The sequence below is a fragment of the Actinoallomurus sp. NPDC050550 genome (genome assembly GCF_040655075.1).
Lineage (GTDB): Bacteria > Actinomycetota > Actinomycetes > Streptosporangiales > Streptosporangiaceae > Actinoallomurus.
The window spans coordinates 1-204,473 of record NZ_JBFAJC010000017.1; the positions used below are offsets into that span (position 1 = coordinate 1).

Consider the following 204,473-nt stretch of genomic DNA (forward strand, 5'->3'; position numbering starts at 1 on the left):
GCGGCGGCTCATGTGGCGGGGGTGTTGTCGTTGGCCGATGCCGCTCGCTTGGTGGGGGTGCGGGGCGGGTTGATGCAGGCCCTGCCCACCGACGGCGCGATGGTCTCGGTGTCCGCGCCGGAGGAGGAGGTGGCCGCCGCACTCGCCGGATGCGGAGACCTCGTCGGCATCGCGGCGGTGAACACCCCGGGCTCGACGGTGATCTCCGGAGATCGCGCGGTCGTCGACGACCTGGCCGCCGCGTTCGAGGCCGCCGGCCGTACGACGCGGCGCCTGCACGTCTCCCAGGCCTTCCACTCGCCGCTCATGGCGCCCATGCTCGAGGAGTTCCGGGCCGTGGCGGAGAGCCTGACGTATCACGACGCCGCGGTCCCATTCGTGTCCGCGGTGAGCGGCGACGTCTCCGCCGCCGTGTCCACTCCTCGTTACTGGGTCGACCACGTATCGGCCACCGTGCGGTTCAAGGACGCGCTGAGCGCGCTCCACGGCGCGGGCGTGCGGACGTTCATCGAGGTCGGCCCGGCCGCGGTGCTCACCACGATGGGGGAGCAGTGCGATCTGGACGACGGTGAGTCCGCCTTCGTCCCCGCCTGTCACCGAGAGGGCTCAGAGGTCGCCTCCGTCCTCACCGCCCTCGGATGTCTGCACACCAGAGGCGTCACGGTCGACTGGACGGCCTTCTTCGCGGGCACGGGCTCCGCCCGCGTCGACCTGCCGACGTACGCCTTCCAGCACCGGCGTTACTGGCTCGACGTCCCCCGGGTCGCGGGGGACGTGACGGCGGCCGGCCTGACTCGGACGGACCATCCGCTGCTCGGAGCGACGGTGACGATGCCGGACGGCCGGATCCTCACGGGCCGGATCGGCACCGACACGGCCCCGTGGCTCGCCGATCACGTCGTGGCCGGCGTGACGGTGCTGCCCGGGGCCGCCGTGGTGGACATGGTGCTGACGGCCGGCCACGACATGGGCTACGACGTCATCGATGAGCTCGTCCTCCGGGCTCCGCTGGTCCTGCCGGCTACCGGCGGCGTCCACGTACGGGTGACCGTCACCGAGCCGGACGCGAGCGGGCGGCGCACGGTGACCGTTCACTCCGGACCGGAGAGCGCCCTGGACGGTGCGGACCCCGGCGAGTGGACCGAGCACGCGTCCGGCACCCTCGTCCCCGGCGGACCGCCGCCGGACTTCGACCTCACGCGGTGGCCGCCGCCGGGCGCCGAGCCGATACCCGTGGGGGATCTGTACGACACGCTGGCCGACGGCGGGCTGGTGTACGGCCCGGCGTTCCAGGGACTGCGGGCCGCGTGGCGCGACGGTGCGGCGATCCTCGCCGAGGTGGCATTACCCGAAGGGACCGACCCCGCCGGGTTCGCCATCCACCCGGCGCTCCTCGACGCGGCCTTCCACGGCGACTTCCTGCGGTCGGCGGGCAACGGCGGCATCGAGCTGCCGTTCGGTTTCACCGGCACGGCACTGCACGCCACCGGCGCGTCGAGCCTGCGCGTCCGGATCACCCCACTGGACGGCGGCGGTTCGCGCCTGGAGCTCGCCGACGCGTCCGGCGTCCCCGTCGCCTCCATGGCGTCGGTGACCGCCCGGCCGTTGCCGAGCGGCGGACTCGACAAGGCCGGCGGCGCGGGCGGCGTCCATCGCGTCGACTGGGCATCCGTGGTCGCCGCGGACGGCGGGCCCCGGATCACCGGCCTCGCGGACGCCCCGGTCGTCCGCGACGTCGACGACCTGGTCGCCCTCGGCCGCCGGGAGCAGGCCCCGGAGTCGGTGGTGCTCGACGCCGGTTACGCGCCCGGCGACCCGCCGGCGGCCGTCCGTACGCTGTGCCACCGGGTTCTCGGGGTCCTGCGCCACTGGCTGACCACCGATTCCGGATCGCTCCTCGTCGTCCGTGTCCGGGACGGCGTCGATCCCGCGGGCGATGAGGACGGCGCCGCGCGCACTTCCGAGGCCCTGGCCCAAGCGGCGGTCCTCGGGCTCGTCCGCTCGGCACAGGCCGAGTACCCCGGCCGGATCCTGATCCTCCACCTCGGCGAGGACGAGACCCCGCCGATGCCCGGCGAGCTACCGGCGGACGAGCCCGAGCTGGCGGTGCGCGGGACCGGTGTCCTGGCCCCCCGTCTGGTGCGGATGGAGCCTCTCCAGGACGACACCGGCCCGAGGTTCGGCACGGGCACGGTCCTGATCACCGGCGGGACCGGCGGCCTCGGCGCGCTCCTGGCACGTCACCTCGCTCGGCGCGGAGCGCGGCATCTCCTCCTGGCCGGCCGGCGGGGGAGACACGCGCCCGAGGCCGAGAGCCTGCGCGCCGACCTGACCGCCATCGGGGTCGAGGTGACGATCGCGGCGTGTGACGTCGCCGATCGCGCCCAGGTCGCCGAGCTCCTGGCGGAGATCTCGGCCGACCATCCGCTGACGGCCGTCGTGCACGCGGCCGGGGTCGTCGACGACGGCCTGATCGCCTCGCTGACCTCCGAGCAGTTCGACGCCGTCTTCCGTCCCAAGGTGGACGCGGCCTGGAACCTGCACGTGCTCACCCGGGACCGTCCTCTGGAGGCGTTCGTGACGTTCTCCTCGGCCGCGGGAACCCTGGGAAGCGCCGGCCAGGGCAACTACGCGGCGGCGAACGCCTTCCTCGACGCGCTCGCCCACCACCGCAGAGCGCTCGGACTGCCCGGATCGTCCCTCGCGTGGGGGCCGTGGGAGCACGGCATGGCCGGCGCGCTGGCGGAGCCGGACCTCCGGCGGCTGCGGTCCTCCGGCATGCCGCCGCTGTCGGCCGCCGACGGACTGGAACTGTTCGACCGCGCGACCGCGTCGGGAGGTGCGGTGACGGTCCCCCTGGGACTCGACCCCGGGGCTCTGCGCGCGATCGGCGATGTGCCCGCTGCGCTGCGCGGTCTGGCCCGCCGGCCCACTCGCCGCGTCCGGTCGGCGGGGCGCCCGGACGCGGCCGGCCTCGCGGCCCGGCTCATGAGTCTCGCCGCGCCGGAGCGCGAGGCGGCGGTGCTCCACCTGGTCCGTACGGAGGTGGCGGCGGTCCTGGCGCACCCGGCGGCCGACGCCGTCGAGGCCGGACGCGCGTTCAAAGACCTCGGTTTCGACTCCCTGACGGCGTTGGACCTGCGGAACCGGCTGGGCACGGTGACCGGGCTGCGGCTGCCGGCCACGCTCATCTTCGACCACCCGACTCCCGCGTCCCTCGCCGAGCACGTCGTTCAGGAACTCGTCGGATCCGCCGCCGCGCCGCCGCGCCGGCCGGCCGGGACCGCGCCCGGCGAACCCATCGCGATCGTAGGGATGGCCTGCCGGTTCCCCGGGCGCGTGTCCTCTCCGGAGGACCTGTGGCGGCTGCTCGTCGACGGCCGGGACGGCATCACCGAATTCCCCCGCGACCGGGGCTGGAATCTGCGCGGCCTCTACCACACCGATCCGGATCACCCCGGGACGTCCTACACCAGGCACGGTGGCTTCCTCGACGACGCCGCCGAGTTCGACCCGCTGTTCTTCGGCATATCGCCGCGTGAGGCCAGGGCCATGGACCCGCAGCACCGGCTGCTGCTCGAGACGTCCTGGGAGGCCCTCGAACGGGCCCGGATCGATCCGCTGACCTTGCGCGGCACCGCCACCGGGGTGTTCGCCGGCGTGATGTACCACGACTACGCGACGGTTCTCGGCGGCGCAGGCGACGACACCGAGGGCTTCCTCGGCACGGGCGGCAGCATCGCCTCCGGGCGCGTCGCCTACCACCTAGGGCTGGAAGGCCCCGCGGTGACGGTCGACACGGCCTGTTCGTCCTCACTGGTCGCTCTGCACTGGGCGGGTCAGGCCCTGCGCGACGGCGAGTGCACGCTCGCCCTGGCCGGCGGCGTCACGGTGATGGCCACACCGGACACCTTCGTCGGCTTCTCCCGCCAGCGCGGACTGTCCGCGGACGGGAGGTGCAGGTCGTTCGCCGACTCCGCGGACGGCACCGGATGGGCCGAAGGCGTGGGCGTGCTGGTGGTCGAGCGACTGTCCGACGCGCTCCGTAACGGGCGCACGATCCTCGCGGTGGTCCGCGGCTCGGCGATCAACCAGGACGGGGCGAGCAACGGCCTGACCGCCCCGAACGGGCCGAGCCAGCAGCGAGTGATCCGCCAGGCGCTGGACGCCGCCGGGCTGTCCCCCGCGGACGTGGACGCGGTCGAGGCGCACGGCACCGGCACGCCGCTGGGCGATCCGATCGAGGCCGGCGCGCTGCTCGCCACTTACGGCCGGGACCGCGAGCGGCCGCTCTGGCTCGGCTCGATCAAATCGAACCTCGGCCACACCCAGGCCGCCGCGGGCGTGGCCGGAGTGATCAAAATGATCCTGGCCATGCGCCAGGGGTTCCTGCCGAAGACGCTGCACGTCGACGAGCCCACGAAGCACGTCGACTGGGACTCCGGCGAGGTACGGCTGCTGCTCGACGCCCGTTCCTGGCCGGAGATGGACCGGCCGCGCCGCGCGGGCATCTCCTCCTTCGGCATCTCCGGGACGAACGCGCACGTCATCGTCGAGTCCTACGACCACGGGGACGACCGGGACGCGTCCGGGACGGGTGCCGGTCACCGGCCGGGGATCGTGCCGCTGGTGATCTCGGCCCGGACCCCGGGGGCGCTGTGCGGACAGGCGGCGCGGTTGGCGGTGCTGCTGGAGGAGGATGGCGGGCCCGCGCCGCTGGACGTGGGCTTCTCGCTGGCGACGACCCGTCCCTCCTTCGAATATGGAGCGGTCGTGTCCGGAGCCGACCGGGCGGCCCTGCTGGCGGGGCTGGCGACCGTCGCCGCCGGGCGGAGCGGCCCTGGAGCGGTGACCGGCCGGGTCACCTCCGGGCGAACGGCCTTCCTGTTCACCGGCCAGGGCGCCCAGCGAACGCGGATGGGGCGTGGGCTGTACGAGGCCTACCCGGTCTTCGCCTCGGCGTTTGACGCCGTCGCGGCCGAACTGGACCGCCATCTGGACGCCCCCATCGCGTCGATCGTCTTCGCCGAGCCGGGAACGCCGGAAGCGTCGCGCCTGGACCGGACGGAGTACACACAGCCGGCGTTGTTCGCCGTCGAGGTGGCGCTCCTGCGGCTCGTCGAGTCCTTCGGGGTGCGCCCGGACCTGCTCGCCGGCCACTCGATCGGGGAGGTCGCGGCGGCGTACCGCGCCGGCGTCTTCTCTCTTGCCGACGCCGCCACGCTCGTCACGGCCCGGGGCCGGCTGATGGGGGAGCTGGCCCCCGGCGGTGCGATGGTGTCGGTGCGGGCGGCGGAGGCCGAGGTCCGGGACCGGATCGGCGACGCGGGCGACCTGGGAGTCGGAGCGGTCAACGGTGCCGACTCGGTGGTGATCTCCGGCGCCGAAGAAGCGGTGGCCGCCGTGGAGGCGTTCTTCGCGGCACTGGGGCGGCGGACCCGGCGGCTCAACACCGGCCATGCGTTCCATTCGCCGCTGATGACGCCGATGCTCGACCGGTTCCGCGATGTGCTCGGCGGACTGTCGTACCGGGAACCGGAACTGCCCATCGTCTCCACCGTCACCGGCGGCCTCGGGGCGGACATGGCCGGCCCAGACTACTGGTGCGAGCAGGTGCGCGCCACTGTGCGCTTCGCCGACGCCGTGACGGCGCTGCGCGCCGCCGGTGCCCGGACCTTCCTGGAGATCGGCCCGGACGCCGTGCTGAGCGCGCTCGGCCGGGACCTGCCCGCCGAGGGCGCCGAAGGCGGCGGCACGGGCGACGGAACCGGCGGCGACACGGCTTTCATCCCGGCCCTGCGCCGCGACCGTCCGGAGGCGCCGGTCCTGACCGACGCCCTCGGCGCGCTGCACGCCCGGGGCCACCGGGTCGACTGGGGTGTCGTGCTGGACGGCGGCCGGCCGGTCTCGCTGCCGACGTACGCCTTCGACCACCGGCGGTACTGGCCGGACTCGAGCACGGCGTCCGCCGGCGGAGTGGACGCGGCCGGTCTCGGTGCGGTGACCCACCCGCTGCTGGGCGCGGCCGTCCCCGTGGCCGGAACGGGGCAGTCGCTGTTCACCGGCCGGCTGTCGGCGGCCGCGCATCCCTGGCTCGGCGACCACCGGGTGGGCGGTGCCGTCGTCGTGCCGGGCGCGGCTCTGGTGGAGATGGCCCTGTGCGCGGGAGAGGAGCTCGGGTACCGAGTGCTGGACGAGCTCACCCTCGAACGCCCGCTGCTCCTGCCGGAGCAGACCGCGGTCGACGTCCAGGTGGTGGTAACGGAGCCGGACGACGCCGGGCGTCGCGCCCTGGAGATCCACGCCCACCCGGAGGGCGGCGACTGGGCCAGGGTCGCCGTCGGTGGCCTCTCCGAGGTCGGCGCCGTCCCGTTCGCCGAGGCCGGTCCCTGGCCACCGGAGGATGCCGAGCCGCTCCCGGTGGGCGACCGCTACACCGACCTGGCGGCGACCGGCCTGGAGTACGGCCCGGTCTTCCGCGGCCTCCGGGCCGCCTGGCGCCGTGGTGCGGAGATCTTCGCCGAGGTCGCGCTGCCCGAGGGGACCGGCGCCGACGGGTTCGCCGTCCATCCCGCCCTGCTCGACGCCGCGCTGCACGCCGTGGGCCTGGGCGAGGAGCGGGCGCAGGCGCCGGAACTGCCTTTCGCCTGGTCGGACGTTACCGTCCACGTCACCGGGGCGCGATCCGCGCGGGTGCGCGTGACACGAGACGACGGCGCCCTGCGACTCGAGCTGGCCGACGAACACGGAGTGCCGCTCGCCCGCGTCGGGTCCCTCGTCACCCGGTCGGTCGACCTGGAGCGGCTCCGGGAGGACGCCCCGAGGGACGATTTGTTCGAGCTCAGGTGGACACGGATCGCCGTCTCACCGGCCACGGTCGACAGCGGACTGCACCTCGTCGAGCTCCCGCCGCTCGACCTCGGCGTCCTGGAGGCCGTCCGGGCGATGACCCACGACGTTCTCGCGCGCATCCAGGCGTTCCTCGCCGACCCGGCGCAGGCCTCCGCGAGGCTCGTCGTGGTCACCCGGGGAGCGGTGGCCACGAGACCGGACGAGGCACCGCTGGACCTGGCCGCTTCGGCGGTCTGGGGTCTGGTGCGCTCCGCGCAGGCGGAGCACCCCGGCCGCTTCGTACTCGTCGACACCGGCGCCGACGCCGCCGGCGACGCGCTGGTGGCCGCCGCCGCGGGCTCCGGCCACGCGGAACTGGCCATCCGAGGCGGCGAGGTCCTGGTGTCCCGGCTGACCCGGGCCCGTACGGACACCGGCCGCAGGGAGTGGGCCGAAGGCGGCACGGTCCTGGTCACCGGGGGGACCGGCGGTCTCGGCGCGCTGATCGCCCGCCACCTGGTGACGGATCGCGGCGTGCGCCACCTCGTGCTGGCGAGCCGCCGGGGACCCGATGCGCCCGGCGCCGCTCGGCTCCAGGCCGAACTGGAGTCCCTCGGGGCGACCGTCACGACGGCAGGATGCGACGTCGCCGACCGCGCCGCGCTGGCCGAGCTTCTCCGCGCCGTACCGCCCGACCATCCGCTGACCGCCGTGGTGCACGCGGCGGGGACCCTCGATGACGGGATGCTCACCGGGCTGACGCCGGAGCGCGTGGACCGGGTGGTCGCGCCGAAGGCGGACGCCGCATGGCACCTGCACGAACTCACCCGGGATCTCGACCTGTCGGCCTTCGTGCTGATCTCGTCGGCCGCGGGCACCATCGGCAGCGCCGGCCAGGCCGGCTACGCCGCTGCGAACGCCTTCCTCGACGCACTGGCCGCCCATCGGGCCGGCGCGGGACTGCCGGCGACGTCCCTCGCGTACGGCATGTGGGACGTCGGCATGGGCGCGGCGTTGTCCGAGGCCGACCGCCGGCGACTGGCCGCCGCGGGCATGCCGCCGATGGCGGTGGAGGACGGGCTGGCGCTCTTCGACCTGGCGGTCGCCGCCGACTCCGCGACGCTTGTTCCGATCACCGTGGACCTGACCGCGCTGGCGGATCTTCCGGAGCCGCCGCAGGCCCTGCGCGGGCTCGTCCGGCGCAGGGCCGCCCAGGGCGCGGACGGCGGTGACCTGCGACGCCGCCTCTCCGGCCGGGACCCCGGACAGCGGCAGGGGATCCTCCTCGAACTCGTACGCGGCGAGGTCGCCGCCGTCCTGGGATTCACCGGCCCGGCCGAGATAGAACCCGACACGTCATTCGGCGACCTCGGCTTCGACTCTCTCACCGGAGTCGAACTGCGCAACCGGATCGGTGCGGTCACCGGGCTGCGCATGCCCGCGACGGTCGTCTTCGACCATCCGGACCCCCGGCGTCTCGCCGGATACCTGCACACGATCCTGGCTCCGGACGGTGACCCTTCGGCCCGGGAGGAGGACCGGATCCGCTCCGCCCTGGCGTCCATCCCGGTCGACCGATTGCGGGACACCGGGCTCCTCGACGTGTTGCTGGAGCTGGCCGGGGCGGATCCGGCCGCCGCGGAGCCGCCGGAGGGGCCTGGGGCCGGTGGTTCGGCGGCCGGCACGGCGGACACCGAGGAGATGATCCGGTTGGCGTTCGAGTCCTCTGATTTCTAAAAACCCGAGCGACCCCTGAGGTGGTCATGAGCCCATCCGACGATCGCGTGGCCGCCGCGCTCCGAGCGGCCCTGAAGGAGATCGAGCGACTGCGCGAGCGCAATCGGGCTCTGGCGGGGGACGCCGCGCCGGCCGACCCCATCGCGATCGTGGGGATGGCCTGCCGGTATCCCGGTGGGATTTCCTCGCCGGAGGACCTGTGGGACGTGGTCGCGGGGGGACGGGACGCGGTGAGCGGGTTCCCGGCCGATCGGGGGTGGAGGACGGATGAGCTCTATCATCCCGACCCTGACCACCCCGGAACCTCCTACACCCGGCACGGCGGGTTCCTGCACGGCATGGCCGACTTCGACGCGGGCTTCTTCGGCGTCTCGCCGCGCGAGGCGCTGGCCATGGACCCGCAGCATCGCCTGCTGCTGGAGACCTCATGGGAGGCCGTCGAGCGGGCGCGCATCGATCCGCGGACCCTGCGCGGCAGCCGGACCGGCGTGTTCGCCGGCGTGATGTACCACGACTACGCGAACGTCGCGGCGCGCTCCGGTGAGGACGTCGAGGGCTTCCTCGGTACTGGCGGCAGCATCGCCTCCGGGCGGGTGGCCTACCACCTCGGCCTGGAAGGCCCGGCCGTGACCGTCGACACCGCCTGCTCGTCCTCCCTCGTCGCCCTGCACTGGGCGATGCGCGCGCTGGCCGCCGGTGAGTGCACGCTAGCCCTGGCCGGTGGCGTGACCGTGCTGGCCACCCCGGACCTGTTCATCGGTTTCTCGCGGCAACGCGGCCTGTCGGCCGACGGCCGGTGCAAACCGTTCGCCGCCGCGGCCGACGGCACCGGATGGTCGGAAGGAGTCGGCGTGCTCGTCGTCGAGCGCCTGTCGGACGCCCGCCGTAACGGCCATCCGATCCTGGCCGTCATCCGCGGCTCGGCGGTCAACCAGGACGGGGCGTCGAACCGGCTGTCGGCGCCGAACGGCCCCGCCCAGCAGCGGGTGCTGCGCCAGGCGCTCGCGTCCGCCGGGCTGTCCCCGGCGGACGTGGACGTCGTAGAAGCGCACGGCACGGGCACCGAGCTGGGCGACCCGATCGAGGCGCTGGCGCTGTCGGAGGTGTACGGACCGGAGCGCCCATCGCCCCTACTGCTCGGCGCGGTCAAGTCCAACCTCGGCCACACCCAGGCCGCCGCGGGCGTGGCCGGGGTGATCAAGATGGTCCTGGCGATGCGGCACGGCGTCGTCCCGAAGACCCTTCACGTGGACGCTCCGAATCCGCACGTCGACTGGTCGGCAGGCGCGCTGCGGCTGGTCACCGAGCCGACCACCTGGCCGGCCCGCGATCGGCCCCGCCGGGCCGGCGTGTCCTCCTTCGGCATCTCCGGGACGAACGCCCACGTCGTCCTCGAAGAGGCACCGCCGCAGCCACCGGACACCCGCAACACGCCGGGGGACGGGCGCGTGGTGCCCTGGCCGCTGTCCGGGCGGACGGCGCCCGCGCTGCGCGCGCAGGCGGAGCGGTTGTCGGCGTTCCTGCGGACGCACGACGACGAGGTGGCGGACATCGGGCTCTCGCTGGCGACCTCGCGGACGCATTTCCCGCACCGGGCGGTCCTGCTCGGCGCGGACCGGGCCGAGCTGCTGGCCGGACTGACCGCGCTGGCCTCCGGCCGCCCGGCGCCGGACCTGCACCACGGCGTCGCACGCGGGGGCGGGCGCCAGGCGATGCTGTTCACCGGCCAGGGCGCGCAGCGCGCCGGCATGGGTGCGGAACTCCACCGCGTCCACCGGCCGTTCGCCGAGGCTTTCGACGCGGTGGCCGCCGAGCTCGACCGGCACCTGGCCATCCCGATCGAGGAGGTCGTCTTCGCCGGCCCGGCGTCGCCCCGGGCCGGTCTGCTCGACCTGACCGAGTACACCCAGCCGGCGCTGTTCGCGGTCGAGGTCGCGCTGTTCCGGCTGCTCGAGTCGTTCGGCGTCCGACCGGACGTCCTCGCCGGTCACTCGGTCGGGGAGATCTCGGCGGCGCACGTGGCCGGCGTGCTGACCCTGGAGGACGCCGCCCGGCTCGTCACCGCCCGGGGGCGTCTGATGCAGGAGCTGCCCGGGAACGGGGCCATGATCTCCGTGCGGGCCGCCGAGGCGGAGGTCCGCGCCCTGCTGGGGGGCCTCGAGGACAGCGTGGGCGTGGCCGCGGTGAACGGGCCGGAGGCCGTCGTCGTCTCCGGTGCGGCGGACGCGGTGCTCGGCCTCGGGGCCGAGTGCGAGCGCCGGGGGCACACGGTCAAGAGGCTGACCGTGTCGCACGCGTTCCACTCGCCGTTGATGCGCCCGATGCTCGACCGCTTCCGCGCGGTCGCCGAGACGCTCGCGTTCGCCGAGCCACGCCTGCCCATCGTGTCCACCGTGACGGGGAAGGTCGCCTCGACGGAGCTGACGGAGCCCGGTCACTGGGTGGACCAGGTAGGCGCCACGGTGCGCTTCGCCGACGCGATCACCCACTTGTACGAGAGCGGCGTCCGAACCTTCGTCGAGGTCGGGCCGGCGGCGGTGCTCTCCGCGATGGGCGACACGGTGCTCGGCGACGCACCGGACGCGGCCTTCGTGCCCTGCCTGCGCCGCGACGTCCCGGAGGACCGTGCCCTGACCGGCGCTCTCGCCCGGCTGCACGCGGAGGGCGCCACCGTCGACTGGTCCGCCTTCTACCGGGACGTCGGGGCTCAGCGTGCGGACCTTCCCACGTACGCTTTCCAACATCGCCGCTACTGGCCGGACGGCGGAGCCGCAGAGGACGATCCGGGTCCCGCGCCCACCGACGAGGCGGAGTCGGCCTTCTGGGACGCTCTGGGCCAGGGTGACCTCGACCTCCTGAGCGACACCGTCGGCGCCGGCTCCGCCGGCGCGCGGGCCGCGCTGGACGCCGCTCAGCCCGTGCTGGCCGGCTGGCGGCGGCGCCGCGCCGAGGACGCCCGCGCCGACCGGTGGCGCTACCGCGTCGGCTTCCGGCCCGTCGCCGAGAGCGGCGCCGCGTCGCCGTCCGGCGCCTGGCTCGCCGTCGTCCCGGAGGGATGGCGAGAAGACGCGTTCACGGCGGCGTGTCTGCGGGCGCTCGGAGACGCGCCGACGACGCTCGTCGAGGTCGGATCCGCCGCTCCGGGCCGGGACGCGATGTGCGGCCCGCTTGACAGTGCCCTGACCGGACCGGCCCCGGCGGGGGTGCTGTCCCTGCTCGCCCTGGCCGCACGCCCGCATCCGGTGCATCCGATGATCCCGGCGGCCCTCACCGGCTCGCTCGCGCTGATCCAGGAACTCGCCGAGCGGGGCGTTCACGCTCCGGTGTGGTCGGTCACGTCCGGCGCGGTGAGCATCGGAGCGGGAGATCCGATCCGCGCGCCGGAGCAGGCCCAGATCTGGGGGTTCGGGCAGGTGGTCCGTCTTGAGCACCCGGAGCTGTGGGGCGGGCTGATCGACCTGACCGACTCCGCCGGCGACGTCAATCCCGGACGGCTCGGCGCGATCCTCGCCGGCTCGCCCGGAGAGGACCAGCTCGCGCTCCGCCGATCGGGACTGTTCGCCCGCCGGATGGTACGCGCGCCTCTCGCCGTCCGCCGGGGTGGCAGATGGTCGCCGCGCGGCACAACGATCATCACCGGGGGCACCGGCGCGGTGGGTCTGCGGGTCGCCCGGGCGCTGGCCGCGGACGGCGCGGACCACCTCGTCCTGGTCAGCAGAACCGGCCCGGAGGCCGTCGGCGTCCGGGAAGCGGAAGCGGAACTGCGCGCCCTCGGGGCGAGGGTGACCGTCGCCAGGTGCGACGTCGCCGACCGCCGTCAGGTCGCGGCGCTGATCGAGCGCGTCGAAGATGAGGGCGCGGTCGTCCGGTCCGTATTCCACGGCGCCGGAGTACTGCAGAGCAGACCACTGCGCGATCTGCGCGAAGAGGAGGCCGCCACGATCGTGACGGGCAAGGTCGCCGGCGCGGTCAACCTCGCCGACGTGCTCGCCGGACGGGACCTGGACACCTTCGTCCTCGCCTCGTCCACGGCGGGCGTGTGGGGGAGCCGGTGGCAGGCGGTGTACGCGGCGGCCAACGCGTTCCTCGACGCCTTCGCCCAGCGGTGCCGTGATCGGGGCATCCCCGCCACATCGATCGCCTGGGGGCCGTGGGCGGGTGACGGGATGGCTGCGGGCGACGAGGCGCAGCGGCACTTCGCCCGGCGAGGGCTGCCACCGATGTCCCCGGCACTGGCGGTCGCGGCGATGCGCGGGTCGGTGAACGCGGGCGAGACGGCGCTGACCATCGCCGACCTGGACTGGGCGACGTTCGCCCCGGCCCATGCCGCGGCCGGCCGCAGCTCGCTGTTCGCGGACCTGCCGGACGCCCGGCGGGCGCTGACCGCCGACGCCGGCCACGGTGACGAGGCGATCGCCGAGGCCGCCGCGCGCCTGCCGGAGAGCGAGCTGAAAGCCCTGCTCCTCGACCGCGTCCGGGCGGAGACCGCGGTGGTCTTCGGCTTCGACGACACGCGCGCGATCGATCCGGATGCCGACCTCCGCGAGCTGGGCCTGGAGTCGATGACAGCGGTCGAGCTGCGCAACCGGCTGCGCGCGGCGACCGGGACGCGGATCCCGCCCGCGGCGCTGTACGACCACGCGACGCCGGCGACCCTCACCGAGACGCTGATGGCGGAACTCACGCACGACCGGGGAGGGGCGAGGTGACGTCGGCGGACCCGGTCGCCGGGGCGCTCCCGGTGCCACGGCCGCTGACCATCGTGCTGTCGAGCCTCTCATCGGACGCCCACACATGGAACCTGGTATTCCTCCAGCTCCTTCTGGAGGGGATGGGACACCGCGTCGTGAACCTCGGGGCGTGCGTTCCCGACGACGTGCTCCTCGACGAGTGCCGCAGGCATCGACCCGACGCCGTGGTCATCAGCACCGTCAACGGCCACGGTCACATCGACGGCCTGCGCCTCATCGACCGGCTGCGCGCCGAGGAGTCCCTGGCCGGAATCCCGATCATCATCGGAGGCAAGCTCACCACCGAGGGTGACGGCGCCCGGGTCGCCGGGGAACTGCTGGCCGCCGGGTTCGACGCGGTGTTCGCCGACGACACGGCCGGGTTCCGCGGTTACATCGAGGAACTCGCCGGCAGGCGGCCCGCCCTGGAGCGGCCGTGATGGCGTTCGGGGCGTTCGTCTCCGCCGCGCGTGAGCGGGGAGAACTGGTCGTTCAGCCGCGCATGGGATTCGCCGCGCCCGTCCGGATGCGCGCCGGGCTGCTGGCGGTCCGCGCCGCGTCCGCGACGACGGCCGGAACCATCACGCTGGACAGCTTCACCCGCGTCCGCCAGTACGCCTCGGCGCGCGACGCGATCGCCCGCGGGATCGAGCTGAACGGCTTCCCGCTCGTGTCCCTCGGACCCGAGACGACGCGGACCATGCTGGAGGGCGTCCACGACGATGACTTTCCGGTCCAGGTGCGTCACGGGGCGGCACTCGCCCATGACATCGTCGAGAGCATGCTCGCCGCCGGGCTCCACGCCACGGAGGGAGGGCCGGTCTCCTACTGCCTGCCGTACGGCCGGACACCGCTACGTGACGCGGTCGCGGACTGGGCACGCTGCTGCGAGACTCTCGCCGACGCGGACGGCGCCGCACACCTGGAGAGCTTCGGCGGATGCATGCTCGGGCAGCTCTGCCCGCCCAGCCTGCTCGTGGCACTCACGCTGCTGGAGGCGCTGTTCTTCCGCCGCCACGGCATCCGGAGCCTCTCGCTGAGCTACGCCCAGCAGACCCACACGGGGCAGGACCTGGAAGCGCTGGGCGCGCTGCGCGCCCTGGCCGGCGAACTCCTCCCGGACGTGGAGTGGCACGTCGTCCTTTACACGTACATGGGGGTGTTCCCACGGAGCCGGGCCGGAGCCGAAGAACTGCTCAGCGCCGGCGCCCGGCTGGCCGCCTGGTCCGGAGCGGAACGCCTGATCGTCAAGACGGTGGCCGAGGCGGACCGCATTCCCACGGTCGGCGAGAACGTCGAGGCGCTGGAGCTGGCCGCCGAGACGGCGCGGAGACACCGCGAACGGGTGGTACGCCCCGTCGAGCCGGACAGCGGGCTGCTCGCCGAGGCCCGCAGGTTCGTGGACGTCGTGCTCGACCTGCACGACGACATCGGGCAGGGGCTGATCGCCGCCTTCGAGCGCGGCTACCTCGACGTCCCGTACTGCCTGCATCCGGACAACGCCAACCGGGCACGGGCGGTGATCGATCGGGATGGACGGCTGGTCTGGGCCGACACCGGAGCGATGCCGATCAGGGGGTTGACCCGGAAGGTCCCCGAGTCCGCGGTGGGGGCCGGGGAGATCCTGCGGATGCTGGGCCACGTGCGCGATCGGTTCGATCGCGCGCACCTCATGTCCGCCGCGTCCGGCGGGCTCGACCAGGGGATCACCGTGGACGGGGGCTGCGCCGCTCCGGAGATCGGACGGCCGCTCAGGTGACCTCATCCGCGATCGGTCTGTCGTCCTCACCGGCCTTCTGATTCGGGCCGTACGAGCGGCGTGCGGAACCGGGCGCGAGGGGTTCCGGCCGGTTCTTGAGCCGGTCGGAGGAGGCGAGTTGCCAGGGCACGCTGGTGACCATCACGCCGGGCTGGAACAGCAGCCGGCCTTTGAGCCGCAGCGCGCTCTGGTTGTGCAGCAGGTGTTCCCACCAGCGGCCGACCACGTATTCCGGCAGGTACACGGTGACCACGTCACGGGGGCTCCGCCGCTGGATGTTCTTGACGTACTCCAGGACCGGCCGGGTGACCTCCCGGTACGGCGAGTCGAGGATCTTCAGTGGCACGGGCAGCGCGCGCTCGTCCCACTCCTCCTGCAGCTTGCGCGTCTCCTCGGGGTCCACGGCGACGGTGATGGCCTCCAGCGTCGAAGGCTGGGTCGCCCGCGCGAACGCCAGCGCCCGCAGCGTCGGCCTGTGCAACTGCGACACGAGCACGACCGCATGGTTGCGCGCCGGTGTCACGGTGTCCTCGAAGGTCGGCTCCAGCTCCACGGTCACGCGGTCGTAGTGCCGCCGGATCGCCTTCATCAGCAGGAACAGCACGGGCATCGCGATGCACACGATGTAGGCCCCGTGCATGAAGCGGGTCGACAGCACGACGATGAGGACCAGGCCCGTGACGGTCGCGCCGACGGCGTTGATGGCCCGGGAGCGCATCATCCGGCGGCGCTCCTTCTGGACGATCTCGGTCTCGAGCTTCCGGTTCCAGTGCCGCACCATGCCGGTCTGGCTGACGGTGAACGAGACGAACACGCCGATGATGTAGAGGTTCAGCAGACGCGTGACATCGGCGTCGAACGCGTAGATGAGCAGGCCCGCCATCGTCGCCAGGATGATGATGCCGTTGCTGAAGGCCAGCCGGTCACCACGGGTGTGCAGCTGGCGGGGCAGGTAGCGGTTCTGCGCGAGGATCGAGCCGAGGACCGGGAACCCGTTGAACGCCGTGTTGGCGGCGAGGACGAGGATGAGTCCCGTGACGCTGGCCACATAGTAGAAGCCGGGGGGGAATCCGCTGAACACCGCGTGCGAGATCTGTGCGATGACCGTCTGCTGGGTGTAACCGGGCGGTGCGCCGACCAGGTCGGCGGTCTTCTCGGCCATCCGCAGGTGGGTGATGTTCGCGAGGAGCACGATGCCCGCGATCATGGAGATCGCGATGAGGCCCATCATGAGCAGCGTCGTGGCCGCGTTCTTGCCCTTCGGTGGGCGGAAGGCGGGCACGCCGTTGCTGATCGCTTCGACTCCGGTGAGTGCGGCCGATCCGGACGAGTAGGCCCGCAGGAGCAGGAAGGCCAGGCCCAGTCCGGCCAGATGGCCCTGCTCGGCCCGGATGTGGAAGTGGGCGCTGGGAGCCTCCATCGACGATCCGGCCAGGGCCCGGACGACCCCGACGGCCACCATGCCGAGGATGCCGGCGATGAAGGCGTAGGTGGGGATCGCGAACGCGGTACCGGACTCCCGGACGCCGCGGAGGTTCACGATCGTCAGCAGGACGACGATGAGGACGGACAGGATCACCCTGTGCGGAGCCAGCGTGGGGAAGGCCGAGGCCACGTTCGCCACGCCCGATGACACCGAGACCGCGACGGTGAGCACATAGTCGACGAGCAGTGCGCTGGCGACGGTCAGGCCGGCGTTGTTCCCGAGGTTGGTGGTGGCGACTTCGAAGTCGCCGCCTCCGCTGGTGTAGGCACGGACGTTCTGCCGATATGACGTCACCACCGTCATCAGGACGAGGGAGATGACAAGTGCCAGCCAAGGTGCATAGGCGTATGCGCTTAATCCGGCAACTGAAAGAGTCAAAAATATCTGCTCGGGCGCGTAGGCCACCGAGGAGAGAGGGTCACTGGCGAAGACGGGCAGGGCGATACTTTTCGGGAGCAGTTGTTCATGGAGTTGGGTGCTGCGGAGCGCTCGGCCGAGCAATACCCGCTTGATGACGTTGGGAGTCGTCGCCATGAAAGCGAGCCTAGCCGGTACGGCCGTCTAAGATCATCCTCCCCCGGTCGGACCGATACCCCTAATCTGACCGCGTCCCCCGCTCCCAGCGCTCCTGGACGGGCGCCTCCGGAGCCGGAAGTCGCAGGGGCCCCCTAGATCGGGATCTCTGGTTGCGGGGAGATAAGGGCGATGGGAGTCTGCTGGACAAGGCAGCAATAACGCTACTTTTCCTTGGGGCGGAGAATGCGAAGAATTCTGCAGGCGGTAATTGAGGGCGCGCCGCCACCGGAATGGGCGTCACTACCGATCCCAGATTCCTACCGCGGGCTGACCGTCCACAAGGACGAGGTCGGAATGTTCGAAGGGGTACCCCTACGGGACCGGGATCCACACGCCTCGCTGCACGTCGACGAGGTGGCCGTTCCTGAACCGCAGATCGGTGAGGCCCTGGTCGCGGTGATGGCCGGATCGGTGAATTACAACACCGTCTGGTCGGCGTTGTTCGAGCCGCTGCCCACGTTCGAGTTCCTGGAACGCTACGGCCGCCGATCGCCCAGCGCCGCCCGGCACGACCTGCCGTACCACGTGCTCGGCTCGGATCTGGCCGGCGTGGTACTCCGCGTCGGCCCGGGAGTCACCCGATGGAAGCCCGGAGACCGGGTCGTGGCCCACTGCCTCTCGGTCGAGCTGGAGGACCCCGAGGGACACGACGACACGATGCTCGACCCCCAGCAGCGTATCTGGGGATTCGAGACGAACTTCGGTGGCCTGGCCGAGCTCGCCCTCGTACGGGCCAACCAGCTGATGCCCAAGCCGGAGCACCTGACGTGGGAGGAGGCCGCCGCGTCCGGCCTGGTCAACTCGACCGCCTACCGGCAACTCGTGTCCCGGAACGGCGCGGACATGAAGCAGGGGGACGTCGTGCTGATCTGGGGTGCCTGCGGCGGGCTGGGCTCGTACGCCACCCAGCTGGCCCTGGGCGGCGGGGCCGTCCCCGTGTGTGTCGTCTCCTCACCCGAGAAGCGCGACATCTGCCGATCGATGGGCGCCGAACTGATCCTCGACCGCGATGCCGAAGGCTTCCGGTTCTGGCAGGACGACAACGTGCCCAATCGCAAGGAGTGGCGCCGGCTGGGTTCGGCCATCCGGGAGCTCACCGGCGGACTGGACCCCGACGTCGTATTCGAGCACCCGGGGCGGGAGACCTTCGCCGCGAGCGTGTACGTCGCCCGGCGCGGCGGGACGATCGTGACCTGCGCGTCGACGACCGGATACGACCACTACTTCGACAACAGATACCTCTGGATGCACCTGAAACGGATCATCGGCTCGCATTTCGCCAATTACCAGGAGGCGTGGCGGGCCAACGAACTGATCCGGCGCGGGCACATCCATCCGACCCTGTCGCGGACGTATCCGCTGCGGGACGCGGCCACAGCGGTGCACGACGTCCACCGTAACGCCCACCACGGCAAGATCGGGGTGCTCTGCCTGGCGCCCGAGGAAGGCCTCGGCGTGACGGACCCGGAGACCCGGCAGCGCGTCGGCGACAGGCTCGACCTGTTCCGCGCCAGTCACCCGTATGAGCCGATTTAGGGGGTTATTAGGGGTATTCCGGTGGTCCCCGGATTAAAGGGCATATGAGACCGTTGCGAGGGTGTGTCAGGAGACCCCAGGCCAGGTCGTCCGCCGTCGATTCCGTCCGGCTGTTTCCGGCTCGTAAGAGGAAACCGGAGGCAGGCCCGATCCCGTACTGCAGAAAGGCGATCAATGTCCGAGGAATACGACGCCATCGTGATCGGGAGCGGCCCGGCGGGCGCCACCGTATCCGGTTTGCTGGCCAAGTGGGGCAGACGCGTCCTGGCGCTGGAAAAGGAGAAGTTCCCCCGCTATCACATCGGGGAGTCTCTCGTTCCCGGATGCATGCCGATCCTCGAGGAACTCGGCGTCGCCTCCATCGTGGAGGCGAGCGGTGCGACCAAGAAATACGGAATATCGTTCATCTGGGGAGAGGATCCGGATCCCTGGTCGGTGGACTTCGACGAGATATGCCCCCACCCTTACGCGTTCGAGGTCAAACGCGCCGAGTTCGACAGCCTACTGCTGGCCAACAGCCGGACGCTCGGGGCGACGGTGATCGAAGAGGCCGCCGTCCGTGACTTCGTGTTCGAGGACGGCCGCTGCACCGGCGTTCGGTACACGCGTGGGCGCTCGGACACGGTGACCGAGGCGCGCGCCAGGTTCGTGATCGACGCCTCCGGGCAGGCGAAGCTCCTCGCCCGCCGGTTCGGCACGGTCGCCTGGCACGACGACCTGAAGAACCTGGCCGCGTGGACGTACTTCCAGGGCGGCTCCCGCCTGGAGGGGCGCAAGGCCGGCAACATCCTCGTGGAGACGCTCCACCCCGGCTGGCTCTGGCTCATCCCCTTCAGTGACGGAAGTTGCAGTGTCGGCTTCGTGGCGCCGGCCGAGGAGTACAAGGCCACCGGGCTGACGCCGGAGGAGGTCCTCAAGTCGAAGATCGACGAGGCCGCTCTGGTGAAGCGCCTGCTCAAGGGCGCCGTCGAGGTGGCGCAGGTCCGCACGGCCAAGGACTGGTCGTACACCGGCGAGCGCATGACCGCGCCCGGTTGCCTGATGACCGGGGACGCCGCGGCCTTCATCGACCCCCTGTTCTCGACCGGCGTCATGCTCGCGATGCGGGCGGCCACCTCGGCGGCCCGGGCGGTCAACGCCATTCTCGACCGGCCGGAGGACGAGGAGTCGATCCGCCAGGGCTACGAGACCTCGTACCGCGAATTCCTGGACGTGGTCCTGTCCTTCGTCCGTTTCTTCTACGACCCGAGCAAGAAGGTCATCGAGTACTTCGAAGAGGCCAGGAAACTGGTCGATCCCGACGAGGCCCTGGCCGCCCGGCAGGACTTCGTCGCGCTCATCTCCGGCCTCTACGGAATCGAGCCGATCATGGAAGGCGTGCCGCCCGCTCCGATGGCGGCCGTTGCCGACTGAGCGTCGAGAGAACGCGGACGGGAGCGGCGACCCCGCCTCGTCGGCCGTCGATGGACGGATTCATCCGCTGATGCGAGGAGAGGACCGATGGACTATCCGCTGTGGCATGGTGCGATCCCGATGCGTTTCTTCCTCGAACAGGCGATGAGCCCTGAACGCCTGTTGGTCGAAGGGGCGGGAATCCGCGTCCGCGACGCGCGGGGACGCTGGTACATCGACGCCCGGTCGGGCTGCTGGAACTGCAGCCTCGGCTACAGCGCAGCCGAGGTCAAGAAGGCGATCGGCGACCAGCTGACGGCTCTGCCGGACGCCAACACCCTGGTTTACGACCGGCCCGCGCAGGTGACCCTCGACTACGCGCGCGCCCTGCGCGACGCCGTCGGTTCCGCCCTGCCCTACGTGCGGCTGGGAAACACGGGAACGCAGATGACCGAGACCGCGGTCATGCTGAGCCGGTTCGCCCGGGTGCTGTCGGGGGAGCCGGACCGCACGATCGTGCTGTCGTTCGCCGGGAGCTACCACGGCTTCGGCATCAACGGCGCCGCGCTCAGCGGGTTCATCCCGCCGCTGGAACAGGCCGGGCCCCTGGCCCCGGACCTGCAGCATGTGCCCGCCGAGGGCAGCTGGGCCGACAACGTACGGGAACGGCTGGCGCAGCTCTCGGCCGACCGGGTGACCGCGGTGATGATCGAGCCGCAGATGGGGCTGCTGGGGCTGGTCCCCGAGCCCGACGACCTGCGCGCGCTGGCGCGGCTGTGCCGAGACGCCGGAGTGCATCTCATCGCGGACGAGGTGTCCACCGGCTGGGGCCGGTGCGGTGCCATGTCGAGGTGCCTGGAACTCGGCATCGAACCGGACATGCTGGTGCTCGCCAAGGGACTGACCTCCGGCTACGTTCCCGTCGGCGCGCTCTTGGTCACCGAGACCCTCTGGGAACTCGCCGCGGCGCCCGGACAGCCCGTGTTCCTGCCGGCCGGCTCGGCGACCGACGGTCATCCGGTCGCGTGCGCCGCGGGGCTGGCCGTGCTCGAGGTGTTCCGCAGGGACGGCGTGCTCGACAACGTCCGCGGGGTCGGCGCCGCTCTCAAGAGCCGGCTGACCGAGGTAAAGGACAAGCGTCTGGGGTCCTCGGCCGGAGCCGTGCGCGGCGAGGGACTGATGATCCACTTTCCGTTGTCGGACTCGTCCGGCCGGCCCTGGCCTCGCGAGCTCCGGGAATGGGTGCGCGTCGCGTGCGAGGAGAACGGCGTGCTGCTCAGCACCAGTGAGATGGGCTGCTGGATCCTGCCGCCGCTGGTCTGCACCGAGGATGACGGAGCGGAGATCGCTGGTGCCCTCGACGCCGCCCTCGACACGGTGATGTCCTCGGTGGAGGTGCCCTGAGCCGCACTGATCGGGCGTCCGGAGCCAAGGCGTTGCTTCTCGCTGCTCACGATGGCGGGAGGTACGGGACGCCGGTGTTGATCAGAGCGAGAAGGCGGTCGAGAAGGTGAGGGTCCGTGGGCGCCTGTTCGCTGGCCCAGGCGATGGCGTTGGCGAGCAAGAGCAGGTCCGCTATGTCGAGTTCTGCGGGTGCGTTGCCCTGGTGTTGAGCCCGGGAGAGGAGCGCGGTTCCGGCGGCAAGGATCGCTTGGTGGCAGGCGGCCAGGGCGGCACTGCTCTTCCGGGTGGGCTGGGCGATCATCTGGGTCGCGACCAGGCCCTGCATGGCGGTCGCGTGGCGGGCCACGGCACCTAGCCAGGTGCGCAGGGCCTCATCGGGTGAGGGGTGTTCGAGCAGGTCATGCCCTAGGGCACAGAGGGCCTCAACGTCGTCGCCGATGATCGCGACCGTGAGGGCCTGCAGATTGGGGAAGTGCCGGTAGAGCGTGCCGGGTCCGACGCCCGCCCGTTGAGCGATCTTGTTGAGCGAGGCGCGGGGGCCTTCTTCGGCGAACACGCTCCTTGCCGCCTCGAGCAAACGTCCGCGGTTGCCGCGGGCGTCGGCGCGCTGTGGGCGTTGGCTGTCCGCAGGGTTGCTCTTCATCCGGTGTCCCAAGGTTGCTAAGCGGAGAGGTTCTCCGTACTCTAGTCGAACCTTAACCGGAGAACCTCTCCGTATGGTGAGAGTGATCGGAGTGACGATATGAGGATCGGGATCGCGGTCGGTGATCTGCGGCGAGGCGTGGCGGCCGAGGAGCTCGTTCGCCAGGTCCGCAGCGCCGCCGAACGCGGGTTGAGTGGTGTGTGGTCGTCTCAGGCGTTCGGCTGGGACGCCCTGACCGCCTTGGCCGTGGCGGGCGCTCAAGTGCCTGGGATCGAGCTGGGGACGGCGGTCGTGCCCGTCCCGCAGCGCCATCCCCTTGTCCTGGCCGGTCAGGCGCTGAGCGTCCAGGCGGCAACGGGAAACCGGCTCACTCTGGGCATCGGGGCGGGGATCTCGATGATGGTCACCGACATGTACGGCCTGCCCGCCGATCGTCCCGCCACCCGGATGCGCGAGTACCTGTCGATCCTGCGCCCCCTTCTGCGCGGAGAGGCGGTCTCCCACCAGGGCGACACCCTCACGGCCGTGGGCCAGGTGGGCGTTGCGGGTGCGACGCCGCCGCCGGTTCTGCTGGCCGCCCTCGCCCCCGCGATGCTGCGCCTGGCCGGGGAACTCGCCGACGGAACCGTGACGTGGATGACCGGCCCCCAGACCCTCGCCGACCACATCGTGCCCTCCGTCACCAAGGCCGCCGAGGCCGCGGGCCGCTCGGCCCCGCGCGTGGTCGCCGGACTGTTGGTCAGCGTGACCAACGACGAACAAGGTGTCCGCAACCGGGTCGCCGAACAGTTCAGCCTGGCCGGCCAGGTCCCCGAGTACCGCGCGGTCCTGGACCGGGAGCGGGCCGCAGGTCCCCAGGATGTCGTCATCGTCGGGACCGAGAACCAGGTCGAACGACAAATACGACGACTTGAAGACGCAGGCGTCACCGACTTCTTTGCCGCACCCTTCGGCGGGCCGGAGGAACAGGACCGTACCATCGAGGTGATCACGGCCCTCGCCGAAGCCGAACACCACAGGAGTTGACTCAGGGCAGCCGCCAGTCGGTCCCGGCCAGAAGACCTCCAATGTTCGTAGGAAGATAGATCACCAGGTCCGCGCCGCGGCCGGTGGAGACAAGGGATGAGAGCGGTGAAGAGGTACCTCGTCGCAGGGATGCTGCTTTGGGGGATCGTGCCCGGAGTGACGGCATGCGGGGATGTGGGGAAACCGCACCCCTCTCGAAGCGGCGCCGTCACCATGCCGAACCTTGTGGGCAAGAACGGTGCGGTCGCCAAGGACGATCTGGAACGGCTCGGTTTTGCCGACGACCGGATCAAACTGAGCCCTGAGAACCGCGTGTTCGTGGCCATGCCCTCACATTGGACGGTTGCCGCGCAGTCGGAGAAGCCGGGCACGCGGGTCAGCCTGCAGGAACTCATCGTGTTGTCGGTGGACAAAATGCGCCATCCCTGGCTCCATCACAACTGAGGGCAAGCGCCCGGCGCGGTGGCCGGCCCCCGGTGACAACTCGATCCGGCGCGTCGGCCGATGCAGGGGTGTCACGAGCGGTCGTACGCGGGGATGGTCCCGATAGGACCGCACGGCGACCGCCGCGTATGTCGTAGGCCGACACTCGTCGACAGGTAACTCGAATCGAGTTAGTCTCCCGGCGTGGTCCGTCTTTGGTCGAACGGAGCGCTGGCGGTGTGGGTGACGCTGGCGCTCGGTGTCCCGTTCCTGCTGATCTCGATCGCGGCACGCGCCCTCCCGGCCGATGTGCTGACCTGGGTGCGGTTCGCGCTCGCCGCCGTGACGCTGCTCGCCGTGACGTGGGCGCGTCGCGGCTCCACGGAGGCGTTCACCGCGCCCGGCCGGCTGATGATGACCAGACCGGGCGACATTCTGCTGGTGGCCCTGTTCAGCGCCGCGCTGCCGTCCCTCCTCATCGCCGTCGGTGAGCACCACCTGCAGACCGGCCCGACGTCGTTGCTGTTGGCCACGACGCCGATGTGGATCGCGATGGGCGGCCATCTGCTGTTCCCCGCCGAGCGGATGGGGCTGCGACGTTGGACATGTCTGGTCGTGGCGTTGGGCGGCACCACCGTGATGACCGCCGGCGGCGCTGCCGGGTCGACGCCGTGGGCGGCTCTTCCGCTGGCGGCGGCGGTGAGTTACGCCGCGGGTAACCTGCTCGTGCGGTCCCGGCTGCGGGACGTCGACGCGTTCACCCTCACCTTCGCCCAGATGACGGTCGCGGTCCTCATCACCACACCGTTCGCCGCGGCGCGTCTTTCCGCCGTCCGGTGGGAGCCCGGTCCATGGGTCGCGGTCCTGGCCCTGGGCGTCTTCTGCTCGGGGCTGGGCTGGCTCGCCAACACCGCCCTGGTCCAACGGATGAGTGCCGTCCAGGCGTCGCTGGTGTCGTTCACCGCACCGGTCGTGTCCCTGCTGCTGGGTACGATCGTGCTCGGCGAACGCCTGTCGCCGCCCCGGCTGGCGGCCGCCGGGATCGTGGTGGTGGCCGTCGCGGTGTTCGGCGCGCCGTCCCGTCCGGCGCGCCGACCGCATTCGCATCGGGAGGTGGGAGCCGTCCTCGAACTCGCCGTCCTCGGCTTCCTGGCGGAAGAGCCGATGCACGCCTACGAGTTGCGCAAGCGCGTCACGAAGCTGACGGGACACGTACGACCGGTCAGTGACGGCTCCCTGTATCCGGCTCTCCAGCGGCTGGGTCGCCGAGGGTTGGTGAGCCGCACGTCCGCTCCCGGCTCGAGCGGACCCGCGCGGCAGGTGTTCGAACTCACCGGCACCGGACGCGCCGAGCTGGAACGCCGCCTGATGCACCCTGATGACCTGGACATCACCGATCGCAACAAGTACTTCGTGGTCCTGGCCTTCCTGCATCTGCTGCCGGCCCCGGCCCAAGCCGACGTCCTCCGCCGCCGCTTGGAGTTCCTGGAAGACCCGCAGCGGGGATTCTTCGTTGACGACGACCGGGCACTCCGCGAAGACGAATCGGTCTCCCCCTTCCGGGCAGGTATCCAGCACATCGCCCGGACGACCTCATCCGCCGAACGCGCGTGGCTGACCCGAACACTCAACGCGCTCCAGACGGCGCTGCCCGAGTCCAGCTGACCGCGCACCGCAGGCCTTCCCGCCTGCCGCTTTTAATAGTCACGGGGGTGTCATTCATCGACAGCCTGCTCGAACAGGTCACCCGGTCCGCCGACCGACTCCTCGCCGATGCATCCGCCCTGACCGACGCCGAAGTGCGCGAGCCGTCAGCGCTCCCCGGCTGGACGCGCGGTCAGGTGCTCGTGCACGTCGCGCGCAGTGCCGACGCCTACACCTGGTTGCTGCGCTCGGCCAGCGGACGTGCTCCCCTGGGAACGAGGCCGGGCACCACACCCCCGCCTTCCATCAGCGAAGCCGGGGCCGAACTAGCCGCCGACCTGCGCCTCAGCCTTGAACGCTTCCTAGGAGAGGCCAGGGCAATGCCCGCCGACGCCTGGGATCGGCTGGTCACGGCGCTGGCGGGCTGGCGACATCCGGCCTGGTTCACGCTGCGGCGGTGCCTGCGAGAACTCCATACCCACCATGTCGACCTGCACTGCGGCTACCGTACGTCCGACTGGCCGGACCCGTATGTCGCCTGGGCTCTGGACGACACGCTCGCCACGCTCAAGGCGCAACGCTTCCCGCTCGGCTTGGCCGACGCGCTCGATCTGGGCCTTCGGTGGGAGCTCACCCCTGACGGGCCCGCTGTCGCCGCCGCCGGACACGTGCTGCTCGGCTGGCTCGCCGGCCGTGCCCCCGGCCCCGGCCAGAACCTGCCCACCCCGCCGACCTGGCCGCAGCCGCCTACCCCCGGCTGGGGCCAGGACCGGACTCCCTCGTGATCGGCGAGGAGGGCGTTGCCGGCTCCGTACGGTTCGGCGCCGGCCGCGCCGAGGGGGCCTGACCGAGCCGCGCCTGCCGGTGAGGTGTGGTTGAAGGATGCGGAGGCCGGCCTGGGTCAGTGAGGTGGCACCTCGAAGGGGGTCTGGATCACCAATGTTCCGTGGGCGTCGCATCCGATCGCCTCGTAGATGTGGGGGACGTCGGCGCGGTAGCGGACGAAGTCGCCCGCACCGAGTTCGATCGGCTCGTCCTCGGGTCCGATGCGGATGGTGCCGTCATGGACGAGGAAACACTCGATCACTCCGGCCTGGTGCGCGGCCGAGTGCTGGGGGGTTCCCGAGCGGATGAGCAGGTCGTACAGGTCGGTGCGCAGGCGGTTGTCGAGGTGGGCGACCAGGCGGGCGTCGACCGCGGTGCCGCCCGCCCGGGGGCCCTCATCGGCTCGCAGCACCGTGGCGGCGTACGGGCGGGCGTCGGCGATCAGGTCGGCCAACGAGGCGTCCAGGACCTTGGCCAGCGCGTACAGGGTGTCGAGAGTGGGATTTCCCTTCCCGGCCTCGATGGCGGTGAGAGTGGCGCGCGCCACGCCCGACCGGCGGGACAGCTCCACGGTCGACAGGTGCCGCGCGGCGCGCAGGCGGCGCAGGTTCTTGGCGACGACGTTGACGGGATCGCTCATGCTGCCTACTTTAATGGACATCAATGACCGACATACCGAACATCCGGGAAGTGGTGGGTCGTGTTTGAGAGAGGCGGCAGGATGGTGACGGCGACGACCAGGTGGCGCCCGCCTGGTGGATGGATCGCGTCCGGCCGATGGCGGGACGACGGGAATCCGCTGGTGGTATCCGACCAGCAGAACGGCGCACGCGTCGAGACGGTCGTGGACGTCGCGCCGGAGGTGGTCGACCAGATAGTGGCGGCGGCGTCGGCCGCCGTGCCCGCATCCGCAGAGGTCCCCGCCCACGAACGGCGCCGGGTCCTCGCCGAAGCGGGCGCACGCGTGGAGCGCGATGCCGAATCGTTCGCCCAGACGCTGGTCGCTGAGGGAAGCAAGACGATCCGCGAGGCGCGCCGGGAGGTGGCGCGCTGCGTGACCACGCTCCGCCTGGCGGCCGAGGAGGCAGGACGCCTCACCGGGGAGACCATCGCCTTCGACGGCGTCGAGGCGGGCGTGGGCCGGATCGGCTGGTGGATGCGAGAGCCCGTCGGGGTGGTCGCGGCGATCACTCCGTTCAACGACGCGCTCAATCTGGTCGCGCACAAGATCGGACCGGCGATCGCGGCCGGGAACGTCACGGTCCTCAAACCCTCCGAACACACGCCCTTGAGCGCACTGCGCCTGGCCGAAGCACTGCTGGATGCGGGCCTGCCGGGAGACATGCTCTCGGTCGTCCCGGGAGGTGCTCCCACTGCCCAGGCGCTGGTCGCTCATCCGGCCGTCGACGCGGTGTCCTTCACCGGCGGCTACCGGACGGGCGCGGAGATCGCGCGATCGGCCGGGCCGAAACGCATGGTGATGGAGCTGGGCGGCAACTGCCCGGTGATCGTATTGTCCGACGCCGATCTGAAGGTCGCCGCGGCGGCCACCGCGGCCGGGGCGTTCTCGGCGGCCGGTCAGAACTGCCTGTCGGTCCAGCGCGTCTACGTTGAGCGGAGTGTCGCGCCCGAGTTCACCGAACGGCTGGTCGCACGGACCGAAGCGCTGCGCTGCGGCGACAAGTACGACGAGCTCACCGACGTGGGACCGCTCATCGACGGGCACGCGGCACGCCGAGTACGGGCGTGGATCGACGAAGCCGTCCGAGCCGGAGCCCGCCTGCGAGTCGGCGGGGATCACGACGGCGCCTTCATCCGACCGGCGGTTCTGGACCATGTTCCGGAGGACGCGCGTGTTCTGCGTGAGGAGGTCTTCGGGCCGGTGGTGTCGGTGATCCCGGTCGACGGGCCGGCCGAGGCGGTCGCGATGGCCAACGACTCGCTCTATGGCCTGCACGCCGGCTTGTTCACCCAGGACGTCGGGCTCGCGTTGGCCTTGGCCTCCCGTCTCCGGGTCGGAGGCGTGATGATCAACGACAGCAGCGACTTCCGGATCGACTCCATGCCGTTCGGCGGCCGCGGGCATTCCGGCGTCGGACGGGAAGGCGTCCGATACGCCATCGAAGCGCTCACCGAACCGAAGGTCGTAGCGGTGCGCGTCCCCTCGCCCGCGCCAGCCGCCTGACGCGCCGAAGGAGAACAACGTGTCCAACAGCTTCGTCGATGTGGGCAACATCGAGAAGGCCGCCGCCTGCATCAATCCCCTCTTCCGCGACACCCCGCAGTTCTTCGCCGAACGTCTGAGCGGCACGCTGGGCGTTCAAGCGCTGGTGAAGGTCGAGACGGTCAATCCGATCCGCTGCTTCAAAGGACGCGGTACCGATTTCCTGGCCCGCACCCGTCCCCGCGGCGACGTCCTGGCGTGCGCCTCGGCCGGAAACCTCGGGCAAGGACTGGCCTTCGCGGGGCGCGAACATGGCCTGGCGACCAAGATCTTCGCTGCTTCCACCATCAACCCGCACAAACTCGCGGCGATGCGTGCCCTCGGTGCCGACGTCCGGCTCATCGACGGCGACTTCGACGCCGCCCGGCAGCAGGCCGCCCTCACCTGCGAACGTCAAGGCTGGACACTGGTGGAGGACGGCACCGATCCGCCGCTCGCCGAAGGCGCCGGCACCATCGCCGTCGAGCTGACAGCCGGCCCCCGATCCATCGACTGCGTCCTGGTACCGGTGGGCAACGGTTCCCTGGCCTGCGGTGTGGCCGCCTGGTTCAAGGCCGCCGCTCCCGCCACCCGGGTCATCGCCATCGGCGCCGCCGGAGCACCCGTGATGGAACACGCCTGGCGCACCGGCGACACCACCCCCAGCGCCGCACCCACGACAACCATCGCCGAAGGCCTGGCCACACGCGTGCCCGCCCCCCGCGCCGTGGAGGCCATGCGCGCCACGGTCGATGACTTCATCCTCGTCGATGACCGGCAACTCCTCGAAGCCATGCGTCTGCTCATCGAGACCACCGGCCTGATCGCCGAGCCGTCCGGCGCCGCGGCCATCGCAGGGGCCCTCGCCATGCGAAACGAACTCGCGGGCGCCGCCGCCGCCTTGGTGGTCACTGGCTCCAACATCGACCACCGGCTCCTGCCCCAAGTGATCCGGTAACCGACTTAGACGTGCGAGTAAGCGATCACCGACCACTGAAAGGGCTCGCGATGACCCCGACCATCGACAAGATCGCCTTGATCGTTCTGCGGGACCGCAAGATCCTCGCCACCCTCTCACGCGGCAAAGACGTCTACTACCTGCCAGGCGGCAAACGCGAGCCCGGCGAGAGCGACCTCGACACACTGATGAGAGAGATCGCCGAGGAGCTGACCGTAGCCGTCATCCCAGCCACCGCCGTACGCTTCGGCACCTACGAGGCGCCGGCGGACGGCCGGACCGACGGCACCCGGGTACGCGCCACCTACTACACCGCCGACTACCTCGGAACCCCGACGGCCGCCGGCGAGATCGAGAAGATCGCCTGGCTGACATACACCGACCGCGACCGTATGGCCTCCGCCGCTCAACTCGTCTTCGACGACCTGAACCGAACCGGTCTCCTCACCTGACTCGCCCATGATCGCGATCTCGTCGGTCAGTGGGCGACGCCCACGGCTGCCTTGACGGTTTCCGGGCGGTTCAGCACGGCGAGCATGAGATGGGCGACGTCGGCCCGAGACACCCTGAGTCCGCCGCGGACGTTGCGGTCGAGTGCGGTGTGATACGCACCGGTCATCGGCCCGTTGGTGAGGTACGGCGGCCGTACGACCGTCCAGTCCAGGCCGCTGCCGCGAAGGGTGTCCTCGAGCGACGCCAGGTCGAGGTAGTTCGCGCGGAAGACCGCCTTGACCGCGGGGCCCAGGAGGTACCGCACGATGGGTCCCTCGCCCGGGTCGTGCCTCGGCGGGTGCGGTCGGCCCGGCGAGGCGATGGTCGCGACGGGTGCGGCGCTCACCGCGACGATCCTGCGCGTGGCGGCCGTCCGCATCGCGTCGAGGAGGGTCTGTGTTCCGCGATGGGCGATGCCGACGTCGGCCCTCGACCGGGGCCCGAGGCAGGACAGCACCGCGTCCGCACCTGAGACCGCCGGCGCCAGTGCCCGCGGTGTCGCCGTCGCGAGATCGGCGCGGACGACACGAACGTCCGCGGACAGCCGCGAGGGGTCCCGCACCACCGCGGTCACGTCGTGCCCCGCGGCCACGGACTGCTGAAGCAGGTGTCGGCCGATTCCTCCGGTCGCGCCGACGATCGTCAGCCTCATCGCCTGCCCCCGGGCACGCGGGGGCCGGAAGTGGCGAGGAGCGCCTCGCGGTGCCGTTCGGCCCACGAGGCGAAGGTTCCGGCGTCGCGGCCGAGCACCTCGGTCACCACGTGTGTGGTCCGCGCGGGCCGCCTGGCGGCGTCCGCCTGCATGCGCAGGTACGCGCCGGCGAACTGCTCGGGAAAGCCCTGCGCGACCATGATCTGCATGGCGACCTCCGGCGGGACCTCCTGGTACCGCAGCGGCCGGCCGATCGCCGTGCCGACGATCTCCACCATCTCCTCTTGGGTGAGCGAGGCCGGGCCGGTCAGCTCGAGCCGTTCGCCGAGCACGTCGTCGCGCCGCAACGCGTGCGCCGCGACCTCCGCGATGTCGCGCTCGTCGATGGGCGCCGCCGCGGCGCGGGCGTACGGGCCGCGGATGACATCGCCTGCGCCGATCTGGGCGGCCCACAGGCCGATCACGTTGCCGGCGAAATTCGTGGGACGAAGGCTCACCCACTCCATTCCGGAAGCCGTGACGGCCTGCTCGGCCTCCCTGTTGTAGTCGCCGCGGTACCGCGACGGCTGCCGAGCCGGGTCGTCATCGACGTTGGACGCGGCGAGCACGACCGCGCGCCGGACGCCGCGCTTCTCAGCGAGCGCGACGAAGGCGCCCGCCGCGCGTCCCACCGCCCGCGGGTTGATGAAGACGGCGTCGACGTCGTCGAGGGCCACGGCGAGCGTCCCGGGGTCGGACGGGTCGGCGGCGACCACGTCCACCCCGTCGGGCAGGCTTGCGGCGTGGGGGGTCCGCGTGACCACCCGCACGGGGACACCCGCTTGGGCCAGGAAGCCCACGAGCGGGCGCCCGATGTTGCCGGTCGCCCCGGTTACAAGAATCATCATCCGGCCTTTTCGTTCGATGAGTATCGGACCAGTACACGACGAGACGGCGGAGGAGAAAGTGACGCAGCGGAGGTTGTCACTTCTCGCACGCCCATCTCGTCGTGTCCTGAAGAGTGTTGGCACCATCGGGAAGGGGCGACCCATGAGCGAAGTCGCCGACGGGTTCGCCGAGGCGTGGCGGCACCGCGGTTACCTGATCGACCTGGCGTTCCGGATACTCGGCGACGTCGGCGAGGCCGAAGACGTCGTCCAAGAGGCGTACGTACGTCTCGCCCGTGCCGGCGACGACATCGACGAGGTACGTGGCTGGCTGACCGTCATCACGAGCCGGCTCTGCGTCGACCAGATCCGCTCGGCGCGGGTGCGCAGAGAGCGCATCAGGGACGCGGCCGACTTCGAGACCGCCGTGCCACTGGCTCAACCCATCCCCGTCGATCCGGCCGACCGGATCACGCTGGACGACGAGGTGCGGCTCGCCCTGTTCGTCGTGCTCGAGCGGCTGGGACCCGCCGAACGAGTGGCGTTCGTCCTGCACGACGTGTTCCAGCTGCCGTTCGACTCGATCGCGGGCATCCTCGGCCGACCGATACCGACCTGCCGGCAGCTCGCTCGCCGGGCCAGGCAGAAGGTGCTCGCAGCCCAGCCCCGCGGCTTCGACGTCGCCGCCGCCGAACATCGCGCGGTCACCGAGCGGTTCATCGAGGCGTGCGCGAACGGTGACCTCGACGCGCTGGTCACCGTGCTGGATCCGCAGGTGTGGGGTGCGGTCGAGTTCGTTACGCAGACCGGCCGGGAGTCAGTGACGGTCCACGGTCCCGAAGCGGTCGCCCGCAACATGCTGCGCTACTGGGGAAGCCACGCGACCCTCGTGTCACATCCGACCGGCACGAACCCCAAGCTGCTCGCCTTCGTAGACCGCCGGCAGGCGGCGCTCATCACACTCACCGTCCGACACGGCCTTGTCGCGAAGATCCACGTGATCACGGACGGCGACGCCATCCGCCAGCCGTAGTCAATCGAGGAATCGCCGTGGGGCCACGTCGACCGACCCTGGCTCGCGGCACTGCCGCGGCTGGTGAACCGTCGACGGTGGCCCTCGTTGCCCGGCCCTACGCGGCCTGGTGGGAAGGCCGGGTCACAGCAGCGACAGGTCGATGGTGGGAAGGCCGGATCACAGCAGTGACAGGTCGATCGCGCTGCCCATGGCGGCGTATCCGGTGTCGCCGGGATGCAGGTGGTCACCGGAGTCGTAGGCGGGCAGCATCCGGTGCGCGTCCGCAGGGTCGCGCACGACCGCGTCGAAGTCCACCACCGCGTCGAAGACGCCGGCCGTACGGATCCAGGTGTTGACCGCCTGCCGTGTCTCCTCCTCCTGAGAGGTGTAGCACGAGCAGCCCTCGAACGGGGTGAGCGTGCCGCCGAGAACGCGCAGGCCGTGGGCGTGGGAGCGCTGGACGATTTCGGCGAGGCCGGCTGTGATCTTCGCCGGATCCAGCTGGTGGGGTGTCTGCTGGATGTCGTTGATCCCTTCCAGCACGATGACGGTCCGGACGCCGGGCTGCGCGAACACGTCCTGGTCGAGACGTTTCAGCGCCGCCTCGCCCGCGGATCCGCCGTCGAGGAGGACACGGTTGCCGCTGATGCCGGCGTTCAGCACGCCGAACCGGTGGCCGGGCGGGCTCGCGAGAATCCTGCCGGCCAGGATGTCGGGCCAGCGGTGGTCGAGGTCGGTGGCCGAGCGGTAGCCGTCGGTGATGGAGTCGCCGAGGGTCACGACGGCGCCACGGGCGCCCGAGCCGGCCACGTCGACGCCGGAGACGAAGTGCCAGGCGGTGGTGGTCTGTGGGAAGGCCGCCGCGCCGGTCGCATCGGCCGCGTCGGCGCCGCGGGTGAAGTAGGAGTGCTGCACGGCGAGCGGGTGGTAGCTCATGGGGGTCGCGTACCCGGGCGTGTAGGTGGTGACGAGCAGGTCCCGGGCGGGCGGCACCGTCAGTGCCACCGGATCGCTGACGACGGTGCCGCCCGGCGGAATCGTCACCGCCGCGGCACCGTGGAAGGTGACCTCGCGCAGGGTGCCCGGGGCTACCTGAGGGCTGTCGGGGACCACCGGCAGGGCCACCGTGGTGTGCCGTACCGGCAGGGCCGCCGTGCCGTACCTGTTGGACAGGCGCACGCGTAGCGCGGCGCCTCCGACGGTGGTGTGGACGACGTCGCGGATCGTGCAGTCGGCGCAGCCGTTGTCCACGGCGGCGGCGAGGGCGGTCGCCCAGGTGCCGACCCAGCGTCCGGGCGGATCGCCGGCGGAAGGCCGCGGCCGGGAACCCGCGGTCACCGGCTGGACGACGCCGAGCAGCACGAGCAGAAGCGCGCTGGCGACGACCGTAAGGGGCCTGCCCAGCACTTTGATGCGGAACATCCGAAAGCCTCCGATGACAACGTTGTCAAAATTGCCCGGAGTGTCCCTCTACGGCCCGTCCTCGTCAATGCGTCACCTTGCTCGAATGCGGACCGGGGGTTCCCGGCGACGCTGGTCAGCGCGGTGCGGATCGCCGGTGGCCGGGAACGGACACGGGCCGGTTCCGGCCATCACCATCGGCCTACCGGCCCGACCCGTACAGGAGAAAACGCTCGCGGAGGGCTCGGAACGCGTTCAAGGGGCCCTCCCATGACGCGGTGATGTCGGCAGCATCACCGCACGCGTCGATCGATTCGCGCAGCGCCGCCGAACCGGCCAGTTTGTCGCAGAACGGTGTCCGCCATGCGAAGTCGTCCGGCCAGCAGCAGCGGAGGGTGGCGAGGATCGCGACGGCGGTGTGGACGGGGTCGAATCGCCGGGGATCGGTGACGTGCAGGTGGAGGCCGTGCACCGGTGTCCCGGCGTGCTTGGAGAACGCTGGAACGAAGCTGGTCTGCCGCACCGCCGCCCCCGGCAGTTCCAGCGCCGCGATCGAGCGGGCGAGGCGCGCGTCCAGCCAGGGCGCGCCGAGCACCTCGAAGGGCGTCGTCGTTCCCCTGCCCTCGGACAGGTTGGTGCCCTCGATCAGACCGGTACCGGGGTAGCACGCGGCGGTGAGGGCGGTGGGGATGTTCGGTGACGGAGGAACCCACACGAGCCCGGTGTCGCCGAACCGCATCTCCCGTCGCCACCCGCGCATCGGTACGACATCGACCCGCACGCCCCCGATCAGATCGGCGAAGAGGCGGGCCAGTTCGCCGATGGTCATGCCGTGCCGCAGCGGGACGGGCGCGCGTCCGACGAACGAAGCGAATTCCGCGGCGAGCATCGGCCCGGCCACGATGTCGCCGCCCACGGGGTTGGGCCGATCGAGGACGAGGACCGGCACTCCGGCCAGGCCCGCCGCCACGAGCATGTCGTACATGCTCCACACATAGGTGTAGAACCGGGCACCGACATCCTGCAGGTCGACGAGCAGCAGTTCCACGCCGGCCGCACGCACACGGTCGGCGATTTCCGCCGGATCTCGCCGATAGGTGTCGACGACCGGAACCCCGGTGTTCGCGTCGATCGTCGAGGATTCGGACTCGGCGGCCTGCGCGGTGCTGCGGAACCCGTGCTCGGGTCCGAAGACCGACACGACCTTGAAGCCCGCCGCCAGCAGTGCGTCGAGGTCGTGACGCAGGTCGGGTGTGACCGACGCCGCCGACGCCAGCAGCCCGATCGCGGTGCCTTTGACCTGCGAGGAGACCTCGCCGTCAAGCAGTTGCTCGATCCCCGGCGAAACGCGCATTTCCTCTCCCGGGACATCACGGGTCAGTGCTTCCGGCACTGCCCGACACGGCCGCTTCAGCGATAAACCCGCCTTTTCGGACACACAATGCGAGCGATCCGATCTCTAGTGCGATCGCTTTCTTGATCGTAAGCTATCAACGCTACGGCTTGGCCGATCGAAGGAAATTTACCGAGGAGCCATGACGGACCTTGACCGCTGCCTGCTCGTACGCATGCGAGGGCATGCCATCACCGACGAACTCGCCGCATGGTCGCGTGACGGCCTTGGCGGGGTCATCCTCTACCGCGACAACATCCGGGACCAGGAGCAGCTCCGAACTCTGATCGCCGATCTGCGGGCGGCCTCGCCGGACGTCCTGGTGGCGGTCGACGACGAGGGCGGCGACATCACCAGGCTCGAGGCCGCGACCGGATCGTCCTATCCCGGTCACCGGGCCCTCGGAGAGATCGGCGACCCGGCGCTGACCTGGGACGTGGCCGCGGCGATCGGCGGCGAACTGGCCGCGCTCGGCGTGAATCTGGACCTGGCGCCCGTCGCCGACGTCAACACCAATCCGATGAATCCGATCATCGGTGTCCGGTCCTTCGGCGCGGACCCCGGCGTCGTTGCGGCGCATTCGGCCGCGTTCGTCGGCGGTCTCCAGTCGCGCGGTGTCGCGGCGTGCGCCAAGCACTTTCCCGGGCACGGCGACACCGATCGAGACTCCCACCTCACCCTGCCGACCGTCTCGCGTGACGAGGCCGACCTGCGCCGGATCGATCTCCCGCCGTTCGCGGCCGCCATCCAGGCGGGGGTGCGTTCGGTCATGAGCGCCCATGTCCTCGTCCCAGCCCTCGACACCGAACCCGCCACCGTGAGCGAACGCATCCTGACCGGACTGCTTCGCGCGGAGATGGGTTTCGAGGGCGTCGTGATCACTGACGCGCTGAACATGAACGCCATCCAGGACACGATGGGGATCGAGGCCGGGGCCGTACGCGCCATGAGCGCCGGCGCCGACCTGCTGTGCCTCGACACCGACTGGGAGACACAGCAGGCCGTACGGCACGCGCTGGCCCGCGAGGCACGATCCAGGCCGGCCTTCAGGGCCCGGCTCACGCAGGCCGCGGAGCGCGTGAGCGCCCTGGCCGAGTGGGCGGACCCGGAGACGGAGGCCGAGGCCGACCCGGCGCTGGGTCTCCGAGCGGCGCGGCGCGCGCTGCTGGTGTCCATCGGTGACGGGGCCCCGCTGCCGCTCGCCGGCCCGCCCTACGTCGTGCAACTCCGGGTCACCCCCGACCGCGCGGGCATCGGCGGCCGCGCGGCCAGTCTGCTCGCGACACTCCTGGAGCTCGACCCGCGGGTCGACGGGGTGACACTGACCGCCGAGCCCGACCCCGAGGCCGTACTTCCCGCCGCGGCCGGAAGGCCGCTCGTCGTCGCCGTGCGTGACGCGCACCGCCATGAATGGCAGCGCCGGACGATCGAGGGGCTGTGCGCGCGGCGGCCGGACGCCGTCGTCGTTTCGACCGGTCTTCCCTCCGACCGGGACCTGGCACCCGGACGGTTCCTCTGCACGTACGGCGGAGGCCGGGCGCAGGTACGGGCGGCGGCGGAAGCGCTGCTGGGTGCTCCGGAAGACGGAAGGTGAGGCGCCGATGACCGAGACCACCATCCGAGGGTTCGTCCCTCACGACGCACGGGACCTGGTCAACGCCTGGAACCGCTGCCTTCCACACGACCCGATCACGGCCGGCTGGTTCCGCGACAGCGTCCTCCTCGATCCGAACTTCGACCCTGAGGGCCTGCGCGTCGCTGTCGCCGACGGCCGGGTCGCCGGATGCGCCTACGCGGTGAGGCGGCTCACGCCGCTCGCGGGCACCGATCTCGAACCGGAGACCGGCTGGATCCCGTTCTTCTTCGTCGATCCCCGGCATCGGCGGCGGGGCGTCGGGCGGCGGCTGCTCGACGAGGCGCTGGGCTTCCTGCGCGCCGCCGGCCGCACCCGCGTCGACTTCGCCTCCTACACGCCGAACTACTTCCTGCCCGGCGCCGACGCCGAGGCGTACCCGGCCGGGTACGCGACGCTGCGGGCACTGGGCTTCGCCGACCTCTACTCACCGGTGGCCATGGACCGCGGCCTCGTCGGCTATGTCACCCCGGACGACGTCCGTGCTCTCCAGGCCACGCGTACGGCCGAAGGGTACGAGTTCCGCCCGCCGGACGACGGCGAGCTGCCCGAGCTCATCCGTTTCGCCGGTGAGGTGTTCAACCCGGACTGGGGAGAGGCCGTACGGAACGCCGTTCTGGGCGGCATCCCACGCGACCGGATCCTGCTCGCCCGCACCGCCGGCCGGCCGGCCGGGTTCGCGATGTACGGCGCATACCGCGGCATCCCAGAACGGTTCGGCCCGTTCGGCGTCGACCCGGCCGAGCGCGGCACCGGGCTCGGCAAGATCCTGCTGCACGCGGTGATGACCCGGATGCGTGCCGAAGGGCTGCACTCCTCCTGGTTCCTGTGGACCGGTGAGGCGAGCCCGGCCGGTCACCTCTACGCCAAGGCGGGCTACACGATCACGCGGAGGTTCCACGTCATGAGGTGTCGGCTGGGATGACCCATCTCCTCGCCATCGGCGCCCACGCCGGAGACATGGATCTGACCACGGGCGGCGTGCTCGTCCAGCACATCCAGGCCGGCCACCAGGCGACACTTCTCCACCTGACCCTCGGAGAGCGCGGTCACCCGACGGTGCCGCCCGGCGAGTACGCCCGGCAGAAACGAGAGGAGGCCGAGCTCTTCGCGGAGCGGATCGGTGCCGGGGTCCGTGTCCTCGACTACGAGGACGGGCTGCTCCCCGAGGACGAGGACGTGAAGCTGCGGGTCGCCGACCTGATCCGCGAACTGCGACCGGACGTGCTCCTGACGCACTGGAGCGCGAGCATCCACAAGGATCACGCTCACACCCACCGGATCGTCGAGGACGCACGGTTCTACGCCGGGCTGCGCACCCTCACCCGGGAGCGGCCCGCGCACTGGGCGTCCGAGCTGTACTACGCCGACAACTGGGAAGACGCGGAGGGTTACCGGCCTGACGTCTTCATGGGCCTGACCGACGAAGCCCACGAGGCATGGTCCCAGGCGATGAGCGTCTACGCGTTCGCCCGAGGTGAGACGTACGGGTTCCCGTACGTCGACTACTACCGCGCGCTCGCGGTCGTCCGAGGGGCGCCCGCCGGCTTCCGTCACGCGCAGGCGTTCGCGACACCGAAGGGGGCTCTCGATCGTCGTGCACGCTTCTTCGGAAAGGAATGACCCCGCTGTGAAACGCCGCACGTCCGTCGCCGCCCTACTCGCCGTCGCGCTGTCCGTCTCCGCCTGCTCGGGTGGATCGGGCGACAGTGCCGGCGCGACTCCACCCCTCGTCGTCCACGCGATCGACCAGGGTTCGTGGCAGGCCAACTTCAACCCGTTCGCGCTGGAGAACGTCAACGTCGGGACCATCGGCCTGATCTACGAGCCGCTCGAGTTCTTCAACCGGCTGAGGGCCGACGACGTCACCCCGTGGCTGGCTCTCAAGCACCAGTGGTCCGATGGCGGCAAGACCCTGACCTTCACTCTCCGGCAGGGCGTGAAGTTCTCCGACGGGCAGCCGCTCACGCCCGACGATGTGGCCTTCACCTTCGACACGCTCAGGAAACACCCCGAGCTGAACAAGGGCGCCATCGACCTGACCGGCAGCAAGGTGACCGGCCCCGACACGGTCCAGTTGAGCTTCGGCACGCCGTCGTACGCCAAGATCTGGAACATCGCCGGCAGCGTCGGCATCGTCCCCAAGCGCCGGTTCGAGAACCAGAACCCGACGACCTTCACCAATCCCAAGCCGGTGGGTACCGGGCCGTACGTCCTGAAGTCCTTCTCCTCCCAGGTGTACGAGCTGGCGAAGAACCCCGCGTACTGGCAGCCCGGCAAGCCCGTGGTGCCGGCCGTACGGTTCCCGGCCAACACCGCGAACTCCGTGCAGACCGGATTGCAACAGGGGACCATCGACTGGGCGGGCGCGTTCGTGCCCGACATCCAGAAGATCTACGTGCAAGGCGACCCGGCGCACAACAAGTACTACTTCCCGCCCGGCGGGCTCATCTCGCTGTACCTCAACCTGACCAATCCGGCGTTCGCCAAGCCGGAGGTGCGGCAGGCGCTCAGCCTGGCCGTCGACCGCGACAACCTCGTCAAGGTGGCCGAGCACGGCTACACGCGCGTGGCCCACCCGACCGGCGTGCCGATGCCGGGCGGCGACGCCTATCTGCCGCCTGAGTACAAGGACGCGAAGTTCTCCGTCGACACCGCGAAGGCCGCCCAGCTGCTCCAGCAGGCCGGCTTCAAGAAGTCCGGCGACACCATGGTCGACGACAAGGGCGACAAGCTGTCCTTCACCCTGCTCGTCCCCTCGCCCTTCACCGACTTCGTCAACGCCGCGCAGCTCATCCGCGCCGACCTCGCCAAGATCGGCGTCAAGGTCGAGGCCCGGGGCGTGTCCGTCCAGGAGTGGATCTCCAGCGTGGGCAAGGGCATGTACGACATGACGATCCGGGGCGGCGAGTCCGGCCCGACCCCGTACACCCTCATGCGTCTCACCTTGCAGAGCCAGGTCACCAAACCGGTCGGCCAGATGGCCGCGGGCAACTACGAGCGCTGGAAGGACGCCGCGACCGACAGGCTGCTCGCCGAGTACGCCGCCACCGACGACAAGACCGCGCAGCAGAAGGCGATCCAGGGACTCGGCCGGATCATGATGGAGAAGCAGCCGTTCCTGCCGCTCTTCTACAGCGCCGCCTGGGCGCAGTACCGCACGAACAAGTACGTCGGCTGGCCGACCGAACAGGACCCGTACGCGGTGCCGGCGCCGTACCAGCAACCCGACCTCGGAGTGGTCCTGCTCCACCTGCGTCCGGCGAAGGGATGAGGTATCTCCTCCGGCGGTTCGGCTTCTACCTGCTCACGGCCTGGGCCGCCGTCACCCTGAACTTCCTCATCCCCCGGATGATGCCGGGCGACCCCGTGTCGCTGCTCGCCGACCGCATGAAGGGGAATGTGGACCCGGCGGCGCTCGCCGCGATGAAACGGGCGTTCGGGTTCAGCGACGCCGGGCTCGGGCGGCAGTACCTCGACTACCTGGGAAACCTGCTCCACGGTGAGCTGGGACGGTCGATCACGTTCTTCCCGGAGAAGGTCTCCACCGTCATCGGCAGCGGCCTGCCCTGGACGATCGGACTGGTCGGGATCGCCACATTGCTCAGCTACGCGGTGGGCACGCTGATCGGCGTGCTCGCCGCGTGGCGGCGCGGGTCCTGGCTCGACGGCCTCCTTCCGGTGACGACGTCCCTGCACGCGGTGCCGTACTTCTGGGCGGCACTGGCCCTGCTGTTCGTCTTCGGGGTGACGCTGCGCTGGTTCCCGGTGAGCGGCGCGTACGCGCTGTCACTCCAGCCCGAATGGAGCGGCCCGTTCGTGTCGACCGTGATCTATCACGCCACGCTGCCCGCCATCACGATCGTCGTGGCGTCGGTCGCCGACCGGATCCTCGGGATGCGGAACGTGATGGTGACCACGCTCGGCGAGGACTACGTCGTCATGGCGGAGGCGAAGGGGCTCACCAGCCGGCGGGTGATGTGGGCGTACGCGGCCCGCAACGCGATCCTGCCGAACATCACGAGCTTCGCCCTCTCACTCGGCTTCGTGGTCGGCGGGTCGGTGCTCACCGAGATCGTCTTCTCCTATCCGGGGATCGGCTCGACCCTGCTCAAGGCGGTGGAGAACGAGGACTTCCCGCTGATGCAGGGCATCTTCCTGGTCATCTCCCTGGCCGTGCTGGCCGCGAACTTCCTGGCCGACCTGGCTTACGTCCTCCTCGACCCGCGCACCCGGCAGGAGGCATGATGCGCTCACCGAAGATCGTCTTCGGGCTGGGGATCCTGGCCTTCTTCGTCATCCTCGCCCTGGCCGGGCCGCCGCTGATCGGCGGTGACCCGACCGCGACCAGCGGCGACACACTCCAGGGGCCGTCGGCCCAGCATTGGCTCGGAACCACCCAGACCGGGCAGGACGTCCTCACCCAGCTGGTTTTCGGTGCGCGCGTCTCCCTCACGGTCGGCGGCCTGTCGGCCGTCATCGCCACCGTGCTGTCGATCGTCGTCGGCCTGGTCGGCGGCTACTTCGGTGGCGTGGTCGATGAGGTGCTGTCGGTGCTGACCAACATCTTCCTCGTCCTGCCGGCCCTGCCGCTGGTGATCGTGCTGGCCGGGTACCTGCCGAAGCGCGGTGTCGCGTCGGTCGCGGTCGTCATCGCGCTGACGGGCTGGGCGTGGGGAGCCCGGATCCTGCGCGCCCAGACGCTCTCTCTCCGCCGCCGCGACTTCGTCGAGGCGGCACGGGCCGCGGGGGAGCGGCCGTTGCGGATCATCTTCTGCGAGATCCTCCCGGTCGAACTCCCCGTGATCGCGACCAGCTTCCTCGCGACCGTGGTCGCCGCCATCCTCACCGAGACGGGCCTGTCGTTCCTCGGCCTGGCCGACCTGTCCAGCGTGAGCTGGGGCAGCATGCTCTACTACGCCCAGAACGGCCAGGCGCTCCTGCTGGGCGCGTGGTGGTGGTTCATCCCGCCCGGCCTGTGCATCGCCCTCATCGGCACCGGCCTCGGGCTGCTCAACTTCGGGATCGACGAGATCGCCAATCCGCGGCTGCGCTCCGCGAGACTGCCGCGCCGCACGCGCCGCGGCCGCGCCGCCGTGCTCGAGACGGCAGGGGAGGCGCACCCGTGAACGTCCTGGAGGTACGTGGCCTGAGCGTGGAGTACGCGGCCCCGGGAGGTGCCGTGCACGCCGTCAGCGATGTCTCGCTCGACCTGCGGCGGGGCGAGATTCTGGGGATCGCCGGCGAGAGCGGGAGCGGAAAGTCGACGCTCGCGCACGCGATGAGCCGGCTGCTGCGGCCTCCTGCCCATGTCACCGCCGGTGCGGTCCGCTACCGCCCGCCGGGCGACGGCGAGCCGGTGGACGTGCTGACGCTCGACCGGGCGGCGTTGCGCCGGTTCCGCTGGAAAGAGCTGGCCATCGTCTTCCAGAGCGCCATGAACTCCCTCAACCCGGTCAGTACCATCGGCGCGCAGATCGACGACGTGCTTCGCACTCACCGTACGGACATGAGCAAGGCCGACCGCCGGGAACGCGTGGTGGAGTTGCTGGGGCGCGTGGGGATCGGCGCCGAACGCCGGCGAAGCTATCCGCACGAACTCTCCGGTGGGATGCGCCAGCGCGCGGTGATCGCCATCGCGCTCGCCCTGAATCCTGAGATCATCGTGATGGACGAGCCGACGACCGCCCTCGACGTCGTGGTCCAGCGCGACATCCTGCACCAGATCAAGGAACTGAAGGACGAGTACGGCTTCGCGGTCGTCTTCATCACCCACGATCTGTCGCTGCTGCTGGAGATCGCCGATCACATCGCGATCATGTACGCCGGCCGGATCGTCGAGACGGCGCCGGCCCGGGCCATGCACGAGGCGCCGCGTCATCCGTACACCCTCGGCCTGATGCGCTCGTTCCCCAAGCTGCACGGTCCGCGGGAGGAACTGCTCGGTATCCCCGGCACACCGCCGGACCTGCGTTCCCTGCCGCCCGGCTGTGCCTTCCAACCGCGCTGCCGGTACGCCGTCGACGCGTGCCGGTCGCACCGGCCCGACCTGCTGACCGCCGACGACGGCGTTCAGGTGGCCTGCGCGCTCTACGACGCGAGCGTGTACGCGGGCGACCTGCCCGCGGAGCTGTCCCCACGGGAGGAGACGCGTTGACGGCCGATACCCATGTGGAGGAGGTGACCTGGTGACCGGAGAGGTCGTGCTCGAAGGCCGTGAGCTGATGAAGCACTTCACGGCGGCCCGGTCCGGGCGTCGAGGCGTGCTGGGCCGGCATCCGCCGGTCCGCGCGGTGGAGGACGTGTCGCTGGCATTGCGCGCCCGGGCCGTGACGGCGCTCGTCGGCGAGAGCGGGAGCGGCAAGAGCACGGTGGCCCGGCTGCTCGCCCAGGTGTACGCGCCGACCTCCGGCGAGGTCGTGCTGCGCGGCAGCCCGGTGCGGGCATCCGGCGGTTCCCGGTCCCGCGAGTTCCGTCGAGACGTTCAGCTCGTCTTCCAGGACCCGTTCGCGTCGCTGAACCCGTTCCACCGGGTCCGGTACCACCTCGCCCGGCCGCTGCGGATCCACGGGCACGCGCGATCATCCGCCGAGGCCGCCGAGCAGGCGGAGGCGCTGCTCGAAAGAGTCAGTCTCACCCCGGTCGGCCAGTTCATGGACAAGCTCCCGCACGAGCTCTCCGGCGGCCAGCGGCAGCGGGTCGCGATCGCGCGCGCCCTGGCCGCACGCCCCACCGTGTTGATCGCCGACGAACCGGTCTCGATGCTCGATGTGTCGATTCGCCTGGGCGTGCTTCGGCTGCTGGAGCAACTGGTCCGCGCGGATGACCTCGCCTTGCTCTACATCACCCACGACATCGCCACGGCGCGATACTTCGCGGACGAGATCATGGTCATGTACGCCGGGCGGATCGTCGAGCGGGGCCCCAGCGAGGAAGTGACCCAGGCACCCGCCCATCCCTACACACGACTGCTCGTGGACTCGTCACCCGACCCCGGCCGCCCGAGCACCGAGGATCCTCGGCCTAGGGGCCACGGGGAACCACCGAATCCGATCGCCCCGCCGGACGGCTGCCGTTTCCATCCCCGGTGCCCGCTCGCCCTGCCGATCTGCGCGGAGCGGGTACCGCACCGCACCGACCTCGGAGACGAGCGCTGGGTGCACTGCTGGAACCACGACGCGGAGGCGGCCACGCAGTGACCTCGCGGATCATCCGCGTTTCAGCGGGAGGGCATCGCCGCTTTCCCCCTTCAGCGGGTCTCGGTCAGCAGTTCCGCCGTCTCGCGGACAGGGAAGAGACAGGCGACCGCGTGCCGAGGCACGTCCTTTTCCTCGAGCGGCGGCCGGGTCTCGGCACAGTCGCTCCGAGCGGCCGGACAGCGGGTGCGGAACACACAGCCGGAGGGAGGTGAGGCCGGCGATGGCGGTTCACCTCGCAGGACGACGCGGCGGCGCGCCCGCTCGGCCTTCGGGTCGGCGATCGGCGCGGCCGACAGGAGGGAGTGGGAGTAAGGATGCCGCGGATTCGTGAACAGTTCCTCGGTGTCGGCGAGTTCGACGATGCGGCCGAGGTTCATGACCGCCACCCGATCGGCGATCTGGCGCATCATCGACAGGTCGTGTGAGACGTACAGGTAGGCAAGACCGCGTTCGCGCTGCAGTTTCTTGAGCAGCTTGGTGATCTGCGCCTGGATGGAGACGTCCAGAGCGCTGGTCGGCTCGTCGCAGATGACGAGTTTGGGCTCCAGCGCCAGCGCGCGGGCGATGCCGATGCGCTGCCGCTGCCCGCCGGAGAACTCATGCGGGTAACGGTCCTGCGTGGAGGCGTCGAGCCCCACGGCGTCCAGCAGTTCGGCCACTCTTTCGCGGGCGGCGGCCCGGCCGCGCCTGCCCCGCGGCACCTTACGGTGGGTGATCAGCGGCTCCGCGATGATCTGCCAGATCCGCATCCGCGGGTTCAGGCTGGCGTACGGATCCTGCAGGACGACCTGGAGGTCCTGTCGTACGGAGAGCATGGCGCGTTCGGGCAGCGTCAGCAGGTCGCGGCCGTCGAACCAGACCTCTCCGGCGGTGGCGTCGACGAGCCGCAGGATCACGCGGGCGAGGGTGGTCTTGCCGCAGCCGGACTCACCGACCAGTCCGAGCGTCTCTCCGGGATGGACGTCCAGGGACACGTCGTCGACGGCGACGACGGGCGCGCCATGACCCATCCCGCGGCTGGGGAACTCCTTGCGGACGCCGCGCAGGGACAGCAGCGGCTCGGGCGTGGCGTTCATCGGTTCTCCTTCGCGGATCGAGTGGCCACGCCGCCCGGCCCGCCCGGTTCCCCGGTCATGCGGCCGCCTTCCGGGAGAATGCAGGCGGCGGCGTGACCGGGGGCCTTCTCTTCCAGCGACGGCGTCTGCCGCGTGCACTGCGGCACGGCGAACGCGCAGCGCGGGTGGAACGCGCACCCGGAGGGCGGATCGAGCAGGTTGGGCGGTGTGCCGGGGACCGGATCGAGGTCCGCGCCGCCGGGTACGTCCGGACGGGGCATGGAGGCGAGCAGGGCACGGGTGTACGGCATCCGTGACCGCTCGAACAGGTCATCGACGCCGGCCGACTCGACGGGCCGTCCGGCGTACATGACCAGGACCTGGTCGGCGGCCTGCGCCACGACGCCGAGGTCGTGTGTGATCAAGAGGATCGCCATCCCGAACCGGTCTTGGAGATCCGCCATCAGCTCCATGATCTGCGCCTGTACGGTGACGTCCAGGGCGGTCGTGGGTTCGTCGGCGATGAGAAGCCGCGGCCTGCAGGCGAGCGCCATGGCGATCATCGCACGCTGGCGCATGCCTCCGGAGAACTGATGAGGGTACTGACCCGCCCGATCCTCCGGGTTGGGGATTCCGACCTCGCGCAGCGCGGTGACCGCTCGTCCGCGCGCCTCGCCGCGCGACAGCGATTGGTGCCGGCGCAGCGACTCGGCGATCTGCGCGCCGATGGTCTTGACCGGGTTGAGGCTGGTCATCGGATCCTGGAAGATCATCGCGATCTCGTTGCCGCGGACCCGGCGCATTTCGCGTTCGGGCAGCTTCAGCAGATTGCGTCCGCCTGCGATGATCTCACCGCCGGTGTACACGCATGGTGGGGTCGGGTGCAGCCGCAGGACGGAGAGCGCGGTGGCCGTCTTGCCGCTCCCGGACTCGCCGACGATGGCGAGGGTCCGGCCCTCGTCCACCGACAACGACACGCCGTTGACGGCGCGGACCGTTCCGGTGTCCAGCCGAAACTCCGCGTGCAGGTCGTTGATCTCGAGTACGGGCACGGCTACTCACGCTCCCGGTCCAAGAGGCGGCGGGCTGTCCATGCGGTCGCCGAACCACTTCAGCAGTTCCTCCGGGTCGGCTCGGACGTCGCCCGCGGGCGGGGGCGCCGCGCGTACGAGAATGTCGGGCTGCTTTTGCCCGGACCCGGTGATGACCGCGACGACCGTGTCGTTCTCGGACACCCAGCCCTGGGACCGGGCCCGTAGCAGCGCGGCGACCGAGGCCGCCGCGGACGGCTCGGCCGTCACGCCCTCGGCGCCGAGGAGCCGCATGGCCTCGAACAGGTCACTGTCGTCGACCGCGACCGCACGGCCGCCCGACGCGTAGATCGCGGAGAGCACGCGGGTTCCCCCCTGGATGGGGGCATCGCCGGCGATGCTCTGTGCCACGGTACGGGTGGCGTCACCGTGCGGTGCGGCGGTGGGAAGCCCTTCGTTGAAGGCTCGCACGATGGGCGCCGAGGCGCTCGGCTGCACGCCGATCATGCGGGGCAGCCGGTCGATGACCCCCATCTGCCGCAGCTCCCGAAAGCCCTTCCAGGCCCCCCAAAGGCCACCGCCCGTGCCGACGGGGTGCACCATGACGTCGGGGGCCTTCCAACCGAGCGCCTCGCAGATCTCATACGCATAGGTCTTCATCCCCTCATGCCGGATCGGGTTGATGAAGTTGACGAACGAGTACAAACCGGCCCTGGTCAGCGCGCTGACACTCGCGAAGATCTCCAGGCTGGAGCGGTACTGCAGCCGCAGCACCCGCGCACCGTACAGGCCGATCGCGGCGACCTTCGACTCATGGGCGGAGTCCTCCACCAGCACGGTGGCGTCGATGCCGGCCCGTGCCGCGTACGTCGCGAACGAAGCACCGGCGTTGCCCGAGCTGTAGGTGAACGCCTGCTTCACCCCCAACGCGCGGGCATAGCCGACCGCGATCGCGAAGCCCCGGTCCTTGAAGCTGCCGGTCGGCATCAGCGTGTCGTTCTTGATCATCAGGTTGGGGATGTTCAGCGTCTCGCCGAGACGGCGGGTGGTGAGCAGCGGCGTGTCGCCCTCGCCCAGGTAGAGCGGCTCGGTCCCCTCGGGGACCGGGAGCAGATCGGCCCAGCGCCACACGCCGATCTCTCGGTGCCTCGCCGCGCGGGCAAGGATGTCGCGTGCCGGCACGCGGGTCAGGTCGTACTCCATCTCGAGCAGCCCGCCGCACGCTTCGCACAGCAGGGCCGGGACGTCCGCCGGAGTGCGCGCGTGGCAGTCGTCGCAGACGTAATGGGAGGCCAGGTTCATCTGCTTCGCGGCGTGGAGACCCCGGCCGTCAGGCCGGGGAGAAAACGCCGTTCCCTCCTTAGATTGTCGGTGGTGGTGGCTAGCGTTTGGGCATGCGATTCCGGATTGCGCCCACGCCTGCTCAAGAGCTGGTGCTGCTGGAGCACTGTTCGCATGCCCGATTTGTGTGGAATCTTGCGGTTGAGCAGCATCGACATTGGCGGCCGGGCCGGAAGAGCGCGCCGGGCTATGGCGAGCAGTCCCGTCAGCTGACTGAAGCCCGGAAGGAGTTCGCGTGGCTGGCGGCGGGTTCGCAGACGGTGCAGCAGCAGGCGTTGCGTGATTTCGCCCAGGCCATGGCGGGGTTTTTCGCCGGGACGCACCGGCGGCCGACGTGGCGCAAAGCCGGTGTTCATGAGGGTTTTCGGATCGTCGGGCAGCGCGGTCGGCACTGGGACGTGCGGCGTCTGTCCCGTAAGTGGGGTGAGGTGTGGGTCCCGAAGGTCGGCTGGGTCCGGTTCCGCTGGTCCCGCCAGATCCCGGAGGAGGCCAAGTCTTTCCGGGTGAGGCGAGATCGGGCGGGCCGCTGGCATGTGTGCTTCGCGGTGATCCCGCCACCCGTCGACGGGCCCGGTACCGGACAGGTCGTTGGGGTGGATCGTGGTGTGGCGGTCTCGGCCGCGCTGTCCACCGGTGAAAAGCTGTCCGTGCCCGGCCTGCGTGAGACCGAGGCCCAGCGCCTGGTGCGGCTGCAGCGCAGTCTGGCGCGTGCGAAGCGGGGGTCGAAGCGGCGCGCGCGAGTCAAGGCCGCGATCGCGCGGATCAAGGCGCGGCAGGTCGACCGGCGCAAGGACTGGGTGGAAAAGACCTCCACCCGCCTGGCCGCCGGGTACGACGTCATTCGCGTGGAGGATTTGAAGATTCGCAACATGGTGCGGTCCGCGCGTGGCACCCTCACCGCGCCAGGCAGGAACGTGCGGGCCAAGGCCGGGCTCAACCGTTCCATTCATACGGCCGGCTGGGGCCGGCTGGTGACCCGGTTGGAGGACAAGGCGCCGGGCCGGGTGGAGAAGATCGACCCCGCGTACACCTCCCAGGTTTGTCATGCCTGTGGGCACTGCGCAGCGGAAAATCGCGAGAGCCAAGCGGTCTTTCATTGTCGCGCCTGCGGGCATACCGATCACGCGGATGTGAACGCGGCCAAGAACATCGCGGCAGGACGTGCCGTGACAGCGCGGGGAGCCCTCCAGCCGTTGGGCGGGGCTGTGAACCGCGAACCTCAACCTGTTCTCACCTCCGGGTAGGGACCGGGTTGGAATCCCCCCGCCTGTGCAGGCGGGGGAGGACGTCAATTCTTGTACGCCTTCGGGTCGGCGACGTCGCGGAGCATGTCGCCGGTTACGTTGATCGCCAATGTCGTGAGCATGATCGCAACGCCGCTGAACACCGCAATCCACCAGGCGCTGCGCAGATAGAGCTGGCCGTCGGCGAGCATGCCTCCCCAGGTCGGTATGGACGGTGGTACACCGAGGCCCAGATAGCTGAGCGACGCCTCGGCGACGATCATCGCCGCCACCTGGAGGGTGCCGATGGTCATCAGCGGTGCGGTGAGGTTCGGCAACAGGTGACGGACCATGATCTGCCAGTCGCTGTCGCCGATCGCGCGCGCCGCCACGACGAATTCCCGTGAGCGCAGCGACAGGACCTCCGCGCGTACGACGCGGGCGTATGACACCCAGCCGGTCAGGCCGAGCACGGTGATCAGGATCCAGACGCCGGGCTGGACCACGGCGATGATCGCGAGGGCGAGCAGGATCGTGGGAAAGGCGAGCTGGATGTCGGCCAGGCGCATGAACACCTGCTCGCGCCAGCCGCGGTAGTAGCCGCTGAGCACACCGACCGCCGTCCCGACGACACCGGACAACAGCGTCGCCGCGACGCCGACCAGCAGCGAGATCCGCGCGCCGTAGATGATCCGGCTCAGCACGTCGCGGCCGAGCTTGTCGGTGCCGAGCAGGTATCCGGACTGATGCCCGGCCGACCAGAACGGCGGGCGCAGTTTGAGCTCCAGGTGCTGGGCGTTCGGGTCGTGGGGTGCGATCAGCGGCGCGAAGACGCCGACCACCACGACCAGTGCCAGAACACCGAGCGCGACCTTGGCGGCGTGGTTGCGGCGCAGCGCCCGCCGTACACCGGACAGCATCGAGGTCGACGCGGGCCGGGCCTTGGCGGTGGCGTCCTCCATCAGCTCAGCCTCACTCGAGGGTCCAGAACGGCATACGAGAGGTCGACGACGAGGTTCACCACGACGAACACCGATGCCAGGAAGAGCACGCTCGCCTGCATCAGCGGGTAGTCGCGGTAGGTTATGGCCTCGATCGTGAGCCGCCCGACGCCGGGCCAGGAGAACACCTGCTCGGTGAGGATCGCGCCGCCGAGCAGGCTTCCGATCTCCAGGCCCACCACCGTGATCACCGGCAGGGAGGCGTTCCGCAGGCCGTGCGACATCACGACCTGCAGGCCGGACAGTCCCTTGGCCCGTGCCGTACGGATGTAGTCCTCGCCCAGCACGTCGACCAGCGACGACCTCAGCAGTCGCGCGATCATCGCCATCGAGTACAGCCCGAGCGTGACCGCGGGCAGTACGAGATGGGACAGGTCGCCCATGCCAGAGGCCGGCAGTACCTGCAGGTTCACGGAGAAGACCAGGATGAGCAGGATCCCGAACCAGAACGCCGGCGTCGACTGGCCCACCAGGACGACCGCCATCACGGAGGTGTCGGTGGCCGTCCCGCGCCGCAGCGCGGAGACGATTCCCGCCGGGATCGCCCCCACCAGCGCGACGACGAGGGCACCGCCCGCCAACTGGGCCGTGGCGGGCAGTCGCTCGGCGATCACGTCGAACGCCGGGCGATGGAAGAACAACGACTGCCCGAGGTCGAGGTGGAGCAGGCCGGTCATATAGGAGACGTACTGGCCCGCCAGCGGCCGGTTCAGCCCGAGTGCGGTTCGCAGCGCGCGTTCCTGAGCGGCCGTGGCGTCGGGTGGAAGCATCTGCCGTACGGGGTCACCGGCGAGCCTGACCAGGAAGAACGACACCGTCGCGACGCAGAACAGCACCAGGACCGCATGGCCGATCCGACGGCCGACGAACGACCACAGAGCGCGGTCGCCGATCGACACGCGCGGCAGGCGCCGCATCGGGCGTGCCGTCAGGTCGGCGCTCATACGAGCTTGGCGCCTGCCAGCGCCAGAGTCCCGACGGAGTTCGTCTTCCACTGCACCCGATCGTTGATCGCGTACAGATTGCTGATCTGGTACAGGTACAGGAACGGCGCCTCGTCGATCATCAGCTGTTGGAGCTTGGTGAACGCCTCCTTGCGTTTGGCCTGGTCGATGGAGTTCTCCTCGGTGTCGATGAGCGTGTCCGCCGCGGCGTTGTTCCAGCGGCTCTGGCGGCGGTCGTGCCGGATGAAGGACTGCAGGTTGCTCTCGGCGTCCAGGGTCCAGCCGGTGTTGCCGGCGAAGTACATCGGGCCGAGGGCCTGCTTGTTGGAGGACAGCAGTCGCTGCTTGAACGTCGCGGCGTCCATGAGCGACACGTCCGCCTTGACGCCGACCTTCTGCAGCTGGCCGGAGATGGCCTGCACCATGTCCTTGTCGGCCGAGGAGGCCGTCAGCTTGACGGTGAAGCCGGAGGGGTAGCCGGCCTGGGCGAGCAGATTCTTGGCCTTGGCCAGGTCGTAGGCGAAGGGCTGCGTCGAGGGATCGAAGCCGAATGACTGGTGCGGAATGAGCGTCGACTCCTGCTGCGCGGCCCCGTTGAGCACCGACTTGATCAAGGTCGGCACGTCCAGCGCGTGGTTCAGCGCCTGCCGCACCTCCTTCTTGGCCAGCGGCCCGCCACTCAGCGTGTCGAGGGAGACGAAGAACGTGCGGATGCCCGGCGCGGTGACGACCTTCATGTCGGGCGTGCCGTTCAGCTGCTGCGCCGCGTCGGGCGTCAGGCCGGAGACGATGTCGAGCTCGCCGGACTGGAGCGCGGCCAGGGACGCGGCCGGGTCGGGCATCACCTTGATGGTCAGCTTGTCGAAGGCCGGCCTGCCGCCCCAGTACTTCGGGTTGGCGGTCAGCACGATCTGGCCGTCGCGCTGCCAGGACTGGAAGACGAACGGGCCGGTGCCCACCGGCTTGGCGGCGAACGCGGCGTCGCCCTGGCCCTTGATGTAGCCCGGCGGCACGATGACGCCGCCGAACAGCGACATCTTCGCGGGCAGGATCGGGTCCGGCCGGCTGGTCAGCACCTCCACCGTGTGGGCGTCGACGACGTTGACCTTGGTGACGAGACGCAGCTCGACGATGGGCGACTTGGTGGCCGGGTCGATGAGGCGCTCGATGCTGTACTTCACGGCGTTCGCGTCGCACGGCTCACCGTTGTGGAAGGTCACACCGTTGCGCAGGTGGAAGCGCCAGGTCGTGGGTGACACCGTTTCCCAGCGCTCGGCGAGGCCGCCGACGAGCCTGTCGTCGACATCGTGCACGGTCAGCGTGTCGAAGATGTTGATGAGGACGTTCATCGAGGGCAGGTCGCCCTGCTTTTGCGGATCCAGCGTCGTCGCGTCGACGGCCTGGGCGACCCGCAGCTCCTTACCGGCCTTGGCGGCGGGGTTGGACCCGGCCTTGCACGCGGAGAGCAGGCCTGGCATCGACAGTCCGGCGACGGTGAGGCCGCCGAACCTGAGCAGGTCCCGGCGGCCCATCATGGTGCGCTCGGTCACGTGAGGGTTCCCTCCTCCCGCCCCGCGGCCCGCGCCCTGGGTGACAACGAGGAAAGGGCGAGGACGGGGCGTCGCGCTCATCTGCGTTTCGTATTGTGGAACGGCATCTCGTATGGTTGAATATCGCGCATCGCACCATTCCGGGTCAACCCTTTACGTTTGTTAGGTGCAGTCATGAACTCGGTTGAGAAGACGCTTGCCGTGCTGCGCGCTCTCTCGAGCCCGGACCAGCCCCGGCGGCTGGCCGACATCGCCGAACGGACCGGCATCAACAAGGCGACCGCGCACCGGATCCTGCAGATCCTCACCGCGGAGGGTTACGCGGTCACCAGAGGCGACGGCGCGTACGCGTCCGGCCCCGCGCTGCTCGCCCTCGCCGGCTCGGCGCTGGCCGACCGTGACCTGGGGGCCGTGGCCAAACCCATCCTGGAGAACCTGCAGCGGCAGACCGGGCACAACGCGCACTTCGCCGTGCGCAGCGGCACGGTCGCGGTCTACCTCGCGAAGGCCGCGGGCCGGCAGCCGTACGAGATGTCCTCACGCGTCGGCATGCAAGTGGCCCTGCACTGCACGGCCATCGGCAAGGCACTGCTGGCATCGCTGCCCGAGGAGGAGGTACGGGCGATCATCGCCGCGACGTCGCCGCTGATCCGGCACACTCCCGCGACGATCGTCGAGCCGGAGCGCCTCTTCGAGGAACTGGCCGCCGTACGCCGGCGCGGCTACGCGGTCGACGACGAAGAGAACGAGCGGGACGTCCGCTGCGTCGGCGCCGTCGTGTGCGACCGGCAGGGCACTCCCATCGGCGCGGCCAGCGTGTCGGCGCTGACCTACACGCTGGACGACGACGACCTTGGGGTGCTCGGACCGCTCGTGGTGACGGCGGCCGACCGCATCTCCTCGGCGCTGGGGCGGCGGAGCGACACATGACCCCCGAAACCCATCTCGCCCGCGCACTGCGCGAGCGCACGTTCTCGGGCGCGGCCTGGGCGTACGGCGGCAGCACGGGCACGGCCGCGAGCGGCACTCTCGGCACCCTGTCGTGGGGCGGCGACCCGGTACGCGAGGACACCCTGTGGGATCTGGCATCGGTGACCAAGCCCATCGTCGGGCTCGCCGTCATGGCACTGGTCGAGTCCGGCGAGCTGACCCTGGACGACCCGGTCGCCGCACACCTGCCGGAGTACGCCGGCACGGACAAGGCCGAGCTGACCGTCTTCCAGCTCCTCACCCACACCTCCGGCCTACCGGGGCAAGAGCCGTTGTGGCGCCGCCACGGCATCCGCGAGGAACTCCTGGCCGCGCTGGGCCGTCTGCCGCTACGCTGCCCTCCCGGCACCGCCGTGGAGTACAGCTCGGCCGGTTTCATCCTGCTCGGCCTGATCGCCGAGCGCGCCGCAGGGACACCGCTCGACGTCCTAGTACGTGAGCGCGTCACCGAACCCGCCGGCATGGCCACGACGCGGTACCTCCTGCCGAAGACGCACCGCCGGCGCGCGGCGGCCACCGAGGAGTGCCCGTGGCGGGGCCGAGTCGTCCAAGGCACCGTCCACGACGAGAACGCCGAGGTCCTCGGCGGCATCGCCGGCCACGCGGGTCTCTTCGGCGCACTACCCGACCTGGCCGCGCTCGGCGAGACCCTGTGCCGGGGCGGCCGCGGACGGCGCGGGCGAGTCCTCGGCGAACGCACGCTCGCGGTGATGACCGAACCCCGCACCGACCACCTGCCCCTACGCAGGTCGCTGGCCTGGCAGGGCCGCGACCCACACCACTGCAGCGGCGGCGACCTGCTCACCCCCGCGGCGTACGGGCACACCGGCTTCACCGGCACCAGCCTGTGGGTCGACCCGGAGCTCGACGTGTTCGTCGTCCTGCTCACCAACCGCGTCCACCCGGTCCGTACCTCCGACGCCATCACCCGACTACGACGGGTGTTCCACAACGCGGCCGTCACGGCCTGTCTGGCGGGGAGGTCCGCGTCATGATCCTCGGCGAGCCGCTGCGCGTCATCGACTCCGGTGCCGCACGCACGTGCCGGCTGGAGTCTCGCACCGACGGCACCATGTCGCTGTCACCGGATGAGCGACCGCCGGGCGAGCTGTGCGTGAGCCCCGGCTGGGTCGACCTGCACACGCACGTCTATGACGGCATGACGACCATCGGCGTACCGCCGGACGACGTCGGCCTGTCCACCGGGGTGCACCTGGTCGCGGACGCCGGCAGCGCGGGCGCCGAGACACTGGACGGATTGGCGAAGTACGTCATTCCGGCCGCCGACGTACGCGTGCGGGCCTGGGTGAACATCGGCTCTTACGGTCTGGTGCACATGCGGGAGACCGCCGACATCCGGAACATCGACGTCGACGCCACGCTCGCGGCGATCGACCGGCACCGCGACATCGTCTGCGGCGTCAAGGTACGCTCCAGCGGGCTGATCGTCGGAGCGATGGGACTGCAGCCCCTGCAGCTCGGTCGGCTGGTCGCTCGGGAGGCCGGGCTCCCGCTGCTCGTCCACATCGGAGAGCCGCCACCGTTGATCGAGCACGTGCTCGACCTGCTCGACGACGGCGACGTGATCACCCACTGCTACCACGACAAGACCGGCAACCCCTGGCGGCCGGACGGCCGACCCGAGTCGGCGTTGGCGAGGGCGCTGGACCGGGGGGTGCTGCTCGACGTCGGCCATGGGGCCGCGAGCTTCAGCTTCGCGGTCGCGAGCCGGGCGATCGCGGCCGGATTCCCGCCGCACACCATCAGCACCGACGTCCACGTACGCAATATCAGCGGGCTCGTGTACGACCTTCCCACGACCATGACCAAACTGCTGAGCTGCGGCCTTCCGATCGAGTCCGTGATCGCGGCGGTGACGGAGCGGCCGCGTCGCATCCTGCGGACCCCCGAGCCCTGGATCGACAGCGACGGCACCGTACGGCACGCGACGGTGTTCCGCCTGACGCACACCACCCCTCCGGAGCGCGTCTACCGTGACGCCGGCGGTGACGAACGGGCGCCCGCCTCGTACATCGTCCCGGTGGCGACCGTCGTGAACGGGCGCGTGACACCGATCGATCCGCGCCAGGGTGTATAGCCGCCGTCAACCAGGACGCTTGCGGCGGGTCGGAGAACTCGGCCGGTACGCCCGAGCCCGTCGGCGACGCCGGGTCCTGGACCCAGCTCAACGAGCGGGACCTCGCCGACGTGGAACAGCCGGTGCTGCCCGACGGATTCTGGTTCAGTTAGTCTAGGTTCGAGTCCTGGTACCCCAGCAAGTGCCTGACCTCGGCGGGAGTCTCACGGAGGCCCCCGCTTTTGTTGTTTCCAAGGACTTGGGAACGCATTGGGGACGGAGCGCTGTGACGGACGCTCCTCCGATGCCGCTACAGAGGTCCTGCGGCGCCAGGCTCCTTGCCGACAGCGGCCAACGCGGCGGTCGCCAGGTGAAGATCCTGCAGTCTCCAAGACGCGGCCCGACCGCCACGGAGCTGGACCAACCGATGCCCTTGGCACCTGGACCGAACGTGAGATGCTCCAGTCCATGGGCCAACAGCATCGCGTGGCTGAGCTGACCGACCCGGACGCCGACGTCACGCCTCCCTGTCCCTGTCCCTGTCACACATCACCGCCTCTGTCCGGCACGGATCGTGGATGGGGCATGAGCAACAAGGGTCGGCGGTGCGTCTACGACGCCGACACGGGCTCTCGGAGGCGCAAAGACCGGCGGCCTGGGCGGATCACGCCTATCGGCTAAGGCTGGAGGACGGACGCTGGCGCTATGTCGCTGAACCGTACGAACTGACAGAGGAACCCTCGCCGATCTGGCCTATCTTGCCGACAACGGCTACGACGTCGCAGTCTGCGCCTGGCGAGCGCGTCACTATCCCGGGCACACGATCGCCGTCGAGATCACGCCCGCCGTTCTGCTCACCGACGAAGACGGCTGACCTGGAGAGCATGACGCCTACTGTGGCAGCGCCTGGTGGCGGAACTACTGACGGTTGACGGCTCGGGTGATTCCAGCGACCACCGTCGTGGCCAAGATCCAGCCTGCCGCGATTAGCAGGTAGGCGAGCCGCTGGCAGAGGCCCTGCGGGTTGAACGCCTTCTCCTGGCCGGAAATGGCCTGTCGGTAAGGGAGCTACCGCCAGCCGCCATCTGAGGCGTCTTCCCAGATAGATGGCGGTATCGGCGCAAGTTGGCTGTGGCGGGTCGGTTCTGCGGGGGGAGGGCGACTTTCCCCTGAGTGGCGTTGGTAGTTCGCGGGTTTCCAGGACGCGGCCGGGTGTGTACGTCCAGTATTGGGCCGCTCGGAGTTGCATGACGACGCGATCGCGTACGTCGCTACCCGGCCCAGGAACAGCGGTTGGCGGTAGGGTCGGGAGCTGGCGCGGTGGCGATCTTGGTGGACGGTAGAGCCTGGGGCCTGTCTTCCGCCGGTTTCCCGGTCGGCTGTGCTCTCCCCGGTGCCCGTGGTCGCGTTCGCTCCGTTTCCAGCTCCCGCCGCATCGAACCGTGCATGCCGTTCTCCGGCACACGGCTCACCGACGCCGTTCACCGCCGGTATTCAGCTTTTCCCGCCAGGGCTTGCCTGCCCTGGGCGAGACCACGGTTCCAGTCAGGCTGATCAGGCCGCACTGGTTGGCCGATCGATAGGCGACCACGTCGATGCCGAAGCGTCGTCCGCGTTTGTGTCGCTTCCCGATAAGGTCAAGCGACCGGGACCGGTCCCCGACCCGCGCGGGTAGATTCCCAACACCGACGGAACCAAAGTAAGGGGAACAGCCATGAGGAAACGCTGTAGGTCAGGCTGATGCCCGGTTACAACCACCACTCGCGGGAGCACCTGGAAATGCTACGGCGGCTGGACGAGGCGGAACCGGCCCACCTTCTCGAGCGGCCCGACTCGCCGCACATGGGCACGCTCTGGGAGGGCCGGTACACGGTGGCCAGCGGCGGGCCGCTCACGCGGTGGATTCGCGCGGTGACCGGTCTCCGGGCGCGTCGCGCCGAATACGTCGTGGAGATCGACCGTTCGGAGGGCAGGACCATCAATTTCCGTCTCGAGAACGCGTCCGGTGAGGTCGTCGCGAAGATCCGATTCAACGTGCTGGGCGCGTTCAAGGGCAGGGGCATGACATACCGCGACCTCACCGCAAGGGCCGCGACGGTCATGCTTGAGGACCTGCGAAAGCAGGCTTGACCTATGTTGAGATCGGATTCTCCAGCACCTCCGATGTCACCTGCGGCCTCTTCCGAGGGCTCGACGATCGCGGCAGTTACAGCTATGAGGAGCTGGCACAGTTGCGCGCCACGGCGCCGGCCGGGCCGCTGACGGGGGTGTGGATATCACCCCACACCATGCCGCTCACGGAATTCCCGCCCCAGCTACTTCGTCTTCCACGTTCTCCTCCAACGGATGCGCGCTGCTTCCCATCTCGGACGCTAAAGCTATGGGCTCCGACCGCCACTGGCTCGCGCACGTTCGAGGCGGCGCTCACGGACGCGGGGATCGAGTCCGTGCGCAGCGCCGTGCGTGCGCAGCGCATGAACGCGATCATGGAGCGCTGGATCGGAGGATGCCACCGCGAACCACTCGACCGCACGCTCGGCATCGCGGTTGTGCGCGGCAGGTGGTGGAGTGGAGGGGTTTGTGAGCGAGGCGACTGGAGCCGAGTGGCGCGTCGGCGCTGTTGTGGAGGGGCGCTATGAGCTCATGGAGGAGCTCGGGCGCGGTGGGATGGGGGTGGTGCACCGCGTCCGGCACTTGGACTGGCGCACCGATCTCGCGGTCAAGAGCCCACTTCCCGCTCTGTTCCAGGCAGAGCGGCTGCGGGCGCAGTTCGTGACCGAGGCCGAGACCTGGGTTTCGCTTGGCCTGCATCCGCACGTGTGCACCTGCCACTATGTGCGGACCGTGGACGGCGTCCCGCGGGTGTTCGCCGAATTCGTTTCCGGCGGCAGCCTGCTCGAGTGGGTCGCCGGATCCGGCCGCCGACTCTATGCCGGCGGTCCGCCCGAGGCGCTTGGCCGGGTGCTCGACGTGGCGATCCAGGTGGCGTGGGGTCTCGAGCACGCGCACCAGCAGGGCGTGGTGCACCGGGACGTGAAGCCGGCCAACGTGCTGATGGACGCGGACGGCACGGCGAAACTGACCGACTTCGGCCTGGCCCGGGTCAAAGACCAGACACGGCAAGCCCCGCTGGATGCCGCGCCGGGCACCAGTCTGCTCGGGCCCGGCGGGGGCGGTCTGACGCCCGCGTACGCCTCGCCGGAGCAGGCCGCCGGCCAGCCGGTGGGTCGGCGCGGCGACGTGTACAGCTTCGCGGTCCTGGTGCTGGAACTGTTCGCCGGCGCCGTGTTCTGGCAGACCGGGTCGGCTGCGGGCGAGGCGCTTGGCCTGCTGCGATCGTGGCCCGTCATCGATCCCGCTCTTCCGCCGCTGCCTCAGGCCGTCGCCGACCTGCTCGCGCGCTGCCTTCACGCCGATCCCGCGGCGCGGCCGGCCTCGATGGCCGCGGTGGCGTCCGAGCTCGCGCAGGCGTACCTGGCGGCGACCGGGTGCCGGTATCGGCGGCCCGAGCCGGTGGCCGCCGACCTGCGCGCGGACGGGCTCAACAACCGGGCTCTCTCGCTGCTCGATCTCGGCCGGGATCAGGAGGCTGACGCCGCCTTCGCGCAGGCGGCCGCGGCCGACCCCCGAAATCTGGCGGTCGCCTACAACGCCGGTCTGCGCCGGTGGCGGCGCGGTGAGGTGACCGACGAGGAACTTCTCGATTCGCTGGAGACGATCCGCAGCGGCGCCGATACATGGGAGGCCAGGTACCTGCTCGCACAGGTGCAGATGGAACGCGGCGACACGACCTCGGCCCGCGCCCTGCTCGCGGACTCAGCCCAGGGACAGGCGCAGACTCAAGCACAGGAACCGTCCATCGAGCGGCCTGTCGAGGATATCCGGGCGCTGCTTCGTGCCGCGCAGGCCGGTACCGGAGCTGAGACCGGGTGCGTCGCGAAGCCGGGAATCGGCTGGCGGGCTGCGAGTTCGGTCGGGCCGCCGGTGCGCATCGCCGCCGATGTGCAGTCGGCCATCACCGGCGGCGAGGACGGGGTGCTGCGCGTTTGGGACCTGGAGACCGGCGAGTGCCGCACAGCGATCCACGCGGACAGCCGGTTGCCGGTGCACGCTGTGGACATCACCCCGGACGGGCGCTACGGGGCGTCGGTATGCGGGGACACTATTCGCCTGTGGGACCTTGGGAACTGCCGCATGGTGCGCGAGCTCACTTATCGCGAACGCGGTTTCTCCGGCGCGCTGCTCGTCCCGCCGCTGTACTACGGCACGGTGCGGATCAGCTCCGACCTGCGGTTCGTGGTCTGGGCGCTGGACGGTAAGGCAGAACTCTGGGATGAGGTCCACGGCCACTCCGAGCTGTACGACGCCGGTTCAGGCCACGGTGCGGCGCTCGACATGACTCCCGACGGGGACCACGTCGTCTTCGCCGTCGAGGGCGTGCTGCGGGTGTGGATGCCGGGCACCGACCGCTCCTGGGTGAGTCCGCCCGCGCCCGGCGGGATGGGGCCCGGTGTGGTCCAGCTCAGCCGGAACGGGCAGTTCGCCGTCACCTCCGGCTACGTGAACGGGCGAGTCCACCTCTGGGACTTGCTGGTGACGCGCCGCGGACGCCTCCTCGAGGGACACCGCGGCGGTGCGTGGGCCTTGGCGGTGAGCAACTACGGGCGGCACGTGCTGTCCGCCGGGTCTGACGGGACCCTGCGCTACTGGGACGCGCGCGACGGCCGCTGCCTGCGCACCTTCTCCGGGTTCGACGACGCGGGATTCGTGGCAGCAACGCGGTTCGACCGAGAGCGCGAACGTGGCAACGGTGATGGCGAGTGCCTGCCCGACGACGCCGGGAACGACGCACTGCACGCCTTGACCATCAGCCATGACGGCGCAGCACGTCACTGGACTCTGCCGGCCGCATCCGACCCGGCTGCGGACAGGGTCACTCGCCGCGCGCAGCCCTGGCTGAGCCGGCCGCGCCCACACGCCGAACTGACGAAGCTCGCTACGCGGGCAGAGGAGTTGCTCGGCGAGGTGGAGGCGGCTCTGGGCGACGGCCGGTTCGCGCAGGCACACGACCTGCTCCGCCGCGCTCGGGCGATCGAGGGCCACGAACGCGATCCGCGGCTGCTGGCTGCCTGGCGCACACTCACCCGGCACACGGCCCGCACCGGCCTGCGCGCCAGTTGGCCTGGGACCGACCTCGCCCAGGGACGGATCCAGGCGGCCGACCTCTCGGCTGACGGTCGAACCGCGGCTGTGGCTCGCCAGGACGGAACAGTCCTTGTCCAGGACGTGGAGAACGGCAGCACGCTGCGCAGCTTCAGCGTGCGGCCGTACGGGAACCACCCGGTGCTACTGAGCCTGTGCCACGACGGCACTCGACTGCTCGCCACCGAGCAAGACAGGATCCTGCTGTGGTCGGTACACAGCGGCGAATGCCGAAGGTTTGTCCTCGAGGGGCAGCGCGGCCTGCGCTCAGTCCGCTTCGCCATCGACGCGGACCACGCACTGATCGGCGGCTACGACGGTCGCACCGAGCACTGGGACCTGCGCGATGGCACCCTTCTCGCCGAGTGCGACATCCACCTCGACAGCGCCGCCTGGGCCGGCCCCGTGCCTTTGGGCGCCACGGCCGACGGCCTGCTGCACACCGTGCAGGTGATGGACCTGGCCACCGGCGAGACCGTGCTCAGACTCGACGCCCCCGGCCCGCCACCCGGGCCTGCCCAGCCAGGACAGGAAGGAATGTTCTTCAACCTGCTGCGCGACATGAAGCGTCCGCGCGTGGACTGGACCGCCGTGGCCCTCAGCTCGAACGGCGCCCTGCTCCTCACCGGCAACATCGAAAGCGCCATCCAACTATGGGACGTCGCCACGGGCGAACAGTTGCGCACGTTCGAGGTAGTGCCGGGGCACATCCCGTCCCACATCAGGTTCACCGCCGACGGGCACTTCGCACTGACCGCAGGCCGCGACTTCAAGCTCCGGGCCTGGAGCATCGCCACTGGCGCGTGTCTTGGGACGATAGGCTCGCACCTGCACCCGATCGAAGACATCGTCCTCGCCACAGACGCGCGGCGGATACTGTCCTGGAGCATCATCGACGGCGCACGGGTCTGGGAGCTCGACTGGGACTTGGCCACGCCCGCGCACTGACCGCTGACCACCGATCATTCGGTCAACGCTCATCTGTGGAGTCCAGGGGTTATCCGCATTCTCCGAGATGCTCGCACGCTCTCGCCGCTGAAGGCACCAGCGCGGGTGGGGTTCGGCATGAGACTCCTTCGGCGTGGCACGCATGGCGCGCGGCCATTGGAATCCGGTTCATCTGTGGTCGGCGAGGACCAGATGAGTGCCTGGAGCCGTGCGGTGCGCAGGTGGGCCGAAGTTCGTCTCTCCGCTTCGTGGCAGGGAATTGCCCATACGAGGGATCAGGCTAAGCCCGCCGCACCCGAATCCACTGCTGCGAGTGCGGCGTTGGTTGGACCTTGGTTGGTGAGCCAGCCGACGGCGGGTTGGGTGTCCCAAGTACGGTCGGGTGGCGAATGTAGATCGCTTCGGGTTCGCCAGCAAGAATCCAGGAGGAATGACATGGACCTGTCTGAGCATCAGCTGATTGTCCGGGGCTTTGGTCCTTTCGCCAGTAGTGACAGACCAGGCGATGCGGATCTCCTTCACGTTGGAAGTGCCTGTGATTTCAAGGGCGCCATCGACGGTCGTGACCCTGGTGAGCTCATTTTGCGACTTCACGAGCCCGACGCTGACCATATGGACACATGGACAACGATTGAGCGCGCGGACCCAGTGATCGTCTTGGACCTCTGGACGATAGGTGACTACATATTCCGCCCGAGTGGCAAGGCCAGCGGGAGCGTGAGGGTGGGTGACGTCCTGCGGGTCGAAGCCGAGGACCGGAGGTTCGTTTATCGGTTCGTGGGCCGCCTACCGGGGCGGCACGCGTACATATTGCGCTGGGTGGATTGATCGTATGCGTATCCTCAAGATCGACTGCGCGCCGCTGATCATCCCGGCACGGCGCCCTCGTCCAGGGATGGCCCGGAGTCACACGGCCGAGTGAGCAAACCCCGCTCCCAGCGGCGGGCTTGCCAGCCCCAGTGTGGGCACCTGTCCTGGAGCGTCTGGCCTACAACCCTGGCGACCTCTGAGCGGCGCCGGCCGGGCGCGGCAGGCGTTGGGATGCGTTCCTCGCGGGTCGCCACGACCGCTTGGTTTTTGGATTTGCCCACTCTTGGAGCGGGGTGCCGGTGGAGCCGACGGCCTCGAGGCGATGGCCTTCACCTGCGGCGTCTCCGTCGTTGGTTTGCGGTGCGGTTCCTGGCGTGGGCGGACCGCCGACGCGCGCGGTGAGCGCTACCGATGGCGTCGATCACAGCTGGGGCCGTTGCCCTGATCGCTCCCCACCAGCACAGACCGAGGATGATGACGAGCGGGCTCGTCTCGAACAGGCCGCGTGTCAGCTCGGGAATTCCGGCGTATCTATTGTCACCGGCCTTGATCACATGTGCCTGTCGCAGCGCCTCGGTGTATCGGCGTCCGTTCCAGTACATGTGGATCATCCAGGCCGCCTCGCCCCAGCTCGCCGCGGCGAGCAGTCCGATCCCGATGAGAACGGCCAGCGTCGCCCCGATCGTTTTGCGCCCCCGTGCTGTCAAGCGAACTCACCTCACCAGGAAGTCAAACAGACATGAACGTATTTTAGGCGACGTGGGTGCTAATCATGTCCCGGTGAGCGGGCACGATCAACGCGAGGTCGGTCACCGGCGATGTCGACCAGCCCGGAACGGGCAGCGGCGTTGGAGGAGCTCGCCAGGACCGCCCCGCAGATGCTGGGCGAGTTGGTCGACGAGGAGTGGGGGCGCCGCTACGGCCGTCCGGTCCGGCTGGGTAAGAAACCCACCCGGCCGAAGACCAGGATTCTCGCCACTGGTGATGACGCCTGCCGGCGGCTGGAGCATGTGCACCGGAACGGCGGAGGTCGGGTACTCGCTCCCCAGGCGAGGCTCTGCGGCAGATCGTGGTGCAGAACTACCACCGCGACGCGGCGGGCCGCCTGCGCTGGCGAACCGAGGAGGACGGCGGACTGCCTCCCTCGTCGGTGGCGATCGTCTCGCCCTACGACGTAACTGCCCGCTACGCCCGCCGCGGCCAGATCACCCGCTGGAGGGGATTCCTCGCACACGTCACTGAGACGTGCACCCGCGACGGTGTCAACGTGATCACGGATGTGGCGACCACGTCGGCCACCACGGACGACGCCCAGGCCCTGCCCGGCATCCACACCCGGCTCTCCCGCCGCGGTCTGCTGCCCGCCGAGCACCTGGTCGACGGCGGCTACACCTCCTTCTTGGTCCACCTCGAGCACGCCGCCCGCCAGCACCAGGTCACGGTCGCCGGGCCGCTGCCGGCCAACCCCACCCGCCAGCACCGCAAGAACGACGGCTTCGGCCGGGATGACTTCCACATCGACTTCGACCGGCCGCAGGTGACCTGCCCTCAGGGCCAGGTCAGCGCAGGCTGGCACGGCCCTACCCGACCTCCTCGCCCACCGCGGCTCCGCTGATCGTGGCGCGGTTCACTAAGGCGCAGTGCCGGCCTTGCCCGGTCCGCACTCAGTGCACCACCTCCCGGGAAAGCGCCCGGAACGTGGGCTTCCCTCCACGAGAACTCCGTGACCTGCAAGTCCGCGTCCGCGCCGAACAGCAGACGCCCGCTTGGAAGGCCCGCTGCGCAGTTCGCTCCGGAGTGGAGAGCACCGTCAACGAGCTTGCCCACGGACACGGCATGCGCCGCTGCCGCTATCGAGGACAGCCCAAAGCCCACTTGCAGCATGTGCTCACCGCCATCGCCGCGAACATTGAGCGCCTCAGCGGATCGTCGCCGGCCGACGAAGCACACTCATCCCGGCCGCCCACCGCCTTCCAGGACTTCCTCGACCAGCGCGGAATCCCCCGCCCGAAGTCCTGGCGGACCGCCACCAGCTGACGAGACCTTCAAGATACGCGCGCCCGTACAGAGTGCTGCGCGCCATGGTAGGTGGTCTTTGTTCTGGGGGTAGGTGGCCAGGTTGAGTGGTGATAGGTGGCCAACGGTGGCTGGTGGTGGATGGCCAGTGGGCTGGCGGTAGGTGGCCACTGAAAACGGAGGGTGTTGCTGTGCGACGCCTCCGCCGGTACTGTCGCCGACGCGATCACCCGGCCGTGACGCTATCATCAGGGGGCCTGTTAAATAGACAGCTATGTCTCAACCTTCGGCTTTCCCCCCGCCGCCCCAAGCCGCGACATCGGGCGGATCGCCCGGCCCTGTGGTCGCGGCCTTCCTCACCGGCGGCGCGATCACCACCGTCATGGCGTTCGCGCTCGGACTCGTGGCCCACGACGCGGTGATCACGAGACTCGGCCAGATCCTGGTGCTGGAAATCATCAGGCTGGTCTCCGCCCTCCTGCTCGGGGCGGCTATGGCCCTCCCGTTCCTGATCGCCAAGGCACGTGGCCCCTCGCCACCGCCGACGCCTCCACCGCTCGCATTGATCCGGATGGGGGCCGATCCGGACTCCTCGTGACCTACCCGAACGATGGGAGCCACGATGAGGCCACCGTCGACTTCGAGGACTTCGAGATCGGCCGCGTGCACGGATAGGCGCGGGGCGCGAGCCGCGAGAGGAGGAGGTGGGCTGTGGCCCACATTAGATGATCTCGGGAGAGCGCGAGTTGTAGTGCCTGACCGGCGGCGGTGCCTTCTCATCGGAGGCTCGCCGGAGGTGAAGTAGGCGCGCGTGGAGCCAGGTCCAGGCACCTGTCCGGTTACGATGCGTCGCCCCTTGCCCGCTGCACCGCACGTTGGTTTCTGTGCTCAGATGCCTGAGCCGCACGGCAAGGACATGATCTGGGCGCGGCCCGCCGCACGAGGAACACTCGCGCTGCTCGATGATTTCCACCTCGTCTTCGTCGACGTAGATCTCGTCGTAGGACACGGCAACGGCGAGCACCTCGACCCGTGCGTCCATAGCCGGGCGGTCGCCCTCACGGTCGAGACGGTGCAAAGCCCGCTCACCCTTCAGCCATCCGAACGCGTTGAGTCCGCCGATCCGCATTGTTACCGACAGATCGAAGTCCAAGGATTCCGACATGGAGTAGATCTGCACTCGCCGCCCATGGCGCTCGGCCTGCTCCATGTACCTGAACAGCAGGTCCCTTCCCCAGCACATGCCCTCGTAGGACTTGGCTTCGATGGTCAGGATGGCCTCTCGTTCATCGAACTCGCCGGGGATCTGGCGGCGGAGGCCGTCAAGCCGGGCGGTCAACGCCTCCAGGTTCGCCCGGAACTCGGCTACCAGGGTGTAGTCGGCCAGCTCTTGCAACTCGCAAAGGAACACCAGCTCAGCGCGCGCGTCATCGAGGTCCTCCAGCAGGCGCGTGATCTTCTGCAGACGCAGACCGGCGACCTCGGCGGCGCTTCAATGCGCCGGATCTGCCAAGATCCCTTCGAGCCGCCCGACCTCAACGCGCAGTACACCGATTTCGGTCTCGGCGATCTGGAACGCGCGACGGCACTTCTCCAAGGGCGTCTGTTCATTCTTACGCATGAGCATCTCCACAAGATCGTTGCCGCCAGTGTAGGCCCAGGACTCCCGAGCCTCGACGCGCCGTCGGTGATCAGATCGCGACATACCGTGACACGGCGTCGCGCACCTCGCACGCACGATCTCGGAACGGCTGTGCGGTTTGCGACGAGGATCATCGGTTCCGGTCCGGGGATCGGAATTGGTGGTCGGAGCGGGTTCAGCGTTCGTAGATTCCGGTCAGGCGGCCGCGGGCGATGACATGGCCTTGGATTGCTTGCAGCACGCGCTTCTTGGTCGGGGCGGCTGCCAGTCCTGAGGCGTGGTCGAGTGCGAAAATCTGGAATACGTACCGGTGCGGGCCGTGTCCGGGCGGGGATGTGGGGCCGAAGTAGCCCTGCTTGCCGATCGACGACTTACCGAGTGTGAATGGTGCGGTGTGGGGCTTGTTGAGTTGAGACTCCGCGCGCCGGGTGGGGCCTGCCGTGGTCATCGCGGCCCTTGCCGGCATCGTGATCGGCACGGCGCCGGGCCCGTGATCCTGGGCAGGGCACTGGGATCGCCTTCGCGGAACTCACCGCCGTCAGCGACGGGCATGGTGTCGTCCGCCTCACTGTGGAGCCCCGGAGTCGGTGCACGCAGTTGGCTCCGGCCGGGGTCGTCGCTCGCCGTGGCGGCAAGACGTCTCCGCGCCACTTGCCGCTATCGGCTCGTGTCGCTTCACCGGAGGCTGACGTTGCCGGGTGGGGATCGATGGTTCGTCTACTCGGAATTCATCCGGAACGGCAGAACGATCGAGGGCTGGCTACCCGTCGTTCGCGGCAGCCGCGACAGGACCACCGCGATCAAGCGGCTCTATCTTCCTGCCGGAACACGCGGGATCACGGGTGCCGAGATCGGTGCCGGAGTGCTGATCTACATCGCGGGTCTGCTGTTGCTACGAGCGTGCGTCTTCCACGCTCGACGAGTCTCCGTCAGTAAGACGACCGATGGGATGGCGATCGGTCGCGTGCAGCAGTCTCGGGACACCTGAGTCCTCGCTCTCATCGATCTCACTTCTACTACCTCCTATGATTCATAGGAGGTAGTAGTCGCTGTAGTGGTCGGCTGAACGGATCCTTTGGGCACCTGGTCAGGGGACACTCGGTCGGGAGATCGTCGGCGCATCCGCTAACATATCTACTATGCTCGATAGTAGATATGAAGTCACCTCGTGAACCGGAAGGCGACGCGCGCCTGGGACGGACGCCGGACGACGTGGGCTGAGCGGGCCGAAGCGTCACCGGCCCTCGAGGTTGTACGAGAGGCGATCATCCGGCATGCGGAGCCGCGGATCGAGGACACATGTCTCGATCTTGGCGCAGGCTTCGGATTCCTGGCCCTGCCGCTGGCGGCCCAAGTCGAAGCCCTGACCGCGGTGGATGCCTCTTCGGGTCTCATGCGCCGCCTTCAGGAGGAGGCTGCAGCACGCGGACTGCGGAACGTGACCACTCTGACGATCGATCTCGCCGAGCTCTATATGCCGTGGGAGAGCTTCGACCTGATCGTCTCGAACTACGCGCTCCACCGTGTGGACAACGCGGCGAAGCGAAGGCTCGTGGCCGGCGCGCGCCGATGGTTGCGACCGGGCGGGCGTCTGGTGGTCGGGGACATGATGTTCGGCCGCGGGCTTTCCGCGGCCGACCGGGTGATCCTCGGCCCGAAGTTCCGCCGGCTTGCCACACAGGGACCGGGAGGCTGGTGGCGGATCGGCAAGAACATTTTCCGCAACTCGCGTCAATGCGTCTTTCTGTGTGTCCCGGCCTTTGTAACTGAGCCGTCGGCGGCACGTGTGTGCGCTTCCAAGGCACATGTCCTATGCGCGGTAGGAGATGAGTGTCGTGTCCCAGTTTCCCGTGCCGGGGAAGGCCGTCCCTGGCGACTGCTCGAACTTGGTAGGGGAGCGCCGAGCAGCCGCTGAGTGCGGGGACGAGACCATCTCTCGTCCATATGGCGATGGAAGGAAGGTGACGTCGGTGCCGTCCCCGTGACCATCCGCCTGGCTACTATGTGCGATAGCAATCAGGAACGTGGGGTAGGCGATGGCACTTCGGCAGTTCGGTGAACTGGAAGCAGCGATCATGGATCGTCTCTGGCGCTACGGCCGCCCGGTCGCCGTGCGGGATGTCGTCGACGACCTGCAGAAGGACCGGACCATCGCGTACACCACGGTGCTGACGGTGATGGACAAGCTGCACAAGAAGGGGTGGCTGCGGCGGGAGAAGGCGGGGCGGGGGCATCTGTACGAGCCGTTGGTCAGTCGCGAAACCTATACGGCCCGTCTGATGCGCTCGGCGCTGGCGACGAGTAACAACCAGGCCGCGGCGTTCGTCCACTTCCTGTCCGAGCTGTCCAGCGACGAAGCGCAGGCGCTGCAGGCGGCGATGCGGATCGTGTCCCCGGAGAAGGACTCGTGACGGCGGCCGTAGCGCTGCTGGCCTACGCTGCGACGCTCCTTATCGCGGGACCACGCCTATTGAAGAGGGCCGACTGGGTCGACCGGGCGCCTCGGCTCGGGCTGGCGATGTGGCAGGCCGCGACTTCCTCGGTGCTCATCTCGTTGATCCTGGGCGGGCTGGTTCTCGCCGTGCCGGCGATCCGGGACGCAGGTGGCCTCACCCATGTTCTCGACGACTGCGTCAGGGCCATGCGAGACCACTACTCCGGGGTGTCACAACCCGTGGGGGCGATCGCCGGCCTGCTCAGCTCGGCGGGACTCGTCCTGTGGACCGGCGGTCACGTCGTAGCGAGCCTCGCCCGAGCATGGTGGAGTAAACGAGCTCACCTTGGTGCGCTCGCCCTGGTCGCGCGACCGGTCTCGGAAGCGGGCGTCGTCGTGGTCGAGCATGCCGTGCCGGTCGCCTACTGCATTCCTGGTCGGCATTCACGCATCGTGCTCACGACGGGCGCGCTGGATCGACTCGACAACGCTCAACTGTCCGCCGTCTTGGAGCATGAGAAGGCCCACCTGCGAGGACGGCACGATCTTGCACGCAATATCGCCGTCGCGCTCGCGAGAGCCTTTACCCGAGTCCGCCTCTTCCGTGACGCAGGGCTGGAGATCACACGGCTGATCGAACTGATAGCCGATGATTCGGCCGTACGTCACCACGACCGAGCGGTCGTGGCCGCCGCGCTGGTCTCCGTTGCGGTAGGCCCAGTGCCGGCGGCCGCACTGGGAGCCGGTGGGACCGCCCTGCTGGGCCGGGTGCGCAGGCTTCTCCGCCCGGCCCAGCCGTTGAGTCGTGCTGCCCGCGCGATCAACGCCATGGGGATCGCTCTGCTTCTCGCTCTGCCGATGGGGCTGGCCCTCAACCCCGCGGTCGTCGCGATCTTCGAGCGCCACTGCCCGGTCGGCTGAATCGCCTGCCGCCTGCATGTGCCGGTCGACCGTGAGGGCCGGCACATCCGCGATTCCCGAGCGGTCATCCTTGACGGTCCAGCCAGCCGAACCACCACAGGCTCGACCCGCTGACAGTGATGCCGAGGATGAGGTACAGCGGACTGTGGCCGCCCGGCAGCAGTTCCAAGGCGGTGAACTCGGTGACGATGTTGAGGATGATGATCGCCAGTCCCAGCGGCAAGAAAACGAATCCAGCAGCACGGTGCCATGGCGGGCGATGCCGCGTCCGAGCCTTGTGCCGTGGCGGGGTATAGACCGCCGCAGCCTTGGCCTGCCGACTCGATCTCGCTCGCATCTTCGACATCCAGGCCATGGTGGTCAGTCACCCGCCGCAGGGACGTGGGCGAAGTAGGAGGCCGCCTGGTCGCACGTGTCCCGCCAGGGCTTCGGAGACCAGCGCTCCGCGGAGCGGCGCATGGCTTCCCGCTCATTTCTCGATCTCATGTGTCCAGAGGTTGTTACTATCATTCATAGTACATAGTCGTTTGATGCGGCTGCTGGAGCGGGCGCGGCTCGGACCCCTCGGATCGGTGCTTCCGAGGCCGTCGTAGCCGCGGTAAAGACGGTCTGGCCTGAGGTTTCTGCCGTGTTTTGCTCCCCGGTGTTTACTCCGGAACGTCATGAGTCCTCGTTCATGGTTAGGTGTCCGTGCTGCTTTGCATCATGATCTACTATGCATCATAGTAGGTTACGATCGATGTGTCGTCGGCCGATCGAACACTGAGGCGCCGACGAACGACAACCACGTACCAGAGAGTCTCGATGGAGATGCCGACTCGCTTGCTTGGCCAGAGTCCAACCTGCTCTCGCCGACGCCGTGTCCGGTGTCCTTGGTACTCCGGTCGGGCCGGACGTACGGTGCGGCGGCCGCAGGAAGTGATCTGCGGCGATGCCGGGCCCGCAGGCCCACGGGCCATGGTCGCGCTCCGTCGGTTCCGGGGCCGCCATTGGCTGCCGCTGATCGGCCTGCTGCTCCTGTCGGCGCTGCTCGCGGTGCACGGGCCGGAGGACTCGCCGTCGACAACCGCATCAGATCAGTCGATCGTCCTCAGCCTGGCGGTTCGTTCCGCGGACGCCGGGCCATCGACCATGCGGGCCACGGCGGCGGCTGACGACCACGAACAGTTCCTCGCGGGGCATTCGCACAGTCCGGTGAAGACGCCCCAGACGGCCGGGCAGGTCTGCCTCGCCCTGCTCGCGATGACGCTTCTGATGTTCGCCGCCGGGCCCGACGCCGCGCGTGAGCGCCTCCCCATCATCCGCGCACCGGCTTCGGTGGGCGCGCTCCGCCGCAAAGACCGTCCGCGTCGGCCTCCGGGGACTCTCGAGCTCTCCGTACTGCGGCTGTGAGGGATCGGACAGCTCCCTTTCACGGAGCTGTTCCCGTCATCCCGTCAACGATCTTGGTCACGGAGTGTTCTCAATGCGCCTATCTGATCTTGCGATGCACATACCCGATGCGACTCTCAACGCGGGTGGCGGTGACTACGACGTGCGTCGCGTCGTCCACGACTCTCGCCGAGCCCGGCACGGTGATCTTTTCGTCGCCGTACGCGGCCTGCGCACCGACGGTCACGACTACGTCGCCTTCCTGGCCCGGCAGGGCATCGCGGTCGCCGTCGAACGTACCGTGCCGGTCCCGGCCGAGGTGCCGGTGCTGCGGCTGCCGGATACCCGCACCGGACTGGCAGAACTCGCGGCCGTCTTGCACGGAAGACCGGCCCGGAGGCTCCTGATGGCCGGAGTCACCGGCACGGCGGGCAAGACGACGACCACGCATATGACGGCCCACATCCTCACAGCCGCCGGTGCTCCGGCCGGCTACCTGAGCACGGTCGCTCATGGGACCGGATCCCGCATCATGGACAACCGGTCCGGTCAGACGACGATGGCGGCGTCGGACAACCAGGAGTGGCTGGCCCGGATGGTGGCGCGGCGGATGCGCGCCGCGGTCATCGAGACCAGTTCTCATGCCCTGGAGCAAGGCCGGGTGGCGGCATGCGACTTCGACGTCGCGGCCTACACCAACATCGGCACAGATCATCTGGACTACCACGGAACCTGGGAGAACTACCTCCTCGCCAAGGCTCGCCTCATGGAGCTCACTGCCCGGGCAGCCGGTAAGGGAGTCCCGAAGACGGCGGTCCTCAACCGCGACGACCCGTCCTGGGAAGCACTCAGCGCCCACTGCCTGACCGAACGGCGTCTCACCTACGGGATCGAGCATCCCGCCGATGTGCGCGCCACGGACGTGTCCGCCGGCAGAAGCGACGTCAGGTTCGTTCTCCGCACCTTCGCGGGTTCGGCGCCTGTCCGCCTCAAACTCCCGGCACTGTTCAACGTGCGCAACGCGCTATGCGCCGCAACATCCTGCCTGGCATTGGGCGTTCCCGTGGAGGCCGTCGCTGAGGCGCTGGCCGGCTTCGACGGCGTCCGCGGGCGTCTTCAGCGGATCGATCACGGGCAGCCGTTCGACGTCTACATCGACTTCGCGCACTCCTCGCTCCGCCTCCAAAGCGTGCTCGGCGAACTGCGGAACAGCACGCCCGGGCGGCTGATCGCCGTCTTCGGCACCACCGGCCGCGCCGACCACGACCCGGCGGGCATGGGACGCGCGGCTGCGCATCACGCCGACTTCTTCATCATCACGTCCGACGATCCGGCCGGAAAAGATCCAGGAGACCTGGCCGAACAGGTCGAATCCGGGGTGAAAGGTCGGCGCCGTGGCACCGACTACGAAGTGATCCTCGACCGGCGTACCGCCATCTGGCGAGCCGTGGAGATGGCACGGCCGGGCGACGTGGTGATTCTGGCGGGCAAGGGCCCTGAACGGACCATGCTGCTCGCCGAGGGTCCCGTGCCGTGGGACGAACACGCCGAGGTCGAGACCGCACTTCGAGAACTGGGCCGAGCCGGCGGACACGAGACACGCGGCGGTCACGTCCGGTGCCCTGTTGAACTCAGGACATGGGCGGGGTGAAGCGGAGGACGTCGATGCCGCCGCTGTACTGGGCGGCGTAGACGAGGCCGTCGTGGAACGCCGGGGTGGCCGCCTCACTGTCCTTGGGGATGAAGTAGCCGACCTGCCGGGGATGGCGAGGGTCGCTGATGTCGATGAATCGGGTGCCCTGGCCGTAGAACGCCTGGACGATGATGTTGCCGTCGCCGACACCGGTCATGGGCTGGAACCAGTGCGCGGAGCAGTCGGCGTTCGGCTGCAGGCCGGGATTGCCCACCGGCCCCCAGTCGGCGATGACCTTGAGGCGGAACGGGTGTTCGGGGGTGGAGCGCCAGCCTTCGCCGTGGTAGCTGCCGGCGAGGGAGACGATGAGGAGTCGGCCGGCGTCGGCGCAGGTATCACCGAAGTCTTCGTCGGTGACGAGGAGGAGCTCGCCCGGACGGAAGTCACCAAGCCGCTTGAGTGGCCGCCAGGAGTTGTGGTCGAACGTGTAGGTGGCGTCATTCGGGCTGATGATCTTGCCGCCCGCGTAGGGCACGGGATCGTCGGGACGGGCGACGCGTACCCGGCGTGCGACCGGGTCGTAATGGGCGCCGCGGGTCCAGTAGCCGCGCACTCCGCCGAGGCCGGAGGTCCAGGCGATGCCGGCGGCGTCCACGTCGGTGCTGTGCACGTAGGCGGTGGTGCCGTCGTCGCGGCCGAGGTCGACGGGTGTGGGGAAGGTCGAGGGATGCGCGGGCCGGCGCATGTCGGTGACCCAGGCGGGCTGGCCGTTGTAGCTCGGGGGGATCTTGCGGAACGGGCCGCCGGTCCACAGGTACCGGCAGCCGTCGACGCAGCCCGACGTGTGCCCGGCGGGTGCCGGGTGGAATGTCACCAGTCGCAGGTGGTGCGGATCGTGCGCGTCGATGACGTAGATGCCCGGCTTCCCGGTCTGCAGCGCCCCACCGAACGCACGGGGGTCCCGGGTCAGGAACACGAGCTTGCGGGCCTGGTCGACCTGCAGGTTCTCGCCCTCCCAGAATCCCTTGGAGGCGTCATCGCCGGGCAGCGCCAACTTGGCCGCGGACATGACGTCCGTCATCCGCGGGTGTGCGGGATCGGACAACGACCATGCCGCCAGGCCGAACGGCCCGTCTCCGAACATCACATCGCGTTCGCCACGTCCTGGGTAGCGAAGGAAGGCCAGTCCCGCGATCGATGATCCGTCTTGACCGGCGATCGGGGACGGGGTCGGTGTGTGAGAAAGCCATGTGACGTTCTGCTGTTCCACCGGCGTCACCGGCGCTGGATCCGCGCCGGCCGTACCGGGGATCGCGAGGAGCGCGAGCGCAAGAGCAGCGGGCAGGTGCAGGCGGGGGCGTCGCACTGTCGTGTCACCTCGCTAGAGATCACAGGCCTGTTTGATCAGTGGTAGTCCTCCGCCGCCGATGCGTCAAGATCGGTTGGCTGGCCCGGTCACACGCCGGGGCGTATCTACGGCGCGGGCGATCGTTTCCTCGGCGTGATCGATCAGGCGGGGTACGGTTGCGAGCCAGCCGAATCCGTCGAGCGTCTCAATGGCGTGCTGCAAATGGTGCGCCGTAGCTGCTCGATCGCCTCGTCCTGGGCCTTCGGCGAGCATCTTCTCGGCGAAATAGATCGTTGCGGATGACTCGGCGAGCGTGCACCGGAGGGCTTTGCCGTGCTGCGTGCGCAACTTCGCAGCACGGACACCCTCGGTTAGCACGCTGACGGCGCGTTCGCCGGCGCCCAGGTGTTCGTCTCTGCTCACCGCACCTGGCGAACCGGTTCGACAGCGCCCAGTCGAGAGAGGCCTGCGCACGCCGCCGGGCCGACCGTTGTCATGCGGCACCGGGGTACGACGCCGTCGTCAGTGGAGCGGGTCGTGGGAGCGCGCGGGTGCGGTCGTCCCGCGCAGGGAGATGGGCGGGGCGACGAGGACGTGGCGGTGCGGGGTCGCGGGATCGGCGATGAGCTGGATGAGCATCTCCACGGCCTGGGCGCCGAGCTCGTCGGCGGGCACGTCGGCGGCGGTGAGGGGCGGGTGGAGGTTCTCCGCCCAGTCCTGGGCGGCGACTCCGGCGATGGAGAAGTCTCGGGGCACGGACAGGCCCGCCTGCGCCAGCGCGTGGTACATGCCCGGGACGGCGGCCTCGTTGATGGTGGCGACGGCGGTCAGGCCGGGGTGCTCGGCGAGGAGCCGTTCGACGCAGGACATTCCGGACTGGGCGTCGTCGGCGCAGCAGGTCTGCACGCTCTCCAGGCCGCGCTCGGCGACCGCGCGCGCGAAGCCGGCCTGGGCGCGGTGGCCGGGACCGTACCCCGCCGCCACCAGCTCCGCGGAGCGGTTGACCAGGGCGATGCGGCGGTGGCCCAGGTCGGCCAGGTGATGGACGCATCGGGAGATCAGCGTCTCGTAGTCGATGTCGACCCAGGACATCTCCTCCGGGCGGGCGGTGCGGCCGATGCCGACGAACGGCAGTCCGGTCTCCCGTAGGCGGGTGACCCGGTCGTCCTCCAGCCGGATCTCCATGACGACGACGCCGTCGACGCGCCGGCTGCCGACCACGCGCTCGAACGAACGGTCGTGCTCGCCCCCGGACGGTGACAGCAGGACGTCCAGGTCGGCGCGTGCGGCGGCGTCGACGACGCTGGCCACGAAGCCGAGCTGCATGTCGGTCAGGCGCCGGCCGGCCGGCGGAATGACCAGGCCGATGGTGTGGGTCCTGCCCTCCTTGAGCGCCTTGGCGACGGCGTTGGGCCGGTAACCGAGCTCGTCGATGACGGCCTGGATGCGCCGCCGGGTCTCCTCCGACACCGGGCGCTTGCCACTGAGGGCGTAGGAGACGGTGCTGCGCGACACGCCCGACCGTTTGGCGATCTCCCCGATGTTCACCGGCGCTCCTCACTTGATCCACCCGACTCGCCACATCGTAGGTCGAATCGAGTGTACGGGAGGACGATATACGGGTTCCGGCGGTTTTTCGCCGCAGCCCATTGACGTGTGCGAATGTGCAGCCCTATGTTCATGCGAACCGATTCGACATCGGATCGAAACAACCGCGTAACGCGCGTCAGCGGAGGTCACAATCATGGGATCAGCGGCAACGAGCCGGCGTGCGGCCGGCCTGATCCTCGCGGTCCTGGCGGCCGCGGGCGGCTTGGTCGCGTGCTCCACGTCGTCCGGCGGCGGTGGCGATCAGGCGGGCGCGGCCCAGGGCGGGACGTTCACGATCTGGGATCCGTACCCGCAGTACGACAACGGCTCCGACTGGGTGAAGCTGCTGGACAAGTGCGGCGCCCAGGCCGGGGTGAGCGTCAAGCGCACCGGCTTCGACACCAGCGACCTGACCAACAAGGTGCTGCTGGCCGCCCAGCAGGGCAACGCGCCCGACGTGCTCGTCGTGGACAACCCGGTCGTCTCCACGCTGGCGGAGGGCGGCATCCTCACGACCACGGCCGAGAACAAGCTCGACACCTCCGCCATCGCGCCGAACCTGCTGGCCGCCGGGCAGCGTGGGGGCAAGACGTACGGCGTCCCGATCGGCGCTAACACGCTGGCCCTCTACTACAACAAGAAGGTCCTCGCGAAGGCCGGGGTGGACATCGCCTCGGTCAAGGACTGGACGTCGCTGACCGCCGCTCTCCAGAAGGTCAAGGCCGCCGGCAAGAAGGGCATCACGTTCTCCGCGATCGGCACGGAGGAGGGCAGCTTCCAGTTCCTGCCCTGGTTCTGGGGCGCCGGCGCCCAGCTCACCAAGCTGGACTCCCCGGAGGGCGTCTCGGCGGTGACGCTCTGGACGGACTGGCTCAAGAAGGGCTACGCCCCCAACTCGGTCATCAACAACACCCAGACCACGAGCTGGCAGGAGTTCGCCGCCGGCGACTACGCCTTCGCCGAGAACGGCACCTGGCAGCTGGCCGGCGCCAAGAAGGCCGGCCTCTCGTACGGCATCATCCCGATCCCCGGCCGGAACGGCGGCACGGCGCCGGCGCCCACCGGCGGTGAGTTCGTCAGCATCCCCGTGCAGAAGAAGACGGCCCGCTACGCCACGTCCCAGAAGCTCGTGGCCTGCCTGACGAGCACCGACAACTCGCTCACCACCACGACGACGCTGTCGTACGTCGCCCCCACCGCGCAGGTGCAGGCCAAGCAGGTCGCTGCGAACCCGGACCTGAAGGTGTGGGTGGAGGCGGTCAAGGCCGCCAAGGGCCGGACCAGCGACGACCTCGGCACCAAGTACCCGAAGATCTCCGAGCCGATGTGGGGCGCGGTGCAGGCGGCCCTGAGCGGGGCGAAGAGTCCGCAGCGGGCGATGGCCGACGCGCAGTCGACGGCCGCGAACGCGACGCGATAGGCACTTGGGCGATACGAGGATGAATCGAGTCGTACAGACGGCCGCCCGCCCCGCCGCCCGGCCCCTGCCGGCGGCGGGACGCGGTGGCCGGCGGGCGCCGCGCCCCCGGTCCGGCCAGTGGGCGGCCTGGGGCTTCCTGGCCCCGGTCGTCGTCTATCTGCTGGTCTTCTACGCCTATCCGCTCTACCGCAACATCGACCTGAGCCTGCGCGACTACACGGTGCGCTCGTTCGTCCAGGGCGACGCGCCCTTCACCGGGCTCGCCAACTACGCCAAGGTCCTGCGCGACGCGACGTTCGGGCCCGCCCTGTGGCACACGGCGGTGTTCACGGTGGTGTCGCTGGCCTTCCAGTTCGGGATCGGGCTCGCGCTGGCCGTCTTCTTCCACAAGAACTTCCGGCTGTCGGCCACCCTGCGGGCGCTGTTCCTGGTCCCGTGGCTGCTGCCGCTGATCGTGTCGGCCTCGACCTGGTCGTGGATGCTGAACAGCGACTCGGGCGTCGTCAACGCCGCGCTCGGCGCGTTCGGCATCGGACCGGTGGACTGGCTGACCTCCCCGGACTGGTCGCTGTGGTCGGTGACCATCGCCAACATCTGGATCGGCGTCCCGTTCAACCTGGTCGTCCTGTACGCCGGTCTGCAGGCGATCGACCCGGCCATCTACGAGGCGGCCGAGCTGGACGGCGCGAGCGCCTGGCAGCGGTTCTGGAAGGTGACCTTCCCGCTGCTGCGCCCGGTCTCGGCGATCACCCTCCTGCTGGGGCTGGTCTACACGCTGAAGGTGTTCGACATCATCTGGATCATGACCAAGGGCGGGCCGAGCACGTCCTCGACCACGTTCGCCACCTGGTCGTACCGGCTCGGGTTCGGCAACCTGCTCCCGGCCTTCGGCCCCGGGGCCGCGGTCGGGAACCTCCTGATCCTCGCGGCCCTGATCTTCGGACTCATCTACATCCGCGTGCAGCGAAGGCAGGCCCTCACATGAGCACCGTACGGCGCCGGGGGAAGACCGTGATCGGACTCGTGCTGACAGCGGCGATGCTGTTCCCGGTCTACTGGATGATCAACGTGTCGTTCACCCGCGACCAGGACATGCGCAAGAGCCCGCCCTCGTTGTTCCCGGCCGACGGCACGCTGGAGGGCTACCGGGCGGTCTTCGGCCGGCAGTTGCCCTACCTGGGCAACAGCATGGTCGTGGGGCTGGGCACGGTGGCGCTGACCCTGCTGGTCGCGGCGCCGGCCGCGTACTCGCTGGCCAAGCTGCGCCCGCGCGGCGGCGGAGTGCTGAGCTTCGTGCTGCTGATCGCCCAGATGATCCCGGGGATCATCATGGCGATGGGGTTCTATGCCATCTTCCTGGGCGCCGGCGTGCTCAACACCGTCCCGGGGCTGATCGTGGCCGACTCCACGCTGGCGGTCCCGTTCGCGGTGCTCGTCCTGACCACGTTCATGTCCGGCATCTCCGAGGAGCTCCTGCAGGCGGCCCGGGTGGACGGCGCCGGGAGCCTGCGGACCTTCTGGTCCATCGTTCTGCCCGTCAGCCGCAACGCCCTCATCACGGTGTCGCTGTTCACGTTCCTGTGGGCCTGGTCGGACTTCATCTTCGCCAGCACCCTCGACGGCGGAGGCCGCCGCCAGCCGATCACCCTCGGCATCTACCACTACATCGGCAACAACAACCAGCAGTGGAACGCCATCATGGCCACCGCCGTCGTCGCCTCCGTGCCCGCCGCCGTCCTCCTCGTCATCGCTCAACGCTACGTCGCCGCCGGCGTCACGGCGGGCGCGGTGAAGAACTGACCCCGTCGCCGTGACAGAAGGGAACCCGCCTTTCATGACCGCCGCCGCAGGCCCGGCGTTCTCCCCGCAGGAGATTCCGTTCAGCTATCGCGGATCATGGTTCGATCTCTCGCCCGTGGTAGGGGAGAACACCTACGCGCGGGACGTCCACCTGGTGTCCCACCAGAACGGCATGCATCCGATCCTGCGGCTGATCCCCACCGTGGCGGGCGCCCGCGCCGAGACGACCGTGACCGCCACGCCGTACCGGCTCACCTGGACCTGCGACGCAGGCCGGATCGACCTCGCGTACGAGAACCCGGACACGGTGCGCGTACGCGGTCACGGCCTCGGCCTGCGCCTGGTGGCGGCCGACCCGGCGCTGACGCCGTTCAGCGGACCGTACTTCTACCAGGATCCCCGCGACGGCTCCTGGGTGTTCACCGTCTACCAGACCGGACGCCGCTACCGGATCACGCTCCTGGCGGGACCGGCCGCAGGGGAGCTGGGCGTGCAGACGCTCGGCACGGCCGAGCGCGGCATCGCGCTGCCGGGCGACGGCGAACCGTGGGAACTCGCCATCGAGGAGTACGAGACCGCGCGTGCCCCGCACGCGAGCGAGACCCCGTTCGCGGAGGTGGTCTCGGCCGCCCGGGTCGAATTCGAATCGTTTCGCGACGCGGTGGCACCCTGGCGCAGCGACCGGACGCCCGCCGCCGAGCTCGCCGCCTACGTCCTGTGGTCGGCCACGGTCCGGCCGGCCGGGTTCGTCACCCGGCCCGCCGTGCTGATGTCCAAGCACTGGATGGACAAGGTCTGGAGCTGGGACCACTGCTTCAACGCGATCGCCCTCGCCGACGGCCTGCCGGACCTGGCCTGGGACCAGTTCCAGTTGGTGTTCGACCACCAGGACGCCGCCGGCGCACTGCCCGACTCGATCACGCACTCCGAGATCCTCTACAACTTCGTCAAGCCGCCCATTCACGGCTGGGCCCTCCGGCGGCTGCGTCCGCTGCAGGAAGACGAACCGGATGAGGTCTACCGGAGGCTGGAGCGGTGGACCTCCTTCTGGCTGTCCGCCCGGCGCGTCCCCGGCCATGAACTCGCCCACTACCAGCACGGCAACGACAGCGGCTGGGACAACGCCACGACCTTCGACCCCGAGCGCGTCGTCGAGACCGCCGACCTGGCGGCCTTCCTCGTCCTCCAGATGCGCGAGCTCGCCCGCCTGGCAGCCGAGCTGGCGCGGCCCGACGAGTCCGCTCACTGGGGGCGGGCGGCCGACCGCATGCGTGACGCACTGCTCGCCGAACTGTGGACCGGTGAGCACTTCGTCGCCCGGGGCGTGCGCTCCGGACGGACCTGGTCCAGTGCCGGCCTGCTCGACCTCATGCCGATCGTCCTGGGGGATGAACTGCCCGAAACCGTCCGCGCGACGCTGGCGGCCGCGGTCGAGACGCACCTGACCGCCTTCGGGCTCGCCACCGAACTACCCACCTCACCGCACTACCAGGACGACGGGTACTGGCGCGGACCGATCTGGGCACCGTCCACGGTCCTCATCGAGGACGGCCTCCGCCGCGCGGGATACCCGGACCTGGCCGACGAGATCAGCGCGCGCTTCCGCGCCCTGTGCGAGAAGTCGGGGTTCGCGGAGAACTTCGACGCCCGCAGCGGCACCGGTCTCCGCGACCGCGCCTACACCTGGACGGCCAGTGCCTACCTCATCCTCGCCGCCGCCCACGAGCGCCGGGCGAAGAGGACGACGGATTGAGGCACCGGTCGGGGACGCCTCGGCCCTGCTCACACGGTCGTCGTCATCCGCCACCACCTTGGACGACCGCATGAAAAGGGGCAATGGCTCCAGGTCATCGCAGGGGTTCCCACCCGCGGCGCGGTGGTCGCTGGCCGAGGGCGGTGTCGCGGCTGCGGTAGACGATGTACGGGCGGGTGAGGTAGCCGAGCGGCGCGGTGAGCATGTGCACGAGCCGGGTGAACGGCCAGATCGTGAACAGCAGGAGTGCGCTGAGCGCGTGCAGCCGGAACAGGATCGGCACACCCGCCATGTACTCGGCGCGCGGGCGGAGGTAGAAGACCGATCGGAACCACAGCGAGACGGTCTCGCGGTAGTCGTAGCCGCCGCCGACGGTGTTCGCGGCGACGGTGGCGGACAGGCCGAGCACGATGACGAGCGTCAGGACGGCGTACATCGCCTTGTCGTTGCGTGTGGTCGCGGAGAAGACGGGCCCGACGGTGCGGCGCCGGTAGATGAGGATGGCCAGGCCCACCAGGGTGCAGAAGCCCGCGACGGTGCCGAGCGCGACGGCCGAGAGGTGGTAGGCGTGCTCACTCACGCCGACGGCGGCGGTCCAGCTCTTGGGGATGACCAGGCCGCCGATGTGGCCGAGCAGTACGACGAGGATGCCGAAGTGGAACAGCGGACTGCCGATGCGGAGCAGTCGGCTCTCGTACAACTGCGAGGAACGGGTGGTCCAGCCGAACTTGTCGTAGCGGTAGCGCCAGATGTGGCCGAGCACGAAGACGGCGATGACGACGTAGGGGAGGGCAACCTACAGCAGGATGTCGGAGGTGGCGACCTGAGCGGAGTGCGCGCCGGCCGCCGTGACCTGGTACGGGATCGGGCCGGTGGCGGTCATGGTCATGCTCCTGACTGGTCGGGATGGACGACGGAAAGGAACGGGTCGCCGCCGAACGGCGCCAGACCGACCTCTTCCTCGGGCGGGCCCTCGGCGGCCAGGCGCGCGACGGCGTCGTGGTGCCTGCCGGTGAGCGGTGGCAGCGTGGCCGACACGGCGTCGAGTACGTCGCGCCACGGCGAGGCGGCGTCGGTGAGGGCCAGGCGTAGCAGTTCGAGCCCGGCTCGGTGTTCGGACAGCAGTCGCAGGCCCGCGTCGGCGTCGCCGGTGGCGGCGAACTCCAGAACGGCGGCCAGGTGGTCGGGCAGTTCACCGTCGTCGAGGATGAGGCCGGCGGCGGTGTAGGCGTGCTTGAACCGCAGCAGCGCCATGCCGCGTTTGCGGGTGTCGCCGTAGGCGTAGTAGGTCAGGTAGAGGCAGCACCGTTTGCGGTGATCGAACGTCGCGACGTAGTCGGCGGCCAGTTCGGGCAAGGGCGTCGCGTCGAGGTGGTCGAGGAATCGCGTCAGCGGCGCGGCCACACCGGGCGGCAGGGCCGCCACCGCGCGCCGCAGCAGCGGGCGGCGGGCGAGCAGTTCCTCGTCCGGGTAACCGAGGAGCAGCGAGGCGGTCTGCCACGCGGCGGCACACTGCGTGTCGCTGAGCGCCGTCGCGCGCCTGCGCTTGATTCATGGCTTCGGCTCCGTCTCCGCGGCGCCGGAGTCGGCGGCTCGGCCCGGCTGTGCCGCTCGCCGCACGGCCGTCGCGGTGAACACGGCCGCCGCCACGGCCACGACGGACAGCAGGCCCAGGCCGATGCCGTAACCGCCGTAGGCGCTGTAGATGGAGCCCATCACCAGCGGCGGCACGAACCCGCCCAATCCACCGGCCGCGCCCACCACACCGGTCACCGCGCCGACCTTGTCCGCCGGAGCCAGGATCGCCACGAGAGCGAAGGTCGCGCCGCTGCCCGCGCCCAGCGCCGCGGCCATCGCCAGGAACGCGACCGTTCCCACCGGCATCAGCGGCAGAGCGAACGCCTGCAACGCCGCACCCACGGTGACCACCCCCAGTGACACCGTCAGTACCCGCACCGGGCCGAGTCGGTCCGACAGCCAGCCGCCGACCGGGCGCATCACGACCGCCAGCACTACGAACCCGGCCATCCGGTTCGCCGCGTCCGCCGGCCCCAGGCCGTATTCGGTCTTCAGGTAGGTCGGCAGATACACCGAGAACGCCACGTATCCGCCGAAGACCACCGCGTACAGCGCCGAGGCCTGCCAGGTCACCCGCAGCCGGGCGGTCCCCACCAGCCGCTGCACCAGCGGCTCGGTCGGTGCCGTACGGCCAGGCGCCTCCCGCAGCACCAGGGCCGCCGCCACCGCGTACACCGCCAGCAGGATCGCGGAAACCGCGAACGGCGTCGCCGTCCCCCAGGCGTCGACCATCTTCACCGTCGTCAGCGCGCTGATCGCGGTGCCGCCCATTCCGACGCCGAATACGCCGATCGCCAGGCCGCGCCGCTCGGGCGGGAACCACTGGTTGAGGAACGGGACGCCCACGGCGAACGCCGTGCCGCCGATGCCGAGGAAGAACCCGCCGAGCTCCAGCTCGCCGATCGACGAGTGCCCGGCCAGACCCAGATACAGCACGGGGACGATGGTCGCCGCCGACACCAACGGGAACATCACGCGCCCGCCGAACCGATCGGTCAGCGCCCCCACCGGAATGCGCCCCACAGACCCCACCAGCACCGGGACCGCCACCAGCAACGCCTGCTCAAGAGAGCCGAGATGCAGCGCGTCCTTGAACCGGGGACCGAGCGGGCTCAGCAGAGCCCACGCCCAGAAGTTCACCGCGAACCCGAGCGTCGCCATCACCAGCATCACGACCGGACGCCCGGCCGGCTCGGTCCTCACCGGCCCGCCCGACCGCGGCCCTGCCCGTTCCAGCGGTCTGCCCATCGCTCGTACCTCCGCCGCGCACAAGCGTCACACAATGCGTGATGGACCACATATCCGGATCTACGCGGCGTATTCGCATCGATCGCGTGCCTTTAACCTCCGTTTCCACCCTGACCGATGTCGATCAGCCGACGAGAGGGACCTTGGGCCCGCCGACTGCCGACTGCCGACTGCCGACCGCCGACGCTGCCCCGAAGGCGTGTCAGGAAGAGCTCGTCGGCGAAACGCCGCGTGCGGGGACTTCTCCTGATCGGGTACGGCGGATCCGTCAGGCGCCGGAGCGTCGCAGGAAGACCGGGTTGGTCAGGGCGGCCATCGGGCCCCACATGAGGTTCGGGCCCATCGTGTTGCCCTTGCCGGGCGTGCCGTCGGCCATCGGATGCCGGACCTCCGCGCGCACGTAGGCGGCGAGCGAGGTGGTGGTCTGCCACACGACGCTGCCCGAGCCGGAGGCGGGCAGCGACTCCTGGTGCATCTGCCCCTCGTCCGTGATGAACCGGATCGTGCCGTTCGGCACACCCTCGACGTCCAGCCGTACGTCGATCGGAGCGCCGGTGGGTGCGGTCAGTGTCTCGCCGATGCCGGCCTTGCCACCGTTGCCGGTGACGGCGAACGTCAACTGCACCGTGTGCGACTCGGCGATCCAGGTGCGGCCCGCCCGCAGGCCGCCGAGAATGGCGTCGGTGGCGAGGTCGTCGGCGTACACGACGTTGTGCGGCAGGCCGATGACCTGCGGTTCGCTGTGGGCGTCGCTGTTGCCCATCGCCGGGAGCCAGCGCTTGCCCGTGCGCACGGCCTCGCCGAGCTTGGCGTCCCAGGTGTCGACGGCGGACTCGTCGTCGTAGGTCCACGGGCCGTTCCACACCTCGACGAGGTCGGCGTCGTCGTACCCGAACTTCCACTGGCAGGCGACGTACGGGCAGTACGGATGTGCGGGCACCACGAGACCACCGACGCTGTGCACCTGCCGTGCGAAGCGGCCGAACGCGTCGTCGCGCGAACGATAGCGCCAGTCGATCCACTCGCCGGCGGGCAGGCCGAGGGCCAGCCAGTGACCGTTCCGGGTGGTGACCTCCTCGCCGGTGACGATGAGCAGATCATCGCCGGAGTACTGCCCCCAGACGGCATGGGATGCCGAGGTGTTGTGGTCGGTGGAGACCATGAAGTCGAGTCCCGCCGCCCGGGCGCCGGCCGCGACCTCGGCGGGCAGCCTCTTGCCGTCGGAGTACACCGTGTGCAGATGACCGTCTCCGCGGTACCAGGCGCGACCGCGGCCCTTGGCGCGTTTCGGCGGGTAGTTCGGGGTGAAGGCCGCGCCCGGCTCGCCGTACGTCAGGGTGATCTGGACCTGGTAGTTCATGCCCTGCGGCGCCACCTGGTACGGCCCGAGGGCGATGTGCCAGGTGCCGGGGTTGACCGGACCGGGCAGGTAGCCGGGGGTGGCCTCGCTGTTGCTGATCTCGAACGAGGTGCGGAACCCGCCGGACCAGCCGCGGAAGCCCTTGCCGCCGAGCTTGAGACCCCGCTCGTCGAAGACGCCGATGTCGCAGGAGTTCCCCGGAGTGCCGGCGGGGACGGCCGGCTTGTCGTAGGAGTACTGCACCGCGATCTTCTGCACGCCCTTCGGGACCTCCACCGGGAGGTACACGAAGTCCGCCGCGCCCGTCGCGAGATGCCCCGTCACGACGCGGGTCACCTCGCCGTCGGCCGGGGCGTCCTTCGCGGTGTCGTCGGCCCGGGCGGGGGTGAAGGAGATCGGGGCGAGGGTGAGCGCGACGCCCGTCGCGGCCGCCATCAGCAGGCGCCGCCGGTCGACGGTGTCCGCGCTCGGCTGCGCACCGTCGTCCACACCGGCCGCCAAGGGGGTGGTGCTGTGCTCACAGATTTCGTCGCGGCACATGGTGTCCTCCTCAGGTCGGGCGAACGGCACGTCCGCGCCGCATCGATGCCGGATACTCCTCCAGCCGATCGAACATCAGATGATCTTCGCACGAATGAGGCGAATCACGCGTGTGGCGGACAAGAGAGGTAGAGATCGCGCAACGACCCGGTAAGGGCCGGGACGGTGCCCGGCCCTTACCGGTGTCAGAGGGTGTGCTTGCCGTTCAGGAGACTCCCCGCGCTGGGGATGGTGGGGGACAGGCCCAACTGCTCCAGGACGCAGAAGGCCGTTGCCGTCGCCGCCGACAGGACCGGCAGGCCCGCTTCGTCCTCGACCGCCTGGATGGCGGACAGGGACGGCATCTGGACGCACGCCGACAGGACCAGCGCGTCCGCGCCGGCCAGATCGAGCCGCCGCCAGTGCTCGCGTAGATCCCTGGGATCGAGGCGGCCGACCGCGAGGTTGTCCGAGACCTCCAGACTCAGCGCGTCCACGACCTCCACCCCGGATTCCTCGAGGTACTCGACGACCTTTCCGGTCAGCGGCTTGAGGTACGGCGTGATGATGGCGATCCGCCGGGCCGAGAGAGCGCCGAGCGCGGCCAGCAGCGCGCCCGCACTGGACACGACCGGTGCCTCGGCACCCTCCTCGCGCAGGACCGCGCGGATCGAGTCCTCGGCGACGCAGTGGTAGCCGGGCCCCTGCGCCATGATGGCGACCAGACAGGCGGTCGTGACGACGTCGGGGCGCGCGTCGGCGAGTTCCAGAGCGGCCCGTTCGGCCTGCGCGTTCATCGCGATCAGCTGTTCGGGGGTCACCTGCCGCATCCGGGCCCGCGCGCTGTGGAACACGAACCGGTCGCCCGGCTCGACGTCCTCCCGGGCCCGCATCATGCGCGGCAGCTCCGTCTCCATTGTCAGATTGGAGCTCGGCACGATCAGGCCGATGTGGTGGTCGGTCACGTCCGTGTCCCCTTTGCGGACGGATGCCGGGGCGGTCACCGCCGCCCCGCCGGGCGCATCTCGGGGACGACTACGTCGCCGTCGCGCACGATGGGTTCGTCGTCGAGGAACAGACTGCAGCCGCGCATGGGGATGTCGAAGTGGCACGGCGTGTCGTTCGGGCCGCCCAGCTCGTTGTTGGGGCCGATGGAGAACATGACGTTCCCGTAGAAGGAGCGCAGCTCCATGCCCATGCCGCCGGGGAACTGCATCAGACCGTGCCAGTGCGCCCGCTCGTCCAGGCCCCATCCGACGTGCGACATGCCGTACCCGCGCGGGTCGTCGAAGGACTTGATGTACGACGACAGCAGCTCGGCGTCCAGCCCGCCCCGAATGTCGGTGATGAATCCCTGCTCGATCGTGAGCGTGACCGGGCTCTGCACGTACGTGTTGAACGGAAGCAGCACGTCGCCCGGCGACAGCACGATGGTCCCGTCCACTCCGTCGTCGGCCCCGCCCGTGAACACGAACGCGGCCGGCCAGTGGTCCCAGCGCCCGGGCTGGTCGGTACAGCCGTACTCGCTCATGGTCGGGTAGACGCCGAGCCGGTAGGTGACGTCCGTCCCCGCCGGGCTGGTGATGCGCATCGAGGTCGCCTTGCCCAGCAGCTCGGCGCCCACCTCGACCCGCTCCCGCAGTTCCGGCGTCGGCATGAGCCGCGCCAGCAGCGGCGCCGGTTCGACGACGGTCAGGATTCGTGTCCCCGCGTCCTGGATGGCGAACTGCTCCCTGCTGAAGAGCAGGAATTTCAGGTCCACCAGCATGTCCGCCTGCTTGAACGCCTGCACCACCTGCGGATTGGCGCCGAGCGCGGTCTGTCCGACCGCCCACGCGCCCGACGCGCTCGACTCCTCCGGCAGCCGCACGTGGTAGGCGGTCGCCCCCAGGCGCTGGGCGGCGAAGAGGAAGGCGTCCGCGTAGTCCAGCCGCTCGGCTCCCTGAGAGAGCACGGCGATGGTCTCGCCTTCGTGCACGCCGCTCATCGTCAGCTGCCGCACGCAGATGTCGTTCAACAGATTCTGATCCATCGCACCTCCCGCGATGAGGCCCCAGTTAATCCGAACACGGACTATCCGGTCCGGGCGGAGCCCAGCTCCTTGGGGCGAGATTGATTCGGAACTATTCGGGCGAAAGTCCTGGAATTTGCGGCATTCAGTTCTCGCTCGCCGGCGACCGGTCGCCGGGTGCGCACCACGAGAGTGCCTCGCGGAGGGCGGCCAGAGCGCCGCCGGGGTTGTCCCAGAAGACCATGTGGCCGGCGTCGGGGATCTCGACCAGGCGCGCGGCGGGGTTGGCGCGGGCGGCCTCCGCGGCGCCGGCCCGCGTGACGACGGGGCTCTGCGCGCCGTAGAGCAGCACGGACGGGGCCGGTACGGCGGGCCAGGTGTCGAAGAAGTCCTCGGTCTCGAAGCCCTGATGCGTCGCGGCGATCGCCTCCGCGCCGCAACTCGCGAGCCAGCGAGCCCGCAACTCCTGCTCGCGGCGCGGCCATCGTGGCCACGACAACGCCACCTCGTCGGCGTCGGTGCCGCGCCTCGCCTGGTCCAGCTGGGACTGGAAGGCCGAGAGCGTGGTCGGGTACGGACCGCGAGCCGGGCCGCTCATCGGCGGGTCCACCAGCACGCTCCCGCGCAGCGGCACGGCGGATCGGGCGGCGGTGACGGCGGCGATCCGGGCGCCCATCGAATGCCCGAGCAGCAGTGGGCGGCGCAGGTCCAGCCCCCGTATCACCGCCTCGACGTCGGCCGCGTAGTCCTCCAGCGTGTACGAGGCGCCGTCGTCGGACAGCCCGCGGCCGCGCACGTCGAGGACGATCGGCCGGACCAGGTCGGTGAGCTCGCGGGCGACGAAGTCCATACTGATCGCCGGGCTGGTGATACCGGGCAGGACGACCAGGGGCACGCCCTCACCGCCGTAGTCGAGGGCGTGCAGCCGCAGAGAGCCGGACCGGACCCATCGGCTGAGCGCGGGGATGTCCGCCAGGTCGGCGAGTGCGGACTGGGGGAGGACGCGGTCAGACATGCTGGGGGCTCCTGCCGAGATAGCCGAGGGCGTCGGAGAGTGAGATGACGTCGCCGTACTTGGCCTGGATGTCGAAGAGCGCAGCGTCGTGCGGGCCCGCGGCCCGGTCGCCACAGCACTCGCGCGGCACGAGGACCGAGAAGCCGGACTGCACCCCGTCAACGACCGTCGCGCGGACGCAGCCGCTGGTCGTCGCCCCGCAGACGACGACCGTGTCGCAGCCCGCGCCGGTGAGGATCGCGGCGAGTGAGGTGCCGAAGAACGCGGACGCGCCCTTCTTCACCACGAGCACGTCCTCGTCGCGGCGCGGCAGGCGCTCGTCGACCGCCACGGCCGGGCTGCCCTCCCGCAGCGCGCGCATCCCGGGTGCCTTGTCCAGCCAGCGCACGACCGTCCCATCCGCCTCGGCCGGGGTGTAGGCGATGGAGGTGAAGACGACCGGCACGCCCGCGTCGCGCCCCGTCTCGAGCAGCGCGGCCGTGGCCGCGACGACGTCGCCGAGGTCCGCGCCGGACGGGTACGCCGGGTTCGTGAACCCGTTGGTGAGGTCCACGACGACGATCGCGGGTCGCTCGCCTCGTCGGACGGCCGCCCCGAACCCGGCGGTCGCGTAGACGTCGTCGGTCCGGCGTCCGTACATGCTGTCAGCCACGGCGCAGCTCCTTCAGCTGTTTGGCCTGCGATCGCACGGTGGCCACCAGCCAGCCCTGCAACGCCCCGAACGCGAACGCGGCGACCACCGGCGCGTACTTGGCCGCCGACGGCGGCAGCAGCATCGCCAGCCCATCGAGCTCCGCGGCGGCCACCCGGTCCGCCGACCCCGGCCGGTGCGGACCGGACCGTACGGCCGCTCCCGGCCGGCCGTCCGGTGCCGGGCGTCCGGCCCCATCGGAGTGCCCGACGCCGGCGGCCAAGGCGGGTTCGGCGGTCTGGTCGGACTCGACGAGTACGGCCAGGTTCCGGGCGAACTGGGCGAGGAGGCGGTCGGACACCGTGACGATCGCGCCCTTGCCGAACTGGGCGAGCTTCCCCCGGATCAGCAGGTCGGTCGTCAGCCGTAGCACCGCGCCGCCGGGCGTCTCGTCCACGGTGAGGCGCACCTCGGCCTCGGCGTCGCCGCTGCCGCGCGTGTCGGCGCCCCGCCCCTGGAGGCGCAGGTGCCGGCGTTCCGGATCGGTCTCCAGGAACCGTACGGTCCCGGCGTACTCGGCGGTGATCGGCCCGACCTTGACCTTGATTCCGCCCTGGTAGGTGTCGCCGTCACGGCCGTGGATCGACGCGCCGGGCAGGCACGTGACGACCCGTTCCACGTCGTTGATCAGTGTGAACACTTCGTCGGGCGAGGCGTTCACCGTGATCTCGTTGTCCAGGATCATTGCCTTCCCTCTCCGCGTCGTTCGCGCGCGCAGCCGTCGATCGCCTCGACGATGGTCTGGTAGCCGGTGCACCGGCACAGGTTGGCCGAGACGACCTCGCGGATCTCCTCTTTGGTCGCCTGCGGCCGCTCGGCCAGGAAACCTTCGGCCAGCATGAGGAAACCGGGTGTGCAGAAGCCGCACTGCAGCCCGTGGTGCTCGGAGAACGCGCGCTGCAGATCGCTCAACTCGCCCTCGCCGTCCGACAGTGACTCCACCGTGCGGATGTCGGCGCCCTCGGCCTGCACGGCGAACATCAGGCAGGCACGCGCCGGGGCGCCGTCGACCAGTACCGTGCAGGCGCCGCAGACCCCGTGCTCGCAGCCGACGTGGGTGCCGGTCAGCCCGAGGACGTGGCGCAGCACGTCGACGAGCGTGTGGCGAGCCTCGACCAGGACGTCGTCGTACGCCGTGCCGTTGACGGTGAGACTGATCAAGATCTTGTCGGTCATCGGATCGCTCCATGGCGCTGCAGCGCGCGCTGTACGGTCTCCGGCCGGATGGGCGTGTCGTCGAGTTCCACCCCGGTCCGGCGCAGCGCGTCGTTCACGGCGTTGAGCACGGCGGCCGGCGCGCCGATCGTGCCGCCCTCGCCCGCGCCCTTCGCGCCGCTCTCGGTGAACTCGCACGGTGTCTCCAGGTGGTGGATCGCGACCTCCGGGATCTCCAGGGCGGTGGGCACCTTGTAGTCGATGAAGCTCGCGCACGACGGCTCGCCCTGCGCGTCGTAGGTCACCTGCTCGAACAGCGCCCCGGCGATGCCCTGCGCGATGCCGCCCCGGCACTGGCCTTCCACGACCTGCGGGTGAATGGCGACCCCGCAGTCCTCCACGCACACGTACCGCAGGATCCGCACCCGCCCGGTGCCCGGATCCAGTTCGACGACCACGCCGTGAGCGGCGTTGGAGAACGTGCCGTCGCCCTGCACGTCGAACGACGCTCGGGCGGTCAGGCCCGGCTCGGCACCTTCGGGCAGCAGGTGCGCCTTCAGGTACGCGACGTCGGCGATCTCCTCGAACGACACGCTGCGGCCGTCGTGGGCCCGGACCGAGCCGTGGTGCAGCCCGACCTGGTCGCGCCTGGTCTCCAGCAGGTGCGCGCCGAGGTGCAGCAGCCGGTCGGCCAGCGCGGTCGCGGCGCGGGCGACGGCGCTGCCGCCGATGGTCGCCGAGCGGCTCGCGAAGCTGCCGAAGCCGTAGGTGACGCGGTCGGTGTCGCCCTGATGGATCTTCACCTGGGCGAGGTCGAGGCCGAGCCGGTCGGCGACGATCTGGGCGAGGGTGGTCTCGTGGCTCTGGCCGTGGCTCAGGGTCCCGGTCGTGACGGTCACGGCGGCGCTGAGGTCCATCCGGATCTCGGCCAGGTCGTAGCCCGGCACCACGGCCATCTTCCGCTTGGCGAACGCCGCCGAGCCGTAGCCGGTGCGCTCGCTGAAGCAGGAGTAGCCGATCCCGACCACCCGGTCGGAGTCGCGGACCGAGTACCAGTCCTCGTCCCGCAGGATCCGCTCGCACAGGTCGAGCGACTCGAGGTAGGAGCCCGGGTCGTAGGTGACGCCGTTGACTCCCGTGTAGGGGAACTCGGTGATGAGGTTGCGGCGCCGGATCTCGACCGGATCCAGGCCCAGTTCGCGGGCGGCCCGCTCGAACAGCCGCTCCACGACCATCACGATCTGTGGCCTGCTGACGCCCCGGTACGGCGCGGTCGGAGCCTTGTTGGTGGTGACCGCGCGGCCCCGGACGCGGTACGCCGGGACCCGGTAGACGCCGGGCAGTTCGGCGGAGGCCATCAGGGGCTCGATGCCGGCGGTGAACGGGTAGCAGGAGTAGGCGCCCATGTCGCACACCACGTCGGCGTCGATCCCGAGGATCCGGCCGTCGGCGTCGAACGCCGCCCGCAGGTCGTAGCGCTGCTCGCGGGCCAGGAACGAGGCGGTCAGCGCGTCCTTGCGATCCTCGATCCACTTCACCGGCCGCCGCAGCCGCAGCGCCGCCGCCCCGACGGCGATCTCCTCCCGCCCGACCACGCACTTCAGTCCGAAGCCGCCGCCCATGTCGGGGACCAGGACCCGGACGTTCCGCTCGGCCAGTCGCAGGCAGTCGGCCATGACGGTGCGTACCAGGTGGGGCACCTGCGTGCAGGTCTGGACGAGCAGTTGCTCGTCCCGCGCGTCCCAGTTCGCGACGGCGCCCCGGGTCTCCAGCGGCAGGGCGTTCTGCCGGCCGGTCTTCATCCGCACGTTCACCACGCAGGGCGCGCCGGCGAAGACGTCGTCGATGCCCTCGGTCGCGAACATCGACACGTCGACGAGCGTGTTCGCCGTGGCGGCGGCGTGGACGAGCGGTGCGCCCGGCGCGAGCGCCTGCTCGTCGGAGACCACCGGCGGCAGCACCTCATAGGTCACCTTGGCGGCCTCGATGCCGTCCTCGACCGCATAGGGATCCTCGGCGAGCACGATGGCGATCGGCTCCCCGACGTACCGGACCCGGTCCCGCGCCAGGACGGGCATCGCGGTCGGCACGAACTCGCTCGGCGGCCGGTCGAGCATCGCGGTGATGTCGCCGAGCTCCAGGTCACCGGCGGTGAACGCCGCGACCACTCCCGGCACCGCGAGCGTCCGCGACAGGTCGACGCCCGTGACCGTTCCGTGCGCGACGGTGCTGCGGACGAACTGCGCGTGCAGCATGCGCGGTAGGTGAATGTCGTCCACGAACCGGCCGCGCCCGGTGAGCAGCCGGGGGTCCTCCCGGCGCGCGACCGACGTCCCGACCCAGCTCATCGCCACATCGCCTCCTCACAGGCCCGGGTGACCAGGGTCCGCGTGAGGACCCTGCGATAGTCGGCGTCGCCGTTGCCGTCGCTCGGCGGATCGATGGCCGCCGCGGCGGCCTCCGCGCACTCGGCGAACACTTCAGGGTTCCGGCCGCCGGCCAGCACCGCCTCGGCCTCCGGCACCCGGACCGGAGCGGGCGCGACCCCGCCCAGCGCGACACGCCCGTGGTCCAGGTCGACGGCGGCGGCGACGACGGCGAAGTCCCCGTGCCGCTCGGCGAACTCGGTGAGCGCGGCCCGCCGAGCGGCCCTCGGGAAGACCACCTCCACGATGATCTCTGCGGGCTCCAGCGTCGTCGTGTAGAAGCCGAGGAACAGGTCGCCGGCCGGGACGACCCGCCGCCCGCCGGGCCCCTGGACGACGACCTCGGCGTCCAGGAGCACCGCGAGCAGGCACCATTCGGCGGTGGCGTCGGCGTGGGCGAGGCTGCCGCCGACCGTGCCCCGCGTACGGATCGGCAGGTGGCCGATCCACCGCATCGTCTCCCGGATCACCTGGAAGCCCGGCCCGAACTCGGCGGTCTCCACCTCGTGGTGGGTGGTCAGCGCCCCGATCCGCAGCGCGCCGTCGGCGTCGAGGCGGACGTACGCCAGGTCGCGCCGCAGCCGCCCGAGGTCGATGAGGTGGGTGGGCCGGGCCAGCCGGAAGTTCATCATCGCGACCAGGCTCTGGCCGCCCGCGATGACCTTGGCGTCCTCGCCCAGTTCCGCGAGCAGCCGCACGGTGCCGGCGACGTCGCGAGCCCGGTGGTAGGTGAACGATGCGGGTTTCATGATCCCTTCTCTGGCGTCAGGCGGATTCGGCGACCGGGGTCGGCGCGGGGACGGTGGAAGCGTCGGCGTCCAGGTTCCGGCCCTTGGTCTCCGGTCCGGCGATCGTCATCCAGACCACGGCGACCAGCACGAACGCGGCCGTCACGGTGAACGTCATCGTCAGTCCCAGTTGCGGCCACAGGACGGTGCCGAAGATGAACGGGATGAATCCCGAGGCGATCCGGCTCATGCTGGAGGCCCAGCCGAATCCGCTGGCCCGCAGCGCGGTCGGGTACAGCTCGGCGACGTAGGCGTACAGCGCCGGGATCGTGAACTGGATGATGAACCCGAAGACCGCGATCCACAGCAGCGCCACCGAGTGGACCTTCAACGTCGACGCGAACAGCACCAGGACGGCGGACGCGAGCGGCGCGCTGATCCCGATGACCCACTTGCGCCCGACCACCTCGACGAGAAACGCGGACAGGATCACGCCGACGGCCCCTACCGCCGTCATCGTCGTGGTGCCCGAGAACGCCGCGTACGAGCCGTATCCCTGGCTCTTCAGGATGGTGGGCAGCCACGTCAGCGACACGTAGTACACCAGCATGATCGAGACGAACAGCAGCCAGGCCACCGAGGTGATGCGCGGGCTGTAGCGCCAGATCCGGGAGAGTTGAGCGAGTGCCGCCTGCACGCCACGCGGCGCGCGCGGCCCCGGGGCGACGATGGTGTACGGCCTGCTCTCCGCTCCGGTGCGTGCGACCAGGTCGTCGATGACGGCGCGGGCCGCCGCCTCCCGGCCGGCCCCGGCGAGGTAGAGCGGCGACTCCGGCACGCCGCGCCGTACCCAGAACAGCAGCAGCGCAGGCAGGATCATGACGGCGAGCATCCACCGCCAGTTCCCGTGGACGGGCAGCAGCGCGGTGGCCACCAGCCCGCACAGGGTCGCGCCGATCGGCCACCACACGTCCATCGCGGTGAGCACCCGGCCACGCTGGCGGCTCGGCGTGAACTCGCCGACCAGCGCGTAGTCGACCGGGATGCAGCCGCCGAGGCCGACGCCGGCGAGGAAGCGGGCCGCGAGGAAGAAGTCGTACGTCGGCGACAGCGCGGCGAGGACCGAGAACAGGGCGAACACCAGCAGCGTGAGGCTGAAGGCCTTCTTCCGGCCCACCCGGTCGGCGATGGTGCCCCAGACGACCGCGCCGACCGCCATGCCGATCAGGTTGGCGGTGGCGACGAGACCCTTCTCGGCGACCGTGAGGTCGAAGTGTTCGGCCAGTAGGGGAGTGAGGTAGCCGTTGAGCGTGACGTCCCAGGCGTCGAACATGTAGCCGAGGCCGCCGATGATGAAGATCCTTCCCTGTACCCGCCACCTCCAGGGCAGGCACTGAACGATCTCGCTTCCTGTCTCCATGTAGACTCCAGCTGTTTCGGAGAGAGGTGGAGCGCGCTGGTACGCGCTTCCCTGACCGACGCCGCCCGCCGCGCCAACGGCGGTGACGTCACGATCCTTCGGGGCCGCGGTGCCTCGCGAGCCCCGGAGGATCAACCGTGGAACTGGTAGGCGAACCGCTCCTCGTCAGGATCGTTCAGGGGCGTACCACTCCACAGCCACTCGTAGGAGACGTTGGACTCGCCATCGAAATTCTTGAGTCCGTCGTCACGTCGCCTTTGCTCGGGCCCGTCGGGTAGGTGGTAGAACGCCATGTTCTCCCAGGCGGCGTCCTGCACCATCCCCGCGTGCTTCGCCCGTCGCGCGACATAGCGCATGAGGGCGTGCCCGACCCCCTCGATCGGCACGGAGCCGAGTTCCTCCGCGAGCACCGCCGCGTCCTCCATCGCCTGCGAGGCGCCCTGCGCCTGGTAGGGCAGCATCGCGTGGCAGGCGTCACCGAGCAGCGCGACGTGGCCGTCCACCCAGACGGGGTCCCGGCGCCGGTGGTACATCGCCCACGCGGAGATGTCGCCCTCCGCCTTGGAGAGCATCGCGGCGACCCGGTCGTCCCAGCCGGGGAAGGCGTCCACGAGCTCCTCGACGGTCGCCGACGCGGTCCACTGGTCGCGCGCCTCCGGGGAGCAGGGCACGATCGCCACGACGTTGAGGTACTCCCCGCCGCGGATCATGTAGTGGACGAGGTGCCGGTCCGGGCCGTACCAGATCGTGCTCTGGAAGCGGTCCACCAGCCAGCGCGTCGCCGGATCCGCGGCGATCTTGTCGCCCGGAATGAGCGCCCGGTAGGCCATCTCGCCGGAGAACACGAGCGTGTCCGCGAAACCCAGCAGGTCACGCACGCTCGATCTGATGCCGTCGGCGCCGATCAGCACGTCCGCCTGATGTGCGTCGCCGGCCTGTGTGACCGCGACCGGCCGGGCCGGATCACTCTGGTCGATCGCCACGACCTTGCTGCTGGTCCGTACCTCGACCACCGGCCCGACGCCATCCGCGTCCAGGCACGCGTCGAGCAGCACCTTGTGCAGGTCGGCGCGATGGTAATGCCAGTAAGGGGCGTTGAACTCGCGCTTGCAGAAGTCCCCGAGGCTGGTCAGCCCGATGACGCTGCCGTCCTGCCAGCGGCGGCGTACCTGGTCGAGGGGCTCGGTGCGGATGGCCTCGAGCCGAGCGCGCAGTCCGAGACCCAGCAGAACGCGGCTGGCGTTCGGCGCGGTCTGGATGCCGGCGCCCACCTCGCCGAGCTCGGGGGCCTGCTCGAGGACGGTGACACGGAGCCCGCGCTGGCGCAGGGCCAACGCGGCCGTCAGTCCCCCGAGGCCGCCTCCCACGATCGTGACGTCGTATGACTGGCTAGCCGGCACTGCTCCTCCTCCACGCCCGTGTTCCGCAACGCGCGTCCGCCGTTCACAACACGATGGGAACGGAACGCCGGCCGCCATGATCCAGGCGTGTTGGCGGCGATCAGCGGTCCGTAGGACGGAAGCGCGAGCTGGTGTTCGCAGGAACTAATCCGAACACGGACTATCTCGGAAAGCAAGAGGCTGAGGCGGATAGAACGAGACGGAAACGCGGAACGAACGTTCGTCAGCGGTCGTCGAGCAGGCCCTCCCAGTGGCCGGCCAGCCTGGTGAGCTCCCGCATGATCCGATCGCGCTCGGCGCCCTCGTAGCCGCGCAGAAGTTCCTCGTCCAGCGCGCGGGCCAGCCGGTTCACCTCGGCCAGCCGCCGCCGGCCCTCGTCGGTCATGTAGAGCAGCTTGCGCCGGCCGTCATGCAGGGCGGTCTGCCGGACGATCAACCCGGCGGCCTCCATCCGGCGGACGACATCGGTCATCGTGGACCGGTCCAGCGCGACGGACGATGCCAGCGACCCCTGGTCCATCCCTGGATGGCTGTCGACCACGGTCAGCACCGCGAACTGCGGACCGGTCAGCACCGGGTCCACGACCCGCGTCCAGAGCGCGACGTAGGACTGGTAGATCCGGCGGGCCAGGTATCCGGGGGCGGCCATCAACGCGGGAGGCGTCGTGACCCCCTCCCGCGCCCGCTCGGCATCGGCTGTCATGCCTCTACCTTGCCACGGCCTCCGCGGTGCGTGAGGTCCCGGGTGATCGCAAAGCCGAGGGCTCGAGCCCTTGCTTTTCCAGATAGTCCGTGTTCGGATTACCTCTCGCACGTGGAGCCCCCGCTTCCGACGGTACGGAAGGCGGGTGCTGTCGAATGCCCGGCGTACGCCAGAGCGTGATCATCATCGAAAAGGACCGGGAATGAGCACAGAAGAAATCACGGATCGGCCGAAGACCGGCTCTGGCATTGAGAAAAATGGGATCAACCCGGTGTCCGACGCCGAACGGCGAGGCACCCCCAGAGGACTGTTCGGAATCTGGTTCTCGTGGAACGTCTCGATCCTGGGCGTCAGCTACGGGATCTACGTGTTCTCCCTTGGGCTGAGCGTTTGGCAGGCGATCGTCGCCGGCATCGTCGGCTACGCGGCGTCCTCATTCCTGGTCGGTGTGCTCGCCGTCGGCGGGCCGCGGACCGGACTCCCCACGCTCACCCAGACCCGCTTCGCGTTCGGCATACACGGCAACAAATTCCCGAGCTTCTTCGCCTATCTGTCGAACGTGGGCTGGAAAGTCACGATCATCACACTGGCGTCCACCACCGGCGCCGAACTCTTCGCCAGGCTCTGGCCGTCGGTCTTCGCATCCTCGAACGGCAAGGCGACCGTGACGGCCATCGTGCTGTGGTTCGTGGTCGTCCTCGCCCTCACCATGACCGCGGCGGTCTTCGGCCACGAGCTGATCACCCGGATCGAGAACTGGATCGCCTGGCTGACGGGCGTGATGACGATCGCGTTCATTGTGATCATCATTCCGCACGTGCACTGGAGCAAGCTCGGCAGCACCCCTGACGGCTCGGCCTGGGCGTTCCTCGGCGGCATCGTGATGGCGATGACGATGGTCGGCATCGGATTCCTCAACTACGGCGGCGACTTCGCCCGATACCTGCCGCGGCGGACCAGAGCGCGGAGCGTCATCGGCTGGACGGCCGGCGGCATCACACTGCCGGTCGCCGTGCTGCTGATCCTCGGCGTACTGCTCGCCGGCAGCGACCACGCGCTCGGCGAAGCGGCCGCGGCCGACCCGATCGCGGCGCTCACCGCGCTGCTGCCGTTGTGGTTCTTCATCCCGTTCTCGGTCGTCATCGTCATCTCGCTGATCGCGGCCGCCATCACCGGCCTGTACTCCTCGGGTCTGGCACTGCTCGCACTGGGCGTGCCGCTGTCGCGCGCCGCCACGACCGCGATCAACATGGTGGTCATCTCCGCGGGTGCGTTCTATCTGCTGTTCATCTCCAACTCGTTCCTGGCCACCTTCCAGGCGTTCCTCGCGCTCATCGCCGTGGTGATGGGAACGATGGGCGGAATCCAACTGCTCGACTTCATCCGGCAGCGCCGACTCGGCTGGAACGTCGGCATGGCACAGGCGGCCGGGTACGGCGGACGGTCGGGCCGGTGGACCGCGCTCGTCTCGCTCACGGCCGCGACCGTGGTCGGTCTCGGCACGGTCACCTCGAGCGACCCGAACATCGGACGGGTCGTCGGTTTCCTGCTCTCCAAGAGCCAGGAGAAGGGCGTCATCGGCCAGACCAACATGGGTGTGCTCATCGCGATGGCGATCGGCATCGTGCTCTACGGGCTGCTCACCTTCGTGTTCAAGTTCGACGTTCCTCCGAACTTCAGCAAGGCGCCCCAGCTCCAGGAAGGCGGCCTCCGAGATGGCGAGCAGCCCCGCGTGGCGTGAGCCCGATCCATGGCACGCCCCCGCGACGTACTGGTTCTGGCACCGGCTTCCGACTCCTGCGGAGATCCGGGAACAGGTCGCGCAGATGGCACGGGCGGGCTTTCGCTCCTTCCAGATCCAGGCCCGCCTGTCCTTCCCGCGGCAGGAGTACCTGGGCGAGGACTACCTCGCGGCCTGCCGGCTCGCGGCCGACGAAGCGGCCGGGCACGGCATGATCATCGGTGTCTACGACGAGTACAACTGGCTCTCCGGCCACGCGGGCGGCCGTACCGTCGAAGGCCATGACGAGCTGCGCGAACGCCATCTCTTCTGGTCGACGGCGCGGATCACGGACGCGGGAACCGACGTCGAGTGCACGGTGGACGACATCCACCCCACTGACGTCGAGTACCTGCTGGACCCGGGGATGCACTGGGTCTTCGAGAACGGCGAAGTGCGCTGGGACGAGTGGGAACTCGTCGCGGCCCTGGCACACCCGGCCGGTGACGTGACCGACGAGGCGCAGATCCACGATCTCACCGAAACGGCCAGGATCGGTTCGGCCGCCGCCGACGGCTGCACCGTCGTCGTTCCCCGCGGTGCGCTCCCTACCGGGTCGACCGCGGTGACCGTCTTCGTCGCGGCGCGCTGCGCGACGAGCCGGATGATCAACTACCTGCTTCCCGAGGCGGCGGAGCGTTACACGGACGTCGGCTACGCCCCGTACGCCGAGGCGTTCGGCCCGCACTGGGGCAGCACGGTCAAGTACGCGTTCTTCGACCAACCGCACGCGTGCTTCTTCCGCTGGCGTCAGCATTACGGGCATGTCGGTTCGTCGCTGATGTACGCGCCGGAGCTCGGCCGCCGATACGAGGCCGAGCACGACGCTCCCTTCCGGCGCTCGCTACTGGCGCTCGTGCGCGGCATCGGTCCGATGACGCCCGCACGCCGCTGCGACTTCTTCGAGACCTACTCCACGCTGGGCATCGACAGCTTCTTCGGCACACTCGCCCGCTGGTGCCGCCGGCACGGCATCGCGTTGTCGGGCCACGAGGTCCTTGGCCATGTCTCCTCATGGGATCCGACCGGGACGATCATCACCGACGACCCCCGGACGAACTTCGGGACCGACTACTTCGGGCTCGACCGGTGGCGCGACCACACCGCCGTCGACGCCCGGAACACGGATCCGCAGCTCAGCGCGAAGTTCGGCGACTCGGTCGCGCGGGCGAACGGCCGCAGCGGATGCCTGGTCGAGCAGTACTTCGGCAGTACGGCGACCGGGTCGCACTTCGCGGCCGGACAGTGGGAGCTCACCCTGCGGGACCTGCGCGCGCAGACGATCCGCCACCACATGCTCGGCGCCCGCCAACTGCTGACGCACGCGTTCTGGCAGACCGACGGGGACGACCGCGAGGAGATGTTCACGAACCCGCGTTTCGACTTCGCGCCGGGTGTGAACTTCGAGCCATGGTTCCCGTATCACCGCGCGTTCGCCGAAGAGTCCGGCCGCCTGTCGGCGTTCCTCGACGACACCGAGCCACAGTGCGAGGTCGCTGTCGTCTACCCGCTTCGCACCAGCTGGGCCGGTGGTCCAGGGCACCCTTACGGTGCGCACACCGCCTTCTGGACCGAGCACCTCGCGCGGAAGGGCTACGGCTATCACCTGGTCGACGAGCGCGACGTACGGGCCGCCGCGGTCGAGAACGGTCGCCTGGTCCTCGGCGGACGCCGGTACCGAGGGGTGGTGCTGCCGGGAGTCGAGGTCGTACGGGACGGGTCGACGGTCGACGTGCTCGCCCGGTTCCTCGATGCCGGTGGCACGCTCCTCGCGTCCGGACCGCTCCCCGGCGCCACGCAGACCGGCGGCGTGGATGCGACGCTGGCGGCGCGGATGGCCGGCCTGTGCGACGCGGCGACCATGTCCTACTGGCCGGAACCACCCTCCGCGCGGCAGGTCGAGGTGGTCCTGCGACCGCTGCGTGCCCGGCACGCCGTCGTGGAGGTGGACGACCGGATGGGCTCGGCGGACGCCGGTGAGACCGTGTGGCAGTACGCGGGCCGCGACGCCGAGGGCACCCGGCTGGCTCTGTTCAACGACGCCGGCCATCCCAGAACGGTGACCGTCCGCCCCCCGTCGGCTCCGGCCGAGGTGACCCGATGGCGGCCCGAATCGGGCGCGATCGAACCGCTGCGAACCACGACCGGCGCGGCGCTCACGCTCTCCCTCGCGCCCTGGGAGCTGGTGTGCCTGAGTCTCCGCGACGGGACCACGCCCGTCCCCGGCGACCTGGTGCTGGCGGAGGGCTGGACCCTGCGCGCCGCAGGACCGGAGATCCCGATCCAGGTGGACCGCGGCTGGGAACTGCAGGGCCTCGCCGAATTCTCCGGCATCGGCGAATACCGGCTCACCTTCACCATTCCGGGCGGGGACCTCGCGTGGCCCGATTGGGAACTGATCCTGCCCGTGGTCGACACCAGCGCCGAGATCGAACTCAACGGCACACCGCTCGGACGGTACGGCTGGGGCCCGATCCGTTGCGCGATACCCCCTGGTCTGCTTCGCGACCAGGGCAACGACCTGCGGGTGCACGTCGCTTCGACGGCCGCGAACCGCTACTACGCCGGTACGTCGCAGCGCACCACACCTGCCCCCTCCGGGCTCGGCGCCGCCCCGCTGCTGCGCCCCAGCCTGGAAGGCGCGAGCTGAGGCACGTCAAATGGCGGCCCGACTGCCGACCGACCTCCGGGTGATGTGCGCAGAAGGCGGCGGAGGTTGCCACCTTTGGCGGCGGGGCGTTCTGACTCCGTAGTCCTTCTTCAACTGCGGGGGAATGGCGTAATGCATGACGCGACCGCGGGTGAGGGAGCTGAGCTCCAGGTTGGCGACGACGGCTCCGACTTTGTCGGCGACCCACTCGCCCCAGGGGCCGCTGTCCTCGATGCGTTCGAGGAAGTCGTACATCACCGGAGAGGTCCGCGCCACCCGGTCCCAGCCGGAGGCGGGAACCTGAAGCCAGTCGGCGATGGTGTCGCCGACCAGGAAGCGGATGAGGGCGGCCACGATCGGGTCGAAGAAGGTACCCGGGACGACCCCTTCATATAGCCTGATCAGTTGTTCGGTCAGCTTGACGCCCTCTTCGGAAGGGCCCAGGTTGCGGAGCATGTAGAGGTCCGACCATTCGCGGGCGGACGTGAGGTCGGGCGGGCTCTGCTCGGTGTCACAGCCGAGCATCGCGCCCACGACACGCCAGGCGTAGTAGTAGGCCTCGGCGTCGTCCTCACTGAAGTGGATACCCAACCGGTACAGGGCGTCCAGGACGTAGATCGAGAAGCACATCTGCCCGCCGATCATGTCCTCCTGACACGTGGGAACCCCGTCGATCGCCTCGTTCCACAGACCTTTTCGGCGCAGGTGGTAGCGCACGGATGCATGCAGCAGCCGCACCTTCTGGACGGCGGGGATGAACCGGCTTCCGGACTCGAAGGCGTCGGGCCGCATCAGGTAAACCACGAACTGTCCGGTCTCGGACATCCGTCGGGCGGGGTATTCCAGGCTATGGGTGGCGCTCAGCAGCTTCGCCACGCGCGGGATCGCGTACGACGCCGGCATCGACGCGAACGCCAGCGCCGTGGAGATATGGACATTGTTGTCGATGAAGAACAGCCGGGCCTGTTCCATGATCTCCCAGTCGACCCACGCGGGCGGCACGGCGGTCTCCTGCAGGTATTGGCGTGCTGCGTCCGGAATGCCGTCCGGCAGTTCCTGGCCGGACGCGGTGAACCAGCGCATCAGGGTGTTGAACTTCTCGACCTCGCCGCGTTCGAACAGCGTTTCGACGGTCGCGTCGGCGAGAGGGTCGCCCTGGCGGCGTAGCAGATCCATGGTCTGGTCGGTGTACATGGCGGTTCGGCCTTTCAAAGTGCGTGGTGGCTGGTCAGGCGACTCGGTCGAGCAGCGCGTCGGCCAGATCGGTCAGCGCGAGGGTGGCATCGGAAGGCAGCCTCGCCCGGTGGATCGCGTCCAGCGCGGCGGCGGTCCGTTCTTTGATCATCGACTCGATGCGGCTCGGCACCCCGGTGCTGGCGATGATCTCCCGGATGGTCTGCAGATCTTGCACGCCGAGATCACGACGGCCTAGCAGGCTGGCCAGCGCCCGCCGCGCATCCTGGTCGGCCTCGTCCAAGACCAGCGCCAGCATGGCGGTGGGCTTGTGGCCACACAGGTCGTCGAGGTTGGACTTGCCGGTCGTCCGCGGGTCGCCGAACACCCCGAGCAGGTCATCGCGGAGTTGGTACGCCTCGCCGAGCGGCACGCCGTACGCGGTGTAGGACTCCAGGACCGAGTCGGGTGCCCCAGCGACGACGCCGCCGATCTGGAGCGGGCGCTCGACGGTGTATTTGGCGGTCTTCAACCGGTTGATCTTCAAAGACCGCTCCAGCCGGGGCCGTTGCCCGGTGACCAGGATCTCCAGGCATTCGCCCGCCATCAGCTCCCGGGTGAGCGCCGACCACAGCGGCCGCGCCCGCTTCAGGTAACCGGCGGGCAGGCCGCAGTCGGCGAACAGGTGCCCGGCCATGGCGATGAGCAGGTCGCCGACCATGATCGCGAGCGCGGCCCCGTGGCGGGACTCGTCGGATCCGCGCCGATCGGGCCGGAGCGCCGAGCGCAGTGCGACGTGCACCGAAGGGACGCCGCGACGGGTGGGGCTGTCGTCGACGATGTCGTCGTGCACGAGCGCCGCAGCGTGCACGAGCTCCATGACCGCAGCCAGCTTGACGGCCGCATCCCTGTCCGGCTGGCCGGCCGCTCGCCATCCCCAGTAGCAGAACGCGGCCCGCAGCCGTTTCCCGCGCATCACAGCCGACCGGACCTGCTCCGCCACCGGGGCCAGCACCTCGTCGATCGCGATCAGCTCGGCGATCTCCTGCTCGACGACGGACTCCAGGATCCGGTCGACCCGGGTCTTGAAGAGCTCATGGTCATGCATGGTCACGATCGGCCTGGTCAGCGGCCCGCCGGGCCAGCGTCTCGAGATAGGGCTCGGGCGCGTTCGCGAGATGCCTGAGCCGGTTGAGCGACAACTCACCGCGGGCGACCAGCTCCCGACATCCCTCCCTGGCCTGGTCGCCCAGGTCCGATCGCCGTGACAACTCCCGGACCCGGCTGATGCCGAGGTCGGCGAGCCCCGCAGCCGCGTAGACAAGCGCCTCGCCCAACCGGGCTTGCGCTTTACCCTTCCCTGCCATGAACATTCCTCACTTTGAGTGCCCATGTCGCTACTTTTAGCAACTGTAGTGGCGACTGCATCCGATGAAAAGAGCGCGGGGGGAGTCGAGCGGGCAGAATCGTGGCCCGGGGGCACCCGGCGGCGCGGCGGCCGGCCGCCGGCGGACGGCGAAAGCCGGTGGTAGGCGGACGGCAGAGCCGGTGACCTAAGGTCGACTGTCGGTCGCAGATGGTCAACGACGGTGGCCGTAGGTGGCCACGAACGCTGCGGTAGGTGATCAGTGCGGCCCAGGTCCGAGCAATACCGCCTGCGGGTGCACGTCGCCTCGACGGCCGCGAACCGCTACTACGCCGGTACGTCGCAGCGCGCCACACCTGCCCCCTGCGGGCTCGGAGCCGCCCCGCTGTTGCGTCCCAGCCTGGAAGGCGCGAGCTGAAGCAGGCTGGGGGAGGTCAGGCGGGCTGGACCTGCCGCCGTGTCACCCGTGTGGCGAGGCGCGTGACGACAGCGGCCGCGACCCAGCAGAGGTACGCCCAGCCGCCGGCGAACGCGACGGGGATCGACACGGCGAAGCAGGCGGCGATGGCGCCGCTGTGCAGCATCGCGTCGGTGAAGCGCTCCGGCGGCGTGCCTTCGGTGGCCAGCCCGGCCCGTCGTACGTGCCAGGCCATCAGCAGGAACAGCAGGCTGGTCACCGTCTCGAGCAGTGCGTAGAAACCGAAGCGCAGCTGGAACGCCCCGTCGCCGGCGATCACCTTCGTGGCGAACGGGATGAGCACGACCATCAACAGCCACAACCCGTTGAGCGAGCCGAGGGTCCGGTCGAGAGCGCGCAGGCCGCGGAAGACGTTGCGGTGCGCGGACCAGTGGGCCCAGATGACCACGAAGCTGATCAGGAACGCCTTGTACTCGGGTCGCGCCTCGACCGCCGAGTGCCACAGCTCGGAGTTGGTCCCGCCCTTGGGAACGGGCAGCTCCAGAGCGAGCAGGGTGATCGCGATGGCCACGACGGCGTCGGTGAACAGCATCATGCGTTCGACGACGGGACCCTCGTGCTCACTCTCGGGCTTCTCCACAGATGACTCAATCTTCGCCGTCACGGCGGTCACCGTAGCAGCGACGTGAGCGGTGATGGACATCCTCAGCGGCTTGAAGGCTCCCAGGGAGCGACCGCGACACAGGTGGGCGTGGCCACCAGGTAGTCCGCCATGAGCGTCGGTGCCCCGGTCGCCGGATCGACGACGAAGGCGGTCACGAGGTCACTGTCCTGGTTGGCCACATAGAGCCATCGCCCGGCCGGCGCGAACTGCCGCGGACACGCTCCACCGCTCGGATACTCGCCTGCCGGGCGCAACCCGTCCGGCTCGGTGGCGAACACACTGATCCGGTCGGCGCCCCGGTTGGCCAGGTACAGGAAACGACCGTCGTCGGACAGGCCGAGGTGTGAGGGGAAGTTGCCGCCGGCCGCGGCGGTCGTCGCGGGGAGGGTGCCGGTGACACGCGGGCCGTCCGCCGTCTCGGTCAGAGTGATCAGTGCTGACGCCAGCTCGCCGACCACGTACGTGCGTGCCATCGACGGGTGGCGGATCATCTGGCGTGGCCCGAACCCCGGTGGCAGCGACAGGCACGTGATCTGCTCGAGCCGGCCGGCGGCCGACAGCCGGTAGGTGCGGATCTCGTCGGTGCCCAGATCCACCGCGCTTACCGTGTCTCCGGCACCGTCCGGCACGGCCATGTGCACGTGCGCGGAATCCTGGCGATCCGGGTGCGGCCCGTGGCCGCGATGGCGTACCAGGTCCACGCGCTCGATCGGCCGGCCCGTTTCGTCCAGCGCGAAGACGGCGAGGCTGCCTCCGTGGTAGTTGGCGCACAACAGATGGCGCCGGTCCGGCGTCAGCGCCAGATGACACGGCGTCGCGCCGCCGCTCGGCAGGCTGACCATCGGCCGCAGCCGGCCGTCCGGCTCGGCGCGCAGCGCGGTGACCATGCCTTCGGTGAGCTCGTTGACGGCGTAGAGCACGGGCAGATCGGGATGCCATACCAGGTAGGACGGCGCGGGCACGGCGACCGAGTCCGCCTGCTCGAGAGTCCCGTCCTCAGGATCCTGCCAGAACGTCGCGATGCCGATCCCGCGTCCGCCGGCCTCCTTCGTGTACGAGCCGACGCACACCAACCGGCCGGTACGGGGTCGATCGTCGTGCATCAACGGCGTCATCCTCCTCGTCGGCGGTACCCATGGATCGTCCCAGAGGACACCGAGCCGGCCGCATGCCACCCCCGTTCGCCGGACTCGGTCACGCCTGGAGCGGGGTGGGGCCGGTGGAGGCGCGGACGATGAGCTCGGTCGCGAGCTCGACGTGGAGTGCCTCGTGCTCGTGCTGGTCCAGCAGCCGGGTGTAGAGCGTGACGGCCATGCGGCCCATCTCGGCCAGCGGCTGCCGGACGGTGGTCAACTGCGGGTCGGTCGCGCGGCTGAGGTCGATGTCGTCGAAGCCGGCGATCGAGAGGTCGTCCGGCACGCGCAGGCCGCGCTCGGTCGCGGCGCGTAGGGCGCCGACGGCCATCTTGTCGTTGAAGCCGACCAGCGCCGTGGGCGGGCCGGGCTGGTCGAGCAGCTCGGCGGCGGCCCGGTGGCCATGGTCGACGGTGGGTTCGGGGACGTGTCGCATGAGGTCCCGGGTGGGCAGGACACCGACGTCGGCGAGGGCCGCGAGGTAACCGGCGGTGCGCGCGTCGGTGACCAGCCAGTCGCGCGGGCCGGCGATGATGCCGACGCGGCGGTGCCCGAGGGCGACCAGATGGGACATGAGCGCGCGGGCCCCGGTGAAGTGGGCGGCCGAGACCGCCGCGATGTCGCGCGGGGGAGTCGTGCGGGGGTCGACGACGACGAAGGGGAAGCCGCTGTCGCGCAGCCGGACGAGGTCGTCGGCGGGTTCAGGCGGCAGGATGAGAATGGCGCCGCCGACCCCGGCTCGTGCGGGCAGGCCGCGCAGCGCATCGGTGCGCTGGGCGGACTCGCCGGCGTTGAGGAGCACCTCCAGCCGCTGGGTGGCGGCGGCTTCGGCGATCGAGGAGACGATGAGGCCGAAGTAGTCGCTCAGGACGTACGGGCAGCGGACGTAGATGACGGGTGAGCGCCGGTGCGGCGGCCGGCGGCCGAGCCTCCCGGCGGCCTCCAGCACCACCTCACGAGTGCGCGGGGCGACGTTGTTCTGGCCGTTGAGCACGCGGGAGACGGTGGCGATCGACAGCCCGGTCTCCTCGGCGACCTGCCGGACGGTTGCTCGCTGTCGCACCGGCTGATCCTCTTTCATCGCCCGTTACATGTGGCCTCCTTTCCCGAGGGTAGTCGACGTGCCCATGCCACCTCGAAGCCATCATCCGAGGACGCAAGAGCTCTGTCCAGAAGGAGAGACCTACTTTCTTCACGTCGAGAAAAAAGACGTGTCATCTGATTGACACGTTGTTGCGTTCGGTGTTTCCTTCCAGTTGCCACCGTTGCGGCGTCCGGGCCGGCCGTGCCTCGACGGCGGCAACGGGCGGACCGAACCGGAGCCGGACCGTCCCGACCGGGGCCGGCACGTGCCCGCCAGCGCGTCGGGCCCCACGAAATGCGCCATGCCTCCGCTGCGATCCACCGCGATCCTGCCCCGAAGCGAAGGAACCCCCATGCGACATCTGTCCGGTAGGCGCGCGCTCGCGCTGAGCTCGGCGACCGCCCTGGCGGCCGCCGCGCTCTGCACCCTCGCCGCCGCGCCCGCGTCCGCGGCCCTCGCCGTCAACACGCCTTACACCTTCGTCAGCGCCAACAGCGGCAAGTGCGTTGACGCCGCCGCGGCCGGTACCGCCAACGGCACCGCCGTGCAGCAGTACACCTGCAACGCCACCACCGCCCAGCAGTGGCAGTTGAAGACCGCCGCCGACGCCGGCTACTACGTGATCGTCAACTCCAACGGATCGCAGCCCGCAGTCGACGTCGACGGCCCCTCGACCGCCGACGGCGCCAAGATCCATCTGTGGTCGAACGGCGGCTGGACGAGTCAGGAGTGGCAGCCGGTTCAGGAGTCCGGCGGCAACTACCACTTCGTCGACCGCTACAGCGGGAAATGCCTGGACGTCCCCGAGGCGTCGACCGCCGACGGCGTCCAGCTCCAGCAGTACACCTGCAACGGCACCGGCGCCCAGTCGTTCACCCTCACCCCCGTGGGCGGGAGCGGGCCGCCGACCAACCCGAACAACCCCGATCTCGGACCGAACGTCAAGATCTTCGACCCGTCGATGTCGGCGTCGAGCATCCAGTCCACGATCAACTCGGTCTACGGCTCCCAGCAGACCAACCAGTTCGGGACGAACCGGTACGCGCTGCTGTTCATGCCCGGCAGCTACAACGTCGACGTCCCCGTCGGCTTCTACACGCAGGTGGCCGGGCTCGGCGCCCAGCCCACCGACGTCTCGCTGACCGGCGGCGGTGTGCACGTGGACGCGGCCTGGTCCGGCGGCAACGCCACGCAGAACTTCTGGCGCGGAGTCGAGAATCTCTCCGACACGCCCAGCTCCGGCACCCTGGAGTGGGCGGTCTCGCAGGCCGACCCGTTCCGGCGCGTCGACGTCCACGGCAACATGACGCTGGACGACTACACCTCGGGCAACACCTCCAGCAACTGGTCGTCCGGCGGATACATCGGCGACAGCCGTGTCTCGGGCCAGATCAACTCCGGCACCCAGCAGCAGTTCCTCACCCGCAACACCGCGATGGGCAGCTGGACCGGCTCGAACTGGAACATGGTGTTCGTCGGCGACACCGGCGCCCCCGGGCAGTCGTTCCCGACGTACACCAACGTGTCCGCCACCCCGACACTGCGCGAGAAGCCGTACCTCTACGCCGACTCCACCGGCCTCTACAACGTGCGTGTCCCCGCCCAGCGCACCAACGCCGCCGGGACCGACTGGACTTCCGGTAGCACGGCCGGCACCACCATTCCCATCACGCAGTTCTACGTCGTCAAGTCCGGCGACACCGCGGCGACCATCAACGCCGCCCTCGCGTCCGGCAAGAACCTGCTGGTGACCCCGGGGGTCTACCACCTGAACGCGCCGCTGAACATCACACGGCCCGACACCGTCGTCCTCGGGCTCGGCCTCGCCACGTTCGTGCCGGACAACGGCGTCACCGCCATCACCACCGCCGACGTCGACGGCATCGACATCTCCGGGCTGATCATCAGCGCCGGCACCACCAACAGCCAGACGCTCATGCAGGTCGGTCCCGCCGGCTCCTCCGCCGGCCACTCCGCCGACCCCATCACCCTGCACGACGTGTTCTTCCGCGTCGGAGGCGACGTCGCCGGCAAGGCCGGCCAGTCGCTGGTGGTCAACAGCAACGACACGATCATCGACCACTCGTGGCTCTGGCGCGCCGACCACGGCAGCGGCGTCGGCTGGAACACCAACACCGCCGCCAACGGCCTGGTCGTCAACGGCGCGAACGTCACGGCGTACGGCCTGTTCACCGAGCACTATCAGCAGTATCAGGTGCTGTGGAACGGCAACGGCGGCCGCACGTACTTCTACCAGTCGGAGATGCCGTACGACGTCCCCAACAACGCGAGCTGGACGCCGGGCGGCGGCACCAACGGCTACCCCTCCTACAAGGTCGCCGCAGGCGTGACGTCCCACCAGGCCTGGGGGCTCGGCGTCTACTGCTACTTCAGTACGAACTCGGGCGTGGTCGCCGACCGGGCCATCGAGGTCCCCTCCACCGGCTCGGCCTTCCACGACATGGTCACCGTCTCCCTCGGCGGCACCGGCACCATCAGCCACATCATCAACAACGCCGGCGGCGCCGTCCGCTCCGGTAGCACCGTCGCCTACCTGACCAGCGGTCCCTGATTCGAGAGCAACGGGAGTGAGGGCTCCATGCCCTCACTCCCTCTCTACGCCGAGGGCGGTGGTGAGGGCGGCCAAGGCGGCCGGCCAGGCGTGGCCTGGTGGTGTCGCGTAGCCGATGACAAGGGCGTCCGGGTTCGGGGCGTCGGCGTAGCGGCTCATGTCGTTCACGGCCACACCCGCCCGGTCCAGGCGGGCGAGCGTGTCGCGCGCGCCCTCCGGCAGCGGCACCACCGCGTGCAGGCCGGCCGCGACGCCGACGGCCCGCCGCAGCGGTTTGCAACCGGCGAGCGCACGGACGAGTTCATCACGGCGCCGCCGGTAGCGCAGGCGGCACCGCCGTACGTGCCGGTCGTAGTCGCCGCAGTCGATGAACTCGGCGAGGACCAGGTGGTCGAGCGTGTTTGGAATGGCGGTCGGCGAGCCGCTTCTCCGCCAGGATCGCGTCGAGCAGGCGCGGCGGCACGACCAGCCAGCCCAGGCGCAGACCCGGTGCGAGGGTCTTGCTGGCGGATCCGGCGTAGAGCACGTGGTCCGGGGCGAGGCCCTGCAGGGCACCGACAGGCTGGCGGTCGTAGCGGAACTCGCCGTCGTAGTCGTCCTCGAGCACGAGACCACCGGAACGGCGGCACCATTCCAGCACGGCTGCGCGCCGACCCGCGGACAGCTGCGCCCCCGTCGGGAACTGGTGCGCCGGCGTGAGCACCGCCATCCCCACGTCGAGTGCCCCGAGCAGGTCGGTGCGGGCGCCGTCGTCGTCGACGGGAAGGTTCACCGAAGCCAGGCCGGTTCGGATCAGCGCCTCGGGCACCTCCGGCAGGCCAGACCTCATCCGGCGCGGCATCCGTACCGCCGGAGCCGGGCATCCCGGCAGATGACGGATGACACTCCCGCTGAGACCGCTCCCGGCCCGTTGGATACGCAGTCCTCGACCGGCCGGCGAGGATCGTTCCGACCCCGCATCCCGTACGGCATGGGTGGCGCCGACATCGGTCAGCGATCGTTCCCGTCGCGTCCCAGCCGGACGACGTGGGCGGCCACGGCGATGCCCCAGATCGCGCCGCCGAATGCGATCGTTCGCTGGGTCAGTCCCTGATATGCGGCCGTCTGGGGTGCAAGTATCGCGATCAGGCCGATGATGAAGACGATTCCCAACAGGACCGAGGGAACGGTGAACCGGCGCCACTGTGGCAGCCGCTTGAAGCGGCGGGCGAACACGAACGGCGTGACGATCAGCACGAGGACGCATGCGAAGCCGATCGCACTGTGCACCTGCGCATGCCAGGAAGTGGTCGCGTGGGCCTGGTCGCAGCCGTCGGCGGCCCGGCAGTCGAGCCGGAACGCCGCGTCGGTCAGGTCTTGAATCCCCGAGAGTGCGGCCAGCCAGGGGCCGGATCGGCCGGCTCGCCCGTCGTACGTGAGTGACGGACGCAGCCCGAACAGTATGAAGGCGATACTTCCGGCACCGGCGAGCGCCTGCGGGATGAGGAACGCCCACGCGTGCGGGGCGGTGAGGGCGCCCATGTCGCTGATGTCGTCGTGAACCGGGCTGTAGGCGGGGCCCTGCCACGCACCGGCCACCAGCCATGCGCACACGGCGACGATTTCCGAGATCAGGCCGATCAGTCCCCAACGGGCGAGGGGACGGAGCGCGGGTCGCGCGGCCGTGCTGCGGGACGCGGGTCGTATGCCGGTCATGGTGTGCCTTTCCTTCACGAGTCCGACGGGGTCGTGCTCGGCGAGACGTCGTCCGGGCGCGCGGACTGTCGCCGAGCCGCCGGTCGCCGAACCTTCGGGGTGGTCCGGATGCGTCGGGCGTGGCGGGCCCGCCGCTCGGACCCGTCTGCGAAGAACCGGACCAGGGTCTCCAGCTCGGATACGGAATAGCGGTCGAGCTCGGCGGTGGCCTCGGCCGCGAACGGTTTGAAGATCTCGGCGATGCGGGTGAGGAGGGCGGGCGTGAGCTGCACGAGGAAGCGGCGCCGATCGTTGGGGTCCCGGGTTCGGCAGGCGTATCCGGCCCTTTCCAGGCGGTCGAGTGCCGTCGTCATCGCCGACTGGCTGAGACCGGCGTGTTCGGCCAGCTCGGTCAGGCTCAGTGGCCGGTCAAGGAGTAGGTCGACGCATCGAAGATCGGTTCGGTTGAGCCCCAGCCGTTCGGCGGCGGCCTGGTCGAAGGCGTCGATCTCGCGCTGGTAGCGCCGGATCGCGGCGGTCAACCTGGCGACCGTGATCTCTCTGTCTGGCATAACTCCGACTATAGGATATTCCGAAAATCGAAGCATCTCCCCACCCGGGCAGGTCAACCCGGCGGCTCGGCCGTGAAGCCGGAACCGCCGGGTTGACCAGGTGTCGGAGGCCGGTGCCCAACACCTTCGTCCGCTATCTCAGGGCTGGGGCCTGTCCCACAGCGTGAAGGCGAAGTTCCGCAGGATGGGGGTGACGGGCTGGTAGAACGTGGTGCCGCCTATGGAGCAGTTGCCGGAGCCGCCGGAGAGCGTTCCGAGTCCGGTGCCGCCGGCGTAGAACGGGCCACCGCTATCGCCTGGCTCGGCGCAAGCCGTCGTTTGGGTCAGACCATTGACCGTTTCGCCACTGCCGTAGGTCACGGTCACGTTGAGCGCTGTGACGGTGCCACCGCGGACACCGGTGGTGCTGCCGCTGCGCTGCACCGCCTCGCCAACGAAGGCGTCGCCCGAACCGGAAATGAACTGCCTGGTGCCGGCCACCGTACCCCAAACGTGGATTCCGGCAGTGTCGTATTCGACAACGCCGTAGTCACCGCCGGCGCCGAAGACGTTCGCCTGGCCCGAGTTGCTGCCGAGACGGCTGGTCAGGCCCTGGTTGGCGAACCAGGTAGGGCTGAGGTGTGTGCAATGTCCGGCGGTAATGAAGAAGTGCCGGGCACCGTTGAAAACATTGAAACCGAGTGAGCAGCGTGCCGTCCCCCCTGCAGCGCCTGCGTAGATGGCTGTGCCGTCCAGCATGGTGGGGCCGTCGAGCGTCCTCAGCTTTCCGTTGAGAGGCACGATCCTGGCCGCCGCACCCAGCTTGTCGGCAACGGACTTGAGCCTGGTCAGCTTGGACCCGGTGACGGATTTGTCCGCTGAGATCACGACCTGGTCGGTGGCCGGGTCGATCGCCCACGCGGTGCCGGGGATCCGGGCAGAGCGGTCGAGTTCGTCGGTAGCCCTTGTGAGATCGGCGTGGCTGCGAGCGACCATACGCGGGGTCGCGCCGGCCGCACGGACGCTCTGGGCGGCGGAGTTGTCGGTGACAGTGACGATGAGCCGGCCCGTCGCCTTGTCGAAATAAGAGCCGACGCTTCGGTTGTCGCCCAGGCGCTTGGCCAGCGTGGTCGCGAGGTTCGCCAGATGTTGCCGGTCGGTCGGCGCGGCCGGTTTCGGCGATGGCGACGCCGCAGCCTGCGCACTCGGCGTAACGGCCGAGAAAGCGGCTGTAACAGCCATCGCGACCGCGCATGAGAATGAAGCGATCTTGACCATGGTCCCTCCGGACAGATTCCTTGGACGCGCCGGTCATAATTGACCGCGTCCCCGTTCCGTCAGGACGTTAGGTGACTCACGAGACAGCGCGAATCGGCCGAATTGTGCAACTCGGGCAGCCGGTGATGGGTAATTTCACCCAGATGTCTTTTCGCCGAGTTCGACGAAGTACTCGAGGTAAAGGGGCGGAGGTCGGCGGGGAAGTCAGTCTTGCCGTGAGCCGTGCTCGTGTTCGCGTGAGCTTGCCGGTGGGCCGACGTCGACCGCTGTCACGGGCGGCGTTGCCAGGAATGCTCGGGCCCGTGGGGCCGGACGATCCTCAGCGCCTGCTCGGCTGAGTCTTCGATCGGTCCGGACGTGTCGATCGCGACGGCTTCCGGCCAAGGGTCGGCCGACTGGGCCATCTGAGCGGCGATCGCCGGGTCGGCGTCGGACACGCCGCGGGGGCGGGTGTGCAGGCGCTCTGTGGCCAGTGGGGTGTGGCACCGCAGGGGGATCAGGTCCGCGTGCGTCTGGCCGGCGGTGCGGGCGGCGTCGGCGCGATGCTGGGCGGATGTCCAGGAGGCGTCGATGATGACGGATTCGCCGTAGGAGAGCAGGCGCGCTGCGCGGTCGAGGAGTTCGGCGTAGGTGCGCCGGGTCCAGAAGGCGTTGTAGATGCCGGTGCCGTACGGGGCCGATGCCGGGGTGTCCGGTGAGAGTTCGGCGAGTTCCTTGCGTACGCGATCACTGTTCAGGACGGTGTACCCGAGCCGGTCGCCGAGGGCCTCGCTGAGGGCGCTCTTGCCGGTGCCGGGCAGGCCGCCGACCAGGATCAGGCTGACCGAGCCGGCGTTCAGGTGACGCAGTGCGATCTCGGTGTAGTGGCCGGCGTCGTCGGTCGCGTGCGTGTCTCCCTGGCTCCAGCGCAGGCATGCGACCTTGGCGCGGACGAACGCGCGGTAGGCCACGTAGTGGTGCCGCAGTGATGGTGGGGCAGGGTCGTCGGCGTATTCGGCGTACCGGGCGATGAAGTGCCCGGCGAGGTGCGGGGCGTCCAGGCGTTCCAGGTCCATGGCCAGGAAGGCGGCGTCGTCGAGCCCGTCGAGCCACCGCAGGCGGTCGTCGAAGTCCAGGCAGTCCAGCACGCGGGGCCCGTCGTCGAGGCAGAAGATGTCATCGGCCATCAGGTCCCCGTGCCCGTCGACGATGCGTTCCTCGTGGATCCGGGCGGTGAAGAGCGGCTCGCGGGCTTCCAGGAAGCGCAGCGTCAGCCGCTCCACTTCGGTGGCGCCGGAGGCGTCGATCGCGCGTCCGTGGAACGGCCGGACCTGGTCGAAACTCGCCGTCCACCGCTCACGCAGGGCGTCGCGGGTTCCCTGAGCGGAGATCTCGGTGCTGCGGGGCGAGGCGGCGTGGGCGCGGGCGAGCAGGCGGGCGATCGCCCGCAGCACGTCGTCGACGGGAGCGTGCGCGCGCACCAGGTCGGAGAGGCGGCGTTCGGCGGGCATCCGGCGCATGACGACGAGGTGGTCGCAGGGTGTCCCCGGGGACATGGTCACGTCGGCGACGCCAAGGTAGACATCGGGGGCGAACCGCCGGTTGAGTTCGACCTCGCGGTGACAGGCTCGTTCCCGCCGCTCGCGGGTGGAGAAGTCCAGGAAGCCGAGATCCACCGGTTTCTTGAGCTTGTAGGCCCGGTCTCCGGCGAAGAACACCACCCCGGCGTGGGTCTCGGCGACGTCCGCGGCCCAGGTCTCCATGGCCCCTCCTTCCACATTGGCAGCCTGGCGTGAGGGACGCGGCCATCACCAGGGGCGTCGGTCCTGCGGAAACGGCCCGAAGGCCTCTGGGCACCGGCCGTCCGGCCGTGTCGTACTGGATCAAGGGCGCGGCCCGGCGGTCACCGGCGGGCCGCTTCGCCGGTGCGAGGGGAGGCTGTCATGGCGGGAATCGTGGTGGGCGTCGACGGGTCGGCCGATTCGCAGGTGGCGCTGGAGTGGGCCGTTGCGGAGGCCGAACGGTGGAAGGTGCCGGTGACCGCGATCATCGTGGTGCCGCGAATGGTGACCGTCGGTGCGGGCGCTCCGATGCTGGGGCCGGTCGACCAGGAGACGCTCCATGCCATGGGCGAGACCGTGCGCGCCGCGGTGGACAAGGCCAAGGTGGGGCATGAGGTGGCGGTCGAGGTACGGGCGATCGCCGGTGTTGCGGCCGAAGAGCTGCTGAACGCCTCGGCGGACGCCGACATGCTCGTCGTCGGATCGCGGGGCCACGGCGGGTTCGCCCGGCTGCTTCTGGGCTCGGTGAGCAGCCAATGCGCACACCATGCCAGCTGCCCGGTCGTCGTCGTCCCGTCACGCCCCCGAGGCTGACCCAGAGAACCGGTAGGGGCCGAAGGTCCCGCCCCTGGGTGACGTCGGCCCGCTGATCGGACGATCCGGCCGGTCGAGGCTTGAAACGTGGTCGAACGAACGCATCGGCAGGCACCGTGCGATGGCGCCTCCATGACGGGAGGCGCCATCGTGGTAGAACACACGTCGGTGGAGCCGGCCTTCGCGTTGCTCACCGACGGCACGGCGATCCAGATCCGCGAGGTGCGGCCAGGGGACCTGGACGCCGTACGAGACCTGCACCGCGGCATGTCGCTGGAAAACCTCTATCTGCGCTTCTTCGGCCTCAGCCCGCGGATCGCCGACGAGGTCTCCCTGCGGCTGTGCCGGAGGCCGGGCTCGGCCCATGCCGTTCTCGGCGCCTGGCTCGGCGATGAGCTCGTCGGCGTCGCGAACTACGAGCCCACCGAGGATCCCGGCAGTGCGGAGATCGCGCTCGCGGTGACGGACGGAATGCACCATCGCGGTGTCGGCACCCTGCTGCTGGAGCACCTGGTCTCGCTGGCCCGCTCACGTGGAGTCCGGGAGTTCCGCGCCGACACCCTGACGCAGAACACCGCGATGCTGCGCGTGTTCGCCTCCGCCGGTCTGGCCGCCGACCGCGGTTGCTGCGCGGACGGTGTGGTCGAGGTGCGAATCCCGTTGACCGCGGACGCGCGATACCTCGACGCCGTCGCCGAACGGGAGCGAAACGCGGACGTCGCGAGCCTGCGCCATCTGCTGTGCCCGGCGTTCGTGGCCGTCGTCGGCGCCGGACGGCGTCCCGGATCGGTCGGCGGGGCGATCCTTCGCAACCTGGTCTCCGGTGGTTTTCCCGGCGCGGTGTTCGCGGTCAATCCTCGTGCGGGCGAGCGGCTGGCGGGTGTGCCGTGCGTGGCGTCGGTGGCCGCCCTTCCGGAGGCTCCGGAACTCGCCGTGCTCGCGGTGCCGCCGGACGCCGTGGTCCAGGTCGCCGAGGAGTGCGGCCGGCGGGGAGTGCGATCACTGGTGGTGATCACCTCGGGTTGCGACGGCCGGGCGTTGCTCGCCACCTGCCGGCGGTACGGCATGCGGCTGGTGGGGCCCAACTGCTTCGGCGTCGCCAACAGTGCCGTGCGGCTTGACGCGACCTTCGCCGCCCGACCTACCCGAGCGGGGTCGGCCGGGGTCGTCGTGCAGTCCGGGGGTGTCGGGATCGTGTTGCGCGACCATCTGTCCCGCCTGGACGTCGGGGTGTCGTCCTTCGTCTCGGTCGGTGACAAGTACGACGTCAGCAGCAACGACATGCTGCTGTGGTGGGAGGCGGACCCGGCGACCCGCCTGGGCGTCCTGCACGTCGAGTCGTTCGGAAATCCGCGCAAGTTCGCGCGGACCGCCCGGCGCGTCGGGCGCCGGATGCCGCTGCTGACCGTCGTGGCGGGACGCTCGGCGGCCGGGCACCGGGCCGCGGCGTCGCACACGGCCGCAGCGGCGACGCCGACCGTCACGCAGGAGGCGCTGTTCCGGCAGGCCGGCATCATCGCGACCCACGGTCTCGGCGAGCTCCTCGACGCCACCGCGCTGCTCGCCCATCAGCCGATACCGACCGGTGAGCGCGTCGCCGTCATCTCGAACGCCGGAGGCGTGGGCGTGCTGGCCGCCGACGCCTGCGACGACGCCGGCCTGTGCGCCGCCTCGTTGAGTGAGAGAACCGTCTCCGAGCTGACACGGCTCCTGCCGCGCGGAGCCGCCTGCACCGGTCCGGTCGACACCACTGCGGCCATCGACCCCGAACGGTTCACGCGCTGCCTCGATCTCGTCGCCGCCGATGACGGGGTGGACGCCGTCGTGGCACTGGTCGTCCCGACGGCCGCCTCCGACCTGACCTCCGCTGTCGCCGTCGGTGGAGCCGCCAAGCCGCTCGCCGCGGTCGTTCTCGGCCAGCCCGAGTCGGTGCGGGTCCGGTGCGGGCCCGGCGGTCGGCGCGTCCCGTCGTACGCCTTTCCGGAGGACGCGGCCCGTGCCCTGTCCCTCGCCCGGTCCCATGGCCGATGGCTCGAACGTCCGGCCGGGGACGAGCCGCGGTTCTCTGACCTGCGGGAGAACACGGTGACCCGGGTCATCCGGCGGCACCTCGACGAGGTCCCCGAAGGCGGCTGGCTGCCGCCGGCCGACACGATGGAGCTCCTGGTCGCCTACGGGCTGCCGCTGGCGGCCTGGCGTCCGGCCACCTCGGCGGACGAAGCCGTACGCGCCGCGGCCGAACTCGGCGATCACGTCGTGCTCAAGGCGGACGTGCCGGGAATCGTGCACAAGAGCGACGTCGGTGCGGTCGAGCTCGACCTGCGCGGTGAAGCCGATGTCCGGTTTGCCCATGCCCGGCTGGCCGCCCGCTTCGGCGATCGGCTGGGCGGAGTCCTGGTGCAGCCGATGGCCCGTGGCGGCGTCGAGACCCTCTGCGGGATCGTGCAGGAGCCGGTCTTCGGTCCTTTGATCGTCTTCGGCCTGGGCGGGGTCGCCACCGAGGTGCTGGGCGACCGGTCGGCTCGGCTGACGCCGCTCACCGACGTGGACGCCGCGGAGCTGATCCGCTCGGTGCGCGGCGCGCCCCTGCTTCTCGGGCACCGGGGCGCCCCTGCCGTGGACACCGCGTCGCTGGAGGAGGCTCTGCTACGGCTGTCCCGGCTCGCTGATGATCACCCGGAGATCGCCGAGGTCGACCTCAATCCGATCATCGCCCGGCCCGACGGCGTCGTCGCCGTCGACGCACGGGTCCGCGTTCTCCCACGACGACGCTGGGATCCCTACCTCCGCCGTCTCCGCTGACTCAGGAGCGGATGACCCTCCGCAGCCTTGGGAAGGTACGTGTGGGGCGCGCCGCCTGCTGCCGGAAACGAGGTGGCGGCGAAGGACCGAGTGACCCGGGCCAGTGGGGACCTTTGCCTCTCCACGCCGGGCAGCCGCTCCGCGAGGCTGAAGGGAACGGGGGCGTTAGCGAGGGGGCATGGACATGGCCTGGACGGTCGATGGCCTGGTCGGACTGCATGGCGCACTGGTCGATTCCGGCTATACGGTGATCGGTCCGACCGTCCGTGACCGGGCGATCGTCCTGGCCGAGCTGGCCTCGGCGGACGATCTTCCTTACGGCTGGGGCGTCACGCTCGAGCCGGGCGGGTACCGGATCCGGCGTCGTGCGGACTCCGCGGCGTTCGCCCACTCGGCGGGGCCGCAGTCGTGGAAGCCGTTCCTGCACCCGCCGCGCTCCAAGCTGTGGGACGCCCGCCGTACCGATGACGGCTTCGAGATCAATGAGGCCAGAGAAGAGCCTCCGCGGTACGCCTTCCTCGGGGTACGGCCGTGTGATCTGCGGGCCATCGGGATCCTCGACCGGGTCCTCGCCGGTGGCCGGCACCCCGACGATGCCTATGCCGCGCGCCGGGATGGTGTGTTCATCATCGTCGTCAACTGCACCGAGCCGGGAGAGACGTGCTTCTGCGCTTCCATGGGGACCGGGCCGGGGGCCGACTCGGGTTATGACCTGGCGTTGACCGAGTTCGCAGGGGAGGGGCGGTTCCTCGTCGACGTCGGCAGCGACGCCGGGGCGGACATGCTCGCGCGGATCGAGCACGGTGAGGCGGACCCGGTGACCGAGACGCGGGCGCGGGCGGAGGTCGACGCGGCGGCGGGCCGGATGGGCCGGGAGATGCCAGCCGAAGGCCTGCGGGACCTGATGGCGGGCAGCCTGGAGGCGGCACGCTGGGACGACGTGGCCTCACGCTGTCTCACCTGCGGTAACTGCACGATGGTCTGCCCGACCTGTTTCTGCACGACCGTCGAGGACGTCACCGACCTGACCGGCGACCACGCCGAGCGGTGGCAGCGCTGGGACTCCTGCTTCGACCTCGACTTCTCCCATCTGCAGGGAGGGAGCGTGCGCACGTCGACCAAGAGCCGCTACCGCCAGTGGCTAACCCACAAGCTCGGGACGTGGCACGACCAGTTCGGCTCTTCGGGATGCGTCGGATGCGGGCGGTGCATCGTGTGGTGCCCGGTCGGAATCGACCTGACCGAAGAGGTGGCCGCACTCCGGGAGGAAAACGATGGGTGAGCGGCCGCAGGCACTGCCGGGCTCGGCCCTGACCTGCCACGCCTTCGTCCGTGGCATGCCCGGGCACCACATCGCGAGGCTGGCCTCGGTGGCGTGCTACGAGGACGTGCCGGCCGGGCACCGCTTCTTCGAGGAGGGTGGTTCCGCGGACCGGTTCTGGTTGATCCAGGCCGGCCGGGTCGCCCTCGATCTGCACATCCCCGGCCGTGGCACTGTGATCGTCGAGTCGCTCGGGCGTGGCACGGTGCTGGGCTGGTCGTGGCTGTTCCCGCCGTACGCGTGGCGGTTCGGGGCCGTCGCGGCCGAGCCGGTCCGCGCGATCCGGCTGGACGCGAGAGCGGTGCGGGAGATGTGCGCCGAGGATCCGGCGCTCGGGTACGAGCTCACCCGTCGGTTCACCGCCGTCATGCTCGACCGGCTGCAGAACACCCGGATACGGCTGCTGGACCTGTACGGCGCGCCGTCGGGGCGTGAGGTATGACCGCCATGACGCCGGTCCCGTACCGGGTCACGGAACGGCGGGAGGAGACCCGCGACACCGCGACGCTCGTCCTGGAGCCGTGCGGCGCACCGATCTCACAGGTCCGGCCCGGCCAGTTCACCATGCTGTACGCGTTCGGCATCGGAGAGGCGCCGATCTCCGTCAGCCGCACCGGAGGAGTGATCGAGCAGACGGTCCGTGACGTCGGCGCGGTCAGCCGCGCGCTGGTCGGGAGCGGGCCCGGCCGGATGATCGGCGTCCGGGGGCCGTACGGCGTCGGCTGGGGCGTCGAGGGCGCGGTCGGCCGGGACCTGGTCTTCGCCGGGGGCGGGATCGGGCTCGCACCGCTGCGCCCGGCCCTGCTGTACGCGCTGGAACGGCGGCGATCCTTCGGATCCATCACGGTCCTCATCGGCGCCCGTACCCCTGCGGACCTGCTGTACCGGGCTGAGCTGGATGGATGGCGTGAGCGTGGTGCGCGCGTCGAGGTGACCGTCGACCGCGCAGACGCCGCCTGGCCCGGCCACGTCGGACTGATCACCTCGCTTCTCGGACTCGTGGACGCCGCCCCGGAGAACGCCACGGCCTTCGTCTGCGGCCCGGAGATCATGATGCGCCTGACCGCGCAGGCGCTGTGCGACAGGGGCATGGCCGACGTGCGGATCTCGCTCGAACGCAACATGCGATGCGGCCTCGGATGGTGCGGCCACTGCCAGCTGGGCCCCTGGCTGATCTGCCGCGACGGCCCGGTCGTCGCCTACCGGGACGCCGCGCCCGAGCTCAGCGTGAAGGAGCGGTAGATGGCGCCGAAGCTCGCCGTGTGGAAGTTCGCCTCCTGCGACGGCTGCCAGCTCAGCCTCCTCGACTGCGAGGACGAGCTGCTGACGCTGGCGGGCGAGGTCGAGATCGCGCATTTCCTGGAGGCCTCCAGCGCCGTCGTGGCGGGCCCGTACGACGTGTCGCTGGTCGAGGGCTCGATCTCCACCCCAGCCGACGCCGAGAAGATCCAGCACGTCAGAAAGGCCTCGCGGACGCTGGTCACGATCGGCGCCTGCGCCACGGCGGGCGGCATCCAGGCGCTGCGGAACTACGCCGACGCCGAGGAGTACCGGTCGGTCGTCTACGCCAAGCCCGAGTACGTCGCCACGCTCGCCGACTCCACACCGATCTCCGCGCACGTGCCGGTCGACTTCGAGCTTCGCGGCTGCCCGATCGACCGGCACCAGCTCCTCGAGGTGATCTCGGCCTACCTCGCCGGCCGAAAGCCCGGCATCCCGAACCACCCGGTCTGCTTCGAATGCAAGATGCGCGGCACCGTCTGCGTCATGGTCGCCCACGGCACACCATGTCTGGGCCCGGTCACCCACACCGGCTGCGGAGCGATCTGTCCGGCCTACGGACGCGGCTGTTACGGCTGCTTCGGGCCCGCGATCAGGGCGAACATGGGTTCGCTGAAGACCTGGCTGGGAAACATCGGTATGTCACGCCCGGAGGTGGACCGGGCGTTCTCGACCTTCAACGTCGCCGCGTTCAAGGAGCAGCCGGATGACCCACCGTGAGCGCACGTTAGCGGTGGGCGCCCTGGCCCGTGTGGAGGGTCAGGGCGCCATGTACGTGCGCGCTCGTGACGGCGTCGTGGAGGAGGTCCGGCTCGACATCTACGAGCCGCCCCGGTTCTTCGAGGCCTTTCTGCGGGGCCGCGCCCACACCGAGCCGCCCGACATCACCGCCCGGATCTGCGGGATCTGCCCGGTCGCGTACCAGATGAGCGCATGCCGGGCCATCGAGGCCGCCTGCGGCGTCACGGCGGACGAGCACATCGAGGCGCTGCGGCGCCTGCTGTACTGCGGGGAGTGGATCGAAAGCCACACCCTGCACATCTACCTCCTGCACGCCCCTGACTTCCTCGGCTACCCCAGCGCCGTGGAGATGGCCCACGACCACCGGCACGCCGTCGAGCGCGGCTTGGCCCTGAAGAAGGCCGGCAACGCGATCATGGAATTGATCGGCGGTCGGCCCATCCACCCGGTCAACGTCCGCGTCGGCGGCTTCTACCGAGCTCCTGCTCGCGCCGAGCTCACGCCGCTGGCCGAGCGGCTGCGCCGGGCGCTGGATGACGCCCTGGCCACCGTTGAATGGGTGGCCGGCTTCGACATGCCCGAGGACGAGCTCGGCCACGAGTTCCTCGCCCTCACAGCGGACGTCTACCCGATCGAGGCCGGTCTTCCCCGGACCACGGGTGGGCGGACGTTCGCGGTCACCGACTTCGAGGACCACATCGTCGAGGAACAGGTGCCGCACTCGACGGCCCTGCACGCCCGCCTGGCAGGGGGTGGGCGTTACCTGACCGGGCCGCTGGCCCGGTACGCGCTGAACCACGACCGGCTCTCGCCGCTGGCCCGCGAGGCCGCGCGGGCGGCCGGACTCGGCGAGACCTGCCGCAACCCCTTCCAGAGCATCATCGTCCGCGCCGTCGAGGTGGTCTACGCCGTCGAGGAGGCGCTGCGGATCATCGAGGCCTACCGGCCACCGCCGGATCCGTTCGTCGATGTGCCGTCCCGTGCGGGCACCGGGCGCGGCGCGACGGAGGCACCACGGGGTGTGCTGTTCCACCGTTACGAACTCGGCCCGGACGGGATGATCAGCTCGGCGCGCATCGTGCCACCGACCTCGCAGAACCAGGCTGCGATCGAGGACGACATGCGCGAGGTGGTGCAGGCACGCCTCGACCTGGACGACGCCGCTTTGACCGCGGTGTGCGAGCGGGCGATCCGCAACTACGACCCGTGCATCTCATGCGCGGCGCACTTCCTCGATCTGACCGTGGAGCGCGCGTGATCGTCATCGGCGTCGGCAACGAGCTCCGCCACGACGACGGTGCCGGCCCTGCCGTGATCGGCGAGCTGCGCGACCGGCGGCTGAAGGGCGTGACGCTCGCGGTCTCCGACGGTGAGCCGGCCCGTCTGATCGATCTGTGGGCCGAGGCGGACCTGGCCGTCGTGGTCGACGCCGTACAGACCACCTCGGGTGAGCCCGGTCGCGTCCGGGAACTCGACTCCATCAACGGTGTCCACCCCGGCACCAGCAGCAGCCACGCCCTCGGGCTCGGCGCCGCGATGCGCCTGGCCGAGGCGCTCGACCGGATGCCCGGCAGATTGCGGATCTACAGCATCGAAGGCGCCGACTTCGGCCTCGGCCCCGGCCTGTCGGCACCGGTTGCCCAGGCCGTCACCGAGGTCGCTCAGCGGATCACCACGCTCGCCCGGGACGCCCACCGGAAGCCGACCGGCGGGCCCGACGGATGATCCGGCCGTCACCCGATCTCTTCGACCTCTCCCGGCCCCGCGAACCAGACGGTTCGCCCGGCCGGGAGAGTGGTGGCCGGCCCGCCGTTCACCGCGATCCGGATCGGCGGCTGTGCCGATCGGCGCAGCCCGATGCGGATACCCCGGTGGTCCGCGTGGAGACGGATTCCCCAGTGGCCGCGGTAGCGCAGTTCCACGCCCAGGCCAGGGATGCCGGGCGGCAGGCGGGGGTTGAGGTGGAGGACGTCGCCGTGGAGCTCGAGGCCGGTGTAACAGCGTTGTGCCAGGTCGAGAGTGCCGGCCATGGCGCCCAGATGGATGCCCTCCGCGGTGGTGCCGCCGTGGACGTCGTGCAGGTCGCTGTCGAGTGCCTGGAGGAAGAACCGCCAAGAGGCGGCGCGGTCGGAACGAGCGAGGACCCAGGCGTGCACGATCGCGCTGAGGGTCGAGCCGTGAGAGGTGCGGGCCAGGTAGTACTCGATGGTCTTCGGGATGGCGGCACGGTCCAGGCCGTAGCCGAGCCGGTCGAACAAGGCGGTCAGCTGGTCGGCGGACAGGAGGTAGAACAGCATGAGCACGTCGGCCTGTTTGGAAGCCTTGTAACGGTTGGTGGTGTCGCCTTCGGCTTCGAGGATGCGGTCGAGACGGCGGATGTCGCCGTACTCGGCCCGGTATCCGCCCCAGTCGAACTCGGCGAGGTTCTCGTATCCCTCGAACTGGCTGATGATCCCGTCGGCATGGAAGACGACCCGCAGTCGCCGGCTCACGTCCTCCAAACGCGTGATCTCCTCGGGCCGCAGGCCGAGGTGTTCGAGGAGTTCGGCGCGGCGCCCCGAAGGTAGGAGGGCCAAGACGTCGAGCGCGCGGCACAGTGTCCAGGCCGCCATGACGTTGGTGTAGGCGTTGTTGTCCAGGCCTGGCGCGGCCGAGCCCGGGTAGGCGTCGTGGTATTCGTCCGGGCCCATCACCCCGCGGATGTCGTACCGGCCGGAGGACGTGTCCAGGGAGGCGAGGTCCGCCCAGAACCGGGCGATCTCGATGAGCATCTCCGCGCCGTACGAGGAGAGGAAATCCAGGTCACCGGTGGCCTGGTAGTACTGCCAGACGTTGTACGCGATCGCCAGGCCGACGTGCCGCTGCAGCCGGGAGTCGTCCGGCAGCCACCGTTCCGAGCGCGGGTTGAAGTGCATGCGCGGGGTCTCATCCCGGCCGTCGCTGCCGCTCTGCCACGGGTACATCGCGCCGGTGTGCCCAGCCTCGCAGGCCGCGCGGCGCGCGGCCGGCAGCCGGTGCCAGCGGTAGAGCAGGAGCGAGCGTACGACGTCCGGGAATCGCAGGCTGAGAAAAGGCAGCACGAACAGCTCATCCCAGAAGACATGCCCTCGGTAGGCCTCACCGTGCAGCCCGCGGGCGGGAACGCCGACGTCGAGCCCCACGGTGTGCGGGGACAGCGTCTGCAGCAGATGGAACAGGTGAAGATTGATGGTGCGCTGCGCGCCGGGGCGACCGACGTCGAGGTGGGCGCGCCGCCACAGGTGTTCCCAGGCCAAGCCGTGTCGGTCGCGCAGTGCCGCGAAACACGGTGCACGCTCGGCTCCGAGCCGGGCCGCCTCCAGCGGCCCGCCCGTGGCCCGGTCGCGGGACGTGTGCAGCGCCACGACCTTCTCGACGGTCACCGGCTCGTCGCGACGCAGGTCCACGGTCAGGTGCTGGGCGATCCACCCTGGCCCGTCCCGCGTCTCACGCCGTATCGCGCCGCCGGCGGCCACGGTCGTACGCGCGGCCTCGGCGATGCGCACCGCCGATGTGACCGTCTCAGCGTCAAGCCAGATCAGATCCTCGTCGGCACCGGTCGAGCCGACGAGCAGGTGGACGTCGGCCAGCCCCCGGTAGCGGGCCACGCCGCTGTTGCGGACGCGGCCGTCGAGGCCCGATCGGATCTCCAGCGCTCCCGACCAGTTCTCCGCGCGGATCGTCGTCCGCAGCGCGGCCAGGTGAGGGTCGTCCATGGACACGAGCCGCTCCTGGTCGACCGAGGTGATGCGGCCGGCGGCGTCCCCGTAGCGAAGACGCCGGGTGAGCAGCCCGTGGCGTAGGTCCAGCTCCTGCCGGTAGCCGGACGCACGGACGTCGAACCATTCGCCGCCTTCGGCGCGGAATGTCAGCGGCAGCCAGTTCGGCGCGTTCACGAGATCTTCGTTGACCACCGTCCGTCCGGCCAACGGTGACGACAGCCGGTCATAGCATCCGGCGATGTAGGTGCCGGGATAGTGCACGTCGTCGGCGGTCGCCTCCGGGGCCGCTCCGCGGGTGGCGAAGTATCCGTTGCCCAACGTGCACAACGCCTCCCGCAGGCGTTCCGTGTCGGGGTCGAAGCCGTCGTATATGACACGCCAGACCCCCATGGCCCGCCTCCTCCCGGCTTGCTCGCAACCTCATCTCAGCCCGCCGGGCGTCGTTCGCAGGAGAGGCGGACTGCCCGCCGATCCGGGACTTCCGTCCCTGCCGAAACCGATCGTCGGGCTTCCTGTGCCTCCGCCGCGGACGACGCGAGTGCCGCCTTCCGCCCGCGCGGGAGATCTCAAGGCCACAAGGAGGTCCGCGACGGGACCTTCGACCTCTGGCGGTCTTCATCGTCGGCGGATGCGATGGAACCGAAGGTGAACGCGGTGATGAGGGGCACCCGCGTTCTTCTCGCGGCTGCAGTGCAAAGTCCGCCTTCGCCGACAGTAGGAAGAAGATCGCCGTGGAGTCGATCGTTGCGGGAACCGACGGCTCGCCATGTGCCACGACCGCCGTGGAATGGGCCGCCCACGAGGCCGAACGCCGACGGCGTGCGCTGCACATCGTGCACGCCGCCGAACACCGGGGCTCGGGAATCCCCTTTCACCCGGCGGTCGGATCTTTGGGGTCTCTCACCGAGATCGGAGAACGCATCCTCGCGGAAGCCGCCGTACGAGCGGCCAAGGAATGCCCCGAGCTCAGGATCACAACAGAGGTGATCTTCGAAGCGCCCGTGTACGCACTACGCGCGCGGGCCGAACACGCCTACGAAGTCGTCGTCGGACACCGCGGACTCGGTGGCTTCAGCGCGCTCCTGCTGGGGTCCACCAGTTTGAGGATCGCCGGGCACACGCCGTGCCCCGTGGTCGTCGTCCGGGGCGAGACCGACGAGAGCCGCGGTGAGGTGCTGGTCGGCGTGGACCTCTCCGAGGAGTCGGCGATCGTCCTGGAACACGCTTTCGAGGCCGCTGCCATCCGCGGCGCATGGGTACGAGCGGTCCACGCGTGGCCGGTGCCGAGCACGGTGTACGCGGACGCTGATCCGGTCACCGTCCGCCGGGCGACCGCCGAGGTTCAGAGACTTCTGGGGCAGATGGTCGAGCCGTGGCGAGAGAGGTTTCCGGACGTCAAGGTCATCGAGCAACCGCTCCCCGGCCACCCGGTCGAGAGGCTCGCCGAAAGCTCTCGGCGGGCCGACCTGCTCGTCGTCGGATCCGCCGGACACGACAGCCGGTGCTTCGGCTCGGTGGTCCACGGCGTCATCCATCACGCCGATTGCCCGATCACCGTCGTCGGACACCGAAGCCCGTGAGCCCGAACCGTCACCGGCTCGCGCAGGCGGAGCGGACACCGCGTAGCAGGAACCTCGACCGTCGCAACGGAACAGGTGAAGGGCGGAAGAAAGGGTTGATCATGAATGCGATCATCGTCGGCACCGACGGGTCGGACCAGAGCCTGAGTGCGGTCACATGGGCGGCCGAGGAGGCGGTACGCCGGGGGCTGCCCCTGCGGATCGTTCATGCCGAGGCCGAGTGGTTGTACGACACCCCGGTCGATCCGCGGATAGGTCTCGTCCGGGAATGGCTGCTGACCGGCGGCAAGGACCTGCTCGAAAAAGCGGTGGCCACCGCGCGCGAACGCGCCCCCGGCATCGTGGTCGACGCGGTGACCGTGTCCGGGCAGGTTGCCCACGTCCTGCTGGAGAAGGCGGCTGACGCGGCGATGATCGTGCTCGGCGGGCATGGAATGGGCACGGCGACCGGTCTGCTGCTGGGCTCGACCACGCTGCAGGTCGTCACGCACGCGAGGATTCCCACCGTGGTCGTACGAGACCTGGAACCCACGGAGCGGCGCGAGGTCGCGGTCGGCGTGGACTCATCACCGGTAAGCGAGCCGGCTATTGCGTTCGCGTTCGAGGAGGCCGCGCTGCGCAGGGCGCGGTTGCGCGCCGTCCACGTCTGGTCGCATCCCGCCTCACGAGGACCGGGCGACATGCAGCCGCTGGTCTACGACCCACAGATCGTGGCGGAAGAGGAACTGCGCCTGGTGCAGCAGTCGCTGGCCACCTGGCGGGACAAGTTCCCCGACGTCGAGGTCGTCTTCGAGATCGAGCACGGCCGTCCGGTGCGGATCCTGGCCGGCGTGTCGGCACGCGCCGATCTCCTGGTGGTCGGCAGCCGAGGGAGAGGGGGCTTCACCGGACTGCTCCTGGGATCGGTCAGCCACGCGTTGCTGCACCACGCGCACTGCCCACTCGCCGTCGTACCGACCACCGGCTGACCTCGACACGGCGTCGGCCCGTCGGTGCGTCGGCTCTGGCGCGTCGCCGTGGCGGTCAGGTGGCGCAGGGCTGATGGCGGTCGGTTCGGGCCCTTGGTCCCTGCCCAAACGACGTCGGCACTGATGGGGTGGAAGTGATCAGAGGAGGTCGAGATGGACACAGAGTCGGTGGCGAAGCCGGTGGTGGTCGGCGTGGACGGCTCGGAGTGCAGCCTGACCGCCGTCGATTGGGCAGCGGACGAGGCGAAACTGCGCCATCGCCCGCTTCGGATCGTGCACGTGTTCGCCTGGCCCTTGCTGTACACCCCGCTCGGCGCACCGTTGTTGAGCTCGCGGCTGGATGACCTGATGGAGACCGCCAGGCAGATCGTTCACACGGCGGAACGCCGTGCCCAGGCCCGTGCCCCTGAGGTCGACGTCGAATCGGAGCTGATCGACGGCGCGCCCATCCCCGTTCTGCTCGAAGAAGCGGCCAGGGCGTCTTTGGCGGTGATCGGCTCACGCGGCCTCGGCGCCGTCGGAGCGCTGTTCCTGGGATCGACCGGGGTGGAGCTGGCGGCGCGGGCGGCATGTCCCGTCGTCGCCGTACGAGGGCGAGAGCACAAGGCACAGCGGATCGTCGTGGGAGTGGACGGCTCCGACAACTCGCTGATGGCCCTATGGTCCGGTTTCGAGGAGGCCGCTCTGCGTGCAGCGGGACTCACCGCCATCCATGCCATCCACCATCCTGCGGACGAAACGGACGGCGACATCGCCGACGCGGTGGCCCGCCTGCGCGAACGGTTCCCCGACATCCCCACCGAACTGACCACGGTGACCGCGCACCCGGCCGAGGCGCTCATCAGCGCATCCGCCGACGCCGATCTGCTCGTGGTCGGCTCACGTGGCCGGGGCGGCTTCCGGGGCCTGATGCTGGGTTCGGTGAGTCAGACCGTACTGCACAACGCGGACTGCCCGGTGGCCGTCCAGCGAGCAGGCAAGGCCCACTGAGCGTTCGCCGTCATCATCCGGGAAGGAGATCGCTGTCATGACACAGGTATTGGTGGCCTACGGATCCAGGCACGGCGGAACCGCGGAGATCGCCCACTGGATCGGCGAGGAACTGCGAACGGCCGGTCTCCGGGTGGACGTGTGCGATGCGCGGTCAGTGCGCGAGGTGACCCCGTACCACGCGGTGATCCTCGGCGGTGCCGTTTATGCGGGCCGCTGGCAGCGCGACGCGCGTCGTCTCGCTCGGAAACAACAGCGGGTCCTCTGCGAGATGCCGGTATGGCTGTTCAGCAGTGGCCCGCTCGGCGAGGAAACGGGCGAACCACTCAGGTTGCCCGTCTGGGGGATGCGAAGGCTCGCCGAGCGGCTCGGCGCCCGCGACCACGTCACCTTCGGTGGCCGGCTGCGGAAGGATGTCCGAGGATTCCCGGTCGCGCCGTTGGCAAAGCGTTTTGCCGGAGACTACCGAGACGAGGAGGCGGTGCGAGCATGGGCACGGCGGATCGCCGCGGAACTCCCCGCCCGGAGCCCACGAAAGGTCCAATCGTGACCTCCGCCCAGGCCCAAGGCATCGTGCCGATTCTCGGGGTCGCCGGACGCGCGTGACAGGGCCGTCGGTAATGCCGCACACCGTGCCGATCCTCTCCGCGCCGGTCGACTCCGCGCTGGGCCGCCGACCTGTGGCGTGAACTGCGACACGCGTTGGGTCAGGCGCCGGGCGCATCCTGGCCTGCCTTCTCGACGGCGAAGCGATGCCGATGAGACGGTCGTCGACACCTCCCGTATGGCGAGTCAGCGCGTGTCGCCTTCCGAGCCGATGCGCTCGTGTGTCACGCCACCTGGCTGAAGAGGAAGCCGGCGGCCGGTGATCTGGTCCGGCGGGAGCCGTATGAAACAGGACTTGGGCATGGGCCGCCACGGAGCCGGTGTCGAGTGTTCGAGGCGGTCGACCACCGCACTGTCGGTGACGAGCTGGGCGGTGCCGCTGACCAGGACGCTCCATCCGGTTCGAAGACCCGGTTCCACATCGTCGGCCTCGAATGACAAGTAGCGTCCCTCCCGTACGGCGGACAGCTTGCCGCCCTCCGAGGTACGGAAGATGATCGCGTCTCCGTCCGTGATGAAATTGACCGGCAGTACGACGACGCGGCCATCGTCGTCGGCCCACGCGACACGGCCGATCACCACGCTCCGCAGCAGCCCCAAGCAGGTGTCACGGTCGAGGATCTGAGCTGCGCCGGCGTCGTGCGTCATTGGCGTGGCCGCCTATCCGGAGGCCGATCCATCGACTCGGCGGATACGGCGTCCGGTGATACGGCTGGGGATGATGCGAACGAAGAGTTCGCGTTCGCCGCCGGGCCACGGTTCGACGCCTGCCCGTGTCAGGGACACGCGCTCGGTCTCGGAGTCCACGTGGTGCGCGGAGCCTTGGATGAGGACGCTCCAGCCTTCTCTGGTCGTCATGTCGATCTCATCGATCTCGAAGGCCACCAGGTACTCGGCCTCGGATATCCCGGTCCTCAGGTCCTCGTCCATCGGACTGCCCGGTGCCGTACGGAAGACGATGGCTCCGTCGTGGAGCTTGTAGTTGACCGGAAGCACCACCGGCCCGAACCGGCCGGTGTAGGCGATGCGGCCGACGCCGCCTGCTGAGATCAGCCGCAGGCACTCGGTCTCGCCCAGTTCCTCGATCGTCCTGGCTTGCGCGGTCACGATCGGATCGTCCCCCTCGCCTGGCGGTGCTAATCGCCGGCGATCGCGGTTGGAGTCGAAAGTCCCCTTCTTCGCGGGATAACGCCTCTGAACGGACGGTGCTGTCCCGACCAAGGGTTGATGGTGACCACATTTGAGGGCGTCGCATGCGGGTACGGAAGTCGTCGAATCCGGCGACTGCCGTACCCGGCCTGACTGCCCCGGCTGTGGCTTTGAGGCATGACGTCCGGCGACTCGAGCGTCCGTGGGGGACAGGTGATCGGAAGCAGGACATTCGCGGCCGGCCTGTCCTCGGCCGAGGCGGCCGCACGACTCAGGCGTGATGGGCCGAATCTGCTGCCCCAGACGCGCCCGACCCGGCTGTGGCGCAGGGTCGCCGCCCAGCTGCGCGATCCACTGATCATGGTGTTGTTGGTCGCGGCGGTGCTGACGGCCGCCACCGGTGACTGGACGGACATGGCGGTCATCGTCCTGGTGATCGTGGTCAACACCTCGGTGGGTGTGGGCCAGGAAGTGCGCGCGGACCGGGCGATCACCGCGCTCGCGGAGCTCACCGCGCCGACGGCCCGCGTGGTCCGGGACGGAACGCAGCGGTCGGTTCCCGCGGCCGAGGTCGTGGTGGGGGACCTGCTCGTCCTGGCCGGAGGCGACATCGTTCCGGCCGATGCCCGGCTGGTGGAAGCGGCGGCGCTGCTCGTCGATGAGTCCTCCCTGACGGGCGAGGTCGTGCCCGTGGACAAAGGGCTGGGGGCCGATGAGGTCGTGTCGGCGGGAACGGTCGTGGTCAAGGGCCGTGGCCGGGCACTCGTCACCGCCATCGGAGCGGCGAGCGCCACCGGGCGGATCGCGTCGATCATGGGCAGGGGCGGGGGTCTGACGCCGTTGCAGCGTCGCCTCGTCGATATCGGCCGGATGCTGGCGGGCGTGACGGTCGTACTGTGCCTGGTCGTCCTGGCGCTGGGACTGGCGCGGGGGCAGCCGGTGGAGCTGATGGTGGTGACCGCGATCAGTCTGGTCGTGGCCGCTGTCCCCGAATCACTGCCCGCCGTCGTGACGTTGAGCCTGGCTCTGGGCGCTCGCCGGATGGCCGCCCGTAATGCCCTCATCCGTAGGCTTCCGGCCGTTGAGACGCTCGGGTCGGTCACCGTACTGGGCACCGACAAGACCGGCACCCTGACCGAAGGCCGGATGACCGTCCGCCGCGTCTGGACACCTACCGCGGAAGCCGTCATCACCGGTTCCGGTTACGCGCCCGACGGCGATGTCCTGCGGGACCAACGGCCGCTACGCGCGGCGGGCGGGGACGCGGTCACCGACCTGCTGTCCGCGGCGGTGCTGTGCAACGACGCCAGGCTCTCACCGCCGGACGGCACCGACGGGGAATGGACGGCCCTGGGCGACCCGACCGAGGCCGCTTTGCTGGCCGCCGCCGTCAAACTGGGACTGGATCGCGAAGACCTGCAGGCGCGGCTGCCCCGGTCCGGCGAACGCCCCTTCGACAGCGACCGCAAACGCATGACCACCGTTCACCGCCTTCCCGACGGCGGCTTCCGCGTGATCTGTAAGGGAGCACCCGAGGCGCTCCTGCGCCCGCCCGTCCTGGCGGATGATCCAGCGCTCCTCGCCGAGGCCACCGACCGCGCCGGCGCTTTCGCCCAGGCAGGTTTCCGGGTACTGGCGGTCGCGCAGGCCGATCGCGACCCGGCGCCCCGCGCGGACGAGGAGCTGGAACGCGGATTGCGCCTGGTCGGCCTGATCGCCATCGTGGACCCGCCACGCCCGGCGGCGTTCGCGACCATCGCGGCCTGCCGCCGCGCCGGAATCAGGCCGATCCTCATCACCGGCGACCATCCCGGTACCGCGCGCGCCATCGCCACCGAACTGGGCATTATGGGTGCCGGCGACCGGCTGCTCGACTGCCGGTCCATCGGTGATTCGGGACCGGCCGCGGACGACCTGAGCGAGATCACCGTCTTCGCGCGGGCCACCCCGCACCACAAGCTCCACATCATCCAGACACTGCGCGAACGCGGTCAGGTCGTCGCGATGACCGGCGACGGCGTCAACGACGGCCCCGCGCTGCGCCGCGCCGACATTGGTGTCGCGATGGGGCGGCGCGGTACCGAGGTGGCCCGCCAAGCCGCGGATCTCGTGCTCGCCGACGACCAACTCGGCACCGTGGTCGCCGCCGTCGAGGAGGGCCGGCGCGTGTACGGCAACATGCGCCGGTTCCTGATCTACGCGCTGTCCGGCGGAGCGGCCGAGATCGCCGTGATGCTGCTGGGTCCTTTCCTGGGGCTGGCGCTTCCCCTCCTGCCCGCCCAGATTCTGTGGATCAACCTGCTCACCCACGGCCTGCCGGGAGTCGCGCTGGGCGGCGAGCCCGCGCAGAGCGGCGTCATGACCCGCCCGCCCCGGCCACCGGCCCAGAGCATCCTGGGAGGCGGCCTGTGGCAGCGCGTGATCCGGATCGCCGTCGTCCTGGCAGCCGTCACCCTGGGAGTGGCCGTCTGGGCACACCAGAGCGGCCGGCCCTGGCAGAGCATGGCCTTCTTCGCGCTCGGCGTCACGCAGCTCGGCGTCGCCCTCGGCTCCCGCGCCCGGCTCCGTTCCTGGGCCAATCCCATGCTGCTCGCGGCCGTCGCATCCGCCTTCGTCATGCAACTGGCCGGCCTGTACCTGCCGCCGCTCCGAGAGATGCTCGGCACCCGGCCGCTCACCGGCCCCGACCTGCTGGTCGTCATCGCCCTTTCCACCCTCGGGTTCGTCGCGGTACGCCTCGACCGGAAACTGCATCCCGGCGCGCCTGCGGGTGACGCCGACGGCTCAGGAACAGCGAAGGCCATCTCGCCGACCCGCTGACCGTACGGCTCGGTGGCCGGGAGCGGAGGAATTCCGCTTCGGCCGCGCGAAGGACCGCGAGTACGCATGGCCGCGCCTCGGGGACCTTCGGCCTCTGGCGCCCGGCGGCGCCGACGGGTGCTTCGCCTTCGCCGGATGGCCTTTCTGGCATCGTGCGTTTCTCGGCGACCAACCGGGTCGGTCATGGTTCCAACCTCGGGCACGACGCCATGTCCCGGCAGCGGTCGAGGGCTCCGAGACATGGGCCGAAGGTCCCAGGTCAGGAGGGCGTATCCCGACCGGACCGATGGGATTATTGGCCGATCTTGACTCCTGGCTGGCCGTACCGGTACTCCATCGGCCGACTCATTCTGCGGCCCGGCACGTCGGCCGCGGCGCGGTACTTACCCAGCGGCATGACCGTTCGCCCGAAGCAGGACTCGAGCATCATCGCGCCCGCGGTGTACAGGGCCGCCGCCGCGGCGATCACGAACAGCCAGCCGGCGATGCGCACCGGCCAGAACGCGCCGGCGAAGAAGCCGGCCGCGGTGAACCCCGAGCCCACGGCCAAGAGGGCGAGCACCACCGTCATGCCCATGTTCTCGGCCGTCGCGGCCATCGCGCACAGCCCGGTGATCACGCACATTGCGATGAACCAGAAGGCGAACGGCGGATTGACGGCCCCGATCCTCGGCGCCAACAGGGCCGGGAAGGCCCCTGCAGCGGTGAGCATGAAGATCAGTCCGAAGGCGAGCCAGAACGCCCCCCACATCCCGTGCACGGCGGTCGCCAGGCCGTCGCGAGCACGGTAGGACCACATACCGGCCAGGAACTGCGCGAGACCGCCCGCGGTCAGCACGAACGGGAAAAGAATCAGCGGGGTGAGCACGGTGCCGTACCAACCCGCCATCCATGCGCCGACCATCATCGTCGCCGTCGCGAGCCCGAACAGCCCGAGGATCGACGGTGCCGCGATCGGCTGCAGGAACACACGGCTTCTTTCCTGCCAGAACTCGCGTTCGGCCTCCATCTCGCCCGTCCCCGGGCCGGGCGTCCTGCCGACTTCCTGCGCCCTGGGTTCCGGTCCGGACGGTCTTTCGTACGCGCCATGGCCCCTTGATTCCGTCATGACATCCTTCCCCCTGTTCGCGGATGCACGATCTCCATATACCGCAATCGTGCCCGCCAAAACGGCGCTAGATGTATCAAGAAGTGCCAATGCGTCTCAAAAACCCCAACGGTCCCTTCAGTTGCGCCGTAAATGTCGCGGGATGGAGGTGTCAGGCGTTGAAAGTGCGCCTAATGCGAACAGTTGAGTCAAAAAACGTTCAGATCGCGGGAGGCGGTGTGGCGGGGCGAGCGCGCATCCCACCGGCCACGATCAGAAGGAGCATTCCCGTGGCGTAGGCGGCGAGCACGATGATCGGGAGCCGCCCGCTCGGGGCGAATCCTTTCACCGCGAGCCAGGACAAGGCGAGGCAGGCCACGGTGACACCGGCCACCAGCAGAGGCCACGCGCCATGGCGAAGGGGGTCGGCATCCGCTCCCCGGCGGGCGGGCATCACATGCCCGGCCGGCCGGAGCGCCGCGGCCAGTGGGATGAACAGGATGGTCAGGGCGGCCACCCACACCAGGCGCTGTTGCAACCAGGCCGCCGATCCGATGGGCACCGATGGGAGCAGACCGGTGGGATACAGGGCGATGGCCACGGGTATCACCGGCGCCATGTGCCACAGGTACAGCGTCATGACCATCCGGTTGGCCCGGGCCACCGCCCGCCGTGGACGCGGCCCGCGCAGTCGGCGTGTCACGACGGATTCGGCGGCGAGCAGCAGTCCCACCTGGCAGGTGGCGTAGGCGAGGAGGGCGATCGAGGGCGGGGACGTGTTCTTGATCCGTTCGCCGGGTACCCCGACCATGCTCACCGGGAAGGGCCCCAGCCATACCAGGCCGACCAGGACGGTGATTCCAGCGACCGCCAGTGCCGGCGGACGCCGTCTGTCGCGGGTGAGCGTGCCATCCTGCCAGGCGAAGCCCAACTGGTGTATCGATCCCCACACCAGCAGGTAGTTCAGCCCTCCCAGCAGAGGCGGATGCCATCGCAGGAACGCGGTGTTCACCCCGGCCACGCCGAGGGCGAGGGCGGCCGGAACGACGAGTCCCCATCGCCGGTGGGCGGCATGAAGCGCCGGGGTCATCGACAGCAGGCCGAGGTATACCGGCAGAAACCACAGGTGGATGGCCACGGCCCATCCTGCGGACGCGAGCACGTCGCGGTCGACTCCGGCGGCGCGGCAGCCGGCCACGGCGGCGGTGGCAACGACGACGTACATCGTGGTGGGGACCAGGAGCCGCACGGCCCGGCCGTACAGCCAACGCGCCCAGTCCTCGCCACGTCTGCGGTGTGAGGTCCAAGAGGCGGCGTTGGCGAAGCCGCCCACCAGGAAGAACACCGGCATCACCTGGAAGACCAAGCTGAGCCATCGGGTCCACGGCAATCGTCCCAGCACATTCGACCCGCCCAGGTGACCCGCGCTGTAGGTGATCGAGGTCGCCAGCCAGTGGCCGAGCACCACCGCGCCGATCGCCGCGACCCGCAGCAGGTCCACGTAGCGGTTGCGGGACGCTTCCCCACAGCCGGTGTCCGGATGCTGCGGTGGCAGACGTCCTGCGTCACCGCTCATAGCCTGACAGCCCCCGAACGCTCGATCCCAGTCTCCCATCCTGGTCGGGCGGTGGAGGAGGAGGTTTTACCGGCCGTGTCCCGAGCCGTCGGGAAGCCGCACTCCTTCGCGTCGGAAGCGGACTGCGGGCGAGCGGCCGTTCAGAAAGCCGGACGGTCGGTGCACAGGTGCCCGCCGGACCCCAGCAGAACGGTGTTGCACCCATCACACGCCCACACGCCGTCGGGCACGAGGAGGTTCTGGGTCGCCATGTCGTCACGAGCGCAGGCGATGCGGTAGGCGCGGACGGACCGGCGCACCAGTGATCTGCAGAACCCGGCCATGCGTGACACGTGAGACTCCCGCCCGGGGACGACGTCGAACTGGGGGACCGCGTCGAGCATAGCGGACGGAAAACCGGCCACGACCAGGGGATTCGCCTATCGGGATGACCCATGGAGCGCCGCGCGGGGAGATCAGTGAGCCGAAGAGATCTCAGCACCGTTCGATTGCCCGTCCGGGTGCGGCCAGCGCCAGGACATCCGGGTCACGTATCGTCCTTCGATATCGGATGCCGTAAGGCCGACGTTGCAGAGGGGTGCTGATGATGGCGGCGACCGCAGCCGGGGTGCCGGATGAGTTGCGACGTCGGCTGGGGGTCTTCGACGCGGTGGTGATCGGCCTGGGGTCGATGATCGGCGCGGGAATCTTCGCCGCGCTCGCGCCGGCGGCGCGGGCGGCCGGGTCCGGGCTGCTCGTCGGTCTGGGCGTGGCCGCGGTGGTCGCCTACTGCAACGCCACATCCTCGGCCCGGCTTGCGGCCCGCTACCCGGCCTCCGGCGGCACCTACGTCTACGGCCGCGAACGCCTGGGAGAGTTCTGGGGCTACCTGGCGGGCTGGGGGTTCGTGGTCGGCAAGACCGCCTCGTGTGCGGCGATGGGGCTCACCGTCGGGTTCTACGTCTGGCCCGGGCATGCGCACGCGGTGGCGGTCGCGGCCGTCGTCGCGTTGACGGGCGTGAACTACGCCGGGGTGCACAAGTCGGCCTGGCTCACCCGCCTCATCGTCGCCGTGGTGCTGGCGGTGCTGGCCGCGGTGGTGGTCGCCGCCCTGACGTCCGGAGTGTCGGATACGGCCCGGCTGAACGTCGGCGCCGACGCCTCCTTCGGTGGCGTGCTGCAGGCGGCGGGCCTGTTGTTCTTCGCCTTCGCCGGATACGCGCGGATCGCCACGCTGGGTGAGGAGGTCCGCGATCCGAAGCGGACGATTCCCCGCGCGATCCCGCTGGCGTTGGCCATCACTCTGGTGGTCTACGCGGCGGTCGCGGTGGCGGCGCTGAGCGTGCTGGGTAGCGGAGGGCTGGGCCGGGCGACCGCCCCGCTGGCCGAGGTCGTCCGAGCGGCCGGGCTGCCGGGCCTGGCACCAGTGGTACGGGCCGGGGCGGCGGTCGCCGCGATCGGGTCGCTGCTCGCGCTGATCCTGGGCGTCTCGCGCACGACGCTGGCGATGGCCCGCGATCGGCACCTGCCACACGCCCTGGCCGCCGTCCACCCCCGCTTCGGCGTCCCGCACCGGGCCGAGTTGGCGGTCGGGGTGGTGGTGGCCGTGGTGGCCGGCATCGCGGACGTGCGCGGGGCGATCGGGTTCTCCTCATTCGGCGTGCTGGTCTACTACGCCATCGCCAACGCCTCCGCGGCGACCCTCACCCCGGCCGAGGGCCGCCCGCCTCGCCTCGTCCCCGCCGTCGGCCTGGCCGGTTGCCTGATCTTGGCCTTTGCGCTGCCGCTCACCTCGGTGATCACAGGGGCCGCCGTATTGGCCGTCGGTGCCGCCGCCTATGCCCTGCGCCGGACGGCCGTGACTCGCTCGCCGTGACGAGGCGAGGACGCCACCACTCTCGCCCGCGACCCGCGCGCCGGCCTCGACCAGGTCACGCGCCCCGGCACTGAGGCCAGGTCATCACGGCTCGTTGCCGAGGATCTCACGCGCCAGCTCCGCCAGTGCGGCCCGGTCCTCGGCCAGTGCCGCACGCCCCGCCTGGCAGAAGGCGTTCTGGGACATCGAGTCCGTTCAGCGACGTCTGACGGTGGCGTAGCTCCACTGACCGCTCACCCTCGGGCTGGTCGCGTTCGTCGCCCGCGCGGTGGCCCGGCCCAGTTCGTCTAGGGCGGCCTCCGCCTCGGCCTGTTCGTCCCAGGGCGTGGGGCCGTCGGCGAGCAGCATGGTGCGTTCGGGACCCTTGCCGGCCAGGACGACCACATCACCGGGCCGGGCCATCTCAATCGCCCGCCGGATCGCGGCTCGCCGGTCCAGGATGACCTCGTAGTCGATGCCGCGTCGCCGTGCCCCGACGCCCGATTCGATCTGCCGGGCGAGGTCCACCGGGTCCTTGCCGGCGGGGTCGTCGGTCGTGAGGATGAAGAAGTCCGCGTAGTCCGCCGCCGCGCCTCCCATCCCCACCGGGTCATGGTCGGAGTGGCCGGTGGCGCCGAAGACGGCGATCAGCCGGCCGGAGGTGGTGGTGCGGAGTTCGCTCAGCACACTGCGCAGGCGCAGTGAGGAGTGCGCGAAGTCGAGATAGACGGTGAACGGCTGTCCGCGGTCGATGGGCTGGAGACGCCCGCGTACGCCGCCGAAAGCGGACAGGGCATCGGCAACGGCGTCGATCGGCGCCCCGAAGGCCAGGCCGGACGCTGCCGCGCAGAGCGCGTTGCGGACGTTGAAGAGAGCCGGCAGGCGCAGGTCGACCGGAGCTGATCCGTTGGCGCTGCGCAGGACGAACCGGGTGTGGTTCCGGCCGGGGGATACGTCGGTGGCCCGTACGTCGGCGGGATGGTCGATGGCGTACGTGAGGCACCTTTCGGTCCTGCAGTGCGCACTGAGGCGTTCGAACGAGGGATCGTCGCGGTTGAGGATCGTGGTCTTCGGGACGCCTTTGCCGGGCGACCCCGCGGTCAGATCCATGAGTCGTGCCTTGGCGTTGAAGTAGTTCTGTGAGGTCCGGTGGTAGTCCAGGTGGTCCTGGCCGACGTTGGTGTACGCGGCGACGTCGAACTCGCACGCGGCGACCCGGCCTTGTTCCAAGGCGTGCGAACTGCTCTCGATGACCGCCGCGCGCATGCGCCGCTCGACCATCTGTACCAGCCACTCCTGGTTGTCGGGGGCGGCCATGGTGGTCTGACCGGACCTGTTCTCGTCGGCGTGGATTCCTGCTCCATGGGCGACGGTGCTGAGGTATCCGGCGGGGATACCAGCGGCGGTGAGGACGTGGGCGGTCATGTGCGTGGTCGTCGTCTTGCCCGCGGTGCCGGTGACGCCGACCATCAGCAGCCGACGGGCGGGCCTTCCACACAGTGCGGCGGACAACTCGGCCAGACCGGTGCGCGTGTCCGGGAGGATCAGGGCGGGTGTCCCCGTGGGGATCGGTACGGACCGCTCGACGGCGACCGCGATGCCCTCCGCCGTGAGGCGAGGCACGTGGTCGTGGCCGTCCGACCGCAGGCCGCGTACGGCGACGAACAGATCACCCGCCCGCGCCTGCCGCGAGTCGTGGATGACGCGCAGCACGTCGTAGTCACCGCTCGAGGGGTGCAGTTCGGCGGCGGGCACGTCGGCGGCGAGGTCACGTAGGCGCATGGGGGTCCACTTCTGTGTCAGGGGCACTGGAACGGGTGGTCGAGTCGTGCGATCACGAGCCGTGGTTCCGGCACGGCCCCGGTATGAAAAGAGCGAGACGGCGTCCTCTGCGGCCTTGCGTGAGAGCTCCCATAGGCCACCGCTCGGCTCCGGATGGGCCTGCGGCGGCGGTCGACATGCCCAAGGTCGCCGTCGCGCGACCAGCCGGGGGCGGGAGGCCGGTGACCGGGTCGGTCACCGGCCTCGGACCGGCCGCGACGTGCAGGGCATCGACCGCGTTCGCGTATCTGAGATCCGCCGTGCGAGCGAGAGAGCGCCGAATACGGCGGCGAAGGCAGGGACGCCGGATCGGCCGGTGGTGGGGAAACCGCCGGACGGGAGCCTCGCTGCCGTTCAAATCTCTGGTGTCTCTGCCGAACGTTCCCCCAGATGCGTTGCCGACCGCCATCAATAGGGACGCGGTCGATTCACTAAGCGGGTGTTTTTTCTGCTGGGATTCGTGACGGCGCCGAATGTAGCTTCTTTAAGGCTAATGCTCAGGAAACATTCAGTTAGCTGGTAATAACCTCGTGATGTGGCAGGTCGAAGCCATGACGGTATGACTATCGCATCGTCACGGATCGTAATTGGCGCTGGAACGAGCCTTGAGTCCCGCCGATGGCGCGGACGCTGATGGGCGGGGGATTATCCGCTGCCCGCTACGACGTCCGTCGACTTTTCTCCGCGTTAACCGGGTGGTCGGTAAGTTCCGGCGGCGGTGTGCGGGGGCTTTCTAGGAATCGTAAGACCCCCGTGTCTTCAGGTGCAGGCGTCGAAGGAGACTGATGGGGCCGGGTGGCGGTCGGTTCGTGGTTTCTCCCGTCTTGTGGGCGTTGGCCGTAACCGTCGTCGCGGTGAGCGGCTGCTCCGGCGGGGGCGGACGGCCGCCGGCCGGGGCGACCCTGGGGCGGGTTCCCGCGCGTGGGGCGGCCGCCGCGGGCGCATGGGCCCGGTGGGGCCTGAGGTCGATGCGTCCGGCGCCGGCTCCGCCGAGCAGAAAGCCGATCAGGTTGACCGCGACGGGGCCCGTCCCGGTGATCTACCGGATCCCGACCAGGCGCAAGGTCGTTTTCGTCACCATCGACGATGGCAAGGTGAAGGATCCGAGGTTCATGCGCTTGATGGCCGACCTGAAGGTCCCGATCACCATGTTCCTGATGGACGACGCGATCAAGGACGATTACGCGTACTTCAAGCCGCTACAGGCGATGGGCGACCACATCCAGAATCACACGCTCCACCATCCGCTGATGAGCACGTTGCCGCTTCCCCGGCAGCGACAGGAAGTCTGTGGTGACCAGCAGGTGCTGACCAGGCGGTACGGCGTCGCACCGGTGCTGTTCCGGCCTCCGTACGGCGGCTGGAACGCCGCGACCAAGGTCGCCGTCGCCGACTGCGGTCCACGGGCGATCGTGTTGTGGCGTGAGTCGATGGAGATCCACGACATGCAGTACCTGAGCCCGGACAAGAGACTGAGCCCCGGGGACATCATCCTCGCGCACTTCCGCGGCCCGGCCGAGCTGAAGGGCGAGACGATGACCGCTATGTTCGTCGCCCTGCTGAAGCACATCGAGCGCCAGGGCTTCGCGGTCGCCCGTCTCGAGGACTACATCCAGCCGCTGCGGCACGGCGCAGCGGCACGCTGATCACCGTGGCTTCCACGCGTTCGAGAAGACGGCGGACCCGGGCGCGGTCGGCGCGGCGGGGATTGAGCGGATGCACCAGGGGGCGGCAGGCCTTGCGGAAGGCCTCCAGCGCCTGATCAAGATCACGTGCATCGGGCGCGGGCTTCAGCGCACCGGCCCGCGGCGCGCATCGCTCGAAATGGTCGAGAATGAAAAGCAGCTCCCTCAGACGCATTTCGGCGACCGTATAGACGCTCGTGGGGACGACCAGCGCGGCCGCCAGAATCCCGCACCGCGCAGGGCGAGCAGCTCAGGGGAGAGGGTGCGCAGGACCGCGAGCACCATGCTGAGCGAGCCGGTGATGAAGAAGGTCACCGCCCAGTAGCTGCCGGAGGGTGTGTAGAACATCCCGAAGACGCAGGCGAGGAGAAAGATCACTGCCAGGGTCGTGTGCCCTGAGGCCAGGACGGCGGGGCCGTATCCGAACGGCACCCCGGCGACGGTGCCGATCAGCCGCCGGCCGCTCTGCAGCAGGATGTCCCCGGTGTGCTCGGCGTTGATGAAGCGTGCCCTTATTCCTGGTGGCCGGCGGTCGTGAGGGCGCCCTCGATGAGGTCGCGCAGCTGGGAGCGGGCGGTGATGCCCAGCTTGGGGAAGCTGCGGTAGAGGTGCGAGCCGACCGTGCGCGGGGAGAGGAAGAGCTTCTCGCCGATCTCGCGGTTGGTCAGCCCGCGGGCGGCGAGCCTGATGATCTGCTGCTGTTGCGGGGAGAGTTCGGCGAGCGCGTCGGGCGTGGAGTCCGTGACGTCGAGGCCGGCGGCGCGGGATTCGGCCCGGGCTCGCTCGATCCACGGGCGTGCGCCCAGGCGGCGGAAGGTCTCCAGGGCCTCGGCGAGCGGCACCCGCGCCTCCGCGATGCGCCGGCGGCGCCGCAGCCACTCGGCGAGGTCGAGCAGGCTCTGGGCGCGTTCGAAGGGCCAGTGCTCCAGCGCCGGGTCCGCCAGGGCCGCCCGGAAGTGCGGCTCGGCGTCCTCGGGGTCCGCCAGCAGGCCACGGGCTCGGCTGATCAGCGCACGCAGGCGGGGGGAGGCGTTCTCCGCGAGCGCTCGTGCGGAACGCTCGACGACCGGGGCGGCCTCCTCGCGGCGGCCGCAGCGCACAGCGGCGGCGGCCAGATCCGCGAGGGCCGGATAGGAGGCGTGATAGTGCACGGGCGCGCCGTCTGCCGTGAAGGCCATGCGGAGCTGGTCGTACGCGGTCTCGTACGCCCCTTCCGCGGCTGCCGCGGCACCGAGCGCACGACGGGCATAGACGGAGACCGATCGGCTTTCCAGCGGATCGATCAGGGCGAGCGCGTCGTCGGCCCGGGCGCGGGCCATCGCCGCGTCACCCTGGTAGGCCAGCAGGGTGGCATCCACGGTGGCCGCACAGGCCACGGCGTGGTCGAGGCCGGCCGCCCGGCCGATCGCGATGGTGCGGGCGCAGGCCTCACGGGCCTGGTCCCATCTTCCGCGTTCCACATAGGCCCAGGCGACCGCGCCGCCCAGCCCCTCGGGCAGCGTTCCCTGCAGCTTCCAGCGGTCGAATGCCTCGTCGAACGCGCGGACGGCCTGCGGGGTCTCGTCGAGGAGCCACGCCATGATCCCGACGGTGGTGAGCTGCTCCGGCCGGGCTTCCGCGTCGGCGGCCAACCGCGGGAGCAGGCGGACGAGCCCGGCCCGGTCGTCGAAGGGGTCCGACACGGCCCGCACCCAGGTGCGCAAGCCCGCGTGTGAGGCGTCCCCGGGAAGGCGTCGCAGGATGTCCTGGACGCGGTGCCGCTGGCCGTCCTCTCCGGCATAGAAGCGGACCACGGCCGCGCCGGCCAGGAGGTCCAGCGCGGCGGCGGGCCTGGAGACCGCCAACTCCTCGGCGGCGTCGCTCAGTCGGGAGAAGACCGTGGCGTGGCGTCCGGTCAGGATCGCCAGCCGTCCGGCCTGCACGGCGGCGGAGGCCAGCAGCGACCGATCATCCGTACGCGCGCGTGCCGCGGCGGCCAGTTCCTCGACCCAGGCGAGGTCCCCGGTGAACGCGGCCGCTGAAGCGGCTTCGACCAGCAGCCGGGCGCTGTCCTCACGCTGCGGTGAGAGCTCCGCGGCGCGCTGGAGGGCCTTGGCCGCCGCCGCATTGCCGCCGTGTCGGCGGGCCCGGTCGGCGGTCCGCTCCAGCTCCGCCGATACGGCCGCGTCCGGGCGCGGGCAGGCGGCGGCCAGATGCCAGGCACGCCGATCCGGTTCGTCCCGCAGCATCTCGGCGAGCGTGAGGTGAGCCTCGCGCTGGGCGCCCAAGGAAGCCGCGTGATACACGGCGGACCGGACCAGCGGGTGACGGAAGCGGACGTCACGGCCGGTCCGCCGGACCAGTGCGGCCTGCTCGGCGGGCAGCCAGGCCTCGTCCTCGGCGTTCGGAAGCCCGGCCGAGACGGCGATCGCGGAGTCGACGCTGTCCATGGCGGCCAGGAGAAGCAGGGCCCGCGCCGTGGAGGCGGGGAGGCCGTTCAGGCGGGCGGCGAAGATCCGCTCCAGGTGATCGGTGAGCGGGAGCGGACCTGCGGACGGCAGCTCCGTAGCCGTGTCGTGCGCGGTGGCCGCCCTCGTCAGTTCCACCAGTGCCAGTGGGTTGCCGCCCGCTTGGTCGAGGATCCGCGTCCTGATGTGCCCGGTGGGGCTCTTCGGCTGCAGATCCAGCAGCCGATTGGCCCCAGCGTTGTCGAGCGGTCCCAGAGTGAGCGTCGGCACGTGACGGTCGAATCCCGGGAGATGATCGTCGCCACGGGTCGCGATCAGCGTCGTGACCGGTTCGCCTTCCAACCGCCTGGCGGCGAAGGACAGCGCGTCCAGGGAAGCCCGGTCGAACCACTGCGCGTCGTCCAGCACCACGAGCACGGGACGCCGGTCGTCCACGGCTGACAGCAGGCTCAGGACGGCGACCCCGATCAGCATGAGGTCGGGTGCGCTCGAATGCCGGGGCGTGGCCGGTCCCTTGCCGAAGGCGTCCTGAATCGCAGCGCGCTGCCTGTCCGGCAGTCCGTCCACCTCGGTCAGTACCGGCCGCAGCAACTGGTGCAGGGCGGAGAACGCCAGGCCCGACTCCGACTCGGCGCCCTCGGCACGCAGGACGCGAGCGCCGCTCGCTTCGGCCCGACGCACCGCGCGGTCCAGCAGCGCGCTCTTTCCCGCGCCCACGTCACCGAGAATCATCAGAACCGGGTCGGCTGACGCCGAGTCCACCACACGAAAGAGGCGTGCCAGTTCCGCGTCCCGGCCGATGATCGGCTTTTCCGTATCCGACTCCGGTCCCCCGGCCGCACCGGGGTCGCCTGCGTGCTCGTCCACGGGGTCTCCAGGAATTTTCGGCTCTTCGATGGGAACCGCCTTGCCTTGCCGCACCCAGGCTACAAGCGGCCTGGCCTGGTGCCCGGGGCAGGTGGGCAGGTGCAGTCACGTGACGGATACCGTGTGTACAGGGCCGCTCGTATGGTTGCTGGAAAGCCTCCGAATTCTTGAGGAAGCGACATGGATCAGATCAACCTCGGCAACGTCACGATCACCCGGGTCTGGGAATATTACGGCTCCGTCGAGATGACGCCCGACACCTTCTTTCCGGAAAGTCCGAAGGAAATCTGGGAAAGCGGTACTCCCTGGCTGACCCCGCATTTCCTGGATTCCGCGACCAATATCGTGAATTCCGCGATCCAGACCTGGCTGCTGCGCAGCGAGGGCAAGGCCATCCTCGTCGACACCGGCGTGGGCAACCACAAGGAGCGCCCGTACGCGCCGGTCTGGAGCCGCCTGGAAACAGACTTCCTGGCAAATCTCGCTCGGGCGGGCGTCGAGCCCGAGGACGTGGACATCGTGATCAACACGCATCTCCACATCGATCACGTCGGCTGGAACACCTACCTGGACGGGCGGCGCTGGGTTCCCACCTTCCCCAACGCCACCTATCTGATGCCGAAGGACGACTTCGACTTCTGGAACCCCGAGAACGGCCACAAGCCGCTGCTCGGCCGCGGCAACCAGAACGTCTTCGAGGACAGCGTGGCGCCGGTGCACGAGGCCGGCCACACGCTGCTGTGGGAGAACAGCCACCAGATCGACGCCGACCTGCGTCTGGACGCGGCTCCCGGACACACCCCCGGCTCCTCCGTGCTGACCCTCGCCTCCGGATCGGACCGCGCGGTGTTCGTCGGCGACATACTGCACAACCCGGTGCAGATCCTCGAACCGGACACCAACAGTTGCTTCTGCGAGGACCCCGCGGGCGCCCGCGCCACCCGCCGCAAGGTGCTGGGCTGGGCGGCCGACAACAACGCACTCGTGATCCCCGCGCACCTGGGCGGCCACGGCGCCGCGGAAGTGGCACGCGAGGGAGACAAGTTCGCCATCAAGGGCTGGGCCCCCTTCGCCCCGTACACCGAGCTGGGCTGAGGCCCGCGGTAAGGAATCACTGTGAACCACCACCCCGACCCCATCGTGACCACGGCGCAGGGGGCCGTCCGCGGCCTGAGCCAGGGCGACACCGTCGCCTTCCTGAACATTCCGTACGCCGCCCCGCTCCGCGGCGCCGGCCGGTTCGCGCCGCCCCAGCCGCACGAGCCGTGGGACGGCGTACGGGACGCCACCAAGCCGGGGCCGAACGCGCCGCAGTCCGAGCGCAAGCTCGGCAGCGTGGACATGTCCCCCTACTTCGGCACCGGTTGGAGCCGCGGCGAGGATTACCTCACCGTCAGCGTCTGGACGCCCGCCGCCGACGGCGACCTGCCCGTCATGGTGTTCGTCCACGGCGGCGGATTCGTCGCCGGATCGACGCGGTCCGCACTGTACGACGGCTCCGCCTTCGCCCGCGACGACGTCGTCCTCGTCACCCTCAACTACCGGCTCGGCATCGCCGGGTTCCTCGACCTCCCCGGCGCGCCCGCCAACCGCGGTCTGCTCGACGTCGTCGCCGCGCTGCGCTGGGTCCAGGAGAACATCGCCGCCTTCGGCGGTGATCCGCAGAACGTCACCCTCTTCGGCCAGTCGGCCGGGGCGACCATCGTCGGTGGCGTCCTCGCCACCCCCGATGCCACGGGCCTCTTCCGCAGGGCGATCGTCCAAAGCGGTAGCGGCCTGGGCGCGTTCACCACCGAGCAGGCCGCCCGCGTCACCAGGGCGGCAGCCGAGGCCCTGGGCATTGAGCCCCATGCCGACGCCTTCGCGGACGTCTCCGACGACCGCCTGGTCGAGGCCGCCTCCCAGCTCGCGGGCATCGACCTGCAGTCCGAGACGCACCGCGACCCACTGATCGGACTCAGCCCCTTCAGCCTGGTCTTCGACACGCAGCCCGCCGAATCCGTCGCCGCCGGCCTCAGCGCCGACATCGACCTGCTCATCGGGACCAATACCGAGGAGGGGAACCTCTACCTGGTCCCCGTGGACAAGTACTCCACCTCGACCGCCAGGGACGTCGACGACACGGCGGCCCGCGCGCACCCGAATCCCGCGCAACTCGTCGAGACCTACCGGAAGGCACGCCCCGAGGCGTCCTTCGGCGAGCTGCGCTCCGCCATCATGGGCGACGCGCTGTTCGGCGCGGGCAGCCGGGCCCTGGCCGGCGCACATGCCGCTCATCCCCAGTCCGCCACCTACGCCTACGAGTTCGCCTGGCGCTCCCACGCCCTGGACGGAGAGCTCGGCGCCACTCACGCGGTCGAGCTGCCCTTCGTCTTCGATCTCGCGCACCTTCCCCAGCTCCACGGCCCCGCCGCGCTGCTCGGCCCCGACAAGCCCCCCGCGGATCTCGCCGCCCGCATGCACGAGACCTGGGTCCGGTTCGCCAGGACCGGCAACCCCGGCTGGGACCCGTACGACACCGAGCGCAGGGCCACCGTGCGCATCGACGCCGAGTGGACCCAGGTCGACGACCCCCGCAGCCAGGAACGGCAGGCCTGGAGCTGACCCCTCGTACACCTCTGTGCGCATCCCTTTCAAGGAACACCATGACCAGAACCGTCATCACCACCGAGAACGCCCCCGCCCTGGCGGCCCCGCTGTCCCAAGGCATCCGCAAGGGCCCGGTCCTGCAGGTCTCCGGGCAGCTCCCGCTCGATCCGGACACGGGCCAGGTAGTCGGCACCACGGTCGCCGAGCAGACCACACAGGCGCTGCGCAACGTCACCGCCGTACTCAAGGCGGGCGGCGCGGACCTGGAGGACGTCGTGATGCTGCGCGTGTACCTCACCGACCCCGCCCACCTGGCCGAGATGAACGAGGCGTACGCCGCGGCCGCCGGCGAGCCCTTCCCCGCACGCACCACCGTCTACATGCGGCTTCCGCCGGGACTGCTCGTGGAGGTCGACGCCCTGGCAGTGCTGGACGAGCGCATCCGATGATGGTGAGGTGAGGACACAGAACGGCGAGTCGGTTCTGACCAGGGTCGTACGGATCTTCGAGGCGTTCACTCCGGAGGAGCCGGCCCTGACAGTCTCGGAGATCTCCCGGCGTACGGGGCTGCATGTGGCGACCGCGTCGCGGCTGGTGGCGGAGTTGGTCTCGCACGAGTTCCTCACCCGGGACGCGGATCGCCGTGTGCGCATTGGCATGCGCATGTGGGAGCTGGTGACGCGGGCGTCGCCCGCTCTGTCGCTGCGGGACGCGGCGATGCCGTTCATGGAGGGCGTCCACGACATCGTCGGCCACCACGTGCAGCTCGGGGTTCTGGACGGTGACGAGGTGCTGTTCTTGGAGCGGCTGTCGGCACCGGGGGCAGTGATCAACTACACGCGTATCGCCGGCCGCCTGCCTCTGCATGTCTCCTCCAGCGGCCTGGTGCTCCTGGCGCATGGCCCCGCCGACCTGCGCCGGCGGGTGCTCGCCGGGTCGCTGGACCGCTACACCCCGGACACTCCGGCCACCGCCGCACGGCTGCGGGCCGTGCTGGCCGAGGTCCGTCGTCAGGGGTACGCGTACTGCCCGGGGTACGTGCATCCGGACGCGCTGGCCATCGCGGCGCCGGTACGCGGCAGCAGCGGCGAGGTGGTGGCCGCGCTGGCGGTGATCGTGCCGAACGAGGCCGGCGCCACGGCTGTCGTGCCGGTGGTGCGGACCGCCGCACGCGGTGTCTCACGCGCACTCGGGGCCCCTGATACCCGGGGGCGACGTCGTGGCTCGGGTGGGAGTGCGCTGTCGGTGTGAAGCGCGCCGGAAGTTCGTTTCTCACTGTTTGAGAATGCCGTCGCGGCGGTCCGTCCCGGCCACGCATCCTGCCTCCAAGCCAACGACGGGAGGCGACAACGTGGTGGTTGCGGATGTCCTGTCCGGCGGCGGCACGGGACGGCCGACGCCGGGCAGAGCGGCGAACGCGGTGACTCTCACGGTCTCCGCCAAGGAACGGGTGGCCGAGGGCGTCGTGTCCCTCGCACTCCGGCACCCGGACGGCGCCCGGCTGCCGGACTGGACGCCGGGATCCCACATCGACCTGGTGCTCCCTGACGGGACGACCCGGCAGTACTCCCTGTGCGGCGACCGATGGGACGCGCGGACCTACCGGATCGCCGTCCTGAGAGAGCCCGCGGGCCGGGGCGGGTCCGCCCACGTGCACGACCGGCTCCGGCCGGGTGACCGGGTCGGCGTCGGCGGCCCGCGGAACCACTTCCCGCTGGTGCCGTCGGAGAAGTACCTGTTCATCGCGGGCGGCATCGGCATCACGCCGCTGCTGCCGATGGTGCGGCAGGCGGACCTGCTGGGTGCGGGCTGGCGGTTGCTGTACGGCGGCCGGACCCGCGCGTCGATGGCCTTCCGCGAGGAGTCGGCGGCGGCCTACGGCGAACGGGTGCGCGTCGTCCCGCAGGACGAGTTCGGGCTGCTGGATCTGAACGCCTGGCTGAGCACGCCGCGCCCGGACACCAAGGTCTACTGCTGCGGCCCCGCCCCACTGCTCGCCGCGGTGGAGGCGGCCTGCGCGTCCTGGCCGCCGTACACGCTGCGCACCGAACGCTTCGCCGCCGCCGAGGCCGCGCCGCTCAGGGACACCCCGTTCGAGGTGGAACTTCGGCGTACGGGACGCGCCGTATCCGTCACCCCGGACGTCTCCGTGCTGGAGGCGGTGCGCCGAGCCGGAGCGGACGTGCTGTCCTCCTGCGAGCAGGGCACCTGCGGCACGTGTCTGACTCCGGTCCTGGACGGTCGCCCCGACCACCGGGACTCCGTCCTCGCCGACCACGAACGGGCCGCGAACGACTGCATGCTCCTGTGCGTGTCGCGGTCCTGCGGCGACCGTCTCGTCCTCGACCTGTGAGACCTCCGCGCTTCCCGAAGGAGCCGCAATGACCGAAGCACTGGAGCGTGCCGTCGTACCGCCCGCCAGCGACGTCGATCCATTCGCCGACGCGGTCCTCCTGAACCCGGAACCACTGCACCGGGCCCTGCGCGAGGCCGGTCCCGTCGTGTACCTGTCCCGCTACGACGTGTACGCCCTGGCCCGCTACGAGCAGGTGCACGCCGCCCTGCAGGACTGGCAGCACTTCGAGTCGGGCTCGGGCGTGGGCCTGGCCGACTTCCGCCGCGAGGAGCCGTGGCGCCCGCCGAGCCTGCTCTTGGAGGCCGATCCGCCCCGGCATGACGCCCCCCGCCGGGTGCTGCGCGAGATCCTCGTTCCGCCCGCTCTGCGCCGCCTGCGCGCTGCGTGGTCCACGGGCGCCGAGGAACTGGTCGACCAGGTGCTCTCGAACGGGCCGGAGTTCGACGCGTTCACGGCGCTGGCCGAGGCGTTCCCGCTACGGGTCTTCCCGGACGCCGTGGGCCTTGGCCCCGACGGGCGGGAGAACCTCCTGCCGTACGGCAACTTCGCCTTCAACGCCTTCGGACCCGTCAATGATTTGGTGCGGGCCGACGCGCACCGCGTGGCCGAACTGTCGGCGTGGGTGAAGGCCCAGTGCGCCCGCGAGGCGCTGAGCGAGGACGGGTTCGGCGCCCGGATCTGGGCCGCCGCCGACCGTGGGGAGCTGACGTACGAGCAGGCGCCCCTGGTGGTGCGCTCCCTGCTCACCGCCGGCGTCGACACCACCGTGCACGGCCTCGCGGCTGCGCTCTACGGCTTCGCCACGCACCCTGACCAGTGGCAACGCCTTCGTGAGCGGCCGGAGTCGGCGCGGGTCGCGTTCGACGAGGCGGTGCGCTGGCAGTCGCCCGTCCAGACGTTCTTCCGCACCGCCACCACCGACGTGACGATCGCGGACACCGTCATCCCGGCGGGCACGAAGATCCTCATGTTCCTCGCGTCGGCCAACCGCGATCCGGCCCGCTGGGCCGAGCCCGACCGGTTCGACCTTGCCCGCGACCCGTCCGGGCACGTCGGTTTCGGCATGGGCATCCACCAGTGCGTCGGCCAGCACGTCGCCCGCTTGGAGGCCGAGGCTCTGCTCACCGCACTGGCCGGCCGAGTCGAACGGATCGAACTCACCGGCACACCGCGCCGCCACCCGAACAACACCCTGCGCTCGTGGGAGTCCCTGCCCGTGCGCGTTCGGCCGGCTGCGCGTCCGGCTTAGCCGTGTCCCGCAGGCTGGGCCGGCAGCCGGCAGCCGGCAGCCGGCAGCCGGCGGCCGGTGGCCGGAGTCCGGTGGCCGGAGTCCGGTAGGGCGCTGTCCGGGTGGCCGAAGCCACGCGGCCGGTGATTGCGCGCGTTAGGTGGGCATGAAAAGAATGATCCGTTGCCTCGGTGGTCCGGGCGCCGACCGTGATCGACCACTGATCGTGGCCCTGCGCCTGGGCGGCCACCCGACGATCGTTGAGGAGCGGTGCGGTGCTACACGCCTTCGTCTACAACGAGATCGCGATCCTCGTCCGGCACTGGTTCGAGGTCAGCCTCAAGGACAGTCACCTCGAGCACGGGGCGCGCATCGAGCTGCGCCTGCGAAGCCCCCAGCCACATCGCGGGACCGAGTCGGCGGCCCAAATGATCGTGGCGGATCAGCCGCTGTGGCGAGCCGATCTCTTCGATCGCATCGACGGCGTGCGCGGAGGGTTCGAGGCGGCGCACTTCCACCCGCGCTTCGATGGTGTCGAGCCATGCGAACGTCATTGGGCCGATGAGATCAAAGCCGCCCCCTGGGACTGGCTACACGACCAGTTGTCCGACGTCGCCGGTGTTGCTACGGCGGCCGGGACACCACTGCGGGACCCCGCCGCGGACAGCGAGCAGGTCCGGGCCGACGCCGCGGCGATCGTCGCTGCCGCGCAGAGCCGAGCCGCGATCGAGTGCGGGGCCAAAGAGCAGTGCTATGCGTGGACCCAGGACGCGGCGCACACGGTACACCTCATGCTGGACCAGCTCGCCAAGCCTGAGCTCCTCGATCGTGATCGCGTCTCCCCGTGGCTGACGCCGCAGAACGCGCGCTGACAGCCGTACCGCTCCGAAACGCGTGAGCTGCGACGGGCACGGTGGCCGGCACGGCTCTTCCCGCGACACACCGGTGACCGCGGTGCCCTGTCTCCTGTGGGCGGACCGCGGCACCGGCGCGTTGCGGGTCCGGCTGCGCTACCAGTCCAGGCCGGCGGCGGCTTGGCTCCTGATGTAGGCCGGGATGTCCTCGGTTTCCGCGGCGGTCAAGGCCGAGTCGGTCGTCATGCCGTCCCGCAGCACGTGCTGGCGGAAGACCGCGTACATCGGGATGTCCCAGTACTTGGTGTTCTGGTAGTTCTGCAGCACCGCGTTCGAACCCCAGTACACGCCCGACGTGTCGACACCGGTGAGCTCCGGGACGGCCTTGCCGAAGCTGTTCACGACCGCCGGGCTCTGCCGAACTCCCTTGATGGCGTGACGTGACAACTCGGCCTGCCCGTCCTCGGACACCAACCACTTCACGACGTTGATCGCGTCCTGCTGGTGGCGCGACTGCGGCGGGATGAAGGCCGCGGTCTCATTGGGCTGGTACGTCGTGCGCGAGCCCTTGCCGAGCAGGGGAACCGAGGCGACACCGACGTCGATGCTCTTCCGCCACTCATCGTAGGACGGCACGTCGGACTGCTTGATGAAGAGGTCGTTGCCGGCGTACGTGGGCAGTTTGCTCAGTGTGTCCACGGCCATCGCGACATGGCCCGGACGGCTCATGTCTCCCTTGAGGAAGTCGTTGGTCGTGGTGAAGCCGTTGTGTGGAATCGAGAGGAGCCGATTGAGGCTATCGGCGAGCTTTTGCCATCCCGGTGTGGTGATATCCACCTTCATATCCTCGGGCGCGGGATTCCAGCTGCCGGTCGGCGTGAACGGATACAACCCCATCTGGTTGTACTGCAGGTAGTAGTCAGGATGCTGCATGTACCCCTTGTAGGCGTCGAGTCCCACCTGCCGGGTCAGCTTCTTGGCGAGCTTGTAGATCTGGTCGAAGGTCATCCCCGGCTTCGGATATCTCACCCCGAACTTGTCGAAGATCTTTTTGTTGTAGTAGAGGACGTAGTCGTCGACGAAGACGGGAACCCCGTACAGCCCACCGGAGGATCGTGACTTCACCTGCTCCACCGCGGCCTGGTCGAGCTTGCCGATGTCCAGTCCGGCCTGCTTGAGCATCGGCGTCATGTCCTGAACCCAGCCGCGCGGTTTGAGGTCCCGGGCGATCCGGTTGTACGGACTGTCGAGGATGATGTCCGGTACGACTCCGGCCGCCTGAAGATCCTCATACCGCACCGGGTAGTCCCAAGTGGCGTACTTAATCTTGAGATTCGGAAAGGCTTGCCGCAGTTTGTCGCCGATGACCGTGTCGAAGACCTTTTCAGCCGTACGCTGCGGGGTGACCGACGCCTCGAACGGCTTGTAGTTGGCCGCGAAGATGAGGACCTCGTCGTTCTTGACGCAGAAGGGCTGGTTGTAGTGGTTGGGCACGTTGACGCCGCCGACACAGTCGTCCGCCGCGCTGCCTTTCGCCGAGCCGGCGGCCGCTTTCGGTGCCAATCCGAGCACCAGGACCGCAATCGCCGATGCGAGCAGCCGTCGCGTGAACTGGCTTTTCACTTCGTTGCACCTCCACATATCGGTCAGCCGTTGGTCGCGGTCCTGATGTCCTGTTCGAGCAGCGTCGCGTACGCCGGCGTGATGCCCTTGCCGGACCGCTCGCCGACCCGTTGGCGCAGGGCGGCGAGTTCGCCGGCGATGGCCTGTTTGCTCGCGCCGCTCCCGACGTCCTTCAAGATCTTGTTGGCCTGGCCGATCAACTGGACCGCGAGGCCGGTGCTCGAGATCGCGTGCGTCTGCGCGCCCTCGAGGAGAATGCCGGGCAGATCGGCGACGGTCACGGGAAGCGATGTCAGTGGCACCTTGGTGATGTCGACGTCCTCCTTGTTGACCGAGTAGACGACCCAGAGGTCCGTGTTCGTGGCGATCGCGGACGGGTACTCGAATCCGAGGTTCTTGTGGGCGCCCGTGTAGCGCAGCGGCGGGGCGGCGTAGCGGATCACGCCGACCCGATCGAAGTGCACTCCGTCACTCGCGAGAGAGATCGAGATCGGATCGCGGTGGCCGCCGGGCTGTTCGTTGCCGACGATGTACACCTGACCGTCCGGCAGCCGGCCGACGAACGACTTGCTGCGCGCGTCGGGCAGGCTGGTGCGGATGGCCGGGTCCCAGGTTCTGCCATGGTCGTGGCTCGCCTGCGCGTAGAGCCGGCCGGTGTTCGAGTCGCGCCAGATTCGCACGTACGTGCCATCGGCCTGGACGTAGGCGTGCGTGGGGTGGGCGAGCTTCTGGCCGTCGGCGGCGGGAACGTCTTCGGTCCAGCCGCTCTTGTAATCCCACGGTGGGGTGTTCCGAGGGTCGGCGAGGTACGCGGTGATCTGCCGTGCGATCGCGCCGTACCTCGGGTCGGAGGCGTTCGGATAGCTCGGGAAGCCGGGCTTGGGCTCGGGTGAGGTCATCTCCAGCCAGAAGATCGGCCCGAGTGTGCCGTCGGGCGCGACCCGCCGCGCGATGCGCCCCCATCCCCGCTTGACGGTGTCGGACTCCGTCTGGACCCAGTCCCAGACCTCGGCGATGGCGTAGACGCCATCGCCGATCGTCGCGTATCCGTCGGCGGTCACGACACGGCCGGGGACACGACCGTCGGAACCGGGCTCGTCCGGCGGAGTCTTGTCGTGCGGCGGAAAGTAGACCTTCCACCCGGCCCGGCCGCCGCCGTCGGTCGAGACGGTGCCGAGCACCCGCTGGCCGGGGTTGTCCTCGTTGACCACGCCGTTGGACCACGAGGTGTACAGCGTGCGGCCCTGGACGGTCACCATCGGGTGGTGGCTGTAGGTCCCGGTGGCGGGGGTCGCGTGGTACAGCTCGGTCGTCGACAGGTTTCCGAGCACGGGGTATCCCCGGGTGGGTTGGTCGTCCTGGGGGTAGGGGGCGGTCCAGTCGATGAGGGGGCGGGCCGCCGTCGGGGCCGCCGCCACCACCTGTCGTGGCGCACCGTTCGACGTGGCCGTCGCCGCCATCACCGGGGGCGGCACGAGGAAGAGGAGCGCCGTGATCCACGCGGTCTTGCTCACCAATCGCATGGGAGTCACCTTCCGCTGACGTGACGGCGGGGCCTTCCCGCGCGCTCACGGACGACATTCGGATCTAGGCAAACCTTTTCCCGACCGGCCCGCATCGTGCGCCGCGCTCGGAAGATTGTCAACAACCTCCTTGACGCACCCCTTCCGGACATGTCCGATCCCGGTCGCGGTATTGACCGGAGTCGAGTACGGTGCGAGCCTCCGCGAGTAGGCAAAGGTTTTCCCGCAACCGCCCATGAGAGCGCGGAGGCCGTGACGGGCTCTCTCATTCACGACGTTGTCCGAAGTCATGCCCGGGTTCGCCGACCACGCGAGCCTGCGGGCCGCGTTGAGGAGTGTCTCGTGTTCGATCGCCGACATTTCCTGTCCGCCGCGGGTGGCGTGACGGTGGCCGCGGGCGCACCGCTGCGTCCGAGCCGGGCTCAGGCCGGTCACCGAGAACCCGGCGACGCCGGCGTGCGCATCGATCGGCGCGCGCTGGTGTCGCGGCACAACGTGGTGCGCACGTCGGCGAACCAGAAGTGGCCGCTCCAGGTGGGCAACGGGTCGTTCGCGTTCAACGTCGACGTCACCGGCCTGCAGACGTTCACGCCGTTCAACACCATGGCGAACTGGGCGTGGTACAGCGCTCCGCTGCCACCCGGACAGAAACCGTCCGACTTCCAGGGCCAGGTCTGGGACACCCACGGCCGGCCGGTGCGGTACTGGATCCCCAATGACACCCAGACCGCGCTGTCGGACTGGATGCGGATGTATCCGCAGCTCATCAGCCTCGGCCGCATCGGGCTGCGGCCGGTCACCCGCGACGGCCGGGACGCGACGAGCGGTGACCTCACCGACTGCCGCCAGGAGCTCGACCTGTGGACCGGCACCCTCGACAGTCGCTTCAAGGTCGACGGCGAACCGGTGCGGGTGCGAACCTGCTGCCACCCCGACGTCGACGCCGTCGCCGTCACGGTCGAGTCGCCGCTCATCGCCGCGGGCCGGTTGTCGGTCTTCGTCGATCTTCCCTTCGTCGACACGCTCACCAAGGCAGCGGTCTTCGTGGGCGACTGGGACCACCCCGACGCGCACGAGACCAGCCTGGTCCGCCGTGCGGGGCGGCGGGCCGACATCACGCACACCCTCGGCGGCCTCCATGACACGACCTACCACGTGGGGTTGCGCTGGTCGGCCGGCGCCGAGCTGACCGCGCCGGCCCGTGCCCCGCTCACGATCACCTCGGCCCGCTACGGTGCCGGGAGCAGTTGGGCGGACGTGACCGATCGACTGCGTGCCAAGGTCGCCGACGATTCGCTGTTCGCCACCGTCGACGCCGATCTGGTCGGCACCGACACCGGCGCCGACGACGTCCTCGCGGTCGCTTACCGCTACGGCGACGAAGCGCGCCGCGAGCGCGTCGCCACCGGCGCCCGGCTACGCATCGGCCGGCTCGCGGAAAAGCATCGTTACACGCTCACCGGCGGCGAGCACGGCCGCGTCGAGTTCGTGTGCGTGTTCTCCCCGGAGACAGCGCGGTCGCTTCCGCGGCCGGACGCGGTGTTCGCGGCCGGTGCCCGTCACTGGCCGCGATTCTGGAGGTCCGGGGGCGCCGTCGACCTGTCCGGCAGCACCGACCCCCGGTGGTTCGAACTCGAACGCCGCATCGTGCTCTCGCAGTACCTCGAGGCGGTGAACGACGCCGGATCGTTTCCGACGCAGGAGAGCGGGCTGGTCCTGCGCACCTGGTGGGGCAAGGCACTCATGGAGATGTACTGGTGGCACGCGGCGCACTGGGCGCTGTGGAACCGCTGGGACATCCTGGACCGATCCGTCACCATCTTTCAGCGGATGCTTCCCTCGTCGAGGCGGCGGGCCGCGGCGCAGGGCTACAAGGGCGCCAAATGGCCGAAGATGATCGGCCCGGACCTCCGCCAGTCGCCCGGCGAGACCAACGTGCTGCTCATCTGGCAGCAGCCGCACCCGATGTTCCTGGCCGAGCTCGACTACCGCGCCCACCCCACCCGGGAAACGCTGGAGAAATGGCGCGAGGTGCTATTCGCCACCGCCGACTTCCTCGCGTCCTACGCCTTCTGGGACGAACCCACGAAGCGCTACATCCTCGGCCCCCCGCTGCAGGTGATGTCCGAGAACGTCGACCCCAAGGTCGCCATGAACCCGGCGTTCGAGCTGTCGTACTGGCGGTTCGGGCTGCGCATCGCCCAGACCTGGCGCGAGCGCCTCGGCCTGACCCGCGATCCCGACTGGGACAAGGTCCTGCACGGCCTCGCCGAGTTGCCCGTGCAGGACGGCGTGTACGTCCTCTACGAGGGCGTGCCCGACATGTGGACGAAATACAACTTCGACCATCCCGGGCCGGCGGTCGTCTACGGCTGGCTGCCCGGCGACGGGGTCGACATGAACACCTTCCTCCGCACCGCCCACAAGGTCTTCGCCGAATGGCGGGTCGACAAGTTCAGCTGGGACTTCCCGATGCTCGCGATGACCGCAGCCCGCATCGGCGAGCCCGAGCGGGCGCTGCACTGGCTGCTCTATCCGGGCGGAGCCGACAACATCGACGACGCCGGGTACGGCGACACACACGGCTACCCGTACTTCCCGGACAACTCCGGCCTGCTCTACGCGGTCGCGTTCATGTGCGCCGGCTGGGATGGCGCCCCCGACCGGCACGCCCCCGGGTTCCCGGACGACGGCACCTGGACCGTCCGCTGGGAGAACCTCAGCCCCGCACTCTAGGGGCACCCCTAGGCGTATTCACGGAGGCCGACATGACATGGTCACGACGAGACTTCCTCGCCACAAGCGTCGCGGCGACCGCCGGCGGCGCGGTACTGGGCGGGACCGCACCCGGCGCCGCGTCGCCGACCACACCAGAGTCGGCAACGGCGGTCGGCGCGGTGACCGGGTGGCGGCGCGCCGCGGAGATCAGCCGGCGCGTCCGGCCACCGCGGTTTCCCGCCCGCCGGTTCGCCGTCACCGACTTCGGGGCGGTCGGCGACGGCACGACCGACTGCACGAAGGCGTTCCGCCGTGCGATCGCCGCCTGTCATGCCGCCGGCGGCGGCCACGTCGACGTCCCGGCGGGAACGTTCCTCACCGGCGCGATCCACTTGCGCAGCGGCGTCGACCTGCACGTCGGTGAGGGAGCGACGATCCTGTTCAGCACCGACCCGGCGGCCTACCTGCCGGCCGTCTACACCCGTTTCTCGTCCATCGAGTGCTACAACTACTCGCCCTTCATCTACGCGTACGGCCAGGAGAACATCGCGGTCACGGGCTCGGGGACGCTCGACGGGCAGGGCGGTGTGGAGCACTGGTGGCCGTGGGTGGGCGACACGCACTACGGCTGGCATCCGGGCGACCCCGAGGAGAGCGCCGACTGGGCGGCGCTGCAGGACATGGCCGACCGGGGCGTCCCCGTGGAGCGGCGGGTGTTCGGCGCCGGCCACTACCTGCGGCCGAACTTCCTGCAGTTCTACCGTTGCCGCAGCGTGCTGGTCGAGGGCGTCACGATCGTCCGGTCGCCGATGTGGGAGATCCACCCGGTGTTGTCGGCGAACGTCACCGTGCGTGACGTCCATGTCAACAGCAAGGGACCTAACAACGACGGCTGTGACCCCGAGTCGTGCTCGGGCGTGGTGATCCAGCGGTGCGTGTTCGACGCGGGCGACGACTCCATTGCCATCAAGGCCGGTCGTGGCGCCGACGGACGGCGGGTGAACGTGCCCTGTGAGGACGTCCTCATCGAGGACTGCGACATGCGGATCCGCTACGGCGGGGTCGCGATCGGGAGCGACACGACCGGCGGCATCCGCAACGTGTTCGTACGCCGCTGCACCATGGGCAGCCCGAATCTGTACTTCGGCCTGTACATCAAGACCAACTCGGTGCGCGGCGGCTTCGTCGAGAACGTCTACCTGCGCGACATCCGCATCAGCACGCTGCGGAAGGAGACCATCTCGATCGACCTGTATCACGGCGAGGGGAACACCGGCTCGTACCCCCCTCTCGTGCGGAACATCGAGATCCGCGACCTGACCTGCGAAACGAGCCGCGCGCCCATGACCCTGCGGGGCTACCCGGACGACCCGCTGCGCGACATCCGCCTCGTGAACTGCGTGTTCACGAACGTCGAGGGCGACAGCACCATCGCGAACGTCGACGGCCTGGTCTTCGATCGAGTGAGTGTCGGCGGCGAGCCGGTGCCCACGCCGCCGGTCCCGAAACACGCGTGAGGAAGGCGCCCGCATGGTCCAAAGACGAGACTTTCTGCGCTACGCGGCGCTGGCGACGGGAACAGCGTTGGGCTCGGCCGCACTGGCGAATTCGCCTGCTGCCGCCCTGGGCTCGCTCGCCGCCCAGGGCCGCCCGCACCACCGTCCGCGCATCATCTGGAATGACGACATCGGCGGCACCGACCCGGACGACTGGCAGTCCATGGTCCATCTCCTCGTGTACGCGGACCGCTTCGACATCGAAGGATTGGTCCACTCGCCGCCCGGAACGGACAGCACACAGCCGCTTCTCGATGTCATCGACGTTTACGAGCGCGACTTTCCCTACCTGAGGACGTATTCACCTCACTACCCCGAACCTGACAGGCTGCGCGCGATCACCAAGCAGGGAGGGTCCGGATACGGCTGGCAACGGCCCGCGGGATACGGCCACCCGACCGAAGGCTCGAGATGGATCGTCGAACGTGCACGTCGCCATGATCCGCGCCCGTTGAACATCCTGATCGGAGGCGGAATCGACGACCTCGCGCAGGCGCTGCACGACGCTCCCGACATCGTGCCGAGGATACGTGTCTATTTCATCGGCGGGCCGAACAAGATGTGGAGCGTCGACGCCTACAACTACATCGAGACCCACCACCCGAAGCTCTGGATGATCGAGTCCAACTCGACGTATCGCGGCTGGTTCGTCGGCGGCGATCAGACCGGGGAGTGGGGAGACAGCGCGTTCGTCCAGAGGCACATCGCCGGCAAGGGCGCGCTCGGCGACTTCTTCGCCTCCCAGCGCGGCGGCGAGCTGAAAATGGGCGACACCCCGGCCGTCGCCTGGTTCCTGCACGGCGCCCAGGACCCCTCAAAGCCCAGTTGGGGCGGACGATACGTGCGCGTCTGGGACGGCAGGAAGAGCGTCTTCGGCCGCGTGACGACCGCGGCGGACACGGTCGAAGCCTATGGCGTCATCGAGATCGCCCTGCCGGTCCCCGACGGCTTCACCCCCGAGAACTCCGCTCGAATGGTGGTCGATGGCCGGGTCCCGGCCCCTGCGCTGAACGACGGCGAAGTCCTGCGTTTTCGTTTCTCCCCCAAGGCGCCACAGGTCTGGTCATACGCGATCCAGAGCGACTTCGCCGGGCTTGACGGCCTGTCCGGCGCGTTCACCGCCGTACCGCCACCGATCGAGCGCGCGAGCAGGCCGTCCGCCATCCATCCGAACTGGTGGTGTGACGATCAGGATCCCGCGGCCGCCGAGGGCGGCTATCCCGGCGCGAAGAGCGTGAACCAGTGGCGCGTGGACTACCTGCGGGATTTCGCCGAACGGATGCTCCGCTGCGCTTCTGCCGGCGTTGACAGAGCGAATCGACAGGAGCCGCGATGACGGACATGGCACGCCGACGATTCCTGGTCGGTACCGGGCTGGTGGGGCTGGGCGGACTGACCGTGGAGTCGCTCGGACAGGCGTCCCGCGCCGCGACGCCGACGAGTGGTTCGCCGACAGCCGCCGATCGAACGGCGATCCCGTACCCGACGCTCGCCCGCCCGTTCGCCATGCCGGGCGTCAAGGACCAGGACTGGACCGGCGCGTTGTTCGTCACGCGCGACGAGGCCCGATTCGCGGTCCGGGTGGGCCTGCTGACGGCCGCGGGAGCCTTGATCCGGGAGAAGATGACGAGCAACCTCTGGCGATTCGGCCCCTCGGCTCCCGACGGCGTCTACAAACAGGTCGTGGTCAGCTCGGACGACCGCAAGATCATGCCGGCGCATCTCGACGCGCTGCGTGAGGTGATCGCCCATCCCGACTGGTTCACCGCACAGGAGGTCACCCAGGCTCAGGCGACGCTTCCGCAGTTGGAGGCGACGTACGCGACGGTCCAGGCACAGAAGCGGAGCATTCGCGTCCGCTACGCACGGACCGACGGTGGCCGCAGCGTCGTCGCGGCCGTGACGGCGCTCGACGCGGATCTGTCGATCGTGCTCGAAGCGGCGGCGCCGTGGACCGAGACTCCGAAGTTCGAGCTGGCGAACGGATGCGTGGTCGGCACCGAACCCGGCCTGCTGAACCCGTCGCGGACCGGCCACTTCGCCCTGGCACCGGACGAGGCGGCCCGGCGCGCGACGCTCTACGCATCGGTCGGCGACATGATCGCCGGTGAGACCGGCAAGTCCGGCGCAGCGGGCACCGCCGTCGCGGCGCTGCGCTACGACCTGGTCAAGGGGCAGACGATCACCTTCACCGCGACCTGCGACGACGTGCCGGTCACCCTTGAGACCGCACCGCGGCACAAGACGATGGCCCTGCTCGACTCCGCCCAGGCACGGGTCGCTCGCGGCTACCTCACCGGCACCGGGCCGGTGGGGCGCGTCGCCGACGCCGTCCGAGACGCGCTGTCGCTCAACACCAACTACGACAAGACGACCTTTCGCAACTTCGTGATGTGGGGCTGGGGCGGCGCCGGCGGCCTGTTCACCGGATGGGACTCCGCCTTCGACGCGATCGAGGCCGCGTCGGTGAGCGCCGATCTGGCCATGCAGCACGAGCGCGACGTCTTCGCCGCGCCGCCACCGCCGAACCAAGTGAAGATCAACGGACCGCGCTACGACCAGCAGAACTCCGGGCCCATGCACGCGTACGCGGTGTGGCGGCTGTACACCAGGCTCGGGGACCGAGACCTCGTCGACGCCGCCTATCCCCAGCTGGTCACGTTCTTCGATCTGCTGCCGGAGTGGGACGCCGACGGCGACGGCCTGCTCGAATCTCCCTACTTCGGTGATCGCGTCGGCGGGCGCGGCAACCATCTGGGCTTGGACGACAGCCCCGTCTACGCCGAGTACCAGAAGATCCCGAAGAAGGGCGGAAGCGGCGACCCGCGTCCGAACAGCAACCTGACCGACGTCGCGCTGAACGCCTACTACGCGCTGATGGCGGAGATCCTGGCGAAGATGGCGCGATCGCAGGGCAGGTCGGCCGACGCGACCCGGTTCGACGCGATCTACGAGCGGATCAAGGCAGGTGTCAACGCCAGGCTCTGGAACGAGAAGCGCGGGCTGTACCTGAGCCGTTACCTGGACGGCAGCTGGAACGAGGTCGTGACACCGACCGTCTTCTATCCGCTGTTCGCCGGGCTCGCCACGCCGGAGCGTGCTCGCGTGCTCGTCGAGGAGCACCTGCTCGACCGGAAGGAGTTCTGGGGCGAGTACGTCATCCCCAGCGTCGCACGCGACGACCCGACGTACTGCTCGGGTGGCCCGGTGCATCCGCGGTCGAGGCACTTCAAGTTCTTCACCAAGTACGGTGACGGCACGGCGCCGGAGCAGTGGAAGGGCGCGGCGTGGCCGCCGATGAACTTCACCGTCTACGAGGGGCTCAAGCGCTACGGCTTCGAGCGCGAGGCCGGTGAGTTCGCGGCACGGAGTGCCCGCATGTACCTGGACGCGTACGACCGTGACGGATGGTTCTCCGAGTCGTTCGACCCGGAGCCCGGCCAGTCGATCATGGACTCGGCCGTCGACACCGCCTGGCGCACCTACTCGTGGAGCAACGCGATGGCCGTCCAGACCATGCAGGAACTGCTGTCGGACGACCCGTGGGGCGACGACCCCGAGGCGCTGATGTTCGGCAGCCTGACGCTCCCCGGGACGAATTCGCTCGCCAACCTGGTACTGCGCGGGCACCGGTACGCGATCACCTCGGGCCCGCGGTCGACGACCTTGACCAGAGACGGACGACCGGTCTTCCGTGCCAGAGGTGGACGGGTCGCCGTGCGCGACTTCGTGCGATCGAAGAACGGCGCCTCCTTCGACATCACCGCCGGCGCGCCCACGGACGTGGTGGTGATCCCCGGGAACGGCCGGGCCCACCGCGTCCGGGTGCCGGCCGGGCACAGCCACGTCGAGTTCTGACCCCCTAGGGGAGGTGGGCGCAGTTGGTGTCGAGGTCCCAGAGGATGACGGACAGCGCGTACGGGCTGATGGTGTGCTGGCCGTGGGTGGCGTCCTCGAGCAGTTCCCAGTGGCCGCCGGAACCGTCACCGCCGCCGATCACGGCGATCCGCTGCCGTACGGCGGCTTCGTAGCTGCGGTGCCCGACGCCGTTGAAGCAGCACTCGTCGAAGCGGTTGAGGATCTGCATCTGCCGGCGGTGTGGTCCGACCGAGCCGAGCGCGTAGATGTCCGGGAAGTCGGCGACGCCGTAGAAGCCGGGCTGCTTGTCCTGGCGCTGTTCCCAGTCGCCGCGGGTCGGTCCCGGCTTCGGCGATCCGGGGCGGACGAAGAACGGCAGGGAGCCGGCCGTCGGGTACGAGCGGGTGATCCGGGGGTCCAGCGCCGGATAGACCGTGGTCGTCCATCCTCCACCGGACAGCCCGACCATCTGCACCGACGACGGGCGGTATGTCGTCCGCACGTGGTTCATCGCCACCGCCGGCGGCTCAAGGAAGAACGCCAGCGGCGAGAACGCCGCCGACTCCCACAGGTTCAGGTCGTTGTGCGACGGCTGCCTGGTCACCGACGGGTCGTTCGGGTCCTGGAGCGTCTTCGGGTTCCAGTGGTAGAAGGGCATCGCGAACAGCAGCACGACGTAGCCGTGGTCGAGCAGTCCTTGCGCGGTGCGCTGCATGGTGTCCAGCGGCTCGCCGTGGCCGTTGTGGTAGAAGGCGACGCGTCTGTGCGGGCGGTGCCGTGGTTCGAGCGCGAACACCGTCGAGTACAGCCCGAACGGCATCCGGACCGTGAGCCGGTCGTAGCAGCGTACGCCCTCGAACGCCGGCAGCTCGGCCGGGGCGCCGACGCCGCGCTGAACCTCGGGCAGGCCGGTCGGCAGCCGGCCGGTGGTCTTCCAGACCTGGGCGAGGAGCCGGGGCCGCATCGCCTCGACGTCGGCCGCGGTGTGGATCGTCATCAGGTCCTCGACGTCGACGCCGACCACCTCCTGCGGCAGCGTCTTGTACGCCGCGCTGTGCGCGGCCGCCACTTCGGAGTTGACCGGTGCCACCGGGCGCGGCGCCGGGTGCGGCCGGACGCCGCCTGCGGTGCTCGTGTTCGCGGCGGCCGGGAGCGTCCAGCCGACGGAGGCGGACGCGGCGGCGGCGCCGAGCGTGCCCAGCACCCATCTGCGGTTCACGGGAGTCATCGGTTCACCTCTCTCGGAAAACCTTTTCCCAGTCACCGTCGCCGCGCAGCGCGGAGACGTCAAGACCTTCGTACCGCCGCCGACGAGGCGGGGGAGAGGAGACGGCCATGCGTGGACGGAGACCGCGAGGGACGGCGGCCAGGAGCCCCCACCTCCGTGCGTTCGTCGCGGCGATCCTGACCGCGACCCTCCCGGCGCCGGCAGCGTCGGCGGTCGTCGGAACCTCTCCGGGCGCGGCGGACCGAGGTGTGTCGGTGCGGGCAGGCGACCTCGTGCCCGCGCTGAGCGCCGGCACCTTCGCCGACCCGCCGGCCACGGTGCGCCCGAAGTACCGGTGGTGGCTGCCGGTGGCCGACACCAGCGATACGGAGCTACGCCGGGAACTCGGGCAGATCGCGCAGGCCGGCGGCGGAGGCGTCGAGGTCACCGCGTTTCCGGTGCCGCACGCCACCACCGATCCGGTCTTCGGCAGCCGCAGCTACCTCAATGTGAACGGATGGGGCACGCCGAAGTGGCGGCACAAGCTCCAGGTCATCGCCGAGGCCGCCCGGAACGACGGCCTGATCCTCGATATGGCTGCCGGGCCGGCCTGGCCGCCGGTCGTGCCCTCCGTGCGCAACTTCAACCAGCCGGCCGCCGCGCAGCAACTCATCTACGGCGCCGAGTTCACCGACGCCGGCGACGGCCGCGACGGAGCGCTCCCACCAACGACCACGAACCCGCCGACCGTGAACACTCTCGCCTGTGCGCCGACGGCGGGCGGCGCCACCGACGTTCAACTCGCGAACATCGCGGGCCTGGCCGCCGGCGACCGGATCACGCTCGGCACGGGTGCCGACCTCGACACCGTCACGGTCGAGCGAGTGGGAACCTCGATGGGCTGCACCACCGTGGCGACGGACACGGTCGCCGGCACGAGCACCGTCTCCGTCACGGACGTGCCGGACGGCCTGCGGACCGGTGACCGGATCATCATCGGCTCCGGCGCCGGCGAGGACGTCGCCGCCGTCACCGACCTCGGCTCGCAGAGCCAGAAGTCGACGGTGTACGCCGCGGCCGATACGGGCGCCACCAGCGTGGTGGTCGCCAACGACATGAACCTCCAGCCCGGCGGCACGGTCGTGATCGGTATCGGATCAGATCAGGAGACGCGGACCGTCACCAACGTCGCGCACAGCAACAGCGGGCGGCCGGGCACCCTGACGCTCGACGCCCCGCTCGAACACCCACATGCCCGTGGCGCCGCCACCGCGACTCCGAGCGGCGGCATCACGGTCACGCCCGCGCTGCCTCATCGCCATCCGGCCGGCGACCTGGTCCGCCGGTACGGCGGCGCGACGGCGACCGTCGTGACCCCGGCGGCCCATCCGCATGTCGCGGGCGCGCCGGTCGTGGACACGGCGAAGACGAGCCTTGTGGCGGTGGTGGCCGCCCAGTGCAGCGCCGACTGCGCACCGGGGGGTGCCGCGCCACAGAAGCTCGACCGCGCGTCGGTGCGCGACGTGACGAAACTGGTCGACGCCGGCGGCGGACTGCACTACGCGTTCCCCGTCGGCAACGGCCACCCGTGGGTCCTTCTGGACTTCTACCGGACCGCCGACGGGCGAGTGCAGACGACGACCGCCGCGGAAGCGCCCGACTACGGCCTCGACCACCTGAGCGCGCGCGGCGCCGAAGCCATCGGCGACTTCTGGGACCAGGCGATCCTTCCTACCGGCCGTGGCGGCTCCGAGGGTCCGCGGACCTCCGGAGGCGCCATCTTCGAGGACTCCCTCGAACTGGGCTACAACGAGACCTGGACCGCCGACTTCGCGGACCGGTTCCGTGAGCGCCGTGGCTACTCGGTGGCGCCGTTCCTCCCGGCGCTGGCCGGCGCCGCGATCACGCGCAAGGGGCCGTTCACGCCGGCTTTCGACTTCTCCGACGGCACCGGTGACCGGGTGCGCTGGGACTACGCGCAGACGTGGAGCGACCTGTACGCAGACCGGTACCTGCCCGCCCTACAGCGGTGGACGGAGAGCCACGGCATGACGCTGCGCGCCCAGCCGTACGGCGATCCGATCGACGCGGCGCACGCCGCGGAGCACATCGGCATTCCCGAGGGCGAGGGCCTGGAGTTCTCCGGCCACGATCCGGACCAGCAGTTCAAGGTGATCGCGTCCGGGGCGTACATGAGCGGTGCGCCGGTGGTCTCGAGCGAGTGCTGCGCGATGGCCGGCAAGGTGTGGGCGACCACCGTCGCGCAGAACCTGGCGACCCAGCTCTACCCCGGCATGGCCGGTGGGGACAACCAGGTCGTCTGGCACGGTTTCCCGTACCTGACGGCGCCGCCCGGCTCCGGAGAGCAGGCGCGGTGGCCGGGGTTCAGTTACGGCGGGAACACCAGCTTCGGGGAGGCGTGGGGTCCGCGGCTGCCACAGTGGTCCGACATGAAGGCGGTCAACGACCACCTCGCGCGGCTGTCACTCGTGCTACGGCAAGGCACGCCGCAGTTCGACGTGGGCGTCTACTACCAGAACCTCGGCCTGGCGGGACAGGCCGGGGACCGGCCGGAAACCATCATCCCCGACACATCGGCGATGGCGGGCGCCGGATACACCTACGGGTACGTCAGCCCCGAGTTCCTGAAGGAGCCGTCGGCGACGTACAACGGCGGGCAGCTCTTCCCCGGCAGGTCCGGCTACCGGGCGCTGCTACTCAACGATCAGCGGACCTACCGGCGCGACGCCGCGGACAAGATCCTCGGCCTGGCGCGCCAGGGCCTGCCGATCGTCATCGTCGGATCGGACCGCCCGCCGGCCATCACGACCCCGGGGTACAGCCCCGCGGACGACGCCGTGGTGCGAAAGGACATCGACACGCTGTACTCCTACATCGGCGACGGGCGGCATCATGTCGCGCGGGCCGCGGCACAGGACGACGTCCCCGCGGCGCTCGCCTCGCTCGGCGTGACGGCGGCGGCCGCGCATGTCGGCACGGGGTCCGGCCGGATCCTGGACGTACGCCGCCACACCGCCGACGCCGACTACTACTTCCTGTACAACGACTCCGACACCGCGGCCGACCAGACCGTGCGGCTGTCCGGTGACGGCGCCGCGTACCGTCTCGACACCTGGACCGGGAGGATCACGTCGCTCGCGGAGCGCACCGCCGGCTCTCACACGGTGACCGTGCCGGTACGGCTCGCCGCCCACGACGTCATGGTGATCGCGGTGGGCCGCGCCGACCGGTTCGGCACCCCGGCGGCTCCGCCTCGTACGCCTGGCGGAACGGTCGCCGTCCAGCGGCTGACGTCCTGGGATCTGACCGTCGACAGCTGGACCCCGGGCCGCTCCGGCCGGCCCGATGACACGGCCCACACCGCACTCGGGCCGATCACGGTCACCGCGGATGCCGCCGGAGTACTTCCCGCGTGGACCCATATCGCCAGGTCGGCCGGCTATCAGGTTGATCTGACCGACGTGGCGGGCGTGGGGACGTACACCACTCGTGTCCGGCTCGGAACCCTCGGGCACGGCGCCCATCTCGATCTCGGCGCCGTCGTGGACACGTGCAGGGTGTCCGTCAACGGCCACGCGTTGCCGCCCCTGGACGGCCTCGACGTCGGCCATGTCGACATCGGCCGCTACCTGCGGCCGGGGAACAACACGATCACGGTGCGGGTCGCCACTCCGCTGATCAACGCGGTACGCGTCGCTCCAGGGACCGGCGCGGCCGGCCGGCAGCGCACGGACAACGGTCTGATCGGGCCGGTGACACTGACGTCCACGAGGTGAGCACTCTGCTACGGCCGCTCGTAGAGCGCGCGGACCTGGCTGTCGGACAGCGCCCGCCCGAAGATGCGCAACTCGTCCACGGCGCCGGGCAGGAAGGGATCCCCGGAGAACTGTGACCGGCCGACGTAATTCCGCGGGATGTCGCCCAGGTACATCGGTACGAGGTCCATGGCGGGGTTGGCGTCGACCTGGACGCCGTCCACGTACAGGCGGCCGCCGCCGCTGCCGCCGGCGAGCGTGACCGCCACGTGTTTCCATTCGCCGGCGGGCAGGGGAGGCGCGTGCAGGTGCTGCTCCGCGCCCGAACCGTTCATCGTGATGGCGAACATCAGCATGTCGTCGGTCAGCTCCGGCGGACGCAGGTTGGCGCCCTGGGTCAGGAACATGTAGGTGACCCGGTCGAAGCCGAAGTCGAAGATGCGCAGCCACCGTGGCAGGGAGGCCGGCCTGACCCAGCAGGCGATGGTGGCCGTGCGCGCCCCGGCCAGGATTCCCTGCGGCAGCCGGATGTGGCCGTCGTTCGATCCGGACGCGTTGAGGTGCACGGCGTTGCCGACCCGGCCCGCACCCCAGGTGGCGTCGCCGACGAGCGTCGCCGTCAGGTCCCTGTCCCGCCGGCCGCTCGAGTCGATCGCGGTTCGTCCCGCGCTCTCGCCGAACTTGTACCAGGCGACCACCTCCGGCGGCTCGGGACCGCTGCCCACGACCACGTCCTTCGCCTCGCTCCAGACCTGGAACCGCCGATGAGCCGCCTGGTCGAGATAGCCCGCCTCGGCCCGCAGGGAGAATTTGCCGAAGTTGCCGGCCGGTGGCGTGACGGTCCATGTCGCCTCGACCGTCTGGCCAGGGGCCACCGTACGGAAGCGATCCGGCGTGCGTGGCTTGACGCTCCAGCCCCGTGGCACATCGAGCGCGAGGCGGACGTCGCGAACGGGAGACCCTTCCCCGGCCTCGTTCGAGAGCCTGGCGGTGATCTCGGCGGACTTGTCGAGGTCGATCTCGCCGATATCGGCGACCGCCAGCCGCACCGTCTTGCTCTCGAAGGAGAACCAGATCGTCCGCCGGTAGTCTCCGTCCCCCGAGTTCGGCTGCCCTGACGGCCCGGTCTGGGACGCCGCGTGGTTCTTGTCGCCGATCGGGGCGATGCCGTCAAGGAATGAGATGTCCCCGCCGGGGAAGGCCGCCGTCGCGGTGCCGGGATTGGTGCCGAACTTGGGGGTGTACAGGCGGAGGAACAGGTCCTCCTGCTCCGTGACGATCGTGATGTCGCCCTCGAGAGCGCGCAGCACCGCCCAGTAGGTCCCGGCATGGTAGCCCTTGAATTCGGGATACTTCCAGTGATCGGCCCCCCAGAGATCGGAACCGGTCGAAGTATCGTTGTAATTCTTGTACCACACGTCGGTGACAGGGCCGAGCGTTCGGTTCTTCCAAACCCGGTACGGCCCCTTTCCGAGCCATTTGACGCCTCCGATCCGGTGCTCGGGATGGTCGAATGAGACGCCCGAGAAGTTCCTGTCACCGGTGACGCGATACCGATACTCCAGTTGAAGCCACCCGTTGCCCAACATGCGCCAGGTGACATATGACAGATCGCCGGTGTAGTCGGCGTGGACGACGTGAGCGGCGCCTTCGTCGCGGTGAGTGATGTCCGAGAGCGTCGCCTTTCCGGTCGTCATCACGGGCCCATTGATGAGCGACATGGGGATGTCGTTCTTCCGGACGCCGGTCAGCAGGCCGGTGCGTTTGCTGATGGTGACCGCGGTTCCCGAGGCGGTCATGGTGATCGCGTCTGGGGTCTCCGTCGCCCTCACGGTGCCGGGTCCGGCCGGTACGATGCGGTCCTTGTAACTCGTGGCCGTCGTGATCGGCCACACCCATGAGCACACTTCGCGGCCGGAGGGGTCGACGGCGGCCAGCGCCAGTGCGTCGGACCGCTTCACCGCCGGCGGCGGGAGACGTAGCGTCAGCGTCGCATTCTCACCCGGCCCGGCACGACGGACGTTCGCCGTGCCGTTCGCCATCACCGCGTGGCCGGTGGACTCCTCGTACGGCCCACGGAATCTGATCAGCTTCCAGTCGAACCGGCACTCGTCGATGTTCGTGAAGTCGTATCGGTTGGTGAGTTCGATGTCGAACACCGCCGGGTTCGAACCGGTGCCGGAGCACCGCAGGGTGGCGAGAATCGGCGACCAGATCTCCCGGATCGCGTAAAAACTCCCCTCCTTCTCGCGGTACGGTCCCGCAACGCCGTCCGGGGCGCGGTCGCCCGCCACGTCGATCCGGCCGCCCTGGTCGGTACGGACGATCCCACTGTCGAGAAATGCCCAGATGAATCCTCCGCCGGAGTTCGGCCGGCTCATCATGAGGCTCCAGTAGTCCGCCAGCCCGGCGCCGCCGCCTCCGTCGTACATGGCGTGGAGGAACTCCGTCGGCAGGTAGATCGAACCAGGCTCGTTCCGCAGGTAGTCCTGGACGTTCTCATACGTTGGGTAATGGGTGGTCCTGATGCCGTTGAACGGTTCACTCGACGGGTGCAGGACCGTCCGCCGTTGTGGGTCATACGACGCGAAGTCGCCGTCCACGGCGGTGTTCCAGCCGCCCTCGTTGCCGTTGTCCCAGAAGATGACGGACGGATGGTTGACGTCTCGGACGACCATCTCCTCCACGAGCCGTTTCGCGCTCGGCGTGTCGTACGGCGTGTGCCAACCGGGCAACTCGTTCAGCACGTACAGGCCGAGCTCGTCGGCGTGGTGGTAGAAGTCCTGGTCCTGTGGGTAGTGCGACAGCCGGACGGCATTGATGTTCATCTCCTTCATCAGGAGAATGTCGTCGCGGTTCATCTTCGGGCTGGTCGCGCGGCCGGAGTCCGGCCATTCGGCGTGCCGCGTGATGCCCTTGAGCATGATCCGCTTTCCGTTGAGAAAGATGCCTTTTCCCGGGCGTACCTCGACGGTGCGGAAGCCGAACCGCTCGCTGACCCGGTGCAGCACCTCGTCGCCCTTGCTCAGCGTCACTTCCAGCCGATAGAGATTCGGGGTCTCCGCCGTCCAGAGTCTCGGGCCGTCCACGCGAGTGGACAGGGTCACCTTGCTCCCGTCGGTGCGGATGCCCGCCGAGAAGGGACGACCGACCGTTGCCCCGTCCAGGGACCTGATCCGCGCCCGGACAATGTCGGCCTCGGCGACGGCGCCCGGGAAGACGTCGACGGAGAGCGACCCGTCGGCCTGTGCGTCGATCGCCAGACGGTCGATGAATTCGGCGGGATGCGCCAGCAGATAGACCGGTCGGTAGACGCCTCCGAAGATCCAGTAATCGCCCCTCCGCTCCGCACCATTGATCGAGGCGTTGGCGGATTCCTTGTCGACCGTCACCCTCAACAGGTTCGGGCCGCCGAAAGCGAGCACATCAGTGACCTCGTACATGAAGCGGAAGAAGCCGCCCTGGTGCGTCGGCCCGACGGTCGACCCGTTGATCCGCACATGGGTGTCCGTCATGCTGCCTTCGAAGACGATGAAGATCTTCCTGCCACGCCAGCCCGGGGGGACCGTGAACGCACGCTCGTACACGCCCTGCTCGTTCGGCTGGTCGGGGTGGTCCTTGACGAAGTTTCCGTAGTCGTACGTACCGTAGCCGTGAAGTTCCCAGTTCGACGGCACGGGAACAGTGGTCCATTCGCCGGAAGTCCGTCCGCTGTTCACCATGAAACGCCACTCGACCGCGTGATCCTTGTCCGTGCCTGACAGGTACGCGACCTCGGACCTCGCCGGCGTCGATGAGCCTCCGGCACCCGCGGCCGATGCCGTACCTCGACCGATCAATGGTCTCGCCGCGATGCCGAGCGCCCCGAGCTTGAGTACCGTTCTCCGGCTGAACATCTGCCGTCCTTTCCATTCGGCCCGCACGGCCGCTGAGGAAAAGGTTTTCCTCAATCTAGGCGCGGGATGGGGGACGGTCAACAGCCGTGGATCTTGTCGCGCCTCCCGATCCCGCCTATGTTCGGGCGGGCGGTCTCTCACGGAGCGTTGAGGAGCATTGCCATGAGCTGGTGCGCGCGGCTTGGTCGGCTCGGTACGGCACTCCTGCTGGGAGCGGTCGCGGTGTCGGGCACCACGGCGTATGCGGCCGGTGACGCTCCCGGCGCGCCGGGCGGCGGCTCCTCATGGACCACCGGCGACAAGACCTCGCTCGGCACCGCCACCGGCGCGGCCTCCAAGATCTGGTTCACCGTGGCCAAGGGCGTCACCTCCGAGGTCTTCTATCCCCGGACCGACGTGCCCGACGTGCAGGACCTGCAGTACGTGGTGACCGACGGCTCGAGCTTCACCGATCTCGAACGCGACGCGACCACGCACACGGTGTCGATGCCGGACGAGAGGTCGCCGGAATACACCGTGACCAACACGGCGACGAGCGGCCGGTACCGGCTGACCGAGACCTACGTGACCGACCCGGCCCGTTCGACCCTGCTGATCAAGACGCGTTTCCAGTCGCTGGACGGCGGCGCGTACAAGCTGTACGCGCTGTTCAACCCCTCGCTGGCCGGCAGCGGCGGCAACGACACCGGCGCGTGGGACGCCGCGGACGGCGCGCTGGTCGCCTCTGACGGGCAGGCGGTGTTCGGGTCGACGGTGTCCTCGGCGCTGAAGTCCTCTGCCGCCTTCACCACCCACACCAGCGGCTACAGCGGCACGGCCAGTGACGGCCTCGTCGACCTGCGTGCCAACAAGCGGCTGACCGGCCAGTACGACACCGCGAGCAGCGCCGGCAACATCGTGCAGGCCGGCCAGGTCCCGGTCGGCACGGACACGACGTTCACGCTCGCGCTGGGCTTCGGCGCCGACCGTACGGCCGCTGCCTCGGCGGCGACCGCGTCGCTGTCGGCGGGCTTCACCGCGGCCGAGTCGTCGTACGGGTCCGGCTGGCACGACTACCTGAGCGGCAAGACCGTGCCCGCGAGCGTGTCCGGCGACACAGTGCGCCGCCGCGCGTACCTGGTGGGCCTGATGACGCTGCACGGCCTGGAGGACAAGACCTTCCCGGGCGCGAACGTCGCGTCCCTGGCCACACCCTGGGGCGACTACGTCGACGGCGGCGCGCTGAACGACGGGTACCACCGAGTCTGGGCCCGCGACCTGTACCAGCAGGGCACGGCCCTGCTCGCGGCCGGCGACGCCGCGCAGGCCAAACGGATGGCCCAGTGGCTCTGGAACCGCCAGCAGATCACCGCGTGGACCCAGGGCGACGGCGTCACGTACGGGCCCGGGTCCTTCCCCCGCTACTCGCCGGTCGGCGGGGTGAGCGGCGCGACCCCGCAGCAGCTCGGCTGCTGTGAGCAACTCGACGAGGACGCCTTCCCGATCGTCCTTGCCTGGCAGACCGGGCTCACGGACTCCGCCACGTGGTCGAAGATCAAACTGACCGCCGACCACATCGTGAGCTTCGGTCCCGCCACGCCGGGGGAGCGCTGGGAGGAACAGAGCGGCCTGTCGCCGTCCACCGTCGCGGCCGAGGTCGCCGGCCTGGTCTGCGCCGGCGACATCGCCCGCCGCAACGGCGACACCGCGAGCGCCACGACGTACGAGAACACCGCCGACTCGTGGCGGAACTCACTCGAGGGGAAGACGTTCACCACGACCGGGTACTTCGGCGACCACTCCTACTACGAGCGGATCGAACACGACACCGACCCGAACGACACCTACGCCCGTACCTTCGCCGACGGCACCTGGTGGGAGCGCGACATCGTCGACGGCGGCTTCCTGGACCTGGTACGGCTCGGCGTTCGCCCCGCGTCCTACGGCGACGTGACGGCCTCCCTGCCCGAGCTCGACGCGGTCGACTCGGTCACCGCCCCGAACGGCGATGTGTACTGGCATCGCTACAACCACGACTCCTATGGCGAGAGCCAGGACGACGGCACCGGCTGGCCCGCCGGCCACGGCCACCCGACCGGCCGGGTGTGGCCGCTGCTGTCCGGCGAACGCGGCGAGTACGAGCTGGCCGCGGGCCGGCCGGCGACCGCTCAGCTGAAGGCCATGGCCGACAGTGCGAACGCCGGCTACCTGATCCCCGAACAGGTGTGGGACCAGGCCGACCAGTACGGGTTCGCCTTCGGCGGCGCAACGGGCTCGGCGGCACCACTCGCCTGGGCCGAGGCGCAGTACGTCCGGCTCGCCCAGTCCATCGACGCCGGGCGCCCGGTCGACCGGCCCTCGGTCGTCGCCGCCCGGTACGGCACATCCTGAGCGGGAGCCCCGATGGGCGCCGCCACGGAGGGGCGGCGATGCCCGAAACGCCCGGTGATTACAGCACTGCTCGCCCGGCGTCCGCGGCCCGCTTGGGCCGGTCCCATCGCGCTGCCTTGGTCGGGCGGTGGCCTCGGCGGCCGTCTATCGCTTGACGGAGGCTGTTGCGGGCGGCCTACGGATCGTTGGGGCGATGCACGGGACCGTGTGATTCGTCGCAGTGTTCTTCTGTCGCGTCGCCTGCGTTGGTGATGGACAGCAGCGTGTCGTGTGTGTGGTCGACCTGAAGCGTGGTGTGGGTGATCTTGTATTCGGCGGCCAGGACGGCTTCGAGGTCGGCGCGTACGGCGTGACAGTCCTCTCCTGGGGCGACCAGGACGTGCGCCGATGCGGCCGGCATGCCCGAGGTGATCTGCCAGATGTGCAGGTCGTGCACCTCGGTGACGTGAGGGCGGGCGGCGAGTGCCTGGCCGACGCGCTCGGGGGAGAGCCCGGCGGGCGCGGCCTCCAGGAAGATGCGACCGGATTCACGTACCAATCCGACGCCGGCCTTGAGCATCAGGGCCACGACGACGAGGGAGGCGATCGCGTCCGCGCGGACGAAGCCGGTGAGCACCATGATCAACCCGGCGACTGCGGTGGCGATGAAGGCGTACAGGTCGGTGAGGATGTGCTGGAAGGCGCCTTCGACGTTGAGGCTTGACCGGTTGGCCTTGCTGATCATCCACGTGGCTGCGACGTTGATGGCGACGCCGACCAGCGCGGTGCCCAGCACCAGCCCGCCGGTGACCTCCGGTGGTTCGAAGAGCCGGCGGATCGCCTCATAGCCCAGCCACGCGGACAGCAGCAGCAGCGACAGTCCGTTGGCCTGGGCCGAGAGGATCTCCGTGCGTTTGAGCCCGTAGGTGTAGCCACCGTTGGGCGGTTTGGCGGCCAGCCGCATCGCCACCAGAGCCAGCACGATGGAAGCGGCGTCCGTCAGCATGTGGGCGGCGTCGGAGATCAACGCCAGCGAACTCGCCACGATGCCGATCACGACCTCGCCGGCCATGAAGGCGACGATCAGCGCGAGCGCGCCGGTCAGGTATCGCTTGTCGGCGTCGGCACTCACGCCATGGGAGTGGCCCGCGTGGCCACCGCCTTGTTCTTCGTGCTCATGTTCGTGATCATGATCGTGGGCAGTGTCCTGCGCGGCGTGTGTGTCCGCGGGCTTGCTACTCATGGGTGTTCTCCACGGTCGGACCATGTTCGGGGTGGGCGGCTGCGGGGGCGTGCCCGATGTGGGTGAGGGCTACGTCCAGCAACATCCGAACGTGCGCGTCGGCGAGCCGGTAGTAGGCCATCCGCCCCTTGCGGCGCACATGAACGACTCGGTGCGCGCGTAGGAGCCGCAGGTGGTGGGAGACCGCCGACTCGCTCGCGCCGGCGACCGCGGCGAGGTCGCACACACACATCTCGCCTTCGAGCAGGGCGACCAGGACGCGGAGTCGCCCCGGATCGGCCAGGAGGCCGAATATGTCGGCCAGTTCCGCGACATCGCTCTCGGCGGGCATCGCCGCCGCGACGATGGCCACTCGGTCGCGGTCGACGATACGCACGCTGCAGTCGCCCAGGCCCGTCACGCTCTTCGTGACATCTGCACGATCGTTCATATGTTGTACCGTACCGCCTATCTTCACGAGTACGGCGAAGGCCTGCGTTAGCCGAGAGCCCATGCCGGGCGTCCGGCCAATCCACTCGCCCATGGGCCGGGGGAGGGGCGCATACCGATCACAGTCGTTTGGTCAGGGCGGTTGTGATCCGCTCCAGTGCCTCGAGGAGGGTCGGTTGTGGGGTGGCGAAGTTCAGGCGGACGTGCCCCGCACCGCCGTGACCGTAGGTCGGGCCGGCTCCGGTGGCGACGCCGGCGTGCTCCAGGAGGAACGCCGCGGGTTGGTCGATGTCGAAGGCGGTCAGGTTCAGCCAGGAGAAGTACGTCGCTTCCGGGGTGTCGGCGTGGATGGGCAGTTCGGCTCCGGCGAGGAATTCGGTGACCAGGCGGCGGTTGTCGTCCAGGAATGTCAGCGCCTCGGTGAGCCATGGTGCGCCTTCGGCGAGGGCGGCCTTGGTGGCGATCATGCCGAGTGGGCTGATGCCACTCTTTTCGACGTGGCGGATGCCGTCCCAGATCGCGGGGTCGCGGCCGTTGGTCAACGCGACCATGGCGCACCGCAGCCCAGGGAAGTTCCACGCCTTGGTCGCGCTCGTGACGGTGATCGCGTGTCGCCGGGCGGTTTCGTTGAGGGCGGCGTACGGGGTGAAGGGTTCGGTGTAGCGGATCGGGGCGTGGACCTCGTCGGAGATGACGCGGGCGCTGTGCCGGTCGACGATCGTCGCGAGTTCGGTGAGCTCGTCCGAGGTGAAGACGCGTCCCACCGGATTGGCGGGGTGACAGAGGATCACCGAGCCCGCCCCGGCGCGCAGGGCACGCTCGATTCCCTCCAGGTCGAGGCGGTACCTGCCGGCCTCGTGGCGCATCGGGACCTGTACGCAGGGCCGGCCGGTGACCGCGACGACCTCGAAGAAGCGGGGATAGGAGGGGGTGGGTACGACGACCGGAGACGACGGCTCGGTCAGATGCCGGATCGCGAGCAGGATGCCACGCATCGCGTCAGGGACGAGCCGGATGCCGGCCGGGGTCACCGAGAGTCCCTGGCGTCCGAGCCAGGCCGCCGTCGCCGTGGGGACGCCGCTGAGGTGGTCGTCGACCGGATAGCCGAACGCTTGGCGCTCGGTCGCTTCGCTGACGGCGGCGAGGATGGGGTCGGCGATCGGCAGGTCCATCTCCGCGACGCCGAGATCGAGCACGTCCGGCCCGTGGTTCGACCAGCGTTTGCACCCGCGCGCCCGTGAGCGTGAGACGTCCCAGTTCAGCAATTCGGTTCTCCTGTTCGGTTTCTCGGCCGCCGGTTCGGTGCGGTCACGTCTGAGGCCCTTCCGCGGTGATCGCCGAGCCTGACGCGGGAGCCACCGGCTCGCTCGCCGTCGTCCCGGTCTCAGCGCTCGCCGACCGGTGCCAGCCGAGCCCGGACCGGTAGGCCGCCCTCCAGATGACGAGGCTGGCGAGTCCGACGAGCAACGAGTCGTACGGCGCTGTGATCACGCCACGGCCCTCGAAGCTGCCGAGGAAGGACATGAGGCCGAGTCCGCAGAGGAAGACGATCAGCCATGCACCGGTCCGGTACGACAGGCGCGTACGGGATGTGCGGCCCATGCCCTGAAAGGCGTAGACGACCAGGCCGACGAGCAGCAGCGGGGCGGCGACGCGGACGCGTTCCCATCCCGACCAGTACAGGATGAGACCGGACAGGACGAACGAACTCGCCCCGACCGGGAGACTCCACCGGCCGAGCCAGCCGCCGCTGCGGTCGCCGACCGCGTACAGGACGGTGACCGCGACGGACACGGCCGCGTAGCTGAGCCCGTAGTAGAAGCTCAGGGAGCTGGCGATGTCGGACCAGTTGCCCAGGGCCAGGACGATGACCACGCCGATGGTGAGGTTCAGCATCAGGGCACGGCGCGGGATGCCGGTGCGTTCGTGTACGGCGGCGAAGAATCGGGGCAGGATGCCGTTCTGGGCGGCGCCGTAGGTGTAGCGGCCCTTGACCGACGCGGAGATCAGGATGCTTCCGGTCGGGGAGAAGGCGGCGTCGGCCAGCAGCAGCCACGACAGCCATCCCATGCCGATCAGGCTCGCGAGCTGGGCGAGTGGCGAGGTCAGGTTGATGCCGCGCCATCCAGTGCCGAGCAGGCCGGTGGGGAGAGTGAACAGCATGGACAGCTGCAGACCCAGGTAGATGACGAAGGAGACGCCGAGGGCGGTCAGCGTCGCGCGGGGCACCGTTCGCCGCGGATCGCGCGCCTCCCCGGACAGCACCGCCGCGGCGTTGATGCCGGTGAAGGAGTAGATCAGGCCGGCGCCGACGATCGCGGTCAGCGACGCCGCGAAGCCGTTGGGCGCGAAGCCGCCTCCCGCCGCGTAGTTCTTGGTGTCGAACCCGCTGGCCAGCAGCAACACCACGGTCAGTGCCGGGACGATGAACTTCACCGCGGTGACGGCGTTGTTGACCCGTGCGACGAAGCCGATGCCGATCATGTTGAGGGCGAACACGACGATGAGCAGCACGGCCGCGCACAGGCGGCCTGGCACGGTGAGCGCCTCACCCGAGACCAGCCACGGCAGCCAGCGGCCGGAGTACTGGGCGACCGCGGTCGCCTCGCTCGGTCCGGCGTAGGCGGCCTGAAGGAAGACCGCCCAGCCGATCACCGTGCCGACCAGCGGGCCGGAGGCGAGCTGAGGCCACCGGACGTTGCCTCCGGACAGCGGTCGGCGAAACGACAGGTCGATGTAGACCAGCGCGATCAGCAACGTGGCCAGCCCGGCGACGACCCAGGAGATCAAGGCCGCGGGCCCGGCCAGCTTCGAGGCCTTGTAGGCGGCGAACAGCCAGCCGGAGCCGATGACGCTGGAGAAGGTGATGGCGGTCAGCGAGAGCGTTCCCAGGCTGCGGTGGAGCCGCTGGTCGTCGCGGGGTGAGACGCCGGACGTCTGCGGCGCCGCGTCACGGTCGGGCATGTGTGCTCCTTTTGTGCTCGGCACGGTCGGCAGGACCCCCGGCGAGAGGTGGCGACCGGAATCGCCGGTCACCAACTCGACTTCACTGCTCAAACCCAAGGTCAGGGCCTGTACCGGTACCGTGCCGTACGCGGGCGTCGGTCGAGTAGACGGCGTTTGCCTGGACCTAGCCCTAAGCTGCGCCTATGCCGCTGGAAAGCATAGAAACAGCCGATTTGGTGGTTTTCGACGCGGTCGCCCGGACCGGCAGCTTCGGTGGCGCGGCCGTCGAACTCCAGCTGTCCCAGCCCTCGGTGAGCACCCGCATGTCCGGTCTGGAACGCAGACTCCAGGCACGGCTGTTCACCAGAGGGGCTCGTGGCACGACGCTCACCCCGGCCGGAACGCGCTTCCTCGGTTACGCGCGCCGATGTCTGGAACTCCTCGACGAGGCCCGGCTCACCGTACGCCGGCAGGACCTCAGCCGGCTCACCCTCACCGCGCCCGCCAGCCTCGCCACCACGCTGTTCCGGCCCATTCTGAAGGCCTTGGCCGAGCACCCTCTCGACGTCCGCTGCCGGGTCGCGACCAGCGACGAAGCGATCACCCTCCTGCTCGACGGCGCCGTCGACGCCGCGTTCGTCGTGCATCGGGTACTGCCCGCGAGCCTGCAGTCGCGACTCGTCGCACGCTCACCTTTCGTCGCGGTGTGCGGGCCGGACCATCCGCTGGCCGAACGCGACGGGCTTTCCCCCGAGGACCTCATAGCGACGAAGGTCGCGGTCCACTACACCGTGCACGCACTTCCACGGCCCGCCGCCGGAAGCGACCCCGCGGACGAACTCGCCAACCTGTTCGCCCACCCCGAACGCGACCGGCATCACCCCGTCCAACTCGTCGGAGCGCCCGACGTCGCCGTCGAACTCGCCGTCGACGCCGACTACGTGGCCGTCGTCCCGCTGTACGCGGCATCCCAGGCCCTGAACGCGGGCCGCGTCCGCCTACTCCCGCTGACGCTGCCGAACTGGCAACTGGAGATCTGGCTCGCCCACCGAGCCGACTCCGAAGACCATGCGGGTCTCCAGCGGCTGCTCCACGAGCTTCCAGCCGTCACCGCTGCTGCAGCCCCCGCCTGACCTGGGCATATCGCGAGCCCGCGTCACTGTCGTGGCACGCCGGAATCGCCGCCTCGGATTTCCGGTCAGTATGCGTCCGGCGTCGGACGCATACTGGCTTTCAGTGGTCGTCGCCAGGGTCGTCGTACTCGATCTGTGAGGTGGGTCGGAAGGGGCCGGTGACGATCTGGCGGATGAACCGGCCGTTGTCGAGGATCTCTTCTGCGGAGACCTCGTACGTGAACTCCTCGCCGGGCTGCAGCCGACGTCTGCCGATCACGACGGCCTTCTTGACCCGGTAGATGGACGCCCACGGAGAGCAGTAGTACATCGAGCCGGTCGGCGCGATGTCACCGCGCTTGCGAGCGGCGTTGATCTGCTCTTGGATCCGCAGCGTCTTGCCGGGATTCGGGTCGTGCCGCCACATCTCCTCGATCGTCCTGCGCGCCTGGGCGTCGCGTTTCCAGCGGGACAGGGAGCCCTGGTCGGTCAGGCACCAGGGGCCGAAACCGCTCGTCCCGGGCAGCGGGAGCCTGGTGGCCGAGGCTCCGTTCTTGGCCGTGCCCGCGTTCCGGTAGGTCTTCAGCAGGCTCGGCATCGCGATGAGCTGCCCGAGGTGGTAGTAGGCCTCCAGAGCGTGCTGCAGGCGTTGCTCGATGATCTCGTGGAGCTCCTGGCTTGCTCCTGGTTCGAAGACGTTGGCGGCGTAGTCCGCCGACGACGAGGCCTCCGCGGCGATCTGCCGTAGCCGGTCGAGGTCGGCCTGATGCCCGTCGTCGGCGCAGGTCGTCTCGAACGTGCCAAGGGCCACGTCAGCGTGTTCGCGGATGGCGGCGCCGGCCGCGATCATCGCTTCCAGATGCACGGCCGGGCACGGCTCGATCTCCACCCAGCCGGGCAGGTCGGCCGGTAGGGATACCGCCTCATCCAACCGGTAGGTCGGATTGGCCGCGGCCTGGCGTGTCAATGACAGCCAGTGCTCGACCTGGCCGAAGAACGCCCAGACCTGTTCGGCGGTCACCTTGGGCAGGTAGCCGACCGTACGCGTGTCGGCCCGGTAGTCCGCCTCGATCATCTTGTCGCCCAGGGTCTGGAGAACGTAGGCGTTCCAGGCGTACAACTGCTGTGCGGCCGCCGAGACCGGGGCGCCCCAGGCGTCGATTCCCTCGGTGGCCAGGTCGCGGCGTACCGCCTCGGCGTCGTCGAGCGCTCGGTACACCCCGATCCCGGCCTTCTGGATCGACTCCAGTGTCTTGGCCGGGACCTCTTTCTTGAAGCCCGCCACGACACGGGTCAGCAACCCGGGACTGTCCGCCATCTCTCTCCCACCGCCGATGATCTCGTGTGCCGTGTACGACGCGTTCAGCGACATCCGCGTTCCACGCGGATCTCGGGAGAAGCAGGCTATGGCTCGCCGACCCGGGGGTGCGGCGAGCAGTCCTGGCCGGACGTCTGCGCCACCGCGGAGTCCGGCGCTTCCTTGCCCATGGCCGCCACCGCTCGGTGATTCGAACGCCACGGCGGTCCTCGCTCACGGAGAAATTGCATCGTTACCTCTCACAACGCGGAATCAGCCGAAGGCTCGCGTTCCGGACGTTGATCAACGATGATCAGCTCGTGAGGTCGGAACGTTCCATGCCTTCCCCCAGTGAGGAACACGTGACTCCGCAGCGGATCCCGGTACCGACAGAGCACATCTACGACACTCAGGCGAGGCTACGTGACATCGGACCGGTCGTGCCGATCGAGCTCAGCGGCGGAATCTCCGTATGGGCGGTGACCACGCATGCCGCGGCGCACGAGGTCCTCTCCAACGACAAGGTGTACGCACGCAACTCCCGCAACTGGCCCGCACTGCACGACGGCAGCATCCCGGCGGACTGGCCGTTCCGGCCGTTCATCGAGGCCGACCACATGGCGACGGCGGACGGCCTCGACCACCGACGGCTGCGCACGATGGTGAACAAGGCGTTCACCCCGTCCAGGGTGACGGCACTGGCACCCCGCATCGAGGAGATCACCGCCGCGCTCATCGGCGATCTGACCGCGGCCGGCGACGGCGTGGACCTGGTCCCGGCCTTCGGCGAGGCCCTGCCGATCAAGGTGATCTGCGAGTTGTTCGGCATACCGGAGGAGGACCGGGCACCGCTCCGGGCCTGGACCCAATCGGTCATCAACGCCGGCGACCAGTCGGTCGAGGCACAGTTCGCGATGCTCGGCTACCTCGCCCGGTTCGCCGAACGCCGGCGCGCCGACCCGCGGGACGACCTCACCTCAATGCTGATCAAGGTGCAGCAGGACGGCGAAGTCACCCTCTCCGACGACGAACTCGCCGGCATGCTCTTCCTGTTCGTGATCGCCGGGCACGAGACCACGATGCACCTGCTCGACAACGCCATCGTGGCGCTGTCAGTGCACCCCGACCAGCGCGACCTCGCCATCCGGGACGGCCTCTGGGAGCAGGTGGTCGAGGAGACACTGCGCCGCTACCCCTCCGTGCCGATGGCCGTCTTCCGATTCACCACCCAGGACACGACACTGGCCGGCGTGGAACTCCCCGCCGGCGCCCCATTGCTGCTGTCCCTGTCAGGGACCGACTCGGCCCAGCACGGCGCTGACGCCAACGGGTTCGACATCACCCGCAGCCCGAGGGCGCACCTGGCCTTCGGGCACGGGCCGCACTTCTGTGTCGGCGCGCCGCTCGCCCGCCTGGAAGGCAGGATCGGCCTGTCCGCGCTGTACCAGCGCTTCCCGAAGCTACGTATGGCGGTCGACCCGTCCGAGGTGATGTACACCTCGTTCACCACGAGCGGACCCGCCTCGCTCCCGGTCCACCTGTACTGAACCGGGCCCTGCCCCTCGCCGCGCTGCCTTCGGGCCGGCGAGGGGCAGGCGCGGTCACGCGCCCCGGCCGCAGGAGACCGTCAGACACAAGGCTTCCTGCCGTCAGTATCGGCAGGGCTTGCGCGGTGATCGGGCACGGGGCGGGCCGCGTAGGGCACTGGTCGCCGCGACTGTGCTCGCCGGCATGGTGGTGGGCGTCGGCACGAGCTTCGGCGCCGGCGGTTCGCCGCGTACCGGCATTGCGGCGGAGGCGGTTGCGGCGGGCGGCGGGAGCTTCGACGTCACCGGCTACGACATCACGATGAGCTACCAGCCGGGCACCCGGACATTTCGGGGCGTCACGGTGGTCAGCGCCGCGGCGACCCAAGCACTGGACAGCTTCACGCTCAACCTCAGCGGGCTGACGGTCCGTTCGGTCACGGTCGATTCAACAGCGGTGAAGTCCTTCGCCCGGACCGGCGAGAAGGACCTCGTCGTCGTGCCGGCGACAACGATCGGCCGAGGCGCCGGGTTCCGGGTTCGGGTCGAGTACGACGGAACGCCGGGAACCGGGTGGTTTCCCACCGCGTCGGGCGGAGCCACGGCAATCGAGGGAAGCTCCAGCGCGTGGTTCCCCGTCCATGAGGACGCTCACCAAGGCGGCCTTCCACCTGGCGGCGACCGTGCCGGACGGCTGGAGCGTCGTTTCCATCGGCCGGGAGCGCCCGGTGCGGCGCGGCTCCACCACGGCCACGTTCCGCTGGACGGAGCCGGACGTCGACCCCGCCGACATCGCCGTGTCCATCGACCGCTTCACGATCGAACGGTCGGCGCTGGCCGACGGAACCCCGGTGGTCAACGCGTACGCACCAGGGCTGCAGGAGTCGACCAAACCGCTGGCGGACCGGTTGCCGGAGATCCTCGATTTCCTTTCCGACAAGTTCGGCCGGTACCCGTTCCGGGCGGCCGGCAACGTATTCGTCCAGGTAGACGACGACGCCCCGGCGACCGCGCCGCAGACCCGGCCGGTGTACCTCGGCGCCGGCAACAAGCAGTTCATGACCCTCGACGCCGTCGTCCACGAGCAGACTCACCAGTGGTACGGGGTCTCGGCCGCGGCCCGCCGGCCCGAGGACGATTGCCTGGCCGAGTGCTTCGCCGCCTATGCCACGTGGCTGTGGGACGAGGCCAAGGACGGCGCCGACCTCGATGCCCGCTACCGCGAGCAGGTCAACGCCAAGAAAGGCGACGCCGACTTCTGGAAGGAGCTCTACCGCCCGGGCGAGGCACCGGGGATCAACGAGTACGACAAGGGCCCGCTCGCCCTGCACGCACTCCGGCGGCAGGTCGGCGACAAGGCGTTCTCCCGGTTGATCGAACAGTGGCCGCAGGAGCACCGCGATGACTACGTCGACTGGCCGCAGTTCGAGGCGTTCGCGGAGAAGATCACCGGACAGGACCTCACCGGCTTCTTCCAGGCATGGTTCCGCGGCGCAACGGTGCCCGCAGACCAGTACCTCTGGCCCAGCACGCTGAAGCCATAGCAACTCACCGCGGAAAAAACCTGTTGATCCTCGACGACAAGATCCTAAGATAGACATCAGCAAGCGACCAGAAAGGAATCCGACAGTGGCGTACGCGCTTATCGACGGCTGGCACGGGCAACCGTGTGGCCTGGCCGGGCAGCGCCCCATGTTCCTGGAGTCCCCTGGGTAGAGACGATGAGTCGCACTCCCAGAGGCCGCCGAGGAAAATCCCCAGCGGCCTTTTCTTATGGCCGAGCCAGCGGATAGGCAGCCGGTCTCCAAAACCGACAGGATGCAGGTTCGACTCCTGCCGCTCATGTCAGACCCCTTCTTACGGGCGGGGGCACGGAATCACTTGATAACTCCACAGCGGAAGACACCAAATAGGCAGGCGCGGTCCATTTGCCGTCCACGGGAAGTCCCCGGCTTCGGCTGAGACAACCCAGCGACGCCACGGACTTGCCGCGCCTCGTCATGCCTTCGTAGCTCAATGGACAGAGCACCCGTCTACGGAATGGGGGATCCGGGTTCGACTCCTGGTGAAGGCGCTTCGCCCGCCGATCGCGGGCACTTGCCGCAGAAGCCGAAGTGGTGAGGCACATCCTGGCAGGGGAGAGCGGACCTGCGCTCGCCCACGAGTACGGGATGACGCACCAGAACGTCTACTACATTGCCAACCGATACAAGGCCGCATGCCTAAGTAGTTAGGGTTTCGCCTGCAAAACGGTTACACGTCGGTTCGAATCCGACTGCGGCCTCGATTCCCGGCCGAGCCTCTACGGTCCGTAGCTCAAATGGATAGAGCAGCGGCTTCCCAAGTTGCAGTTGGCGCCGGTTCGAATCAGATCGGGTCGGCCGAAGTGTCTTCCGTTGTGGGGGTCTGGCGATACGGACGGCACTGGCGTTCAGTGCACGTCGGCTAGGCGGGCTTCCTGCCTGGTGTGGGCCGCGGAAGGTCGGCGTCGTGCGCGAAGGCGGTGGCCGGCTGGACGGGGTGATTCTCGGTGCCGCCGGTCACCCGGTGCGAGCGGCAGCCGCTGCGGCTGTGCGGTGCACGGCGGCGGCTCGGCGTCCTGGTTTGATTGTCAATTCGCTGCGGGAGGATCCCAGTAATACGAGCCGAGGAGTTTGCGCAAGGTGCACGGCTCGCGCCTTATTAGGGCTTATCGCGCCGACCCGGGCGGCGGGCGATCAGCGGTGGGCCGTTGCGATGAGGCGTCGCAGTGCGGCGTGGGCGGGTGGGCCCCATGTTGGTTTGCCGCCGGGCCGGCCGTGGACGCCGGCGTCTCCGATGAGGATGCCGCTGAGGGCGCGTCCCACCGCCCATCCGCGGGCGCGGCGCAGGGTCGCGGCGTCCGGGGCGGGTTGGTAGGCGGCATGGAGGCGGTCGGCGGCGCCGTCCGGCAGCAGAATCCAGGCGGCGGCGAGGTCGCTGGCCGGGTCGCCTGCGAAGAGGTCACCGAAGTCGATCACGCCGCAGATGGTGCCGTCCGCGGTGAGGACGTTGGCCGGATGCAGGTCGCCGTGGAGCCAAAGTGCCGGGCCGGCCCAGTCGGGCGCGGCGGCGGCGTCTTCCCAGACCGCGCGGACGGCGTCAGGGTCAGGGATCAACCCCAGCTCGGTGGCCGAGGCGAGCTGCTTGGCGAAACCCTCGGAGTGGTCGGCCAGCGGCCCTCCGCGGCCCCGACCGGTGGGTGCCTGCTCGGGGGCGGGTTGGTGCAAAGCCGTCAGGAAGGCGGCCAAGGCGTCGGCGGCCTCCGCGGCGCGTGCGACGGGGGCGCGGTCGGCGGGCTCGCCCGGCACCCACGTGGTGACGATCCACGGTCGCGGAAACAGAGCGGAGGGCTCGCCGAGGCGTTGCGGGACGGGAATCGGCAGCGGAAGGCGCGGGGCAAGGGCGGGCAGCCAGGTGTGCTCCTTGCGCAGCAGCGCGTCCGCGGACTGCGTCGCCCAGGGCAACCGGACGGCGAGGTCGTCGCCGAGCCGCCACAGCTGATTGTCCCAGCCACGCGCGCCGAGCCTCACCGGGTAATCGGCCAGGTCGGGGTGCTGGTCGCGCAGCAGATCCCGGACCAACTCCGCGGTGATCTCGATCTCGGTGTGGGTCATGCGGAGCAACGGTAGTTCACCACTTCGAGACGCCGGTGAGGGCGAGGCGTAGCCGGCTGAATTGCTACGCGTGGTTCCGGCGCCTGGCCGACCGGCCGGCGGCGACCAGGCCGCCGACCGCGACCAGTGTGCCGCCCGCGGCGGTGACCAGCTTGGGCAGCCACGGTGGGACGTCCAGGAAGCCGGTGACGCCGAGGATCCGGTGCATGCCCCAGGGCAGCAGCGCCATCTGGTCGTTCCACGCGGCCAGCGAGGTCTCCATCCCGGCTGCCCAGAGAATGACACCGAGCAGGGCGAGCGGGGCGCCGGCGGCGGCGAGGACCGGTGCGGCGGTGGATCGGGCGCCGAGTGCGCGCAGCGCGAGGTAGGCGGCGACCGGTACCCAGAGGAAGGCCGCGAAGGCGACGGTGATGTACACCGACCGCGCCTGCGGCCGGGTCCAGAAGTCGTACCAGTATCGGCCTGGTCCGCGCTCGGCCAGGGCGCCGAGCAGTATCAGGGTGCGCACGACGGCGGCTCCGCCGACGGCGGCGTACAGGCCGAACCGGTCGTGGCCGCGCAGCAGCACGCGCAGCACGGCGGCGAAGGCTCCCCACCCGCCGAGGGTGATCAGCAGGTGGGCGGGGGAGGCGAACCAGCTGTAGCCGGCCTGGCTGAGCACCAGTGCCGCTGCGGGCAGGGCCCACACCAGCACCCGGTCCAGGGTGGTGGGCGGCGGGCCGAGGTCACCCACGCGCCACGGTCTCGTGGCGCCGAGCCACAGCGCCCGTAGGGCCGCGGCGCCGGGCGGGCACCGACGGCGGGTCAGCGCCCGCAGCAGCCGCTGCCCGGCCGAGGTGCCCAGGGCCAGCGCGGCGATGAGGACGACCAGCAGGGCGCGGGCGAGCCAGGCCATCGCCAGGTTCCGTTCCGCGCGGGCCAGCCCGATGTCGGCCGCCGGGAACCGGTACGGCGGCAGGTCGACGTTGCCGGTGTATCGCCGCAGGTGCTCGTCGCGCGCCGCGGTGTACCGGGACCGGGCGGCCAGCCACTGCGTACGGGCGTCCGCCGACCCGGTGTCCAGCCACTGCGCGTACCGCAGGAACATGGCCCGATACGCGGCCAGCGTGTCGAACAGGTCGACCTCATAGTCCAGGGCGTCGGCGAAGGACTGGCGTTGCGCCGGGTCGCGCCAGGTGGCGGGGTCGGTCGCGGCGAGCAGGCCGCGCATCCGCCGCGCCGTGGCGGTCGCCTCATCGCCCTCCCGGATCGCCTCGTCCAGGTGGTCCCGGCTCACCGCGTAGATGCTGTCGAGCACCGCGCTGTCGCCGGTGACGATGTCCCACTCGAAGATCCACATCATCGGCGGGGGTTCCAGGCCGAGCGCCTTGACCGTGCGCTGCGCGTACGGTCCGACGTAGAGGCCCTTGGTGATCGCCTGGCGGGACAGCGCCAGCACCTGGCTTATCGCCCGCACGGTGGACGGATCGGTGCTGAACGTCTGGCGGATCCAGTCCGCGGACAGTTGCGCCGGGTCGGCGTCCGGGTCGGCGGCCAGCCGCGCCGCGGTGTGGACGTTCAGGTCGAACATCTGCCAGAAACCGGCGCGCAGGTAGAGGGTGCGCGGTCCGGCGCGCAGCGGTCCGCCCATCTGGGACCAGGTCCAGATGCCCTCGATGTGCGGGTTGGCGGCCAGCAGGGTGCGCAGCGCCTCCTGGTGCAGCGTGGTCAGGTCGTTGGGCAGCGACCCGAATCCCTCGAACTCCCGCCGTGCCTGGAGTTCCACGATCCGCCGCTGCTCGCCGACCTTCAGCGTGCCGTTGAACGGAAGGTAGCTGTAGTAGTCGCCGAGGCAGTACTTGGTCGACACGATCAGGTGCGGGTCGTCGATGCCGCCGAGCACCTGCTCGTATCGCCGCGGGTTGGTGTGCAGGTCGCCGATGGAGCCGATGCCGATGGTCCAGGTGCGGAAGATGATGTCCCGGCCGCCCTCGCCGGCGACCGCGAGCATTGCGCGCAGCATGGCGCGTACCGATGCCGGAGTCTTCACCGCGATCCGCGAGGTGTAGTCCCAGCCCGGGAACCGGTACGCGGCGCCGCCCTCGCCGACCCTGATCACCAGCCCGTCCGCGTACGGCAGCGCGGTGAACAGCTCGCGCAGCCCGGCCTGGTACACCGCCCAGAGTCGAGCGTCGCCGGTCGCCAGGCCGCCGAAACGCCGCTGGAGGTACCGCTGCAGCGGCGGCGACAGCGCCAGCATGTCGGTCGCGAAGTAGACCTTCATCCCCGCGTCGTGCGCGTACCGCCAGACCGGGCCGAACGCGGCGACCATCGCCTTCGCGCGGGCGATGTGGCTGTCCCCGGCCGGGTACACCTGATGTCCGTCGCCGACGCCGGCGAAGGTGACGTACTCCAGGAAGCCGGGCACCACCACGCCGTTGTAGCCTTCGGCGAGCCCGCGGTCGACCAGCTGCCGGAACTGCGCCGCGATCCGGGCGACGGCCGCCGTGTCCACATAGGGCGGTCCGGCGAGGACGGCCGGCCCGACCACGTCGGTGTTGAGTGAGTAGTCGTCGCTCGCGACGAACCCGGCCGGGTCGTCGGGCAGCCCGACCGACCCGGTGTCCAGCAGCCGCAGGCCCAACCGGGGCGCGATGCGCCTGTCGTTCTGGCCGGCCGGCAGTATGTTCTCGCCGGAACGGATCCGGTCGGCCACCGCGTACAGCCCGGTCGCGGCACCGGCCGGGTGCGTCGCCCGCAGCACCAGGTCGGCAGCGGTGCGGGTCAGCCGGTACGCCTCGTCGAACGCGCCGCCGGCGCCACCGGACAGCTCGACTCGCAACACCGCCCCGCGCGCCGCCACCGGCCCGGTGACGATGGTGGGGCGTGCCTCGCCCCGGCTGACCAGCGCATCGGCCACGGCTCGCGCGGCCAGCCGTACCGGGAGCTCGTCGGGGGCGACGATCTGGGTGATCGGCGGCGCGGCCGCCACCCCGCGCGGGGCCGCCGCGGTCAGATCTTCGCGTGGTACGTCGGCCGGTTTGAACGACAGCCCGAGCGTGGCGCCGACCTGATAGGCGACCGCGGCACCGATGCCGAGCAGACCGGCCACGGTGGCGGCCACCACCCAAGGGCGCGTGCCGCGCGCGGCAGTCGTATGCCGGTCGGGGACCACGCGCACATGTTAGGCCACCAGCCTGTCCGGCTCAGCTGGGCGCGACGTCGAACGCGACGGTGGTATGCCAAAGGAACGCAGCACTAATCCTTCGACTTGTCCGCCAGGTCCTTGGCCTCGTCGTTGGAGATGAACTCCGCCGCCGCCTTGGTGCCCTTCTTGTGGTAGCGCACCGCTTCCCAGAGCGGCCCGGGAATCACGTGGATGCCGTAGTGGGCGCGGTGGTGGTTGGCGCAGAGCACCTCGAGGTTGCCGGGGGACTCCACCCACTCCTGGAAGTCCTCATCGGTTTCGAAGTGCAGGCCGAGGTGCTTCTCGATCGCCTTCGGGTCCACCTGGTTGATCTGGGAGAACTCGACGTGCGTGTGGTGCAGCTCGGGCTGCCCGTCGCAGAGCTCGTCGTCGATGACGCACTTCCAGAGGCCCTGACGCTTCAGTCGCTCCTTGGCCTGCTCGAACAGGTGGTAGTGCGGGTCGTCCTCACGGGGATGATGGCTCGGGATGTGGGTCAGCATGTGCAGCGTCAGAGCCTGCTGGTGGGCGGCCGTGACCACGGCGGCCTTCGCGTGCGAGGCGTGCTCGCGAGCGTGCTCAGCCTTCTCCTTCACCTTCGAGGCGGCCTTCGCCGCCTTCGGGTGGGACTGGGCCGCCTTCTTGGCACGCGTCTTGACCCGTGCCTTCTCCTTGCCGAACAACCTGCTGAACAAACCCATCGTGGGCTCACGTCCTCAAGTGATGTGCCACTGCCGGCAGATTCTCCTGCCCACCGCAGGCCGGTTGGCGAGCACGAACGTTATCGAGAGTCGTCGTCCTTGATCAACCGAAACACACGATTTGTGCTGCAGTGGTGACACGGGGCTCGACTCGGTCTGCCGGGCAGTGCGCCGCAAGCACTTGCTCATCCGGCGCTCCGTGCTTGACCAGCTGGGCGACATCGGGCCCAGGGCATCAAGCGGACCCGGATGCGGGGCGGACTTCGCGTTGTGCGTGCGCGGTGACCGTCCGCACCCGTATCGTCTCACCCGTGTCTGAAGATCGGCGACATATCCGGATTGCACTGTTCCTCAGGAGGATCCTGCACGCCCAGGCGATGCGCCGGGCCATTGCCGGGCCTGAGGGCTACGCCCTGCGCGACTGGGTCATCCTGCTCCGCCGGGTGCGCGGCGAGGCGAAGGAGGACAACCTGCCGCTGATAGCCGCGGGTGTCACCTTCTGGATCACCCTGTCGATCGTCCCGCTGACCGTCGGCGTGATCGCGGTGTGCGCGCTGGTGATCACCCCCACGCAGATCGACGAGCAGCTCGCGCCGCTGACCGACGTGCTCCCGCCGCTTCTCGGCAGGCTGCTGTCGGGCCAGGCGCGCGACGCGGCCGCAATGAGCGGCCAGGGACTCACGCTCCGGCTGATCGTCGCTCTGGCCGGCGTGCTGTGGACCTGCTCGCGCGCCTTCGAGGCGCTGATCAGCGGCCTGCACGTCGTCATCGACGAGCAGGAAACGCGTGGCTTCCTCCGCAAGAAGCTCATCGCGCTCGGGCTCGCGGCGGGCGCGCTGGTCACCGTGCTGGCGGCGTTCGCCATCGTCGCCGCCGTGCCGCACGCCCGGCTGCACAGCGTCGACCGCGTCCTCAGCCTCGGTGTCCGCTTCATGATGCTCGCGGTGCTGACGATGGCCGGCCTGATCCTGCTGTACCGGTACGGGCCCGACCGCAAGAAGGCGGACTGGCACGCGGTGCGGTGGGGCGCGGGCATCGCGATGACGGCGTGGCTCACCATGTCGATCGCGCTGGCCGTGTACGACAGTGGGAAGAGCGGGGACAGCGCGACGTACGGCGCGCTCGCCGGGGCGGCGGCGCTGGCGAGCTGGCTGTACCTGTCGACCTACATCATCCTCTTCGGCGCCGAGGCCAACGCGGAGATCGAGAAGGACCTCGGCCGGCGCGCCCTGCTGGGTGAGCAGCCAAAAGAACCGCAACAGCCGCTCGCATCAGCCTGACGGACCTTTCGGCCTGGTCACCAGCGTGATCAACGAATACCATCACGCTGCACAACCCCAGTTCAGGCTTTCGCCGAGGCGATCAGGCAGGGCGACCCGGAGAAGGTACGGGTGGCGATGATGGAGCATCTCTCCCGCGTCAGGGATCCGCGGGTGGCCGCGTTCCCGCGCGACCATGAGGAAGGCTGAGCGTGTTCACCACCCGTCCTGAGCTGGCCGGCGACTTCGGCATGGTGGCGAGCACCCATTGGCTCGCGTCCGCCGCCGGGATGAGCGTCCTCGAACGCGGTGGCAACGCGTTCGACGCGGCCGTCACCGCCGGATTCGTCCTGCAGGTCGTCGAACCCGACCTGAACGGCCCCGGCGGCGAGGTGCCGATCCTGCTGTGGAGCGAGGAGGACGGGAAGGTGTCCGCCGTGTGCGGGCAGGGCACCGCGCCCGCCGCCGCCACGATCGACCGGTTCACCGGGCTCGGTCTGGACGTCGTCCCCGGCACCGGGCTTCTCGCGGCGACGGTGCCGGGCGCGTTCGGCGGGTGGCTGCTCCTGCTGGAGCGCTGGGGGACCTGGACCCTGGCGGACGTGCTGGAGCCCGCCATCTCCTACGCCGAGCACGGGTTCCCCGTCGTTGACGGGATCGCCGCCACGATCGGCGCGGTCGCCGAGATGCTCATCGACGACTGGCCGACCTCCTCGGCCGTCTGGCTGCCGGACGGCCGGCCGCCGCGCCCCGGATCACGGCTGGCCAACCCCGGCCTGGCCGCCACCTATCGGCGGATCGTCGCGGAGGTCCGTACGGCGTCGAGCACCCGCGAAGGGCAGATCGCCGCCGCCCGCGACGCCTGGTACCGCGGGTTCGTCGCGGAGGCGATCACGAGGTTCTGCGCCGAGACCGCCTGGCGCGACAGCTCCGGACGCGCCCACGGCGGCCTGCTGACCGGCGACGACCTCGCGTCCTGGGAGGCGACCGCCGAAGACCCGCTCGGCTATGACTACCACGGCCACACGGTCTACAAAACGGGGCCGTGGGGGCAGGGCCCGGTCTTCCTCCAGCAGCTCGCCCTGCTGTCGGGCTTCGACCTGGACGCGGCCGGGCACCTGTCCGCCGACTACGTCCACACGGTCGTCGAGTGCGCGAAGCTCGCCTTCGCCGACCGGGAGGCGTGGTACGGCGACCCGGATTTCACCGACGTGCCGATGAAGACGCTGCTCGGCGACGCGTACAACGAGTCACGGCGTTCGCTCGTGGGCGCCACCGCGAGCCACGACCTGCGTCCGGGACGTCCGGACGGGCGCGACGCGGTGCTTCCGGCACGCGGTGAGGCGGCGATCCCGGTGACCGGGGGAGTGGGCGAGCCGACCGTCCGGGCGGACGGGCGCGTGCGCGGCGACACGTGCCATCTGGACGTGGTCGACAGGCACGGCAACATGGTGTCCGCGACGCCCAGCGGAGGCTGGCTGCAGAGCTCGCCTCTCATCCCCGACCTCGGCTTCTGCCTCGGCACCCGGGCGCAGATGTTCTGGCTGGAGCCCGGCCTGCCCAGCTCGCTGCGTCCCGGCGCGCGACCCCGTACGACTCTGTCGCCCTCGTTCGCGCTGCGGGACGGGCGGCCGTGGCTCGCGTTCGGGACACCGGGCGGCGACCAGCAGGACCAGTGGAGCCTGAACTTCTTCCTGTCGGTCGTCCACGGCGGGCTGAACCTCCAGGAGGCGATCGACGCGCCGACGTTCCACTCGGTCCACTTCCCGAGCTCGTTCTTTCCCCGCGAAGCACAACCCGGCGTGATGCTCATCGAGGACCGGGCCGACCCCGCGGTCGTCGCGGAACTCCGCCGGCGCGGCCACACCGTACGAACGCCGGGCCCGTGGTCGCTCGGCCGTCTCAGCGCGGTCGCGCGGGACGGCGGCTTCCTGCGGGCCGCGGCGAACCCGCGCGGCGCCCAGGGCTACGCCGTCGGCCGGTGAAACCGCCGGCCGACGGCGTTGGTGTGTTGAAGGAGGTCGTATGAACGCGAGCTGGGGGCCAGATGCACAGCACAGGCCGGGCGGTGGTTCAGGCGACCTCAATCTGCACGAGAGTCTTGTCGTTCTGGAGTTCCACCTCGACCTGGATGACGCCGGGCGGGCGGACGGGCTTGACCCCGAGGATGCAACTCCGGCCGTCCGGTGACAGCATGCGGCTGCTCACAGCCGCGATGCCGGGCTTTCTCATCAGCCACTCTCTTACAGCCTCGCACGTGCCCATATCGGCGGGGGTATACCTCTCGGAGCATCCGCCGCTGCACGTGCGGGTGGCTGTGAGCTCCACTCGTGCTCTGCCTCCACCAACGTTCTTCTCGGCCGTCCTGGTGTAGCCGCTCGGCGTTCCCAGGGCCTTGGCGATGCGAAGGTTGTCGTCGTACGCGGAGTCCGTTCTGGCAAAGAAGACGAACGCGGCCACCGCCGCGGTCATGGCTGCGACCACCGCCGCGATGGCCGGCGCGACCCAGCGGGGTCTCCGGCCCCGCGCCGCCGGTGACCCGGGTGCCGGAGCCGTGGGTGCCATGAGCGGCTGTTGGAACGGCGGCTGGTGAGGCAGTTGGGCGGGTGCGGGTTGACCGGAGCTGAGCTGCGTGAGCATCGCGTAGAGGTGGTCGATGGTCGGCCGCTGGGCGGGGTCTTTGCGGAGAAGACGGCTGACCACTGGTTCCAGGGGGCCCGCGTGCATTGCGGGCGCGGGGTCTTCGGTCGCGACGGCGACGAAGACTGCTCCAGTACTCGTACCGGTGAACGGAGGGCGGCCTTCCACGGCGGTGTAGAGGGTCGCGCCCAGTGACCACAGGTCGGACTCGGCGGTGGCCGGCAGACCGCGTACCTGTTCGGGAGACATGAAGGCGGGCGTTCCCACGACTTTCCCCGAGCGGGTCAGGGTGTCGTCGCCGTCGACGGCGACGATGCCGAAGTCGGTCAGGACGACCCGATTGCCTTCCAGCAGAACGTTGGCGGGCTTGATGTCGCGATGAGTGATACCCGCCTGATGTGCTGCACGAAGCGCGTCCAGCATCTGCAGGCCGATCCCGGCGACCTGCTGGGGTGCAAGCGGCCCTTGCGCTTTGAGGAGATCACCCAGGGACCCGCCGTGCACCAACTCCATGACGATCCAGGGGCGTTCGTCATCGCCGGTGACCAGATCGTGGACGGTGATGATGCCAGGGTGCTTCAGCCGCGCGGCGGCGCGCGCCTCCCGATCCAGCCGTGCGAGCCAGATCTGCCGCTGGGCGTCGTCCAGATGCTCGGGGAGCCGGAGCTCCTTGATGGCCACGTCCCGGTTCAGTTGCTCGTCGCGAGCATGCCAGACGGAGCCCATGCCGCCCTGCCCCAGCAGACCGGTCAGCCGGTACCGATGAGCAAGGACGTGGCCAAGATCTTCCACGTGCCGACCCTAGCCACCCCGCGACCTGGCAGACAACTGCGTCTATCAGAAAGCTCTCGTGGAACCGTTTGCGGGTGTGGCCTTTGCCCCGGTTGTTGGGTCGGCGGATGTATCGGTGGTGGACGTCGGTGGCACTGGCCGGGTCGGCCGTTCGGCTCAGTGGGAGCGGGCTTCGGCGGCGGCTTTGAGGTCGGCCAGCCAGGCGTCGAGGCCTGGTGCGAGGTAAGTGATGGCGGTGGCCGGGTCGGTCTCGATCTGATCGCCGGTCCAGCTTTCTTCGGTGCGGACGAGGACACCGCCTTTGACCTTGATGAAGTTCCAGACGTGGACGCCCCGGTCGATGCGCAGGCCTTCGCCGATCGCGGGTCCGGTCCAGCGGATGCACTGGTCGTGCTTGACCTGCTGGACGGTGGAGGTGATGACCAGGGTGGTGGCGGGCGTCGTGGGTGTGGCGGGGGCCGGAGTGGTCCACTGGAACCGCGAACCCTTCCGCAGCGCTCCGGGGTCCAGCCGCTTCATGCTGGTGACGGCCGTCTGCCAGGAGGGCCACCCTGTCACGTCGGTGTGCAGCTTCCAGACGGTGCTCAGCGGCGCCTTGATGAAGGTCTCGGTCCGGTGGTGGAGCTGGGCAGTGGGATCGATGCCGTGGCCCAGGCAGGTCAGCGACTCCCGCGGAGTGGCGTGGCCGGACGTCGCGCTTTGGCCGGCGGTGGCGGCATGAGCCGGTACGGCGGCGGTGGCGCCGAGCAGTCCGGCGGCGGCCAGCGGGATCGCGAGCAGGGCGGAGCGCAGGCGAGCCTGCGAGCCAGGGGAGCGTGTGGTGCTGCTCGGGGTCTGCGGGTTCGGTGAGGTGAACGGGTTGGTGGCGATCACGGCTCTTCTCCTCGTTCCTTGGCTGGATCGGCGACTATGACTTAGTGCCTATCACTTTAGTTATAGGCTATAACGACACTTCGTTGAGAAGCAATAGTAAACGTGAGGGCTTCTAACTAGACTTCGACGATGTCACGCTGATCGGGAGGGAGTGGCTGATGACGGACCCAGGTGGGCAGAGCCCGCGGGAGCGCTACCGGGCTCAGGTGCGCATGGAGATCAAGCAACACGCGTGGGAGCAGATCGCCGTGGAGGGAGTGTCGGCGCTGTCGCTCAACGCGATCGCCAAACAGATGGGCATGAGCGGCCCTGCCCTGTACCGGTACTTCGCCGGCCGCGACGAGTTGATCACCGCGCTCATCCGCGACGCGTACCGAAGTCTCGCCGACACCGTCCGAGCGTCGTTCGACTCCGGTGCTGACCTGGCCGGGTTGGCTCGCGTCATCCGGGAGTGGGCCCGGAGCGACCCGCACCGGTACTTCCTCATCTACGGCACGCCCGTCCCCGGCTACCAGGCACCCGAAGACACTACGGCGATCTCGTTCGAGGTCATGGCAGTGCTGCTCGAGGCCTGCGGCGCGCCATCGATGGGCGAACCGGCGACCCCGCTCGACGCCCACCTCGAAAACCACCGACAGTGGGTCGGCGGCCACCCGGCAGCGGCCGCGACCCTGCATCGCGCCCTGTCCTTCTGGACCCGCCTGCACGGCGTACTATCGCTCGAACTCGCCGGCCACTTCACGGGAATGGAGTTCGACCCCGGCCTGCTGATCGCCGACGAACTGAACGCTCTACCGTGATCGACCTGTCGGTGCAGCGCTTCCGGTGCACGGCGACCGCCTGCCCGCGGCGCACGTTCGCCGAGCAGATCGACTACCGCACTGCTGATAGGAGCCTGCGGAGTCACGCTCGTCACCGCCCTGCCCACCGCCACACGCACCAGCGACATCGCCGGCACCGTGACGATGGCCTCGCTCGGCCTCGCCGTCGGCCTGATCCGCAGCGCATAAGCGCATCGGGGCGCACAGGGACTGCCTGAAAAAAGAAAGTCGGCTCTGTCCCGGTTCGGCGACGTCGCCGGCGCGTGAACCGTTCCCCCTTCCTCTCCGTATGCGGAATTGACCACATGAATGGGCGTCGCCGTCTTTCCACCCATGTGAAGCGGAGATATCTGTGCAGGAATTGATCCAGTTCAACCGGCTTGGCGACGGTGAATCGCTCACATCGCCGGCCGGCCGGTTCGCGCTGCGGTACGACGCCGACGGCGTCGCGACCGTCACGGACGAGGGCACCGGAGAGGTCTGGTGGCGGGCCGGGGATCCGGACCGGCCGGTCGTGGGACGGCTGCTCCTCGGTATCGGCGGGGCGGTCCAGGTCGAGGCTCCCGAGGACGGCCACGAGGTCGTATGGCGTTCCGGCTACGCGGCGCCGGACGCCCGCGCGCTCGTCCTCACCGACGACGGTGACTTCGAACTCCTCGACGGGCAACGCGTGCGGCTGCTGAACTCGCGCACCGGCCCGGTGGAGTCGGCGGCCCTGGGAGACGCGGCGTCCGTCGCCGCGATCACCGGCGACCGTTACCTGGTGCGGGAGGGCGGCAAGAGACGCCACACCGTGGCCCGGAACCCCGACGGCTCGCTGCAGGTCAGCATGAGCGCGCGCGGCTACGGCTGGAGCCACACGCTCCTCGCCTCGCTGGTCCAGTGGATGGAGCGGCAATCGGACACGCTCCTGACCTGGCGGATCCTCCCGTACGGCGACCGCAAGACCCGGGACCTGTGCCTGGTGAACACCGAGGGGGAGCCGCTCTGGCGCGACAATATGCGCGACATGCCGGCGGTGCCCCCGCCGGCCCGCCCGCACGTGTACGGCGGCCCGGAGCTGGGACGCGGCGGGCGGCTGCGGCACCAGTCGCTCACCTCGATCTCGGGCGTGTACACCCTCGTGCACCAGGACGACGGGAACCTGGTGCTGTATTACAACCCGGAGCACCGGGCGGTCTGGGCGACGGACACGTCGTGGGCCGGCGACGGCTGGACCGACCTGACCGAGGCCGGCGAACTCGTCGTCCGCAACCTGTGCGGGGGAGCGGTCTGGCGGTCGGGCACGGCGGGCTCGGGCGCGCAGTGGCTCGTCGTCGACGACGACGGCGGCATCGCGCTGCTCGACGACGCGGGCACCGCGGTCTGGGAGGTCAGGACCGGGCCGCACGCCCCGGCGCCGGTGGCCGACGTGGCGCGGGGATCGGTGCTGCGGCGCGGCGAGACGCTGCGGCGTCAGTCCCTCACCTCCGCCGACGGCGGCACGGTGCTGGCCCACCGCGACGACTGCCGGATCGTGCTGTACGGCGAGGACGGGCGCTGGCTCTGGGACGGCTACTTCGGGGGCGACGGCCGTGCCCACCTCACGCTCGACGACGACGGCATGCTCCGCGTGCGCGCCGACGACGGCGCGCCGGTAATGGACCTGGGCGGGCCGGGCGACGAACTGGTCGTGGAGCACGAGCACGTCGTGCTGCGCCGCGAGGACGGAACCGTCGTCTGGCGCGACGGCGAACCGGTCCCGCAGGCTGAAGAGCCGCAAGAGGACTACGCCTCGTGGCTGGAGCGGCTGGACGACCAGGCGTACTGCGTGACCGTCATCCACGACATCGGGCCGGATGAGGCGTTGCGACGCCTCGGCGCCGAGCCGTCGCAGGTCACCACCGGCACGTGGTCCGATCTGCTGGAGCGCGCCGACCTGGAGGAGGCCGAGCCGAACACGGCCGTGGCCGCCTTCGCGCTCGGCCCGCACGCGCTGCTCGTGGAGAGCAACGGGTGGCGCGCGGTCAACGACTCGGGTCTCTCGGCGGGCACCTTCGCGGTGTCCAGCTATATGAGCATCAACGCGGACTTCTCGTTCATCGTCCACCGCGACGGCGAGGTGGTCGACGACCTCGGGGAGAGTGGAGACGGGGAGGTGAACTCGCCCGAGGCGCGGCGCGCGCTGGAGGAGATGGGGTCCGAGGACGTCCTGGACACCGCGTTCGAGCATGACATCGAGCTGCTGTGCCGCGTCGCCGGCGTCCGGCCGACGGCCGCCGACGTGACCGGAACCGCCCGCCTGGCGATCCTCGACGAGGAGTGACCGGCCGCCGGCGATGACGCACCACGGGGCCGGGAGACGCGAACCCCGATTCCGTGGCGCCGTCGCGAGGGCCGCCCGTCGCGAGGGCCGCCCGTCACGCGGGACAGCCCGGAGCGGGGCATCGGCGGATCCAGGGTGAACTGGCCGGTCTCGGCCATCACGCCCGCGCCCGCGAGGCGCGGGCGCGTGGCTCACAGACCGTCGGAGACGGTCTCCCCACCCTCCTCGGGCCCGGCCGGGCGCCAGCGGCGGGCCCGGCCACGCGGGACGACCACGGCGGCGGCGGCCACCAGCGCCACCAGGCCGCCACCCACCGCCGCGACGACCAGGGCTCGGCCGCGCGGGGCGTCGGAAGCGGACGCGGGTATCCGGACGGCAGGTCCGGACAGCGGCGCCGGGCGGGCGGTGGCCGCGGACGAGACGGCGGACACCGCGGCGTACGGGTCCAGCACCGGGACCGCCGCCGGATAGGCGGATACGACCAGCCGCCGGGCGACCTCGGCGGCGGTGAGCCGGGGCTCGTACGCCCGGACGAGCGCCGCCGTCCCCGCCACGTTGGCCGCCGCCAGCGACGATCCGGAGCCGATGAAGTGCCCGGCGCCCTTCGGGCCGATGCTCACCACGGCGTCGCCGGGCGCGAGCAGGTCGGCGGCGAAGACGCTCGGGGCGTTCTTCGGCCGTCCGCCATCCTGCCCGTAGTCCACGACCGAGAGCACCTGCGGGATGAAGGCGGGGAAATAAGGTTGGTCCTGCGGAGCGCTCGACGTGGCTCCGTTCCCCGTCGCCGCACCGGTGCCGCCGTCGGTGGAAGGGACCGCGTCCGGCACGGCGGGCGCGACCACGAGGACGTCCTTGCGGGTGGCGTAGTCGACGGCGGCCGTCAGCTCGTCTCTGCCCGTGGTCAGTGCGGCGCCGACGTAGACGACACCGGCCCCGGCGTCGACCGCGGAGCGGATGCCCGCCGCGACCGCGCCGGGAGCGGGCTCACCGCGGCTTCCGGTGCCGCGTACGGCGAGGATGTGGGCCTGGGGTGCGACCCCGCCGCCCGTCGCGTCGTCGGCGCTGCCGGCGATCAGGCCCGCGGCGAAGGTGCCGTGGCCGACGCAGTCGTTGCCCGCGTCGTCCGGAGCGGAGACCCGGCCGGCCAGCGCGGAGGCGTCCGGGGCCACGCCGGTGTCCACGACCGCGACGGTGACTCCGGCGCCCTGGCTGAGCTGGCGCACCCGGGACAGGCTCAGCGCGCTCACCGTCCACGGGTGCGCGTGCGCCTGCGTGGACGAGGCGCCGGTACAGGGCTGGCCGGAGGCGAGCGCCGACGGCATCACCGGCAGGCCGACCGCGGTGGGCGCGGCGGCGGGCCGTCGCCGGTACGCGGTGGCCGACGCGGCTCCGGGCAGAGCGGAGACCGCGAGTGTGAGGGCGGCGACGGCCAGCGAGGCGACGGCGCGCGCACGTCGAGGGACACGTCGCATGCGCTTCAGCCTAAGGGCGCCGTCTTGTCGTTTTCTTGTCGTCGTAGGCAATCGTCTCCGCAGGTCCGCCCGGAGCCGTGGAAGGGTGTCAAGCGGTCCGTCTGAGCGGCATGATGGACGGCGTCGCTCACAATAGCGTCGACCTACAGCATCACACCGCCTTCGAGGAGGACCCCCGCGTGTCTCGGCAGTTGCTCACGGTCTCCCCAGACGGACCGGGTTACCGGACGATCGAGGAGGCGCTGGCCGCAGCACGCACCGGGTCCGTCATCCGGATCCGGCCGGGCCGGTACGCCGAGAGCCTTGTCATCCGCACCCGGGTCACCATCGTGGCCGAAGGCGAGCGGGGCAGCGTGGAGATCTGCCCCCGCAGCGGAACGGCGGTGATGCTGCTGACGGACGCCGTGATGCTCACCGACCTCACGCTGCGCGGCGGCGGCGATGACGTGCCGGTGGTGGACGCCGCGCACGGCCAGGTCGCCATGGAGGGCTGCACCGTGGCCGGTTCCGGCTGGACCGCGATCCTCGCCCGTGGCATCGGTTCGCTGGCCATCCGGGGCTGCCGCATCACCAACGCCGAGGGCGCGGGCATCGTGGACAGCGCAGAGACGGCCAGCGTCATCGAGGACTGCCTGATCGAGAACCTCGGCACCTCCGCCGTCGTCCTGGGCGAGAAGTCCCGTTCCGTCGTCCGCGGCTGCCGGATGCGCGACGCGCGCGGCAACGGCGTGCTGGCCAACGGCGAGGCGCAGGGCACGATCGAGGACTGCCACATCGCCACGACCTCCAAGCCGGCCATCGCCCTGGAGGGCGACAGCTCCACCAGGATCGTGCGCACCAACGTACGCGACTGCGCGGTGGGCGTGTACGTCACCAGCGGCTCGCGCCCGGTGCTGGAGGACGTCTCGGTCAGTGACATCACCTCCGGACCCGGCATCGTGCTGGCCGGCGGCGCGGACCCGCTGCTGCGGCGCTGCCGTACGGGCCGTACGAAGGACAACGGGTTGGCGGTCACCGAACGCTCCCGCGGCACGTTCGAGGAGTGCGAGTTCAGCGGCTCGTCCGTATCGGCGATCAAGGTGGTGGGGACCAGTTCGCCCACGCTCACCGCCACCACGGTCCGCGAGTGCGCGGACGCGTCCGGGGCGGTGCTGCTGGCCGAGGACTCCGTGGCCGAGTTCGACCGGCTGGAGGTGGTGGACGCCGGCGGCACCGGGATCGCGGTACGCTCCGGCGCGAACCCGCACATCCGGTATGCGACGATCACCGCGCCGGGCGGGATCGGCGTGGAGATCGCTGATGACGGGCGCGGGCGGCTGGAGCACTGCGTCGTCGACCGGGCGGTCGGCGTCGCCGTACGCGTCGGCGGCGGGGCCAACGTCTCCTTCCGCGACTGCGCCCTCCGGTCGGCCGGCGACGCGGGCATCGCCGTCGAGTCCGGCGGCATGGGCGTCATCCTGGACTGCGAGGTGACCGGGAGCGGCGCCTCGGGCGTGGTCGTCCGCGACGGCGGTGACGTGACCCTGACCCGTGCCCGGGTCAGCGGCTCCGGCGCGCACGGCGTGTTGCTGTCGGCCGGGGCGCGGGCCACGCTCGACGCCTGTGAGCTGTCCGCGAGCCTCGGCGACGGCATCCGGGTCGACACCGCCGAGGTGGTCTCCGTCATCGGCTGCGCCGTACGCGACAACCGCGGCGCGGGCCTGCGTCAGCCCCGTCCGGGCGGGCGGCTGACCGTACGCGACCTGGAGAGCTCCGGCAACGCCGCGGCCGACTCCTGGGGGGTCGAGGCGGACGAGGGCGCAGCCCTGGGGGCGCAGGACGAGCGCGAGGAGACCCCGGCGGCCAAGCCTTCAGGACCGCTGGAGGAGCTGGACGCCCTCGTCGGCTTGGAGGGCGTCAAGCGGCAGGTGCGCACGCTGGTCAACCTCAACCAGATGTCACAGCGCCGGGCCCGGCTCGGCATGCCCGTGCCCCCGATGAGCCGGCACCTGATCTTCGCCGGCCCGCCCGGCACCGGCAAGACCACGGTCGCCCGGCTGTACGGCGGCATCCTCACCGAGCTGGGCGTGCTGCGCAGTGGGCACCTGGTCGAGGTGGCCCGCGCCGACCTGGTCGCCCAGTACGTCGGCGCGACGGCCATCAAGACCACGGAGGCGTTCAACGAGGCCCTTGGCGGTGTGCTCTTCATCGACGAGGCGTACACCTTGGTCTCGGATGGGAAGAACGACTTCGGCCGGGAGGCCATCGACACGTTGGTGAAGCTCATGGAGGATCACCGCGATGACGTCGCGGTGGTGGCGGCCGGGTACACCGACGAGATGCAGGCGTTCCTGTCCGCCAACCCCGGCATGGCCTCGCGGTTCAGCCGGACCATCGAATTCACCAACTACTCGGCCGACGAGCTTGTCACGATCACCGAGAACATGTGCAGGAGCCACCGGTACGAGTTGGACCCGCGCACCCGGCGGGCGCTCGTCGCGCACTACGAGCGAATGCCGCGCGGTGCCACGTTCGGAAACGGCCGCGCGGCACGCGGTGTCTTCGAGGAGATGGTCGACCGCCAGGCGTTCCGCCTCGCCGCGATGAACGACCCGGCCGAGAGCGACCTGTCGCTGCTCCTGCCCGAGGACGTCAGCGACGACGCCGCGCGGACGACCGAGACCTCCGCCGACCGCGAGACCCTCCTGGCCCGCCTCGCCGGCATGATCGGCCTTGGTGCCGTGAAGCGCGAGGTCAAGGACATGGTCGACCTGCTCGCCGCGGCCAAGCAGCGGGAGGCCGCCGGGCTGCCCGCGCCCAACATCAGCCGGCACCTGGTCTTCACCGGCTCGCCCGGCACCGGCAAGACCACGGTGGCCCGGCTCTACGCCGATCTGCTGCACGCCCTCGGCGTGCTGCCCCGCGGGCAGCTCGTGGAGGTGGCGCGCGCGGACCTGGTGGGCCGTTACGTCGGTCATACCGCGCAACTCACCCGGGAGGTGTTCCAGAGCGCGCTGGGCGGTGTGCTGTTCATCGACGAGGCCTACACGCTCACCCCGGAGGGCTCGGGGAACGACTTCGGCCGCGAGGCGGTGGAGACGCTCCTGAAGCTGATGGAGGACCACCGGGACGAGGTCGTCGTCATTGTCGCGGGCTACACCGAGGAGATGCGGCGTTTCCTCGATTCCAACCCGGGCCTGGCCTCCCGGTTCTCCCGCCACGTGGAGTTCGAGGACTACAGCACCGACGAGCTGGTCGAGATCATGCGCAGCCAGGCCGCCGCCAACGGGTACGAATGCGCCCCCGAGACCGTCGACGCGCTGCGGACGTACGTGGACGCCATCCCACGCGACCGCGCCTTCGGCAACGCGCGGCTGGCCCGGCAGCTGCTGGAGACGATGATGACCCGCCAGGCGCGGCGGCTCGGCGGGATGAGTTCCCCTGATGTGTCGGACCTTCGGTCGCTGGTGCCCGGGGACATTCCGGCCGCGAACACCCCAAGCCCGCACTGACCTGCGGGGAGGCGATCCCCGACGGGGCGGCAAGCCGACGGCAAGCACGTACCAAGACCGAAGACCGACCCTGGCTGTGATGTCACCGGTCGCGTCAGGAAGCCGATGCGGCCCGTCCTGGACGAGCAGATGGGGTCGCCTTCATATGACGCGCAGTCAGGTGCTGAATCGGCCGCTGAATCGGACCACCGTCGCGGACCGCCCGGCGCCCGCACCGCGCGGTCGAGACGTGGCGGAGCGGCCGGTGCACGCGCCGCGTGGACCGGTGCCGGGGCCGAACGCCGTACGGGACGACGCCTTCTCCCGCACGCTCTACGAGAGGCACGGCACGGCCCTGTACAGCTTCGCCATCAAGCTCTGCGACGGTGACCGGCACCGGGCCGAGGACGTTGTCCAGGAGACCGCCGTACGCGCCTGGCAGCACCAGGGCATCCTGGACCCGACCACCGACCGGATCCGCACGTGGCTGTTCACCGTCGCGCACCGCATCGTCATCGATCACCATCGGGCCCGGCAGGCCCGGCCGAGGGAGGTCGGAGAGGAGCCCACCGAGTCGGCCGCTCCAGACCCCGCCGAGCGCGTCGTCACCGTGCGGGTGCTGCGGGAGGCCATGGCCGACCTCACCGAAAGCCAGCGCGAGGTCCTGATCTACACCCACTACCTCGACCACAGTGTGGATCAGACCGCGCGGGCGCTCGGCCTCGCGCCCGGCACCGTCAAGTCCCGCGCCCACTACGCCATCCGCGCGCTCCGGGAGGCGCTGCGGGACCGCGCGCTGCTCGACTGAGATACAGCCGGCCGGGGCCCCTGATCTCGCGGCTGCGGAGTCGAACCCGCGGATACCGCACCCTGCGGCGTGCTGCGAGGGCCACCCCCGTCCCTCGCGCCCGCGTCCTCCGCAGCCGCGACCACCCTGTCCCCACCAACCTGAGCAGGACGGCCGACCGACGCGATCGCCGTCACCGAGAACACCGCGCTCGGCTACGTGTGCACCACACATATCCGCTTCCTGGATCGCGTCGAGCTACGCGAGGGACGCTGG

153 protein-coding genes, 3 tRNA genes and 2 pseudogenes are annotated in these 204,473 nt (G+C 70.0%); 86 read left to right on the top strand and 72 right to left on the bottom strand.

Features of this window, described 5'->3' with window-relative positions; genetic code table 11:
• The first annotated feature begins 12 nt into the window (after positions 1 to 12).
• Genes AB0I04_RS23485 through AB0I04_RS23500 form a run of 4 tightly spaced genes read left to right on the top strand, consistent with a single transcriptional unit; the run spans position 13 to position 15,057 of the window.
• The gene (locus tag AB0I04_RS23485; protein WP_360887985.1) at positions 13 to 8,568 is read left to right on the top strand and encodes an SDR family NAD(P)-dependent oxidoreductase; all 8,556 of its coding nucleotides are present in this window, start codon (positions 13 to 15) and stop codon (positions 8,566 to 8,568) included.
• 26 nt (positions 8,569 to 8,594) lie between these two features.
• A complete protein-coding gene (locus tag AB0I04_RS23490) occupies positions 8,595 to 13,277 on the top strand; it encodes a type I polyketide synthase (protein WP_360887988.1) in 4,683 nt (1,560 codons plus the stop codon).
• Positions 13,274 to 13,738: a cobalamin-dependent protein gene (locus AB0I04_RS23495; protein ID WP_360887991.1), complete on the top strand. Its 465-nt coding sequence runs from the start codon at positions 13,274 to 13,276 to the stop codon at positions 13,736 to 13,738. Before AB0I04_RS23490 ends, AB0I04_RS23495 begins: the two co-directional genes overlap by 4 nt.
• A complete protein-coding gene (locus AB0I04_RS23500) occupies positions 13,738 to 15,057 on the top strand; it encodes a methylaspartate mutase (protein ID WP_360887994.1) in 1,320 nt (439 codons plus the stop codon). Before AB0I04_RS23495 ends, AB0I04_RS23500 begins: the two co-directional genes overlap by 1 nt.
• Here AB0I04_RS23500 and AB0I04_RS23505 read toward each other — a convergent pair.
• The gene (locus AB0I04_RS23505) at positions 15,050 to 17,077 is read right to left on the bottom strand and encodes an APC family permease (RefSeq protein ID WP_360887996.1); all 2,028 of its coding nucleotides are present in this window, start codon (positions 17,075 to 17,077) and stop codon (positions 15,050 to 15,052) included. The genes AB0I04_RS23500 and AB0I04_RS23505 overlap by 8 nt on opposite strands.
• A 225-nt stretch (positions 17,078 to 17,302) precedes the next feature.
• Between AB0I04_RS23505 and ccrA the strand changes: the two genes are divergently transcribed.
• The 3 genes from ccrA (at position 17,303) to AB0I04_RS23520 (ending at position 21,451) form a co-directional block, all read left to right on the top strand.
• Positions 17,303 to 18,655, top strand: coding sequence for a crotonyl-CoA carboxylase/reductase (gene ccrA, locus AB0I04_RS23510; protein WP_360887999.1), 1,353 nt, complete (start codon positions 17,303 to 17,305; stop codon positions 18,653 to 18,655).
• Positions 18,656 to 18,829: 174 nt separating this feature from the next.
• Positions 18,830 to 20,068: a tryptophan 7-halogenase gene (locus AB0I04_RS23515; protein WP_360888001.1), complete on the top strand. Its 1,239-nt coding sequence runs from the start codon at positions 18,830 to 18,832 to the stop codon at positions 20,066 to 20,068.
• An 87-nt stretch (positions 20,069 to 20,155) separates the two neighbouring features.
• Positions 20,156 to 21,451 carry an aminotransferase class III-fold pyridoxal phosphate-dependent enzyme gene (locus AB0I04_RS23520; protein ID WP_360888004.1) on the top strand — a complete coding sequence of 432 codons (1,296 nt, stop codon included), beginning with the start codon at positions 20,156 to 20,158 and terminating at the stop codon, positions 21,449 to 21,451.
• A gap of 46 nt (positions 21,452 to 21,497) precedes the next feature.
• On the opposite strand, the gene AB0I04_RS23525 is transcribed toward AB0I04_RS23520, so the two are convergent.
• A complete protein-coding gene (locus AB0I04_RS23525; RefSeq protein ID WP_360888006.1) occupies positions 21,498 to 22,094 on the bottom strand; it encodes a TetR/AcrR family transcriptional regulator in 597 nt (198 codons plus the stop codon).
• Positions 22,095 to 22,193: 99 nt separating this feature from the next.
• Here AB0I04_RS23525 and AB0I04_RS23530 point away from each other — a divergent pair, with 99 nt between their 5' ends.
• From AB0I04_RS23530 to AB0I04_RS23545, 4 genes are all read left to right on the top strand, one after another.
• Positions 22,194 to 23,120, top strand: a complete 927-nt coding sequence (locus AB0I04_RS23530; RefSeq protein ID WP_360888009.1) for a TIGR03564 family F420-dependent LLM class oxidoreductase — start codon at positions 22,194 to 22,196, stop codon at positions 23,118 to 23,120.
• 105 nt (positions 23,121 to 23,225) lie between these two features.
• Positions 23,226 to 23,564 carry a PASTA domain-containing protein gene (locus AB0I04_RS23535; protein WP_360888011.1) on the top strand — a complete coding sequence of 113 codons (339 nt, stop codon included), beginning with the start codon at positions 23,226 to 23,228 and terminating at the stop codon, positions 23,562 to 23,564.
• 183 nt (positions 23,565 to 23,747) lie between these two features.
• The gene (locus AB0I04_RS23540; protein ID WP_360888014.1) at positions 23,748 to 25,208 is read left to right on the top strand and encodes an EamA family transporter; all 1,461 of its coding nucleotides are present in this window, start codon (positions 23,748 to 23,750) and stop codon (positions 25,206 to 25,208) included.
• Between the two features lie 47 nt (positions 25,209 to 25,255).
• Positions 25,256 to 25,972, top strand: coding sequence for a maleylpyruvate isomerase family mycothiol-dependent enzyme (locus AB0I04_RS23545; protein WP_360888017.1), 717 nt, complete (start codon positions 25,256 to 25,258; stop codon positions 25,970 to 25,972).
• A 116-nt stretch (positions 25,973 to 26,088) separates the two neighbouring features.
• Here the strand turns inward: AB0I04_RS23545 and AB0I04_RS23550 are convergent, their stop codons facing one another.
• Complete coding sequence (locus AB0I04_RS23550) at positions 26,089 to 26,652, bottom strand: XRE family transcriptional regulator (protein WP_360888020.1); 564 nt, start codon at positions 26,650 to 26,652, stop codon at positions 26,089 to 26,091.
• 81 nt (positions 26,653 to 26,733) lie between these two features.
• Here AB0I04_RS23550 and AB0I04_RS23555 point away from each other — a divergent pair, with 81 nt between their 5' ends.
• From AB0I04_RS23555 to AB0I04_RS23565, 3 genes are read left to right on the top strand one after another with little or no spacing between them, the layout of a single operon-like run.
• Positions 26,734 to 28,197, top strand: coding sequence for an aldehyde dehydrogenase family protein (locus tag AB0I04_RS23555; protein ID WP_360888023.1), 1,464 nt, complete (start codon positions 26,734 to 26,736; stop codon positions 28,195 to 28,197).
• A 19-nt stretch (positions 28,198 to 28,216) separates the two neighbouring features.
• Positions 28,217 to 29,173: a pyridoxal-phosphate dependent enzyme gene (locus AB0I04_RS23560; RefSeq protein WP_360888026.1), complete on the top strand. Its 957-nt coding sequence runs from the start codon at positions 28,217 to 28,219 to the stop codon at positions 29,171 to 29,173.
• Positions 29,174 to 29,223: 50 nt separating this feature from the next.
• A complete protein-coding gene (locus AB0I04_RS23565) occupies positions 29,224 to 29,625 on the top strand; it encodes an NUDIX domain-containing protein (protein ID WP_360888029.1) in 402 nt (133 codons plus the stop codon).
• Between the two features lie 26 nt (positions 29,626 to 29,651).
• On the opposite strand, the gene AB0I04_RS23570 is transcribed toward AB0I04_RS23565, so the two are convergent.
• Entirely contained in the window at positions 29,652 to 30,317 is a 666-nt protein-coding gene (locus AB0I04_RS23570) for an NAD(P)H-binding protein (RefSeq protein WP_360888030.1), read from the bottom strand.
• A complete protein-coding gene (locus AB0I04_RS23575) occupies positions 30,314 to 31,204 on the bottom strand; it encodes an NAD(P)H-binding protein (protein WP_360888031.1) in 891 nt (296 codons plus the stop codon). The genes AB0I04_RS23570 and AB0I04_RS23575 overlap by 4 nt, the downstream gene beginning before the upstream one ends.
• 142 nt (positions 31,205 to 31,346) lie before the next feature.
• Between AB0I04_RS23575 and sigI the strand changes: the two genes are divergently transcribed.
• Positions 31,347 to 32,216: an RNA polymerase sigma factor SigI gene (gene sigI, locus AB0I04_RS23580; protein ID WP_360888034.1), complete on the top strand. Its 870-nt coding sequence runs from the start codon at positions 31,347 to 31,349 to the stop codon at positions 32,214 to 32,216.
• Positions 32,217 to 32,375: 159 nt separating this feature from the next.
• On the opposite strand, the gene AB0I04_RS23585 is transcribed toward sigI, so the two are convergent.
• Both AB0I04_RS23585 and AB0I04_RS23590 read right to left on the bottom strand, forming a co-directional pair.
• Positions 32,376 to 33,620, bottom strand: a complete 1,245-nt coding sequence (locus AB0I04_RS23585) for an SGNH/GDSL hydrolase family protein (protein WP_360888036.1) — start codon at positions 33,618 to 33,620, stop codon at positions 32,376 to 32,378.
• Between the two features lie 181 nt (positions 33,621 to 33,801).
• Positions 33,802 to 35,037, bottom strand: a complete 1,236-nt coding sequence (locus AB0I04_RS23590; RefSeq protein WP_360888039.1) for a DUF1343 domain-containing protein — start codon at positions 35,035 to 35,037, stop codon at positions 33,802 to 33,804.
• Between the two features lie 97 nt (positions 35,038 to 35,134).
• Here AB0I04_RS23590 and nagZ point away from each other — a divergent pair, with 97 nt between their 5' ends.
• Genes nagZ through AB0I04_RS23630 form a run of 8 tightly spaced genes read left to right on the top strand, consistent with a single transcriptional unit; the run spans position 35,135 to position 43,824 of the window.
• A complete protein-coding gene (gene nagZ / locus AB0I04_RS23595; protein WP_360888041.1) occupies positions 35,135 to 36,586 on the top strand; it encodes a beta-N-acetylhexosaminidase in 1,452 nt (483 codons plus the stop codon).
• A gap of 7 nt (positions 36,587 to 36,593) precedes the next feature.
• Positions 36,594 to 37,550, top strand: coding sequence for a GNAT family N-acetyltransferase (locus AB0I04_RS23600; RefSeq protein WP_360888043.1), 957 nt, complete (start codon positions 36,594 to 36,596; stop codon positions 37,548 to 37,550).
• On the top strand, positions 37,547 to 38,248 hold the full coding sequence (locus AB0I04_RS23605) for a PIG-L family deacetylase (RefSeq protein ID WP_360888046.1): 702 nt from the start codon (positions 37,547 to 37,549) through the stop codon (positions 38,246 to 38,248). Before AB0I04_RS23600 ends, AB0I04_RS23605 begins: the two co-directional genes overlap by 4 nt.
• Before the next feature lie 7 nt (positions 38,249 to 38,255).
• The gene (locus AB0I04_RS23610) at positions 38,256 to 39,899 is read left to right on the top strand and encodes an ABC transporter substrate-binding protein (protein WP_360888049.1); all 1,644 of its coding nucleotides are present in this window, start codon (positions 38,256 to 38,258) and stop codon (positions 39,897 to 39,899) included.
• Complete coding sequence (locus AB0I04_RS23615) at positions 39,896 to 40,873, top strand: ABC transporter permease (protein ID WP_360888052.1); 978 nt, start codon at positions 39,896 to 39,898, stop codon at positions 40,871 to 40,873. The genes AB0I04_RS23610 and AB0I04_RS23615 overlap by 4 nt, the downstream gene beginning before the upstream one ends.
• Complete coding sequence (locus AB0I04_RS23620) at positions 40,870 to 41,754, top strand: ABC transporter permease (protein ID WP_360888055.1); 885 nt, start codon at positions 40,870 to 40,872, stop codon at positions 41,752 to 41,754. Before AB0I04_RS23615 ends, AB0I04_RS23620 begins: the two co-directional genes overlap by 4 nt.
• Complete coding sequence (locus AB0I04_RS23625) at positions 41,751 to 42,782, top strand: ABC transporter ATP-binding protein (RefSeq protein WP_360888058.1); 1,032 nt, start codon at positions 41,751 to 41,753, stop codon at positions 42,780 to 42,782. The genes AB0I04_RS23620 and AB0I04_RS23625 overlap by 4 nt, the downstream gene beginning before the upstream one ends.
• Positions 42,783 to 42,813: 31 nt before the next feature.
• A complete protein-coding gene (locus AB0I04_RS23630; protein ID WP_360888061.1) occupies positions 42,814 to 43,824 on the top strand; it encodes an ABC transporter ATP-binding protein in 1,011 nt (336 codons plus the stop codon).
• Between the two features lie 50 nt (positions 43,825 to 43,874).
• Here the strand turns inward: AB0I04_RS23630 and AB0I04_RS23635 are convergent, their stop codons facing one another.
• Genes AB0I04_RS23635 through AB0I04_RS23645 form a run of 3 tightly spaced genes read right to left on the bottom strand, consistent with a single transcriptional unit; the run spans position 43,875 to position 47,212 of the window.
• On the bottom strand, positions 43,875 to 44,900 hold the full coding sequence (locus AB0I04_RS23635; protein ID WP_360888063.1) for an oligopeptide/dipeptide ABC transporter ATP-binding protein: 1,026 nt from the start codon (positions 44,898 to 44,900) through the stop codon (positions 43,875 to 43,877).
• Positions 44,897 to 45,931 (bottom strand): ABC transporter ATP-binding protein, encoded by a 1,035-nt coding sequence (locus AB0I04_RS23640; RefSeq protein ID WP_360888066.1) that lies wholly within the window; start codon positions 45,929 to 45,931, stop codon positions 44,897 to 44,899. The genes AB0I04_RS23635 and AB0I04_RS23640 overlap by 4 nt, the downstream gene beginning before the upstream one ends.
• Before the next feature lie 6 nt (positions 45,932 to 45,937).
• Positions 45,938 to 47,212: a threonine synthase gene (locus AB0I04_RS23645; RefSeq protein ID WP_360888069.1), complete on the bottom strand. Its 1,275-nt coding sequence runs from the start codon at positions 47,210 to 47,212 to the stop codon at positions 45,938 to 45,940.
• 92 nt (positions 47,213 to 47,304) lie between these two features.
• Between AB0I04_RS23645 and AB0I04_RS23650 the strand changes: the two genes are divergently transcribed.
• Positions 47,305 to 48,495: a transposase gene (locus AB0I04_RS23650; RefSeq protein ID WP_360888072.1), complete on the top strand. Its 1,191-nt coding sequence runs from the start codon at positions 47,305 to 47,307 to the stop codon at positions 48,493 to 48,495.
• A gap of 44 nt (positions 48,496 to 48,539) precedes the next feature.
• Here the strand turns inward: AB0I04_RS23650 and AB0I04_RS23655 are convergent, their stop codons facing one another.
• The 3 genes from AB0I04_RS23655 to AB0I04_RS23665 are packed head-to-tail and all read right to left on the bottom strand — an operon-like array spanning position 48,540 to position 51,969.
• Positions 48,540 to 49,436: an ABC transporter permease gene (locus AB0I04_RS23655; RefSeq protein ID WP_360888074.1), complete on the bottom strand. Its 897-nt coding sequence runs from the start codon at positions 49,434 to 49,436 to the stop codon at positions 48,540 to 48,542.
• Entirely contained in the window at positions 49,436 to 50,419 is a 984-nt protein-coding gene (locus AB0I04_RS23660; RefSeq protein WP_360888076.1) for an ABC transporter permease, read from the bottom strand. The genes AB0I04_RS23655 and AB0I04_RS23660 overlap by 1 nt, the downstream gene beginning before the upstream one ends.
• Entirely contained in the window at positions 50,416 to 51,969 is a 1,554-nt protein-coding gene (locus AB0I04_RS23665) for an ABC transporter substrate-binding protein (protein ID WP_360888079.1), read from the bottom strand. Before AB0I04_RS23665 ends, AB0I04_RS23660 begins: the two co-directional genes overlap by 4 nt.
• A gap of 174 nt (positions 51,970 to 52,143) precedes the next feature.
• Here AB0I04_RS23665 and AB0I04_RS23670 point away from each other — a divergent pair, with 174 nt between their 5' ends.
• The 6 genes and pseudogenes from AB0I04_RS23670 (at position 52,144) to AB0I04_RS23695 (ending at position 61,186) form a co-directional block, all read left to right on the top strand.
• The gene (locus AB0I04_RS23670; protein WP_360888082.1) at positions 52,144 to 52,899 is read left to right on the top strand and encodes an IclR family transcriptional regulator; all 756 of its coding nucleotides are present in this window, start codon (positions 52,144 to 52,146) and stop codon (positions 52,897 to 52,899) included.
• Positions 52,896 to 53,954 carry a serine hydrolase domain-containing protein gene (locus tag AB0I04_RS23675; protein ID WP_360888084.1) on the top strand — a complete coding sequence of 353 codons (1,059 nt, stop codon included), beginning with the start codon at positions 52,896 to 52,898 and terminating at the stop codon, positions 53,952 to 53,954. Before AB0I04_RS23670 ends, AB0I04_RS23675 begins: the two co-directional genes overlap by 4 nt.
• Positions 53,951 to 55,057 carry an amidohydrolase/deacetylase family metallohydrolase gene (locus AB0I04_RS23680; protein WP_360888087.1) on the top strand — a complete coding sequence of 369 codons (1,107 nt, stop codon included), beginning with the start codon at positions 53,951 to 53,953 and terminating at the stop codon, positions 55,055 to 55,057. Before AB0I04_RS23675 ends, AB0I04_RS23680 begins: the two co-directional genes overlap by 4 nt.
• Positions 55,058 to 55,107: 50 nt before the next feature.
• Positions 55,108 to 55,203 (top strand): annotated as a pseudogene (locus AB0I04_RS23685) (GNAT family N-acetyltransferase); the annotation flags it as partial.
• A gap of 1,573 nt (positions 55,204 to 56,776) precedes the next feature.
• Entirely contained in the window at positions 56,777 to 57,166 is a 390-nt protein-coding gene (locus tag AB0I04_RS23690; RefSeq protein ID WP_360888089.1) for a hypothetical protein, read from the top strand.
• A gap of 450 nt (positions 57,167 to 57,616) precedes the next feature.
• A complete protein-coding gene (locus AB0I04_RS23695; RefSeq protein WP_360888092.1) occupies positions 57,617 to 61,186 on the top strand; it encodes a serine/threonine-protein kinase in 3,570 nt (1,189 codons plus the stop codon).
• A 1,139-nt stretch (positions 61,187 to 62,325) separates the two neighbouring features.
• Here AB0I04_RS23695 and AB0I04_RS23700 read toward each other — a convergent pair.
• A complete protein-coding gene (locus AB0I04_RS23700; protein WP_360888095.1) occupies positions 62,326 to 62,703 on the bottom strand; it encodes a hypothetical protein in 378 nt (125 codons plus the stop codon).
• Between the two features lie 362 nt (positions 62,704 to 63,065).
• Here AB0I04_RS23700 and AB0I04_RS23705 point away from each other — a divergent pair, with 362 nt between their 5' ends.
• The 3 genes from AB0I04_RS23705 (at position 63,066) to AB0I04_RS23715 (ending at position 64,610) form a co-directional block, all read left to right on the top strand.
• Positions 63,066 to 63,611 (top strand): hypothetical protein, encoded by a 546-nt coding sequence (locus tag AB0I04_RS23705; RefSeq protein WP_360888097.1) that lies wholly within the window; start codon positions 63,066 to 63,068, stop codon positions 63,609 to 63,611.
• A 2-nt stretch (positions 63,612 to 63,613) separates the two neighbouring features.
• Positions 63,614 to 64,033 (top strand): transposase, encoded by a 420-nt coding sequence (locus tag AB0I04_RS23710; RefSeq protein WP_360888100.1) that lies wholly within the window; start codon positions 63,614 to 63,616, stop codon positions 64,031 to 64,033.
• Between the two features lie 319 nt (positions 64,034 to 64,352).
• The gene (locus AB0I04_RS23715) at positions 64,353 to 64,610 is read left to right on the top strand and encodes a hypothetical protein (protein WP_360888103.1); all 258 of its coding nucleotides are present in this window, start codon (positions 64,353 to 64,355) and stop codon (positions 64,608 to 64,610) included.
• 123 nt (positions 64,611 to 64,733) lie between these two features.
• Here AB0I04_RS23715 and AB0I04_RS23720 read toward each other — a convergent pair whose 3' ends face one another.
• The 3 genes from AB0I04_RS23720 to AB0I04_RS23730 form a co-directional block, all read right to left on the bottom strand.
• Positions 64,734 to 65,483: a PCRF domain-containing protein gene (locus tag AB0I04_RS23720; protein ID WP_360888391.1), complete on the bottom strand. Its 750-nt coding sequence runs from the start codon at positions 65,481 to 65,483 to the stop codon at positions 64,734 to 64,736.
• 21 nt (positions 65,484 to 65,504) lie between these two features.
• Positions 65,505 to 65,633 (bottom strand): hypothetical protein, encoded by a 129-nt coding sequence (locus AB0I04_RS23725; protein WP_360888106.1) that lies wholly within the window; start codon positions 65,631 to 65,633, stop codon positions 65,505 to 65,507.
• Between the two features lie 196 nt (positions 65,634 to 65,829).
• Positions 65,830 to 66,132, bottom strand: coding sequence for a YbhB/YbcL family Raf kinase inhibitor-like protein (locus AB0I04_RS23730; RefSeq protein WP_360888109.1), 303 nt, complete (start codon positions 66,130 to 66,132; stop codon positions 65,830 to 65,832).
• Between the two features lie 690 nt (positions 66,133 to 66,822).
• Here AB0I04_RS23730 and AB0I04_RS23735 point away from each other — a divergent pair.
• From AB0I04_RS23735 to AB0I04_RS23745, 3 genes are all read left to right on the top strand, one after another.
• Positions 66,823 to 67,569 (top strand): class I SAM-dependent methyltransferase, encoded by a 747-nt coding sequence (locus AB0I04_RS23735; RefSeq protein WP_360888112.1) that lies wholly within the window; start codon positions 66,823 to 66,825, stop codon positions 67,567 to 67,569.
• 121 nt (positions 67,570 to 67,690) lie between these two features.
• The gene (locus AB0I04_RS23740) at positions 67,691 to 68,065 is read left to right on the top strand and encodes a BlaI/MecI/CopY family transcriptional regulator (protein ID WP_360888115.1); all 375 of its coding nucleotides are present in this window, start codon (positions 67,691 to 67,693) and stop codon (positions 68,063 to 68,065) included.
• Positions 68,062 to 69,009, top strand: coding sequence for a M56 family metallopeptidase (locus AB0I04_RS23745; RefSeq protein WP_360888118.1), 948 nt, complete (start codon positions 68,062 to 68,064; stop codon positions 69,007 to 69,009). Before AB0I04_RS23740 ends, AB0I04_RS23745 begins: the two co-directional genes overlap by 4 nt.
• 64 nt (positions 69,010 to 69,073) lie before the next feature.
• Here the strand turns inward: AB0I04_RS23745 and AB0I04_RS23750 are convergent, their stop codons facing one another.
• A complete protein-coding gene (locus AB0I04_RS23750; RefSeq protein ID WP_360888121.1) occupies positions 69,074 to 69,232 on the bottom strand; it encodes a hypothetical protein in 159 nt (52 codons plus the stop codon).
• A 734-nt stretch (positions 69,233 to 69,966) separates the two neighbouring features.
• Here AB0I04_RS23750 and AB0I04_RS23755 point away from each other — a divergent pair.
• Complete coding sequence (locus AB0I04_RS23755; protein WP_360888123.1) at positions 69,967 to 70,401, top strand: hypothetical protein; 435 nt, start codon at positions 69,967 to 69,969, stop codon at positions 70,399 to 70,401.
• Between the two features lie 94 nt (positions 70,402 to 70,495).
• A complete protein-coding gene (locus tag AB0I04_RS23760; protein WP_360888126.1) occupies positions 70,496 to 72,031 on the top strand; it encodes a UDP-N-acetylmuramoyl-L-alanyl-D-glutamate--2,6-diaminopimelate ligase in 1,536 nt (511 codons plus the stop codon).
• On the opposite strand, the gene AB0I04_RS23765 is transcribed toward AB0I04_RS23760, so the two are convergent.
• The 3 genes from AB0I04_RS23765 to AB0I04_RS23775 form a co-directional block, all read right to left on the bottom strand.
• Positions 72,012 to 73,379, bottom strand: coding sequence for a hypothetical protein (locus AB0I04_RS23765; protein WP_360888129.1), 1,368 nt, complete (start codon positions 73,377 to 73,379; stop codon positions 72,012 to 72,014). The genes AB0I04_RS23760 and AB0I04_RS23765 overlap by 20 nt on opposite strands.
• Positions 73,380 to 73,445: 66 nt before the next feature.
• Positions 73,446 to 73,784, bottom strand: coding sequence for a hypothetical protein (locus AB0I04_RS23770; protein WP_360888132.1), 339 nt, complete (start codon positions 73,782 to 73,784; stop codon positions 73,446 to 73,448).
• A gap of 99 nt (positions 73,785 to 73,883) precedes the next feature.
• Complete coding sequence (locus tag AB0I04_RS23775; RefSeq protein ID WP_360888135.1) at positions 73,884 to 74,909, bottom strand: LacI family DNA-binding transcriptional regulator; 1,026 nt, start codon at positions 74,907 to 74,909, stop codon at positions 73,884 to 73,886.
• A 196-nt stretch (positions 74,910 to 75,105) separates the two neighbouring features.
• Between AB0I04_RS23775 and AB0I04_RS23780 the strand changes: the two genes are divergently transcribed.
• The 4 genes from AB0I04_RS23780 to AB0I04_RS23795 are packed head-to-tail and all read left to right on the top strand — an operon-like array spanning position 75,106 to position 79,924.
• A complete protein-coding gene (locus AB0I04_RS23780) occupies positions 75,106 to 76,371 on the top strand; it encodes an extracellular solute-binding protein (protein WP_360888138.1) in 1,266 nt (421 codons plus the stop codon).
• 19 nt (positions 76,372 to 76,390) lie between these two features.
• On the top strand, positions 76,391 to 77,356 hold the full coding sequence (locus AB0I04_RS23785) for a sugar ABC transporter permease (protein ID WP_360888141.1): 966 nt from the start codon (positions 76,391 to 76,393) through the stop codon (positions 77,354 to 77,356).
• Positions 77,353 to 78,171, top strand: a complete 819-nt coding sequence (locus AB0I04_RS23790) for a carbohydrate ABC transporter permease (RefSeq protein WP_360888144.1) — start codon at positions 77,353 to 77,355, stop codon at positions 78,169 to 78,171. Before AB0I04_RS23785 ends, AB0I04_RS23790 begins: the two co-directional genes overlap by 4 nt.
• Before the next feature lie 34 nt (positions 78,172 to 78,205).
• Complete coding sequence (locus AB0I04_RS23795) at positions 78,206 to 79,924, top strand: trehalase family glycosidase (RefSeq protein ID WP_360888146.1); 1,719 nt, start codon at positions 78,206 to 78,208, stop codon at positions 79,922 to 79,924.
• Between the two features lie 94 nt (positions 79,925 to 80,018).
• Here the strand turns inward: AB0I04_RS23795 and narI are convergent.
• The 15 genes and pseudogenes from narI to AB0I04_RS23870 form a co-directional block, all read right to left on the bottom strand.
• Positions 80,019 to 80,807: pseudogene (gene narI / locus AB0I04_RS23800) on the bottom strand (respiratory nitrate reductase subunit gamma).
• A gap of 2 nt (positions 80,808 to 80,809) precedes the next feature.
• The gene (narJ, locus tag AB0I04_RS23805) at positions 80,810 to 81,475 is read right to left on the bottom strand and encodes a nitrate reductase molybdenum cofactor assembly chaperone (RefSeq protein WP_360888394.1); all 666 of its coding nucleotides are present in this window, start codon (positions 81,473 to 81,475) and stop codon (positions 80,810 to 80,812) included.
• Positions 81,476 to 82,750, bottom strand: coding sequence for an MFS transporter (locus AB0I04_RS23810; protein ID WP_360888149.1), 1,275 nt, complete (start codon positions 82,748 to 82,750; stop codon positions 81,476 to 81,478).
• A 268-nt stretch (positions 82,751 to 83,018) separates the two neighbouring features.
• Positions 83,019 to 84,650 carry a CehA/McbA family metallohydrolase gene (locus AB0I04_RS23815; RefSeq protein ID WP_360888152.1) on the bottom strand — a complete coding sequence of 544 codons (1,632 nt, stop codon included), beginning with the start codon at positions 84,648 to 84,650 and terminating at the stop codon, positions 83,019 to 83,021.
• Between the two features lie 185 nt (positions 84,651 to 84,835).
• On the bottom strand, positions 84,836 to 85,594 hold the full coding sequence (locus AB0I04_RS23820) for an Asp/Glu racemase (protein ID WP_360888155.1): 759 nt from the start codon (positions 85,592 to 85,594) through the stop codon (positions 84,836 to 84,838).
• 35 nt (positions 85,595 to 85,629) lie between these two features.
• Positions 85,630 to 86,661, bottom strand: coding sequence for a leucyl aminopeptidase (locus AB0I04_RS23825; RefSeq protein ID WP_360888157.1), 1,032 nt, complete (start codon positions 86,659 to 86,661; stop codon positions 85,630 to 85,632).
• Positions 86,662 to 86,785: 124 nt separating this feature from the next.
• On the bottom strand, positions 86,786 to 87,655 hold the full coding sequence (locus AB0I04_RS23830; RefSeq protein WP_360888160.1) for an alpha/beta hydrolase: 870 nt from the start codon (positions 87,653 to 87,655) through the stop codon (positions 86,786 to 86,788).
• Positions 87,648 to 88,307, bottom strand: a complete 660-nt coding sequence (locus AB0I04_RS23835; protein ID WP_360888163.1) for an isochorismatase family protein — start codon at positions 88,305 to 88,307, stop codon at positions 87,648 to 87,650. The genes AB0I04_RS23830 and AB0I04_RS23835 overlap by 8 nt, the downstream gene beginning before the upstream one ends.
• On the bottom strand, positions 88,300 to 89,031 hold the full coding sequence (locus AB0I04_RS23840) for an SRPBCC family protein (RefSeq protein WP_360888166.1): 732 nt from the start codon (positions 89,029 to 89,031) through the stop codon (positions 88,300 to 88,302). Before AB0I04_RS23840 ends, AB0I04_RS23835 begins: the two co-directional genes overlap by 8 nt.
• The gene (locus AB0I04_RS23845; protein WP_360888169.1) at positions 89,028 to 89,522 is read right to left on the bottom strand and encodes a (2Fe-2S)-binding protein; all 495 of its coding nucleotides are present in this window, start codon (positions 89,520 to 89,522) and stop codon (positions 89,028 to 89,030) included. Before AB0I04_RS23845 ends, AB0I04_RS23840 begins: the two co-directional genes overlap by 4 nt.
• Positions 89,519 to 91,849, bottom strand: coding sequence for a xanthine dehydrogenase family protein molybdopterin-binding subunit (locus AB0I04_RS23850; protein WP_360888171.1), 2,331 nt, complete (start codon positions 91,847 to 91,849; stop codon positions 89,519 to 89,521). Before AB0I04_RS23850 ends, AB0I04_RS23845 begins: the two co-directional genes overlap by 4 nt.
• Complete coding sequence (locus tag AB0I04_RS23855) at positions 91,846 to 92,676, bottom strand: FAD binding domain-containing protein (RefSeq protein WP_360888175.1); 831 nt, start codon at positions 92,674 to 92,676, stop codon at positions 91,846 to 91,848. The genes AB0I04_RS23850 and AB0I04_RS23855 overlap by 4 nt, the downstream gene beginning before the upstream one ends.
• 16 nt (positions 92,677 to 92,692) lie before the next feature.
• Positions 92,693 to 94,075 (bottom strand): MFS transporter, encoded by a 1,383-nt coding sequence (locus AB0I04_RS23860; RefSeq protein ID WP_360888178.1) that lies wholly within the window; start codon positions 94,073 to 94,075, stop codon positions 92,693 to 92,695.
• Between the two features lie 131 nt (positions 94,076 to 94,206).
• Positions 94,207 to 95,475, bottom strand: coding sequence for an FAD-dependent oxidoreductase (locus AB0I04_RS23865; protein ID WP_360888181.1), 1,269 nt, complete (start codon positions 95,473 to 95,475; stop codon positions 94,207 to 94,209).
• 223 nt (positions 95,476 to 95,698) lie between these two features.
• Entirely contained in the window at positions 95,699 to 96,178 is a 480-nt protein-coding gene (locus AB0I04_RS23870; RefSeq protein WP_360888184.1) for a MarR family winged helix-turn-helix transcriptional regulator, read from the bottom strand.
• Positions 96,179 to 96,380: 202 nt separating this feature from the next.
• On the opposite strand from AB0I04_RS23870, the gene AB0I04_RS23875 reads away from it, so the two are divergent.
• Positions 96,381 to 97,919 (top strand): cytosine permease, encoded by a 1,539-nt coding sequence (locus tag AB0I04_RS23875; RefSeq protein WP_360888187.1) that lies wholly within the window; start codon positions 96,381 to 96,383, stop codon positions 97,917 to 97,919.
• Positions 97,894 to 100,608: a hypothetical protein gene (locus tag AB0I04_RS23880; RefSeq protein ID WP_360888190.1), complete on the top strand. Its 2,715-nt coding sequence runs from the start codon at positions 97,894 to 97,896 to the stop codon at positions 100,606 to 100,608. The genes AB0I04_RS23875 and AB0I04_RS23880 overlap by 26 nt, the downstream gene beginning before the upstream one ends.
• Positions 100,609 to 100,614: 6 nt before the next feature.
• Here AB0I04_RS23880 and AB0I04_RS23885 read toward each other — a convergent pair whose 3' ends face one another.
• From AB0I04_RS23885 to AB0I04_RS23895, 3 genes are read right to left on the bottom strand one after another with little or no spacing between them, the layout of a single operon-like run.
• Complete coding sequence (locus AB0I04_RS23885) at positions 100,615 to 101,802, bottom strand: oxygenase MpaB family protein (protein ID WP_360888193.1); 1,188 nt, start codon at positions 101,800 to 101,802, stop codon at positions 100,615 to 100,617.
• A 34-nt stretch (positions 101,803 to 101,836) separates the two neighbouring features.
• A complete protein-coding gene (locus AB0I04_RS23890; protein ID WP_360888196.1) occupies positions 101,837 to 102,889 on the bottom strand; it encodes a polyprenyl synthetase family protein in 1,053 nt (350 codons plus the stop codon).
• Positions 102,882 to 103,148 carry a hypothetical protein gene (locus AB0I04_RS23895; RefSeq protein ID WP_360888199.1) on the bottom strand — a complete coding sequence of 89 codons (267 nt, stop codon included), beginning with the start codon at positions 103,146 to 103,148 and terminating at the stop codon, positions 102,882 to 102,884. Before AB0I04_RS23895 ends, AB0I04_RS23890 begins: the two co-directional genes overlap by 8 nt.
• A 261-nt stretch (positions 103,149 to 103,409) precedes the next feature.
• Between AB0I04_RS23895 and AB0I04_RS23900 the strand changes: the two genes are divergently transcribed.
• On the top strand, positions 103,410 to 103,565 hold the full coding sequence (locus tag AB0I04_RS23900) for a hypothetical protein (RefSeq protein ID WP_360888201.1): 156 nt from the start codon (positions 103,410 to 103,412) through the stop codon (positions 103,563 to 103,565).
• 16 nt (positions 103,566 to 103,581) lie between these two features.
• Here AB0I04_RS23900 and AB0I04_RS23905 read toward each other — a convergent pair whose 3' ends face one another.
• From AB0I04_RS23905 to AB0I04_RS23915, 3 genes are all read right to left on the bottom strand, one after another.
• Complete coding sequence (locus AB0I04_RS23905) at positions 103,582 to 104,229, bottom strand: TMEM175 family protein (protein WP_360888204.1); 648 nt, start codon at positions 104,227 to 104,229, stop codon at positions 103,582 to 103,584.
• 41 nt (positions 104,230 to 104,270) lie between these two features.
• A complete protein-coding gene (locus AB0I04_RS23910) occupies positions 104,271 to 105,332 on the bottom strand; it encodes a lactonase family protein (RefSeq protein WP_360888207.1) in 1,062 nt (353 codons plus the stop codon).
• Positions 105,333 to 105,423: 91 nt separating this feature from the next.
• The gene (locus tag AB0I04_RS23915; protein ID WP_360888210.1) at positions 105,424 to 106,425 is read right to left on the bottom strand and encodes a LacI family DNA-binding transcriptional regulator; all 1,002 of its coding nucleotides are present in this window, start codon (positions 106,423 to 106,425) and stop codon (positions 105,424 to 105,426) included.
• A 373-nt stretch (positions 106,426 to 106,798) separates the two neighbouring features.
• On the opposite strand from AB0I04_RS23915, the gene AB0I04_RS23920 reads away from it, so the two are divergent.
• Positions 106,799 to 109,018 (top strand): RICIN domain-containing protein, encoded by a 2,220-nt coding sequence (locus AB0I04_RS23920; protein WP_360888213.1) that lies wholly within the window; start codon positions 106,799 to 106,801, stop codon positions 109,016 to 109,018.
• A gap of 33 nt (positions 109,019 to 109,051) precedes the next feature.
• Here AB0I04_RS23920 and AB0I04_RS23925 read toward each other — a convergent pair whose 3' ends face one another.
• The 6 genes from AB0I04_RS23925 to AB0I04_RS23950 form a co-directional block, all read right to left on the bottom strand.
• On the bottom strand, positions 109,052 to 109,249 hold the full coding sequence (locus AB0I04_RS23925) for a hypothetical protein (RefSeq protein ID WP_360888216.1): 198 nt from the start codon (positions 109,247 to 109,249) through the stop codon (positions 109,052 to 109,054).
• A gap of 73 nt (positions 109,250 to 109,322) precedes the next feature.
• Positions 109,323 to 109,847, bottom strand: a complete 525-nt coding sequence (locus AB0I04_RS23930; protein ID WP_360888219.1) for an aminotransferase class I/II-fold pyridoxal phosphate-dependent enzyme — start codon at positions 109,845 to 109,847, stop codon at positions 109,323 to 109,325.
• A gap of 161 nt (positions 109,848 to 110,008) precedes the next feature.
• Positions 110,009 to 110,713 carry a DUF998 domain-containing protein gene (locus AB0I04_RS23935; protein WP_360888222.1) on the bottom strand — a complete coding sequence of 235 codons (705 nt, stop codon included), beginning with the start codon at positions 110,711 to 110,713 and terminating at the stop codon, positions 110,009 to 110,011.
• A gap of 14 nt (positions 110,714 to 110,727) precedes the next feature.
• On the bottom strand, positions 110,728 to 111,264 hold the full coding sequence (locus tag AB0I04_RS23940; RefSeq protein WP_360888225.1) for a MarR family transcriptional regulator: 537 nt from the start codon (positions 111,262 to 111,264) through the stop codon (positions 110,728 to 110,730).
• 138 nt (positions 111,265 to 111,402) lie between these two features.
• The gene (locus AB0I04_RS23945) at positions 111,403 to 112,521 is read right to left on the bottom strand and encodes a S1 family peptidase (protein ID WP_360888227.1); all 1,119 of its coding nucleotides are present in this window, start codon (positions 112,519 to 112,521) and stop codon (positions 111,403 to 111,405) included.
• A gap of 269 nt (positions 112,522 to 112,790) precedes the next feature.
• Positions 112,791 to 114,263: an AAA family ATPase gene (locus tag AB0I04_RS23950; RefSeq protein WP_360888230.1), complete on the bottom strand. Its 1,473-nt coding sequence runs from the start codon at positions 114,261 to 114,263 to the stop codon at positions 112,791 to 112,793.
• A gap of 180 nt (positions 114,264 to 114,443) precedes the next feature.
• Between AB0I04_RS23950 and AB0I04_RS23955 the strand changes: the two genes are divergently transcribed.
• From AB0I04_RS23955 to AB0I04_RS23990, 8 genes are all read left to right on the top strand, one after another.
• Complete coding sequence (locus AB0I04_RS23955) at positions 114,444 to 114,875, top strand: universal stress protein (RefSeq protein ID WP_360888233.1); 432 nt, start codon at positions 114,444 to 114,446, stop codon at positions 114,873 to 114,875.
• Between the two features lie 150 nt (positions 114,876 to 115,025).
• The gene (locus AB0I04_RS23960) at positions 115,026 to 117,677 is read left to right on the top strand and encodes a GNAT family N-acetyltransferase (protein ID WP_360888236.1); all 2,652 of its coding nucleotides are present in this window, start codon (positions 115,026 to 115,028) and stop codon (positions 117,675 to 117,677) included.
• Between the two features lie 178 nt (positions 117,678 to 117,855).
• Positions 117,856 to 118,959 (top strand): 4Fe-4S dicluster domain-containing protein, encoded by a 1,104-nt coding sequence (locus AB0I04_RS23965; RefSeq protein ID WP_360888238.1) that lies wholly within the window; start codon positions 117,856 to 117,858, stop codon positions 118,957 to 118,959.
• Positions 118,952 to 119,440 carry a Crp/Fnr family transcriptional regulator gene (locus tag AB0I04_RS23970; RefSeq protein WP_360888240.1) on the top strand — a complete coding sequence of 163 codons (489 nt, stop codon included), beginning with the start codon at positions 118,952 to 118,954 and terminating at the stop codon, positions 119,438 to 119,440. The genes AB0I04_RS23965 and AB0I04_RS23970 overlap by 8 nt, the downstream gene beginning before the upstream one ends.
• Positions 119,437 to 120,240, top strand: a complete 804-nt coding sequence (locus AB0I04_RS23975; RefSeq protein ID WP_360888242.1) for an FAD/NAD(P)-binding protein — start codon at positions 119,437 to 119,439, stop codon at positions 120,238 to 120,240. Before AB0I04_RS23970 ends, AB0I04_RS23975 begins: the two co-directional genes overlap by 4 nt.
• On the top strand, positions 120,241 to 120,999 hold the full coding sequence (locus AB0I04_RS23980; RefSeq protein ID WP_360888245.1) for an oxidoreductase: 759 nt from the start codon (positions 120,241 to 120,243) through the stop codon (positions 120,997 to 120,999).
• The gene (locus tag AB0I04_RS23985) at positions 120,986 to 122,278 is read left to right on the top strand and encodes a Ni/Fe hydrogenase subunit alpha (RefSeq protein ID WP_360888248.1); all 1,293 of its coding nucleotides are present in this window, start codon (positions 120,986 to 120,988) and stop codon (positions 122,276 to 122,278) included. Before AB0I04_RS23980 ends, AB0I04_RS23985 begins: the two co-directional genes overlap by 14 nt.
• The gene (locus tag AB0I04_RS23990) at positions 122,275 to 122,745 is read left to right on the top strand and encodes a hydrogenase maturation protease (protein WP_360888251.1); all 471 of its coding nucleotides are present in this window, start codon (positions 122,275 to 122,277) and stop codon (positions 122,743 to 122,745) included. Before AB0I04_RS23985 ends, AB0I04_RS23990 begins: the two co-directional genes overlap by 4 nt.
• An 8-nt stretch (positions 122,746 to 122,753) precedes the next feature.
• On the opposite strand, the gene AB0I04_RS23995 is transcribed toward AB0I04_RS23990, so the two are convergent.
• A complete protein-coding gene (locus AB0I04_RS23995) occupies positions 122,754 to 125,150 on the bottom strand; it encodes a glycosyl hydrolase family 65 protein (protein WP_360888253.1) in 2,397 nt (798 codons plus the stop codon).
• 341 nt (positions 125,151 to 125,491) lie between these two features.
• Here AB0I04_RS23995 and AB0I04_RS24000 point away from each other — a divergent pair, with 341 nt between their 5' ends.
• From AB0I04_RS24000 to AB0I04_RS24015, 4 genes are all read left to right on the top strand, one after another.
• On the top strand, positions 125,492 to 126,340 hold the full coding sequence (locus AB0I04_RS24000; RefSeq protein WP_360888256.1) for a universal stress protein: 849 nt from the start codon (positions 125,492 to 125,494) through the stop codon (positions 126,338 to 126,340).
• 101 nt (positions 126,341 to 126,441) lie between these two features.
• Positions 126,442 to 127,308 (top strand): universal stress protein, encoded by an 867-nt coding sequence (locus tag AB0I04_RS24005; RefSeq protein WP_360888259.1) that lies wholly within the window; start codon positions 126,442 to 126,444, stop codon positions 127,306 to 127,308.
• Positions 127,309 to 127,461: 153 nt separating this feature from the next.
• A complete protein-coding gene (locus AB0I04_RS24010; protein WP_360888262.1) occupies positions 127,462 to 128,298 on the top strand; it encodes a universal stress protein in 837 nt (278 codons plus the stop codon).
• A gap of 37 nt (positions 128,299 to 128,335) precedes the next feature.
• The gene (locus AB0I04_RS24015) at positions 128,336 to 128,848 is read left to right on the top strand and encodes a flavodoxin domain-containing protein (protein WP_360888264.1); all 513 of its coding nucleotides are present in this window, start codon (positions 128,336 to 128,338) and stop codon (positions 128,846 to 128,848) included.
• Between the two features lie 242 nt (positions 128,849 to 129,090).
• Here the strand turns inward: AB0I04_RS24015 and AB0I04_RS24020 are convergent, their stop codons facing one another.
• A complete protein-coding gene (locus tag AB0I04_RS24020) occupies positions 129,091 to 129,552 on the bottom strand; it encodes a pyridoxamine 5'-phosphate oxidase family protein (RefSeq protein WP_360888267.1) in 462 nt (153 codons plus the stop codon).
• Positions 129,553 to 129,564: 12 nt separating this feature from the next.
• On the bottom strand, positions 129,565 to 130,011 hold the full coding sequence (locus AB0I04_RS24025; protein WP_360888269.1) for a pyridoxamine 5'-phosphate oxidase family protein: 447 nt from the start codon (positions 130,009 to 130,011) through the stop codon (positions 129,565 to 129,567).
• A 219-nt stretch (positions 130,012 to 130,230) separates the two neighbouring features.
• Here AB0I04_RS24025 and AB0I04_RS24030 point away from each other — a divergent pair, with 219 nt between their 5' ends.
• The gene (locus AB0I04_RS24030) at positions 130,231 to 132,873 is read left to right on the top strand and encodes a cation-transporting P-type ATPase (protein ID WP_360888272.1); all 2,643 of its coding nucleotides are present in this window, start codon (positions 130,231 to 130,233) and stop codon (positions 132,871 to 132,873) included.
• A 292-nt stretch (positions 132,874 to 133,165) separates the two neighbouring features.
• Here the strand turns inward: AB0I04_RS24030 and AB0I04_RS24035 are convergent, their stop codons facing one another.
• From AB0I04_RS24035 to AB0I04_RS24045, 3 genes are all read right to left on the bottom strand, one after another.
• Positions 133,166 to 133,981 carry a GPR1/FUN34/YaaH family transporter gene (locus tag AB0I04_RS24035; RefSeq protein WP_360888275.1) on the bottom strand — a complete coding sequence of 272 codons (816 nt, stop codon included), beginning with the start codon at positions 133,979 to 133,981 and terminating at the stop codon, positions 133,166 to 133,168.
• A gap of 199 nt (positions 133,982 to 134,180) precedes the next feature.
• On the bottom strand, positions 134,181 to 135,536 hold the full coding sequence (locus tag AB0I04_RS24040) for an acyltransferase (protein ID WP_360888278.1): 1,356 nt from the start codon (positions 135,534 to 135,536) through the stop codon (positions 134,181 to 134,183).
• A gap of 140 nt (positions 135,537 to 135,676) precedes the next feature.
• Entirely contained in the window at positions 135,677 to 135,868 is a 192-nt protein-coding gene (locus AB0I04_RS24045) for a hypothetical protein (RefSeq protein WP_360888281.1), read from the bottom strand.
• A gap of 254 nt (positions 135,869 to 136,122) precedes the next feature.
• Between AB0I04_RS24045 and AB0I04_RS24050 the strand changes: the two genes are divergently transcribed.
• On the top strand, positions 136,123 to 137,391 hold the full coding sequence (locus AB0I04_RS24050) for an APC family permease (protein WP_360888397.1): 1,269 nt from the start codon (positions 136,123 to 136,125) through the stop codon (positions 137,389 to 137,391).
• A 195-nt stretch (positions 137,392 to 137,586) separates the two neighbouring features.
• On the opposite strand, the gene AB0I04_RS24055 is transcribed toward AB0I04_RS24050, so the two are convergent.
• On the bottom strand, positions 137,587 to 139,152 hold the full coding sequence (locus tag AB0I04_RS24055; protein ID WP_360888283.1) for a UDP-N-acetylmuramoyl-L-alanyl-D-glutamate--2,6-diaminopimelate ligase: 1,566 nt from the start codon (positions 139,150 to 139,152) through the stop codon (positions 137,587 to 137,589).
• Between the two features lie 1,049 nt (positions 139,153 to 140,201).
• On the opposite strand from AB0I04_RS24055, the gene AB0I04_RS24060 reads away from it, so the two are divergent.
• Entirely contained in the window at positions 140,202 to 140,837 is a 636-nt protein-coding gene (locus AB0I04_RS24060) for a polysaccharide deacetylase family protein (protein WP_360888286.1), read from the top strand.
• A 204-nt stretch (positions 140,838 to 141,041) separates the two neighbouring features.
• Here the strand turns inward: AB0I04_RS24060 and AB0I04_RS24065 are convergent, their stop codons facing one another.
• A complete protein-coding gene (locus AB0I04_RS24065) occupies positions 141,042 to 141,392 on the bottom strand; it encodes an FUSC family protein (protein WP_360888400.1) in 351 nt (116 codons plus the stop codon).
• Positions 141,389 to 144,190, bottom strand: a complete 2,802-nt coding sequence (locus AB0I04_RS24070) for an AAA family ATPase (RefSeq protein ID WP_360888289.1) — start codon at positions 144,188 to 144,190, stop codon at positions 141,389 to 141,391. Before AB0I04_RS24070 ends, AB0I04_RS24065 begins: the two co-directional genes overlap by 4 nt.
• 180 nt (positions 144,191 to 144,370) lie before the next feature.
• On the opposite strand from AB0I04_RS24070, the gene AB0I04_RS24075 reads away from it, so the two are divergent.
• From AB0I04_RS24075 to AB0I04_RS24105, 7 genes are all read left to right on the top strand, one after another.
• Complete coding sequence (locus AB0I04_RS24075; RefSeq protein WP_360888292.1) at positions 144,371 to 145,285, top strand: MBL fold metallo-hydrolase; 915 nt, start codon at positions 144,371 to 144,373, stop codon at positions 145,283 to 145,285.
• 21 nt (positions 145,286 to 145,306) lie between these two features.
• The gene (locus tag AB0I04_RS24080) at positions 145,307 to 146,794 is read left to right on the top strand and encodes a carboxylesterase family protein (protein WP_360888294.1); all 1,488 of its coding nucleotides are present in this window, start codon (positions 145,307 to 145,309) and stop codon (positions 146,792 to 146,794) included.
• Between the two features lie 41 nt (positions 146,795 to 146,835).
• Entirely contained in the window at positions 146,836 to 147,228 is a 393-nt protein-coding gene (locus tag AB0I04_RS24085; protein ID WP_360888297.1) for a Rid family detoxifying hydrolase, read from the top strand.
• A 7-nt stretch (positions 147,229 to 147,235) separates the two neighbouring features.
• Complete coding sequence (locus AB0I04_RS24090; protein WP_360888300.1) at positions 147,236 to 148,030, top strand: IclR family transcriptional regulator; 795 nt, start codon at positions 147,236 to 147,238, stop codon at positions 148,028 to 148,030.
• Between the two features lie 100 nt (positions 148,031 to 148,130).
• Positions 148,131 to 149,132, top strand: coding sequence for a PDR/VanB family oxidoreductase (locus AB0I04_RS24095; RefSeq protein ID WP_360888302.1), 1,002 nt, complete (start codon positions 148,131 to 148,133; stop codon positions 149,130 to 149,132).
• 28 nt (positions 149,133 to 149,160) lie between these two features.
• On the top strand, positions 149,161 to 150,384 hold the full coding sequence (locus AB0I04_RS24100) for a cytochrome P450 (RefSeq protein ID WP_360888305.1): 1,224 nt from the start codon (positions 149,161 to 149,163) through the stop codon (positions 150,382 to 150,384).
• Between the two features lie 254 nt (positions 150,385 to 150,638).
• Complete coding sequence (locus AB0I04_RS24105; protein WP_360888308.1) at positions 150,639 to 151,235, top strand: hypothetical protein; 597 nt, start codon at positions 150,639 to 150,641, stop codon at positions 151,233 to 151,235.
• 138 nt (positions 151,236 to 151,373) lie between these two features.
• Here the strand turns inward: AB0I04_RS24105 and AB0I04_RS24110 are convergent, their stop codons facing one another.
• The gene (locus AB0I04_RS24110) at positions 151,374 to 152,840 is read right to left on the bottom strand and encodes an extracellular solute-binding protein (protein ID WP_360888310.1); all 1,467 of its coding nucleotides are present in this window, start codon (positions 152,838 to 152,840) and stop codon (positions 151,374 to 151,376) included.
• Positions 152,841 to 152,863: 23 nt separating this feature from the next.
• On the bottom strand, positions 152,864 to 154,363 hold the full coding sequence (locus AB0I04_RS24115) for an exo-alpha-sialidase (protein ID WP_360888313.1): 1,500 nt from the start codon (positions 154,361 to 154,363) through the stop codon (positions 152,864 to 152,866).
• A 342-nt stretch (positions 154,364 to 154,705) separates the two neighbouring features.
• Between AB0I04_RS24115 and AB0I04_RS24120 the strand changes: the two genes are divergently transcribed.
• The 4 genes from AB0I04_RS24120 (at position 154,706) to AB0I04_RS24135 (ending at position 162,495) form a co-directional block, all read left to right on the top strand.
• The gene (locus AB0I04_RS24120; protein WP_360888316.1) at positions 154,706 to 157,099 is read left to right on the top strand and encodes a hypothetical protein; all 2,394 of its coding nucleotides are present in this window, start codon (positions 154,706 to 154,708) and stop codon (positions 157,097 to 157,099) included.
• A 32-nt stretch (positions 157,100 to 157,131) separates the two neighbouring features.
• Positions 157,132 to 158,598 (top strand): glycoside hydrolase family 28 protein, encoded by a 1,467-nt coding sequence (locus AB0I04_RS24125; protein ID WP_360888319.1) that lies wholly within the window; start codon positions 157,132 to 157,134, stop codon positions 158,596 to 158,598.
• A 67-nt stretch (positions 158,599 to 158,665) separates the two neighbouring features.
• Positions 158,666 to 159,973 (top strand): DUF1593 domain-containing protein, encoded by a 1,308-nt coding sequence (locus AB0I04_RS24130; RefSeq protein WP_360888322.1) that lies wholly within the window; start codon positions 158,666 to 158,668, stop codon positions 159,971 to 159,973.
• Positions 159,970 to 162,495 carry a trehalase family glycosidase gene (locus AB0I04_RS24135; protein ID WP_360888325.1) on the top strand — a complete coding sequence of 842 codons (2,526 nt, stop codon included), beginning with the start codon at positions 159,970 to 159,972 and terminating at the stop codon, positions 162,493 to 162,495. Before AB0I04_RS24130 ends, AB0I04_RS24135 begins: the two co-directional genes overlap by 4 nt.
• Before the next feature lie 4 nt (positions 162,496 to 162,499).
• On the opposite strand, the gene AB0I04_RS24140 is transcribed toward AB0I04_RS24135, so the two are convergent.
• Positions 162,500 to 163,723: a hypothetical protein gene (locus AB0I04_RS24140; RefSeq protein ID WP_360888328.1), complete on the bottom strand. Its 1,224-nt coding sequence runs from the start codon at positions 163,721 to 163,723 to the stop codon at positions 162,500 to 162,502.
• 107 nt (positions 163,724 to 163,830) lie between these two features.
• Here AB0I04_RS24140 and AB0I04_RS24145 point away from each other — a divergent pair, with 107 nt between their 5' ends.
• Positions 163,831 to 167,499: a glycosyl hydrolase gene (locus AB0I04_RS24145; protein WP_360888330.1), complete on the top strand. Its 3,669-nt coding sequence runs from the start codon at positions 163,831 to 163,833 to the stop codon at positions 167,497 to 167,499.
• Between the two features lie 8 nt (positions 167,500 to 167,507).
• Here the strand turns inward: AB0I04_RS24145 and AB0I04_RS24150 are convergent, their stop codons facing one another.
• Positions 167,508 to 171,200 carry a glycoside hydrolase family 2 TIM barrel-domain containing protein gene (locus AB0I04_RS24150; protein ID WP_360888333.1) on the bottom strand — a complete coding sequence of 1,231 codons (3,693 nt, stop codon included), beginning with the start codon at positions 171,198 to 171,200 and terminating at the stop codon, positions 167,508 to 167,510.
• Positions 171,201 to 171,536: 336 nt separating this feature from the next.
• Between AB0I04_RS24150 and AB0I04_RS24155 the strand changes: the two genes are divergently transcribed.
• Positions 171,537 to 173,744 carry a glycoside hydrolase family 15 protein gene (locus AB0I04_RS24155; protein WP_360888336.1) on the top strand — a complete coding sequence of 736 codons (2,208 nt, stop codon included), beginning with the start codon at positions 171,537 to 171,539 and terminating at the stop codon, positions 173,742 to 173,744.
• A gap of 175 nt (positions 173,745 to 173,919) precedes the next feature.
• Here the strand turns inward: AB0I04_RS24155 and AB0I04_RS24160 are convergent, their stop codons facing one another.
• From AB0I04_RS24160 to AB0I04_RS24175, 4 genes are all read right to left on the bottom strand, one after another.
• On the bottom strand, positions 173,920 to 174,966 hold the full coding sequence (locus tag AB0I04_RS24160) for a cation diffusion facilitator family transporter (RefSeq protein WP_360888339.1): 1,047 nt from the start codon (positions 174,964 to 174,966) through the stop codon (positions 173,920 to 173,922).
• Complete coding sequence (locus tag AB0I04_RS24165; protein ID WP_360888342.1) at positions 174,959 to 175,396, bottom strand: metalloregulator ArsR/SmtB family transcription factor; 438 nt, start codon at positions 175,394 to 175,396, stop codon at positions 174,959 to 174,961. Before AB0I04_RS24165 ends, AB0I04_RS24160 begins: the two co-directional genes overlap by 8 nt.
• Positions 175,397 to 175,514: 118 nt before the next feature.
• The gene (locus AB0I04_RS24170) at positions 175,515 to 176,660 is read right to left on the bottom strand and encodes an aminotransferase class I/II-fold pyridoxal phosphate-dependent enzyme (protein ID WP_360888345.1); all 1,146 of its coding nucleotides are present in this window, start codon (positions 176,658 to 176,660) and stop codon (positions 175,515 to 175,517) included.
• A 43-nt stretch (positions 176,661 to 176,703) separates the two neighbouring features.
• The gene (locus AB0I04_RS24175) at positions 176,704 to 178,359 is read right to left on the bottom strand and encodes an APC family permease (protein ID WP_360888348.1); all 1,656 of its coding nucleotides are present in this window, start codon (positions 178,357 to 178,359) and stop codon (positions 176,704 to 176,706) included.
• A gap of 218 nt (positions 178,360 to 178,577) precedes the next feature.
• On the opposite strand from AB0I04_RS24175, the gene AB0I04_RS24180 reads away from it, so the two are divergent.
• Positions 178,578 to 179,474, top strand: coding sequence for a LysR family transcriptional regulator (locus AB0I04_RS24180; RefSeq protein ID WP_360888403.1), 897 nt, complete (start codon positions 178,578 to 178,580; stop codon positions 179,472 to 179,474).
• 100 nt (positions 179,475 to 179,574) lie between these two features.
• Here the strand turns inward: AB0I04_RS24180 and AB0I04_RS24185 are convergent, their stop codons facing one another.
• Positions 179,575 to 180,825: a hypothetical protein gene (locus AB0I04_RS24185; RefSeq protein ID WP_360888351.1), complete on the bottom strand. Its 1,251-nt coding sequence runs from the start codon at positions 180,823 to 180,825 to the stop codon at positions 179,575 to 179,577.
• A 263-nt stretch (positions 180,826 to 181,088) separates the two neighbouring features.
• Here AB0I04_RS24185 and AB0I04_RS24190 point away from each other — a divergent pair, with 263 nt between their 5' ends.
• The 5 genes from AB0I04_RS24190 to AB0I04_RS24210 all read left to right on the top strand — a co-directional run bounded on the left by AB0I04_RS24190 (position 181,089) and on the right by AB0I04_RS24210 (position 184,560).
• The gene (locus tag AB0I04_RS24190) at positions 181,089 to 182,297 is read left to right on the top strand and encodes a cytochrome P450 (RefSeq protein ID WP_360888354.1); all 1,209 of its coding nucleotides are present in this window, start codon (positions 181,089 to 181,091) and stop codon (positions 182,295 to 182,297) included.
• Between the two features lie 620 nt (positions 182,298 to 182,917).
• Entirely contained in the window at positions 182,918 to 183,820 is a 903-nt protein-coding gene (locus AB0I04_RS24195) for a M1 family aminopeptidase (RefSeq protein WP_360888357.1), read from the top strand.
• A gap of 231 nt (positions 183,821 to 184,051) precedes the next feature.
• Positions 184,052 to 184,114 (top strand) — tRNA-Trp (locus tag AB0I04_RS24200).
• 164 nt (positions 184,115 to 184,278) lie between these two features.
• Positions 184,279 to 184,350: transfer RNA gene (locus tag AB0I04_RS24205), tRNA-Arg, on the top strand.
• Between the two features lie 138 nt (positions 184,351 to 184,488).
• Positions 184,489 to 184,560: transfer RNA gene (locus AB0I04_RS24210), tRNA-Cys, on the top strand.
• Positions 184,561 to 184,993: 433 nt separating this feature from the next.
• On the opposite strand, the gene AB0I04_RS24215 is transcribed toward AB0I04_RS24210, so the two are convergent.
• The 3 genes from AB0I04_RS24215 to AB0I04_RS24225 all read right to left on the bottom strand — a co-directional run bounded on the left by AB0I04_RS24215 (position 184,994) and on the right by AB0I04_RS24225 (position 189,778).
• The gene (locus AB0I04_RS24215; RefSeq protein WP_360888360.1) at positions 184,994 to 185,911 is read right to left on the bottom strand and encodes an aminoglycoside phosphotransferase family protein; all 918 of its coding nucleotides are present in this window, start codon (positions 185,909 to 185,911) and stop codon (positions 184,994 to 184,996) included.
• 64 nt (positions 185,912 to 185,975) lie between these two features.
• Entirely contained in the window at positions 185,976 to 189,065 is a 3,090-nt protein-coding gene (locus tag AB0I04_RS24220) for a hypothetical protein (protein WP_360888363.1), read from the bottom strand.
• Between the two features lie 83 nt (positions 189,066 to 189,148).
• Positions 189,149 to 189,778: a hypothetical protein gene (locus AB0I04_RS24225; protein WP_360888366.1), complete on the bottom strand. Its 630-nt coding sequence runs from the start codon at positions 189,776 to 189,778 to the stop codon at positions 189,149 to 189,151.
• Between the two features lie 311 nt (positions 189,779 to 190,089).
• Between AB0I04_RS24225 and AB0I04_RS24230 the strand changes: the two genes are divergently transcribed.
• Positions 190,090 to 191,058, top strand: a complete 969-nt coding sequence (locus AB0I04_RS24230) for a YihY/virulence factor BrkB family protein (protein WP_360888369.1) — start codon at positions 190,090 to 190,092, stop codon at positions 191,056 to 191,058.
• A 230-nt stretch (positions 191,059 to 191,288) separates the two neighbouring features.
• A complete protein-coding gene (locus tag AB0I04_RS24235) occupies positions 191,289 to 193,022 on the top strand; it encodes a gamma-glutamyltransferase family protein (protein WP_360888406.1) in 1,734 nt (577 codons plus the stop codon).
• 88 nt (positions 193,023 to 193,110) lie between these two features.
• Here AB0I04_RS24235 and AB0I04_RS24240 read toward each other — a convergent pair whose 3' ends face one another.
• Entirely contained in the window at positions 193,111 to 194,469 is a 1,359-nt protein-coding gene (locus tag AB0I04_RS24240; RefSeq protein ID WP_360888371.1) for a serine/threonine-protein kinase, read from the bottom strand.
• Between the two features lie 156 nt (positions 194,470 to 194,625).
• On the bottom strand, positions 194,626 to 195,342 hold the full coding sequence (locus AB0I04_RS24245; RefSeq protein WP_360888374.1) for an SRPBCC family protein: 717 nt from the start codon (positions 195,340 to 195,342) through the stop codon (positions 194,626 to 194,628).
• Positions 195,343 to 195,500: 158 nt separating this feature from the next.
• Between AB0I04_RS24245 and AB0I04_RS24250 the strand changes: the two genes are divergently transcribed.
• The gene (locus AB0I04_RS24250; protein WP_360888377.1) at positions 195,501 to 196,142 is read left to right on the top strand and encodes a TetR/AcrR family transcriptional regulator; all 642 of its coding nucleotides are present in this window, start codon (positions 195,501 to 195,503) and stop codon (positions 196,140 to 196,142) included.
• Between the two features lie 373 nt (positions 196,143 to 196,515).
• Positions 196,516 to 198,468: a DUF6461 domain-containing protein gene (locus AB0I04_RS24255; RefSeq protein ID WP_360888380.1), complete on the top strand. Its 1,953-nt coding sequence runs from the start codon at positions 196,516 to 196,518 to the stop codon at positions 198,466 to 198,468.
• Positions 198,469 to 198,659: 191 nt separating this feature from the next.
• On the opposite strand, the gene AB0I04_RS24260 is transcribed toward AB0I04_RS24255, so the two are convergent.
• Positions 198,660 to 199,940, bottom strand: coding sequence for a S8 family serine peptidase (locus AB0I04_RS24260; protein ID WP_360888382.1), 1,281 nt, complete (start codon positions 199,938 to 199,940; stop codon positions 198,660 to 198,662).
• 179 nt (positions 199,941 to 200,119) lie between these two features.
• Between AB0I04_RS24260 and AB0I04_RS24265 the strand changes: the two genes are divergently transcribed.
• Both AB0I04_RS24265 and AB0I04_RS24270 read left to right on the top strand, forming a co-directional pair.
• Complete coding sequence (locus AB0I04_RS24265) at positions 200,120 to 203,431, top strand: right-handed parallel beta-helix repeat-containing protein (RefSeq protein ID WP_360888385.1); 3,312 nt, start codon at positions 200,120 to 200,122, stop codon at positions 203,429 to 203,431.
• A gap of 244 nt (positions 203,432 to 203,675) precedes the next feature.
• Positions 203,676 to 204,218 carry a sigma-70 family RNA polymerase sigma factor gene (locus tag AB0I04_RS24270; RefSeq protein WP_360888388.1) on the top strand — a complete coding sequence of 181 codons (543 nt, stop codon included), beginning with the start codon at positions 203,676 to 203,678 and terminating at the stop codon, positions 204,216 to 204,218.
• Positions 204,219 to 204,473 lie beyond the last annotated feature (255 nt).

What these genes read in the sequence shown, in the direction of transcription:
- AB0I04_RS23505 (WP_360887996.1), bottom strand. Translation starts at nt 17,077, where the DNA reads ATGGCGACGACTCCCAACGTCATCAAGCGGGTATTGCTCGGCCGAGCG.
- AB0I04_RS24020 (WP_360888267.1), bottom strand. Translation starts at nt 129,552, where the DNA reads ATGACGCACGACGCCGGCGCAGCTCAGATCCTCGACCGTGACACCTGC.
- AB0I04_RS23500 (WP_360887994.1), top strand. Translation starts at nt 13,738, where the DNA reads ATGGCGTTCGGGGCGTTCGTCTCCGCCGCGCGTGAGCGGGGAGAACTG.
- AB0I04_RS23550 (WP_360888020.1), bottom strand. Translation starts at nt 26,652, where the DNA reads ATGAGCGATCCCGTCAACGTCGTCGCCAAGAACCTGCGCCGCCTGCGC.
- AB0I04_RS23725 (WP_360888106.1), bottom strand. Translation starts at nt 65,633, where the DNA reads ATGCGTAAGAATGAACAGACGCCCTTGGAGAAGTGCCGTCGCGCGTTC.
- AB0I04_RS23975 (WP_360888242.1), top strand. Translation starts at nt 119,437, where the DNA reads ATGACCGCCATGACGCCGGTCCCGTACCGGGTCACGGAACGGCGGGAG.
- AB0I04_RS23870 (WP_360888184.1), bottom strand. Translation starts at nt 96,178, where the DNA reads ATGACAGCCGATGCCGAGCGGGCGCGGGAGGGGGTCACGACGCCTCCC.
- AB0I04_RS23605 (WP_360888046.1), top strand. Translation starts at nt 37,547, where the DNA reads ATGACCCATCTCCTCGCCATCGGCGCCCACGCCGGAGACATGGATCTG.
- AB0I04_RS23875 (WP_360888187.1), top strand. Translation starts at nt 96,381, where the DNA reads ATGAGCACAGAAGAAATCACGGATCGGCCGAAGACCGGCTCTGGCATT.
- AB0I04_RS23645 (WP_360888069.1), bottom strand. Translation starts at nt 47,212, where the DNA reads ATGAACCTGGCCTCCCATTACGTCTGCGACGACTGCCACGCGCGCACT.
- AB0I04_RS24050 (WP_360888397.1), top strand. Translation starts at nt 136,123, where the DNA reads ATGGCGGCGACCGCAGCCGGGGTGCCGGATGAGTTGCGACGTCGGCTG.
- AB0I04_RS24175 (WP_360888348.1), bottom strand. Translation starts at nt 178,359, where the DNA reads ATGCCCGACCGTGACGCGGCGCCGCAGACGTCCGGCGTCTCACCCCGC.
- AB0I04_RS23620 (WP_360888055.1), top strand. Translation starts at nt 40,870, where the DNA reads ATGATGCGCTCACCGAAGATCGTCTTCGGGCTGGGGATCCTGGCCTTC.
- AB0I04_RS23650 (WP_360888072.1), top strand. Translation starts at nt 47,305, where the DNA reads ATGCGATTCCGGATTGCGCCCACGCCTGCTCAAGAGCTGGTGCTGCTG.
- AB0I04_RS24005 (WP_360888259.1), top strand. Translation starts at nt 126,442, where the DNA reads ATGAATGCGATCATCGTCGGCACCGACGGGTCGGACCAGAGCCTGAGT.
- AB0I04_RS23830 (WP_360888160.1), bottom strand. Translation starts at nt 87,655, where the DNA reads ATGTCTGACCGCGTCCTCCCCCAGTCCGCACTCGCCGACCTGGCGGAC.
- AB0I04_RS24145 (WP_360888330.1), top strand. Translation starts at nt 163,831, where the DNA reads ATGCGTGGACGGAGACCGCGAGGGACGGCGGCCAGGAGCCCCCACCTC.
- AB0I04_RS24140 (WP_360888328.1), bottom strand. Translation starts at nt 163,723, where the DNA reads ATGACTCCCGTGAACCGCAGATGGGTGCTGGGCACGCTCGGCGCCGCC.
- AB0I04_RS23995 (WP_360888253.1), bottom strand. Translation starts at nt 125,150, where the DNA reads ATGGGGGTCTGGCGTGTCATATACGACGGCTTCGACCCCGACACGGAA.
- AB0I04_RS23680 (WP_360888087.1), top strand. Translation starts at nt 53,951, where the DNA reads ATGATCCTCGGCGAGCCGCTGCGCGTCATCGACTCCGGTGCCGCACGC.
- AB0I04_RS23950 (WP_360888230.1), bottom strand. Translation starts at nt 114,263, where the DNA reads ATGGAGACCTGGGCCGCGGACGTCGCCGAGACCCACGCCGGGGTGGTG.
- AB0I04_RS23785 (WP_360888141.1), top strand. Translation starts at nt 76,391, where the DNA reads ATGAATCGAGTCGTACAGACGGCCGCCCGCCCCGCCGCCCGGCCCCTG.
- AB0I04_RS23515 (WP_360888001.1), top strand. Translation starts at nt 18,830, where the DNA reads ATGTCCGAGGAATACGACGCCATCGTGATCGGGAGCGGCCCGGCGGGC.
- AB0I04_RS23880 (WP_360888190.1), top strand. Translation starts at nt 97,894, where the DNA reads ATGGCGAGCAGCCCCGCGTGGCGTGAGCCCGATCCATGGCACGCCCCC.
- AB0I04_RS23790 (WP_360888144.1), top strand. Translation starts at nt 77,353, where the DNA reads ATGAGCACCGTACGGCGCCGGGGGAAGACCGTGATCGGACTCGTGCTG.
- AB0I04_RS23655 (WP_360888074.1), bottom strand. Translation starts at nt 49,436, where the DNA reads ATGGAGGACGCCACCGCCAAGGCCCGGCCCGCGTCGACCTCGATGCTG.
- AB0I04_RS24115 (WP_360888313.1), bottom strand. Translation starts at nt 154,363, where the DNA reads ATGCGATTGGTGAGCAAGACCGCGTGGATCACGGCGCTCCTCTTCCTC.
- AB0I04_RS23890 (WP_360888196.1), bottom strand. Translation starts at nt 102,889, where the DNA reads ATGCATGACCATGAGCTCTTCAAGACCCGGGTCGACCGGATCCTGGAG.
- AB0I04_RS23885 (WP_360888193.1), bottom strand. Translation starts at nt 101,802, where the DNA reads ATGTACACCGACCAGACCATGGATCTGCTACGCCGCCAGGGCGACCCT.
- AB0I04_RS24150 (WP_360888333.1), bottom strand. Translation starts at nt 171,200, where the DNA reads ATGGTGAACAGCGGACGGACTTCCGGCGAATGGACCACTGTTCCCGTG.
- AB0I04_RS23955 (WP_360888233.1), top strand. Translation starts at nt 114,444, where the DNA reads ATGGCGGGAATCGTGGTGGGCGTCGACGGGTCGGCCGATTCGCAGGTG.
- AB0I04_RS24035 (WP_360888275.1), bottom strand. Translation starts at nt 133,981, where the DNA reads ATGACGGAATCAAGGGGCCATGGCGCGTACGAAAGACCGTCCGGACCG.
- AB0I04_RS24030 (WP_360888272.1), top strand. Translation starts at nt 130,231, where the DNA reads ATGACGTCCGGCGACTCGAGCGTCCGTGGGGGACAGGTGATCGGAAGC.
- AB0I04_RS23930 (WP_360888219.1), bottom strand. Translation starts at nt 109,847, where the DNA reads ATGAGGTCTGGCCTGCCGGAGGTGCCCGAGGCGCTGATCCGAACCGGC.
- AB0I04_RS24190 (WP_360888354.1), top strand. Translation starts at nt 181,089, where the DNA reads ATGCCTTCCCCCAGTGAGGAACACGTGACTCCGCAGCGGATCCCGGTA.
- AB0I04_RS23670 (WP_360888082.1), top strand. Translation starts at nt 52,144, where the DNA reads ATGAACTCGGTTGAGAAGACGCTTGCCGTGCTGCGCGCTCTCTCGAGC.
- AB0I04_RS23845 (WP_360888169.1), bottom strand. Translation starts at nt 89,522, where the DNA reads ATGACCGACAAGATCTTGATCAGTCTCACCGTCAACGGCACGGCGTAC.
- AB0I04_RS23760 (WP_360888126.1), top strand. Translation starts at nt 70,496, where the DNA reads ATGCACATACCCGATGCGACTCTCAACGCGGGTGGCGGTGACTACGAC.
- AB0I04_RS23810 (WP_360888149.1), bottom strand. Translation starts at nt 82,750, where the DNA reads ATGGGCAGACCGCTGGAACGGGCAGGGCCGCGGTCGGGCGGGCCGGTG.
- AB0I04_RS23690 (WP_360888089.1), top strand. Translation starts at nt 56,777, where the DNA reads ATGCCCGGTTACAACCACCACTCGCGGGAGCACCTGGAAATGCTACGG.
- nagZ (WP_360888041.1), top strand. Translation starts at nt 35,135, where the DNA reads ATGACGGACCTTGACCGCTGCCTGCTCGTACGCATGCGAGGGCATGCC.
- AB0I04_RS23570 (WP_360888030.1), bottom strand. Translation starts at nt 30,317, where the DNA reads ATGAGGCTGACGATCGTCGGCGCGACCGGAGGAATCGGCCGACACCTG.
- AB0I04_RS24040 (WP_360888278.1), bottom strand. Translation starts at nt 135,536, where the DNA reads ATGAGCGGTGACGCAGGACGTCTGCCACCGCAGCATCCGGACACCGGC.
- AB0I04_RS24225 (WP_360888366.1), bottom strand. Translation starts at nt 189,778, where the DNA reads ATGGGTTTGTTCAGCAGGTTGTTCGGCAAGGAGAAGGCACGGGTCAAG.
- AB0I04_RS23635 (WP_360888063.1), bottom strand. Translation starts at nt 44,900, where the DNA reads ATGAACGCCACGCCCGAGCCGCTGCTGTCCCTGCGCGGCGTCCGCAAG.
- AB0I04_RS23565 (WP_360888029.1), top strand. Translation starts at nt 29,224, where the DNA reads ATGACCCCGACCATCGACAAGATCGCCTTGATCGTTCTGCGGGACCGC.
- AB0I04_RS23895 (WP_360888199.1), bottom strand. Translation starts at nt 103,148, where the DNA reads ATGGCAGGGAAGGGTAAAGCGCAAGCCCGGTTGGGCGAGGCGCTTGTC.
- AB0I04_RS24125 (WP_360888319.1), top strand. Translation starts at nt 157,132, where the DNA reads ATGACATGGTCACGACGAGACTTCCTCGCCACAAGCGTCGCGGCGACC.
- AB0I04_RS24185 (WP_360888351.1), bottom strand. Translation starts at nt 180,825, where the DNA reads ATGTCGCTGAACGCGTCGTACACGGCACACGAGATCATCGGCGGTGGG.
- AB0I04_RS24010 (WP_360888262.1), top strand. Translation starts at nt 127,462, where the DNA reads ATGGACACAGAGTCGGTGGCGAAGCCGGTGGTGGTCGGCGTGGACGGC.
- AB0I04_RS23920 (WP_360888213.1), top strand. Translation starts at nt 106,799, where the DNA reads ATGCGACATCTGTCCGGTAGGCGCGCGCTCGCGCTGAGCTCGGCGACC.
- AB0I04_RS23985 (WP_360888248.1), top strand. Translation starts at nt 120,986, where the DNA reads ATGACCCACCGTGAGCGCACGTTAGCGGTGGGCGCCCTGGCCCGTGTG.
- AB0I04_RS23575 (WP_360888031.1), bottom strand. Translation starts at nt 31,204, where the DNA reads ATGATGATTCTTGTAACCGGGGCGACCGGCAACATCGGGCGCCCGCTC.
- AB0I04_RS23940 (WP_360888225.1), bottom strand. Translation starts at nt 111,264, where the DNA reads ATGCCAGACAGAGAGATCACGGTCGCCAGGTTGACCGCCGCGATCCGG.
- AB0I04_RS24075 (WP_360888292.1), top strand. Translation starts at nt 144,371, where the DNA reads ATGGATCAGATCAACCTCGGCAACGTCACGATCACCCGGGTCTGGGAA.
- AB0I04_RS24055 (WP_360888283.1), bottom strand. Translation starts at nt 139,152, where the DNA reads ATGCGCCTACGTGACCTCGCCGCCGACGTGCCCGCCGCCGAACTGCAC.
- AB0I04_RS23600 (WP_360888043.1), top strand. Translation starts at nt 36,594, where the DNA reads ATGACCGAGACCACCATCCGAGGGTTCGTCCCTCACGACGCACGGGAC.
- AB0I04_RS24250 (WP_360888377.1), top strand. Translation starts at nt 195,501, where the DNA reads ATGACGGACCCAGGTGGGCAGAGCCCGCGGGAGCGCTACCGGGCTCAG.
- AB0I04_RS23795 (WP_360888146.1), top strand. Translation starts at nt 78,206, where the DNA reads ATGACCGCCGCCGCAGGCCCGGCGTTCTCCCCGCAGGAGATTCCGTTC.
- AB0I04_RS23615 (WP_360888052.1), top strand. Translation starts at nt 39,896, where the DNA reads ATGAGGTATCTCCTCCGGCGGTTCGGCTTCTACCTGCTCACGGCCTGG.
- AB0I04_RS24160 (WP_360888339.1), bottom strand. Translation starts at nt 174,966, where the DNA reads ATGAGTAGCAAGCCCGCGGACACACACGCCGCGCAGGACACTGCCCAC.
- AB0I04_RS23970 (WP_360888240.1), top strand. Translation starts at nt 118,952, where the DNA reads ATGGGTGAGCGGCCGCAGGCACTGCCGGGCTCGGCCCTGACCTGCCAC.
- AB0I04_RS23840 (WP_360888166.1), bottom strand. Translation starts at nt 89,031, where the DNA reads ATGATCCTGGACAACGAGATCACGGTGAACGCCTCGCCCGACGAAGTG.
- AB0I04_RS23740 (WP_360888115.1), top strand. Translation starts at nt 67,691, where the DNA reads ATGGCACTTCGGCAGTTCGGTGAACTGGAAGCAGCGATCATGGATCGT.
- AB0I04_RS24215 (WP_360888360.1), bottom strand. Translation starts at nt 185,911, where the DNA reads ATGACCCACACCGAGATCGAGATCACCGCGGAGTTGGTCCGGGATCTG.
- AB0I04_RS24015 (WP_360888264.1), top strand. Translation starts at nt 128,336, where the DNA reads ATGACACAGGTATTGGTGGCCTACGGATCCAGGCACGGCGGAACCGCG.
- AB0I04_RS24085 (WP_360888297.1), top strand. Translation starts at nt 146,836, where the DNA reads ATGACCAGAACCGTCATCACCACCGAGAACGCCCCCGCCCTGGCGGCC.
- AB0I04_RS23490 (WP_360887988.1), top strand. Translation starts at nt 8,595, where the DNA reads ATGAGCCCATCCGACGATCGCGTGGCCGCCGCGCTCCGAGCGGCCCTG.
- AB0I04_RS23530 (WP_360888009.1), top strand. Translation starts at nt 22,194, where the DNA reads ATGAGGATCGGGATCGCGGTCGGTGATCTGCGGCGAGGCGTGGCGGCC.
- AB0I04_RS23850 (WP_360888171.1), bottom strand. Translation starts at nt 91,849, where the DNA reads ATGAGCTGGGTCGGGACGTCGGTCGCGCGCCGGGAGGACCCCCGGCTG.
- AB0I04_RS24195 (WP_360888357.1), top strand. Translation starts at nt 182,918, where the DNA reads ATGAGGACGCTCACCAAGGCGGCCTTCCACCTGGCGGCGACCGTGCCG.
- AB0I04_RS23815 (WP_360888152.1), bottom strand. Translation starts at nt 84,650, where the DNA reads ATGTGCCGCGACGAAATCTGTGAGCACAGCACCACCCCCTTGGCGGCC.
- AB0I04_RS23935 (WP_360888222.1), bottom strand. Translation starts at nt 110,713, where the DNA reads ATGACCGGCATACGACCCGCGTCCCGCAGCACGGCCGCGCGACCCGCG.
- AB0I04_RS23520 (WP_360888004.1), top strand. Translation starts at nt 20,156, where the DNA reads ATGGACTATCCGCTGTGGCATGGTGCGATCCCGATGCGTTTCTTCCTC.
- AB0I04_RS23660 (WP_360888076.1), bottom strand. Translation starts at nt 50,419, where the DNA reads ATGAGCGCCGACCTGACGGCACGCCCGATGCGGCGCCTGCCGCGCGTG.
- AB0I04_RS23525 (WP_360888006.1), bottom strand. Translation starts at nt 22,094, where the DNA reads ATGAAGAGCAACCCTGCGGACAGCCAACGCCCACAGCGCGCCGACGCC.
- ccrA (WP_360887999.1), top strand. Translation starts at nt 17,303, where the DNA reads ATGCGAAGAATTCTGCAGGCGGTAATTGAGGGCGCGCCGCCACCGGAA.
- AB0I04_RS23860 (WP_360888178.1), bottom strand. Translation starts at nt 94,075, where the DNA reads ATGGAGACAGGAAGCGAGATCGTTCAGTGCCTGCCCTGGAGGTGGCGG.
- AB0I04_RS23910 (WP_360888207.1), bottom strand. Translation starts at nt 105,332, where the DNA reads ATGCACGACGATCGACCCCGTACCGGCCGGTTGGTGTGCGTCGGCTCG.
- AB0I04_RS23780 (WP_360888138.1), top strand. Translation starts at nt 75,106, where the DNA reads ATGGGATCAGCGGCAACGAGCCGGCGTGCGGCCGGCCTGATCCTCGCG.
- AB0I04_RS23965 (WP_360888238.1), top strand. Translation starts at nt 117,856, where the DNA reads ATGGACATGGCCTGGACGGTCGATGGCCTGGTCGGACTGCATGGCGCA.
- AB0I04_RS23825 (WP_360888157.1), bottom strand. Translation starts at nt 86,661, where the DNA reads ATGGATCAGAATCTGTTGAACGACATCTGCGTGCGGCAGCTGACGATG.
- sigI (WP_360888034.1), top strand. Translation starts at nt 31,347, where the DNA reads ATGAGCGAAGTCGCCGACGGGTTCGCCGAGGCGTGGCGGCACCGCGGT.
- AB0I04_RS24100 (WP_360888305.1), top strand. Translation starts at nt 149,161, where the DNA reads ATGACCGAAGCACTGGAGCGTGCCGTCGTACCGCCCGCCAGCGACGTC.
- AB0I04_RS23585 (WP_360888036.1), bottom strand. Translation starts at nt 33,620, where the DNA reads ATGTTCCGCATCAAAGTGCTGGGCAGGCCCCTTACGGTCGTCGCCAGC.
- AB0I04_RS24260 (WP_360888382.1), bottom strand. Translation starts at nt 199,940, where the DNA reads ATGCGACGTGTCCCTCGACGTGCGCGCGCCGTCGCCTCGCTGGCCGTC.
- AB0I04_RS24155 (WP_360888336.1), top strand. Translation starts at nt 171,537, where the DNA reads ATGAGCTGGTGCGCGCGGCTTGGTCGGCTCGGTACGGCACTCCTGCTG.
- AB0I04_RS23555 (WP_360888023.1), top strand. Translation starts at nt 26,734, where the DNA reads ATGGTGACGGCGACGACCAGGTGGCGCCCGCCTGGTGGATGGATCGCG.
- AB0I04_RS24235 (WP_360888406.1), top strand. Translation starts at nt 191,289, where the DNA reads ATGGTGGCGAGCACCCATTGGCTCGCGTCCGCCGCCGGGATGAGCGTC.
- AB0I04_RS23855 (WP_360888175.1), bottom strand. Translation starts at nt 92,676, where the DNA reads ATGAAACCCGCATCGTTCACCTACCACCGGGCTCGCGACGTCGCCGGC.
- AB0I04_RS23945 (WP_360888227.1), bottom strand. Translation starts at nt 112,521, where the DNA reads ATGGTCAAGATCGCTTCATTCTCATGCGCGGTCGCGATGGCTGTTACA.
- AB0I04_RS23755 (WP_360888123.1), top strand. Translation starts at nt 69,967, where the DNA reads ATGGTCGCGCTCCGTCGGTTCCGGGGCCGCCATTGGCTGCCGCTGATC.
- AB0I04_RS24135 (WP_360888325.1), top strand. Translation starts at nt 159,970, where the DNA reads ATGACGGACATGGCACGCCGACGATTCCTGGTCGGTACCGGGCTGGTG.
- AB0I04_RS23980 (WP_360888245.1), top strand. Translation starts at nt 120,241, where the DNA reads ATGGCGCCGAAGCTCGCCGTGTGGAAGTTCGCCTCCTGCGACGGCTGC.
- AB0I04_RS23675 (WP_360888084.1), top strand. Translation starts at nt 52,896, where the DNA reads ATGACCCCCGAAACCCATCTCGCCCGCGCACTGCGCGAGCGCACGTTC.
- AB0I04_RS24165 (WP_360888342.1), bottom strand. Translation starts at nt 175,396, where the DNA reads ATGAACGATCGTGCAGATGTCACGAAGAGCGTGACGGGCCTGGGCGAC.